The 230,686-nt window shown below is 55.8% G+C and carries 208 protein-coding genes and 4 pseudogenes; 94 read left to right on the forward strand and 118 right to left on the reverse strand.

The window, feature by feature from the left end:
• Positions 1–58 precede the first annotated feature (58 nt).
• The gene (mdtK, locus tag ACOTY5_RS05300) at positions 59–1,432 is read right to left on the reverse strand and encodes an MdtK family multidrug efflux MATE transporter (protein WP_017384611.1); all 1,374 of its coding nucleotides are present in this window, start codon (positions 1,430–1,432) and stop codon (positions 59–61) included.
• 225 nt (positions 1,433–1,657) lie between these two features.
• Here mdtK and ACOTY5_RS05305 point away from each other — a divergent pair, with 225 nt between their 5' ends.
• Positions 1,658–2,299: a riboflavin synthase gene (locus tag ACOTY5_RS05305; protein WP_062934105.1), complete on the forward strand. Its 642-nt coding sequence runs from the start codon at positions 1,658–1,660 to the stop codon at positions 2,297–2,299.
• A 31-nt stretch (positions 2,300–2,330) separates the two neighbouring features.
• Here the strand turns inward: ACOTY5_RS05305 and cfa are convergent, their stop codons facing one another.
• Both cfa and punC read right to left on the reverse strand, forming a co-directional pair.
• The gene (gene cfa / locus ACOTY5_RS05310) at positions 2,331–3,479 is read right to left on the reverse strand and encodes a cyclopropane fatty acyl phospholipid synthase (protein WP_003857641.1); all 1,149 of its coding nucleotides are present in this window, start codon (positions 3,477–3,479) and stop codon (positions 2,331–2,333) included.
• 298 nt (positions 3,480–3,777) lie between these two features.
• Positions 3,778–4,977 carry a purine nucleoside transporter PunC gene (gene punC / locus ACOTY5_RS05315; protein ID WP_045142539.1) on the reverse strand — a complete coding sequence of 400 codons (1,200 nt, stop codon included), beginning with the start codon at positions 4,975–4,977 and terminating at the stop codon, positions 3,778–3,780.
• 111 nt (positions 4,978–5,088) lie between these two features.
• Between punC and punR the strand changes: the two genes are divergently transcribed.
• Positions 5,089–6,000 carry a DNA-binding transcriptional activator PunR gene (punR, locus tag ACOTY5_RS05320; protein WP_003857638.1) on the forward strand — a complete coding sequence of 304 codons (912 nt, stop codon included), beginning with the start codon at positions 5,089–5,091 and terminating at the stop codon, positions 5,998–6,000.
• A 17-nt stretch (positions 6,001–6,017) separates the two neighbouring features.
• Here the strand turns inward: punR and purR are convergent, their stop codons facing one another.
• Positions 6,018–7,043: an HTH-type transcriptional repressor PurR gene (gene purR / locus ACOTY5_RS05325; protein ID WP_003857634.1), complete on the reverse strand. Its 1,026-nt coding sequence runs from the start codon at positions 7,041–7,043 to the stop codon at positions 6,018–6,020.
• A 297-nt stretch (positions 7,044–7,340) separates the two neighbouring features.
• On the opposite strand from purR, the gene ACOTY5_RS05330 reads away from it, so the two are divergent.
• Positions 7,341–7,430, forward strand: coding sequence for a YnhF family membrane protein (locus ACOTY5_RS05330; RefSeq protein ID WP_003857632.1), 90 nt, complete (start codon positions 7,341–7,343; stop codon positions 7,428–7,430).
• Between the two features lie 161 nt (positions 7,431–7,591).
• Positions 7,592–8,758, forward strand: coding sequence for an MFS transporter (locus tag ACOTY5_RS05335; RefSeq protein ID WP_017384607.1), 1,167 nt, complete (start codon positions 7,592–7,594; stop codon positions 8,756–8,758).
• Between the two features lie 37 nt (positions 8,759–8,795).
• Here the strand turns inward: ACOTY5_RS05335 and sodB are convergent, their stop codons facing one another.
• Positions 8,796–9,377: a superoxide dismutase [Fe] gene (gene sodB, locus ACOTY5_RS05340; protein WP_017384606.1), complete on the reverse strand. Its 582-nt coding sequence runs from the start codon at positions 9,375–9,377 to the stop codon at positions 8,796–8,798.
• A gap of 122 nt (positions 9,378–9,499) precedes the next feature.
• Positions 9,500–10,258, reverse strand: coding sequence for a C40 family peptidase (locus ACOTY5_RS05345; RefSeq protein ID WP_017384605.1), 759 nt, complete (start codon positions 10,256–10,258; stop codon positions 9,500–9,502).
• A 338-nt stretch (positions 10,259–10,596) separates the two neighbouring features.
• On the opposite strand from ACOTY5_RS05345, the gene grxD reads away from it, so the two are divergent.
• Positions 10,597–10,944, forward strand: coding sequence for a monothiol glutaredoxin 4 (gene grxD, locus ACOTY5_RS05350; RefSeq protein ID WP_003832760.1), 348 nt, complete (start codon positions 10,597–10,599; stop codon positions 10,942–10,944).
• A gap of 77 nt (positions 10,945–11,021) precedes the next feature.
• Here the strand turns inward: grxD and rnt are convergent, their stop codons facing one another.
• The 5 genes from rnt to eptA all read right to left on the reverse strand — a co-directional run bounded on the left by rnt (position 11,022) and on the right by eptA (position 15,702).
• Positions 11,022–11,681 carry a ribonuclease T gene (rnt, locus tag ACOTY5_RS05355; protein ID WP_003857625.1) on the reverse strand — a complete coding sequence of 220 codons (660 nt, stop codon included), beginning with the start codon at positions 11,679–11,681 and terminating at the stop codon, positions 11,022–11,024.
• A gap of 96 nt (positions 11,682–11,777) precedes the next feature.
• Positions 11,778–12,185 carry a lactoylglutathione lyase gene (gene gloA / locus ACOTY5_RS05360; protein WP_003857623.1) on the reverse strand — a complete coding sequence of 136 codons (408 nt, stop codon included), beginning with the start codon at positions 12,183–12,185 and terminating at the stop codon, positions 11,778–11,780.
• Positions 12,186–12,284: 99 nt separating this feature from the next.
• Positions 12,285–13,382, reverse strand: coding sequence for an alkene reductase (locus ACOTY5_RS05365; RefSeq protein WP_023299948.1), 1,098 nt, complete (start codon positions 13,380–13,382; stop codon positions 12,285–12,287).
• A 53-nt stretch (positions 13,383–13,435) separates the two neighbouring features.
• Positions 13,436–14,035, reverse strand: a complete 600-nt coding sequence (locus tag ACOTY5_RS05370) for a TetR/AcrR family transcriptional regulator (protein ID WP_017384602.1) — start codon at positions 14,033–14,035, stop codon at positions 13,436–13,438.
• A 41-nt stretch (positions 14,036–14,076) separates the two neighbouring features.
• The gene (gene eptA, locus ACOTY5_RS05375; protein ID WP_045142538.1) at positions 14,077–15,702 is read right to left on the reverse strand and encodes a phosphoethanolamine transferase EptA; all 1,626 of its coding nucleotides are present in this window, start codon (positions 15,700–15,702) and stop codon (positions 14,077–14,079) included.
• Positions 15,703–15,849: 147 nt separating this feature from the next.
• Between eptA and ACOTY5_RS05380 the strand changes: the two genes are divergently transcribed.
• The 3 genes from ACOTY5_RS05380 (at position 15,850) to sodC (ending at position 17,634) form a co-directional block, all read left to right on the forward strand.
• Entirely contained in the window at positions 15,850–16,089 is a 240-nt protein-coding gene (locus ACOTY5_RS05380; protein ID WP_017384600.1) for a DUF1289 domain-containing protein, read from the forward strand.
• A 48-nt stretch (positions 16,090–16,137) separates the two neighbouring features.
• Positions 16,138–17,034: an aldo/keto reductase gene (locus ACOTY5_RS05385; protein ID WP_045142537.1), complete on the forward strand. Its 897-nt coding sequence runs from the start codon at positions 16,138–16,140 to the stop codon at positions 17,032–17,034.
• An 81-nt stretch (positions 17,035–17,115) separates the two neighbouring features.
• Positions 17,116–17,634 carry a superoxide dismutase [Cu-Zn] SodC gene (gene sodC, locus ACOTY5_RS05390; RefSeq protein WP_023303563.1) on the forward strand — a complete coding sequence of 173 codons (519 nt, stop codon included), beginning with the start codon at positions 17,116–17,118 and terminating at the stop codon, positions 17,632–17,634.
• Here the strand turns inward: sodC and ACOTY5_RS05395 are convergent.
• Genes ACOTY5_RS05395 through ACOTY5_RS05405 form a run of 3 tightly spaced genes read right to left on the reverse strand, consistent with a single transcriptional unit; the run spans position 17,613 to position 20,745 of the window.
• Entirely contained in the window at positions 17,613–19,646 is a 2,034-nt protein-coding gene (locus ACOTY5_RS05395) for an FUSC family protein (protein ID WP_026080711.1), read from the reverse strand. The two genes, sodC and ACOTY5_RS05395, sit on opposite strands and share 22 nt — an antisense overlap.
• On the reverse strand, positions 19,646–20,506 hold the full coding sequence (locus ACOTY5_RS05400) for an HlyD family secretion protein (RefSeq protein WP_026094311.1): 861 nt from the start codon (positions 20,504–20,506) through the stop codon (positions 19,646–19,648). Before ACOTY5_RS05400 ends, ACOTY5_RS05395 begins: the two co-directional genes overlap by 1 nt.
• Before the next feature lie 2 nt (positions 20,507–20,508).
• Entirely contained in the window at positions 20,509–20,745 is a 237-nt protein-coding gene (locus ACOTY5_RS05405) for a DUF1656 domain-containing protein (protein ID WP_003857607.1), read from the reverse strand.
• A 187-nt stretch (positions 20,746–20,932) separates the two neighbouring features.
• Between ACOTY5_RS05405 and slyA the strand changes: the two genes are divergently transcribed.
• The gene (gene slyA, locus ACOTY5_RS05410) at positions 20,933–21,373 is read left to right on the forward strand and encodes a transcriptional regulator SlyA (protein WP_006808997.1); all 441 of its coding nucleotides are present in this window, start codon (positions 20,933–20,935) and stop codon (positions 21,371–21,373) included.
• Positions 21,374–21,408: 35 nt separating this feature from the next.
• Here the strand turns inward: slyA and ACOTY5_RS05415 are convergent, their stop codons facing one another.
• Both ACOTY5_RS05415 and slyB read right to left on the reverse strand, forming a co-directional pair.
• Positions 21,409–22,773 (reverse strand): sensor domain-containing diguanylate cyclase, encoded by a 1,365-nt coding sequence (locus ACOTY5_RS05415; protein ID WP_062934106.1) that lies wholly within the window; start codon positions 22,771–22,773, stop codon positions 21,409–21,411.
• A 192-nt stretch (positions 22,774–22,965) separates the two neighbouring features.
• The gene (gene slyB, locus ACOTY5_RS05420) at positions 22,966–23,433 is read right to left on the reverse strand and encodes an outer membrane lipoprotein SlyB (protein WP_003857604.1); all 468 of its coding nucleotides are present in this window, start codon (positions 23,431–23,433) and stop codon (positions 22,966–22,968) included.
• Between the two features lie 255 nt (positions 23,434–23,688).
• Between slyB and anmK the strand changes: the two genes are divergently transcribed.
• The 5 genes from anmK (at position 23,689) to pdxY (ending at position 28,271) form a co-directional block, all read left to right on the forward strand.
• Positions 23,689–24,813, forward strand: coding sequence for an anhydro-N-acetylmuramic acid kinase (gene anmK / locus ACOTY5_RS05425; RefSeq protein WP_015570673.1), 1,125 nt, complete (start codon positions 23,689–23,691; stop codon positions 24,811–24,813).
• An 87-nt stretch (positions 24,814–24,900) separates the two neighbouring features.
• A complete protein-coding gene (mliC, locus tag ACOTY5_RS05430; protein WP_108720690.1) occupies positions 24,901–25,230 on the forward strand; it encodes a C-type lysozyme inhibitor in 330 nt (109 codons plus the stop codon).
• A gap of 57 nt (positions 25,231–25,287) precedes the next feature.
• Positions 25,288–25,944, forward strand: a complete 657-nt coding sequence (gene pdxH / locus ACOTY5_RS05435; protein WP_003857601.1) for a pyridoxamine 5'-phosphate oxidase — start codon at positions 25,288–25,290, stop codon at positions 25,942–25,944.
• 125 nt (positions 25,945–26,069) lie between these two features.
• Positions 26,070–27,344 carry a tyrosine--tRNA ligase gene (gene tyrS / locus ACOTY5_RS05440; RefSeq protein ID WP_017384594.1) on the forward strand — a complete coding sequence of 425 codons (1,275 nt, stop codon included), beginning with the start codon at positions 26,070–26,072 and terminating at the stop codon, positions 27,342–27,344.
• Positions 27,345–27,410: 66 nt separating this feature from the next.
• Positions 27,411–28,271, forward strand: a complete 861-nt coding sequence (pdxY, locus tag ACOTY5_RS05445) for a pyridoxal kinase PdxY (protein ID WP_015570669.1) — start codon at positions 27,411–27,413, stop codon at positions 28,269–28,271.
• Between the two features lie 90 nt (positions 28,272–28,361).
• Here the strand turns inward: pdxY and gstA are convergent, their stop codons facing one another.
• From gstA to blr, 12 genes are all read right to left on the reverse strand, one after another.
• Positions 28,362–28,967 carry a glutathione transferase GstA gene (gene gstA, locus ACOTY5_RS05450; protein ID WP_003857598.1) on the reverse strand — a complete coding sequence of 202 codons (606 nt, stop codon included), beginning with the start codon at positions 28,965–28,967 and terminating at the stop codon, positions 28,362–28,364.
• 105 nt (positions 28,968–29,072) lie between these two features.
• Positions 29,073–30,581, reverse strand: a complete 1,509-nt coding sequence (gene dtpA, locus ACOTY5_RS05455; RefSeq protein ID WP_045142535.1) for a dipeptide/tripeptide permease DtpA — start codon at positions 30,579–30,581, stop codon at positions 29,073–29,075.
• A gap of 613 nt (positions 30,582–31,194) precedes the next feature.
• The gene (nth, locus tag ACOTY5_RS05460; RefSeq protein ID WP_015570668.1) at positions 31,195–31,830 is read right to left on the reverse strand and encodes an endonuclease III; all 636 of its coding nucleotides are present in this window, start codon (positions 31,828–31,830) and stop codon (positions 31,195–31,197) included.
• Positions 31,827–32,513 carry an electron transport complex subunit E gene (locus ACOTY5_RS05465; RefSeq protein ID WP_003857592.1) on the reverse strand — a complete coding sequence of 229 codons (687 nt, stop codon included), beginning with the start codon at positions 32,511–32,513 and terminating at the stop codon, positions 31,827–31,829. Before ACOTY5_RS05465 ends, nth begins: the two co-directional genes overlap by 4 nt.
• A 2-nt stretch (positions 32,514–32,515) precedes the next feature.
• Complete coding sequence (rsxG, locus tag ACOTY5_RS05470) at positions 32,516–33,136, reverse strand: electron transport complex subunit RsxG (protein ID WP_045142534.1); 621 nt, start codon at positions 33,134–33,136, stop codon at positions 32,516–32,518.
• A gap of 10 nt (positions 33,137–33,146) precedes the next feature.
• Complete coding sequence (gene rsxD / locus ACOTY5_RS05475) at positions 33,147–34,199, reverse strand: electron transport complex subunit RsxD (RefSeq protein ID WP_015570666.1); 1,053 nt, start codon at positions 34,197–34,199, stop codon at positions 33,147–33,149.
• The gene (rsxC, locus tag ACOTY5_RS05480) at positions 34,200–36,221 is read right to left on the reverse strand and encodes an electron transport complex subunit RsxC (protein ID WP_032653352.1); all 2,022 of its coding nucleotides are present in this window, start codon (positions 36,219–36,221) and stop codon (positions 34,200–34,202) included.
• On the reverse strand, positions 36,214–36,792 hold the full coding sequence (gene rsxB / locus ACOTY5_RS05485; protein WP_015570664.1) for an electron transport complex subunit RsxB: 579 nt from the start codon (positions 36,790–36,792) through the stop codon (positions 36,214–36,216). The genes rsxC and rsxB overlap by 8 nt, the downstream gene beginning before the upstream one ends.
• Positions 36,792–37,373, reverse strand: a complete 582-nt coding sequence (gene rsxA / locus ACOTY5_RS05490; protein WP_000133206.1) for an electron transport complex subunit RsxA — start codon at positions 37,371–37,373, stop codon at positions 36,792–36,794. Before rsxA ends, rsxB begins: the two co-directional genes overlap by 1 nt.
• A gap of 76 nt (positions 37,374–37,449) precedes the next feature.
• On the reverse strand, positions 37,450–37,890 hold the full coding sequence (locus ACOTY5_RS05495; RefSeq protein ID WP_015570663.1) for a DUF2569 domain-containing protein: 441 nt from the start codon (positions 37,888–37,890) through the stop codon (positions 37,450–37,452).
• Between the two features lie 85 nt (positions 37,891–37,975).
• The gene (gene ydgT / locus ACOTY5_RS05500) at positions 37,976–38,191 is read right to left on the reverse strand and encodes a transcription modulator YdgT (protein ID WP_000217941.1); all 216 of its coding nucleotides are present in this window, start codon (positions 38,189–38,191) and stop codon (positions 37,976–37,978) included.
• A 229-nt stretch (positions 38,192–38,420) separates the two neighbouring features.
• Entirely contained in the window at positions 38,421–38,546 is a 126-nt protein-coding gene (gene blr / locus ACOTY5_RS05505) for a division septum protein Blr (RefSeq protein ID WP_151884424.1), read from the reverse strand.
• Positions 38,547–38,785: 239 nt separating this feature from the next.
• Here blr and ACOTY5_RS05510 point away from each other — a divergent pair, with 239 nt between their 5' ends.
• Positions 38,786–39,826 carry an oxidoreductase gene (locus ACOTY5_RS05510; RefSeq protein WP_017693546.1) on the forward strand — a complete coding sequence of 347 codons (1,041 nt, stop codon included), beginning with the start codon at positions 38,786–38,788 and terminating at the stop codon, positions 39,824–39,826.
• A gap of 56 nt (positions 39,827–39,882) precedes the next feature.
• On the opposite strand, the gene add is transcribed toward ACOTY5_RS05510, so the two are convergent.
• The 3 genes from add to malX all read right to left on the reverse strand — a co-directional run bounded on the left by add (position 39,883) and on the right by malX (position 43,792).
• Positions 39,883–40,881 (reverse strand): adenosine deaminase, encoded by a 999-nt coding sequence (gene add / locus ACOTY5_RS05515; RefSeq protein WP_015570661.1) that lies wholly within the window; start codon positions 40,879–40,881, stop codon positions 39,883–39,885.
• A 96-nt stretch (positions 40,882–40,977) separates the two neighbouring features.
• Positions 40,978–42,150 (reverse strand): MalY/PatB family protein, encoded by a 1,173-nt coding sequence (locus ACOTY5_RS05520; protein ID WP_015570660.1) that lies wholly within the window; start codon positions 42,148–42,150, stop codon positions 40,978–40,980.
• Positions 42,151–42,199: 49 nt separating this feature from the next.
• Complete coding sequence (malX, locus tag ACOTY5_RS05525; protein WP_015570659.1) at positions 42,200–43,792, reverse strand: maltose/glucose-specific PTS transporter subunit IIBC; 1,593 nt, start codon at positions 43,790–43,792, stop codon at positions 42,200–42,202.
• Positions 43,793–43,971: 179 nt separating this feature from the next.
• Between malX and ACOTY5_RS05530 the strand changes: the two genes are divergently transcribed.
• Positions 43,972–45,000 carry a Mal regulon transcriptional regulator MalI gene (locus ACOTY5_RS05530; RefSeq protein WP_022647925.1) on the forward strand — a complete coding sequence of 343 codons (1,029 nt, stop codon included), beginning with the start codon at positions 43,972–43,974 and terminating at the stop codon, positions 44,998–45,000.
• Positions 45,001–45,100: 100 nt separating this feature from the next.
• Here the strand turns inward: ACOTY5_RS05530 and ACOTY5_RS05535 are convergent, their stop codons facing one another.
• Together ACOTY5_RS05535 and manA are read right to left on the reverse strand one after the other, a co-directional pair.
• Complete coding sequence (locus ACOTY5_RS05535; protein ID WP_015570658.1) at positions 45,101–46,627, reverse strand: YdgA family protein; 1,527 nt, start codon at positions 46,625–46,627, stop codon at positions 45,101–45,103.
• 99 nt (positions 46,628–46,726) lie between these two features.
• On the reverse strand, positions 46,727–47,902 hold the full coding sequence (gene manA, locus ACOTY5_RS05540) for a mannose-6-phosphate isomerase (protein WP_015570657.1): 1,176 nt from the start codon (positions 47,900–47,902) through the stop codon (positions 46,727–46,729).
• Positions 47,903–48,101: 199 nt separating this feature from the next.
• On the opposite strand from manA, the gene fumA reads away from it, so the two are divergent.
• On the forward strand, positions 48,102–49,748 hold the full coding sequence (gene fumA / locus ACOTY5_RS05545) for a class I fumarate hydratase FumA (RefSeq protein WP_015570656.1): 1,647 nt from the start codon (positions 48,102–48,104) through the stop codon (positions 49,746–49,748).
• A gap of 182 nt (positions 49,749–49,930) precedes the next feature.
• Entirely contained in the window at positions 49,931–51,325 is a 1,395-nt protein-coding gene (gene fumC / locus ACOTY5_RS05550; RefSeq protein WP_045142533.1) for a class II fumarate hydratase, read from the forward strand.
• On the opposite strand, the gene tus is transcribed toward fumC, so the two are convergent.
• The 3 genes from tus to ACOTY5_RS05565 form a co-directional block, all read right to left on the reverse strand.
• Positions 51,326–52,255, reverse strand: a complete 930-nt coding sequence (gene tus, locus ACOTY5_RS05555) for a DNA replication terminus site-binding protein (RefSeq protein WP_045142532.1) — start codon at positions 52,253–52,255, stop codon at positions 51,326–51,328. It lies immediately after the preceding gene.
• Between the two features lie 74 nt (positions 52,256–52,329).
• Positions 52,330–53,628, reverse strand: coding sequence for a two-component system sensor histidine kinase RstB (gene rstB / locus ACOTY5_RS05560; protein WP_045142531.1), 1,299 nt, complete (start codon positions 53,626–53,628; stop codon positions 52,330–52,332).
• Between the two features lie 281 nt (positions 53,629–53,909).
• Positions 53,910–54,137, reverse strand: coding sequence for a hypothetical protein (locus tag ACOTY5_RS05565; protein ID WP_017384578.1), 228 nt, complete (start codon positions 54,135–54,137; stop codon positions 53,910–53,912).
• Positions 54,138–54,288: 151 nt separating this feature from the next.
• On the opposite strand from ACOTY5_RS05565, the gene ACOTY5_RS05570 reads away from it, so the two are divergent.
• Positions 54,289–54,453 carry a YnfU family zinc-binding protein gene (locus tag ACOTY5_RS05570; protein WP_213083756.1) on the forward strand — a complete coding sequence of 55 codons (165 nt, stop codon included), beginning with the start codon at positions 54,289–54,291 and terminating at the stop codon, positions 54,451–54,453.
• Between the two features lie 161 nt (positions 54,454–54,614).
• Here the strand turns inward: ACOTY5_RS05570 and ACOTY5_RS05575 are convergent, their stop codons facing one another.
• The 3 genes from ACOTY5_RS05575 to rstA all read right to left on the reverse strand — a co-directional run bounded on the left by ACOTY5_RS05575 (position 54,615) and on the right by rstA (position 56,747).
• On the reverse strand, positions 54,615–54,833 hold the full coding sequence (locus tag ACOTY5_RS05575) for a cold shock domain-containing protein (protein WP_017384577.1): 219 nt from the start codon (positions 54,831–54,833) through the stop codon (positions 54,615–54,617).
• A gap of 387 nt (positions 54,834–55,220) precedes the next feature.
• On the reverse strand, positions 55,221–55,640 hold the full coding sequence (gene iraM / locus ACOTY5_RS05580) for an anti-adapter protein IraM (RefSeq protein WP_015570651.1): 420 nt from the start codon (positions 55,638–55,640) through the stop codon (positions 55,221–55,223).
• Positions 55,641–56,030: 390 nt separating this feature from the next.
• Positions 56,031–56,747, reverse strand: a complete 717-nt coding sequence (gene rstA, locus ACOTY5_RS05585) for a two-component system response regulator RstA (protein ID WP_045142530.1) — start codon at positions 56,745–56,747, stop codon at positions 56,031–56,033.
• 127 nt (positions 56,748–56,874) lie between these two features.
• Between rstA and ACOTY5_RS05590 the strand changes: the two genes are divergently transcribed.
• Positions 56,875–57,210, forward strand: a complete 336-nt coding sequence (locus ACOTY5_RS05590) for a GlpM family protein (RefSeq protein WP_017384576.1) — start codon at positions 56,875–56,877, stop codon at positions 57,208–57,210.
• Here ACOTY5_RS05590 and folM read toward each other — a convergent pair.
• The 3 genes from folM to ydgH all read right to left on the reverse strand — a co-directional run bounded on the left by folM (position 57,207) and on the right by ydgH (position 60,481).
• On the reverse strand, positions 57,207–57,929 hold the full coding sequence (gene folM / locus ACOTY5_RS05595) for a dihydromonapterin reductase (protein ID WP_003857550.1): 723 nt from the start codon (positions 57,927–57,929) through the stop codon (positions 57,207–57,209). The genes ACOTY5_RS05590 and folM overlap by 4 nt on opposite strands.
• A 39-nt stretch (positions 57,930–57,968) precedes the next feature.
• Entirely contained in the window at positions 57,969–59,351 is a 1,383-nt protein-coding gene (locus ACOTY5_RS05600; RefSeq protein WP_023296510.1) for an amino acid permease, read from the reverse strand.
• A 185-nt stretch (positions 59,352–59,536) separates the two neighbouring features.
• Positions 59,537–60,481 carry a DUF1471 family protein YdgH gene (ydgH, locus tag ACOTY5_RS05605; RefSeq protein WP_000769339.1) on the reverse strand — a complete coding sequence of 315 codons (945 nt, stop codon included), beginning with the start codon at positions 60,479–60,481 and terminating at the stop codon, positions 59,537–59,539.
• A 535-nt stretch (positions 60,482–61,016) separates the two neighbouring features.
• Between ydgH and pntA the strand changes: the two genes are divergently transcribed.
• From pntA to ACOTY5_RS05620, 3 genes are all read left to right on the forward strand, one after another.
• Positions 61,017–62,546 (forward strand): Re/Si-specific NAD(P)(+) transhydrogenase subunit alpha, encoded by a 1,530-nt coding sequence (gene pntA / locus ACOTY5_RS05610; RefSeq protein WP_017384575.1) that lies wholly within the window; start codon positions 61,017–61,019, stop codon positions 62,544–62,546.
• 10 nt (positions 62,547–62,556) lie between these two features.
• Positions 62,557–63,945: a Re/Si-specific NAD(P)(+) transhydrogenase subunit beta gene (pntB, locus tag ACOTY5_RS05615; RefSeq protein WP_003857541.1), complete on the forward strand. Its 1,389-nt coding sequence runs from the start codon at positions 62,557–62,559 to the stop codon at positions 63,943–63,945.
• Positions 63,946–64,052: 107 nt separating this feature from the next.
• Positions 64,053–65,162 (forward strand): mechanosensitive ion channel family protein, encoded by a 1,110-nt coding sequence (locus ACOTY5_RS05620; protein WP_017694101.1) that lies wholly within the window; start codon positions 64,053–64,055, stop codon positions 65,160–65,162.
• Between the two features lie 40 nt (positions 65,163–65,202).
• Here ACOTY5_RS05620 and uspE read toward each other — a convergent pair whose 3' ends face one another.
• The 6 genes from uspE to ACOTY5_RS05650 form a co-directional block, all read right to left on the reverse strand.
• The gene (uspE, locus tag ACOTY5_RS05625) at positions 65,203–66,153 is read right to left on the reverse strand and encodes a universal stress protein UspE (protein ID WP_006808916.1); all 951 of its coding nucleotides are present in this window, start codon (positions 66,151–66,153) and stop codon (positions 65,203–65,205) included.
• A gap of 137 nt (positions 66,154–66,290) precedes the next feature.
• Positions 66,291–67,043 carry a fumarate/nitrate reduction transcriptional regulator Fnr gene (fnr, locus tag ACOTY5_RS05630; RefSeq protein ID WP_000611906.1) on the reverse strand — a complete coding sequence of 251 codons (753 nt, stop codon included), beginning with the start codon at positions 67,041–67,043 and terminating at the stop codon, positions 66,291–66,293.
• 183 nt (positions 67,044–67,226) lie between these two features.
• Positions 67,227–67,742, reverse strand: coding sequence for a methylated-DNA--[protein]-cysteine S-methyltransferase (gene ogt / locus ACOTY5_RS05635; RefSeq protein WP_015570643.1), 516 nt, complete (start codon positions 67,740–67,742; stop codon positions 67,227–67,229).
• Between the two features lie 9 nt (positions 67,743–67,751).
• Complete coding sequence (gene abgT, locus ACOTY5_RS05640) at positions 67,752–69,278, reverse strand: p-aminobenzoyl-glutamate transporter (RefSeq protein WP_045142529.1); 1,527 nt, start codon at positions 69,276–69,278, stop codon at positions 67,752–67,754.
• Between the two features lie 44 nt (positions 69,279–69,322).
• The gene (locus ACOTY5_RS05645; RefSeq protein WP_045340289.1) at positions 69,323–70,768 is read right to left on the reverse strand and encodes a M20 family metallopeptidase; all 1,446 of its coding nucleotides are present in this window, start codon (positions 70,766–70,768) and stop codon (positions 69,323–69,325) included.
• Positions 70,768–72,078, reverse strand: a complete 1,311-nt coding sequence (locus ACOTY5_RS05650) for a M20 family metallo-hydrolase (protein WP_045142527.1) — start codon at positions 72,076–72,078, stop codon at positions 70,768–70,770. Before ACOTY5_RS05650 ends, ACOTY5_RS05645 begins: the two co-directional genes overlap by 1 nt.
• Before the next feature lie 175 nt (positions 72,079–72,253).
• On the opposite strand from ACOTY5_RS05650, the gene ACOTY5_RS05655 reads away from it, so the two are divergent.
• Both ACOTY5_RS05655 and smrA read left to right on the forward strand, forming a co-directional pair.
• Entirely contained in the window at positions 72,254–73,159 is a 906-nt protein-coding gene (locus tag ACOTY5_RS05655; RefSeq protein WP_003857524.1) for a LysR family transcriptional regulator, read from the forward strand.
• A gap of 350 nt (positions 73,160–73,509) precedes the next feature.
• Complete coding sequence (gene smrA / locus ACOTY5_RS05660; RefSeq protein ID WP_045142526.1) at positions 73,510–74,073, forward strand: DNA endonuclease SmrA; 564 nt, start codon at positions 73,510–73,512, stop codon at positions 74,071–74,073.
• 32 nt (positions 74,074–74,105) lie between these two features.
• Here the strand turns inward: smrA and tcp are convergent.
• Positions 74,106–75,774 (reverse strand): annotated as a pseudogene (tcp, locus tag ACOTY5_RS05665) (methyl-accepting chemotaxis citrate transducer).
• Between the two features lie 145 nt (positions 75,775–75,919).
• On the opposite strand from tcp, the gene ACOTY5_RS05670 reads away from it, so the two are divergent.
• Complete coding sequence (locus ACOTY5_RS05670) at positions 75,920–76,786, forward strand: aldo/keto reductase family oxidoreductase (protein ID WP_045142525.1); 867 nt, start codon at positions 75,920–75,922, stop codon at positions 76,784–76,786.
• A 46-nt stretch (positions 76,787–76,832) separates the two neighbouring features.
• On the opposite strand, the gene ACOTY5_RS05675 is transcribed toward ACOTY5_RS05670, so the two are convergent.
• Positions 76,833–77,033: a hypothetical protein gene (locus ACOTY5_RS05675; protein WP_003857516.1), complete on the reverse strand. Its 201-nt coding sequence runs from the start codon at positions 77,031–77,033 to the stop codon at positions 76,833–76,835.
• A 325-nt stretch (positions 77,034–77,358) separates the two neighbouring features.
• Here ACOTY5_RS05675 and ACOTY5_RS05680 point away from each other — a divergent pair, with 325 nt between their 5' ends.
• Positions 77,359–77,778 carry a translesion error-prone DNA polymerase V autoproteolytic subunit gene (locus tag ACOTY5_RS05680; RefSeq protein WP_003857514.1) on the forward strand — a complete coding sequence of 140 codons (420 nt, stop codon included), beginning with the start codon at positions 77,359–77,361 and terminating at the stop codon, positions 77,776–77,778.
• Positions 77,779–78,124: 346 nt separating this feature from the next.
• The gene (locus ACOTY5_RS05685; protein ID WP_045142523.1) at positions 78,125–80,554 is read left to right on the forward strand and encodes a glucose/quinate/shikimate family membrane-bound PQQ-dependent dehydrogenase; all 2,430 of its coding nucleotides are present in this window, start codon (positions 78,125–78,127) and stop codon (positions 80,552–80,554) included.
• An 86-nt stretch (positions 80,555–80,640) separates the two neighbouring features.
• Here the strand turns inward: ACOTY5_RS05685 and pqqF are convergent, their stop codons facing one another.
• The 8 genes from pqqF to ACOTY5_RS05725 form a co-directional block, all read right to left on the reverse strand.
• Positions 80,641–82,917, reverse strand: coding sequence for a pyrroloquinoline quinone biosynthesis protein PqqF (gene pqqF, locus ACOTY5_RS05690; protein WP_045142522.1), 2,277 nt, complete (start codon positions 82,915–82,917; stop codon positions 80,641–80,643).
• A gap of 5 nt (positions 82,918–82,922) precedes the next feature.
• Positions 82,923–84,065 (reverse strand): pyrroloquinoline quinone biosynthesis protein PqqE, encoded by a 1,143-nt coding sequence (gene pqqE / locus ACOTY5_RS05695; RefSeq protein WP_045142521.1) that lies wholly within the window; start codon positions 84,063–84,065, stop codon positions 82,923–82,925.
• Positions 84,052–84,330 (reverse strand): pyrroloquinoline quinone biosynthesis peptide chaperone PqqD, encoded by a 279-nt coding sequence (pqqD, locus tag ACOTY5_RS05700; protein ID WP_003857508.1) that lies wholly within the window; start codon positions 84,328–84,330, stop codon positions 84,052–84,054. The genes pqqE and pqqD overlap by 14 nt, the downstream gene beginning before the upstream one ends.
• A gap of 2 nt (positions 84,331–84,332) precedes the next feature.
• Complete coding sequence (pqqC, locus tag ACOTY5_RS05705) at positions 84,333–85,088, reverse strand: pyrroloquinoline-quinone synthase PqqC (protein ID WP_003857506.1); 756 nt, start codon at positions 85,086–85,088, stop codon at positions 84,333–84,335.
• A 2-nt stretch (positions 85,089–85,090) separates the two neighbouring features.
• Entirely contained in the window at positions 85,091–86,008 is a 918-nt protein-coding gene (gene pqqB, locus ACOTY5_RS05710) for a pyrroloquinoline quinone biosynthesis protein PqqB (RefSeq protein WP_017384563.1), read from the reverse strand.
• 55 nt (positions 86,009–86,063) lie between these two features.
• On the reverse strand, positions 86,064–86,135 hold the full coding sequence (gene pqqA / locus ACOTY5_RS05715) for a pyrroloquinoline quinone precursor peptide PqqA (protein WP_002905689.1): 72 nt from the start codon (positions 86,133–86,135) through the stop codon (positions 86,064–86,066).
• A 137-nt stretch (positions 86,136–86,272) separates the two neighbouring features.
• A complete protein-coding gene (locus ACOTY5_RS05720; protein WP_045142520.1) occupies positions 86,273–87,292 on the reverse strand; it encodes a dipeptidase in 1,020 nt (339 codons plus the stop codon).
• Positions 87,293–87,396: 104 nt separating this feature from the next.
• On the reverse strand, positions 87,397–88,662 hold the full coding sequence (locus ACOTY5_RS05725; RefSeq protein ID WP_045142519.1) for a Y-family DNA polymerase: 1,266 nt from the start codon (positions 88,660–88,662) through the stop codon (positions 87,397–87,399).
• 317 nt (positions 88,663–88,979) lie between these two features.
• Between ACOTY5_RS05725 and ACOTY5_RS05730 the strand changes: the two genes are divergently transcribed.
• Positions 88,980–89,426 carry a hypothetical protein gene (locus tag ACOTY5_RS05730; RefSeq protein ID WP_023303649.1) on the forward strand — a complete coding sequence of 149 codons (447 nt, stop codon included), beginning with the start codon at positions 88,980–88,982 and terminating at the stop codon, positions 89,424–89,426.
• A 67-nt stretch (positions 89,427–89,493) separates the two neighbouring features.
• On the opposite strand, the gene yajD is transcribed toward ACOTY5_RS05730, so the two are convergent.
• Positions 89,494–89,841 carry an HNH nuclease YajD gene (yajD, locus tag ACOTY5_RS05735; protein ID WP_006808895.1) on the reverse strand — a complete coding sequence of 116 codons (348 nt, stop codon included), beginning with the start codon at positions 89,839–89,841 and terminating at the stop codon, positions 89,494–89,496.
• A gap of 207 nt (positions 89,842–90,048) precedes the next feature.
• Between yajD and ACOTY5_RS05740 the strand changes: the two genes are divergently transcribed.
• Both ACOTY5_RS05740 and ACOTY5_RS05745 read left to right on the forward strand, forming a co-directional pair.
• Positions 90,049–91,083 (forward strand): LLM class flavin-dependent oxidoreductase, encoded by a 1,035-nt coding sequence (locus tag ACOTY5_RS05740; RefSeq protein WP_017384559.1) that lies wholly within the window; start codon positions 90,049–90,051, stop codon positions 91,081–91,083.
• Positions 91,076–92,023 carry a zinc-dependent alcohol dehydrogenase family protein gene (locus ACOTY5_RS05745; protein WP_017384558.1) on the forward strand — a complete coding sequence of 316 codons (948 nt, stop codon included), beginning with the start codon at positions 91,076–91,078 and terminating at the stop codon, positions 92,021–92,023. Before ACOTY5_RS05740 ends, ACOTY5_RS05745 begins: the two co-directional genes overlap by 8 nt.
• On the opposite strand, the gene ACOTY5_RS05750 is transcribed toward ACOTY5_RS05745, so the two are convergent.
• Positions 92,020–93,060, reverse strand: coding sequence for an AI-2E family transporter (locus tag ACOTY5_RS05750; protein ID WP_003857467.1), 1,041 nt, complete (start codon positions 93,058–93,060; stop codon positions 92,020–92,022). The genes ACOTY5_RS05745 and ACOTY5_RS05750 overlap by 4 nt on opposite strands.
• 132 nt (positions 93,061–93,192) lie before the next feature.
• Here ACOTY5_RS05750 and ACOTY5_RS05755 point away from each other — a divergent pair, with 132 nt between their 5' ends.
• The 3 genes from ACOTY5_RS05755 to mdtI all read left to right on the forward strand — a co-directional run bounded on the left by ACOTY5_RS05755 (position 93,193) and on the right by mdtI (position 94,160).
• On the forward strand, positions 93,193–93,363 hold the full coding sequence (locus tag ACOTY5_RS05755; protein ID WP_006808891.1) for a hypothetical protein: 171 nt from the start codon (positions 93,193–93,195) through the stop codon (positions 93,361–93,363).
• 118 nt (positions 93,364–93,481) lie between these two features.
• A complete protein-coding gene (gene mdtJ, locus ACOTY5_RS05760; protein WP_015570633.1) occupies positions 93,482–93,844 on the forward strand; it encodes a multidrug/spermidine efflux SMR transporter subunit MdtJ in 363 nt (120 codons plus the stop codon).
• Positions 93,831–94,160 carry a multidrug/spermidine efflux SMR transporter subunit MdtI gene (mdtI, locus tag ACOTY5_RS05765; RefSeq protein WP_003857463.1) on the forward strand — a complete coding sequence of 110 codons (330 nt, stop codon included), beginning with the start codon at positions 93,831–93,833 and terminating at the stop codon, positions 94,158–94,160. The genes mdtJ and mdtI overlap by 14 nt, the downstream gene beginning before the upstream one ends.
• 5 nt (positions 94,161–94,165) lie before the next feature.
• Here mdtI and ACOTY5_RS05770 read toward each other — a convergent pair whose 3' ends face one another.
• From ACOTY5_RS05770 to ACOTY5_RS05790, 5 genes are all read right to left on the reverse strand, one after another.
• On the reverse strand, positions 94,166–94,987 hold the full coding sequence (locus tag ACOTY5_RS05770; protein WP_003857461.1) for a trypsin-like serine peptidase: 822 nt from the start codon (positions 94,985–94,987) through the stop codon (positions 94,166–94,168).
• 102 nt (positions 94,988–95,089) lie between these two features.
• Positions 95,090–95,170 carry a hypothetical protein gene (locus tag ACOTY5_RS05775; RefSeq protein WP_108720693.1) on the reverse strand — a complete coding sequence of 27 codons (81 nt, stop codon included), beginning with the start codon at positions 95,168–95,170 and terminating at the stop codon, positions 95,090–95,092.
• Positions 95,171–95,262: 92 nt separating this feature from the next.
• Complete coding sequence (gene asr / locus ACOTY5_RS05780) at positions 95,263–95,568, reverse strand: acid resistance repetitive basic protein Asr (protein ID WP_003857459.1); 306 nt, start codon at positions 95,566–95,568, stop codon at positions 95,263–95,265.
• Between the two features lie 149 nt (positions 95,569–95,717).
• A complete protein-coding gene (locus ACOTY5_RS05785; protein WP_015570631.1) occupies positions 95,718–97,202 on the reverse strand; it encodes a carboxypeptidase M32 in 1,485 nt (494 codons plus the stop codon).
• A 74-nt stretch (positions 97,203–97,276) separates the two neighbouring features.
• Positions 97,277–98,530, reverse strand: a complete 1,254-nt coding sequence (locus ACOTY5_RS05790; RefSeq protein WP_017384556.1) for an MFS transporter — start codon at positions 98,528–98,530, stop codon at positions 97,277–97,279.
• Between the two features lie 121 nt (positions 98,531–98,651).
• Here ACOTY5_RS05790 and ACOTY5_RS05795 point away from each other — a divergent pair, with 121 nt between their 5' ends.
• From ACOTY5_RS05795 to bioD, 3 genes are all read left to right on the forward strand, one after another.
• The gene (locus tag ACOTY5_RS05795; RefSeq protein ID WP_045142518.1) at positions 98,652–99,557 is read left to right on the forward strand and encodes a LysR family transcriptional regulator; all 906 of its coding nucleotides are present in this window, start codon (positions 98,652–98,654) and stop codon (positions 99,555–99,557) included.
• A gap of 121 nt (positions 99,558–99,678) precedes the next feature.
• Complete coding sequence (gene mlc / locus ACOTY5_RS05800; protein ID WP_045142517.1) at positions 99,679–100,899, forward strand: sugar metabolism global transcriptional regulator Mlc; 1,221 nt, start codon at positions 99,679–99,681, stop codon at positions 100,897–100,899.
• Positions 100,900–101,030: 131 nt separating this feature from the next.
• Entirely contained in the window at positions 101,031–101,726 is a 696-nt protein-coding gene (gene bioD / locus ACOTY5_RS05805; RefSeq protein ID WP_015570628.1) for a dethiobiotin synthase, read from the forward strand.
• Here bioD and clcB read toward each other — a convergent pair.
• The 8 genes from clcB to ACOTY5_RS05845 form a co-directional block, all read right to left on the reverse strand.
• Positions 101,661–102,971 (reverse strand): voltage-gated ClC-type chloride channel ClcB, encoded by a 1,311-nt coding sequence (clcB, locus tag ACOTY5_RS05810; RefSeq protein ID WP_023296525.1) that lies wholly within the window; start codon positions 102,969–102,971, stop codon positions 101,661–101,663. The genes bioD and clcB overlap by 66 nt on opposite strands.
• Positions 102,972–103,076: 105 nt before the next feature.
• Complete coding sequence (osmV, locus tag ACOTY5_RS05815) at positions 103,077–104,225, reverse strand: osmoprotectant ABC transporter ATP-binding protein OsmV (protein WP_003857446.1); 1,149 nt, start codon at positions 104,223–104,225, stop codon at positions 103,077–103,079.
• A complete protein-coding gene (gene osmW, locus ACOTY5_RS05820; RefSeq protein WP_006808875.1) occupies positions 104,225–104,872 on the reverse strand; it encodes an osmoprotectant ABC transporter permease OsmW in 648 nt (215 codons plus the stop codon). Before osmW ends, osmV begins: the two co-directional genes overlap by 1 nt.
• A gap of 8 nt (positions 104,873–104,880) precedes the next feature.
• Complete coding sequence (gene osmX, locus ACOTY5_RS05825) at positions 104,881–105,780, reverse strand: osmoprotectant ABC transporter substrate-binding protein OsmX (protein ID WP_045142516.1); 900 nt, start codon at positions 105,778–105,780, stop codon at positions 104,881–104,883.
• Between the two features lie 18 nt (positions 105,781–105,798).
• Entirely contained in the window at positions 105,799–106,509 is a 711-nt protein-coding gene (gene osmY / locus ACOTY5_RS05830) for an osmoprotectant ABC transporter permease OsmY (protein WP_045142515.1), read from the reverse strand.
• A 250-nt stretch (positions 106,510–106,759) separates the two neighbouring features.
• The gene (locus ACOTY5_RS05835) at positions 106,760–107,509 is read right to left on the reverse strand and encodes a YoaK family protein (RefSeq protein ID WP_017384553.1); all 750 of its coding nucleotides are present in this window, start codon (positions 107,507–107,509) and stop codon (positions 106,760–106,762) included.
• Between the two features lie 146 nt (positions 107,510–107,655).
• A complete protein-coding gene (locus tag ACOTY5_RS05840) occupies positions 107,656–108,840 on the reverse strand; it encodes an MFS transporter (RefSeq protein WP_045142514.1) in 1,185 nt (394 codons plus the stop codon).
• Positions 108,841–108,897: 57 nt separating this feature from the next.
• Entirely contained in the window at positions 108,898–110,025 is a 1,128-nt protein-coding gene (locus ACOTY5_RS05845; RefSeq protein WP_045142513.1) for an alpha/beta hydrolase, read from the reverse strand.
• A gap of 114 nt (positions 110,026–110,139) precedes the next feature.
• Between ACOTY5_RS05845 and ACOTY5_RS05850 the strand changes: the two genes are divergently transcribed.
• The 3 genes from ACOTY5_RS05850 (at position 110,140) to ACOTY5_RS05860 (ending at position 112,140) form a co-directional block, all read left to right on the forward strand.
• A complete protein-coding gene (locus ACOTY5_RS05850) occupies positions 110,140–111,024 on the forward strand; it encodes a LysR family transcriptional regulator (protein ID WP_017384550.1) in 885 nt (294 codons plus the stop codon).
• 85 nt (positions 111,025–111,109) lie between these two features.
• On the forward strand, positions 111,110–111,787 hold the full coding sequence (gene catA, locus ACOTY5_RS05855; protein ID WP_015570622.1) for a type A chloramphenicol O-acetyltransferase: 678 nt from the start codon (positions 111,110–111,112) through the stop codon (positions 111,785–111,787).
• Between the two features lie 38 nt (positions 111,788–111,825).
• Complete coding sequence (locus tag ACOTY5_RS05860; protein WP_017384549.1) at positions 111,826–112,140, forward strand: hypothetical protein; 315 nt, start codon at positions 111,826–111,828, stop codon at positions 112,138–112,140.
• Positions 112,141–112,254: 114 nt separating this feature from the next.
• Here ACOTY5_RS05860 and ACOTY5_RS05865 read toward each other — a convergent pair whose 3' ends face one another.
• The 7 genes from ACOTY5_RS05865 to ACOTY5_RS05895 all read right to left on the reverse strand — a co-directional run bounded on the left by ACOTY5_RS05865 (position 112,255) and on the right by ACOTY5_RS05895 (position 118,650).
• Positions 112,255–112,566: a YebG family protein gene (locus ACOTY5_RS05865; protein WP_017384548.1), complete on the reverse strand. Its 312-nt coding sequence runs from the start codon at positions 112,564–112,566 to the stop codon at positions 112,255–112,257.
• Between the two features lie 109 nt (positions 112,567–112,675).
• On the reverse strand, positions 112,676–113,290 hold the full coding sequence (gene dmsD / locus ACOTY5_RS05870) for a Tat proofreading chaperone DmsD (RefSeq protein WP_015570619.1): 615 nt from the start codon (positions 113,288–113,290) through the stop codon (positions 112,676–112,678).
• A gap of 44 nt (positions 113,291–113,334) precedes the next feature.
• Positions 113,335–114,189, reverse strand: coding sequence for a dimethyl sulfoxide reductase anchor subunit family protein (locus tag ACOTY5_RS05875; RefSeq protein ID WP_045141561.1), 855 nt, complete (start codon positions 114,187–114,189; stop codon positions 113,335–113,337).
• A gap of 1 nt (position 114,190) precedes the next feature.
• Entirely contained in the window at positions 114,191–114,808 is a 618-nt protein-coding gene (locus tag ACOTY5_RS05880) for a DMSO/selenate family reductase complex B subunit (protein ID WP_017384545.1), read from the reverse strand.
• A gap of 10 nt (positions 114,809–114,818) precedes the next feature.
• Positions 114,819–117,257 carry a selenate/tellurate reductase subunit YnfE gene (ynfE, locus tag ACOTY5_RS05885; RefSeq protein WP_421631858.1) on the reverse strand — a complete coding sequence of 813 codons (2,439 nt, stop codon included), beginning with the start codon at positions 117,255–117,257 and terminating at the stop codon, positions 114,819–114,821.
• A 130-nt stretch (positions 117,258–117,387) separates the two neighbouring features.
• The gene (locus ACOTY5_RS05890; protein ID WP_003857424.1) at positions 117,388–117,693 is read right to left on the reverse strand and encodes a DUF1161 domain-containing protein; all 306 of its coding nucleotides are present in this window, start codon (positions 117,691–117,693) and stop codon (positions 117,388–117,390) included.
• 102 nt (positions 117,694–117,795) lie between these two features.
• Positions 117,796–118,650 (reverse strand): benzoate transporter, encoded by an 855-nt coding sequence (locus ACOTY5_RS05895; protein WP_003857421.1) that lies wholly within the window; start codon positions 118,648–118,650, stop codon positions 117,796–117,798.
• Between the two features lie 192 nt (positions 118,651–118,842).
• On the opposite strand from ACOTY5_RS05895, the gene ACOTY5_RS05900 reads away from it, so the two are divergent.
• The gene (locus ACOTY5_RS05900) at positions 118,843–119,553 is read left to right on the forward strand and encodes a YnfC family lipoprotein (protein WP_017384542.1); all 711 of its coding nucleotides are present in this window, start codon (positions 118,843–118,845) and stop codon (positions 119,551–119,553) included.
• 17 nt (positions 119,554–119,570) lie between these two features.
• Here the strand turns inward: ACOTY5_RS05900 and speG are convergent, their stop codons facing one another.
• Positions 119,571–120,131, reverse strand: coding sequence for a spermidine N1-acetyltransferase (gene speG, locus ACOTY5_RS05905; protein ID WP_003857416.1), 561 nt, complete (start codon positions 120,129–120,131; stop codon positions 119,571–119,573).
• Positions 120,131–120,469 carry a DUF1283 family protein gene (locus ACOTY5_RS05910; protein ID WP_045141560.1) on the reverse strand — a complete coding sequence of 113 codons (339 nt, stop codon included), beginning with the start codon at positions 120,467–120,469 and terminating at the stop codon, positions 120,131–120,133. The genes speG and ACOTY5_RS05910 overlap by 1 nt, the downstream gene beginning before the upstream one ends.
• A 150-nt stretch (positions 120,470–120,619) precedes the next feature.
• Here ACOTY5_RS05910 and ACOTY5_RS05915 point away from each other — a divergent pair, with 150 nt between their 5' ends.
• The 7 genes from ACOTY5_RS05915 (at position 120,620) to ACOTY5_RS05945 (ending at position 129,421) form a co-directional block, all read left to right on the forward strand.
• Positions 120,620–120,946: a YnfA family protein gene (locus ACOTY5_RS05915; RefSeq protein ID WP_003857412.1), complete on the forward strand. Its 327-nt coding sequence runs from the start codon at positions 120,620–120,622 to the stop codon at positions 120,944–120,946.
• Between the two features lie 111 nt (positions 120,947–121,057).
• The gene (gene manD / locus ACOTY5_RS05920) at positions 121,058–122,272 is read left to right on the forward strand and encodes a D-mannonate dehydratase ManD (RefSeq protein ID WP_017384541.1); all 1,215 of its coding nucleotides are present in this window, start codon (positions 121,058–121,060) and stop codon (positions 122,270–122,272) included.
• A 14-nt stretch (positions 122,273–122,286) separates the two neighbouring features.
• The gene (locus ACOTY5_RS05925; RefSeq protein WP_045141559.1) at positions 122,287–123,306 is read left to right on the forward strand and encodes a Zn-dependent oxidoreductase; all 1,020 of its coding nucleotides are present in this window, start codon (positions 122,287–122,289) and stop codon (positions 123,304–123,306) included.
• Positions 123,307–123,379: 73 nt separating this feature from the next.
• Positions 123,380–124,765, forward strand: a complete 1,386-nt coding sequence (locus ACOTY5_RS05930) for an MFS transporter (RefSeq protein WP_017384539.1) — start codon at positions 123,380–123,382, stop codon at positions 124,763–124,765.
• Positions 124,762–126,168 carry a glucuronate isomerase gene (gene uxaC, locus ACOTY5_RS05935; protein WP_045141558.1) on the forward strand — a complete coding sequence of 469 codons (1,407 nt, stop codon included), beginning with the start codon at positions 124,762–124,764 and terminating at the stop codon, positions 126,166–126,168. Before ACOTY5_RS05930 ends, uxaC begins: the two co-directional genes overlap by 4 nt.
• Positions 126,169–126,195: 27 nt before the next feature.
• The gene (locus tag ACOTY5_RS05940; protein ID WP_421631859.1) at positions 126,196–127,734 is read left to right on the forward strand and encodes an MFS transporter; all 1,539 of its coding nucleotides are present in this window, start codon (positions 126,196–126,198) and stop codon (positions 127,732–127,734) included.
• 223 nt (positions 127,735–127,957) lie between these two features.
• Positions 127,958–129,421, forward strand: a complete 1,464-nt coding sequence (locus tag ACOTY5_RS05945) for a mannitol dehydrogenase family protein (protein ID WP_045141556.1) — start codon at positions 127,958–127,960, stop codon at positions 129,419–129,421.
• Between the two features lie 44 nt (positions 129,422–129,465).
• Here the strand turns inward: ACOTY5_RS05945 and ydfZ are convergent, their stop codons facing one another.
• A complete protein-coding gene (ydfZ, locus tag ACOTY5_RS05950; RefSeq protein WP_003857405.1) occupies positions 129,466–129,669 on the reverse strand; it encodes a putative selenium delivery protein YdfZ in 204 nt (67 codons plus the stop codon).
• 287 nt (positions 129,670–129,956) lie between these two features.
• Between ydfZ and ACOTY5_RS05955 the strand changes: the two genes are divergently transcribed.
• Entirely contained in the window at positions 129,957–130,388 is a 432-nt protein-coding gene (locus ACOTY5_RS05955; protein WP_015570611.1) for a universal stress protein, read from the forward strand.
• 35 nt (positions 130,389–130,423) lie between these two features.
• Here the strand turns inward: ACOTY5_RS05955 and ACOTY5_RS05960 are convergent, their stop codons facing one another.
• Both ACOTY5_RS05960 and ydfG read right to left on the reverse strand, forming a co-directional pair.
• Positions 130,424–131,110, reverse strand: a complete 687-nt coding sequence (locus ACOTY5_RS05960) for a GntR family transcriptional regulator (RefSeq protein ID WP_003857403.1) — start codon at positions 131,108–131,110, stop codon at positions 130,424–130,426.
• A 90-nt stretch (positions 131,111–131,200) separates the two neighbouring features.
• Entirely contained in the window at positions 131,201–131,947 is a 747-nt protein-coding gene (ydfG, locus tag ACOTY5_RS05965; RefSeq protein WP_015570609.1) for a bifunctional NADP-dependent 3-hydroxy acid dehydrogenase/3-hydroxypropionate dehydrogenase YdfG, read from the reverse strand.
• 143 nt (positions 131,948–132,090) lie between these two features.
• Here ydfG and dcp point away from each other — a divergent pair, with 143 nt between their 5' ends.
• The gene (gene dcp, locus ACOTY5_RS05970) at positions 132,091–134,124 is read left to right on the forward strand and encodes a peptidyl-dipeptidase Dcp (RefSeq protein ID WP_045141555.1); all 2,034 of its coding nucleotides are present in this window, start codon (positions 132,091–132,093) and stop codon (positions 134,122–134,124) included.
• 260 nt (positions 134,125–134,384) lie between these two features.
• Here the strand turns inward: dcp and ACOTY5_RS05975 are convergent, their stop codons facing one another.
• Positions 134,385–135,443 (reverse strand): YncE family protein, encoded by a 1,059-nt coding sequence (locus ACOTY5_RS05975; RefSeq protein ID WP_045141554.1) that lies wholly within the window; start codon positions 135,441–135,443, stop codon positions 134,385–134,387.
• Between the two features lie 164 nt (positions 135,444–135,607).
• On the opposite strand from ACOTY5_RS05975, the gene fhuE reads away from it, so the two are divergent.
• A complete protein-coding gene (gene fhuE / locus ACOTY5_RS05980; RefSeq protein WP_045141553.1) occupies positions 135,608–137,770 on the forward strand; it encodes a ferric-rhodotorulic acid/ferric-coprogen receptor FhuE in 2,163 nt (720 codons plus the stop codon).
• Between the two features lie 5 nt (positions 137,771–137,775).
• On the opposite strand, the gene ACOTY5_RS05985 is transcribed toward fhuE, so the two are convergent.
• A complete protein-coding gene (locus ACOTY5_RS05985; protein ID WP_053337473.1) occupies positions 137,776–137,997 on the reverse strand; it encodes a hypothetical protein in 222 nt (73 codons plus the stop codon).
• 92 nt (positions 137,998–138,089) lie between these two features.
• The gene (locus tag ACOTY5_RS05990; protein ID WP_023296544.1) at positions 138,090–138,593 is read right to left on the reverse strand and encodes a DUF1543 domain-containing protein; all 504 of its coding nucleotides are present in this window, start codon (positions 138,591–138,593) and stop codon (positions 138,090–138,092) included.
• Between the two features lie 325 nt (positions 138,594–138,918).
• On the opposite strand from ACOTY5_RS05990, the gene ACOTY5_RS05995 reads away from it, so the two are divergent.
• Both ACOTY5_RS05995 and ACOTY5_RS06000 read left to right on the forward strand, forming a co-directional pair.
• Complete coding sequence (locus tag ACOTY5_RS05995; protein WP_017694070.1) at positions 138,919–139,833, forward strand: extracellular solute-binding protein; 915 nt, start codon at positions 138,919–138,921, stop codon at positions 139,831–139,833.
• A gap of 41 nt (positions 139,834–139,874) precedes the next feature.
• Positions 139,875–140,594, forward strand: coding sequence for a molybdate ABC transporter permease subunit (locus ACOTY5_RS06000; RefSeq protein ID WP_259429799.1), 720 nt, complete (start codon positions 139,875–139,877; stop codon positions 140,592–140,594).
• A gap of 320 nt (positions 140,595–140,914) precedes the next feature.
• Here the strand turns inward: ACOTY5_RS06000 and ACOTY5_RS06005 are convergent, their stop codons facing one another.
• Together ACOTY5_RS06005 and ACOTY5_RS06010 are read right to left on the reverse strand one after the other, a co-directional pair.
• A complete protein-coding gene (locus ACOTY5_RS06005; protein WP_003857390.1) occupies positions 140,915–141,154 on the reverse strand; it encodes a DinI family protein in 240 nt (79 codons plus the stop codon).
• 87 nt (positions 141,155–141,241) lie between these two features.
• Positions 141,242–142,503, reverse strand: a pseudogene (locus ACOTY5_RS06010) (amino acid permease).
• Positions 142,504–143,135: 632 nt separating this feature from the next.
• On the opposite strand from ACOTY5_RS06010, the gene ACOTY5_RS06015 reads away from it, so the two are divergent.
• Positions 143,136–143,501: a hypothetical protein gene (locus ACOTY5_RS06015; RefSeq protein WP_045141551.1), complete on the forward strand. Its 366-nt coding sequence runs from the start codon at positions 143,136–143,138 to the stop codon at positions 143,499–143,501.
• A gap of 10 nt (positions 143,502–143,511) precedes the next feature.
• Positions 143,512–145,608, forward strand: a complete 2,097-nt coding sequence (locus ACOTY5_RS06020) for a pyrroloquinoline quinone-dependent dehydrogenase (RefSeq protein WP_062933939.1) — start codon at positions 143,512–143,514, stop codon at positions 145,606–145,608.
• A gap of 74 nt (positions 145,609–145,682) precedes the next feature.
• Here the strand turns inward: ACOTY5_RS06020 and ACOTY5_RS06025 are convergent, their stop codons facing one another.
• Positions 145,683–146,273 carry a DUF4142 domain-containing protein gene (locus tag ACOTY5_RS06025; RefSeq protein ID WP_045141549.1) on the reverse strand — a complete coding sequence of 197 codons (591 nt, stop codon included), beginning with the start codon at positions 146,271–146,273 and terminating at the stop codon, positions 145,683–145,685.
• A gap of 227 nt (positions 146,274–146,500) precedes the next feature.
• Between ACOTY5_RS06025 and ACOTY5_RS06030 the strand changes: the two genes are divergently transcribed.
• Together ACOTY5_RS06030 and ACOTY5_RS06035 are read left to right on the forward strand one after the other, a co-directional pair.
• Positions 146,501–146,779, forward strand: a complete 279-nt coding sequence (locus ACOTY5_RS06030) for a DUF1471 domain-containing protein (protein ID WP_003857380.1) — start codon at positions 146,501–146,503, stop codon at positions 146,777–146,779.
• A gap of 304 nt (positions 146,780–147,083) precedes the next feature.
• Positions 147,084–147,257 carry a GnsA/GnsB family addiction module toxin gene (locus tag ACOTY5_RS06035; protein WP_006808842.1) on the forward strand — a complete coding sequence of 58 codons (174 nt, stop codon included), beginning with the start codon at positions 147,084–147,086 and terminating at the stop codon, positions 147,255–147,257.
• A 178-nt stretch (positions 147,258–147,435) separates the two neighbouring features.
• On the opposite strand, the gene ACOTY5_RS06040 is transcribed toward ACOTY5_RS06035, so the two are convergent.
• The gene (locus tag ACOTY5_RS06040; RefSeq protein ID WP_045141548.1) at positions 147,436–148,425 is read right to left on the reverse strand and encodes a 2-hydroxyacid dehydrogenase; all 990 of its coding nucleotides are present in this window, start codon (positions 148,423–148,425) and stop codon (positions 147,436–147,438) included.
• A gap of 210 nt (positions 148,426–148,635) precedes the next feature.
• On the opposite strand from ACOTY5_RS06040, the gene ACOTY5_RS06045 reads away from it, so the two are divergent.
• The 3 genes from ACOTY5_RS06045 to ACOTY5_RS06055 are packed head-to-tail and all read left to right on the forward strand — an operon-like array spanning position 148,636 to position 151,788.
• Positions 148,636–151,275, forward strand: a complete 2,640-nt coding sequence (locus ACOTY5_RS06045) for a YdbH family protein (RefSeq protein WP_045141547.1) — start codon at positions 148,636–148,638, stop codon at positions 151,273–151,275.
• Positions 151,272–151,463: a YnbE family lipoprotein gene (locus tag ACOTY5_RS06050; RefSeq protein WP_003857369.1), complete on the forward strand. Its 192-nt coding sequence runs from the start codon at positions 151,272–151,274 to the stop codon at positions 151,461–151,463. Before ACOTY5_RS06045 ends, ACOTY5_RS06050 begins: the two co-directional genes overlap by 4 nt.
• 7 nt (positions 151,464–151,470) lie before the next feature.
• The gene (locus tag ACOTY5_RS06055; RefSeq protein ID WP_006808832.1) at positions 151,471–151,788 is read left to right on the forward strand and encodes a YdbL family protein; all 318 of its coding nucleotides are present in this window, start codon (positions 151,471–151,473) and stop codon (positions 151,786–151,788) included.
• On the opposite strand, the gene feaR is transcribed toward ACOTY5_RS06055, so the two are convergent.
• Positions 151,789–152,697 carry a transcriptional regulator FeaR gene (gene feaR / locus ACOTY5_RS06060; RefSeq protein WP_045141546.1) on the reverse strand — a complete coding sequence of 303 codons (909 nt, stop codon included), beginning with the start codon at positions 152,695–152,697 and terminating at the stop codon, positions 151,789–151,791.
• 241 nt (positions 152,698–152,938) lie between these two features.
• Here feaR and ACOTY5_RS06065 point away from each other — a divergent pair, with 241 nt between their 5' ends.
• Positions 152,939–154,438 (forward strand): aldehyde dehydrogenase family protein, encoded by a 1,500-nt coding sequence (locus ACOTY5_RS06065; RefSeq protein WP_045141545.1) that lies wholly within the window; start codon positions 152,939–152,941, stop codon positions 154,436–154,438.
• Between the two features lie 98 nt (positions 154,439–154,536).
• Here ACOTY5_RS06065 and ACOTY5_RS06070 read toward each other — a convergent pair whose 3' ends face one another.
• The 4 genes from ACOTY5_RS06070 to paaZ all read right to left on the reverse strand — a co-directional run bounded on the left by ACOTY5_RS06070 (position 154,537) and on the right by paaZ (position 162,347).
• Positions 154,537–155,643 (reverse strand): GGDEF domain-containing protein, encoded by a 1,107-nt coding sequence (locus ACOTY5_RS06070; RefSeq protein ID WP_045141544.1) that lies wholly within the window; start codon positions 155,641–155,643, stop codon positions 154,537–154,539.
• A gap of 51 nt (positions 155,644–155,694) precedes the next feature.
• The gene (locus ACOTY5_RS06075; RefSeq protein ID WP_023296555.1) at positions 155,695–157,668 is read right to left on the reverse strand and encodes an alkyl/aryl-sulfatase; all 1,974 of its coding nucleotides are present in this window, start codon (positions 157,666–157,668) and stop codon (positions 155,695–155,697) included.
• Between the two features lie 168 nt (positions 157,669–157,836).
• Positions 157,837–160,110, reverse strand: a complete 2,274-nt coding sequence (tynA, locus tag ACOTY5_RS06080) for a primary-amine oxidase (RefSeq protein ID WP_023296556.1) — start codon at positions 160,108–160,110, stop codon at positions 157,837–157,839.
• Between the two features lie 197 nt (positions 160,111–160,307).
• On the reverse strand, positions 160,308–162,347 hold the full coding sequence (gene paaZ / locus ACOTY5_RS06085; RefSeq protein WP_062933940.1) for a phenylacetic acid degradation bifunctional protein PaaZ: 2,040 nt from the start codon (positions 162,345–162,347) through the stop codon (positions 160,308–160,310).
• 285 nt (positions 162,348–162,632) lie between these two features.
• On the opposite strand from paaZ, the gene paaA reads away from it, so the two are divergent.
• The 13 genes from paaA to paaY all read left to right on the forward strand — a co-directional run bounded on the left by paaA (position 162,633) and on the right by paaY (position 173,826).
• Positions 162,633–163,562 carry a 1,2-phenylacetyl-CoA epoxidase subunit PaaA gene (gene paaA / locus ACOTY5_RS06090; protein WP_032103760.1) on the forward strand — a complete coding sequence of 310 codons (930 nt, stop codon included), beginning with the start codon at positions 162,633–162,635 and terminating at the stop codon, positions 163,560–163,562.
• Positions 163,563–163,574: 12 nt separating this feature from the next.
• Complete coding sequence (paaB, locus tag ACOTY5_RS06095) at positions 163,575–163,862, forward strand: 1,2-phenylacetyl-CoA epoxidase subunit PaaB (protein ID WP_003857353.1); 288 nt, start codon at positions 163,575–163,577, stop codon at positions 163,860–163,862.
• An 8-nt stretch (positions 163,863–163,870) separates the two neighbouring features.
• Positions 163,871–164,617 (forward strand): 1,2-phenylacetyl-CoA epoxidase subunit PaaC, encoded by a 747-nt coding sequence (gene paaC / locus ACOTY5_RS06100; protein ID WP_015570597.1) that lies wholly within the window; start codon positions 163,871–163,873, stop codon positions 164,615–164,617.
• An 11-nt stretch (positions 164,618–164,628) separates the two neighbouring features.
• Positions 164,629–165,126, forward strand: coding sequence for a 1,2-phenylacetyl-CoA epoxidase subunit PaaD (gene paaD / locus ACOTY5_RS06105; RefSeq protein WP_003857347.1), 498 nt, complete (start codon positions 164,629–164,631; stop codon positions 165,124–165,126).
• Positions 165,127–165,133: 7 nt separating this feature from the next.
• The gene (gene paaE, locus ACOTY5_RS06110; RefSeq protein ID WP_017384514.1) at positions 165,134–166,204 is read left to right on the forward strand and encodes a 1,2-phenylacetyl-CoA epoxidase subunit PaaE; all 1,071 of its coding nucleotides are present in this window, start codon (positions 165,134–165,136) and stop codon (positions 166,202–166,204) included.
• Positions 166,201–166,968 carry a 2,3-dehydroadipyl-CoA hydratase PaaF gene (paaF, locus tag ACOTY5_RS06115; RefSeq protein WP_045141540.1) on the forward strand — a complete coding sequence of 256 codons (768 nt, stop codon included), beginning with the start codon at positions 166,201–166,203 and terminating at the stop codon, positions 166,966–166,968. Before paaE ends, paaF begins: the two co-directional genes overlap by 4 nt.
• On the forward strand, positions 166,968–167,756 hold the full coding sequence (gene paaG, locus ACOTY5_RS06120; RefSeq protein WP_108720730.1) for a 2-(1,2-epoxy-1,2-dihydrophenyl)acetyl-CoA isomerase PaaG: 789 nt from the start codon (positions 166,968–166,970) through the stop codon (positions 167,754–167,756). Before paaF ends, paaG begins: the two co-directional genes overlap by 1 nt.
• Before the next feature lies 1 nt (position 167,757).
• Positions 167,758–169,182 carry a 3-hydroxyacyl-CoA dehydrogenase PaaH gene (gene paaH, locus ACOTY5_RS06125; RefSeq protein ID WP_045141539.1) on the forward strand — a complete coding sequence of 475 codons (1,425 nt, stop codon included), beginning with the start codon at positions 167,758–167,760 and terminating at the stop codon, positions 169,180–169,182.
• Positions 169,172–169,594 carry a hydroxyphenylacetyl-CoA thioesterase PaaI gene (paaI, locus tag ACOTY5_RS06130; protein WP_017693477.1) on the forward strand — a complete coding sequence of 141 codons (423 nt, stop codon included), beginning with the start codon at positions 169,172–169,174 and terminating at the stop codon, positions 169,592–169,594. Before paaH ends, paaI begins: the two co-directional genes overlap by 11 nt.
• Positions 169,594–170,799, forward strand: a complete 1,206-nt coding sequence (gene pcaF / locus ACOTY5_RS06135) for a 3-oxoadipyl-CoA thiolase (RefSeq protein ID WP_045141538.1) — start codon at positions 169,594–169,596, stop codon at positions 170,797–170,799. Before paaI ends, pcaF begins: the two co-directional genes overlap by 1 nt.
• A 26-nt stretch (positions 170,800–170,825) precedes the next feature.
• Entirely contained in the window at positions 170,826–172,142 is a 1,317-nt protein-coding gene (gene paaK, locus ACOTY5_RS06140; RefSeq protein ID WP_017693475.1) for a phenylacetate--CoA ligase PaaK, read from the forward strand.
• Between the two features lie 133 nt (positions 172,143–172,275).
• Positions 172,276–173,211 (forward strand): phenylacetic acid degradation operon negative regulatory protein PaaX, encoded by a 936-nt coding sequence (gene paaX / locus ACOTY5_RS06145; protein WP_045141537.1) that lies wholly within the window; start codon positions 172,276–172,278, stop codon positions 173,209–173,211.
• A 9-nt stretch (positions 173,212–173,220) separates the two neighbouring features.
• Positions 173,221–173,826 carry a phenylacetic acid degradation protein PaaY gene (paaY, locus tag ACOTY5_RS06150; RefSeq protein WP_006810541.1) on the forward strand — a complete coding sequence of 202 codons (606 nt, stop codon included), beginning with the start codon at positions 173,221–173,223 and terminating at the stop codon, positions 173,824–173,826.
• A 42-nt stretch (positions 173,827–173,868) separates the two neighbouring features.
• On the opposite strand, the gene ACOTY5_RS06155 is transcribed toward paaY, so the two are convergent.
• Complete coding sequence (locus tag ACOTY5_RS06155) at positions 173,869–174,504, reverse strand: helix-turn-helix domain-containing protein (protein WP_023296565.1); 636 nt, start codon at positions 174,502–174,504, stop codon at positions 173,869–173,871.
• Positions 174,505–174,706: 202 nt separating this feature from the next.
• Between ACOTY5_RS06155 and ACOTY5_RS06160 the strand changes: the two genes are divergently transcribed.
• Positions 174,707–176,683 (forward strand): alkyl/aryl-sulfatase, encoded by a 1,977-nt coding sequence (locus tag ACOTY5_RS06160; protein ID WP_045141536.1) that lies wholly within the window; start codon positions 174,707–174,709, stop codon positions 176,681–176,683.
• A 57-nt stretch (positions 176,684–176,740) separates the two neighbouring features.
• On the opposite strand, the gene ACOTY5_RS06165 is transcribed toward ACOTY5_RS06160, so the two are convergent.
• Both ACOTY5_RS06165 and ACOTY5_RS06170 read right to left on the reverse strand, forming a co-directional pair.
• On the reverse strand, positions 176,741–177,493 hold the full coding sequence (locus ACOTY5_RS06165) for a hypothetical protein (RefSeq protein ID WP_022651152.1): 753 nt from the start codon (positions 177,491–177,493) through the stop codon (positions 176,741–176,743).
• A gap of 1 nt (position 177,494) precedes the next feature.
• Entirely contained in the window at positions 177,495–177,692 is a 198-nt protein-coding gene (locus tag ACOTY5_RS06170; RefSeq protein WP_045141535.1) for a hypothetical protein, read from the reverse strand.
• A gap of 258 nt (positions 177,693–177,950) precedes the next feature.
• Here ACOTY5_RS06170 and ACOTY5_RS06175 point away from each other — a divergent pair, with 258 nt between their 5' ends.
• From ACOTY5_RS06175 to ACOTY5_RS06210, 8 genes and pseudogenes are all read left to right on the forward strand, one after another.
• Entirely contained in the window at positions 177,951–178,385 is a 435-nt protein-coding gene (locus ACOTY5_RS06175; RefSeq protein WP_023303688.1) for a nuclear transport factor 2 family protein, read from the forward strand.
• Positions 178,382–179,101, forward strand: coding sequence for an SDR family NAD(P)-dependent oxidoreductase (locus ACOTY5_RS06180; RefSeq protein WP_045141534.1), 720 nt, complete (start codon positions 178,382–178,384; stop codon positions 179,099–179,101). Before ACOTY5_RS06175 ends, ACOTY5_RS06180 begins: the two co-directional genes overlap by 4 nt.
• The gene (locus ACOTY5_RS06185; protein ID WP_045141533.1) at positions 179,098–180,357 is read left to right on the forward strand and encodes an NAD(P)/FAD-dependent oxidoreductase; all 1,260 of its coding nucleotides are present in this window, start codon (positions 179,098–179,100) and stop codon (positions 180,355–180,357) included. The genes ACOTY5_RS06180 and ACOTY5_RS06185 overlap by 4 nt, the downstream gene beginning before the upstream one ends.
• 1 nt (position 180,358) lies before the next feature.
• The gene (locus tag ACOTY5_RS06190; protein ID WP_023296566.1) at positions 180,359–181,081 is read left to right on the forward strand and encodes a DUF1365 domain-containing protein; all 723 of its coding nucleotides are present in this window, start codon (positions 180,359–180,361) and stop codon (positions 181,079–181,081) included.
• Positions 181,078–182,298, forward strand: coding sequence for an SAM-dependent methyltransferase (locus tag ACOTY5_RS06195; protein ID WP_045141532.1), 1,221 nt, complete (start codon positions 181,078–181,080; stop codon positions 182,296–182,298). The genes ACOTY5_RS06190 and ACOTY5_RS06195 overlap by 4 nt, the downstream gene beginning before the upstream one ends.
• Positions 182,299–182,338: 40 nt before the next feature.
• A pseudogene (locus ACOTY5_RS06200) lies at positions 182,339–182,551 on the forward strand (DUF2878 family protein); the annotation flags it as partial.
• Positions 182,541–182,753 (forward strand): annotated as a pseudogene (locus ACOTY5_RS06205) (hypothetical protein); the annotation flags it as partial. The pseudogenes ACOTY5_RS06200 and ACOTY5_RS06205, both read left to right, overlap by 11 nt.
• A gap of 23 nt (positions 182,754–182,776) precedes the next feature.
• On the forward strand, positions 182,777–183,310 hold the full coding sequence (locus ACOTY5_RS06210; protein WP_023303692.1) for a DUF3833 domain-containing protein: 534 nt from the start codon (positions 182,777–182,779) through the stop codon (positions 183,308–183,310).
• Here ACOTY5_RS06210 and ACOTY5_RS06215 read toward each other — a convergent pair.
• A complete protein-coding gene (locus ACOTY5_RS06215) occupies positions 183,307–183,765 on the reverse strand; it encodes a DMT family transporter (protein WP_003857305.1) in 459 nt (152 codons plus the stop codon). The genes ACOTY5_RS06210 and ACOTY5_RS06215 overlap by 4 nt on opposite strands.
• Before the next feature lie 4 nt (positions 183,766–183,769).
• Positions 183,770–184,204 carry a DMT family transporter gene (locus tag ACOTY5_RS06220; protein ID WP_003857304.1) on the reverse strand — a complete coding sequence of 145 codons (435 nt, stop codon included), beginning with the start codon at positions 184,202–184,204 and terminating at the stop codon, positions 183,770–183,772.
• A gap of 98 nt (positions 184,205–184,302) precedes the next feature.
• Between ACOTY5_RS06220 and ACOTY5_RS06225 the strand changes: the two genes are divergently transcribed.
• Positions 184,303–185,235: a LysR family transcriptional regulator gene (locus ACOTY5_RS06225; RefSeq protein WP_023303693.1), complete on the forward strand. Its 933-nt coding sequence runs from the start codon at positions 184,303–184,305 to the stop codon at positions 185,233–185,235.
• Between the two features lie 3 nt (positions 185,236–185,238).
• Here the strand turns inward: ACOTY5_RS06225 and ACOTY5_RS06230 are convergent, their stop codons facing one another.
• On the reverse strand, positions 185,239–186,267 hold the full coding sequence (locus ACOTY5_RS06230) for a methionine synthase (RefSeq protein WP_003857302.1): 1,029 nt from the start codon (positions 186,265–186,267) through the stop codon (positions 185,239–185,241).
• A gap of 25 nt (positions 186,268–186,292) precedes the next feature.
• Positions 186,293–187,267, reverse strand: coding sequence for a DUF1852 domain-containing protein (locus tag ACOTY5_RS06235; protein WP_023296571.1), 975 nt, complete (start codon positions 187,265–187,267; stop codon positions 186,293–186,295).
• Positions 187,268–187,435: 168 nt separating this feature from the next.
• Here ACOTY5_RS06235 and ACOTY5_RS06240 point away from each other — a divergent pair, with 168 nt between their 5' ends.
• Positions 187,436–187,975 carry a DUF2058 domain-containing protein gene (locus ACOTY5_RS06240; protein ID WP_017384500.1) on the forward strand — a complete coding sequence of 180 codons (540 nt, stop codon included), beginning with the start codon at positions 187,436–187,438 and terminating at the stop codon, positions 187,973–187,975.
• Positions 187,976–187,982: 7 nt separating this feature from the next.
• On the opposite strand, the gene ACOTY5_RS06245 is transcribed toward ACOTY5_RS06240, so the two are convergent.
• Positions 187,983–188,669 carry an RluA family pseudouridine synthase gene (locus ACOTY5_RS06245; protein ID WP_015570578.1) on the reverse strand — a complete coding sequence of 229 codons (687 nt, stop codon included), beginning with the start codon at positions 188,667–188,669 and terminating at the stop codon, positions 187,983–187,985.
• A gap of 90 nt (positions 188,670–188,759) precedes the next feature.
• On the reverse strand, positions 188,760–189,365 hold the full coding sequence (gene azoR, locus ACOTY5_RS06250) for an FMN-dependent NADH-azoreductase (protein WP_015570577.1): 606 nt from the start codon (positions 189,363–189,365) through the stop codon (positions 188,760–188,762).
• Positions 189,366–189,568: 203 nt separating this feature from the next.
• Here azoR and hrpA point away from each other — a divergent pair, with 203 nt between their 5' ends.
• On the forward strand, positions 189,569–193,471 hold the full coding sequence (hrpA, locus tag ACOTY5_RS06255; RefSeq protein WP_045141531.1) for an ATP-dependent RNA helicase HrpA: 3,903 nt from the start codon (positions 189,569–189,571) through the stop codon (positions 193,469–193,471).
• 94 nt (positions 193,472–193,565) lie between these two features.
• Here hrpA and ACOTY5_RS06260 read toward each other — a convergent pair whose 3' ends face one another.
• From ACOTY5_RS06260 to ACOTY5_RS06270, 3 genes are read right to left on the reverse strand one after another with little or no spacing between them, the layout of a single operon-like run.
• Positions 193,566–194,945 carry an efflux transporter outer membrane subunit gene (locus tag ACOTY5_RS06260; RefSeq protein ID WP_045141530.1) on the reverse strand — a complete coding sequence of 460 codons (1,380 nt, stop codon included), beginning with the start codon at positions 194,943–194,945 and terminating at the stop codon, positions 193,566–193,568.
• Positions 194,942–196,024: an HlyD family secretion protein gene (locus tag ACOTY5_RS06265; protein ID WP_017693458.1), complete on the reverse strand. Its 1,083-nt coding sequence runs from the start codon at positions 196,022–196,024 to the stop codon at positions 194,942–194,944. Before ACOTY5_RS06265 ends, ACOTY5_RS06260 begins: the two co-directional genes overlap by 4 nt.
• A 22-nt stretch (positions 196,025–196,046) precedes the next feature.
• Positions 196,047–197,699, reverse strand: a complete 1,653-nt coding sequence (locus ACOTY5_RS06270; protein ID WP_045141529.1) for an MFS transporter — start codon at positions 197,697–197,699, stop codon at positions 196,047–196,049.
• A gap of 214 nt (positions 197,700–197,913) precedes the next feature.
• Here ACOTY5_RS06270 and ACOTY5_RS06275 point away from each other — a divergent pair, with 214 nt between their 5' ends.
• The 3 genes from ACOTY5_RS06275 to cybB all read left to right on the forward strand — a co-directional run bounded on the left by ACOTY5_RS06275 (position 197,914) and on the right by cybB (position 200,964).
• Positions 197,914–198,708 carry a YdcF family protein gene (locus ACOTY5_RS06275; protein ID WP_017384495.1) on the forward strand — a complete coding sequence of 265 codons (795 nt, stop codon included), beginning with the start codon at positions 197,914–197,916 and terminating at the stop codon, positions 198,706–198,708.
• A gap of 198 nt (positions 198,709–198,906) precedes the next feature.
• Complete coding sequence (gene aldA, locus ACOTY5_RS06280; protein WP_045141528.1) at positions 198,907–200,346, forward strand: aldehyde dehydrogenase; 1,440 nt, start codon at positions 198,907–198,909, stop codon at positions 200,344–200,346.
• Between the two features lie 87 nt (positions 200,347–200,433).
• Entirely contained in the window at positions 200,434–200,964 is a 531-nt protein-coding gene (cybB, locus tag ACOTY5_RS06285) for a cytochrome b561 (protein ID WP_015570570.1), read from the forward strand.
• Between the two features lie 41 nt (positions 200,965–201,005).
• Here the strand turns inward: cybB and ACOTY5_RS06290 are convergent, their stop codons facing one another.
• Positions 201,006–202,073 carry an oxidoreductase gene (locus ACOTY5_RS06290; RefSeq protein ID WP_032619707.1) on the reverse strand — a complete coding sequence of 356 codons (1,068 nt, stop codon included), beginning with the start codon at positions 202,071–202,073 and terminating at the stop codon, positions 201,006–201,008.
• 13 nt (positions 202,074–202,086) lie between these two features.
• Positions 202,087–202,830 (reverse strand): DeoR/GlpR family DNA-binding transcription regulator, encoded by a 744-nt coding sequence (locus ACOTY5_RS06295; protein ID WP_015570569.1) that lies wholly within the window; start codon positions 202,828–202,830, stop codon positions 202,087–202,089.
• A gap of 731 nt (positions 202,831–203,561) precedes the next feature.
• Here ACOTY5_RS06295 and ACOTY5_RS06300 point away from each other — a divergent pair.
• From ACOTY5_RS06300 to ACOTY5_RS06315, 4 genes are all read left to right on the forward strand, one after another.
• Positions 203,562–204,899, forward strand: a complete 1,338-nt coding sequence (locus tag ACOTY5_RS06300) for a TolC family outer membrane protein (protein ID WP_032619706.1) — start codon at positions 203,562–203,564, stop codon at positions 204,897–204,899.
• 121 nt (positions 204,900–205,020) lie between these two features.
• The gene (locus tag ACOTY5_RS06305) at positions 205,021–221,229 is read left to right on the forward strand and encodes an Ig-like domain-containing protein (protein WP_421631862.1); all 16,209 of its coding nucleotides are present in this window, start codon (positions 205,021–205,023) and stop codon (positions 221,227–221,229) included.
• 176 nt (positions 221,230–221,405) lie between these two features.
• The gene (locus ACOTY5_RS06310) at positions 221,406–223,571 is read left to right on the forward strand and encodes a type I secretion system permease/ATPase (RefSeq protein WP_045141523.1); all 2,166 of its coding nucleotides are present in this window, start codon (positions 221,406–221,408) and stop codon (positions 223,569–223,571) included.
• Entirely contained in the window at positions 223,568–224,743 is a 1,176-nt protein-coding gene (locus ACOTY5_RS06315; protein ID WP_045141522.1) for an HlyD family type I secretion periplasmic adaptor subunit, read from the forward strand. The genes ACOTY5_RS06310 and ACOTY5_RS06315 overlap by 4 nt, the downstream gene beginning before the upstream one ends.
• Before the next feature lie 33 nt (positions 224,744–224,776).
• Here the strand turns inward: ACOTY5_RS06315 and ACOTY5_RS06320 are convergent, their stop codons facing one another.
• Complete coding sequence (locus ACOTY5_RS06320; RefSeq protein WP_032667732.1) at positions 224,777–225,661, reverse strand: hypothetical protein; 885 nt, start codon at positions 225,659–225,661, stop codon at positions 224,777–224,779.
• A gap of 285 nt (positions 225,662–225,946) precedes the next feature.
• Here ACOTY5_RS06320 and ACOTY5_RS06325 point away from each other — a divergent pair, with 285 nt between their 5' ends.
• A complete protein-coding gene (locus tag ACOTY5_RS06325) occupies positions 225,947–227,404 on the forward strand; it encodes an EAL domain-containing protein (protein ID WP_045141521.1) in 1,458 nt (485 codons plus the stop codon).
• Positions 227,405–227,487: 83 nt separating this feature from the next.
• Here the strand turns inward: ACOTY5_RS06325 and ACOTY5_RS06330 are convergent, their stop codons facing one another.
• The 6 genes from ACOTY5_RS06330 to ACOTY5_RS06355 all read right to left on the reverse strand — a co-directional run bounded on the left by ACOTY5_RS06330 (position 227,488) and on the right by ACOTY5_RS06355 (position 230,325).
• The gene (locus ACOTY5_RS06330; RefSeq protein ID WP_017384011.1) at positions 227,488–227,766 is read right to left on the reverse strand and encodes a biofilm development regulator YmgB/AriR family protein; all 279 of its coding nucleotides are present in this window, start codon (positions 227,764–227,766) and stop codon (positions 227,488–227,490) included.
• A gap of 23 nt (positions 227,767–227,789) precedes the next feature.
• A complete protein-coding gene (locus ACOTY5_RS06335) occupies positions 227,790–228,089 on the reverse strand; it encodes a hypothetical protein (RefSeq protein WP_017693452.1) in 300 nt (99 codons plus the stop codon).
• A gap of 119 nt (positions 228,090–228,208) precedes the next feature.
• Entirely contained in the window at positions 228,209–228,448 is a 240-nt protein-coding gene (gene ycgZ / locus ACOTY5_RS06340) for a regulatory protein YcgZ (RefSeq protein ID WP_003857265.1), read from the reverse strand.
• A 186-nt stretch (positions 228,449–228,634) separates the two neighbouring features.
• Positions 228,635–228,907, reverse strand: coding sequence for a DUF883 family protein (locus tag ACOTY5_RS06345; RefSeq protein ID WP_003857263.1), 273 nt, complete (start codon positions 228,905–228,907; stop codon positions 228,635–228,637).
• A gap of 143 nt (positions 228,908–229,050) precedes the next feature.
• Positions 229,051–229,674: a hypothetical protein gene (locus tag ACOTY5_RS06350; protein ID WP_032104107.1), complete on the reverse strand. Its 624-nt coding sequence runs from the start codon at positions 229,672–229,674 to the stop codon at positions 229,051–229,053.
• Between the two features lie 339 nt (positions 229,675–230,013).
• Complete coding sequence (locus tag ACOTY5_RS06355; protein ID WP_017693451.1) at positions 230,014–230,325, reverse strand: hypothetical protein; 312 nt, start codon at positions 230,323–230,325, stop codon at positions 230,014–230,016.
• Positions 230,326–230,686: the final 361 nt, after the last annotated feature.

Raw genomic sequence — 230,686 nt, forward strand, 5'->3', positions numbered from 1 at the left:
GCTTCATTACCGCGCAAAGTGAAGAGAAAGTAGCCGCCAGGCGGCGGCTACTGTGTTATTAACGTGCAGCGCGCTGCAAAATTACCGCAGACGGCTGACGTTGCAGGAAGCGCATACGCAGCATCATCATAATGGCCGCAGACGTTAAGCCGATGATAAAGCCCATCCAGAATCCGGCTGGCCCCATGCGATCCACCACCAGATCCGTGAGCGCCAGAATGTACCCGCACGGCAGACCCAGCACCCAGTAAGCGATAAAGGTGATGAAGAAGATGGAACGCGTATCTTTATACCCACGCAGCACGCCGCTGCCAATCACCTGGATGGAGTCAGAGATCTGATAAATGGCCGCCAGCAGCATCAGATGCGAGGCCAGGGTCACTACCTCCGGGTTGTCGTTATAGAGCAGGGCAATTTGCTCACGCAACAGCACGGTAAAGAGCGCGGTACAGACTGCCATGCAGACGCCGACGCCGAGGCCGGTGCGGGCTGCCGTTTGCGCGTCCAGCGTCGAGCCTTGCCCCAGACGGAAGCCCACGCGAATCGTCACCGCGGCAGCCAGGGACATCGGCAGGACGAACATCAAAGAGCTGAAGTTCAGGGCGATCTGGTGTCCTGCGACATCAATAATCCCTAACGGCGAGACCAGCAGGGCGACGACGGCAAACAGCGTCACTTCGAAGAACAGCGCCAGCGCAATGGGTAACCCCAGCTGAATGAGACGGGTCATGAGCGTCCAGTCAGGTGCGCTGAACGAGGTGTCGTTACGAATGTCACGCATGGATCGCGCATGTTTAATGTAGGTGAGCATACAGCCGAACATCACCCAGTACACCGCAGCCGTTGCCACGCCGCAGCCCACGCCGCCGAGTTCCGGCATGCCAAAATGACCGTAAATGAAGATATAGTTCACGGGAATGTTCACCAGCAAGCCGATAAAGCCCATCACCATGCCCGGCTTGGTTTTTGCCAGCCCTTCACACTGGTTACGTGCCACCTGGAAGAACAGATAGCCGGGGGCGCCCCAGAGCAGGGCGCGCAGATAACCGACCGCCTTATCCGCCAGCGCCGGGTCGATATTATGCATGGCGCGAATAATATACCCGGCGTTCCACAGGACGATCATAATCAGGACGGAGACACCCCCGGCCAGCCAGAAGCCCTGGCGCACCTGATGGGCCACGCGGTCGCGTCGACCGGAGCCGTTAAGCTGCGCGATAACCGGCGTCAGCGCCAGCAGCAGGCCGTGACCAAAAAGAATGGCCGGAAGCCAGATTGAGGTTCCGATCGCCACGGCGGCCATATCGGTGGCGCTGTAACCACCGGCCATTACCGTATCCACAAATCCCATTGCGGTTTGGGCTACCTGCGCGACGATCACCGGTATGGCCAGTGCCAATAACTGACGCGCTTCGATCATATACTTCTGCACGTGAACACCTTTGTATTGTAGTTATTTGAGAGACTAAAAAGGCCGCCGTTACTGGCAGCAAGAAGAAAAAACAGAGGGATGCCAGCTATTGTAGCGGGGTTTAACTAATTATCTAGTGAAAAAATCGCCAGAAATTGCGCATCACTGGCAACCTGTTTTTTCAACTGTTATTGTGGTGGGATTATACGGTGTCATCGCCGTTCGGAATGAACAGGAGCTGTAAGCATGTTTACTGGTATTGTGCAGGGCACTGCCAAAGTGGTGTCCATTGATGAAAAACCGAATTTCCGCACTCACGTAGTTGAGCTGCCTGAATATATGCTCGACGGCATTGAAACCGGGGCGTCGATAGCGCATAACGGCTGCTGCCTGACGGTGACCGAAATTAACGGTAACCAGATAAGCTTTGATTTAATGAAAGAGACGCTGCGTATCACTAACCTGGGTGAGCTGGTGGTGGGAGATATCGTTAACGTTGAACGCGCGGCGAAATTCAGCGATGAGATTGGCGGGCATCTGATGTCGGGCCATATTATGACCACCGCAGAAGTGGCGAAAATCGTGACCTCGGAAAATAACCGTCAAATCTGGTTTAAGGTGCAGAATCCGTCATTAATGAAATACATCCTTTATAAAGGATTTATTGGCATCGATGGGATTAGTCTGACCGTCGGTGAAGTGACGCCAACGCGTTTTTGCGTGCATTTAATTCCTGAAACGCTGCAACGTACTACGCTTGGGGCAAAAAAACTGGGGCAGCGCGTAAATATCGAAATTGATCCCCAGACCCAGGCGGTCGTGGATACCGTTGAGCGCGTACTGGCGGCGAAAGAGGCGGCGATAATTAAAACCATGGAAGAAGAATAAAAAATAACCCCGGTTAACCGGGGTTATTTTTTCAGCGAGCCACACGCAGACCGTGCTCAATCCCACGACTAAACACCACCTGCCACAGCTGTATATCCCGCGCACGGAACGCGCCCGCACAGGCATTCAGATAATAGCTAAACATCCGTTTGAATCGTTCCGAATAGTTGTCGGCGATTTCAGGCCATGCAGCCTGGAAACGTTCATGCCAGGCCATCAGGGTGGTGTCGTAATCTGCGCCGAAGTTATGCCAGTCTTCCACAATAAAATGCGGTTCGCTGGCGTTCGCAATCTGGCGAACAGAGGGTAAACAGCCATTCGGGAAGATATATTTGTTGATCCACGGGTCCACATTATTATCGGTACGTTTAGAGCCGATGGTGTGTAGCAGGAAAATTCCGTCAGGCTTCAGGTTACGATCGGCGACCTCGAAGTAGGTTTTGTAGTTCTTCGGCCCCACGTGCTCGAACATACCTACGGAAACAATACGATCGAACTGCTCGTTCAGGTCGCGGTAGTCCTGAAGCCGAATATCAACATCCAGACCCAGACAGCGTTCCTGCGCCATCTTCTGCTGTTCAGCCGAAATCGTGACGCCGACAACGCTGACGCCGTAATTTTTCGCCATAAACCAGGCAAGACCACCCCAGCCACAGCCGATGTCCAGCACACGCATACCGGGCTGTAACTGCAATTTATCGCAGATCAGTTGCAGCTTGTCCTGCTGCGCCTCTTCCAGGGTCGTCGCTTTTTTCCAGTATCCGCAGGAGTACTGCATTAAAGGATCGAGCATACGGCTGAACAGATCGTTGCCCAGGTCGTAATGCTCTTTACCGACGATCCACGCCCGTTTTTTACTTTGCAGATTGAACAGGCGGGCGGAGGCAATACGTAAGGTATCTTTGAAATGACGAGGGAGCTGTTTTTCAAGACCGGCGCGTAATACGCTGGAGAAGAACATATCCAGCCGCTCACACTCCCACCAGCCGTCCATATAGCTTTCACCCAGCCCTAACGACCCCTCCTGTAACACGCGTTTGAAAAAATCGGGATGCTTTATCTGGGGATCGGAGGGGGATGAGCCATTAATCGTAATGCCCGCACGTCCCAACAGTTCACTGACGATCCGGGACCAGTTATCGTCCGGAACGCTGACTTCTTCTATACACGATGAACTCATAGCTTCTCCATCACCTTGCTGTGATCAGAACCTTAAAACAGCGTAGACGCTTTTTTGGTTTGTGAGAAATCTCACGGTAAATGCCCGCGAGGCTAATATCCGACGTAGAACAGAGGAAGGGAGATAACCCTTGCCGAAATGCCTTCCATGGTAAAACGGGAGCGCTCCGGCTCCCGTTAACACTTAATATTTATCGTATTTAATCGAACCAAATTTAGTATAGGCCGCAAAATTTGGTGATTCAACAGAAAATTGTTAGCAACCTAATCACTGGTTTTTAACATAGTTTCCCACGCAATCAGGCGTGCGACGTTTCTGTCTGCGCGTTTTCACTCTGCTCGCGATGGGCTGAGGACTGCATCCGATAGCCCAAACCAGCCAGTGCAACGGTGACCAACATCACGCTGGTGGTGGTGAGCAGCGGGGTTGCAATCAACGCAGAGACCACGAGACTTGCCAGGAAGCACAGGCCAAGTTGCAGGGTATTTTGCAGCGCGGCAGCGCGGCCTGTCGCCTGCGGAAATGGACGCAACGCCTGGGCTACAACAATAGGGTAGATGGCCCCGTTAGCGATCGCCATGACGCAGAACGGAATCAAAATTTCTGCAAGCCCGGCGCCGGGAATAAAGCCGACAGCCCAGGTCGCAATCACGCTTAGCGCATACGAAACCAGCAGCCAGGGCAGCATCTGTTGGCCTTCCCATTTTTGCAGCGCGGCGCGACAGCCATAGCCACCCACCAGGAAGGCAATGGTCTGTGGTACATAGCTCAGGCCGATAGCCGCCGGGCTGTAGCCCATGTCATGCAGAATGAACGGCGAACCGGTTAGCCAGGCAAAGAAGCTGGCAGAGCAGGCAGCATAAATCAGCACGTTACCGCGATAGGCTTTCGACCGCAGTAAAGAGGTAAAGGTGATGGGCTTTGCGTCCGGATGCGTCTCTTTTTTATGCGCAGGTTTAAGCCCGAAAGCAGGCAGCATCAGGACCAGCGTAATAGCAAAGAGCGTGGCGAAAATGGCCTGCCAGTCGAAATGCGCCAGGATCCAGCTGCCCAGTAACGGGGCAAGCGCCGGCGACAGGCCGACCAGCGGCATAATAGTGGCGAATATGCGGTTAGTGCGCGAGGCGGGGTAGTAATCGGTCACCAGCGCCTGCCAGGTCACCGCTGCGGCGCAGACACCGACCGCCTGAATAAAGCGCAGCGCCAGCAACCAGGCGGCATCGCGGACCCACAGCATGCCCAGACAGCCTACGGCAAAAATCGCCAGCCCCAACAACAGGACGGGCTTACGGCCAAAACGATCCGAGAGCGGCCCCCACAGCAATTGCGCAAAAGCAAAGCCAGCGAGGAACAAACTTAAACTGGCGCTGATGGCGGCGGCAGGGGTTTGCAAATCTTCCTGCATCGCGGCGAACGCGGGCAGATACATATCGGTTGCCAAAAAGCCCAGCACGCTTAAGCCGCCGAGCCAGACTAAAAATCCTTTCCTGGGTTGCACTTTTTTCTCCTGAGGGGGCAGGTGTACGTTGGCGCAGAGTGTAGGGAGTGCAAAGCGGCTTGTGAAACGCTAATATTTGGCGGGTGCGTTCAAAAAATTTGCAGGCTAAAGATGTGGTCAGATTATTCCCTTGAAGTGGTTGATGCCGTGGCGCGTAACGGCAGCTTTACCGGTGCCGCCCAGGAGCTGCATCGCGTTCCCTCGGCTATCAGCTATACGGTGCGCCAGTTGGAAGCGTGGCTGGCGGTCCCGCTGTTCGAGCGGCGCCATCGCGACGTGGAGCTCACGCCTGCCGGAGCGTGGTTTTTGAAGGAAGGGCGGTCTGTTATCAAAAAAATGCAGATCACCCGTGAGCAGTGCCAGCAGATCGCCAACGGCTGGCGCGGGCATCTCGCTATCGCGGTGGATAACATCGTTAAGCCGGAGCGGACCCGGCAGATGATCGTCGATTTCTATCGTCATTTTTCCGACGTCGAACTGCGTGTTTCGCAGGAAGTGTTCAACGGCGTCTGGGATGCGCTGGCGGACGGCAGGGCGGAGATGGCGATTGGTGCAACCCAGGCGATCCCGGTTGGGGGGCGCTACGCGTTTCGCGACATGGGCATGCTGAGCTGGACCTGCGTGGTCGCGCGCGATCACCCGCTGGCGGCGCTGGAAGGTCCGCTGAGCGATGACACCTTACGCAACTGGCCCTCGCTGGTGCTGGAAGATACCTCCCGCTCGCTGCCCAAGCGCATTACCTGGCTGCTGGATAATCAGCGCCGCGTGGTCGCACCGGACTGGGAGTCGTCGGCCACCTGTCTGAGCGCGGGGCTGTGCGTTGGCATGGTGCCGGTACATTTTGCGCGCCCGCGCATCGACGCGGGAGAGTGGGTGGCCTTGACGCTGGAAAACCCCTTCCCGGATGCCGCGTGCTGTCTGACGTGGCAGCAAAACGACGTCTCGCCCGCCATGGCCTGGCTGCTGGATTATCTGGGCGACAGCGAAACGCTGAACCGGGAGTGGTTGCGGGAACCAGCATAGCTGGCCCCGTAATGAGATTAACGACGGTAGTCGCGGAACGGACCGTCCGCAACGGAACGGCGTTCTATCAGGCGCGGGTGAACTTCAATGGACTGGGACTGTTCACGCTTGTTGACGATCCTGTCCAGCAGCATATTGAAGGCCGTTTCACCCAGCGAATCTTTCGGCTGGTGAATGGTGGTCAGCGCCGGGGTAAAGAAGCGGGCGTTGCGCACGTTGTCATAGCCGATCACCGAGATATCCTGCGGGACGCGCAGGCCGAGTTCATCCGCCGCGCAGAGCGCGCCCATCGCCATGATGTCGCCGCCGCAGAACACCGCGGTAGGGCGATGCGGCTGGGAGACGATCTGCTGCATGGCGCGATAGCCCGACTCCGGCTCGAAGTCGCCCTGAACAATCCAGTTTTCCGGCACGGTGATCAGCGCCTCTTCCATCGCTTTCATGAAACCGGCCAGACGGCCAGCCCCGGTGTTACGCTCCAGCGGTCCCGGGATCACGCCAATTTCACGATGACCGCGTTCTACCAGATAACGCCCCGCCATGTAGCCGCCTTCAAAGGCGTTATCAATAACGGAGTCGGTGAAGTCTGCGCGCGCTTCGCCCCAGTCCATGACCACCATCGGAATGTGGCGATACTCTTCCAGCATGGAAAGGACCGACTCAGGGTATTCAGAACACATTACCAGCAGGCCGTCGACGCGCTTTTGCGCCATCATTGACAGGTAAGCGCGCTGTTTTTCAATGTTGTTCCACGCGTTGCCCAGAATCAGGGTATAGCCTTTCTGGAAGCAGTTTTTTTCAACGGCTTCAATGATTTCAGCAAAGTAGGCCGCTTCACTGCTGGTGGCCAGCAGGCCAATCGATTTGGTGTGATTAACCTTCAGGCTGCGGGCGACGGCACTTGGCGAGTAGTGCAGTTCTTTGATTGCCGCCCAGACGGCATTACGCGTCTCTTCAGCGACGAAACGCGTTTTGTTAATAACATGTGATACGGTTGTAGTGGAAACGTTTGCGCGTTTTGCTACGTCTTTAATTGTTGCCATTAAATGTCACTCCAGACCATATCCTAAGCTCCTGAAAAAATTGAAGGTAAACGTTTGCCTTCTCTCACCCTTATCACGCAAACATGAGTTGCGACACGCCGGGAAAACGACACAGGACGTCAGGAGGGGGTCAGTGGCCGGTACGCTAATAAATTTAGCGTGGAATTTTGTCCTATCTTGATGAAAAGGGGAAGAGGTAAAGTGGATATCCGCTTAAATCCTGGAAGATTTTTGACCTGAACTGTGTAAAAATGAGCAAGCTCACTTTTCGTAGGGTGAATAAAAGGAGAAAAATTGATGAGTACCGATCTGAAGTTTTCGCTGTTTACCACCATTGTTGTTCTTGCTCTGATTGTTGCCGGTGGTTTAACCGCTGCATTGCACTGATTCAGGCGGAGGGAGAACTTTCTCCCTCTCTTGCCGCTATTGTTACCTCTCCGGCAAAAATCTTTTGCCAAAATGTTAACTTCTCATTTTTTGTGATTGATGTCATGCTTTTGACTTCTTAGTTCTGTGCCGGGTTATGGCACGGTATCCGGAGTCTCTTCATGAAAATCAATTTTCCCCTGCTGGCCCTGGCGATTGGCGCCTTTGGGATTGGCACCACTGAATTCTCCCCGATGGGGTTATTGCCTGTTATCGCCCGGGGTGTGGACGTCTCTATCCCTGCGGCCGGTATGTTAATTAGCGCCTACGCGATTGGCGTGATGGTGGGCGCGCCGCTGATGACGCTGCTGCTTTCGCACCGCGCTCGCCGCAATGCGCTGATTTTCCTGATGGCGATTTTCACCCTCGGAAATGTGCTTTCCGCGATTTCGCCCGATTACACCACTCTGATGCTTTCGCGCATTCTGACCAGCCTCAATCATGGCGCCTTCTTCGGACTGGGCTCGGTTGTCGCCGCCAGTGTGGTGCCAAAACATAAGCAGGCCAGCGCGGTAGCCACTATGTTTATGGGCCTCACCATCGCTAATATTGGCGGCGTTCCCGCTGCCACCTGGCTGGGAGAAGCCATCGGCTGGCGTATGTCTTTCCTCGCAACCGCCGGACTGGGCGTGGTCGCGATGGTTGCGCTGTTCTTCTCACTGCCGAAAGGAAGTGCGGGAGAACGTCCGGAAGTACGTAAAGAGCTGGCGGTGCTGATGCGTCCTCAGGTGTTGTCCGCGCTGCTCACCACGGTGCTGGGGGCGGGGGCGATGTTTACGCTCTACACCTATATCTCCCCGGTGTTGCACGACATTACCCACGCAACGCCACTCTTTGTTACCGCGATGCTGGTGCTGATTGGTGTCGGGTTCTCGATTGGCAACTATCTCGGCGGGAAATTTGCCGACCGCTCCGTCAGCGGGACGCTGAAAGGTTTTTTAACGCTGCTGATTGTCATCATGGTGGCGATCCCGTGGCTGGCGCGTAACGAAGTGGGTGCCGCGATTGCCATGGTGGTGTGGGGCGCCGCAACCTTTGCCGTGGTGCCACCGTTGCAGATGCGCGTAATGCGCGTTGCGCACGAAGCGCCGGGGCTCTCTTCGTCGGTGAATATCGGTGCGTTTAACCTGGGCAATGCGCTGGGGGCCGCAGCGGGCGGGGCGGTGATCTCCGGTGGTTTGGGTTACAGCTTTGTGCCGGTGATGGGGGCGATCATTGCCGCACTCGGCCTGCTGCTGGTGATGATGTCTGGTCGTAAACAGCCTGAAGCGGTGTGTACGGCGGAATAAACAAAAACGCAGAAGGGCTGCCCCTTCTGCGTGTCTCTTACGCGGCGAAGTTCTTCGCAACAAATTCCCAGTTAACCAGTGCCCAGAAGTGTTCCAGGTAGTTCGGGCGCGCATTACGGTAATCAATGTAATAGGCGTGTTCCCATACGTCCACGGTCATCAGCGGCGTGGCGCTGGTGGTCAGAGGGGTACCCGCATTAGAGGTGGAAACGATAGCCAGTTTGCCATCAGCCTCTTTTACCAGCCAGGTCCAGCCGGAGCCAAAGTTTTTAACGGCTGCGTCAGTAAACTTCGCTTTAAAATCCGCGAAACTGCCGAACGCGGCGTTAATCGCTGCCGCCAGCTCACCGGCAGGTTCTCCGCCTGCGTTGGGGGCCAGGCAGTGCCAGTAGAAGGTGTGGTTCCACACCTGAGCGGCGTTGTTAAATACGCCACCGTCTGAACTGCGCACGATCTCTTCCAGCGTTTTGCCTTCAAAATCGGTGCCCTTGATCAGGTTATTCAGGTTGGTGACATAGGTCTGGTGATGCTTGCCGTAATGGTACTCCAGGGTTTCCGCGGAAATGTGCGGGGCCAGGGCGTCTTTTGCATACGGTAGTGCAGGTAATTCGAACGACATTGCTTCTCTCCTTATAGTTTTATACGTTGCCAATAACCCTACAGACAACAAGGACAGAATAGCAAATTGAAAGGGTATGCAAAAGAGGAACTTACCCTGCCACAGAGGCGGCAGGGCAGGGTTTAGCGAATGGTTTTTGGCGTCATCACGCGGCGTGCACCCACATAGTGGCGCACCCAGTAATCTTCGCTGAGGGAGGTGATCTGAATGTCCTGACCGCTGCGCGGTGACTGGATAAATTTACCGTTACCCACATACACCCCAACGTGATCGGCCGTACCGCGTCCCTGGGTGCGGAAGAACACCAGGTCGCCATTTTGCAATTCGCCACGGTTTACAGGCGCGGCGTCGCGCAGATGGTACATCTCATTGGCGGTGCGCGGAATGCGAAACTTCACCAGATCTTTATAGGCATAATAAACCAGCCCACTACAGTCAAAACCGGTGCGCGGAGAGGTGCCACCCCAGCGATACGGTTTACCTATTTGCCCCATCAGTTTGTTCATCGCCGTTTTTTGCGCTTTCTGCATACGCGCTTTATGCACGTCAGCCAGCTTCGTCACTTTTGCGCATTTCGTTTTATGGCCTTTGCGCACGGTGCATTTTTCATTCACCAGGCTGGCGGTCGTGCGGGTGGTTTTGTGCGTGCCGGAACGGAGAGTTTTGGGTTTACTGGAGGCGGTCTTTTTGGTCTGAGCGGTGGTTTTCTTCTTTACTGTTTTACTGGTGGTTTTTTTCTTACGTTCTGTGGTTTTTGCCAGATGCGATTTTTGTACAGCAGAATGCCGCGCCTGTTCAGAGGCGTTCGCCGCTGGCGTAAATGAGAGTGTGGTAAACAGTAAAGCACAGAGCGTCATCGAGATTTTAGTTATCCGCGCCACTGGGCAGTCCCCTGATAAATGCAGGCCACAATGCATACCCGCGTGAGATTTACAAAACCTGTCGATTCTAATCCATAAATTCAGAAGAAGTTAATAGCATTTTTCATTCAAAAATTATGTTTCGTTAGCAAGTGCAAAAAAATTCACCATTCTGACGCACTCCTGTTCGCTCCTTAAGCAAAACCGCACCTCGTCTGGGGATAAACGACATTAGCAATGCAACTTTATGCGATAAGCGATAATATAATTAGACGTGACAAAAATGTTATTTTCCGATGTCGGCCTGACCCGCTACAATGTCAGACTGATGCCGTAACAGAAGTTAAAGGAAGCAAGACATGAGCACCACTATTGAAAAAATTCAGCGCCAGATCGCTGAAAACCCGATTCTCCTGTACATGAAAGGTTCTCCGAAGCTGCCAAGCTGCGGCTTCTCCGCGCAAGCGGTTCAGGCGCTGTCCGCCTGTGGTGAGCGTTTTGCTTACGTTGATATCCTGCAAAACCCGGACATTCGCGCTGAACTGCCAAAATACGCCAACTGGCCGACCTTCCCACAGCTGTGGGTTGATGGTGAACTGGTCGGCGGATGCGACATCCTGATTGAAATGTATCAGCGCGGCGAACTGCAACAGCTGATCAAAGAGACTGCGGCGAAGTATAAAACCGAAGAGCCGGACGCAGAGTAAGTTTTCTGCGGATATAAAAAAGCGACCACATTATGTTGGTCGCTTTTTTTGTCCTGTGGGGCTATTGATTACCCAACCTACGATTGAAGATCGGCCTCGTCGCCCATCGGCAGCGGCCAGCCGCCGAGACGTTTCCAGCGGTTGACGATCTCACAGAACAGCTCCGCCGTACGCTCGGTGTCGTATAACGCGGAATGCGCCTGGGTGCCGTCAAACGCGATACCCGCCGTGATGCAGGCTTTAGAGAGCACGGTTTGCCCCAGCGCCAGGCCGCTCAGCGCGGCGGTGTCGAAGGTCACAAACGGATGGAATGGATTACGCTTGAGCGAGGCACGCTCGGCGGCAGCCATCGTGAAGCTGTGATCAAAGGTGGCATTGTGGGCCACCATGATGGCGCGGCTACAGTCATTCTCTTTCATGCCTTTGCGCACCATTTTGAAAATGGCGTGCAGCGCCTCGTATTCGCTTACCGCCCCGCGCAGCGGGTTTGTCGGATCGATACCGTTAAAGGCCAGCGCCTCTGGCTGTAAGTTTGCCCCTTCAAAGGGTTCAACGTGGAAATGCAGCGTGGTGTCCGGTACAAGCCAGCCCTGTTCATCCATCTTCAGCGTGATGGCGGCAATCTCAAGCAGCGCATCGGTTTTAGCGTTAAATCCGGCTGTTTCAACATCAATGACAACGGGATAAAAACCACGAAAACGGTCGCACAGACCGGTAAATTGAGCGTTATCGGACATCAGGGTCTCTTACAAGGGGGAAAAAGCAGTGCGCATTATGGCAAATTTTGAGAGGGGATGCAGCAAAACAACGGGCGCATAGTGCGCCCTGCGGGATCAATTGCCCAGACCGCGACCAGCGTCTTTGGCTTCAATCAGTTCGATTTTATAACCGTCCGGATCTTCCACAAACGCAATTACGGTGGTACCGCCTTTAACCGGACCGGCTTCACGGGTGACGTTACCGCCATTGCTGCGGATACGTTCGCAGGCTTCGGCGGCGTTATCCACTTCCAGCGCGATGTGGCCGTAAGCCGTACCCAGCTCGTAGCTGTCCACGCCCCAGTTGTAGGTCAGCTCGATGACCGCTTCATCAGATTCCGGGCCGTAACCGACAAACGCCAGGGAGTATTTATATTCCGGATTTTCGCTGGTGCGCAGCAGCTTCATGCCCAGAACGTTAGTGTAGAAATCGATGGAACGTTGCAGGTCGCCAACGCGCAGCATGGTGTGAAGTAGGCGCATAATTTCCTCATTAACCAGTGGAATGGATTATCTTTTTGAACAGAAACGATGTTTTAGTATAGCGGCGAAAGGTCGCCGCTATCAATGTACAAAGCGGGATTACAGTGAAGGGTAGTCGGTATAACCTTCCGCGCCGCCGCCATAGAAGCTTTCAGGACGCTGCGGGTTCAGTTCGGCTTTTTTCTGCAAACGGGCAACCAGATCCGGGTTAGCAATGTAGTCACGGCCAAAGGCCACGGCGTCGATCAGGCCTTTACCGATCAAATCCTCGGCTTTCTCTGCCGTATACGCACCCGCCCCGATAATCACGCCGTGGAAGCGCTCGCGCACTTTCTGACGGAAGGCTTCACTGTAAGGCTTGCCGCCTGCCCAGTCCGGCTCGGACATGTGCAGATAGGCGATACCGCGTTTCGCCAGCTCTTCAATCAGATATAGCGCGTCTGCTTCTTCGTTCGGACCGTTGTCGACGTTCTGGAAAGTACCGATCGGGGAGACACGAATACCAATGCGGTCTGCGCTCCACTCATTACAGACAGCATCCACCACTTCAAGCACCAGACGCGCGCGGTTTTCAACGCTGCCGCCGTACTGGTCGGTACGCTGGTTGGAAGACGGGGACAGGAACTGATGCAGCAGGTAACCGTGCGCAGAGTGAAGCTCAACCAGGTCGAAGCCCGCTTCCCGGGCGTTGGCGACGGCCTGACGGAAATCATTCACGATACCCGGGATCTCGTCCAGCTCCAGCGCGCGTGGCGTGGTGGTGTCGACGCGGATCGCATTACCGTTTTCATCGCGCAGGGAAGTGCGGGTATTGGCGTTGAGGGCAGAGGCAGAAACCGGCGCCTGACCGCCAGGCTGGATGCTGCTGTGTGAGATACGACCGGTGTGCCACAGCTGAACCGCAATACGGCCATCTTCAGCATGCACGCCTGCGGTGATTTTTTTCCACGCGGCGATCTGTTCCGGGCTGTGCAGACCCGGTGCACCGGCGTAGCCTTTTGCCTGGGCAGAAATCTGCGTGGCTTCGGAGATAATCAGGCCCGAGCTGGCGCGCTGACGGTAATACTCACCCATCAATGGCGTTGGGATATCGCCCGGCTCGATGCTGCGCAGACGGGTGAGTGGGGCCATAAACACGCGGTTTGGGGCAGTAACGGCACCCACTTTCAGTGGGGTAAACAGCTTTTCAGCGGACATAACGGCTCCTGAGTAGACCAGTCGACTAGTAAAAGGGTAAATAAAAACGCCGGCTACACGCCAGGCGCGGTAATACAGTTTTTCACATGCGCCAGCGCGCTTTCGAGCGGCACGGCGCTGCGAGACATTTTTGCTTGCAGGTTGGCGCCTAACCAGAGGGAATAGAGCACCTGTGCCTGCGTGAGCGGATCGCCGGAGAAGGAGAGCGTTTTTTCATTGCGCCCGCTCTCCAGCGCCTGAGCCAACAGGGCAATAACGCCGCTGGCCCCTTTATCCATTGCGGTGCGCATATCTTCGGAGAGATCGCACACTTCGGCAGACAGTTTTACCGTCAGGCAGCCGCTGATGATGCCCTGCTGACAGAACTGCGTCAGCGTTTCCTGATAGTAGTTCAGAACACGATCCCGGTAGTCACCTTCACCGCTGGCGAAGTGGGTTGCCAGGCGCTGATGGTAGCTGGCGTAGTGCCGCTCCAGCATGGCAACGCCAAACGCCTCTTTGGATCGAAAATAGTGATAAAACGATCCCTTAGGTACTTCAGCGGTTTTTAACAACTCGCTCAGCCCCATACCGGTAAACCCGCGATGCATGCAAAGGCGCTCGCCGGTAGCCAGCAAATGTTCTCGTGTATCGTGTTCAGTGTGTCTGCTCATGCCCTTACTCTAATAGACCGTTCGGTCTAATGCAAGCTCGCTTAGCGACGACATTGCGACAGAATATCCAGCTGCGGTTGATAAACCGCTGATTTCACGTCCATCATGCCCAGAACGGTGGCGAATAAATTGTCCTGTGAAACCGCCTCTTTTGCGGCATGGTCACGCAGGCAATCCGTGTTTACGCCGAAGTTTTTCGCATAATCCGGGGAGAGCCAGAACATAAACGGAATATGCGTTTGCTGCTCCGGGGCCAGCATATACGGCGTACCGTGCAGGTAAATTCCGTTTTCACCCAGCGATTCACCGTGATCGGAGAGGTAAATGAGCGCCGTGTTCATGTTGGCCTGCCGGGCTTTTAGCGCGTCGATGGTTCGGCTGACCACGCTGTCAGTATACAAAATCGAGTTGTCATAGGTATTGATCAGCGACTGATGATCGCAATCCTGAATTTCATTGGTATCGCAGGTTGGGGTGAACTTGCGAAAGCTGTCCGGATAACGGTTGTAGTAGGCCGGACCGTGGCTGCCCATCAGATGAATAACCAGAACCGTATCCTGCTTTATTCCATCCAGTACGTTGTCCAGACGGTAGAGGTTGACGTCGTCGATACAGGATTTGTCCTTACAGAACTGATCCAGTTTCCACTGGGTCATGTCCGTGTGCGGCACGCGGTCGCAGGCGCCTTTACACCCGCCGTCGTTGTCGCGCCACAGCAGGTTGAAACCGGCATGGTTAAGTACATCGAGCAGACCTTCCTGGTGATGGGCGAGGTCCGCGTCATATTTTTTCCGCGTCATGCCGGAGAACATGCAGGGGACGGAAACGGCGGTTTCCGTGCCACAGGAGGAGGCCTGGGGGAAGTTGATGACATCCTGCTTTTTCAGCTCGGGGTTGGTTTCACGCGGGTAACCATTTAACGAGTAGTTTGCGGCGCGGGAGGCTTCGCCCACCACCACAATCAGCACGGTTTTCTTGCGTTGGCTGGAAATCAGCGCGCCTTTATGAGCATCCTCGCCAATGCGGACCAGCGTCTGGTCGCCGGCAAACCAGCGCATTTTGCTGTATTTCACCACGGCGCTCACGTAATTCGCCGGGGTGACCATTTTGACGATGCTTTTGTTATTGCGGAACAGCGAAGCATAGTCTTTATAAAACACCGCCGCGACCAGGATGATCACCAGCAACGCGCCCAGCATAGCGGCGACACGCGTCAGGAGGGCATACCACCATTTTCCGGTGCGAATGCGCGTCAGGGCTAAAATAATCGATGGAACCAGACCCGCAACGACCAGCCACAGGATCATCTGCGGCGTCACCAGGGCAGTCGCTTCCTGGGAATTAGTTTCGAACACGTTCACAATCATGTTCTGATCGATAACCGTGCCATAGGTATACATAAACCAGGTTGCGGCGGCGCATCCCAGGGTCAGGACAATCATGAGCGGCTTGCGAATAAAGGGAATATTCAGCAGGCTGAAGACAATCACCCAGCCGCAGAACAGCACCAGCGGCACGCTGGCAGCAAACAGGAGATCGTGCAGATGCGCAGGCGCAATGATTGACCAGCTGCGCTGGATAAACAGTGCATTCAGTACGGTGAAGAAAAGTGCACAGCCCAGAGTAAATTTTATATCGTTACAGTGTAACTTTTTAGTGAACCACATGATGACCAGACCATTCGTTATTTCAATGCGGCGAGTATAAGAAGGGAAGATTAGCGAAACCTTAATGCTCTGTTTGTGGCGGACATCCTTGCACGCAAGCCATTTAGGGTCTTCACTGTAGGGAATAATGACGTTCTGGAGGTAGGTGTGGCAGAGCAACTGGAGTTTTTCCCTGTCCAGAGCCCGTGCCGGGGTATTTGCCAGGTAGATGAACGAGGATACTGTCGTGGCTGCATGCGCACGCGCGATGAACGTTTTAACTGGCAAAATTTCAGCGACGCGCAAAAGCAGGAGGTCTTACGGCTCTGTCGACAGCGTCTGCTGCGTAAAATTCGTGCAAACAAAGCGGTTGAAAGCGAAGAACCTCAGCAACCTTCACTGTTTTAGCAGGGTAATTGCGTATACTGGTGACATGACTTCCTTGAGGAAAATGTTATGGTTCAGCGTATTACCCTTGCCCCGCAGGGCCCGGAGTTCTCCCGATTTGTTATGGGCTACTGGCGCCTTATGGACTGGAATATGTCTCCGGTCCAGCTGGCGGACTTTATAGAAGAGCATCTCGATCTCGGGATCACCACCGTCGATCACGCTGATATTTATGGCGGCTATCAGTGCGAGGCTGCCTTTGGCGAAGCGCTGAAGCGTGCGCCGGCGCTGCGTGAACGTATGGAGATTGTGACCAAATGCGGTATTGCCACCACAGCAAAACCGGAGCATGCGCTTGGGCATTACATCACTGACAGCGCGCATATCGTTAAAAGCGCCGAGCAGTCACTGATTAACCTGGCCACCGATCGTATCGACCTGCTGCTGATCCACCGACCCGATCCGTTGATGGATGCGGATGAGGTCGCGGAAGCCTTCCTGACGCTTCACCAGAGCGGCAAAGTGCGCCATTTTGGCGTGTCTAACTTCACCCCGGCACAGTTTGCGCTATTGCAGTCTCGCCTGCCGTTTACGCTGGCGACGAATCAGGTGGAGATCTCGCCTGTTCATCAGCCGCTGCTGCTGGATGGCACGCTCGACCAAATGCAACAGCTGCGCATCCGTCCAATGGCATGGTCCTGTCTGGGAGGCGGCCGCCTGTTTAACGATGAGGCATTCCAGCCGCTGCGTAACGAGCTTGAAACGGTGGCGCGCGAACTGAATGCGGAGAGTATCGAGCAGGTGGTTTACGCCTGGATCCTGCGCCTGCCGTCTAAACCGCTGCCAATTATTGGCTCCGGCAAAATTGAGCGCGTCCGCGCTGCGCTTGTGGCTGAGGAGCTGGATATGACGCGTCAGCAGTGGTTCCGCATCCGCAAGGCGGCGCTGGGCTACGACGTACCCTGAGCACGCCTGAACCTGACTTTCCGGTGAAATCTGCGCCGCTGGTATAGACTTAAGGTGCAAAAAATAACCCGTGGAGGTCTTATGAAGCGTTTTGCTCTGGCAATGGTTACGCTGGTTGTTTGTGCAGGTGCGCAGGCAGCCAGCGAGGACGTTGAAATGAATCTCGTCACTTCTCAGGGGGTAGGCCAGTCCATCGGGACGGTGAAAATCACCGAAACCGATAAAGGGCTGGAATTTGCTCCCGATCTCAAGGCTCTTCCACCCGGCGAACATGGTTTTCACGTTCATGCCAAAGGCAGCTGTCAACCCGCGATGAAAGAGGGGAAACCAACAGCTGCGGAAGCCGCAGGGGGGCATCTCGACCCGCACAACTCCGGTAAGCATGAAGGCCCGGAAGGGATGGGGCACCTCGGCGATTTGCCGGTGCTGGTGGTAAATAACGATGGTAAAGCCACCGATCCGGTTGTGGCGCCACGACTCAAAAAGCTTGACGAGGTCAAAGGCAAGGCGCTGATGGTCCACGTGGGCGGCGATAACATGTCCGATCAGCCTAAACCGCTTGGCGGCGGCGGGGCGCGCTATGCCTGCGGGGTGATCTGATCGCCAATCGTTCCGGGTGGCGGCGCCTGTTCCAGCTGTGACAGGGAGCAGTGCAGCCGCCAGATAATGGACGCCAGATCGCGGGCCGCAGGCTGATGATGGTGCGCCAGCGCGTCGCAAATACGCTGAAGCTCGGCGAGCGTGACGCTCAGGGGGCGCTGCTGCACCCCGCGCTCGCTCATCACATCTCGGAGCATGGAAATACAGTTATCACGGACCTGCGACAGCGGATCGGAACGCGTCTCCCAGGCGCGCAGTTGCCACACCACGTGCGAACAGTTTAACAGCACCACGCCCCAGCGCAGCAGCCAGCGACGGGAGAGTGAATCCTGGCTGTTGTTCAGCTGGCTGACATGATGGTAAACCAGCGATTCATACTCGCTTTCGCGCAGATGTGGCCTGCGGCTCAGCTGATCGACAAAACCCCTGCGCAACTCCCGAATATGCCTGCGGCTTTTACGCGCGTCCGAGCCCGGGCGTAGCACAGCGAAAGCCAGCCACGCCAGCCCCACGCCGAGGATCTTCGCCAGGTTGTCGTTGAGAAAATCAGCGTAATCGTAAACCGGTGGATTCGTTACAGAGATAAATGAGCCCATAAAAACAATCAACTGACCCCACAGACCGGCCAGTTTAGGCATTTGCAGTTTGAGCAACTGCATGGTGGTTAATAGCGGGAAGAGAAACAGCAGAAATTGCCAGAGGTCGGTTATCTGCACCATCAAACCAAATTTCACCACGAAGCTGAATAGCGACAGCAGTACCAGCGTACGCAGCAGAAGCGTAAGGGAATTAAAGGGGGAAGCGGCGACGGAATAGAGCACGCAGCTGATTGCCGCAAGCGTCAGGGCCGCACTGCCCGCATCCCATTGCGTGGTGATGGCCCATGCGCCCACGGCCGTCAACGCACAAAACGTACGAAAACCGCTCCACAGCGCCTCCATTGCGTCGGTATGGCGCGCCAGAGCAGGACTACCGGGAACGGAAAATTCGGTGACGGGCGTGGCATTTTCGACGGCTTTTAACCAGCGGCTGCTGCGCAGATACAGGCGGCAGAAATAGTTCAGACGCTGCCAGAAGGCACGATGCCTGTAGTCATATTCATCCGTTGGGGCGAGCGGCGCGATAATGCGGGCCACGGTATAGATATCGGCATCCGGACGCGCAAGAGCGGCGAGCAGCGCCTCGATAATCTCCCGGGTATGGGCTGGCGGTGCAGGCCAGTTCAGCAACATCCGGCGAAGGCTCGAGATCGCGCTCGTCATCCGCAATTGCTGGTGCAGTAAATAGTTCAGAAGCGTGTTCTGGCGACGAAAACGGTAGTGGCTCCAGAAAGCCTGGATGCGCAACAGGTTCATGGTCAGGATCTGGCCGATGACCTTTTCGTGCGCGAGGCGGATGTCATCGCTGCTGTCAGGCTGCCAGAGCAGGCTGGCATGTTCCAGCAAACGTGCGTGCATCGTTTTAAGGGCGGTGATAAGCGTAGTGCCATCTGAGGTACTGGGCAGGATCATCATCATGACGCCTCCGCACAGAATGCCGACCATCACTTCACACACGCGTGCCTGGGCGATATCCCACAGCTCGGTGGTATCCAGCACGTTGACGACCGGAAAGGCGATAATGGCCGCGGTGTAACCCGCCAGCTGAAACGCATAGGCAACGTTATTGGTAAAATGGGCGCAGGCCCAGGTACACAGCCCCAGCCATGCCGACATGCTTAACAGAAAGAGCCAGGGATCGTTCAGGGTATGGCCGGCAAGAAGCAGTGCGGCGGTTGCCCCCAGCAGGCTACCCGCCACGCGCCCGAGGCTTTTACTGATAACGCCCCCGACGGTAGGGAAGCTGACGACCGCCGCAGAGGTCATCGCCCAGTAAGGCTCATCCAGATTCAGATAATAGGCAACCGTAAGCGCAAGGCACATGGCGATGCCGTTGCGCAGCGCATAACGCCACTGCGGCCGTGTCGCTTTTATCCACGGCGTATTGCGCCAGGAGAAAGCCCCCAGGTTCATCATCGCGATCCGATGGCGACGGTGCAGGTTGTGCCAGAGACCAGGGTAATGTCTTTCGGCAGTTGATCAAACTCGACGCGAACAGGCACCCGCTGAGCCAGGCGCACCCACGGGACGTTGGGTTTGATGTCAGGCACCAGGCCAGAATCGGTTTCCACGCTCTGATCGTATATTGCCCGACCTATGCTGCTAACGTGACCCTGTAACGTTTCTGCGCCGCTGTAAAGCGTGATCCGGGCAGGCGCTCCCTCGCGGATATGGCGCAGCTTGGTCTCTTCAAAATAACCTACAACATAGAAAGAGTGGCTATCGACCAGGGCGAAGACCGGCTGGCCTGTGGTGGCGTAATCACCCACACGGGTAGACAGGCTCGTGATCCATCCATCCACCGGGGCTTTGACCATGGTCTGGGTCAGTTGCCACTCGGCCTGTTTCAGCGTTGCCTCTGCAACCTTCAGGCTGGCCTGCATGGCTTTTACATTGATATTGGCGGTATCGAGATCCTCCGCAGAGATGTAATTTCTCGACAGATGGCGGCGGCGTTCGGCTTCGTTATTGGCTTTTGCCAGATCTGATTGAGCTTTTGCGAGCTGCGCCTGGGCATTAAGCACCGCAATGTGGAAAGGGGTCTCATCGATGCGAAATAACACATCGCCCGCATGAACGTACTGGTTGTCCTTCACCAGCAGCGCGCTGATACTGCCGGACACCTGTGGCGTGATGCTGACCTGTTCCGCGCGGATCTTGCCGTCACGCGTCCAGGGCGACTGCATGTAATAATTCCAGAGCCACCAGCCGGCCATCACCGCCAGCGCTAAAACGAAAAGAGTGGAAAAATATTTTAACGTTTTCAATGCTATTCTCACCACACGGTTAACACGGCAAGGCCAAGACAGACGGAGAGGGTAAACAGGGAGAGATCCATTAACATCGGGTGCCAGATTTCACCAGAATACATCCAGTCGCGCAGCAGACGATGCGCAATGAGCCAGATTACAAAACCGACCATTACGGCTTTAAACAGTGGCGGAAAGTAGACCGATGCGCCAACAATCAAATCCTGGAGGGGCAACCCTGCGGAGAAGGAAAACAACGTCACAAGCAGCGATCCTTTGCGGTGGAATGAGGGCCACATTGGCAGATTTCAATGCGATGGCGAATTACCATTCAGTGTAAATCATCCTTTAAGGAATGATGAATACCGTGATTGCATTTGTTTTGGCAATACAAATACTGCAAACTATTCTAAAATCACTATAATCACTTAGCAAGCTAATTATAAGGAGATGAAATTGGAATCGCCATTAGGTTCTGATCTGGCAAGGTTGGTACGCATCTGGCGTGCTCTGATTGACCATCGCCTGAAACCTCTGGAACTTACGCAGACGCACTGGGTTACGCTGCATAACATTCATCAGCTCCCGCCCGATCAGTCACAGATCCAACTGGCAAAAGCGATTGGTATTGAGCAGCCTTCTCTGGTGCGTACCCTTGACCAGCTGGAAGAGAAGGGACTCATCTCCCGACAAACCTGCGCCAGCGACCGTCGCGCCAAGCGGATCAAATTGACGGAAAAAGCGGCCCCGATTATTACTGAGATGGAGACCGTCATCAGTAAAACGCGAGGGGAGATCCTGGCCGGTATTTCCCCCGCTGAGCTGGAGATGCTGATCGGACTCATCGCCCGTCTTGAACAAAACATCCACGATTTACAGTCGCGCGACTGACGTTATTCACAGGCCTTGCTGGTGCAAGGCCTTTGTCATGTTCTGAACACCACCACCCGGTTGCGGCCCGTCCCTTTTGCCTCGTACATGGCTTTATCCGCGCTTTCCACACAGGTTTCAGCGCTGGTCTCCGGCGAGGTGGCGGTGAATAACCCCATACTGATAGTAATCGGTTCCGGGAGATAACCGCCGCTGCTGACGTTGTCGAAACCGCTCAATTTGAGACGTATGCGTTCGGCAACCTGTTGCGCAAGATCGGAAGGGGTATTTGTCAGCATGAGCACAAATTCTTCGCCGCCGATCCGCGCTGCGATATCCTGCGGTCGCACTGAATCGGTCAACAGGTTTGAGACAAACTGTAAAACCTTATCCCCCTGCAAATGGCCGTAGCAGTCGTTAATGCGTTTGAAACGGTCAAGATCGCTCACGATCACCGATACCGGGTGCGCCAGGGTTGCTGTACTCAGCGCGTGGTTTAATGAATCATAGAAATAGCTACGATTATACAGACGGGTGAGGGGATCGCGGATCGAGTTTTGATAAGACTGCTGATATTTTACATGCGAGTCACGATACAAATTAAATACATCGGAAAGTAAGATGAAGATAATGATTAATGTAGCGACAGTTTCGAATAACCGTGCCCGGTACCATGAAATATCTTCAGCGTGTCCGCCTAACAATAGCATGAGCAGGGTGACGATATAACAGACGCATAAAAAATTGCCGCCGACCCAAAACAAATTCCTCACGCGGGTAATGGCCATCAGGGTGATTAACGTTACTACCCACAGGACGATCAAAATAATATTAATCGCCTGGCTCCAGAGAACCATAAACTGTCGGGTTTCATTGTCTACCAGGTCCAGTGTGAGCAGGGTTGAATGGCTGGAATAGAACAATGCCAGCCCAAGCATACTGCCCGTAAAGAGCGAGGCGCCGACAACGATACCGATGTGGGTGCTTCGTGAGAGAGCGGACGTACGCAGGGTATACAGCAATGCCGAGATGATTATCAGCACCGCCATTAAAAAGTGGCGGAACATATAGAAAATCATGGCGTCATTATAGTTCGCCACGTTGAACTGATAGAGATCAAGCCAGGCCGGGAAGCTGGACAGAGTCCCCACCATCAATAACGCTGAGCCGGCAAAGGCCAGGGCAATGGGAACAAGATTTAATCGCCTTCTGTCGCACCAGTATTTCATTGCCATAAAACAGGCAATAAACAGATGAAACACCAGAAGAAATATCGTCAGCGTAGGGAAAAACAAAGGTGAAAACGAAGGGACCCATTCAACAAGTTTTATAAAAAAAGCTTGTAATACGGCAATGATAACAATGCATCCAAGCGCGAAGGCCACAAAGCGGTTCTTTACAAATCGACAGATCGCAAGCATAGAGAATTTAAAAATTAAAAAAGAAAAGAGATTGCGAAGAGTCTAAGTGAGGGAAATAAAAAATACTTTGCGCACGGACAAAAATAGATGAAATGAATAATTCACCGTGTGAATGTATTGTGCAAATATATTGTTGGAAACGATGATTTTGTTAAATGGATGCGGTCTGAACAGACCACATCCATCAGGATATTAGCGCGGGGAGACGGTAACCTGGCTGCCGTTGCTTGCCAGTACAACACGCTGGCCAGCAGAGAAGCGGGTGTTACCCTGTTTCTGCACAACCATAATGGTGCTGCCATCGTCTTTACGGATTTCCAGCTCAACGCCCTGAGTTTTGTTCATCGCACCCTGAACGCCCTGACCCGCTACGCCGCCTGCAACTGCGCCCGCTGCGGTCGCCAGAGAACGTCCGGTGCCGCCGCCAATGGTATTACCCAGGAAACCGCCCAGCACAGCACCGCCGATTGCGCCCACCACGTTCGTGTCATCGCCACCCTGAATCTGAACAGGACGGGCATTAACGATAGTACCGTATGTCACGTTCTGTACCTGTTTAGCTTCAGAAGCACTATATACGTCGCCGGAGAGTGAACTGTCATTCACACAACCCGCCAGTGTTAAACCAATCAGCGAAACGCCCAGTACACGTAAAATCATTTGACTCTCCTGTTCACCAAAAAACGCCCGGTTGGGGCATCCGTTATGGCTAAATTATATGGCATTCCTGACCACAGTTCATATCTTTGCATGCCGAATAGATAAATTTTACTTCAGCAGGGCTTAACGGGACATAAACAAAAACCGTCTGTGCTACAGGTCTGAGATTGTTAAAAAATATTATCACCGCATAGCAAAGCCGCGTTATTTATGATGGAGTGTTTGCACTTAGCCCATGTAACGTAAGGAAAGCGCATGAAATCGGGTCGCTATATCGGTGTGATGTCTGGTACCAGTCTTGACGGTGTGGATGTCGTTCTGGCCGCCATTGATGAAAACATGGTGGCGCAGCAGGCAAGCCTGACCTGGCCTATTCCTGTCTCGTTAAAAGAAGAGATCCTAAACATCTGCCAGGGACAACAGCTGACGCTTTCCCAACTGGGCCAACTGGATGTGCGTCTGGGGGCGCTGTTTGCTGAGGCGGTACTGGCCCTGATGCAGCAGGAAAGACTCCACCCGCAGGATATCGTGGCAATAGGTTGCCATGGGCAGACCGTCTGGCATGAACCTGTCGGCGAGGCGCCGCACACGATGCAAATTGGCGATAACAACCAGATTGTGGCAAAAACCGGCGTGACGGTGGTGGGTGATTTCCGTCGTCGCGATATGGCCCTCGGCGGGCAGGGGGCGCCGCTGGTTCCGGCATTTCATCAGGCGCTGCTGGCGCACCCGGTAGAGCGCAGGATGGTCCTGAACATCGGCGGGATCGCCAACCTGTCGATGCTTATTCCCGGGCAGCCCGTGCGGGGGTACGATACCGGACCCGGTAATATGCTGATGGATGCCTGGATCTGGCGTCAGAGCGGCAAAGCCTACGACAAAGACGCGCAGTGGGCCAGCCAGGGGAAAGTGATCCTTCCCTTGCTGCAAACCCTGTTAAGCGATCCTTTCTTTGCTCTGCCCGCGCCGAAAAGCACGGGGCGGGAATATTTCAACTACGGCTGGCTTGAACGTCAGCTGGCGCGCTTCCCCGGCCTTGCGCCTCAGGATGTGCAGGCTACGCTGACGGAGCTCACCGCGGTATCGATTTCTGAACAGGTGTTGCTGAGCGGCGGATGTGAGCGCTTGCTGGTATGCGGAGGCGGAAGCCGCAACCCGCTGGTGATGGCACGCCTCGCCGCCTTGCTGCCAGGCACCGAAGTCACGACCACTGATGAAGCCGGGATCAGCGGAGACGATATGGAAGCGCTGGCCTTCGCCTGGCTTGCCTGGCGTACGGTTGCCGGTCTGCCGGGGAATTTACCCTCCGTAACCGGTGCGCGGGAGGCGAGCGTCCTTGGGGCCATTTTCCCCGCAAACCCGCGCCATAATCAGAGTTAACTGAAATTCAGCGGGAGGCGTAACCCGTAAAATAGGGAAAAACAGGAGGGCGGTTAGGCCCTCCAGGACCAGGATAGTCTTCGGAATCTGCCCATGAAAAAACTTCTTCTCATTGCTGTACCTTTTCTTATGACCGGATGCAGCGTCTATAACCAGTTCGTTGAGCGTATGCAAACCGATACGCTGGAATATCGTTGTGATGAAAAACCGCTGACGGTGAAGCTGAACAACCCGCATCAGGAAGCCAGCTTTGTTTATGACAATAAGTTGTTAACGCTGAAGCAGGGAATGTCGGCCTCCGGTGCGCGCTACTCAGACGGGATCTACGTCTTCTGGTCGAAAGGCGACAACGCCACCGTCTACAAGCGTGACCGCATTGTGCTGAACAATTGTCAGCTTGAAAATCCGAAGCGTTGAGATTTTTGAAGGGGGCGCGCACAATAGCGCCACCCAATCTCACTTTCAGCTAACGCCATGTCAGATAACGACGAACTACAGCAAATTGCGCATCTGCGCCGTGAATACACCAAAGGCGGTCTGCGCCGCCAGGATCTTCCCGCCGAACCGCTGGTGCTTTTTGAACGCTGGCTGAAGCAGGCCTGCGAAGCGAAACTGGCCGACCCGACGGCGATGGTCGTTGCCACGGTTGATGAAAACGGTCAGCCGTATCAACGCATCGTTCTTCTCAAGCATTATGACGAGAAAGGGCTGGTGTTCTACACCAACCTTGGCAGCCGTAAAGCGCATCACCTTGAAAATAATCCGCGTATTAGCCTGCTCTTCCCGTGGCATATGCTGGAGCGCCAGGTGATGGTCACCGGCAAGGCGGAGCGCCTCTCTACGCTCGAAGTGGTAAAATATTTCCACAGCCGCCCGCGCGACAGTCAAATCGGCGCCTGGGTCTCTAAACAGTCCAGCCGAATCTCAGCCCGCGGCGTGCTGGAGAGTAAATTCCTCGAACTCAAACAGAAGTTTCAGCAGGGTGAAGTACCGCTGCCGAGTTTCTGGGGCGGGTTCCGCATCCCCATTGAGCAGATGGAATTCTGGCAGGGCGGTGAACACCGTCTCCACGACCGCTTTTTATACCAGCGCGACAACGGTGGCTGGAAAATCGACAGACTGGCCCCGTAATCCCCAAAATTTGTTGATTTAAGCGCTAGCGCACACCGCGCTGGCGCTTTATTCTATGGTCCTTTCGCATCAGGCGAAAAGTCGTGTACCGGCAAAGGTGCAGTCGTTTATACATGGAGAATTTGATGGCAAGCAGTAACTTGATTAAACAATTGCAAGAGCGGGGCCTCGTGGCCCAGGTGACGGACGAGGAAGCGTTAGCAGAGCGACTGGCGCAAGGCCCGATCGCGCTCTATTGCGGCTTCGATCCCACCGCTGACAGCTTGCATTTGGGGCATCTTGTTCCATTGTTATGCCTGAAACGCTTCCAGATGGCCGGCCATAAGCCTGTCGCACTGGTTGGCGGCGCGACCGGTCTGATTGGCGACCCAAGTTTCAAAGCCGCTGAGCGTAAGCTGAATACCGAAGACACCGTGCAGGAGTGGGTGGATAAGATCCGTAAACAGGTTGCACCGTTCCTGGATTTCGACTGCGGTGACAACTCTGCGATTGCGGCGAACAACTACGACTGGTTTGGTGGCATGAACGTGCTGACGTTCCTGCGTGACATCGGCAAACACTTCTCTGTTAACCAGATGATTAACAAAGAAGCAGTAAAGCAGCGTCTTAACCGTGACGATCAGGGTATCTCTTTCACGGAGTTCTCCTACAACCTGTTGCAGGGGTATGACTTCGCCTGCCTGAACAAACTGCACGGCGTCTCTCTGCAAATTGGCGGTTCCGACCAGTGGGGTAACATCACCTCCGGTATCGATCTGACCCGTCGCCTCCACCAGAATCAGGTGTTTGGTCTGACCGTGCCGTTGATCACCAAAGCCGACGGTACCAAGTTCGGTAAGACCGAAGGCGGCGCGGTATGGCTGGATCCGAAGAAAACCAGCCCGTACAAGTTCTACCAGTTCTGGATCAACACGGCGGATGCCGACGTTTATCGCTTCCTGAAGTTCTTCACCTTTATGGATATCGAAGAAATCAATGCGCTGGAAGAAGAAGACAAGAACAGCGGTAAAGCACCACGCGCCCAGTACGTGCTGGCGGACGAAGTGACTAAACTGGTTCACGGCGAAGAAGGTCTGGCGGCGGCGAAGCGCATTACGGCTAGCCTGTTCAACGGAACCCTGAGCGATTTAAGCGAAGCGGATTTCGAACAGCTGGCGCAGGATGGCGTGCCGATGGTTGAGATGGAAAAAGGCGCCGATCTGATGCAGGCGCTGGTGGACTCCGAGCTCCAGCCGTCTCGCGGTCAGGCGCGTAAAACCATCGCCTCTAACGCGATCACCATTAATGGCGAAAAACAGGCCGATCCGGAATACACCTTTACCGAGAACGACCGTCTCTATGGTCGCTACACGCTGCTGCGTCGCGGTAAGAAAAATTACTGCCTGGTCTGCTGGAAGTAATTAAAAGTATGCAGGGGCGTGGGAAACCACGCCCCTTTTGTTTTGACAGGGTTTGGTAAGTACAACATGAAGAACATCCTCGCCATTCAGTCCCACGTTGTGTTTGGACATGCTGGCAACAGCGCTGCGGAATTCCCGATGCGCCGCCTCGGCGTTAACGTCTGGCCCCTCAATACCGTCCAGTTCTCGAATCACACCCAGTACGGTAAATGGACCGGCTGCGTAATGCCGCCGTCGCATCTGACGGAAATCGTTCAGGGGATTGCGGATATCGACCAGCTTAAACGCTGCGATGCCGTACTGAGCGGCTATCTGGGTTCGGCGGAGCAGGGGGAACATATCCTCGGCATTGTGCGCCAGGTGAAAGCGGCAAACCCCGCGGCGAAATATTTCTGCGATCCGGTAATGGGACATCCGGAAAAAGGCTGCATCGTAGCGCCGGGCGTTGCGGAGTTTCATGTCCGTCATGCATTGCCCGCCAGCGATATTATTGCCCCCAACCTGATTGAACTTGAGATCCTGTGCGAGCATCCGGTCAACAGCGTAGAAGAGGCTGTAAGCGCCTCTCGCGAGCTGATCGCCCAGGGGCCAGAGATTGTGCTGGTTAAACACCTGGCACGCGCAGGGTTGAGCCAGGACCGTTTTGAGATGCTGCTGGTAACGAAGGATGAAGCCTGGCATATCAGTCGACCGCTGGTGGATTTCGGTGCACGTCAGCCTGTCGGGGTCGGGGATGTGACCAGCGGTTTGCTGCTGGTGAAGCTATTGCAGGGCGCGAGCCTGCGCGATGCGCTGGAGCACGTCACCGCAGCCGTTTATGAAATCATGATTGCGACGAAGACGATGCAGGAATATGAGCTCCAGGTCGTCGCGGCGCAGGATCGCATCGCGAAGCCGGAGCACTATTTTAGCGCAACGCAGCTTTAGAAAACGCCCGGCGCCGCTGCGCTTGCACGGGCCTACGGAATTTATAGGCCGGGTAAGCGTCAGCGCCACCCGGCAATCCAGGCCGCTCGGTTAATTCAACCCTTCCGCTTTCAGCGCCGCTGCCACCGCAGGACGCTCCGCCACGCGCGTCATATACGATGCGACATGGTCTAATCCTTCCATGTTCAGCTTAACCGCGCGCGCCCAGCGCAGAACGGTAAACAGATAGGCATCGGCGATGGTGAAACGCGAGCCACAGATCCACTGGTCGTCTTTCAGCGCGTCGTTAACGTACTGCAACTTTTTCTCCAGCAGCGCGCGCACGGTAGGTTTGTACTCTTCCGGCGTGTCCGGGCGGAACAGGGGCGTAAAGCCTTTGTGCAGTTCGGTGGCAATATAGTTCAGCCACTCCAGCGTTTTATAACGCGCAATGCTGCCGGTGGGGGCAAGGAGCTGACGATCCGGTACGTTGTCCGCCAGGAATTGCATAATCGCCACCCCTTCGGTCAGCAGGGTGCCATCATCCAGCAGCAGGGCCGGAACCTGGCCTTTTGGGTTAATCGCAAAAAAGTCATCCCCGTTTTCCAGACGCTTTTTCATCAGGTCAACGCCGTCCAGCGTGAAATCTTTACCGCTCTCGCGAAGCGTAATATGGGAAGCAAGAGAGCAGGCGCCCGGTTTATAGAACAGTTTCATCGGTAACTCCTTTTTGCTGAGGTTCCAGCTATGTTAGTGCGCGTTCGGATAAAAAAAAAGCCGCTAATCAATTAGCGGCTTCTGTTCAGTCGTTTCCCGATGACATTACGCGTTCGCGGTTTTGATCGCTTTAGCGGATTTGTCGTCGTCCTGGGTCATACGATTCAGTTTAGGTGCGGTCAGCAGCATCAGCACGGCAATCACGGCGGTCGCGATACCAATTTGCATGAACACGGTGCCGTAGACATTCAGGGAAACCAGCGGGTCGGTAACGTTGTCTGGTACCGCCATCAGGTTCGCAATCTTACCTGCGATGATAGCCGCGCCAGCGGTGGTCAGGAACCAGCTGCCCATGATGAAGCCCATCAGACGCTGAGGGACCAGCTGCGCAACCATCGCCAGGCCCAGACCGGAGATCATCAGTTCACCGATGGATTGCAGCGCATAGCTCAGGATCAGCCAGTTAACAGACACGATACCCGCGTCGGTCGCGAATTTCGTCCCCAGCGGCAGCACCAGGAATGCGCCAGAGCACAGCACCATACCGATAGCGAACTTGTGCGGCATAGGCAGACGGTCGCCCATCTTGTTATAGATAGCGGCCAGAATCGGGCTACCAATCATGATCCAGAACGGGTTCAGGGCCTGATACTGCTCCGGCTCGAACGCGATACCAAGGATGGAGTGCTCAACGTTGCGGATAGCGAAGAAGTTCAGAGACGTTGGCATCTGGCTGTACAGAACGAAGAAGATGATCGCTTCCAGCATCAGGATGAACGCCACAATCATCTTACGACGTGCCGCACCCTGCATCGCAAAGGCTTCTTTCGCGAAGATAATCACGATACCCAGCGCAACCACGCCCAGTACGGCACGTGCAACGCCCTGGTTGTGCAGCAGCCAGGTGGCGACAGCGGCCAGGATCACGATGCCGACGATGGTTGCCAGCAGTTTGCCTATGTGCACGGGTTCGAAGTCTGGTTTTGAACCGTAGTCTTTAACCCAGCTACGGCAGAACAGGAAGTTCACAACGGTGATCAGCATACCCACGAAGCTCAGCGCAAACGCTACGCTCCAGCCGAATTTTGCGGCCAGCCATGGGGTTGCCAGCATAGAGAAGAAGGAACCGATGTTGATGGACATGTAGTACATGGTAAATGCACCGTCCAGACGTGGGTCATCTTTGCTGTAGCAGGTAGAGAGCAGGGAAGACGGGTTCGCCTTGAAGAGGCCGTTACCTACCGCGATGGTAGCCATGCCCATGTAAACCACACCTGCATCGTGCCCGGACCAGGCAACCAGCCCATAGCCAATCGCCAGAACAACGGCGCCCAGCATAATGACTCGTTTAGTACCGAGGACTTTATCGCCTAACCAGCCGCCGATAGCGACCAGGCCATACACCAGGGCGCTGAAGGAAGAGAACAGCGTGATGGAATCGGCTTCAGACATACCCAGTTGTTTAACCAGGTAAACCGCCATGATCCCTTGCAGGCCGTAGTAGCCAAAACGCTCCCATAATTCGATAGAGAAAATGAGATAGAACGCTTTAGGCTGTTTGAAAGCGTTAAGACTTACGCTCTCATCTGTTGGTTTATTGTTTGCAGTAGACACATATACCTCTTTTTTTACATCCCATATTAACGGGGGTGTTCATAGCGTGATGACCGTAGTCCATCCGCTTTATAGTTATATTGGGAGGGGAAACGGCGGGTAATGTTCACTATCCAGCCCCATCTGGCAATACGTTTGTAATAATCTGTTACATATAACTCTGGCGGTATAATCATCGGTTCATGCAAATGTTATACAGCGTTAAATCTCATCCGTTCAAAATTGATGGTTTTTTTCACTGTAAACGACCCTGTTCAACGGCTGTATGGCGATATGTTCTGCTATTTTGGGTGATTGGCAGTGATATAGCCCATATTCTGAAAAATGACTGGTCTTATGTGCGGTATGGAATCGATGAAATCTTGTCTGACAAAGGGGTTGGGCGGGTTTTAACAACAAAAATCCAACATCAGGTTATCAGAGTGATCGCGATCACAGATGTATAGAAATTTTTGGTGATGAAAAAACTATTAACCTGTTTGAGTGTTAAATGACCGAAGAATCGACAATGCGTTAAGGAGAAAGAGAGGGCAATTTATGGTCAATCGGGAAGATATCAGAGCCCTTGTTAATATTAAGGGCTTGAACAGGTAAGAAGTAAGGTGGTTTACGCTCAGGGATAGACTTTTTCTTTGTATTCGCAGAGATCTTCGATAATGCAGGAACCGCAGCGTGGCTTACGAGCAATACAGGTATACCGTCCGTGCAGAATCAGCCAGTGGTGGCAGTCCACCTTAAATTCCGCCGGGACCACTTTTAAAAGCTTCTCTTCCACCTCTTCCACGTTTTTACCCGGCGCGAACCGGGTACGGTTAGAGACGCGAAAGATATGGGTATCCACGGCGATGGTCGGCCAGCCAAACGCCGTGTTCAGCACCACATTTGCCGTTTTACGCCCGACGCCCGGCAACGCTTCCAGCGCAGCGCGGTCTTCCGGGACTTCACCGCCGTGCTGCTCCAGCAGGATCCGGCAGGTCTTAATGACGTTTTCGGCCTTGCTGTTAAACAGGCCAATGGTCTTGATATAGGATTTCACACCTTCAACGCCCAGCTCCAGCATGGCCTGCGGCGTATTGGCGACAGGGTAGAGCAGGGCCGTGGCTTTGTTGACGCTCACGTCCGTCGCCTGTGCAGAGAGCAGCACCGCGATCAACAGTTCAAACGGCGAGTTAAAATTCAGCTCTGTCGTTGGATGAGGATTCTCATCGCGCAGGCGCGTCAGGATCGCAATGCGTTTCTCTTTATTCATACTGCTTTCTCGGGGATCCCTTCCTGTACGCTGCGCTCAGCGGCGCGGCGTTTACGTTTTTCATCAATCAGGTATTTTAACGCCAGCATCATCCCAAGGCCAATGAAGGCTCCAGGCGGCAGCATGGCCAGCAGGAACGGAGTGTCCGTATGGAACACCTCAATACGCAGCGACTTCGCCCAGCCGCCAAGCAGCGCGTCCGCACCGTCGAAGAGCGTACCGTTGCCCAAAATTTCACGCAGAGAGCCGAGAACGAACATGGCGGCAGTCGCGCCCATGCCGATGGAAAAACCATCCAGCGCGGATATGGCCGGATTGTTTTTCACCGCAAAGGCTTCAGCGCGGCCTACGACAATACAGTTAGTCACGATAAGCGGAATGAAAATCCCGAGCGACTGGTACAGGCCAAATGCGTAGGCGTTAATCAGCATTTGCACCACGCTGACCACCGACGCAATGATCATGACATAGATCGGAATACGGATTTCCGACGGCGTCCAGCGGCGCAAAACAGAAATAGAAAAGTTAGTCAGGGTCAGCACCAGCGTGGTCGCCAGCCCCAGCCCGAGCGCGTTGGTGGCGGTAGACGTCACCGCCAGCAGCGGACACAGCCCCAGCAGCTGTACCAGCGCGGAGTTGTTCTTCCAGAGACCCTGGACGATAACCTCTTTAACCTGGCTCATGGTCACTCCTCACAGGTGGAAAGATGATTGATCTGCGCGGGCAGCGTTTCGGCATACAGCCCGGCGCGCTTGACGGCGTTGACCACCGCGCGCGGGGTAATCGTGGCGCCCGTGAACTGGTCAAACTCGCCGCCATCTTTTTTCACCGCGAAAGCAGGATCGTCTTCGCCATGAATCATCTTTCCGGCGAAGTGTAAGATCCAGTCGCTTAAGCGTGTTTCAATTTTGTCGCCAAGGCCCGGCGTTTCGTGATGCTCCGTCACGCGCGTGCCCAGCACGGTGCCGGAAAAATCGCTGCCCACCAGCAGCTGAATCGCACCGGAGTAACCGTCCGGCGCGGTGGCTTCCATGACGGCACCCACGGGATTATCGCCCTTGCGGGCAATATAAATGCGATGGGGTCCTTTACCGAGCTGCGGAGCCTGCACGACAAAGCAGCTTTTTTGCAGGTCATTATCGTAGAGGTCGGATGGGATCACCTGATCGAACAGCGCCTTTTGCTGCTTCATTGCCTGCTCTGCAATGGTAGTTTTCGTCAGTTCATTTACCAGCGCGGTCAGCCCGGTGAGGGCGGCAGCGAAGATCGCCAGCGTAACGCCGTGTTTTTGCATTGTTTTTAGCATGGCGTGACCCTTAGCGATGACCGTACACGCGTGGCCGCGTGTAGTAGTCGATGAGCGGAACGGTGATGTTAGCCAGCAGCACGGCAAATGCCACGCCGTCCGGATAACCGCCAAAGCTGCGAATAAGCCAGACCAGCAAGCCCGCCAGCGCGCCGAAAATCAGACGACCACGGTTGGTGGTAGACGCGGTGACCGGATCGGTCAGAATAAAAAATGCCCCGAGCATGGTCGCGCCGGAGAGCAGATGGAGCTGCGGGCTGGCCAGTGACTCAGGTGAGATGACCCAGCCGAGCGTCGAGCAGACGGCCAGCGTCACCAGGAAACTCACCGGAATATGCCAGCGGATTGCCTTCTGTTGCAGCAGGAACGCGCCGCCCAACAAATAGGCCAGATTGACCCACTGCCAGCCAGCACCCGCCAGTACGCCGCTGTAAATAGACGATTTCATCACCTGCTCCACGCTGTGTCCGGCACGCAGGGAGGTTTTGAAGGTATCGAGCGGGGTGGCCTGGCTGATGCCGTCCACGCCCATGCGAAGCGCGTTCATATCTGCGCCCAGCGCGGTGTGGCCGGTAAAGATAACGTGCAGGGCATCCATAAAGCCGGGGACGGTGGCGGCGATCTCATGCGGCGGCAGCCAGCTGGTCATCTGTACCGGGAAGGAGATCAGCAGTACCACGTAGCCAATCATCGCCGGGTTAAACGGGTTATGGCCCAGCCCGCCGTACAGCTGCTTGGCGATGATCACCGCAAACACCGTTCCCAATACCACCATCCACCACGGGGCGAACGGGGGAATGCTGATGGCCAGCAACAGGCCGGTCAACAGGGCGGAGTTATCGCTCAGGATGCGAGTCACTTCCATTTTGCGCAGCTTCAGGATCGCTGCTTCCGCTGCGACGGCACTGGCGCAACCCAGAACTAACTGGAAAAGCGTACCCCAGCCGAAAAACCAACACTGTACGGCAATACCTGGCAGCGCGGCCAGGCACACCAGCATCATAATACGCGATGTCTGGCGCTGGTTATGGGTATAAGGGGAACTTGCAATTCTGAAAACCATTTAATCCTCGTTAACGGCTTGCTGCGCGGCTTTCTTTGCCTGAACGCGCGCAATCGCGGCGGCGACTGCGGCTTTGCGTGGATCGTCGTTGGCGGCCGCAGGCCGTTCGTCCTGCTGTGCCGCTTTTCGTGCTTTGGCACGGGCGATGGCCGCTTCAACGGCGGCTTTACGCGGGTCGACAGGCGCTTCACTCTCTTCGGCTGGCTGAACCTGTGCCGCTTTTCGTGCTTTGGCACGGGCGATAGCGGCTTCAACGGCCGCCTTGCGCGGATCCGTCGCTTCCTGTTCAACCACCACTGTCTGCTGACCGGCCTTACGGGCTTTTGCCCTGGCGATAGCCGCTTCCACCGCCGCTTTACGCGGGTCGATATCGGCTTCCGGTTTGGCGTGTTGCGCTTTCTCTGCCTGACGCGCGCGAGCTTCGGCTTTACGCGCTTCGCGGGCCGCAATCGCTTCGCTGTTGTCCGGTCTTTCTCCCGGAGCGATCACAACCGTCTGGGCGGCGGTGGCTTTCTTCTCGCGCACGCGGGCCAGGGCTGCGTTAATGGCATCCTGATCTTTCGCCGCAGGCTGGACGGCAGCCTGCTTATGGCGTTCCTGACGGGCTTGTTTCTCGCGCTCCAGTCGCGCCTGACGCGCTTCAAAGCGGGCCTTCGCTTCAGCGGCACGTTTTTCTTCCATGGAGATGGCGTAGATTTCGGCTTTCTCCTGACGGAAGTATTGCACCAGCGGAATATTGCTTGGGCAGACCCAGGCGCAGGCACCGCATTCAATACAGTCAGCCAGGTTATGCGCCTGGGCTTTATCGTGCAGCTGGCCTTTGCTGTACCAGTACAACTGCTGCGGCAGTAAATCTGCCGGGCATGCGTCCGCACAGGCGCTACAGCGTATGCAGCCTTTCTCTTCCTGCGTTTCGCCCATCTCCGTTGGGGAAGGGGCGAGCAGGCAGTTGGTAATCTTCACCACCGGCACATCCAGCCACGGCAGGGTAAAGCCCATCAGCGGGCCACCCATAATGACCAGTTGATCGCTACCCGGGCAGAAGCCAGCCTGTTCCAGCAGATGACGCACCGGCGTACCCAGACGCGCCCAGACGTTGCCGGGACGGGAGACGGACTCGCCGGTCAGCGTGACGACGCGCTCGGTCAATGGCTCGCCATCAATCACCGCACGTTTCACCGCGTAGGCGGTTCCCACGTTTTGCATCAGCACGCCGATGTCGGACGAACGGCCCCCGTGGGGGACCTGTTTGCCGGTCAGGATCTGCGTCAGCTGTTTTGCCCCGCCGGACGGGTATTTGGTCGGGATCACTCGCAGGGCGATATCGTGGCTGTCCGCCAGTACCGCACGCAGCATCGAAATGGCCTGCGGTTTATTGTCCTCAATACCGATCAGCACTTCGCGGGGTTGCAGAATATGCGCAAGAATGCGAATCCCTTCCACCACCTGCGCGGCACAGTCCTGCATCAGACGGTCATCGGCGGTGATGTACGGTTCGCACTCGGCGGCGTTGATGATCAGCGTTTCGATTTTATCGCCGCCGCCGTGAAGCTTAGCGCCAGTCGGGAAGCCTGCGCCTCCCAGACCCGCCACGCCGAACTGATGAATGCGTTCAATCAGCGCTTCACGGCTGTGGCAACGGTAGTCGCTCCAGCCGTCACGATCGATCCAGCGGTCTTCACCATCGGCTTCAATGATCACGCTCAGCTCAGACAACGCCGACGGATGGGCAACGGTATGGGGGGCAACAGCCACCACCTTACCGGAAGTCGGGGCATGTATCGGCAACATCCGTCCGCGACCAAAGGTCAGCGGCTGGCCGCGAAGAACGCTATCGCCTTCTTTCACGCACAGTTCACCTTCCGCGCCGATATGCTGTTTAAGGGGCATAACGTAACGGGTCGCCAGCGGGATCTGGCGCAGCGGCGTGCCGTTAGACTGCGATTTCATCTCAGGCGGATGAATGCCGCCGTCGAAATCCCAGATCTTCTCTTTTCTGAAGGCAGAAAATAACTTAAGCATGTTGTTCCACAGGAATATTGCGAACCGGAATGGTCTGAAGGTCCCACTTCCAGCTTTCAGTAGTCGTTTCAACCGGGCGTAGTTCTATACACTGCGTCGGGCAGGGCGCCACGCAGAGATTACAGCCGGTGCACAGATCCGCCACAACGGTGTGCATCGCGCGCGTTGCGCCCACAATGGCGTCAACAGGACACGCCTGAATACATTTGGTGCAGCCAATGCAGTTGGCTTCGTCGATGACAGCAAGGGCACGAACGGGCTCCTGGGCCTGTTCATCGCCGTCGACAGGCTGGGGATCGACGTTCAGCAGGGCAGCTATTTTAAGCATGACCGCTTCGCCACCCGGTGCGCAGCGGTTGATCTTTTCGCCCTGCACGCCCACCGCCTCAGCGTAAGGGCGGCAGCCAGGGTAGCCGCACTGCCCGCACTGGCTCTGCGGTAAAAGTTCATCAATTTTTTCAACCACCGGATCGTCCTCCACCGCAAACCGGCGGGAGGCATAACCCAGAATGATGCCAAAGACGAGTCCCAGTACGCTGATGGACGCGATGGCAATCCAGATAGCACTCATTACAACTTCACCAGACCACTAAAGCCCATAAAGGCCAGAGACATTAAACCTGCGGTCACCAGAGCGATGGCGTTACCGCGAAACGGCGCGGGAATATCCGCCGCGGCCAGACGCTCGCGAATCGAGGCGAACAGGACCATAACAAAAGAGAAACCGACCGCCGCGGAAAAACCGTACAGCGCCGATTGCAGGAAATTATGCCCAAGGTTGATATTGAGCAGCGCCACGCCCAGCACCGCGCAGTTGGTGGTGATGAGAGGCAGGAAAATGCCCAGCAGGCGATACAGGGCAGGGCTGGTTTTCCGCACCACCATCTCGGTAAATTGCACCACAACCGCAATGACCAGAATAAAGGACAAGGTGCGCAGGTAGAGCATGTCGAGCGGGATCAGGATCCAGGTATCAATCAGCCATGCGCAAATGGAGGCCATCGTCATCACGAAGGTGGTCGCCAGCCCCATGCCCATTGCCGTCTCCAGCTTTTTGGAGACGCCCATAAACGGGCACAGGCCAAGGAACTTCACCAGTACGAAGTTATTAACCAGCACAGTTCCGACAAAGAGCAGTAAGTAATCGGTCATTATTTAGCCTGAAATAAAATAGCCGCCTATTATCGGATAAACGACAACAGGCCACAACAGGTTAACTGTAAGGTTATTACGGGTTGACAAAGGTCTTCTTAACGCGCGTCGAACGCTTGAAATAAGGGACCAGAAGCGCCGTCGCCAGTAGCGGAAACAGTAACTGGCGAACCGCCAGCGCGTCAGACACTGGCGAGAAAGCGAATGCTTTGACAGCCAGCAGCACGGAGACCAGCAGCCAGATAATGTAATGTTTTGGCACGCTTTTGCGGCGTTTGAAGAAGGCGATAGTCAGCCACAGCGTGTAGTACCACATCGCGATCGCGAAAACGAACGACACAAACCACGTCGCAATATTGAGCGCACTCTGGGACATCAGTGTCTGGATAGCATGAGGCGTAACCAGTGCGGTGGTGTAAAGCAACAGCGCCAGCGAAGCGCTTAATAATGCCACCAGCAGCCATGCCAGCGGGGCGATTAACCAGCCCCCAATTCTCTCTCCAGGCAATGCGGTCATACGCTCTCCCATAGTCTGCGCGAAATGTTATACAGAAATTTGCAGGGCGGAGAGTATATAACATTTCACGCCGAAGGCTACTTTCTTATACAACGTAACGCCATACGGATTTAGGCACTTCCCCCACATTGAACAGACGACCGCCAGAGACCAGTTCGGCGCGACGGTGGTCAGCAGCGCGGTACATATTGATGATGTCCTGATTATCCGACAGCGTGTAGTTCAGATGGTCAAACAGTTTTTCCAGGCTTTCAAGGGAATTGATCTTGCGAAATTTTAATAAATAGTCCTGAACTGTCATATTAATAAGTTTCCATATAAAAGGGTAATACCCATAAAGGTAATGCGTTCGAATAATAAACGGATTAATAAAGACGTAAACTGTCCACTCGGGTAACGCGACGAAATTAGGAGTTTTCTTTGCGAAGAATCAGGCATCAGCAGATGCCTGGAAGAGAAGGGTAACCCCGTTCATTACGGCTGGCAATACGTTCCATGACGTAATGTGTCACGCTTTATGACGACACGGCTTACTTTTGTTGTGCGACAGTAACAGGCTCCGGCGGCTGGTAGTTATCGATATGGCTGGCAATGCCGAGCAACACGACTGAAACCCCAAGGACAATCCATCCCGCTAATTCAATGATTCGATTAATTATTGACGACATAATTTGTGTTTGTAATTTATCCATAAATACAGATTACAAATGTTACAGCGCCCTTTTCGCCAGAGCAAGCGCTTTGGGAACGATTCCCCGAACCCATATACACACTTTAAGGCGAGGTAACAAAAAACGCTGTCGCGAGATGCTATTTTCACTCACAGGGCACATTATTAATCTGTGCGTTAAGCACAAGGCCAGTGATAAATAAGCGCACAGCGAGGGGGCAAACGATGAGTGAAAACATCCGCGTCGGTCTTATTGGCTACGGGTACGCAAGCAAAACCTTTCATGCTCCGCTGGTTGCCGGCACGCCGGGAATGGAACTGGCGGCTATCACAAGCAGCGATGAGACTAAGGTCCGCGCCGACTGGCCAGCCGTGCCGGTGGTAACGGAGCCTAAGCATCTGTTTAACGATCCTAATATTGACCTTATTGTCATTCCTACTCCTAACGACACTCATTTCCCCCTGGCGAAAGCGGCGCTGGAGGCAGGGAAACATGTTGTTGTCGATAAGCCCTTCACCGTGACGTTGTCACAGGCGCGCGAGCTGGATGCGCTGGCGCGAAGTCTGGGTCGGTTATTATCGGTCTTTCACAATCGGCGCTGGGACAGCGATTTCCTGACGGTTAAGGCGCTGATAAACGAAGGCACGCTCGGCGAAATTGCCTTTTTTGAGTCGCACTTCGATCGTTATCGTCCGCAGGTGCGAGATCGCTGGCGCGAGCAGGCGGGACCGGGTAGCGGCATCTGGTATGACTTAGCCCCGCATCTTCTCGATCAGGCCGTTCATCTGTTTGGTTTGCCCGTGAGCATGACGGTCGATTTAGCGCAGCTCAGGCCGGGGGCGCAGACCACCGACTATTTCCATGCCATTTTGAGTTATCCGCAGCGGCGCATTGTGCTGCACGGGACAATGCTTGCGGCGGCGGAATCGGCCCGCTATATCATTCACGGGGCGCGCGGCAGCTATGTGAAGTTCGGCCTGGATCCGCAGGAAGAGCGCCTCAAAAATGGCGAACGCTTACCGCAGGAGGACTGGGGCTACGACATGCGCGACGGGGTGGTGACGCGTGCGGAGGGTGAGGTACTGGTTGAAGAGACGGTATTGACCCTGCCGGGGAACTATCCAGCGTATTACGCCGCCATTCGTGACGCGCTGAACGGTTCAGGTGAAAATCCGGTTCCCGCAAGCCAGGCAATCCAGATTATGGAGCTCATCGAGCTCGGGATCGAATCTGCCAAACATCGCGCAACGCTCTGTCTGGCATAAGTGCCAAACGCTTTCGTAGGCCGGGTAAGCGCAGCGCCACCCGGCAGTAAAGAGGACTACTGAGCAACTTTATCGCGCAGCGCCTGTTTCTCTTCAGGCGTCAGGAAGGCGATCTCCAGCCCGTTGATTTGCGCCTGACGGATCTGCTCGCGGCTCAGCCCGGCCTGTGGTGCGGCGATGTTGTATTCGTGAATAATATCCACGCCCTGAACCGCCGGATCGTCCGTGTTCAGCGAAGCCAGCACCCCGTGTTCGAGGAAGGTTTTCAGCGGGTGTTGCGCCAGCGACGCCACTGTACTGGTCTGAATATTGGAGGTCAGGCAGGATTCGATTCCAATACGTTGTTCGGCGAGGAAATCCATCAGCGCGCGATCTTCAATGGCTTTCACGCCATGACCTATACGTTCCGCACCCAGTTCACGAATGGCCTGCCAGATGCTTTCCGGCCCCGCGGCTTCCCCCGCATGAACGGTAATATGCCATCCTGCATCACGTGCGCGGTTGAAATGAGACAGGAACAGACTGCCCGGGAAGCCCAGCTCGTCACCGGCCAGGTCGATGGCGGTGATCTGGTCGCGATGCGCCAGTAATGCTTCCAGTTCCTGAAGACAGGCCGCTTCACCGAAGGTACGGCTCATAATGCCGATCAAACGCGCCTGAACGTCAAAGGTTTTGCAGCCTTCACGCACGCCTTCAATGACCGCTTCAACCACGCCCGCTACGGGGAGGTTGTGGGTCATCGCCATATAGCCCGGGGAGAAACGCAGTTCGACATAGTGCAGGCCGTTACGCGCGGCATCTTCGATGTTTTCAAAGGCGACACGGCGACAGGCATCGACCGAGGCCAGCATCTTCACGCCCCAGTCGAGCTTGCTCAGAAAACTCACCAGATCCGGTTCGTTCGACGTGACCTGAACATGCGGGATCAGGGTTTCAAGCGTTTCGGCAGGGAGGGTTAAATTGAACTGGCGACCAAGATCGAGAATGGTTTGGGCACGAATGTTTCCGTCGAGGTGGCGGTGAATATCAGTTAAAGGCAGGCGTGTATCAATCATGGTCGCACTCTTTGCTGGTTAAAGTGCGCCATATTATAAAAACAAAACGGGGTAAAAAGCTATTTGCGCAAGGGAATATTCCGTTGCGCAAATGATTTACAGCAGAGTGTTGATGCCAGCGATAAGGCGTTGAACGCCCTGTTCAAGCTTACTACGCGGACAGCCAGCGTTCAGACGCACATAGCCTTTACCTTCATCCCCATAGGTATATCCCGGCATGATGGCCACTTTTTGCTGATCAATCAGCACGTTTTGCAGCGTATTGTCATCAATGCCAAGCGGGCTGAGATCGATCCATGCCAGATAGGTGGCCTCAGGCGGTTGCCAGTTGAGTGTCGGATATGCAGTATTCAGTTCGTCAGCAATGTAGCGCAGGTTTTCTTCGAGATAGGTCCGCAGCGCGTCCAGCCAGGGTTCTCCCTGTCGGTAGGCAGCAATGTGCGCGGTCAGCGCCAGCACGGAAGGGGAAGAGAGTCCGTCCCGACCTTTTAATGCATTCAGATAGGCGCTACGGCTGGCGTCATCGGCGATAAGCCCCCAGGCACCCGTCAGCGCCGGAATATTGAAGCTTTTGGAACCCGAGGTCAGCAGCGCCCATTTATCGCGTGCAACCTCATTCCACGGGGTATGACGATGCGTGCCCCATACCATGTCCATATGAATTTCGTCGCTGATCACCGCTACGTCATAACGTTCACACAGGGCCGCCATTGTGGTCAGCTCTTCCCGCGTCCAGACTTTGCCGGTCGGGTTTTGCGGGCTACACAGCAGCAGCACCTTGTTTTCCGGTTTTGACAGCGCCGCTTCCAGCGCGGCCATATCGCCCTCCCAGCCATGCGCTGTTTTCTGCATCGGCACGGAAACAACGGTACGCTGGTTGCCGTCGATGGCTTTATAAAAGGCATCGTAAGCCGGGGTATGGACCACCACGCCGTCGCCAGGCGAGGACCAGAGGCGGATCAGCTCCGAGACCATATAAATGACCGACGGCCCATACACCACGGTTTCGGTATCAATCTGACTGTTAAAGCGTTGCCGGAACCAGTGCGCCACGGCGGCCAGAAATTCGTCATTTTTCCAGCGACTGTAGCCAAACACCCCGTGGTTTATTCGCTGGTGCAGCGCATCGGTAATGCAGGGGGCGGTGGCGAAATCCATATCAGAGATGGTGAAGGGCAGCAGGTCGGCAGCGCCAAAACGGTCAGCGACATAATCCCACTGGGTACACCAGGTGCCGTGTCGATCCACGACGGTTGAAAAATCAAACATGACGGTGCTCCGTAAAGTAAAACCCCCTCATGACGAGGGGGGCGAGGCATCAGGCTTCGACGGTTCGCATCAGGGTTGCCAGCTCATCCTTCACTGACTGTACCTGCGGGCCAATGACGACCTGCAAATTGTGTTGATTTAACTGTACCACCCCAATAGCCCGGTTAGCTTTAAGTGCGTTGGTATCCACTTTGGACATGTCCGCCACCGACAAACGCAGGCGGGTGATGCAGTTATCCAGAGAGGTAATGTTATCCGCACCGCCCAGCGCCGCCAGAATAGCCGGCGTGTTATATCCGGATTTCCCAATGGTGCCGGCTACCGCCTGTTCAACGCTGGTGGCCGTATCGGTATCGCGGCCAGGCGTTTTCAGGTTAAAGCGGGTGATGGCGAAGCGGAAGATCCCGTAGTAAACCGCGAACCAGATGGCGGCCACAACCGGCACCAGATACCACTTGGTGGACAGGCCGTGCAGGATACCGAATACCACGAAGTCAATCACGTTACCGTCGGTGTTACCGATGGTCACACCGAGCACAGCCATCACGGTAAAGCCCAGGCCCGTCAGTACGGCGTGGATGAGGTACAGTACCGGCGCTACGAACAGGAACAGGAACTCGATAGGTTCTGTCGTACCGCCCACCACGCAGGCAATAACGCCGGAGATCAGCAGACCTTTAATTTTATGACGATTTTCCGGACGGGCACAGTGGTACATCGCCAGCGCTGCGCCCGGCAGGCCGCCGAGGAAGGCAGGCATTTTACCCTGAGAGAGGAAACGCGTCGCACTTTCAGAGAAGCCGTGAGTGGTCGGGCAGCTCAGCTGGGCCTGGAAGATGGTCAGCGCACCGCTAACGGAATGACCGCAAACGTCCATGGTACCGCCAGCTTCGGTAAAGCGGATCAGGGCAACCAGGATATGCTGTAAACCAAATGGCAGCAGCAGACGTTCACCCGTACCGAAAATCATCGGGCCGAAATCACCCGCGCCATTGATAATGCGGCCGATACCGGTGATCCCCATGGCAAAAATCGGCCAAATCAGAGGGATGATCAGACCAAACAGACCCATCACAACCAGCGTAATGATTGGCACAAAGCGGGTCCCGCCGAAGAAGGCCAGCGCATCGGGCAGGCGGATGTTGTGGAAGCGCTCGTGCAGCATCCAGATAATCACCCCCGCGATCACGGCTCCAAGGATCCCGGTATCGATGGACTGAATACCAATCACGCTCTGAATGTTATTGGCTTTCAGTACCGCCGCGTCGGTCGTCGGCAGGATCCCTTTGGCAGTCAGCCAGAAGTTAACCGCAAGGTTCATCACCGCATAGCCAACGAAGCCCGCAAACGCCGCCACGCCTTTGTTTTCGCGCGCCAGACCCAGAGGAATGGCGATACAGAACATTACCGGCAGGAAGCTAAAGGCAAAAGAGCCGACCTTGCTCATCCAGATGAAGATCGCCTGAAGTACCGGATTTCCGAGGAAAGGGATCAGGGTAATGACGTCATGGCTGCTTAACGAGCTGCCGATCCCCAGCATGATCCCGCAAAAAGAGAGAAGCGCCACGGGCAGCATAAAGGTTTTACCCAGTTGCTGGAAAAACTCCCACAGCGATATTTTTTGTGCTGCTTTCGTCGTCATAAAACGACTCCTTAAATGGTAGAAAGAGATTTAACGACCTCGATGGGGCGAGAAGATAAAACGTTTTATCAAACTTTAGTGCGCGCTAAATCACATTCTCAGGCTTTTACTGGTAGTATAAAGATAACGTATTGATAAAACGTTTTAGCGATCTCATTATCAAGGAGTCACGCCACCACATGGCTGTAGCGAAAAAGATCACCATCAACGATGTCGCGCTGGCGGCGGGGGTTTCCGTCAGCACCGTTTCGCTGGTATTGAGCGGGAAGGGGCGCATCTCTCCTGCAACGGGTCAGCGCGTCAACGAGGCCGTTGAGCAGTTAGGCTTTGTGCGTAATCGCCAGGCGTCGGCGCTGCGCGGTGGGCAAAGCGGGGTGATAGGGCTGATCGTTCGCGACCTCGCGTCGCCGTTTTATGCAGAACTGACCGCCGGGCTTACCGAGGCGCTTGAAGCGCAGGGGCGAATGGTTTTCCTGCTCCACGGTGGGCGCGAACCGGAGCAGCTGCTCTCCAGGCTGGATATGCTGCTGACGCAAGGGGTGGATGGGGTGATCGTGGCCGGCGCGTCCGGCGTGGGCAGTGAATTGTGTGAGCGCGCGGCGCAGAAAGGCGTACCGCTGGTGTTTGCCTCGCGCGCCAGCTATCTCGACGAAGCCGATACCCTTCGGCCAGATAACATGCAGGCCGCGCAAATGCTGACCGAGCATCTTATTCATCGCGGCCATCAGCGCATCGCCTGGCTCGGCGGTAAAAGCTCGTCCCTGACGCGTGCCGAGCGGGTGGGCGGTTACTGCTCCACGCTCATCAAATACGGCCTGCCGTTTCACAGCGAATGGGTGGTGGAGTGTGAATCCAGCCAGAAAAAAGCCGCAGAAGCCATCGGCACGCTGCTTCGCAACAGCCCGACGATCAGCGCGGTGATTTGCTATAACGACGTCATTGCGATGGGGGCGTGGTTCGGTTTAATCCGCGCCGGACGCCAGAGCGGTGAGGGCGGGGTAGAAACGTTCTTCGGCCATCAGGTGGCGCTGGGGGCATTTGCGGATGTCGGTGAAAATGCGTTAGACGATCTCCCTATCGTCTGGGCGACGACGCCGGCTCGTGAGATGGGGTACACCCTGGCAGACAGGATCATGCAGCGCATTGAAAATACGGACGTGCAGGCCGGGCATCAGATTGTGGCTGCACGGTTAGTGACGGTGAAGTAAACGCTTTGCTTGCACGGGCCTGCAACGACTCAGGATCGGAGGCCGGGTAAGCGTCAGCGCCACCCGGCAATAAAAAACCCCTCATGCGAGGGGTTTTCGTTTACTGCTGCGGTACTGCCGGCGGCGCTGCCGGTTCAGCCGGTGCCGGAATGCCCAGCGTCGGCATACCAAACATACCGACAAACTCTTCCAGCGGCATTTTGTCGCCGTTGAGCGTCACCTGGCCATTAGCATATTGCAGGCTGGTGGAAATGGTGTTGTCTTCCACCTTCGTGATGCGGAACATCTGGCCCATCGCCGCCAGGCCTTTCACCTGTTGGTTTGCCAGTTTCCCTGCATCTTCTTCACCATACCCTTCAAGTTTCGCAATCTGCGTCATGAACTCGGTCGCCATATCCATCGGGATGGTCAGCTTGCTGTCGAGCGATTTCACGCTGCGGTCAACTTCCTGCGCCAGGGTCTGCGGTTCGCCGGTCGCAGCGGCCGGATCCTTCAGGAACAGCGACAGGTTGAAGTTGGTTTCGCCTTTGCCGTTTTTCCAGCTCAGTGGCGCAACGGTAATCACCGGCTCGCCCTTCAGCAGGATCGGCAGGTTATTAAACAGCACCGTCATCGCCTGCTGCTGGTACGCCTGCGGGTTCTGTTGCAGGGCGGCATCGGTCAGCAGAGCCTGGCTCTCTTTGCTGTATTTCTGACTAAATTCGTGCCACGCCTGGCCGTCAATGTTGCCGATTTTCAGAGACAGCTTACCGGTACCGAGATCCTGATTTTGTACCTTCAGGCTTTTCAGGCTGTAATCCAGCTGGGTGTTGATGCTTTTACCGTCTTTGGACACGTCGGACTTGCCGTCCAGATCCATGCCTTCCAGCACCGCCATCTCTTTGCCTTCAATCGCAATGGCGATCTTATCGAGGCTCAGCTTCTGGTCGCCGATACGCTCATCAAAATCGGTCATACGGCTGTTGCCGCTGGCTTTGAGGTTGTTGAAGGTAAGCTGGACTTTCTGGTTATATTCATTGACTGAATTCACCAGGCCGCTTGCGGCATCACCGGTCAGGGAGACAGTCTTGCCGTCACGATCGGCATCAAGCTGGAAATTGCCGCCGCTGAAGGCGACTTTGTCAGTGCCTTGTTCGTAATTCAGCGCTTTCAGGTCGATGTCCGAATGCGTATCACCGGCATAGCTGATGCGGGTATTGATCTCAAACGGCGACTCATTTTTCGCCATATCGAAAATCGGCTTCGTCACCTCGTTATTCACCAGTACGGTTCTGGCGGATGCCATGGAGGGGATCAGGTTAAACTTTTTCAACTGCGCCAGCGGGAACGGACCGTGGCTGACCACTTCATCCAGCACCACGCTCTGGCCCGGTTTCAGCCAGGCGTTCTGATTACCCGCAACCGGCTTCACCACCACCTGCATATGGCTTGTAAACACGCCACGCTGGTAGTTCTGGTAGCTCAGCTCCAGACCTGCTTCAGGCGCGCTGCGCTTAATCTCGCTGTTTGCCTGCGTCATCATCTCTGCCAGACGGCTTTCCAGCTGTTTCCCGGTATACCAGGAAGCACCCGTCCAGATCACGCCTAAAGCAACAATCACTCCTACCGCTACGACCGATTTTTTCATTGCGATTATCCCTAAAATGAAACCAGGCGGTTAAAACCGCCTGGTGTTACAACGCCTGTTACTAGCTTAGCAAGAGTTGTTAAAAAATTCAGTAAGTCCCTAAAGCTTATTAAAAACACGCGCCAGGCGACCGGTGCCGCTCACCCGGACAGGCGACTCGTTGGCCGCGACAAAGGCGGATTCACCCGGTTTAAGCACCAGACGCTCGCTATCTTTATGCAACGTCGCTTCGCCTTCTACACAGAACAGGATCGCGGCGCTCTCCTGTGCAATGGCGGTTTCGTCTGCGCTGAGGTCGTGCAGCGAGAAGGCAAAATCGTCAACCGGAATCGGGAAGTCCAGCTCTGCGCCGTTTTTCACCGGCTGCGTAAGCAGCTCCGCAGCAGGTTTCGCCACGAACTTCACGTTGGCAACCAGCTCAGGGATGTCGATGTATTTTGGCGTCAGGCCCGCGCGCAGTACGTTATCGGAGTTAGCCATCACCTCCAGCGCCACGCCGTTCAGGTAGGCGTGCGGGGTTTCAGCGAACAGGAACATCGCTTCGCCCGGGTTGAGCTTCACCACGTTCAGCAGCAGCGGAGAGAAGAGACCGCTGTCGTCCGGATAAAACGTGGAAATTACGCGAATGGTGTCCCATGGCTCACCCTGCTGGCTGTTCAGCGCGGCTTTCAGCACCGCCAGCGCGTGGGATTTTTCCTCGCCCTGCATATTCAGCAGGCTGGCAAACAGTTCGCACAAGGCTTCTGCGTTCGGGTTTTCCAGGAAATGGGCGATCGCGTTGTGAGCCCCGGCGACCGGTTGCAGCAGGGAGATGATCTCGGAAAACTCGCGGAAGGCATTCATCGCCAGGAAAGGGGTAAGGGCGAAAACCAGTTCCGGCTTGTGGTTAGGATCTTTGTAGTTACGCTCTGCGGCGTCTAACGGAATACCGGCGGCATTTTCTTTGGCAAAGCCCAGCTCAGAGGCTTTTTTGTTCGGGTGAACCTGAATGGAGAGCGGCTGGTCGGCGCACAATACCTTGAACAGAAACGGCAGCTCACCAAAACGATTCGCCACTTTATCGCCGAGCAGTGCGGCTTTGTCGGCGTCGATGACGTCACGCAGGCTGCGAACCTGGCCGCTGGCATCTTCAATTTTTGAGCTGCTCTTCGGATGCGCGCCCATCCACAGCTCTGCCATCGGCAGGTTGTCCGGGTTGGCGATACCGTAGAGATCCGTTAACGCAGTTTTACTTCCCCAGGCGTAGTTTTGCACTGAGTTGATGAGTTTTTGCATTATCAAGCCCTGATTCATATGTGGAATTAACTCCGCGTATTAAAGCAATAAACCGAATGGAAGTAACCTGCGGATGTAAAAAGTCGTACTAGTCTCAGTTTTTGTTAAAAAATTGTGTAGGATAAGCTGACTCGCTTTTAAGCCGGGCAGCGGAACATCTGCCCTGAATAAACAGACCGAAGCAGTAAGTGAGAGAACAATGTCGAATAAACCCTTCCATTATCAGGATCCTTTCCCCCTCAGTCAGGATCAGACCGAGTATTACCTGTTAACCCGCGATTACGTTTCTGTCTCTGAGTTTGAAGGGCAGGAGATCCTCAAAGTTGACCCGCAGGCGCTGACGTTGCTGGCGCAGCAAGCCTTCCATGATGCTTCCTTTATGCTCCGTCCGGCGCATCAGCAGCAGGTTGCTGATATCCTGAGCGACCCGGAAGCCAGTGAGAACGATAAGTACGTTGCCCTGCAATTCCTGCGTAACTCTGATATCGCGGCGAAAGGCATTCTGCCGACCTGCCAGGACACCGGCACGGCGATTATCACCGGTAAAAAAGGCCAGCGCGTCTGGACCGGCGGCGGTGACGAAGCGGCGCTGGCGCGCGGCGTTTACAATACCTACACCGAAGACAACCTGCGCTATTCGCAAAACGCGGCGCTGGATATGTACAAAGAGGTGAACACCGGCACCAACCTGCCTGCGCAGATTGACCTCTACAGCGTCGACGGTGACGAGTACAAATTCCTCTGCATCGCCAAAGGCGGCGGTTCAGCCAACAAAACCTATCTTTACCAGGAAACCAAAGCGCTGCTTACCCCGGGCAAGCTGAAGAATTATCTGGTCGAGAAGATGCGCACCCTCGGCACCGCGGCCTGCCCGCCGTACCATATCGCGTTTGTGATTGGCGGTACGTCTGCCGAAAGCACCCTGAAAACCGTTAAGCTGGCCTCAACCAAATACTACGATGGCCTGCCAACGGAAGGTAACGAACATGGTCAGGCGTTCCGGGACGTGCAGCTTGAGCAGGAACTGCTGGCCGAAGCGCAGAATCTGGGCCTGGGCGCGCAGTTTGGCGGCAAATACTTCGCGCATGACATTCGCGTGATCCGCCTGCCGCGCCACGGTGCTTCCTGTCCGGTGGGCATGGGCGTCTCATGCTCGGCGGATCGCAACATCAAGGCGAAGATCAACCGCGACGGCATCTGGATCGAGAAGCTGGAGAACAACCCGGGCAAATATATTCCTGAAGAACTGCGTAAAGCGGGCGAGGGGGAAGCGGTTCGCGTGGACCTGAATCGTCCGATGAAAGAGATCCTCGCGCAGCTTTCGCAGTATCCGGTTTCAACGCGCCTTTCCCTGAACGGGACGATTATCGTGGGCCGCGACATCGCCCATGCGAAGCTGAAAGAGCGCCTGGACAACGGCGAAGGGCTGCCGCAGTACATTAAAGATCACCCGATCTACTACGCAGGCCCGGCAAAAACGCCTGATGGATATGCTTCCGGCTCGTTAGGCCCAACCACGGCGGGCCGTATGGACTCCTACGTCGACCAGTTGCAGGCCAACGGCGGCAGCATGATCATGCTGGCGAAAGGCAACCGCAGCCAGCAGGTGACGGACGCGTGCCATAAGCACGGCGGCTTTTACCTCGGCAGTATAGGTGGCCCGGCGGCGGTGCTGGCGCAGGGCAGTATCAAGAGCCTGGAGTGCGTGGAGTACCCGGAACTGGGTATGGAAGCGATCTGGAAAATTGAAGTGGAAGACTTCCCGGCGTTCATCCTCGTGGATGACAAAGGTAACGACTTCTTCAAACAGATCCAGTCTTCCCAGTGTTCGGCGTGTGTGAAGTAATTCTGTAAATTGCCGGGTGGCGCTGACGCTTACCCGGCCTGCATTCTCGTAGGTCGGGTAAGGCGCAGCCGCCACCCGACATCAAAAAGAGCGCACAAAGCGCCATAACGTTTCTCAGAAGTCATCAATACTTATCTCTTAAGCATGTGAGCAATCCCATCTTTGTTATCAAGGAGTAAGTAATGACAATGCATCGCCGCGAGAAAGACTCCATGGGCGCCATCGACGTCCCGGCCGACAAGCTATGGGGCGCACAAACCCAGCGTTCGCTGGAGCATTTCCGCATTTCGACAGAGAAAATGCCCGTCTCGCTAATCCAGGCGCTGGCGTTGACCAAACGCGCTGCCGCCAAAGTCAATCAGGATCTGGGCCTGCTGGATGCCGATAAAGCCACCGCCATCATCAATGCCGCCGACGAAGTGCTGGCGGGCAAACATCCCGACGAATTCCCCCTTGCCATCTGGCAGACCGGCTCAGGCACCCAGAGCAACATGAACATGAACGAGGTGCTGGCGAACCGCGCAAGCGAGCTTCTTGGCGGCGTGCGCGGCATGGAGCGCAAGGTCCACCCGAACGATGACGTGAACAAAAGCCAGAGTTCCAACGACGTGTTCCCGACGGCCATGCACGTGGCGGCCGTCATCGCAATCCGCGAGCAGCTTATCCCGCAGCTCAACGTGCTTAAATCTACGCTTAACGAGAAAGCGCAGGCCTTCCGTGACATCGTTAAAATTGGTCGTACGCACCTTCAGGACGCCACGCCGCTGACGCTCGGCCAGGAGATCTCCGGCTGGGTGGCGATGCTGGAGCACAATCTTAAGCATATCGACAACAGCCTGCCGCATCTGGCGGAGCTGGCGCTCGGCGGGACGGCGGTGGGTACCGGGTTAAACACCCATCCCGAGTACGCGGTGCGCGTGGCCGAAGAGCTGGTGAAGATCACCGGGCAGCCGTTTGTTACCGCTCCGAATAAATTCGAAGCGCTGGCGACCTGTGATGCGCTGGTGCATACCCATGGCGCGCTGAAAGGGCTGGCGGCCTCGCTGATGAAAATTGCCAACGACGTGCGCTGGCTGGCCTCCGGCCCGCGCTGCGGCATCGGCGAAATCAGCATTCCGGAAAACGAGCCGGGCAGCTCCATTATGCCGGGCAAAGTGAACCCGACCCAGTGCGAAGCCATGACCATGCTGTGCTGTCAGGTGATGGGTAATGACGTGGCGGTTAACATGGGCGGCGCGTCGGGTAACTTCGAGCTTAACGTCTATCGTCCGATGGTGATCCACAACGTACTGCAATCGATTCGTCTGCTGGCCGATGGCATGGAGAGCTTTAACGAGCACTGCGCGGTGGGCATTGAGCCTAATCGCGAGCGAATCAGCCAGCTGCTGAATGAGTCTCTGATGCTGGTAACGGCGCTGAACACCCATATTGGTTATGACAAAGCGGCCGAAATCGCTAAAAAAGCGCACAAAGAGGGGCTTACCCTGAAAGCCTCTGCGCTGGCGCTGGGCTACCTGACGGACGCCGAGTTTGATGCCTGGGTCCGCCCGGAAGCGATGGTGGGCAGCCTCAGATAATCACTGCGCCAAATACAGGTGCAGCCGCGGAATAATCAGCTGTAGCGGCTGCGCCTGGGGTTTATAGCGATGCTGAACGTTTTCAGCATCGTAATTCAGCAGTTCCCCGATATCCGGCACCACCGCACCCTGATCGGCATCGTAGAGCGCAATCAGCGGCGTCGGGCAGGCGTATTGCACCTGCTTTTGTTGTCCGGCGTACCAGACGCGGGCGATAGGCTGTACCTTCACCGGACGCTTTATTTTAAGACGGGTATCAGCTGGCAGGGAGGCAATGCTGTGGTACTCCTGCTCCAGCCGTTCAATCCACTGTTCCCGCGACCACGGGGCGACCGTTCGCGGCGATTTCAGGCTTTTCTCCAGCTGAGCCAGGATCTCATCGCGCGTGAAATTTTTAATGATGTGCTTGTTGGCCCAGCCGAAGCGCAGCGTGGCGGGGTGGCGCAGTACCGTCAGCGTGCGGTAAGCATTCAGGGTGATCAGCCCCGGAAGCTGGCGATGCACCCATTCAAAACGGGCAGCCGGCGCCAGCCCGGACTCAACGGTTACAATCTTCTCAAACGCGGCTTTCAGCGTATTGATATGCGTAATCTGCGCCTCAATTCCTTCACGCGTTGCGGCATCCGTTTGCAGGCAGATGACGCCGGGCAGGCGAACGGCGGCCTTACTGCTGCGATTTTCGGACTGCTGCTGGATGAAAAGGCGACGAAAGTGCTGCAACGTCATTTCCAGCGCCGCCTTGCCAACATGCTGCGTCACCTCAATGGTGTTCAGCGGGTCGTGCTCCGCGCCTTTCGCCACCTCGGGCAGAGAAAAGACGCGGGCGGCCAGCAGGCGGCAGTCATGAAGTTGCCCCGTGAGGGTCAGTAACGCCTGCTCTATTTCCCGAAATGTGGTGTTAAGCCTTTCGATGAGATCGTAAGTTGCCATGGCAGCCCTTAATTAGTTACAACATACTACTGATATAGCATAACACGCAGGGTCAGGCCAGCGTGCGGTTTAGGTCAGGCAGGTACGGGAAGGGGAATATTGTGATAGATCGGCCAGCTAAAGACGAACCGGGCCCCACCCAGCTCGCTCGCTTCGCAGCGAACCGAACCGCCCATCGCCTGGGCAATAGAACGGACAATAGCCAGCCCCAGACCACAGCCGCCGGTAGCCCGGTCGCGGCTGGGATCGAGGCGCACAAACGGCTCAAAAACTTTTTCACGCTCCGCCGGCCCAATGCCGGGGCCATCGTCTTCCACACACAGAATCGCCTGGCTTCCCTGCAAATCTAAACCTATGCGCAGCGTCGTTTCGCTGTAGCGCATGGCGTTGTTCATCAGATTATCCAGCACGCGTTCCATCAGGCGCATGTCCAGTGCGCCGTACGCGCCGGGAGTAATGGCTGTCAGCAGTTTTCGCTGAGGGTTAACGCTCTGCACATCGTTAATATGCGTCTGTAGCCAGACGGGGAGATCCGGTGAACTGAGGTGCAACTCCGTCTGAGGCCGATCGAGGCGGGCATAGGTCAGCAGCTCTTCAATCAGCGCTTCAAGCTGGCCAATATCCCGATTGAGCGCCTGCGATTCCGCCCCGGTGAGGTTCTCGCTCATCTCCAGGCGATAACGCAGGCGTACCAGCGGAGTGCGCAGTTCATGCGCAATACCATCGATCAGCTGCTTCTTGCTGGCAATCAGGGCGTTGATGTTATCGGCCATCTGGTTGAAGGCAATACCGAGTCGGTCAAAACTGGAACCGCTGTCGAAATGTATGCGTTCAGTTAAATGACCCTCCCCAAAACGCTGTGCGGCGGATTCCAGTTTCAGCATGTCCTGCCAGTGCGGTCGCATCCAGATGAACACAGGTAAAGCGAGCGAAATGGCAATAAAGCCCAGCAGAGCGAGATCCAGCAGGCGCATCTGGTGCAGGTAATAGAGATAGGGCACTGGCCCGACGGCCAGAACATAATGGCTGCGTGGAATACGCTGAATGAAGGTATATTTCTCGTCCAGTGCGACGATGTCTCCGTCGCGCAGACGCTGCATCGCAGGCGGCGCTAAGTCAAAATCCTTCATGGGTTCGATACGCAAATCAAACGACAGATTCAGATCCAGCTCTTTTAACGTGCGCGCCCAGTCATGAGGAGGAATTTCTCGCAGCTCGCTACGCATCAGATAGAGCGAGCTTTTCATCAGATCGTCCAGGGATTGCCTGCCCGCGCGCTCTGCGGTGAATTTGTAGACCAGCCCGACCAGCATGGTCATCACCAGAAAGCAGACAAACAGCAGGAGATAAAACTGCACAAACAGCTTTTTCATTGGATAGCACCGCTAAATCAATCAATTAAGAACCCGGCTTTACTTCGTCAGCCCTGCGTGGACATCCATATCACCACAGGAACGAAGAAGGTTGATGATACACTTTCTTCGGAAACAGAGGGAGCAAAGTGAACAGCACGATTATGCGGAATAGTTAAATTTAAAGGGCAATGTCGTAAAAAAGCCTGCATTTTGCAGGCATTAATAATGATGGATTGTAATTTTTCTCATTCTGAGTGAAATAAATGCTGTGTTGTTAACCGGACTAGTGACAGAAAATATTATAAATATTGTTTGGCAGCATCAGATATTTCCTGAGAGGTAAGTTCCCTGTCTGAAGCAACATAGATAGAATTATGATCTCCCGTCAACGACGGAAAGCTTGCAGTCATGATCTGAAGATTAATTTCTTCACCATCCGGATATGTCTGGCGTACAGACGTTATGCCCTTAAGCACGATAATGACTTTGCTGGGGTTGGCATTAAAAAAAATGATCACCTTTTTCATATATCACTCTATATCTCTTTGTTATTGTGCAAGGTAAGAATGTTCCAGAAGCGTGGCTCCTTTCCTTTTTTTGCTCTCTTTGGGAAATAAAAGCAAGCAATATCCTGCCTTAACGTGTATGGTGGCAATCCTTTTCATTCAGGAGCAGCCTATGTCGGGACGTAAAAACTCGCAACTTCGTCGCAATTATTTAGTCAAATGTTCATGTCCAAACTGCGCTAAAGAGTCAGAGCACAGTTTCACTCGCATACAAAAGGGGGCCCAGCTTGTCTGTCCCTACTGTAGCGCTTTGTTTAAATCCTCTCAGCGTCTCTGAAGAAATACTCATACAAGAAGTGGAAGAGACGATGTTTTTCGCGGCCGCCTGACCTCAATAACACTTTACTGATTTACAAGCAGTTAGCATCGGATTGTAGACTGCTTGTGCAGTCCACGAGCCAGAAGCAACATCATCGTCAACGCGGCTGTGTGCTGATATTATTTATCGCAAAGCGTTACATTCGCAGCAGCAGGGCCTTTATCGCCGCTTACGATGATAAATTCGACTTTCTGACCTTCAAAAAGTGTTTTGAAGTTCTCTCCCTGAAGGGCAGAGAAATGCACGAAAACATCTTTGCTGCCATCTACAGGGGAGATAAAACCAAAGCCTTTATCTTCCTTAAACCACTTAACCAGACCTAAAATTTTTGATGACATAAAGACTCCATTTGAACATTTCCGAAGTGATATAAAAGCTAATAAACATATAATGCTAAGGTGTGGACTCAAAAGGAGGGGGTATCAGCGATAGCGCCTGGTTATGAGAATTGTCATGCAACTTGTCCAACTATTATTGGATCGGACTAACGAGACCATTAATGCACGGGCAGGGTTAATTAGCAATTTTTATTTTAGCCTTCCGGATGGCTTGCTTAAAATTGCACAATAAAAATTAATTTGGTACAAGAAGCCAGAGTTGCCAGGCGTGACTACAGCCCAAATGTCCCCACAGGAGCATTTGGGCTGTAGTCACGGAGATTTATCCGGACAAAGGCGGTGCAGCAGAAATATTAATTATCTTGATCTCAATATTTCCGATTTTCGCTAATGTCTGGATTTACCTGTGCTGACAATCAGTGGGTTGGTGGCAAACCCATGCGGGCATTTCCGCGCGTTGCAATGCACCGCGTAAGTGCATATCTCCTCGTGCTGGTTTCGATTGTATGGGCAGGCCATCTTGTTTTTAATTTCACTCCACAACATTTCGTTGTAAGGTGATATGTTGTATATCGATATAGGCTTGAAAACACCATTTATGAAGACGCCATTTTTTGTCGGATATATCCTGTCACCGGGGTACAAATAGACATCGCTTTCATACCAAATGATGAGTTTCAAGAACTTGAGTCCCAAGATGCTTGAATAAACGATTCCCGTGTTAGGACAAATTACCGAGCTAATGACTCTCCATGACATTGCTATACCTCTTTCATTAAATAATTGAGAGAGTATAAGGTTTAGCATGAGAATTAGATTTCTGCAAACACGTAAGCTATTGAAAAAGATCGATATTATTTATATGTTCGCCATTATCCCCTTTGTTTTTATAAGGATAAGATAATGATTAAGTCAATTGTAAAGATCATTTTTAGCCTAATGTGCATTTAAGTGACGGATTTTTGATCGATGATGGTGCCTGCTCTGCTGAATATATATTGTACTATAGCAATCAAATACATTAGCGCTACTTTTGTTTACGCGAAAAATGCACATCGAAATAGAACTGGAGAGAGGAATCAGACCAGAGGATATGTCATAACTGACGATGCATATAATCGATAACTTTCGACGAATATCGATAACAATTCCGATGCATCGTCAGTTATTTTTCGAATATTCCTGTTTGCTCCTTTTTCAGGTTTCCCAGGCGTGCGGTGCAAACAGATAGCCCTTGTTGCGTACGGTTTTGATGCGGTAAGGTTCCGTGGCGTTATCCAACAGTTTTTTACGCAGTCGTGAAATCGCCACATCAACGCTACGATCCATTCCGTCGTAACTTACGCCGCGCAGATTTTTCAGTAATGCATCCCGGTCCATAATTTGTCCGGCATGGGTTGCCAGCTCCCACAGCAGGTCAAAATCTGCGGTTGAGAGCGCAATCAGCTCCCTGGAAAGCATAACCTGTCGGTTGACCGGGTCGATAGAAAGTGTGCCGAAACGCATCGCTTTATGCGGCGTTAAGGAGGGCGCAGGCGCTTCACGCTCAGCGCTAGCACGCTGACGCAGATGGAGGCGTAAACGGGCTAGCAGAACCGCCGGCGGCGTGGTTTTCAGGATGTAGTCGTTTGCGCCCATCTCAAGCGACAGAATATGATTCATATCGCTGTCGAGAGAGGTCAGCAGCACGATCGGGCCGTCCCATTTCGCGCGCAGATCCCGGCAGAGCGTCATACCATCTTTCCCGGGCAGCATGATGTCCAGCAACACCAGATCCGGATTTTCGCGGTTGACGACGTCTTCAGCGCGATCGCCACGAGGCTCGACAACCACTTCCATATCATGTTTACCCAGATAAGCGGCGATTAATTGCCCCACCTCGGGTTCATCTTCAACATAAACAATCTTATTCATACAACGTCTGTCATCGCGAAAAACGTCAACATACACCGCTCAACCTTAACCTTCCATTAATCTTTCAAAATTAGCCGGAGTTCCGTTATCCTGCACGGGAATGTTATTTGATTGTTAAGGGAAAAGAATGGGGCTGGTGATAAAAGCCGCGCTAGGTGCGCTGGTCGTGCTGCTGATTGGGGTGCTGGCTAAAACGAAGAACTACTATATTGCCGGGCTGATCCCGCTGTTTCCCACCTTTGCGTTAATCGCGCACTATATTGTGGCCTCTGAGCGGGGTATTGAGGCGCTGCGCGCCACCATTGTGTTCGGGATGTGGTCGATCATTCCGTATTTTATTTACCTGCTGTCGCTGTGGTACTTCACCGGTTTTATGCGTCTGCCCCTGGCGCTGGGCGGGGCGGTGGTCTGCTGGAGCCTCAGCGCCTGGGTGCTCATCTTCTTCTGGAGCCGCTTTCACTAGCGCAGGGGGCGGCCACCGTCCACGGCAAACGTTCGGCCCGTGACGTAACAGCTGGTCAGCAGATAATCGATCAGGTCGATCACCTCTTTCTCGCCGGGCGCAATTTTCATTAACGACTTGTTGAGCGCCTGCTGACGATACTCGGCATCATCGCCTTCGTTAAATAAAATCATCGCCGGAGCAATCGCGTTGACCTTTACCTCGGGCGCCAGCTTGCGTGCGAAAGAGCGGGTCATATTATCCAGCGCGGCTTTGCTGGCCGCATAGGCGATGTGTTTGTCGCTTCCTCGCTCCACCACGTAATCGGTGAAATGGATAATGTCTCCTGCGGCATGGCCGTGTCCGCGCAGCAAATCCTGTAGGGCATGGTTGAGCAGATAAGGCGCATTAACGTGGATCTGCATCATGCAGGCGAGCGTTTCGCTGAGTGAATGTCCTGCTTTTTCGGGAAGCCAGGTACTGGCGTTGTGAATAACCGCCCGCAGTCCGTGGGTGGTCGACTTCACTTTGTCCGCGAAGGCGAGAATACCTTCATCTGTGGAGAAATCCGCCTGAATGCAGACTGCTCCGGCATTTCGTAGCCCTTCAATGGAGGGATATTCCGTGCGGTAACTGACGATAACCGGATGGCGAAGATTGAGAAAGTGATGGGCGAGGGCGAGGCCAATGCGACGGCCTGCGCCAGTGATCAATATTGGGCGTTGCTGCGTGTGTCCCATCGTAATCTCCTTTTCAGTTCAACAATGGGACAGGCGGCGCTATCCCATTAACATCCACGTTGCCGGTACGGCAGCGACTAACAGCAAACCTATCAATGCCATTTCGCGGCGCTTAAGGGCATTATCAAGCTGATGTGTACGGCGAGCGTAGATAAACACCAGCAGGCCCGGCGCGTAGAGCACCACGGACAGCAGCAGATGCATCGGTCCGGAAGCATATAACAACCATAGACCGTAAATACAGGCGCCGACGCTTACCGCATAGTGTGCCGGGCGGGTCGCAATTTTTAACAGATATGCGCCCACTAAGAAATAGGGTACCAGAATCATCTCGGAGGCGATGGTCAGCAGCGTGTTATAGTCCGATCCTGTGAGCCAGATCAGCACCAGACAGACCTGCACGCTGATGTTGGTGAGCCACAGAGAGGCCGATGGCGCACTGTTTTTGTTCTGACGGGCAAACAGGCGCGGGAACGCTTTGTGCGTGGCGGCCAGGAACGGGACTTCCGCTGCCATAATGGTCCAGCTCAGATAGGCGCCGCAAACGGAAACAATCAGACCCGCCGCGATAATCACGTCCCCCCAGGGACCCAGCATTTTCACCATCAGCCCGGCCATGGACGGGTTACGCATTTCCGCAAGTTCAGGGCGAGCTACCACGCCGAGCGACAGCAGCGTCACCAGCAGATAAACGCCCAGCGCCGCCAGTACGGCCAGCAGCGTGGCGCGTCCCACATCGCGCTTGTTACGCGCGCGGGCAGAGACCACGACGGCACCTTCAACGCCGATGAACACCCACAGGGTGATCAGCATGGTATTTTTCACCTGTTCCCAAACGGGGACGCCCAGCGCAATGCCGCTGAAATCGAGCGTAAAGACATCGAGACGGAAGGCGAGGAAGGCCAGCACGACGAACAGGCCAAGCGGCACCAGCTTGGCCAGCGTCGCCACCAGGTTAATGCTGGCTGCGGTCTGGACGCCACGCAAAATCAGCCAGTGAACTATCCACAGCAGGACCGAGGCGCCGACGATGGACTGCCAGGTATTGCCGTCGCCAAACAGGCGCAGTTCGGGCGTATCGGTAAAGAAGCTGAGCGCCGAGAAGACGATAACCAGATAGGAGACGTTGGCGATCACCGCGCACAGCCAGTAACCCCAGGCGGAGCAGAAGCCGATCAGCTCGCCGAAACCTTCCCGGGCGTAAGTGAATATTCCGCCGTCCAGATCCGGTCGGATACGGGTCAGCAGCAGCATGGCGAACGCCAGCAGCAAAATCCCGACACCGGTAATGCCCCAGCCAATCAGTAATGCGGCCGGGCTGGCGACGGCCGCCATGTTCTGCGGCAAACTGAATACGCCCGCGCCCAGCATTGAGCTCAATACAAGTGCAGTTAAAGCACTCAGGCCAAGTTTCTTTTCCATTGGCTTCCTGTTATGAAAAGTCCAAATCCAGAATAATTATTTCGCTAAGGCGCATAAAAATGGTGGATCACGCTAAGGCGCGGGATTTTACGGAGTGTGAAGGATGCATGCAATGACGTGTGGCAGAAATCAGAAAAAAAGTAACAAAAAAGGCGGCACTGCGCCGCCTTTATGAAACCGTTTTGTTACTTGTACAGATCGGCGCTGATGGTCAGGTTGTTACCACGTTCCTGCCACTGGCGGGTGATGTGGTAATACTTCGCGCCTTTCTTCGCAGCACGCTTCGCCACCTGATAGGAGATTTCCGTCATGTTGCCATAGTTGCCCGTAAACTTGATGCTGTCGAACGGAACCATCTGCGCGGCAGTGGCTTTGTTCAGCTCTTCAATTTTCGTGCCGTCTGGTAACGTAACGGTATAACGACCGCCTTTGGTGGATTGGGTTTCAAAGAAACGACCCACTTCAGCGCTTGGTGCCGCCGAGGTTGCAACGCCCGGAATTTCCACTTTCTTCGCTTCTTCACCGCCTTTCGCTAACGCGGCACGTCCCGCATCTGAATCCGCTGGAATGGCATCCGGGCTTTGTACTACGCGTTTTTTCGCATCTTGCTTATAGATGAAGGCGGTGATGCGCTGGTTTCCGCCCTGGTTGGCATCAACCTGACGCACGATATAGAACGCGTAAGCGCCTTTTTCTCTCGCGGCTTTGGTGATGGCATCGTTAACTTCAGGCTGGCTGCGGTAGAAGCCCTGAACGGTCACGGTGTCATACGGTTCCAGCTGAACAGCCTGATCTTTCGGCAGTTCAACAATGCCGTTAATCACGCGGTTTTTCTGTTCATCTGCTTTTGGGGCATTCTCTTTGTACAGCGCAATCGTCACGCGCTGGTTGCCGCTGTTGCCCTGATCGGACTGGTCAACAACGTAAAAAGAGGCAGCGCCGTTTTTATCGGCGGCTTTTGATGCGGCGGCGACGGCATCGCCAATAGAGTTATAGCGACCCACAATGACCGTATGGTCAAAAGGTTTTAACGCTGCCGCTTGCTCCGGCGTCAACTCTGTCGCGGCATTCGCAGACAGGGCGGTCGCGGAAAGAAGTGCGGACGCCAGGAGTGTGTTCTTAAGCTTCATAAAAATAATCCTTCGCCTTGCGCAAACCATGTACTGGTGTTGTTGTTAATTTGAGACGGTCCCGATTATGGCATTTAACACCCGTCGCTGTCTGCGGCATTTTTCACAGCCTGTGCTCACCAAAGGACCTGATTCGATAACATTTTGTGATATGTGGAAAAAACAGGCGTTTCACAAGCAAAACTGATTAAGCATATGACTTTTACAAGTTAATTTAATGTTAATGAGTTGTTCTTTTATGGCGCTATATCATGTTTTTACCGCTTCGCTTGCGCGATTTATCGGTCCTGAAGGCGAATTTAAGGTAAATATCTCTGTCAGTGACCCCGATCGCTTATTTTTCACAGATAAAGTAAGAAATAGTGTTTTCTGGCGGTAGATCACGGGCGCTATTTTCAGTAGGTTATAGAAAGTTTGTTACTGTTTTATTTTCCGGGGTTAATCATTCTCCGTCGATATCTCGATGGTGAAAATTGATACAAACCGTGGGCAATTATCGACAAACCATCATCAAAAACCGATGGAAGGGAAAACTATGCGTATTGGGGTACCAAAAGAACGGTTAGCCAATGAAACCCGCGTAGCGGCAACACCAAAAACGGTGGAGCAACTGCTTAAACTGGGTTTTACCGTCGCGATTGAAAGCGGCGCGGGCAAACTGGCGAGTTTCGATGACGAGGCCTTTACTCAGGCTGGCGCGGACGTAGTGGACGGTGCTGAGGTCTGGCAATCACCCATCATTCTGAAGGTCAACGCACCGGAAGAGAGTGAAATTGAACTGCTGAACGCGGGCACGACGCTTGTGAGCTTTGTCTGGCCAGCCCAAAACCCGGAGCTGATGGAGAAGCTGGCAGCACGCGGTGTCACCGTGATGGCGATGGACTCCGTGCCGCGTATATCGCGCGCGCAGTCTCTGGATGCGCTGAGCTCCATGGCGAACATTGCCGGCTATCGCGCCATTGTCGAAGCTGCGCATGAGTTTGGTCGCTTCTTTACCGGTCAGATTACGGCGGCAGGTAAAGTACCACCCGCGAAGGTGATGGTGATTGGTGCCGGTGTGGCAGGTCTTGCCGCTATCGGGGCCGCAAACAGCCTGGGCGCTATTGTTCGCGCGTTTGATACCCGGCCGGAAGTGAAGGAGCAGGTGCAGAGTATGGGCGCCGAATTCCTTGAGCTGGACTTCAAGGAAGAAGCGGGCAGCGGTGATGGTTACGCGAAGGTCATGTCTGAAGCCTTTATTAAGGCGGAAATGGCACTCTTTGCGGCGCAGGCAAAAGAGGTGGACATCATTGTCACCACCGCGCTTATTCCGGGTAAACCGGCGCCGAAGCTGATCACCCGTGAGATGGTGGATTCCATGCAGCCGGGCAGCGTTATTGTCGATCTGGCGGCGCAAAACGGCGGTAACTGTGAGTATACCGTGCCAAACCAGGTCACGACGACCGCGAACGGCGTGAAGGTGATCGGTTATACCGACCTGCCAGGGCGTCTGCCAACCCAGTCCTCTCAGCTGTACGGCACGAACCTCGTTAACCTGCTGAAGCTGCTCTGCAAAGAGAAAGACGGCAACATTACCGTTGATTTTGATGATGTGGTGGTGCGTGGCGTTACCGTGGTGCGTGAAGGGGAAATCACCTGGCCTGCACCGCCGATTCAGGTTTCCGCTCAACCTCAGGCTGCGCCGAAAGCGGCGCCAGAGCCCGCGGAGCCAGCAAAACCTGCGTCGCCGTGGCGCAAATACGCCATCATGGCGCTGGTTATTATCCTGTTTGGCTGGCTGGCGGATGTCGCGCCAAAAGAGTTCCTTGGCCACTTCACCGTCTTCGCGCTCTCCTGCGTGGTGGGTTACTACGTCGTGTGGAACGTTTCTCATGCGCTGCATACCCCGCTGATGTCGGTCACCAATGCCATCTCCGGGATTATCGTGGTCGGGGCATTGCTGCAAATTGGTCATGGCGGCTGGATCAGCTTCCTGAGCTTCATTGCGGTGCTGATCGCCAGTATCAATATTTTCGGTGGTTTCACCGTGACTCAGCGCATGCTGAAAATGTTTCGTAAAGGCTAAGGGGTAGCATATGTCTGGAGGATTAGTTACAGCCGCATACATTGTTGCTGCAATCCTGTTTATTTTCAGTCTGGCGGGGCTTTCCAAACACGAAACGTCTCAGCAGGGAAATAACTTTGGTATCGCCGGGATGGCGATTGCGCTGATTGCCACCATCTTTGGGCCGGACACCGGCAACGTGGCGTGGATCCTGGTGGCGATGATCATCGGCGGCGCGATTGGTATTCGTCTGGCGAAACGCGTTGAAATGACCGAGATGCCGGAGCTGGTTGCCATTCTGCACAGCTTCGTGGGTCTGGCGGCGGTGCTGGTGGGCTTCAACAGCTACCTGTACCACGAACCGGGCCTGGAGCCGATTCTGGTGAACATCCACCTGACCGAAGTGTTCCTCGGCATCTTCATCGGTGCGGTGACCTTCACCGGGTCGATTGTGGCGTTCGGCAAGCTGCGCGGGAAGATCTCTTCCAAACCGCTGATGCTGCCTAACCGCCACAAGCTGAACCTGGCGGCGCTGGTCGTTTCCTTTGTGCTGCTGGTGGTCTTCGTGCGTACCGAAAGCGTAGGCTTGCAGGTGCTGGCGTTACTGGTGATGACCATCATCGCGCTGGCCTTCGGCTGGCATCTGGTGGCGTCTATCGGCGGAGCAGATATGCCGGTGGTGGTTTCCATGCTGAACTCCTACTCCGGTTGGGCGGCGGCGGCGGCAGGCTTTATGCTGAGCAACGACCTGCTGATTGTCACCGGTGCGCTGGTCGGTTCTTCCGGTGCGATCCTGTCTTACATCATGTGTAAGGCGATGAACCGTTCGTTTATCAGCGTCATCGCGGGTGGCTTCGGTTCTGACGGCTCATCAACCGGTTCTGATGAGGAAGTGGGTGAACACCGTGAAATCAGCGCGGAAGACACCGCAGAGATGCTGAAAAACTCGCATTCCGTCATCATCACCCCAGGCTATGGCATGGCGGTGGCGCAGGCGCAGTATCCGGTGGCGGAAATCACCGAGAAACTCCGCGCGCGCGGCATCAAGGTTCGCTTTGGTATTCACCCGGTGGCGGGGCGTCTGCCAGGCCACATGAACGTGCTGCTGGCGGAAGCGAAGGTGCCTTACGACATTGTGCTGGAAATGGACGAGATCAACGATGATTTCGCCGACACCGACACCGTGTTGGTGATTGGCGCCAACGACACCGTTAACCCGGCGGCGCAGGACGACCCTCGTAGTCCGATTGCGGGTATGCCTGTTCTCGAAGTGTGGAAGGCGCAGAACGTCATTGTCTTCAAACGCTCTATGAACACCGGCTATGCTGGCGTGCAGAACCCGCTGTTCTTTAAAGATAACACCCACATGCTGTTTGGCGACGCCAAGGCCAGCGTGGATGCGATCCTGAAAGCGCTGTAATTGCGCTTCATCCTGACAAACCGCCCCCCGGGGCGGTTTTCTTATTTCTGCGGCCAGCTTTTCTCCTCTGTCTATACTTTACCCTTTGTGTAATACGAGGAGGTGTAATGCGATTTTTGTCCCGCTTCGACATCATCGAGCTGATGATGACGCCATCTTTCTGGATCGGCGTCGCCACGGTGGTTTTTGTGACTCTGCTGGTGTACTGGCTGCTGACGCGCCTGATCGCCTTCGTTAAGAAAGGGATCACTACCTGGGGCGACAAGCACCCCACCACCAACCGGATGCGTTTTATCCTGACGGATATGCTTAACCGCACCAGCCGCTTCCTGCTTTTTGTCGTGGCGCTGTTATTCAGCCTGCGTTTCGTCGACTTACCGGATCATCTCTTTGGTACCGTGAGCCACGCCTGGTTCCTGGTCTTCGCTATCCAGGTGGCGCTGTGGATGGATCAGGGGGTGGTGTCGTGGCTTCGTCACGTCATGCTGGCGCCGGGAAGCCATAAAAACCCGGTGACGCTGGTGATCACGGGGCTTATCCTCCGTGCCATAGTCTGGTCAGTGATGCTGCTGTCTATTCTTGCTAACGCGGGCGTCAACATCACTGCTCTGGTTGCCAGCCTTGGGGTAGGGGGTATTGCAATCGCCCTCGCGGTGCAAACGATCCTGAGCGACGTGTTTGCATCGCTTTCCATCGGTTTTGATAAGCCGTTCGAAATTGGCGATTTTGTGGTGTTTAACGATGTCGCCGGGACGGTAGAGCACATTGGCCTGAAAACCACCCGTATCCGCAGCCTGAGCGGGGAGCAGATTGTCTGCGGGAACGCCATTCTGCTGCAACAGACGCTGCATAACTACAAACGGATGCAAACGCGCCGGATCGTCTTTACCTTCGGGGTTGCCAGCGACACGGCGCCGGACAAACTGCGTTCAGTGGGTGATATGGTCAAACAGATCATTACCGACGTCGGGGAAACGAAGTTTGACCGCGCCCATTTCCTGGGCTTCGATCGCGATCGCCTGACCTTCGAGGTGGTCCATATCGTTAATACGGCGGACTACAACAAGTACATGGATATTCAGCAGGAGATCAATATCCGTATTCTGGAGGGGCTGAACCAGCAGGAGATCAAGCTGGCGCTGCCGAGCATGGTTCTGCACGCGCCCTGGATGAATGCCGGCGACGAGGCACCGACGCAGCGGTTGAGCGAAGCGTAATAAAAAAGCCCGCCGTTACCGGCGGGCTTTCATTTTGGGGTCAATCGTCTTCCTCATCGTCCAGTTCAACCGGCGTTTGATACTGATCCGGTTTGATGACCAGAAGGTCGCAGCGCAGGTGGTCGATCACCTGCTCGGCGGTATTTCCCAGGAACGCGGCAGAGATACCGGTCCGGCCAATGGTGCCCAGCACCACAATCCCGGCCTGCAAATGCTCCGCCAGATCCGGAATAACCTCTTCCGGTAACCCTTTTTCTACGTGCGTCATATTCTCATCGATACTGAATTTCTGGCGCAGCGCTTTCATGGCCAGCAGATGCTGACCGCGAATCGCGTCGTTATACACGCTCGGGTCAAATTCAGGCAGCTCGATGGCGATATTGATTGGCGTAACCGGATAGGCGCCCACCAGATGGACTTCGGTGTGGTTAACCTGGTCGGCAAGCTGGATGGTTTCCTTCACCAGCTTCTCGTTCAGCGAATTGTGATAATCCTCTTCGCTGGCCAGATTCACCGCCACGACGGCTTTCCCGCCCTCAGGCCATGGCTGATCTTTCACCATCCATACCGGGCAAGGGCATTTGCGCAGCAGGTGCCAGTCGGTTGGAGTGAAAATCACGGATTCCAGTTTGTCATGCTGGTGCGCCATTTTCAGCAGCAGGTCATGCCCACCGGCCACCACTTCCTGAATAATGGCTTCGAAAGGTCGGTTGTGCCAGACCACTTTGATATCAATCGGTACGCCCGCTTCCAGGTAATATTTTGCCTGCTCGCGGATCCACGCGGTACGCTGGCTGATCACTCCCTGACGCATAGCGGTGCGCTCGTCAGGCGACAGAAGGGTGGTCATCTCGTATGAGAAGTCATAAATCGGCAAAAAGGCTTTAATTTTGCCACCAATCCGTTGATGTAAATACACAGCACGTCGTAATGCCGGCTGATCGTCCTGGTTAGGATCGATAGCCACCAGCATGTTTTGATACTTTGCCATACAGGTCTCCTTACTACTGTCACCACAGTCTGTAAGTAAAAGAGTAACCTATATATCTTGAATGAAACAGGGGGGAAGTTTTTGCCAGATCAATAATCATGAAAATTTATCGACCTGGCATAAGATATCCGGGAGAGTTATGCCACGTTACGTGAGTGACCCGCCAGAATGGCCAGCGCTTCACCGTTTTCGATGGTGATGTACTTACCTTTAACCGCCAGCATTCCGCTCTTCTGGAAGCGACCCAGCAGACGGCTGATGGTTTCCACGGTCAGGCCCAGATAGTTACCAATATCACCGCGCGTCATGGTCAGACGGAATTCACGCGGGGAGAAGCCACGCTCCGCGAAACGGCGGGAGAGGTTATAGATAAAGGCGGCCAGACGCTCTTCGGCATTCTTTTTGGAAAGCAGCAGGATCATATCCTGATCGCCTTTGATCTCACCGCTCATCAGACGCATCATCTGCTGACGCAGGTTCGGCATCTTACCGGACAGATCGTCCAGCGTCTCAAACGGAATTTCGCAGACCATAGAGGTTTCCAGCGCCTGAGCAAAGCTCGGGTGATGGCCACTGCCGATGGCGTCAAAGCCGACTAAATCGCCTGCCAGATGGAAGCCGGTGATCTGCTCGTCGCCCTGTTCGGTAATGGTGTAGCTTTTGATGGTGCCAGAACGGATAGCATAGAGCGATTTCAGTTCGTCTCCCGCCTTAAACAGCGTCTGCCCTTTCTGAATAGGCTTTTTGCGCTCGATGATATTGTCAAGCTGATCGAGTTCGTGCTCATTCAGAGTAAACGGGATACAGAGCTGGCTGATGCTGCAATCCTGGCAATGGATAGCACAACCGCCAGACTGAATGCGTCGTATAATTCGCTTTTCCGGGATCATAGGTTTGCTCAAGCCTTAATTGATATTGGTCAATTTTAACATCTTTTTGGTAAGGACGTAAGTCTGGCAACCCCCCAATAAAGACAAGAGACGGCAGCGTGTTGCCATCTCCTTGAAATTCCACAGAATGATTAAGGATTATGAACCTAACAGGAAGAAAATTAAGCACAAAAAGCCTGGGAATTACAGCAGAAAATACCCTTCGTGACGCAGCAGCCACTCTTTGCGCTGTACGCCCCCGGCATAGCCGGTGAGGGTGCCGTTGCGCCCGATCACGCGATGGCAAGGCACCACAATGCTGACGGGGTTAGAGCCATTTGCCGCACCGACCGCGCGCGCCGCGCCGGCACGGCCAAGCTGTTCTGCCAACTGACCGTAGTGCATCACCTGCCCGCAGGGAATATTACGCAGCGCCTGCCACACCTCGCGCTGGAAAGGGGTGCCCGCCGTGGCGGTTGGCAGGGTATTAATAATGCTGAGATCGCCCTCGAAGTAGGCCGTCAGTTTATCGCTCAGCCCGCCAGGATTACGGGCAGTAATACGCTCGTAACCCTCGGCGCGATAATGGATGTTGAGCAGCTCAACCATCCGGTCGCTGTGCTCTTCCCATTCAACCGCGCGCAGATTGAACGCTTCATCCGCGATAACCCACAGCGGCCCCAGCGGCGTCGCAATCTTATCTTCGAGTAATCTCAGCATCAGTACTCCTTAGTTCAGCCTCGGGTAAACACCCGGTCCAATCGGCAGGCCGACAAGATACCACGCCACCAGCATCACCAGCCATACCCCTAAGAAGATAAGCGGATAGGGCAGAACCAGCGAATAATAGGTACCCAGCTTAGCCTCCGGTCTGTAGCGTTGCAGGAAGCCTAAAAACAGCGGAACGAAGGGTGACACGGGCGCCAGCGGGATCACCGAGGAATCGGCGACACGGAACAGGATCTGGGCGAACGCAGGATGGAAGCCGAGCATCATAAACATGGGGACAAAGATGGGCGCCAGAATCGACCAGATGGCCGACCCGCTGGCAATAAACATGCACAGCAGGGACGACAGCAGCGCCAGGCCGACAAACGCCGGAACACCGCTCAACCCCGCCGCCTCCAGCGCGTCCGTCAGGCTCACGGCCATAAACTTGCCCATGTTGCTCCAGTTAAACATGGCGACAAACTGCGCCAGCGGGAACACCATCACGATAAAACCCGCCATCTCCTTCATCGGCTCGATCATCAGGTGCGGCAGATCTCCCTGACGGCGGATTTTGCCGGTGGCGATGCCGAACGCGAGCGAAACGACGAAGAAGAAGAGAATTATCAGCGGCACAATGCCCTGAATAAACGGCGAGGGCAGTACGGTGTGTTTGATCGGATCGCGCAGCACGCCATTTTCCGGCACCACCATCAGCGCCACCACCGCAATGAACGCCAGCGAGACGATCCCGGCTACGCGCAGGCCGAACTGCTGCTCTTTGCTCAGCGTCTCCAGCTTTTCATCGCTCCGGCCTTCCCATTTACCCAGGCGCGGCTCAATGATCTTATCGGTAATCAGCCCCCCGACAATCGTCAGGACAATCACCGAACTGGCCATAAAGTACCAGTTGTCGATCACGCTGACGTGCATAGTCGCATCGATGGTGCTGGCTGCCTCTGTGCTGATGCCGGAGAGCAGCACATCGGTGGTCACGATAAGCAGGTTAGCGGTAAACCCACAGCCGACGCCCGCAATCGCCGACAGCAGACCCGCAACAGGATGACGGCCAACGGCGAGGAAAATCAGCGCCCCCATCGGCGGCATGATCACCAGCGCCGCGTCGGACGAGATATGGCTGAAGAAGGCAATAAACAGCACCATATAGCTGGCATAACGCGCGCTGACGTGCGAGGCCATTTTCACCATCAGCGCGGGCAGCAGACCCACGCGTTCGGCCAGTCCCGCGCCTAACACCAGCGCCAGGATGGCGCCCAGCGGCGCAAAACCGCTGAAGTTTTTAATCACGTTCGGCAAAAACCAGTGCAACCCTTCAACGTTGAGCAGGTTTTTCACTGCTACCATACTGCCGTCGGCCGGGCTGCGCACGCTCACCTCAAAGGCGGACAGCACGGCCGTCGCGACCATCAGGATGACAATTAAATAGATAAAAAGCAGGAAAGGGTGCGGTACTTTATTGCCGATCCTTTCAACCCAGCCATAGAGCTTACCGGATGGGGAATGCGAAGGTATGGAAGACATACTCATGGGCGTTCCTCGGGACTGTTGTTGTGTTGTTGTGTTGTGTTTTTTTATTTTAAAGGTGACGGTGTCACGCCCTGCGGGATCGGACACTCGTACGGTTTTTCTGTTATGTGTTGTTCGAACTCTTCCCGGCATTTTCGCAACAGGTCGGCATCCTGAAGCAGATGCAGCGCGGTCGCGCCCATCACTTTTCCGGCCAGCAACATGCCTTTATGGGCAATTGAGGTACGCCCCTGCGCCACTAATTGCCAGGTATGCAGTGGGGTGCCGACGGTAAAACAGGGGCTAAAGCACTGTGCAACAGGCATCTTCCAGCTGACATCCCCCACATCGGTGGAGCCTGCCAGCACGTTATCGGTGATGGCGTAAGGGGCAACTTCATCCACCAGCAGCGTCTCCTGATGGCGTCGGGCAAACGCTTTTCCCTCTTCGGCCCCCGTTGCGGCAATGTTTTTCAGGCTGTTTTGCAGGTCGTTTGCCGTGAGCGTGGCGCGGATTTCACGGGCAAATTCGCGTTCCTCTTCCGTCCAGGCCGGCGTGCCATAATGCTGCAATGCGCGGTACATCGCCGCTTCGAGCGTACGGTTCGGCAGATAGCTGGAGCAGGCTTTATCAAAGCGGCACTCGACGGTGGTTTCGGTCATCATCGCCGCACCCTGGGCGATTTTCTCGATGCGCGCGTAGATCTGCTGCGCATCGGCCATCTCCGGGGCGCGGATCAGGTACAGCACCTCGGCCTGGGCCTGTACCACGTTGGGCGAAATCCCGCCGGTATCGGTGATGGCGTAATGAACGCGCGCTTTTTCAATGATGTGTTCGTTGAGGAAGTTTGTACCGATGGTCATCAGCGTCACGGCATCCAGCGCGCTGCGCCCCAGATGTGGGGAGTTTGCGGCATGAGCGGCGATCCCCTTAAACCGCCAGGCGGCCTGAATATTGGCCAGCGTGCTGACGTTAAACATCCCGGCAAAGGCCTCCGGGTGCCATGTCACGGCAGCGTCCACGTCGTCAAACAGACCTTCACGTACCATAAAGGTTTTACCGGAGCCGCCTTCCTCGCCGGGGCAGCCGTAAAATCGTACCGTTCCGCTGCCGCCGTGTTGTTCCAGCCAGCTTTTCACCGCCACCGCCCCGGCGAAGGCAGCAGTGCCTAACAGGTTATGCCCGCAGCCGTGGCCGTTCGCCCCCGGGGTGGCGGATTGCGCCGTCGCGCAGTGTGCCTGCTGGCTTAGCCCGGCCAGGGCATCGTATTCGCCCAGAAGGGCGATAACGGGCTTGCCGCTGCCGTAGCTGGCAATAAAGGCATTGGGAATGCCTCCGGCTTCCCGCGTCAGGGTAAAGCCCTCTGCTTCCAGCGCGCTGGCGAGCCGTTCGGCGGACCAGAACTCTTCGAAGCGCGTTTCGGGATGATCCCAGATGTCGTCGGCAATATCGGTAAACGTCTGACATCGCGTGTCGATGGCATCAGCGATAAAAGCATAGTTCTCCTGCATTACACACCTCGCGTCCACGGGAAATTAAGCGCAGTTCGCGCCAGCGTTTCGATGGCAACGTTCATCACCTGCTCATCAAAATCGAATTTTTCGTTGTGATGTCCGGCGCTCAGCTCGGTGCCGAAGACCACATACGAGGCCATGCCGCCGTTCTGCTGTACGCGGGCCATCATTAGCGTGGCATCTTCGGAGCCCGCAGGCGCTTTGACCTTATTAATGGCATGAGTCACGCCGGGCACCTGGCTTGCCTGTTCGCGCAGATAATCGACCCAGGCCGGGGAAGGGGCGCTGGAGGTCGCCGCCCCCATCAGGTTTACCCCGGCTGTTACGCCGTAGAGCGCCGCCGCGCCGGTAATTACCGCCTGTGCGCGCTCAAAGACATACTGATTAATAGCCTCGCTTTCGCCGCGGGTTTCAACCTTAAGCAACGCATCAGCCGGAACCACGTTGCGTCCGCTGCCCGCCTGCATGACCCCGACGTTAACCCGGGACGCGCCTTCGCTGTGTGGTGCGATGCCATGCAGCGCGATGGCGGCCTGGGCAGCCGCGAGCAGGGCGTTACGGCCCTCTTCTGGTTTACCGCCAGCGTGTGCGGCGACCCCGGTAAAGCGCACGTCAAATTTGGTGGTCGCCATGAAGTTATCGCTGCCGCAGATCACCGTCCCTTCCGGAACGCCGGTCCCGATATGAATGGCGGTAAAGTAGTCCACGCCGTCCAGCGCGCCTGCGGCGACCATAGCCCGCGCGCCGCGCGTACCCTCTTCAGCAGGCTGGAAGATCAGTTTGATGATGCCGTTGAGCTGCGCTTCATTCTGCTTAAGCACCTGCGCCAGCCCCAGACCAATGGTGGTGTGGCCGTCGTGCGCGCAAGCATGCATCATTCCCGCATTGCAGGAGGCAAAACCGTCGCGGAAGGGGCGATGACTTTCGTCAAGCGCTTCGCTTAAATCAAGTGCATCCATGTCTACCCGAAACGCCAGCGTCGGGCCCGGACGTCCGGTATTCAGGGTCGCCACAATGCCGGTAAATCCGCCCTCAAACGGCGCCAGCCATTTCTCCGGCGCACCCTGCGCCCGGGCGCGGGCAAACTCTCGCGAAAGGGTGGCATCATCGGGCAGTCCCATACGGCTTTCGGCATCGACCACGTCGCGCCCCATCGCCAGTTCGTAGCCCAGCGAGTCGAGGATCTCCGCGACTTTCGCAGCTGTTCGAAACTCTACCCAGCCGGATTCCGCAAAATGGTGGAAATCGCGACGCCATGCGCTCAGTTGTGGAGCTAATGTCTGAATGTACTGCGCCAGTGCGTTCATATCTTTTCCTGTCATCATTAAAATATGTGAACTGCTTCACGCTGTGATAGTTTTTACTTATCACTAATCGTTTTTTCACAGTTTTAACCGTTCAGGAATTACCCTCGCACATCCGTTTCCATTAAAGTAGATGACAGTTTCTTTACTCTGATAAACAACGGTTATCGGTCTCGTTATGTCATTTCAGATTAAATTTCATCAAATCAGGGCGTTTGTCGAGGTGGCGCGACAGGGCAGCATTCGCGGCGCCAGCCGGACGCTTAATCTTTCGCAGCCCGCGCTGACCAAATCCATTAAAGAGCTGGAGGAGGGTATGGCGGCCCAGCTGTTTGTGCGCCGGAGTAAAGGCGTCGCGCTGACCGAGTGCGGGGAAGGGTTTTATCACCGCGCTAATTTGATTCTGGAAGAGCTGCGTGCAGCGCAGGATGACATCCGCCAGCGACAGGGCGAGCTTGCCGGGCAGATCAATATTGGGATGGGAGCCAGCATTTCACGCAGCCTGATGCCGGCCGTCATTACGCGTTTTCATGCGCAGCATCCTCAGGTCAACGTCCGGATTATGGAAGGCCAGCTGGTGTCGATGATTAATGAATTACGTCAGGGTGAGCTGGACTTTACCATCAATACCTATTATCAGGGGCCATACGATCACGAATTTACGTTTGAAAAGCTGTTCGAAAAGCCTTTTGCTGTATTTTGTCGGGCAGGGCATCCGGCGACAGGGGCGACCTCAATTAATGAGCTTCTGCAATATAACTGGACGATGCCTACGCCCCGGGGAAGTTATTATAAGCAGTTGCAGGATACTTTTAACCATCGCTCTCAAATACCGCGAATTGGCGTTGTCTGTGAGACCTTTTCCTCCTGTATTAGCCTCGTCGCACAAAGCGATTTCATCAGCATTTTACCGCAGGAGCTGGGCTGCGATCCGCTTCTGGCGCACCGTCTGATAATGCTGCCGGTTGTCGAAACCCTGCCTAAAGCAGCATATTATTTAATTCAGCGTCGTGATTCTCGCCAGACACCGCTTGCCGAATCATTAATCACGCAGTTTCGAAGGGAAGCCAGGAAATTAATTTAATCAAAATAACAACAATAAAAAAATAGAGTCTGCCCGACATCAGACAGACTCCACAGTACACACAGTCGTGCATCCTTTCGCGGATCCTACATGCATTATCCGTTGGGCAGGTTTATTAAGTTATAACAGCTTTTTCTTAAAAGAGAAGGACGTTGAGTGATTGATTTCACGATTTTTTAACGTAAATTATTTAATTAATTACGGCTGAAATTTAAGTTAAGGTTAGATTAAATTTATTGCGTCTGCGATTATCTGTTCCTTAAGCCATTATTTGAACCCGTGCCCGGATGATTGAGACCCGCAACGGGCGCAGGTATAGTACATCACTCAGATGTAGCCGGAGGATTTCCATGAACCCTGACGACAAATCCCTTTTTCTTGACGCCATGGAGGATGTCCAGCCGCTCAAACGCTGCGCGGATATTCACTGGCAGCAGAGCCGCAACACGCGGGCGCGTCAGGAAATAGATACTGAGCAGCTCGATAACTTTCTGACGCTGGGGTTTCTGGAACTGTTGCCCCTTGCCGAGCCGCTCATGTACCAGCGCGAAGGGGTACAGCAGGGGGTATTTGATAAGCTGCGTTCCGGCAAATATTCCCGTCAGGCCAGCTTAACGCTGTTACGCCAGCCTGCGGAGCACTGCCGCCAGCTGGTCTATTCCTTTATTCGCCAGGCCGGACGTGACGGGCTACGCAACCTGATCATCGTGCATGGTAAAGGGCGTGAACAGCAGTCGCATCCTAACGTGGTGCGCAGCTATCTTGCGCGCTGGCTGACCGAGTTCGACGAAGTACAGGCCTTTTGCGAAGCGCAGCCGCATCACGGCGGCAGCGGAGCATGCTATGTCTCGTTGCGTAAGTCAGAGGATGCGAAGCGAGATAACTGGGAGCGCCACGCCAAGCGCAGCCGCTAATCAGGAAGGCGGGCGAGATGCCCGCCTGTCACTCAGAAGGTTTCCCAGTTCGCGTCAGCTGTATTCGCGCCTGCCGCTGACGGGCGCAGCAGTACGGGCGTTTTCACGTTTTTAGGGCGAGCCGCCAGCGATGCCTGAGCGTTCAGCCGGAATGCCGCCACGGCCTGACGCAGCTGTTCAGACTGATCTTCCAGCGCTGCCGCCGCCGTTGCCGACTCCTGTACCAGCGCGGCGTTTTGCTGTGTGACGCTGTCCATCTGCGAGACCGCCAGGCTGACCTGCTCTATACCGCGGCTCTGCTCGTCAGATGCCGAGGAAATCTCAGCCATAATATCGGTTACGCGCGTCACGGCCGCGACGATCTCTTTCATGGTCGCACCCGCCTCGCTCACCTGTTCCGAGCCGGTATTCACCCGGCTGACAGAGTTCTCGATAAGCCCTTTGATCTCTTTTGCCGCCTGCGCGCTGCGGCTGGCCAGCGTCCGTACTTCACCTGCCACGACCGCAAAGCCGCGACCTTGTTCCCCGGCACGGGCGGCTTCAACCGCCGCGTTGAGCGCCAGAATGTTGGTCTGGAAGGCAATGCTATCGATAACGCCGGTGATATGCGCAATTTGCTGAGAACTGTCGGCAATGTCATTCATGGTACGCACCACGTTATCCACCACCTGACCGCCGCGAGCGGCGGTTTCAGACGCATTCTTCGCCAGCAGCGTCGCCTGACGGGCGTTATCCGAGTTCTGTTTCACCGTGGCAGTCAGCTCTTCCATACTGGCGGCGGTCTCTTCCAGCGAGGCTGCCTGCTGCTCGGTTCGCGCGGAAAGGTCGTTACTCCCGGCGGCAATTTCTCCTGCGCCCGTGTAGATCGAATCGGTGCTGCCGCGTACGGCGCTGACGGTGCTCACCAGCGACTGCTGCATCTCGTGCAGACCGGCAGCCAGCTGGCCCATCTCGTTGCGCCCGGTAATCGCGACATTTTGCGTCAGATCGCCGCTCGCGATGGTGCGAATATGGTTCATGATGGCTGATGGCGTTGAGCGGTTTCAGGAGCAGGTGCTGTAAACCCTGCCAGATCACCACCAGCACGGCGATCACAGTCAGGAAGATCGCCGCCAGCGTCCACTGCATCTGGGTAAAGCTGCTCTGATTCTCTTCGGCGGCGGCTTTCAGCAGCACGTTGTTTTCAGCGCGCCAGCGGGTATAGACCGCCTCCATCTCATCCTGCGCCTGCTGGGCGTCCAGGTCGCCATAGGCCTGATAGTTATCGGCGCGCAGATACTCAATGGACAAGCGCATCACCTCGTGCATTTGCTTCCAGGCTTTCTGCATCTCTTCGGTGAGCGCGGCATTCTGGCCCTTCACCTGCGAAATCGCCTGCCAGTTTTTGTAATAGTCTTCGGCTTTGGTCAGCGAACCGTTCGCGGTGCCCAACAGCGTGTTGATTGCTGCGAGAGAGGCCGGATCGCGCTGGTTTTTCAGGTAGCGGATCGCCACGCGGGTGACGGTAACGCGCGTTTTCACCAGCGTGTTCACACTGTCGCTCAGGCTCTCCTGTTGGGCATTGAGTAACCCGGAGTTCTGAAAGTTGTGACGATCGTTGTTAACGGCAGAGTAGAACAACCCTCCCGTGACAACTTGCAGCAGACAGAATATGGTGAGGGCAAAGATAATACCGGTAATCACGTGCAGATTTTTCAGCATGGCGGTCATCCGTAAGAGAAGAGGCAGGGTTACATCAATACTATCGTCGTAGCGAATTTAAACTTTAATTTTACTATTGCTTAACTAATGGTTTCGTTGCGGAACCTGTTGTAAATCCGGATCATTTTTTATGAGGAAGGTCAGCATGAGCAGCATAGATAAAAGCGGAACGTTCACGCTCGGAACGCGTACGGTTAAACGATTTGGCTATGGCGCGATGCAGCTTGCCGGGCCTGGCGTTTTTGGTCCGCCAAAAGACAAAAATGCGGCGCTGGCGGTGCTGCGTGAAGCGGTGGCGTCGGGTGTGAATCACATTGATACCAGCGATTTTTACGGACCTCATGTGACCAACCAGCTTATCTGCGAGGCGCTTCATCCGTACCGGGACGACCTTACGATTGTGACCAAGATCGGAGCCCGACGCGGCGAGGATGCCTCCTGGCTGCCGGCGTTTTCCGCGCAGGAGCTGACGCAGGCGGTGCATGACAACCTGCGTAACCTGAAGCGGGATGTGCTGGACGTGGTTAACCTGCGGATCATGTTTAGCGCCCATGGACCGGCGGAAGGCTCAATTGCCGCGCCGCTGAGCACCCTTGCGGAGCTGCAACAGCAGGGGCTGGTTCGCCATATTGGGCTGAGCAACGTCACCGCTTCGCAGGTCGCTGAAGCGCAGAAGATGGTTTCCGTGGTGTGCGTACAGAATATGTACAACGTTGTGAATCGCGGTGACGATGCGCTGGTCGATTCGCTGGCGCAGCAGGGGATTGCCTGGGTGCCGTTCTTCCCGCTGGGAGGTTTCACGCCACTGCAATCTTCCGGACTACAGGCGGTGGCGGATTCACTGGGCGCGACGCCGATGCAGGTGGCGCTGGCATGGCTGCTGCAACGCTCGCCAAATATCCTCTTGATCCCGGGAACCTCGTCGGTGGCGCATCTGCGTGAAAACCTGGCGGCAGCCGATCTGGTATTGCCGCCTGAGGCGCTGGAGACGTTAAATTCGCTGGTGGGGTAATCCCGATGGCAGCAAAAGCCCGGAGGATTTTTCGGGCTTTTGCTGTTTATGATCCAATCTGACTTCTTTGGCGGTGAAGCGCTAATGCTTCCGCCACGATTTCCTGCTTACTTTTCCGTGTTTCATACGCAGTAATGCGGATGTACTCCATCAGCGCAGGATCGATGCGCGCGCTTAACATCCTGAGTTCGGCCTCCTTTGCGACACCGCGAGCAACACGCTTATCGGGATAATCACGGGCGGGCATAGAAAACGTCCTCCAAAAATTGTCTTGTTAATTTGTGCTGTAAAATATGCGCCAGTCTAAATAGAAAGTCAACGGATAGTGATTATGCAGTGATGCTAAGTTGTCTTTTCTGTATTTTGAAGTCATTAGTAAGTGATTTGATAGTGATGTTTTATGACGCGTTAAGCTTGCCCATGCGTAAAAATTTACAAAACAAATAATCTTCATTGCTATAGAGGGTTATAAGCGAAGCGGTTAAGGCGTAGCCAGCCGCTTACGCTGACATGGCTTGATCGATACCTCAGTTAAAACTACTGTATATAAAAACAGTATGGAGGTGTTTATTATGATCTTTTTCAGACCCGCAGAGTTGCGTGAAATCGTTGCTATTCCACTTTTCAGCGACTTAGTACAGTGCGGCTTCCCCAGCCCGGCAGCGGATTATGTAGAGCGGCGTATCGATTTAAACGAGTTATTAGTCGCCCATCCCAGCTCCACTTACTTTGTCAAAGCCGCCGGTGACTCGATGATAGAAGGGGGGATCAATAACGGTGATTTGCTGGTGGTGGACAGTTCCCGCAAGCCTGAGCATGGCGATATCGTGATTGCGGCGGTAGAGGGCGAATTTACCGTGAAGCGCCTCCAGTTGCGTCCCAACATTCAACTCAACCCCATGAACAGCGCCTATTCGCCGATTATTGTCGGCAGCGACGATACGCTCGATATCTTTGGTGTGGTGACGTATATCGTGAAATCCGCGAGCTGATCGTGTTTGTGAAGCTTAATTAATAAGCAATGAGTTAATTCTCATCATGCAAAAATCTTACGTTATCCGGGCTGACTTGTCGGCAAACCTGATATTCATCGCATAAGCCGGAACTGAATGGTCAAATATTCTGGTATTGGCGAATTACAGAGTGATATCCCATTTTTTTATTTTGTTATATTCCTGCACTTTAGTGAGTTTTCTTTTTTTCCGACAGAATACATTTTGTCTACATTATAATTTTAATTTATGATTCGCACACGAACAATTGATGTTGTGCGGGGTTTTAGCATCGTGGCAGTCAATAAAACCCTGCTGTTATAAAGTAATCAGGAGATTCATTTTTATGTCAGACAATAATCCCCGCCCATCCGGCTGGTTAGGCCCGTGGTGCCTGCTGGTGGGTGTGATACTTCTTGTAACGGGGCTCTTTTTTGCCATCGGCGGTTTTAAACTGGTTTCCCTGGGGGGGAGTTGGTATTTTCTCATCGCCGGGGTTATCACTCTGCTCTCTGCGATTCAGTTCTTCCGCCGCAAGTCCTCTGCCGTGGGGCTGTTTGCCCTGGTGTTTCTTGGCACCCTGATTTGGGCATTTTTCGATGCCGGGCTCGACTTCTGGCCGCTGGTTTCCCGTTTAATGGTACCCGCCGGGCTGATGGTGCTGGCAGCCGCTACCTGGCCTGCATTGCGTAAACGTGAAGGAAAACCGTCCTGCGCAAAAGGGGCCGTGGGGGTCTGCGCGGTCCTTATTATCGCCATGGGCGTCACCTTTGTTCAGATGTTTCAACCCCATCCGACCGTGCCGTTTAGCGGTGAAAAACGCCCGCTGGTGCCGGTAAAAGATGATGCGAAACAGCAGAACTGGGATCACTACGGTAATACGGCTGGCGGTAGTCGCTTTGTGGCGCTGGACCAGATAACCCGTGACAACGTGAAAAACCTGAAACCGGTCTGGACCTACCATACCGGTGACGTACCGGAAAGTCCGGACGGCAATGGCGCAGAAGATCAGCAAACGCCGCTACAGGTTGGCGATCGTGTCTTCCTCTGTACGCCGCATAACAACGTGATCGCCGTGGATGCCGATAGCGGGAAAGAGATCTGGAAAGCGGAAATCAACGCCAAGTCTGCAATCTGGATGCGCTGCCGTGGTCTGGCGTACTTCGATGCCACCAAACCGCTGGCACAGCCAACGGTAGCCGGCTCCACGCCGGTTCTGCCAGCGCAGGTCGCACCGGGCGCTGCATGCCAGCGCCGTATCCTGATGAATACCATCGACGGTAAGCTGATCGCGTTAGACGCCGATAACGGCAAGTTCTGCCCGGACTTCGGTACTAACGGCAGCGTTAACCTGCATGAAGGGATGGGCGACGCGTCAGATCCCACCTACGTGCTGACGTCGGCCCCGACGCTGGCGGGTACGACGGTTGTCGTTGGCGGCCGCGTTGCGGATAACGTCAGCACCGATATGCCGGGAGGCGTTATACGTGGTTATGACGTGATCACCGGCCAGCTGCGCTGGGCGTTCGACCCGCGTAATCCGGATCCGAACTATGTTCTGAAGCCGGGCGAACACTACAAACGTAGCTCTGCAAACTCCTGGGCCCCTATGTCCTGGGATGCGTCGATGAATACCGTGTTTATCCCGATGGGAAGTTCCTCTGTCGACCTGTGGGGCGCTGACCGTATTCCGGAAGATCATAAATACGCCACCTCAATCCTCGCGCTGGATGCGACTACCGGGAAAGAGAAGTGGGTATACCAGACCGTGCATAACGACCTCTGGGATTTCGATATCCCGATGCAGCCGAGCCTGGTTGATTTCCCGACGAAAGAGGGCAACAAGCCCGCGGTGGTGGTGGGCACCAAAGCGGGGCAAATTTATGTTCTTGATCGCCTGACGGGTAAACCGCTCACTGAAGTGAAAGAGGTTCCGGTAAAACCAGCGGATATTCCACGTGAACAGTACCCGGCAACGCAGCCGCGTTCTGTGGGAATGCCGCAGATTGGCGCGGAAACCCTGAAAGAATCGGATATGTGGGGGGCGACGCCGTTTGACCAGCTGGCCTGTCGTATCAGCTTCAAATCAATGCGTTATGACGGTCTGTACACGATGCCGGGAACCGATATTTCCCTGAGCTTCCCGGGCTCGCTGGGGGGAATGAACTGGGGCAGCTTGTCCACCGATCCGAACAACCAGTACATCTTCGTCAACGACATGCGTCTGGGTCTGTGGGTCCAACTGATTAAACAAGATCCGCAGAGCGCGGTGGCAAACACAGGCGGTGAAGCCGTGAACGCCGGGATGGGCGCCGTTCCGATGAAAGGAACGCCGTATTCGGTCAACAAAAACCGTTTCATGTCACCGCTGGGCATTCCGTGCCAGAAACCACCGTTTGGCTCCCTCTCCGCCATTGACCTGAAAACGCAGAAAATCGTCTGGCAGGTGCCGGTCGGTACCGTTCAGGATACCGGTCCGTTTGGGGTAAAAATGCGTATGCAGATGCCTGTCGGTATGCCGACGCTGGGCGGTACGCTGGCCACGCAGGGCGGTCTGGTCTTCATTGCGGGAACCCAGGATTACTACCTGCGCGCCTTTGATTCTTCTACGGGGGAAGAAGTGTGGAAAGCGCGTCTCCCGGTGGGTAGCCAGGGCGGACCTGTCAGCTATGTATCACCGAAAACCGGCAAACAGTACATTCTGATCTCTGCCGGCGGTGCACGCCAGTCGCCGGATCGTGGTGACTACGTGATTGCCTACGCGCTGGATAAATAACAGCGAAATAAGCAGCCCGGCCCCGTCTTAGTACGGGGCTTTTTTTTGACTAAAAACCACGCACAGGAAGAAAGCAGTGGTTCTGGTCAGCCCGTGAAAAGCACCCGCCAGCGTCGGCGACGGCGAGTCATCTCTCGCCATAGCGCGACTATCTCGTCAGGTTGCAGGGCATCAATAGCCTGCGGCGTTAACACCGGCAAACCATAGCGCTGGCGCAGGGCGGCCACTGCCGTGGCGCTGGCATCCAGCGGTGAGCGGATCTGCGTCGCCAGCTGCTGTCGCAACACGCTGAACGCTGCCTCATCGCACGGCGTCAGCTCACGCAAAAATCGTTTGCAGCAACCCAACAGGTTCACGGGAGAACGGTCAGGCGACTGTAACGCCAGCAGCAGGCCATCGCGATCGGCAATACGCTGATAACGACAGCTGACCACGTAGCCAATCTGCTGTTCCACGCGCAGGCGCTGGAAAAATTGCGGTTCGCAGCATAACGCCAGCAGCCGCAGCGCGGCGAGCGACGCGCCCGGCGGCAGGGGAATAAACACCAGCAGCGCCGAATCCGCGCTGGCGTGCGGGATGTGTTCGATCCCGCCGGGACAACCGCTTAACGGCAACGGCTTAGCGTTAACCGGCACCCGGAGCAGGCCAAGCTGCCGGGCTAACCCGTGCGCGTGTCCGGCGCTGCCGCCAACTAACGCCGCCAGCCAGCCGTCCCGTGGCGGGTCCGATGCCAGACGTTCAGGCAATTGCTGAAGCAGCTCACGGATGGCAATGCCTTCTGGCGCTGGCGTAATAGCAGGTGCGGGGTGGGAGAGGCGATCGATTATCGCCCCGATGATGGGTTCCGCCGTCACCATGGCGTCAGGAAGCCGCAGGGTGAGCTGCCAGCTACCGTCAACCGTTTGCCACTCGCCGCTGCCGTCGATATGGCGCAGTTCAGCAAGAAGAGGGCGTAACTGTTTGCCCATCGCCACCCCCTGTGACCTGTCCACGCGCGAATAAAAAGGCCTGCGCAGGATCAGCGTCGGCGGTTGTGTCTGCGCCGACAAATGCAGCAGTGGAGCGGCTTCTGACGTCGGGGCTGGCGCAGCATACCTGGCAGTCTGCGGGTAGAAGGAAAACGCGATGGGGCTATCATCTGCAACCGTCTGGCGACGCCAATGGCTAAGCGGCAGGGCAAAACCCTGGCTGGCAATAATTTCAGCGGTTTCCATTTTTTTGCAGGCCAGATACGAGACTGGCGCCGCCAGTAAGTCAGCACAGAAGGCGGAAAAACCTACGGGCGCCGCGCCGGGCGCAAAACCAAATGCCCGCTGGCGCAGCTGCTCCAGCGTCGGCAGGGCGCTGAAACGCTGCTGTGCCAGCCGATAATAATGCCGCTGCTGCTCATCCGTCGTTTGCTGTAGCGCCCGTAGCCAGTGGGTAATATGCGGGTCAATGTCCTCGGGCCGTTCGCTATCAACCGTTAGCGCCAGCCAGCCGTAATCGTCATCCTGATAAAGCCAGTTCAGGGCTACCTCTTCTGCCAGTCCGCGCGCCCGTAGCCCGGCAATCAGGCTTCCGGGGGCGTCGTCCAGTAAAAACTCCCGAAACAAAGTGACGTTGTCACTTTTTCGGATTAACGGACAACGCCACAGTGCGGGTCGCTCCGTTACCGCCAGCTGATAATCTGCTTCAGCGCTAAGACGCAACGGGGGAGCGGTTTCAGGCATGCCTCCTGACGCAAAACCTGACGCAAACGTATGGGCAAGCTCGGCCAGGACATCCAGCGTTTGCGGCCCTTGCAGCCACAATTGCAGGTGCCCGGCTACATAATAGCGACGATGAAAGTCGCGCAACGCGGTTTGCAGCGATACCGGGTCCTGCCCGAGAGACTCCTTGCTACCCACCTGAAAACGGCGAAAAACCGCGGGTTCTTCCATCGCGTGGCGCGCCGCCGCTTCGCGCCTGGCGGAATCATGTTGCTGGATGAGCCGGTTTTCCGCATCAATGACCGCCACTTCGCGCTGTATGTCATGCGGTGAAAGCAGCGGCGCCAGCAACATATCCCGCAGCCGCGCGACGCCGTCGGACAGGTTATCGGCGGCAACGTCGAAGAAAAAAGCGCTGTGGCGAGCCAGCGTGGTGGCATTGACGCTGCCGCCCTGGCGCTGGACCCAGGCCATGAGTCGATCATCGCCCTGATAGCGCTGGCTACCGCGGAACAGCAGGTGCTCAAGCAAATGCGCCAGACCGGCGAAGCGCGGTGGCTCGTGATGGCTTCCGGCACTCACGCGCGCCAGCGCCGCCGCGCGTGTCGCCTGCGGCTGATGCACCAGCGTTGCGCGCAAACCGCCTGCCAGTTCCACGATGCGGGTGGTCATTATCGTTACAGTTCCCGGGTTTTATAGATAAGCTGAGAACGGGTACGGTTGCGGAACTGAAGCTGACCGATCTTCATATCACTACAGGCTGCTTCGCGGCGCGCCTCGAGGATTTTATGATGATGCGGCGATTTGCTGCACACCGGATCGGCGTTATCAGCATTCCCGGTGAGCATAAAGGCCTGGCAGCGGCAGCCGCCGAAGTCCTTCTCCTTTTCATCGCAAGAGCGGCACGGCTCTGGCATCCAGTCAAACCCGCGATAGCGGTTGAAGCCGAAAGAGTCATACCAGATGGATTCCAGACTCTGCTCAAGCACCGACGGGAAATCCACCGGCAGCTGGCGCGCGCTGTGGCAGGGCAGCGCCGTGCCTTCCGGGGTCACGCTGAGGAAAATCGCCCCCCAGCCGCCCATACAACCTTTTGGCCGCTCTTCGTAATAATCGGGGGTGACGAACAGCAGGTTGGTCAGATTGCCGCTGGCGGCCATTTTTTGCCGATATTCGGCAACCACGCGTTCCGCGCGGGCGATCTGTTCCCGCGTCGGCAGAAGCCCCTGACGATTAAGGAACGCCCAACCGTAGAACTGGCAGGTGGCAAGTTCGACGTCGTCGGCGTCCAGTTCGATGCACAGCTCGATGATTTTATCGATCTGATCGATATTGTGCCGGTGCAGGACGAAATTCAGCACCATTGGGTAATCGCGGGCTTTGACCGCTCTGGCCATGGCCAGCTTCTGCTGGAAGGCTTTTTTATTCCCCGCCAGCGCAGCGTTGAGCACTTCATCGCTGGCCTGGAAGCTAATCTGGATATGGTCCAGACCGGCCTCGCTGAACGCGTCGAGTTTGCTTTCCGTCAGGCCAATTCCCGAGGTGATCAGGTTGGTATAAAAACCGAGATCGCGGGCGGCGCGGATCAGCTCCGGCAGATCTTTACGCGTCAACGGTTCGCCGCCGGAAAAGCCTATCTGCACGCTGCCCATCGCCCGCGCCTGGCGGAAAACCTCAATCCACTGTTCGGTGGTCAGCTCCTGATCCTGCCGGGCGAAGTCCAGCGGGTTAGAGCAATAAGGACACTGTAGCGGACAGCGATAGGTCAGCTCCGCCAGCAGCCACAGCGGTGGATTGACGGCGGGTTTATTCTGGCTCACGGAAAATAATCCACTTCTGTTGATAAGCGATTTGCAGGAATTCTACGACGTCGTCATCCACGCCGCCGGCTTCCGGGAACCGTTCGTTGAGTATGGCAATGATGGCCGCCGCGTCGCGTTGGCCATCGACCAGTTCGAGGATCGCGGCCGCGGTCTCATTGAGTTTAGCCATGCCTTCCGGATAGAGGATGACATGGCTGTCCTGAGCGGCTTCCCATTGCAGGCGATAGCCGCGACGAAAGGCGACGATGGAGTTTTTTTGCATGCTTATACCAGTCGGGTTGTGTGCCAGGCCGCTTTGTCGGTGACCGTGTGATAAGGCGGACGCTGTAGCGCGTAGGCCATGGTCATCGCGTCGAGCATCGACCACAGGATATCGAGTTTGAACTGAAGGATCTCCAGCATCCGATTCTGCTTTTCCGCGCTATCGCAGTAACGCTTCGCCAGCTCCAGGCCGTGTTCAACGTCGCGGCTGGCCTGGCTGAGGCGGCTGCGGAAATAAAAATAGCCTTCCTCTTTGATCCACGGGTAGTGCTGTGGCCAGCTGTCGAGACGCGACTGATGGATTTGCGGGGCGAACAGTTCGGTGAGCGAGCTGCATGCCGCCTCCTGCCAGTTGGCGCGGCGGGCGAAGTTAACGTAAGCGTCGACGGCGAAACGGACGCCGGGCAGCACGTGGCGTTCGCTGATTAAGTCCTCGCGGCTGAGCCCCACGGCTTCGCCCAGCTGTAGCCAGGCTTCGATACCGCCGTCATGACCGTTACTACCGTCGTGATCGAGGATCCGCTGCACCCATTTGCGACGCGTGTGCGGATCCGGGCAGTTCGCCATAATTGCCGCGTCTTTCAGCGGGATCGTCGTCTGGTAGTAAAACCTGTTCGCCACCCAGCCCTGGATCTGCTCGCGGCTGGCCTCGCCGTTATGCATCGCGATATGGTACGGATGGTGAATATGATAGTAGGCGCCTTTCGCCCGGAGGGCGTGCTCAAACTCTTGCGGTGAGAGCGTTTCGCGAATGTGCATAGTTAGTCCTGAAGCGTGATGTTCATCCCGTCCCAGCTCACTTCTATTCCCTGCTGCGCAAGGGCGTGACGCTGCGGCGACTGCTCGTTAAGGATCGGGTTGGTGTTATTAATGTGGATCAGAATCTTGCGCTTTGCCGGCAGCGAGGCCAGCAGCGCCATCATGCCGTGTTCATCGCCGAGCGCCAGATGGCCCATGTCGCGGCCGGTATTGCGCCCGACGCCAGTGGCCTGGAGTTCATCGTCCTGCCAGACGGTGCCGTCAATCAGCAGACAGTCCGCTTTTTTAAGCCACGGCAGGATGGTGTCATCGGGTTCACCGAGACCTGGTGCGTAGAACAGCGTCTGACCGTTGCGGCGGTTTTCGATAAACAGCGCCACGTTATGCCCCGGCAGCGGGCGGTCGCGCCACGGCGAATAGGGCGGTGCGTTACTGGCGATGGGGACAGCGGTAAACTGCAAATCAGGGCAGGCTTCCACGCTAAAGGCGGTGAGCGGCGCGATCGGGTGATGAATCAGGCCACCGTTCCAGTGCCGGAGCATGGTAAAAATCGGGAATCCGCTGGAAAGATCTTCATGCACCTCCGGCGTACACCATACCTGATGCGGGCACCCTTCGCGCAGGCTGAGCAGCCCGGTGGTGTGGTCAATCTGGCTATCGGTGAGAATAATGCCGCCAATATGCGTGCCGCGCAGAACCTCTTTCTTATTCAGTTCTGGCGTATGGGCAATTTGCTGGCTGATATCGGGGGAGGCGTTACACAGCACCCACTCTTTGCCGTTATCGCTGACGATGATCGACGACTGGGTGCGAGGGGTCGCCTGAAGGGTACCGTCGCGCAAACCCTGACAGTTTGCGCAGTTACAGTTCCACTGGGGGAAACCACCGCCAGCGGCGGAACCGAGGACTTTAATAAACATGAAGATGGGCCAGGTAGTCAAACAAAAATGCCCGCACGGATGGCGGGCAGAGCGATTAGCGGTTGGAAATGTACAGGGTCACTTCCAGGCCAAGACGTAAATCAATAAAAGCAGGTTTCTTCCACATCGTTTTTTCCTCTTTAAAAAAGCAGCACCAACGCCATTGTTTGTGCCAGTTTTGTGATGGTCATCAAATAATGCGTCACAGGAGGGCAAAGCTCAACCCGAAAGTGTAAGGAATTAACTTAATGTTTACAACGTAACCTATTGTTGCCAAACATTTTGCAATACCTTTTGCCAGTTGCCCCACAGCAGCTTATTCAGCACAAATTGATCATAGCCGCTGTCACGCAACGCGCTGATTAGCCGCGGTAAACCACTCACATCGTGTAAGTCATCAGGCAACGTAATGCCGTCAAAATCGGAGCCCAGCGCGACATGATCGTCACCCATGATGTTAATAAGATAGTCGATATGGCGAACAATCGTACTCAGCGGGGTATCGCTATCGCGTTTACCGTCGGCGCGCAAAAACGCGTTGCCGAAATTGATGCCTGCCACGCCGCCGCTGTCGCGGATAGCCAGCAGCTGCCGATCGGTCAGATTGCGCGGTTGCGGGCACAGCGTATGGGCGTTGGAATGGGTGGCGACCAGCGGTGAAGAGGAATGACGAGCGGTATCCCAGAACGCTTTTTCATTCATATGCGAAACGTCAATCAGCATGTTCAGGGCGTTAGCGTGCTTAATGAGGGCGATACCCTCAGCGGTAAGCCCTGGGCCGCTGTCCGGGCTGCCGGGAAACGCCCCATTAACGCCGGTGCCAAAACGGTTAGCAATGTTCCAGAAAGGCCCAATGCTGCGCACCCCGGCGGCATAAAAAGCCTGTAGATCGCCTCCCTCGCCGTCAAAACCGCCCGCGCCCTCAATATGCGCCACCATCGCCAGCACTTTATCCTGACGGCAGCGTTCGATATCCGCCGCGCTCAGGCACAATCGTGCCCGGCCATCGGAGTGGGCGACAAGCTGCTTAAGGATCGTCAGCTGCTGCCAGAGAATGTCGACCGGCTGCCACGGCTCGCTGGCGTATTGTGGCGCCATGCGGGCGATATACTCCTGCGGCGGCACGAACAGCGCGAACAGCCCGCCGGAAAATCCGCCTTGCTGCATGCGTGGATAATCGAGGTGTCCGTTCTCAATGCCGGAGAAGAAGGCCGTTACCGGATCCTGGCGATGGTGAAGCCATAAATTAAGCAACAGGTCATTGTGACCATCAAAAATCGCCATAGCGCATCCCACTGTCTTTTATTGCTGCGAAAGTTGCCTGGCACGATAACCGATTTGTCCGGTCCGGCAAGGGGAAAATTACAACTTAGCAGCAATTGTTAATATCACTTAACAGTGAGGAGATCCTCAAAGCGGGTGGTGTAGCGGGGTGAAAGCATTTCCCGTTTCATCTGCCACGGCTGCTGTATACCCTGTCCCGCGAAGTAAAGCGTGCCACGGCCATTTTCAGCATTCAGATGGTCTAATACATCCATTAACTTTTGGCTGTTTTTCCTGGGTGCGTTGTCGTCAAACAGATTAAGTTGCGCGACGCCCTGGCTATAAAAATCTCCCAGCATCACTCCGGCTTTCTGGTACCGATGGCCGTTCTTCCAGACCGCATCCAGACAACGAACTGATGCGCCGATAATATCCCGGCTATCCTGGGTTGGGGTGAGCAGTTTTACCGACGCGCTATTGCCATAATATGGCTCCTTAAGCGCGAAGGGCGAGGTTTTAACAAATACGGAGATAAAGCGGCAATGCTGATGCTCATTGCGAAGTTTTTCTGCTGCCCGGGCGGCATAACTACAGATGGCCTGGCGTACATCGTCATATTCGGTGAGGCGTTCGCCAAACGAGCGCGAACAGACGATTTCTTGCTTTACCGGGGCAAACTCTTCCAGTTCAAGACACGATTCGCCCCGTAATTCACGCACCGTTCTCTCCAGCACGACATTGAAATGTTTTCTTATGAACCGGATATCGGTGTCTGCCAGTTGCAGGACGGTCTTAATCCCCATCATCTCAAGCTTCTTCGCTATGCGACGTCCTACACCCCAAACGTCTTCGACGGGTAGCGCCGCCATCAGCTTTCTCTGACGATCCACATTGGATAAATCAACAACGCCTCCCGTCTGGCGCTGCCAGCGTTTCGCCGCGTGATTTGCCAGTTTCGCCAGCGTCTTTGTGGGTGCGATGCCCACTCCGACGGTCAGATGGGTGCGTTGCAGTACGGTCGCTCTCATTTCATGCCCAAAGTCGGAAAGATCGCGACAATTACGCACGCCGGTAAGATCGCAAAAGATCTCATCAATTGAGTATATTTCGCTACGAGGCGACATCTCTTCAAGCGTGTTCATTACCCGGTTGGACATATCCGCGTAAAGTTCATAATTACTGCTGAAACAAACCACGCCATGATGCCTGAAGAGATCTTTCTGTTTGAAGTACGGTTCACCCATTTTCACAAAGGGTTTGGCTTCAGCGGAGCGAGAGATGACGCACCCATCGTTATTGGACAACACGACCACCGGTCGTCCCTTCAGGTCCGGGCGAAAAACCGTTTCACAGGAAGCATAGAAAGCGTTCACATCACACAGTGCAAACATGGTCAGCTCGCAGATGTCGCGATACAGGTCACTACGCCGCGAGCCTTCGTGGGCGCGCTTATACGTTCATTCAGAACGTAAGGAACAGGGTCATTGAATAGGGGAAGGGCCACGCTCCGGCGTCGCTCTGATGGCGTGAAAAACTGCATGATGATCACCGTCAATTAATACTGTATTTATATACAGTATTGTATATCGATAGCAAAGATCAAGGGTAACAAGGCATCATGGCGTACGGGCGTAGAAGGATAATTATCACGACCAGACTATTTGGGTATACTTCTTCACTTATAACTATGCATGTCAGGTAACGAAATATGCGGGAGAGCATTAACGTTCTTTTTGTGGTGCTGTCTTTTGTGGCACTGATTATGCTGATACGCTTTTTCGTCAGGCGTATTCGGCATCCAACGCGCATCGTTGCCGATAGCCGGGGAATGAAAAAAATCTCAACCCATCCTGTCTGGTTTGGCGGCTCGTCAGGTAAAACCTACTTTTATGATGAGCAGTATTTATACGAGGTTATAAAGAGCAGCACCCGTAAAATTGAGCTGGCGACTATCATAAAAATTAAACCAGGCTCGATAGTGATAAATAACAGGCGGATCTGGTCTGTGAGTTATCTTGAGGGAACCCGTGAAAAACAGGTGCAATTTTATAATAATCTGACGGTGTTTAATCAAAACTTCGCTGCGTTTTTAGAGGCAGTAAAACGCGTGAACCCTGAGGCAGATATTAAAGCCGTGTCATTGTTCAACCTGTGACTGGAATACAACATATGTGGCTTTCTGACTGCCCATACGACAGGTATGGGCAGTGAAGCCGTCGATATTACTTCTTCTTGTTCATCATCGCCTTGAGATCGGCAAAGGGGTTAAACGTGGCGACACCCACGTCTTTTTGCGCATCCTCACCCGCGACAACGGTGGTGCCATACTGATCCGCTTCGGTGTACTTTGAGTGTTCGTGATCGTGACAAAACAGGCACAACAGCTCCCAGTTACTGCCATCTTCCGGGTTATTGGTGTGATCGTGGTCGATATGGTGAACCGTGAGTTCACGAAGATTTGAATAAACAAACTCACGCGAGCAGCGTCCACAAACCCAGGGGTAGATTTTTAGCGCTTTTTCACGGTAGCCGCTTTCCAGCCGTGCGTAGTTTTTGGGGATCAGAGCCATTGCTGATGTTACCTGTTAAAAAGAGAATAGTTCACACTATATCCCATTATGAGATGTCAGGAGAATGCCTCCTCTGCGGGAAGGCAGCGTGCGATTTGCGTATTTCTGTCAGTTTATTTGAAGCATTCCGTTAAATAATCACCATTTATTCTCATCCGTTAATGCGTAGAGTAGGGATAACGCAATGCTTTATCAGGATACTCCACTATGAAAAAGATCGGATTTTTGTCGTTTGGTCACTGGACGCCGTCACCTCAGTCCGGCACGCGAACCGCGGCTGACACGCTGCTACAGTCCATCGATCTGGCGGTCGCTGCCGAAGAGCTGGGCGCGGACGGGGCTTATTTCCGTGTGCATCACTTTGCCCGCCAGCTCAGTTCGCCATTCCCCTTGCTGGCGGCAATAGGCGCGAAAACCAAACGCATCGAAATCGGGACGGGCGTGATCGACATGCGGTATGAAAATCCGCTGTATATGGCGGAAGATGCTGGCGCGGCAGATCTCATCTCCGGCGGGCGATTACAGCTTGGTATCAGCCGGGGTTCCCCGGAGCAGGTGATTGATGGCTGGCGTTATTTTGGTTACGTGCCGCAGGAAGGGGAAAACGAATCTGATATGGCGCGCCGCCACACTGAGGTACTGCTTGATGTATTACGCGGTGAAGGGTTTGCAAAGCCTAACCCACAGCCGATGTTCCCAAACCCGCCGGGATTGTTGCGTCTGGAGCCGCATTCAGAAGGCTTACGCGATCGTATCTGGTGGGGGGCTGGCTCTAATGCAACGGCAGTATGGGCGGCAACACTGGGGATGAACCTGCAAAGCTCAACGCTGAAAGATGATGAAACCGGCGAGCCGTTCCATATTCAGCAGGCAAAACAGATCCGTGCCTACCGACAGGCCTGGGCTGAGGCAGGGCATACCCGTCAGCCACGCGTTTCGGTCAGCCGCAGTATTTTTGCCCTGATGGACGATCGCGACCGGATGTATTTCGGCTCAAGCCGCAATGAGAGCGACAGCGTGGGCTATCTGGATGAGAAAACGCGGGCCATTTTCGGACGCAGCTATGCCGCAGAGCCAGACAAGCTGATTGAACAGTTGAAAAAGGATGAAGCGATCGCGGAAGCGGATACGCTGTTACTTACCGTGCCGAATCAGCTGGGCGTGGAATACAACGCACATGTGATCGAGTCCATCCTGAAACATGTCGCACCGGAAATGGGATGGCGCGATCGCAATGCTTAATCTGGCCCTCTGGTATCGCCGGTTTGGTGAGCCTGAATCGGTACTGCAAGCGGAAACCACACCATTGTCGCCGCGACAGCCGGGAGAGATACGTGTGCGCATGCTTTTTTCCCCGGTGAACGCCTCCGATCTCATCCCCATCACCGGAGCATATCGCCATCGCACGCCGCTGCCTGCGATAGCCGGTTATGAAGGGGTCGGAATAGTGACCGAAACGCCCGCCGCTTATCCGGCGCTGCTGGGCAAGCGGGTCCTGCCGTTACGGGGGCAGGGAACCTGGCAGCGCTATGTCGACTGCCCGGCGGCGTATGCGGTTCCCGTCCCGGACGACGTCGACTCGCTACTTGCCGCGCGGGCGTATATCAACCCGCTTGCCGCACAGATGATGCTGGACCGCTATCCTCCGGTCGGGAAAACGGTGCTGCTCACCGCTGCCGGTTCTGACTGCGCCGTTCTGCTCGGGCAATGGGCACGCCAGGCGGGTGCGGAGGCGGTTTACGGGATCCATCGTTCGCCCGTGCACGCTCAACGTCTGGCTGAAATGGGGATCGTCCCGATTGCGCAACATGATACGACCGCCGTCAACGCTGCCGCCGCGCAAGCGGAGGTGGTGTACGACGCCACGGGCGGCAGTCTGGCGGAGACGATCCTGAGCGTGATGCCCGAAACCGGCACCTTTGTCTGCTACGGGCTACTCTCCGGGCAGACCTTCCGGCAGCAGCGGCCGTTGCCGCGCGTGGCGTGGTTTCACATTCGTAACTATCTGGACGCGCTGAGCGCTGAGGCGTGGCAGGCGGAGTTTCGGCGCATCTGGCCTAAACTGCGCGCCAGCCAGTGCAGCGATGTCACCCTCTACCCGCTGTCGGAATGGCAGCGGGCAGTAGGCAACTATCGCGAAGCGGGAAGAACGGGCAAGCCCATGCTGTCGATGGACAATTAGTCGGCCTTATGGCTCATGTCGCTCAGCAGTACAGCGATACTTTGTCCACCGGCGGTCTGCTCCAGGCCAATTTTGACAATAATTGTCAGTGGAACGGAGAGCAGCATGCCGACAGGCCCGAGCAGCCAGCCCCAGAAAATCAGGGACAGGAACACAACAAGGGTTGAAAGCCCCAGCCCGCGTCCCATTATCCGTGGTTCGAGAATGTTCCCGAAGACAAGGTTAATCACCAGATAGCCTGCCAGCAGAATCAGGGCATCATACAAACCGCTGAAAACCAGCACCTGAAGGATAGGGGGGATCGCCGCCAGCACGGAGCCGATGTTAGGAATATAGTTGAGCGCAAAGGCCAGCAGCCCCCAGACAAAGGCAAAACGCACATCCAGCGCGGCGAGCATCCCCCAGACCACTAATCCCGTCACCAGGCTGATGGCCGTTTTCAGCACCAGATAGCGTGAAACGCTGTCGAGCGCGCGCTGAATGGCGCCCATTCCCTCTACCGGACGCACCATGATGTGCTGGAGCTTTGCAGGCAGCTGTGGAACTTCCAGCAGCATAAACACAACCGTCAGGAACAGCAGGAAAATCGAGGTCATGGCGTTGGAGAGTTGTGCCAGCAGGCTGGTGACAATCGTCATGGCGGCATTCGGATCGATGTATTTAAGCAGTTCCTCAACCGAGACTTCGATACCCGCGCGTTGCAGCCAGGGTTCAATTTGCAGCAGCGGGGTCGCCAGGGAAGAGCGGTATGTCGGTAGCGTCCGCGCCAGCTCGTTCAGGGAGGTTCCCAGATAGGCGACTAACAGCACCATCGCAACGATAATAATACTGATAAGCAGGCTTATCGCCAGCACACGCGGGATGCGCAGCCGCACCATTCGCTGCACCAGTGGATTGAGGATCACCGCGATAAAAAGCGCCAGGATAAAAGGCACGATGATATCGGCCGCAAAACGAACGCCGGTCAGAATGATCACCAGCATGCCCAGCATGATGACGATCTTAAGCCCGTTGAGGGTGATAATAGGTTTGGCCATGGACGTTCCTGAACAGTTTTTTATTTATAATAGAGGGGAAAGCGGATTAAAAAAACTAACCAAAATCAAACAGACTGGGTAAAGAAATGAAAAGGCTTTGAGTAAATTCCTGGCTTATGATACAAATCAGGCGTGTTCAACTACCGAGGACAATTTTCATCCGCAAAGACGAGAAGCAACACCGCGGATAATTGTAATTTTATGGACAATTTGTTCAGGACGTATTTTTCAAACAACTCTGCTCTGTTTTCAACCTCCCTCTGCCTGCTTTCTGGTGAGCAACACTGGCGTTCCGCGCTATAGTCACGTCTTCTGCCTGAGCTGGCGCTATGCGCTTAGCTAACTGATTTAATTCCCAATTTTTTGGTTTGCTGTCCGCAGCGAGCCTCGATGGATTATATTCTCAAGCAGGAGAAAAAACATGTTTTACTGGATTTTATTAGCTCTGGCGATCGTCGCTGAAATTACCGGCACCTTGTCGATGAAATGGGCAAGCGTGAGTGATGGCAGCACCGGTTTTATTTTGATGCTGGTCATGATTACGCTTTCCTATATTTTCCTCTCTTTTGCGGTTAAAAAAATCGCGCTGGGCGTGGCATACGCATTGTGGGAAGGTATTGGTATTTTATTGATTACGCTGTTTAGCGTCATGTTATTTGATGAAACCCTGACGACAATGAAAATTGCCGGGCTGACGACCCTGGTCGCAGGTATCGTGCTGATTAAATCGGGTACACGCAAACCGGCAAAACAGCAGAAGGAGCAGACCCATGCAGCAGTTTGAATGGATCCACGCGGCCTGGCTGGCTTTCGCCATCGTTCTGGAAATTATTGCCAACGTCTTTCTGAAGTTCTCCGACGGTTTTCGTCGCAAAGCCTACGGCCTGTTATCGATTGCCGCGGTTCTGGGGGCGTTTAGCGCCCTGTCACAGGCGGTGAAAGGCATCGATCTGTCCGTGGCCTATGCGCTGTGGGGGGGCTTCGGTATTGCCGCCACCCTGGCGGCAGGCTGGATTATGTTCGGGCAGCGTTTAAACAATAAAGGCTGGATAGGGCTGGTATTACTGCTCGCCGGCATGATCATGATTAAACTGGCCTGAGTGACCTACTGCTGCGCCAGGGCTTCCAGCCGGTCGCGAAAACCGGTCACCGACAACGCCCGGTTATCTGCGCGCCAGCGGTCTTTCGCCGCTGGCGCAGAACTCTGAACGCCAATCAGCTGCCAGCCGTTATCAGTTTTTAACATCAGGGGCGATCCGCTATCACCCGGTAGCGTATCGCACTGATGCGACAGTACGCTGTTTTGCGCCCAACCCGTCACCACGCAGTCCGTATGGGTGTACAGCGAATCGAGGTGATCAACAGGATAACCTGATTGCGTCACTTTTCGATCGGCGGCTTTCAGGGCGGCGGTGAGCGCGGCCTTATCGCCATCAAAGAGCGGCAGCGGGGTGATCCCGGACGGCGGATAACGTAAAACGATCAGCCCGAAATCCCAGGAGGCCGCCCCGGGCGGCACAATCCAGCCATCGCCATCCGGTTTCAGGCGTTTGCCAAGCGACGGATCCACACGCCCCTCAATACCGTGAATTTCGTAGCGCCATATTCCTTTTTGCGACACAAAGCGCAGGGCGATTGCTTTATCCGGTTTGCCTTCAGGCGGCATTAACAGGCAATGACCCGCCGTCAGCGCAAGGCGTGGCGTAATGAGGGTTGCGGTACATAAATTGCCGCTGGCGGTTTCCAGTTGCCCGATGGCATCCCAGGGCGATTCGGTAGGATCGGTGACACGCGTACGATCGTCATGACCAAAAAACAGCGTCTTTACCTCTTTGGCGCTAATGGCGTCATCGTCGCCATCATCCGCATGTGAAAAGCCAGCAAAAAGGCTAAACGTTCCCAGTAACAACACAACAGATTTACGCATATCACACTCTGGTGGGGGTAATTATGATTATTAAAAGTGAACCCTATGAAAATACTATAGACGCGACGGCGAGAAAGTGGGAGTAAAATCAGCGTGCTACATTCAGGAAAGATAAAAGTGGCTGGCGATGAGCGCGCATAAAATTAGCAGGATAAGAATGAACTCAAACCGATAGCGCAGCATACGCCCTCCGGATAAAAAAACGGCGCTGACCGCAAACCCGTTCAGCGCCGGTTTACCAACGTGCCCCGAAGGGCACGGTTAAGCTTGTACTCTTACGCTGCTGGCTGTGCAGCAGGTTTAGCCGCTTCGTGTTTTGCCGCTTTTTTGTGATGTTTTTTAGCCGCCTGGGCTTTCTGCTCTACCGCAGGTTTTGCCGCTTTTTTATGGTGCTTTTTCGCGGCCTGCGCTTTTTGTTCTGCCGCTGGTTTAGCCGCTTTGTGATGTTTTTTATGGTGAACCGTTTTGGCCGGAGCAGCGGTGGATGCCGCAGGCGCTGCGGTGGCGGTAGTTTCAGCCGCGAATGCAGCGGAAGACAGACCCATAGCAGCGGCAACAACCAGAGCTAATACTTTTTTCATTTTCATACCCTCGAATTTGGTTTCTCATTTAACCCCACTGCGGGGCCGTTGAAATAACTATATCCCTGTAAATTCGGGGTTTCCGTGAGTGATTGGTATCGGCGTGTAACCGTATGTACAACGCCGGGGTGGACCCCCGGCGCGTTCGGTTACAGGTAGCGGGACGTCAGGTGTTCGCGGAAGTAGCGGATATTCAGATCTTCACCCGTGGCCTGGGTGATGAGCTGCGACGTGCTGAAACGGCTGCCGTGCTGCCAGATATTCTGACGCAGCCAGTCAAACAGCGCCGAGAAATCGCCCCCGGCAATGGATGCCTGCAACCCGGGCAGCGCAGTTTTGGCGGCATGGAACAGCTGTGCCGCATACATTGCCCCCAGCGTGTAAGACGGGAAGTAGCCAAAACCGCCGTCGGTCCAGTGGATATCCTGCATACAGCCGTTGCGGTAGTTATCTTTGGTGGATAACCCAAGCCACGCCTGCATTTTCTCATCCCATAACGCGGGAATATCATCGACTTCAATTTCGCCATTGATTAGCGCGCGCTCGATCTCATAGCGCAGCACCACATGCGCCGGATAGCTCACTTCATCCGCATCAACGCGGATGTAGCCCGGCTTCACGCGCTGGTTCCAGGCAATAAAATTCTCTTCGCTGAATGCCGCCTGGCTACCGAAACGGGCATGAACCGCCGGAAGCAGATGCTTCAGGAAAGCGTCGCTGCGGCCCAGCTGCATTTCAAAGAACAAGCTCTGGGATTCATGGATCGCCGTAGAACGCGCCAGCGCAACGGGCTGACCGGCCCACGCTCGCGGAAGGTTTTGTTCGTAGCGGGCATGTCCGGTTTCGTGGATCACGCCGAAAAGCGCGCTGAGCAGTTCATCTTCATCGTAACGCGTGGTGATACGTACATCTTCCGGCACGCCGCCGCAGAACGGGTGAGCGCTAACGTCCAGACGACCGCCGTTAAAATCGAAGCCAAGCATTTTCATCGCTTCCAGGCCCAGCTCGCGCTGCGTGGCGGTCGGGAAGGGACCCTGTGGCGGAACGAACGATCGTTGAGCCTGTTTTTCCACAACCTTTGCCAGCAGCTCCGGCAGCCAGGACTTCAGATCGCCGAACAGCACATCCAGGCGAGCGCTGGTCATGTCGGGTTCAAAGATATCCAGCAGCGCGTCGTAAGGCGTGCAGCCTTTAGCCTCAGCGCGCAGGCGGGCCTCTTCACGACTGAGTTTCACCACCTCTTTCAGGTTGGCTGAAAAGCCCTGCCAGTCGTTGGCCGGACGCTGAGTGCGCCACGCGTGTTCACACCTGCTGCCCGCCAGCGATTTGGCCTCCACCAGCGATTCCGGCAGTAAAGTGGCCTGCTGGTAGTGGCGCGTCATTTCACGCAGGTTGGCCTGCTCAACGTCGTTCAGATCTTCGTCTGCCGCCGCCGCCAGCCATTCACCCACTTTTTTATCGGTCAGGATCTGATGTTGCAGGACGCTCATCTCCGCCAGCGCTTCACCGCGCGCGGCGCTGCCGCCTGGCGGCATCATGGTGAACATGTCCCAGCTGGCGATGGAGGAGAGGTGCGAGAAGCGGGAGAGGCGCTGGAAGGTGCGGGTGAGTTGTTGATAGTTATTGTTTTTCATGAAGTCCTCGTGTCTGAATCAGCCGATGACAAAAATTAGCATCGGCTCGATTTAAACACGAAGAGGGCTGAATGTTAATGCAGTCGTTTATGCAGGCTCGCGCCCACCAGCAGCGCCGCGCACAACATCAGCGCGATAAATCCGCCCACGCCGTTCCAGCCGTAGTTATGCCAGAACACCCCGCCGAGCGTACCGGCTATGCTGGAACCGAGATAGTAACTGAACAGATACAGTGACGAAGCCTGACCTTTGGCGCGGCGCGCGCGTGGGCCAATCCAGCTGCTGGCAACGGAATGCGCGGCAAAGAATCCCGCAGAGAAGAGCAGCATTCCGGCAAAAATCAGCCACAGGGAAGAGAAAAGCGTCATCAGCAGTCCGAACAGCATCACGGCGGTGGAAACCAGCATCACCGGACCACGACCGAAGCGCGCGGTCATGGCGCCCGCTTTTGGCGAACTCCATGTCCCGGTGAGATATGCCACAGAGAGCAAACCCACCAATGCCTGACTAAGATGCCACGGTGAAAGCATCAGACGATAGCCGATGTAATTAAACAGCGTCACGAACGAGCCCATCAGCAGGAAACCGGTCAGGAACAAACGGGGCAGACCTTGATCGCGCCAGTGCAGACGAAAGTTGATAAATAACGTTTTCGGACGCAGGGAGGTCGGGCGGAAATGGCGCGATTCCGGCAGGATTTTCCAGAACATCAGCGCCGAAGCGAGGGCGAAGCAGCCGATAACGGCCAGCGCAATGCGCCAGTTAAAGAAATCAGTAAACACACCGCTGAGCAGGCGTCCGCTCATCCCGCCGATAGAGTTCCCGCTAATGTATAGCCCCATGGAGAAGGCCACGAAGCTCGGGTGGATCTCCTCGCTGAGATAGGTCATCCCGACCGCCGCCACGCCGCTGAGGGATAACCCAATCAGCGCGCGCATGACCAGAATGCCGTGCCAGCTGGTCATCATGGTGGACAGCAAGGTACACACGGAGGCCAGCATTAACGCCGTTACCATGACCTGCTTACGTCCGATGGCATCCGAAAGTGGCCCGGTGAACAGCAGACCGATCGCCAGCATCCCGGTTGAAATGGAGAGCGAAATACTGCTGCTGGCTGGCGACACGCCAAATTCATGCGACAGGACCGGCAGGATCGGCTGAACGCAGTAGAGCAGGGCGAAAGTGGCGAGACCCGCTGAGAAGAGCGCCAGCGTGACGCGCATAAACTGGGGGGTACCACGTTTAATAAACTGAACCGGCTGCGGTGCTGCGGGTAAATCATCAATGTCGCTGGCCGGCGCGATATCAACGGTCGTTGTACGGCTCACACATAATCCTTGCTTAAACATCCCCGTGGTTTCTGGTGACGGGTATGACCACAAGATTAGGGTAGGAAAATGTAAATATTCTGTCTAATATATTAATAATCTCAAATGATACTTTAAAAATATGAATATCGAGCTGCGCCATCTGCGCTATTTTGTCGCCGTCGCCGAAGAGCTGCATTTTGGTCGTGCGGCGGCAAGGCTGAATATCTCTCAGCCACCGCTAAGCCAGCAGATCCAGATCCTGGAGCAGCAGGTCGGGGCGCGTCTGCTGGCGCGAACCAACCGCAGCGTGAGCCTGACGGCGGCGGGAAAACAGTTTCTCGCCGATAGCCGGCAGATCCTGAGTATGGTGGAGGACGCCGCCGCCAGAGCGGAACGGCTTTATCTTGGGGAGACGGGGGAGCTGCGCATCGGGTTTACCTCATCGGCCCCCTTTATCAGCGCTGTTTCACAAACGCTATCCTCGTTTCGCCGTAACTTTCCGGATGTGCATATTCAGACGCGCGAAATAAATACCCGGGAGCAGATATCGCCGCTTAACGAAGGATCGCTCGACCTGGGGCTGATGCGTAACACGCAGTTGCCTGATACCCTGGCGTGGCAGGTGATCCTCCGCGAACCGCTGATGGCGATGATCCCCCGGGATCATCCGCTCGCCGCGCAGCACAGCGTCTCGCTGGCTGAACTGGCGAAAGAGCCGTTTGTCTTTTTTGACCCACAGGTGGGTACCGGGTTGTATGACGATATTCTTGGTCTGATGCGGCGATATGGCCTTGTCCCAACTATCGCGCAGGAGGTGGGGGAAGCCATGACGATCATTGGTCTCGTTGCCGCAGGGCTTGGCGTGTCGATTCTCCCGGCCTCATTTAAACGGGTACAACTGGCGGAAATGCGCTGGGTGAAGATAGCCGAGCAGGATGCAGTCTCAGAGATGTGGCTGGTGTGGTCTAAACATCATGAACAGAGCCATGCGGCACAGCGTTTCAAAGAACAATTAATTAACGCTTCTCGCGGGCGTTATTTATAGGGAAAAGTGGGCGAAAATGTGCAGTAAATCACATGGCTAAGTAAAAATTTGACGTCAGCCATTGAAGTGCTTCACCATAGCCCTCAGTTTATTTCGAAGCTCGAAAATAAGGGAGTACGAGGTGGTTGCTGATAGTCAGCTAGGGCATATCGATCAGATCAAGCAGACCAACGCGGGTGCCGTTTATCGCCTGATTGATCAGCTTGGTCCGGTTTCGCGTATCGATCTTTCGCGCCTGGCACAACTGGCACCCGCCAGTATTACCAAGATTGTCCGCGAAATGCTGGAAGCCCATCTGGTTCAGGAAACAGAAATTCAGGAGCCGGGCAGCCGTGGCCGTCCGGCGGTAGGGCTGGTGGTGGAAACGGAAGCCTGGCACTACCTGTCGCTGCGGATTAGCCGCGGGGAAATCTTCCTCGCGCTGCGCGACCTCAGCAGCAAGCTGGTGGTGGAGGACCGGCTGGAACTCCCGCTTAATGCAGAGCAACCACTTCTCGATGCCATTCTGACCCACATCGACCAGTTCTTTATTCGTCACCAGCAGCGTCTTGAACGTTTAACGGCGATTGCGATCACCCTGCCGGGAATTATTGATACCGAAAATGGCATTGTTCACCGCATGCCGTTTTATGAAAACGTCAAAGAGATGCCGCTGGGCGACGTGCTGGAAAACCACACCGGTGTGCCGGTCTACATTCAGCATGATATCAGCGCCTGGACGATGGCGGAGGCATTGTTTGGTGCCTCCCGGGGCGCGCGCGACGTAATTCAGGTGGTGATTGATCATAACGTTGGCGCAGGTGTGATCACCGACGGGCGTCTGTTGCATGCTGGCAGCAGTAGCCTGGTGGAGATCGGCCATACGCAGGTCGATCCGTACGGAAAACGCTGCTACTGCGGTAACCATGGCTGTCTGGAGACGATTGCCAGCGTCGAAAGCGTGCTGGAGCTGGCGCAGGTGCGGCTCAGCCAGTCGATGAGCTCCACGCTGCACGGTCAACCGTTAAGCGTCGAGGCACTGTGCGCTGCGGCAAGGCAGGGCGATCTGCTGGCGAAGGACATTATTACCGGCGTGGGCAATAATGTCGGGCGCATTCTGGCCATTATGGTGAACCTGTTTAACCCGCAAAAAATACTGATCGGCTCCCCGCTCAGCCAGGCGGCGGATATCCTCTTTCCGGCGATTTCCGCCTGCATCAATCAGCAGGCGCTTCCCGCGTACAGTAAAAACATCGTGGTCGAAAGTACGCAATTTTCCAACCAGGGTACGATGGCCGGCGCCGCGCTGGTAAAAGATGCGATGTACAACGGCTCGTTACTGATTCGTTTGCTACAGGGCTAACTCTTTTCCAGAGATGTACGAAAAATTGCGCTATCTCAAGCCGGGTAGCGCACGCTTCCCGTAGACTTTCCCCACTGAATTATTTACCTGGTTTATATTTTTTGAAGCATACCCAAGAGGTGGAATGAGTCATGCTTAAGCGTTTCTTTATTACTGGTACGGATACGTCTGTCGGGAAGACAGTCGTATCCCGCGCGTTACTTCAGGCCCTGGCGGCAAGCGGTAAACGCGTTGCAGGATACAAGCCGGTTGCAAAAGGCAGTAAAGAGACGCCAGAAGGGCTGCGCAATAAGGATGCCCTGGTTCTGCAAAGCGTCTCGTCTCTGGAACTGCCTTATGATGCCGTTAATCCTATCGCCTTAAGCGAAGAGGAAAGCAGCGTCGCTCACAGTGGGCTTATCAACTACAGCCTGCTTTCTGATGGCCTGGCAAATCTGAGTGAAAAGGTTGACCACGTTGTCGTTGAAGGGACCGGCGGCTGGCGCAGCCTGATGAACGATTTACGTCCCCTTTCCGAATGGGTGGTGCAGGAGCAGTTGCCGGTGATTATGGTCGTGGGCATTCAGGAAGGGTGCATCAACCATGCCTTGCTGACGGCGCAGGCTATCGCTAATGACGGCCTGCCGCTGATTGGTTGGGTGGCGAACCGTATTAACCCGGGCCTTGCGCACTACGCTGAAATCATCGATGTGCTGAGCAAAAAGCTGCCTGGCCCGCTGGTGGGCGAACTGCCTTATCTACCCCGCGCCGAGCAGCGCGAATTAGCGCACTACATCGATCTCTCGGCTTTCGGCGGTATGCTGGCCGTAGATCGAGTCGTGGCGTAGCGTTCTCGACAATACCGACGCCACAACACAGGCAACCAGCAAACCGGGAAGTAAAAAATACTGCCCGGTCATCTCACATACCATCAAGGCCGACATGATTGGCGCATGCGTTGTGGCGGCGAGCAGCGTCGCCATACCCGCCAGCCCGAGCAGGATCGCCGTCTCAGAGCCAGGAAACCACAGCGCAAAGATCTGCGCAAACAGCATTCCCGTTGCCATACCGACAAACAAGGTTGGCGTGAACACGCCTCCCGGCGCGCCGGACCCGCTGCTTGCCAGCACCGCCAGCAATTTGCAAATAAAGACGCCAGCAATCACCGACAGCAGCGGCGGCGACTGCAAAAACGCCTGAACCACGCTATAGCCATTCCCCCATACCTTCGGCGTCAGCAGCGACAGCAGCCCTACGATCAGACCACCCAGCGCCAGCTGCCACGGCGGTGAAAGTTTGAGACGCAGAAACAGCCTGTGGCTGGCCGCCATCAGCCACATCAGCAGCGGGCCGCAAACGCCAGCCAGCAGACCCACGCCAACGATCAGGAAATAATCCACCGCCGTAAGCATCTCGCTGAGATGGACATCATATAGCGTATTCGCGCCGGGACTTAACAGGCGCGTGGTCAGCAGGGCCACTACAGCAGCAATCACCACCGGGCCGAGGGAGGCCAGCATCAGCGTGCCAAACAGGATCTCTGCGATAAACAGGCTGCCCGCCAGCGGCGCATGATAGGCGCTGGCCATCCCGGCGGCGGCACCGCAGGCGATCCACAGTTTCCATTCGGATTTCGGCGTACAACGTTGTGCAAAAAAGGAGGCGGCGAGGGCAGCAAGCAGGATCATGGCGCCTTCACGGCCGATGGCGCTGCCGCTGGCGACCACCAGCAACGACGCGAGGGATTTCACCAGGCTGGCGCCGTAATCAAACTGGCCGTCACCCGTCTCAAGCGCTTCCATATAATCGGTGGGGGCGTGGGGACGTTGTGCCGTCATGCGCTGCCATCCCCACAGTAGCATTCCCGCGGCCAGACCACCCAGCGCAGGCGTCAGCGCCCGCCGCCAGGGTGATAACGCGGCTGCGGCGTTCACCAGACTTCCGCTTTCGTTGCTGAGAAATAGCCACTCCAGCAGATACATGCTGTGGCGGAACACCGCAACGGCCAGCGCCGCCAGCACGCCGGTGACGGTAGCAATCAGGAGACGACGAAACATCGCGCGGATGTCGGGGTAAGCGTGAAGACGTTGCATGAAGTCGTGATTTAACGGGGACGATACAATATTGTGGCGGTAAATCGGGAGGTTAGCAAAAGGTATGCGTGCGGAAAAAGGCCGGGCAGTACCCGGCCTGAATGCTTAACTCTCGCTATGAATATTCAACGCCCGGCGCGTACGCCCTGAGCTCAAATACTCCGCAATATAATCCTGGGATATTTCGCCGTTATAGCGTCCGTCCTCGTCCACAATCGGCATCCAGCTGGTGTTGCTCTCATACAGGCGAGAAAGCACCACGCGCAGGTTATCCTCGGCCTTACCGGTCATGCGGAACGGATGCAGAATATCCCCGCAGCTGCCGCTGGCGTTACGCGCTTCGCGGCGCTTCACAAAGCCGAGCGGTTTGCCGTGCTCATCAACCACGGTAATGGCGCGAATATCGTTGTCATCCATGGTGGCGAAGGCCTCCGGCAGCGGCGTCGATTCGCGTACCGTAATGGTAGGCTGCTGGTCGGTGACGTCGCCCGCCGATACCAGCAGCAGGCGTTTCAACGTCCGGTCCTGACCAACAAACGAGCCAACAAACTCATTCGCGGGTTTCGCCAGCAGCTCGTCCGGGCTGGCGCACTGCACGATACGTCCCTGACGGAAGACGGCAATACGGTCGCCCAGCTTCAGCGCTTCGTCAATATCGTGGCTCACCAGCATCACGGTCTTTTTCAGCTTGCGCTGCATCTCCAGGAACTGGTTCTGGATCACCTCACGGTTAATCGGGTCGACCGCGCCGAACGGTTCATCCATCAGCAGGACCGGAGGATCCGCTGCCAGCGCGCGGATGACGCCGATACGCTGCTGCTGACCGCCGGACATTTCGCGCGGATAGCGGTGAAGGAATTTATGCGGATCCATTGCCACCATATCCATCAGCTCTTCGGCACGGGATTTACAGCGCGCTTTATCCCAGCCCAGCATGCGCGGCACGACGGTAATGTTCTCTTCGATGGTCATGTTCGGGAACAGGCCAATTTGCTGGATCACGTAGCCAATGTTGCGACGCAGGGTCACGGTGTCCATTCCGCTGGTGTCTTCGCCGTTAATCAGGATCGTCCCGCTGCTTGGCGTAATGAGACGGTTGATCATCTTCAGGGTAGTGGTTTTCCCGCAGCCGGACGGGCCGAGCAGCACGCACATTTCCCCTTCAGGCACGTTCAGGTTGACGTTGTCGACGGCCTTAAACGTCTGGCCGTGTTTCTGTGAAAATTGTTTGGTGAGGTTTTCCAGTTTTATCATTATCGAATCCCCTTCGGAGTCAGTACCACCTGCAAACGGTGCAGCAACCAGTCGAGCACAATCGCTAAAAGACAAATCATCAGCGCGCCCGCAATCAACATACGAATATCACTCCCGCCAATACCGTTAAGCAGCAGCAGGCCCAGCCCGCCCGCGCCGATCACGGCGGCAATCGCCATGACGCCGATGTTCATCACCACGGCGGTGCGGATGCCGCCAAAAATCACCGGCAACGCCATCGGGATTTCCACCCAGCGCAGACGCTGCCAGAAGGTCATGCCGATGCCGCGTCCCGCTTCACGCAGGCCCGGCGGCAGGCTGTCGAGCGCCGTGTGGGTGTTACGCACAATCGGCAGCAGCGAATAGAGGAACACTGCCGTAATCGCGGGCAGGGCGCCAATGCCCTGACCGATCAGCGAAAAGAGCGGGATCATCAGGCCGAAAAGCGCAATTGACGGGATGGTGAGCACAATGGTGGCAATCCCCAGCACCGGCGTTGCCAGCCATTTATGGCGGACAATTAAAATGCCCAGCGGCACGCCAATAATAATCGCCAGGCCCACGGCGAGCGCCACCAGCCACAGGTGTTGCAGCGTCAGGGTTAAGAGATAGTCCCAGTTGTCGAGAATATAGTGAATCGTCTCCATAGCGCCTCCTACAGCAACTGTTTGCTACGCAGGAAATCACGGGCGACCTGCTGCGGTGACTGATGGTCGATATCCACCTTCTTATTCAGTTCGGTGATAACGTCGTTATTGAGCTGGGATGATAGGGTGTTCAGCGCCTCCTCCAGCCCCGGATTAGCCTCCAGCGTGTCTTTTCGAACAACTGGCGTCACGGCGTAACTCGGGAAGAAGCCTCTATCATCTTCCAGCACTTTAAGATCGAAGCCCTTTACGCGCCCGTCGGTGGTGTAGATCAGCCCCGCATCGACAAACCCGTCGCGCACCGCGTTATAGACCAGGCCCGGATCCATCTGGCGGATCTGCGGGCGGTCCAGCTCCATGTTGTAGGCTGCCTGCAACGGTTTCATCCCGTCGCTGCGCCCGGCAAATTCCAGGTCAAGGCCCAGCAGCCAGTTGTTATCCGGATCGGTTTTACGGATCTGCTCAATCTTTGCCACCATCTCAGACATGGTATTGATATGTTCAGCCTCGGCGCGCTTGCGCTGCATGGCAAAGGCATAGGTATTGTTCATATCGGCAGGTTTAAGCCACACCAGACCGTGCTTCGCATCGAGGCGTTTCACCGTCTCGTACGATTCCTGCGGCGACATGCGTTTGTTGATGTGGTTGAAGATGATCAGCGAGGTGCCGGTATACTCCCAGGTCATATCAATCTGCTTGTTGATCATCGCGTTACGGGAAATCACCGTTGCAATATTGGTCTGAGGCTGTACCTGAAACCCTTTCTTTTGCAGATACTGCACGGTCATGGCCGAGAGAATGTGCTGCTCGGTAAAGCTCTTGGTTGCCAGGATCAGCGGCGCGGCAAGCGCCTGGCTGGTGAAGAGCGCGGCGGCGCATAGCGCCGTCAGCCCGGAAAACAGTCTCATAGAAGCTCCTTGTTATAATTATCGCGCGAGATGCGGGCTCAGTAATCGGCCCAGTGCCGCCAGCAGCGTATCCAGAATCAGGGCGAACAGGGCGGTGGCCGCCGCGCCCAGGATCAGCGTCGGAAAATCATTCAGATAGATCCCCGGGAAAATCAGCTCGCCGTAGCTGCTGGCGCCAATCAGGAATGCCAGCGGTGCGGTACCGACGTTAATCGCAGTGGCAATGCGAATACCAGAAAGCATCACCGGCCACGCGTTAGGGATCTCAACCTGACGCAGGCGCTGCCATTTGGTCATGCCGATACCGTTTGCCGCTTCCAGCAACGACGCGGGAACAGAGCACAGCCCGGCATAGGTGTTACGCACAATCGGCAGCAGAGAGGCCAGAAAGAGGGCGATAATGGCCGGTTTATCACCGATGCCAATCACCACCATCGCCAGTGCCAGAACGGCCAGCGGCGGCAGGGTGTTGCCCACGTTAAAGATTTGCATCACATATTCGGCGATACCACGCGCGGCCGGACGGCTCAGCAGAATACCGCTTGGAATGCCCACCAGCAGGGCAAAGAACATGGATGAAAAGACCAGAATCAGGTGCTGTTGCCCGAGGTAAATCAGGTCAACCTGGCGCGCCTTAATCGTCTCCAGTCCAATTCCCCAGGTGAGGAGAGCGAGAACCACGATAATCGCGCCGACAAAAAGCAGCGAATGTTTAAGTAATGGGTGCATTGCGGTGTGTCTCCCTGTGCGCATGCGTTATAGCAACCACCGGTTGCCTGTTGTTATGCCATGTTTCGGCAGGGGTACTTCACCTATAGCAAGCGAAACGGAAGGGTTCCAGCGAAGGGGGTAAATCAGTAACCCTATGAAATTAGTGACAACCTGAGTGAAGCCTTATGGCATAAGGGCTGTCAGTGGGCAGGCAGAATAGTCTTAAAGAAGCACGCCTTACGTGACAACGTCACATAAGGCGTGCTGATTATACCTGTCGACTGAGCGCGGCACGCACCTTGCGTACGCGCCACGAAATGCGGACGATAGAGAAGGCGGCGACGATTACCAGCAACAGGCCCAGCGCCAGCATCGCGTGGAATCCAAACTCTCTGAACAGGATCAGCCCCGCGATCCCGCCGCTGATAAAGGAGAAAAGGGTAGTTAAATGGGTTTTGAGCTGACTCTTTTGCGCGGCCGTATCTTTGGAGTAATCCCGGCGCAGCATGGCGACCATAACGGAGGCCAGCGAAATGCCCGCATCGGTCAGCGTGCCGGTGATGTGCGTGGATCTCACCCGACCGCCGGATAGTTGAGTGGAGGTGGAATTATGAATTCCCATCAACCCGCACAGGAAAATAATAATCTCCTGATTCGTGGCGAAGGAGTGAAAATACATTTCGTACAGGGATACCCCGGCCAGTAATAGCCCTTCAACAAACAGAACCTGGCTGAATACCAGCCTGACGTTATGGATAATCCCCCAGATAACAATAATCCGCGCAGCGATGGCGCCTGAGACAAACGAAAGAATAATGGCGCCAAAGAAAAGAATATCGCTGAGATCGGTGGAGGAAACTTCGCTGGATAGCTGCGAGGTATTGCCCGTCATATGCGAGGGAAAAAAACCGAACGCGCCCAGCGCAATGGCATTCAGCAGTCCCGCGGAGGTCGCCAGCCAGAGGGCAAGACGACGATCCTCCTGATGCGTTCGTTCTTTCTTTAATTTAATCAGCAAAGAATACCTCCGGTTTGAGCTTTGCCTGAACGCTCAAGCTAACAAAGCGATGTCGCTGGCTGACCAGGATATTGCTTAATTATTATTTCAACGGGAGGTGAGCGAGGTTTTGTAATTAAATAAAACAACCCTGTTAATATAATGCCTTATTTCCGATGGCGCGACGTCGTAAAAGTCAGCACCCCTGCACTCAGGAGTAATATGCTGCTTAAAGCGAAGGTGCTCTGCCAGCCAAAGGTATCAAACACCACGCCACCCGCCGTTGAGCCAAGCGCAATAGAGAGTTGGATCACCGCGACCATTAGCCCGCCGCCAGCCTCGGCATCTTCCGGTAACGTACGGGCTATCCACGTCCACCAGCCCGTGGGGGCCGCAGTTGCCAGCATTCCCCAGAAACCTAACAGCAGGGCCACGATCCACAGGCTGTCCCCGGTGAGCATTAATACCCCTGCAATCAGCGCCATAAGCAGCGGTATGGCCATTAAGGTGAGGAAAAACGCGGCATTCAGGGCCAGCGCGACGATCAGCGTGCCGATGAAACCTGCGATACCGATAGTGAGCAGGATCAACGATAAGCCGGAAGGACTGACGTGGGTGACGGTTTCGAGGAAGGGGCGCACATAGGTAAATAACGCAAACTGTCCCATGAAGAACAGACCGCACGCCATCAGACCCATCGAAACCGCAGGCCGGTGGAACAGGCGAAATACGCTTTTACGTGGCGACTGACCCTGGTTCCCGCCCATGTTGGGCAGGCTAAAATATTGCCAGATGAACGCCACAATCGCCACGGGGACCAGGCACAGAAACGCGCCGCGCCAGCCAATGGTCGAGCCGAGATAACTGCCCAGCGGGGCGGCGACCACCGTCGCCAGCGCGTTGCCGCCGTTAAAAATCGCCAGCGCACGAGAGACCTGATGCTGAGGCACCAGCCGAATGGCGGTGGCAGCAGACATCGACCAGAAACCGCCGATGGCGATGCCGATCAGCGCCCGGCCTGCCATATACATCAAAGCGTTTGGGGCGAAGGCGATAATGATCCCTGACAGCGCCATCAGGACGGTCATGCCTGAAAGAAGATGTTTGCGATTCATATTCCCGGCAAGCCGGGAAAGAAAAAGGCTGGTCAGGACAGCCAGCGCACCAGAGAGGGCGATCCCCTGGCCAGCCGTCCCCTCTGTCACCCCTAAATCTCTGGCGAGGGGCGTGAGCAGACTGACGGGCATAAATTCCGAGGCAATGAGGACAAAAACGCACAGGGTCATGGCAAAAATACCGCCCCAGTGTGCATGCTCAGCATCACGGGATGAGGTTTGATTCAGTGTGGACATAGGTGTAATTCACGGCGAAGAGAAGATAAGCCCCCTGATTGCCGGGGGCGAAGAGAATTAATTCAGACTGGTTTTGAAGAACTGCCCGAACTGCGAGAACGGGATTTTCCCTGCGACGTTATCGTAGAGATCAACATGATTCGCACCGGGAACAATCACCAGTTCCTTCTGTTTGCTGCCGACAGCTTTAAACGCATCTTCCGCAAAATAACGTGAGTGCGCGTTTTCACCGGTCACAATCAGCGTTGGGATGGTGATCTCCCCGGCATAGCTCAGCAGCGGCATATTCATAAAGGACAACGGCATGGTCGCGGTCCATGCGCCGGTGGAGTTTACGGAACGGGCATGGAAGCCGCGCGGCATACGGTAGTAATCATAGAACTCTTTCAGTACCGGATGCGGATCGGCGGGCAATGCTTCCGGCAGAATACGCCCGGCCGCCGTTACCTTACCGTTTTCATCGACATAAATATCGTGGCCGCCATGGGCGAAGGTGCCGCTTTCAGCATCTTTCCAGCGTTGCGCGTTCAGATACTGCAACACGGCCCGGCGATCGGCCGCTGAATAACGATCTTTCCCGTCGCCCACGCCGTGACCCATCGCGCGGCTCATATCGTACATTACGCTGGTGGCGACCGCCTTCACGCGGGTATCCATGGATGCCGCGTTCAGCGCCATACCACCCCAGCCGCAGATCCCGAGAATGCCGATACGGTTACGGTCGACTTCTTTCTGTAATCCGAGGAAATCCACTGCGGCGCTAAAGTCTTCGGTGTTGATGTCAGGGGAGGCAACGTTACGCGGCTGGCCGCCGCTTTCACCCGTGTAGGATGGGTCGAAGGCCAGGGTCACGAACCCCTGTTCAGCCAGAGTCTGGGCGTAAAGACCACTGGATTGTTCTTTTACCGCACCGAACGGTCCACTGACGGCAATCGCCGCCAGCTTCTGGTCGCCGCTGTTCCTGGGAATGTACAGATCGCCGACCAGGGTGATCCCGTATCGGTTCTCGAACGTCACCTTGCGGTGGTCGACTTTATTGCTCTCGGCGAAGGTCTTATCCCAGGTTGTCACCATCGAAACGGGGGCGGCAGGATTTCGTGATTCTGCATAACTCATTGTTGTCACTCCACTTAATGATGCGCATAGCAGCAGCGCAACGGACAGTTTTTGGGTGAATGTTTGCATAAGAGGTACCGTGTGTTGTTGTAATGCGGTCATTATAGTTAGCAGAAATAGTGCTGATTAGAGGCCAAAGGCTGCTAGGATTAATATCATATTGTTATGAATTGATGAGGCATGATGGCGAAGCGGGAAAACTACAATGAGCTGTATCTGTTTATCCAGGTGGTGCGGGAGGGAAGCTTCACGGCAGCCGCGCAACGGCTCGGGCTGGCACAATCCGGGATCAGTCGATCGGTTCGCGAGCTGGAAGAGCGGCTGGGCGTTCGGCTTCTGGTGCGTACCACGCGCAAACTGTCGCTGACCCATGCCGGGGAGCAACTTTACCAGACCGCTGGTTCAGCCTTTGATGCGCTCGATACCGGGCTGACCAGACTGGCGCATTACCGCCAGACGCCATCCGGCACGGTGCGCATTAATGCCAGCCAGCACGCCATCGAAAAATGCCTGCTGCCAAAGCTCGCTATCTTCAAACAGCGTTACCCGGATATCCGTCTGGAATTGATGAATGAGAGCCGGTTCGTGGATATCATTGCCGAGCGATTCGACGCGGGCGTCCGGCTTGGGCCGGAGGTGGGACAAGGAATGATTGCCGTGCGCATCACGCCCGATATGGAGATGGCTGTGGTTGCCGCCCCGGCGCATTTTCGGCGCTATGGTTTCCCGCAGACGCCCGCCGATCTGGATGCTCATCCCTGCATTGCCTACCAGTTTGCCGACGGTAACCACTATCAATGGGAGCTTGTTCAGGACGGGAAGCATGTTACTCACCGCCCGGAGGGGCAATGGGCCTTTTCCGACAGCTACATGGAGGCCGAAGCGGCCCGGCTGGGACTCGGGCTGGCCTATGTCCCGGTTGAGCTGGTGGCTGACGATCTGGAGCGTGGCACGCTTATACGCGTCTTACAGCGCTACAGCCTGCGGATGGACGGACTGTACCTCTATTATCCACACCGCAACGTATCCCCGGCGCTGAGAGCGGTGATTGATACGCTGAAAATTTAGGGTGCCTCTTCGCTACGGTCTATACAGCCCCTACGTTTGTGATACGCTACTATTTTATATAGCGCAGCTCAACTAAGGCTCTGAAATGACAAAAATAATGCCAGAATATACGGTAGTTGACTTATCACGTTGGGCAAGAAAGGAACACTTTGAAGTATTTCAGGGCTTTGCTCAATCTACATTTAACCAAACGGTTCAGCTGGACATTACCGTGCTGCTAAAGCATATCAAAGAGGTTGGCTGGAAATTTTATCCTGCGATTATTTCCCTTATTTCTGACGTCGTAAACCGGCATCCGGAATTCCGTATGGCCATGAAGGATGATGAGCTTGTAATATGGAATGAGGTTCATCCAAGCTATACCCTTTTCCATAAAGAAACGGAGACGTTTTCATCGTTATGGAGTCATTACGATGGAAATATTCACCATTTTCAGCGCGTTTATGCAGAAGATGTTGCCCGCTATGGCAATATCCTTGCTTACTGGCCTAAAGAAGAGTCCCGGGAGAATATATTCTTCATATCGGATATTCCGTGGGTCAGTTTTAGCAGTTTTAACGTCAACGTCGCTAACATGCGGAATTTTTTTGCGCCCATGTTCACGTTTGGAAAATACTATAACCAGGATGGAAAGGTCTTGTTGCCTTTTGCCGTTCAGGTCCATCATTCTGTCTGTGACGGTTTCCATGTGGCCAGGCTGATCAACGAGTTACAAGAGTTGTGTGATAATTTACCGCACCATTCAGAGGCGCTCAACGTGTGATTCACGTGTTTTTAACATACGCCTGACGAGGGGAAATAATGGAACCGAATTTTACGCCAGAACAGATTGAAATGATTAACCGCATTGTTTTCGAGCAGATCGAGATCATGCATGAGAAAGTAGCTGAAATAATCGCAGATACAGAGACGGTAGCGCATCAGCGCCTGAAGGATAACGGGATCACTACGGCAGATTTCTATCCTGCAAATAAAAACTTCCTGATGATGACCCTTGTACAGGATCTGATAGATAAAGTGCACGGGGGCGATAAGGACCTGGCCAAAACAATGATAACCATGGAAGCAAAAAGGCTGAATATCAGCGTAAACGTTGAGGCGGACAAATCAAGATAACAGGACGTATTTTCAGGGTTACGGTTGATGAATATAAGGTTCAGCCGACCTTAATAAAGCCGCGAGCCGTTTCCGGCCCGCGGCGGCAGGACAGGTGATGAGACGTTCTGACAATCAGGCGGCTTTGACGGCCCGGATTTTTTTGCTGCTGTCCGCATCTGATGCTGTTTTATCCGTTTCAGCATTGAGCTCGGGAAGCTTGCTGGTACGCAGGATATGCTGCACGGACTCTTTCTGCTCGGCGAGATAAAGACCAAGGTTCTCCGCCTGCGTTTCATCCATCTGCATTCCGCTTTGCAACAGCCAGTCGGTAAACGCTTCTGCCATATCGAGTAGTTTGTCGTGAGCGTCAGCCTCTTTCTTACTGGCAAATGTCATTTTTTCTTCACCTTTTCTTACGACAACAAATTTTGTTTCAACAGCCATTGTGCACCCTCGTATACTGTAATTATATACAGTATAGCAGTTGTGACGTTGTGTTGCAGCAAAAATGTGCGAGCCTGGCCTGCACAACGGGTGGACAAGCCAGGTGCTGTTATCGGTACAGCGTTTTTTCGGCAATCGGGATCAGCAAAGTGGACTGCCATTCCGCCAGCGTCAGCTGGGCAAGTTTACCCAGCGCGGTGTAGAACGGATGGGCCGCGTTTTCAACGAATACGCTAAGGAAACGCGTGCTCCATGGCAGCAGATGCCAGGCAAGAAGCTGGTCGCGTTCTGTTTCGCGACCGTTCTCGGCAAGCCATGCCGCCAGCATCAGCAACGTTCCGAAATGATCTTCGGGCTCATTCTGCTGCATCTCAAAGGCGATATGGTTTTCACGCATCCACTGACGCAACGCGAGGGTCGAATCGCCAAACAGCACGGACTCACGATCAAGCCAGACCGAGCCCCACGGGGGGGCGGGCAGGGCATACGGGCCAATAAACAGACGCTGCCAGGCGTCTTTCAACGCTTCATCCGACGGGGTCTTAAACATACTGGCGACAGGCAGCAGATTTTCCTCCGCCAGCGGCCAGTCCTGAACCCAGTCACCTGCGGTCAGGGCACTCACCAGCGGCGCGGTCTGCTCGCTGTCTGGAGCGAAATAAAACAGCGCGCCCAGTACCCGGGCGCTGAACGCGAACGATTCGCGGTGTGAGACGTCATTCATTACAACTTTCCTTACTTGCGCGCGGGTAGCCCCGCGCACCTGTGTTAACCTGCAATTGCTAACCCTGCGGTCATATGCAGACCATAAAATAGCCCACGGCCAATCAGTTCACCCAGCGCCACCAGCACGACACCTGCAAACAGGCCGAGCGTTTTTGGCTCCTGACGACGAATCAGCGGGCAGAGCCAGCAGCCTAAACCCGCCGCCAGCAGCGCGATGCGCCATACCTGAAGCGAACCATAATCCGGAAGCAGGGCGTTAGCCTGCTGGATGGAACTCTGTATTGTCCCCAGCGTATTGCTTTGCAACACGACGACCGCCACGCAGACGATGAGTGCCAGTACGCTGACAGACGCGGCAAGAGTGCCTTTGAATGTCACGTTTGCGGCGCGCAGCAGCAGTGCAGCCAGCAGAGGACCAGCAAGGACCATCGTCAGGAAGAAGCTCAGCGTGGTGTAACCCGTATACCAGGTCGGGACAGTCTCAATCTGATAGACCCGGGTCATCGCCCAGACAAAAACGATGCCCAGGATCTGGCTGACAACCAGCCAGATTTTGCCCAAAGTTGGGGGCATTTTACCGATAACCGACACCAGCCACCAGAAACCGCCCACGGCAAAGAAGATCGAACCCGCCGCGATCTCATTACTCAGCGCTGACGCGCCCACGCGGTTAAGCGAGTTGAAAGCACGCAGCGGGGAGCCAAGATGCAGTACCGAGGCCATAAACCCAATGCCCATTACCAGCCAGAGACAAAACAGGCTGCGCACGATACGCATTCTGGCCTTGTCATCATTTTCCTTTAGCCAGACGAAGCCCATCACGATTAACGCGCCGGCCACGCACTGCCCGAAAACGGTGAAGATCACCAGCGGCCATTCATGCCATCCACTTCCCATCTCACACCTCCTTCGGGTTTGCCAGGTAGCCGGTGGTGTCACCCGTCGGACGGCTGTTGGCGTTAGGTTTAATCACAATACTCGGCTTCGTGAAGTGCGCAGACGGCAGCGGCGCGACGGCAGCAAGCTGACCGTGTTTTTTGCGCAGCTCCTCAATCGGGCCAAAGTCCAGCGCGCGCAGCGGGCAGGACTCGACGCAGATGGGCTTTTTGCCGTCCGCCACCCGGCTGTGGCAGCCGTCGCACTTGGTCATGTGGCCTTTGGCGGCATTGTACTGCGGCGCGCCGTACGGGCAGGCCATGTGGCAGTAGCGACAGCCGATGCAGACATCCTCGTCCACCACCACAAATCCGTCGTCGCGCTTGTGCATTGCCCCGCTCGGGCAGACCTTGGTGCAGGCCGGATCTTCGCAATGGTTGCAGGCAATCGACAGGTAATAGGCGAAGACATTCTGATGCCAGACGCCGTTATCCTCCTGCCAGTCGCCGCCCGCGTATTCATAAATACGCCGGAAGCTGACGTCCGGGGTCAGGTCTTTGTAATCCTTGCAGGCCAGCTCGCAGGTTTTACACCCGGTGCAGCGGCTGGAATCAATAAAAAATCCATACTGGGTAGTCATCGGTTAATCCTTATGCCTTCTCGATCTGCACCAGGTTCGTGTGCTGCGGGTTGCCTTTCGCCAGCGGTGACGGGCGGTGCGTGGTCAGGGTATTGATGCAGGAGCCGTGATCGACACGATCGCCGTTCATGTTGGCGTCATGCCAGGCGCCCTGGCCCATCGCACTTACGCCGGGCATGATGCGCGGGGTGACTTTCGCGGCAATACGCACTTCGCCGCGGTCGTTGAAGACGCGCACCATATCCCCGTTTTTGATTCCACGTTGCTCCGCATCCACAGGGTTAAGCCACACCTCCTGGCGACAGGCGGCCTGGAGCACATCCACGTTGCCGTAGCTGGAGTGGGTACGGGCTTTAAAGTGGAAACCGAACAGTTGCAGCGGGAATTTGCTGCGCTCGGGCGCGTCCCAGCCTTCAAAGGTTGAGGTATAGACCGGCAGCGGGGTGATGGTTTCGTCTTTTTGCAGTTCCCAGGTTGCCGCAATATCCGCCAGCTTGCTGGAGTAGATCTCGATTTTGCCCGACGGGGTTTTCAGCGGATTGGCATCCGGATCGTCACGGAATTTTTTATAGGCCACAAAATGTCCGTTAGGATCTTTGCGCTTATAAATACCCATTTTTTTCAGCGCATCGTAGGATGGCAGCAGCGGATCTTTGGCGACCATTTTGGCGTACAGGTAGCGCAGCCACTGCTCCTGCGTACGGCCTTCGGTGAATTTCTGATGGATATCCGGTCCGAGGCGTTTCGCCACTTCACTCATGATCCAGTAGATGGGCTTGCGCTCGAACTTCGGGGCGGTAACCGGCTGGAGAAAAATCAGGTATCCCATGTTGCCGGCGTAATCGTTGGGGATGATATCTTCCTGCTCGACGGTCATCAGGTCCGGCAGAACAATATCGGCATACTTCGCGGACGAGGTCATAAAGTTGTCGATGACGACGATCGTTTCGCACTTGCTCTCATCCTGCAAAATGTCGTGAGTTTTGTTGATATCGGAGTGCTGGTTGATGATGGTATTACCCGCGTAGTTCCAGATGAACTTGATCGGCACATCGAGCTTATCTTTGCCGCGTACGCCGTCGCGCAGGGCGGTCATCTCCGGTCCACGCACGATGGCATCCGTCCAGCTGAAGCAGGAAATTTGCGTTTTCACCGGATTTTCCGGCAGCGGCATGCGTTCGATGGTGATGGTGTAGGTCGATTCGCGCGCGCCGCTGTTGCCGCCGTTAATGCCGACGTTGCCGGTCAGGATCGGCAGCATGGCGATGGCGCGGGACGTTTGCTCCCCGTTAGCCTGACGCTGCGGGCCCCAGCCCTGGCAAATGTAGGCCGGTTTCGCCGAACCGATTTCACGGGCCAGCTTAATGATGCGATCGGCAGGGATGCCCGTTATGCGAGACGCCCACTCAGGGGTTTTCGCGGTTTTGTCATCACCCTGGCCGAGAATATAGGCTTTGTAATGACCATTAGCTGGTGCGCCTTCCGGCAGGGTTTTTTCGTCATAACCCACGCAGTATTTATCGAGGAAAGGTTGATCGACCAGATTTTCATTAATCAGCACCCACGCAATACCTGCCACCAGCGCGGCATCGGTGCCCGGACGAATCGGGATCCACTCGTCTTCACGCCCTGCGGCAGTGTCGGTGTAGCGCGGATCGATAACGATCATCCGCGCGTTTGACCGTTCGCGCGCCTGCTCAAGGTAGTAAGTGATCCCGCCGCCGCTCATGCGCGTTTCCGCCGGATTATTGCCGAACATCACGACCAGTTTGGTGTTTTCGATATCCGATGTGCTGTTGCCGTCGTTGCTGCCGTAGGTGTAGGGCATTGCGCAGGCGATCTGCGCGGTGCTGTAGGTGCCGTAGTGGCTGAGGAAGCCGCCGTAGCAGTTCATCAGGCGCGCGACCAGCGAGGCATAAGGGGAGGAGCGGGTGATGTTGCCGCCTACAATTCCGGAGGAGTAGTTAATGTAGACCGCTTCGTTGCCGTATTTTTCGACCACGCTTTTCAGGCTCGCGGCGATGGTGTCCAGCGCTTCTTCCCAGGTGATACGCTCAAACTTGCCTTCTCCGCGTTTGCCCACGCGTTTCATCGGATAATTCAGACGGTCTGGGTGATTAATGCGACGGCGAATTGAACGGCCTCGCAGGCAGGCGCGAACCTGATGGTTGCCGTAGATATCCTCGCCGGTATTATCCGTTTCAACCCAGTAGACTTCGTCATCGCGAACGTGCAGACGCAGCGCGCAGCGGCTACCGCAGTTTACCGAGCAGGCGCCCCAGACGACTTTATCTTCTGCGGGCTGAATAGCGGACTGCACAGCGGCGGCGGCGCTTTTCAGACCAAAAGGTAATGCGATCCCACCGGCGGCAAGCGCCAGGGATCCTATGGCAGTAGATTTAACCAGAGTTCGACGGCTTAAACCGCCGTGATGTTCAACTTCGGACATAACTCACCCCATCATTGTTAATAATTATTTTCACCCGTGACTACAACCGGGCTAATGATGGGGGGAGTGTTACTTATTTAGAGGTATTAAATATTAATCCTCGTCAAATCAGGGGAATTGAGTGGGAAAATCATTGCGGCTCAGCGGGCGCATTCTCTTGCGTACCTGCGCCGCTCACCGGGTAGTTGCCGCTACTGGTGCGGGTGTACAAAATTTTGAAAGTATCGTTGGCACAATGCCCAACGACCTGCGCATCCGGTTGATCGGCCTGATCGTTCGGGACGATGTTCAGGGTAAAGCCAGACTCCGGTACGCCGTTGTTGATAATCTTCTGCTGAATGTCGCTTTTCACGCGCTCGCAGGAGTCCGGGGCCGCAAGAAGAGCGGGTGAAGCACTCATTAACAGCAGGGCGGTAATCCAGGGTAACCGTTTCATCTGTAGCTCCTTTTCACTGTGTGGACTGTAAGCATAGCAGGGTTAGGGTAAGCTTTTGTTTTTGGACCTGTCTTTCTGAATTGTCCTGGAGCCCTGCCTGCGTCATAAAATAAATTGCGAGTAATGGTGCTGATTGTCTACCAGATAAGAAGGCAGGGTGCGTTTTGATACCTCTTGCCTGACCAGTTTTCGGTCTCGTCCCCAGATATCTTCGGCGTTGGTAATAACCTTCATAATATGTTCCGGGTTATTAAATTCCGGCAGATCGTATTCGGTATGAGAAATGGTAGACATTTTTTCGGAAATTCTTTCTGGAGTCATTACCCATGAGAAATGCCAGCCGCCATCTTTCACAATTTTATTATTGATTTTTAGCCAGTTCCATTTAAACCATGACCAGTTTTTATCTTTGCGCGCACGCTTCCAGTTTCTGAAAGATTCAGGCTCACCGTGGAAGAAATGCTTAAGGTTGTAATAGGACGTCGCGCGGGGCAAGGTACATTTTCTCGGCGTACCATCCGTGTTGTGAACCTGGAGATTAAACTGATAGTTGAACACGTTTTGATGAATAGTCGTGCAGAGCGCGCGCGGATTAATGGCCCTGACCGTGTCGGGAGAGAAGATTTCGTCAACGTCTGACACCAGAATCAGATCGTCGTCTGCCGCGTCTTTTAACCCGTTCATAATGGAGTTGCGAAGCGCTGCTTCATTTGCCCAGGCATCAACCTGGTTATTATCCGCACGGTTTAAAATAGGCTGCGCGTCAAAAGGCACGTAAATGATTTTGTCTTTGAATTTGGCAAACTTTGTAATATCGAAATGCAATTCTCTCGGTATGCCCGTAAAAGAGTGTGTTGCTTCTACAATGACAAAACGGTCAACGACATCAGCGAGAGTATGTAATCTGATGTCGAGCAACATATCTTCGTCATAGTATAAAAAACAGTCGTAAATCATGATGTTAACCCGAAAATTTAAGAATCTAATTTTATAATAGTGTGGAATCTTCCGCGCCCAAAGTAGCCACTTTGGCAGGTCTCGTCAATGCAAACGACGGATTTATACAGCGCAAAGAGTCAAATGAAGTGCTGTTATGTAAGTTGCTGTATTTGCTAATATGATTGTATCTCTCTTTGAACGGTAAATGATGTGAATAAATACGCAGCGATAACGCTACTGGCAACGGTACTGGTGGGATGCGACAACAACACCGCGCCGCTGTCATTTACGCCGGAGATGGCGAGTTTTTCGAACGAGTTTGACTTTGATCCTCTACGCGGGCCGGTGAAGGATTTTACCCAGACGCTGTTCAACGATAAGGGTGAAGTCTCTAAACGTGTGACCGGCACGATGTCAACGGAAGGGTGTTTCGATACGCTTGAACTGCACGATCTCGACGCTAATACGGGCGTTGCGCTGGTGCTGGATGCTAACTACTACGTCGATGCGGAAACCCAGCAGCAGAAGGTAAAGTTGCAGGGAAAATGTCAGCTGGCGGAACTGCCGTCTGCCGGCCTGACGTGGGACACCGACGATAACGGGTTTGTGGTTGCCGCGCACAGCAAAGAGATGGAAGTGAAGTACCAGTATGACGCCGACGGCTACCCGCTGGGTAAAACTACGGTTTCCGGCGACAAGCGTTTATCGGTCAAGTCGGTGCCGTCGAAAGATCTGCGCAAGCGCATGGATTATACGGCGGTAAGCCTGTTGAACGATAAACCGATGGGCAATGTAAAGCAGAGCTGTGATTACGATCGCCATAATAACCCGGTGAGCTGTGAGCTGGTGATCACCGATGACAGCGTCAAACCTGCCGTTGAGCACAAGTACACCATCAAAAACAGCATTGAATATTATTGAGAATAAAACCGCGCAGGTTACTGCGCGGTGGGTTTAAGCAGGCTGGCGGAGGAGGACTTATGCCCGGCCAGATGCTGATGCTGGAAAATGCACATGCGGATGGTGTTACGGTATTCGCCGTTAATAAAGAACTCATGGATCAGTTCACCTTCCACCATAAAGCCCAGCTTACGGTAGATATGAATCGCTTTTTCGTTCTCTTTGTCGACGATAAGGTAAAGCTTGTAGAGATTCAGGACGTTAAACCCGTAATCCATCGCCAGCTTTGCCGCCCGCGACGCAAGACCTTTCCCCTGGTGCTCCGGTGAAATAATGATCTGAAATTCCGCCCGACGGTGAACGTGGTTGATCTCAACCAGTTCAACCAGCCCGGCTTTCTCACCTTCGCACTCCACCACAAACCGGCGTTCACTCTGATCGTGGATATGCTTGTCGTAGAGATCGGACAGCTCGACAAACGCCTCATAAGGCTCTTCAAACCAGTAGCGCATCACGCTGGCATTGTTGTCGAGCTGGTGAACAAAGCGTAAATCTTCGCGCTCCAGCGGACGGAGCTTAACGTCACACGGCGTCGACATTACGGTGCTACCGTGCGGCCAGTGCGACGATCCAGACAGCGCAGGGTGTTAGGCTCCCAATAGGCGTTGACGTTGGCACTTTGCTGGCATTTGTCGCGGGCATCAAACGCGACGTCTTCTTTATCCCACTCTTTTTCCACACGCTTATTCACTTTCTGACGCAGGCTGCGGCTGTCATTCCATTGTTCTTTGTCCATGGCGGCGTTCTGACGGCTTTGCGCGCTGTCACCAGACTCAATGATGAGTTTGCTGGTTTCGGCTGATGCCGTTGCGGCGAAGGCGAACGATGACAGCGCCAGTACGGCTGTCAGACAAAGGCGTTTGCTTAATGTAGTCATAGCGTTTCCTTTAAACGGGTGCAGACAATCGGATTACCCCGTTGGATTCTACACCAATCCGAAAGGGTGTCATACCCGCGCGGCAGGTATGGGAACGATGTGAACATTATCGCGTATGATGTCTAAATCAATCCTCACGAAACGAGAAAAATGTTCAAAACGACGCTGCTTTTTTTCGCGACCGCGCTGTGCGAAATCATCGGATGCTTTTTGCCGTGGCTCTGGCTAAAGCGGGGCGCTTCCGCGCTGCTGCTGATCCCGGCGGGTGTGTCCCTGGCCCTTTTTGTCTGGCTGCTCACCCTGCATCCGGCCGCCAGCGGGAGGGTATATGCGGCCTACGGCGGAGTGTACGTCTGTACCGCGCTGCTGTGGCTGCGCGTTGTCGATGGCGTCAGGCTAAGCCTGTATGACTGGGCAGGCGCGCTGATTGCCCTGTGCGGCATGTTGATCATCGTGGCCGGTTGGGGACGCGCATAAGCGTCCTTATAGTGTGATCGCCCGCTGATTTTACGATCATTATACTTGTATGGTAGTAGTGTAGTTGCGTAAATTTCCTGCATCACAACGAGCGATGTAAGGAAATGGATTATGAAGATTGTCGGGGCTGAAGTATTTGTCACCTGCCCGGGGCGTAACTTTGTCACCCTTAAAATCACCACCGATGAGGGCATTGTCGGCTTGGGTGATGCCACGCTGAACGGACGTGAACTTTCCGTTGCCTCCTACCTGAAAGATCACCTGTGCCCTCAGTTGATTGGCCGCGATGCGCACCGCATCGAAGATATCTGGCAGTTCTTCTATAAAGGCGCTTACTGGCGTCGTGGTCCGGTCACCATGTCAGCGATTTCTGCCGTGGATATGGCGCTGTGGGACATTAAGGCGAAAGCCGCGAACATGCCGCTCTATCAGCTTCTGGGCGGAGCCTCCCGGGAAGGGGTGATGGTTTATTGTCACACCACCGGGCACACCATTGACGACGTGCTGGAAGATTATGCCCGTCATAAAGAGATGGGCTTCAAGGCGATTCGCGTGCAGTGCGGCGTACCGGGAATGAAAACCACCTACGGCATGGCAAAAGGAAAAGGGCTGGCGTATGAGCCAGCGACCAAGGGCGCCTGGCCGGAAGAGCAGCTGTGGTCCACTGAAAAATACCTCGACTTCACGCCGAAACTGTTCGACGCAGTGCGCAGTCAGTTCGGCTTCAATGAACATCTCCTTCACGACATGCACCACCGTCTGACGCCCATCGAAGCGGCGCGATTCGGCAAAAGCATTGAAGAGTACCGTCTGTTCTGGATGGAAGATCCGACTCCCGCTGAAAACCAGGAGTGTTTCCGCCTGATCCGCCAGCACACCGTCACGCCAATTGCGGTGGGGGAAGTGTTCAACAGCATCTGGGACTGCAAGCAGCTGATTGAAGAGCAGCTCATTGACTATATCCGCGCCACCATAACCCATGCGGGCGGCATCACCGGGATGCGTCGCATTGCGGACTTTGCCTCACTTTATCAGGTGCGTACCGGCTCACACGGCCCGTCGGATCTGTCGCCGATTTGCCACGCCGCGGCGCTGCATTTTGACCTGTGGGTACCGAACTTTGGCGTGCAAGAGTATATGGGGTATTCGGAGCAGATGCTGGAAGTGTTCCCGCACAGCTGGCGCTTCGATAACGGCTATATGCACCCGGGCGACAAGCCAGGGCTGGGCATTGAGTTTGATGAGAAGCTGGCGGCGAAATACCCGTACGATCCGGCTTATCTGCCGGTGGCTCGTCTGGAAGACGGCACCCTCTGGAACTGGTAAACGAGGAGCGAATGATGAAAAGCGTAGTGATCCAACAGCCGGATGTGCTGGTGATTGAAGAGCGTCCTCTCCCGTTGCCGGGTGCAGGCGACGTCCGCGTCAAAATTAAGCTCGCCGGTATTTGCGGTTCAGACAGCCATATCTATCGCGGGCATAACCCGTTTGCGAAATACCCGCGGGTAATCGGTCACGAGTTCTTTGGCGAAATAGACGCGGTTGGCGAAGGCGTGGAGGGCACCCGACTGGGCCAGCGCGTTTCGGTTGATCCGGTGATCAGCTGCGGGCACTGCTACCCGTGTTCCGTTGGAAAACCGAACGTTTGTACTTCGCTGGTGGTGCTGGGCGTCCACCGTGACGGCGGCTTCAGCGAATACGCCGTGGTGCCGGCGAAAAATGCCTGGCGCATTCCGGATGCGATCCCTGACTACCACGCGGTGATGGTTGAGCCATTCACCATTGCCGCCAACGTAACGGGGCAGGCGAAACCCACCGAACAGGATGTGGCGCTGATTTACGGCGCAGGCCCGATGGGGCTGGTCACCGTGCAGGCGCTGAAGGGTGTTTACAAGGTGAAGCAGGTCATCGTGGTGGATCGCATTGATGAGCGGCTGGAGATGGCGCAACGCAGCGGCGCAGACTGGGTCTTCAACAACGGCGAGCATTCTTTACAGGCCGCGCTGGATGAAAAAGGCATCAAGCCGACGTTAATCATCGATGCTGCCTGTCATCCGTCCATTTTACAGGAAGCGATTACGCTGGCGTCTCCGGCGGCGCGCATCGTGCTGATGGGCTTCTCCAGCGACCCGAGCCAGATTGTGCAGCAGGGGATCACCGGCAAAGAGCTGTCGATCTTCTCTTCACGCCTGAATGCCAACAAATTCCCGGTGGTCATTGACTGGCTGGAAAAAGGGCTGATCGACCCTGAAAAACTGGTCACCCATACATTTGACTATCACCACGTTACAGACGCCATCGAACTGTTTGAAAAAGACCAGCGGCAGTGCTGCAAAGTCTTGCTCACGTTCGACCAATAATAATTCACGCGGTTAAGAGCCTGCGAAGACAGGCTCTCAGTGGTACGCATCTTACCTTGCAGAGATAGCCATTATGACTCAAGCACAACCTCAAAGAAGTACGTCAGATCTGGTGAAAGCCGCCGTATCTGGCTGGCTGGGCACCGCCCTGGAGTTTATGGATTTCCAGCTCTACTCCCTTGGCGCCGCGCTGGTGTTTCATGAAATTTTCTTCCCTGAGCAGTCCGCGGCCATGGCGCTGATCCTGGCGATGGGCACCTACGGCGCAGGCTACATCGCGCGTATTGTCGGGGCATTTATCTTCGGCAGAATGGGCGACAGAATTGGCCGTAAAAAAGTGCTGTTTATCACCATCACCATGATGGGGATCTGCACCACCTTAATCGGCGTCCTGCCAACCTACGCGCAGATCGGGATTTTCGCACCGGTGCTGCTGGTGACGCTGCGTATTATTCAGGGGCTGGGCGCGGGGGCTGAAATCTCCGGCGCAGGCACCATGCTGGCCGAATACGCCCCGAAGGGTAAACGCGGCATCATCTCCTCGCTGGTGGCCATGGGCACCAACTGCGGGACGCTGAGCGCCACGGCGATCTGGGCCGTGATGTTCTTTGCCCTCGATCGTGAAGAACTTATTGCCTGGGGCTGGCGCGTGCCGTTCCTCGCCAGCGTGGTGGTGATGATCTTCGCCATCTGGCTGCGTATGAACCTTAAAGAGAGCCCGGTGTTTGAGAAGGTAAACGATGCCGAAGCCGTTGCGCCGGTTGCTGTGCAGGATACCTCGGTCGGCGCGATGTTTAAGAGCAAATCGTTCTGGCTGGCGACGGGGCTGCGCTTTGGTCAGGCCGGTAACTCTGGGCTTATCCAGACCTTCCTTGCCGGGTACTTGGTCCAGACGCTGTTATTTGATAAGGCGATCCCAACCGATGCGCTGATGATCAGCTCGATTCTTGGCTTCGTCTCCATCCCGCTGCTGGGCTGGCTGTCCGATAAAGTGGGGCGCCGTCTGCCATATATCATCCTTAACATTTCAGCCATTATTCTGGCTTACCCGATGCTTTCGATTATCGTCGATAAGAGTTACGCGCCGGGCGTGATTATGCTCTCTATCATCGTTATTCATAACTTTGCGGTGCTCGGGCTGTTTGCGCTGGAAAACATCACCATGGCGGAGATGTTTGGTTCGCGAAACCGCTTTACCCGCATGGCGATCTCCAAAGAGGCGGGCGGTCTCGTGGCGGTAGGCTTTGGTCCGGTGCTGGCGGGGATCTTCTGCAATATGACCGGGTCCTGGTGGCCGATTGTGGCGATGCTGGTGGCGTACTCGCTGATTGGGCTGGTCTCCGCTTTGCTGATGCCAGAAGTGCGCGACCGCGATTTGAGCCTGGTGGAAGATGCAGCTGAACCCCTGCGCCAGAGCGATACCGCAGCGAAGCAGCGGAAATATGGAGCCCTGTCATGAGTTTTATTAACGATAACTTTATGATTGGCAATGCGAGAGGTGTTGAACTTTATCGTAACGTCGCGAAAGCGCTGCCAATTATTGATTATCACTGTCACCTGGACGCGAAAGATATCTTCGAGAATAGAAATCTCGATAATATTACCGAACTCTGGCTGGCTGGCGATCATTATAAATGGCGCGCCATGCGCGCCAACGGTATTGACGAAAAATACATTACGGGCGATGCCCTGGCGGAGGATAAATTTGCGGCATGGGCTGAAACGGTCGAAGCGAGCTATGGAAATCCGCTCTATCACTGGACTCATTTAGAACTTCACCACTATTTTAACTGTGACGAACCGCTGGGCAGGCATAACTGGCGTGAAATAATGGAGCGCTGTAATCTGCTATTGCAGCAGCCTGATTTTACGCCGAGGGAACTCATTAAACGCTCCAGGGTAGAAGTTATTTGCACGACAGATGCTCCGCTTGATGATTTACGCTACCATCAATTATTGCGTGATGACGCGACGTTCAACGTTAAGGTATTACCGACCTTTCGTCCGGACGATGTTTTTGCGCAAAACGCGGAACAGTTTGCCGACTTTATCGATCGATTAGGTGAGACGACAGGATCTAAAATCCAGACATTCAGCGATTTTGTTAAGGGAATGAGCCAGCGTATTGCCTGGTTCCACGAAATGGGGTGCCGAATTTCCGATCACGGACCCGTGGAGATCCATTTTCAGTTAGCAGATGAAAGACAGGTTGAATCCGTGTTTGCCCGAAAGCGCCGGGGTGAAAATCTGGACGCCCGTAATAATGCGATTCTTGACAGTGCCATTTTTATTATGCTGGCGCATAATTACAGGCAGCATAACTGGGCAATGCAGATACACTTCGGTGCGATTCGCAATAATAATTCCCGCATGTACCGTTCTTTGGGTAGTAATACTGGTTTTGACTCGCTGACCGATCAGTCGAATCTTGCGGCCAATCTCAACCAACTCCTGGATGCAATGGCGCAGGCTGAAGCTTTGCCCAAAACCATTCTATATAACCTCAACGCCAGCTATAACGATATTGTCGCGTCGACTATCGCTAATTTTCAGACTGCGGAATTGGGCGTTAAATCGCCGATACAGTTTGGCTCCGGATGGTGGTTTAACGACACTCAACGCGGAATGGAAAACCAGCTACATAGCCTTGCGGATCAGGGGCTATTAATGAATTTTGTCGGTATGTTAACCGATTCCCGTAGTCTGGTTTCGTATACTCGCCACGATTATTTCCGACGTGTTTTGTGCAATATCATTGGTGGCTGGGTGGAGCGTGGTGAAGTTCCGGATAATAACGCCATCCTAACGAAGATGGTTAAAAATATTTGCCATGATAATGCTGAAAACTATTTCAGATTCTAAATTCTACTCACTGAGTGGGGATGGAACATGTCTCGTACTGCAAAAAAAATTACTATTCCGGTTAGTATCGGCTACGGACTAACGGATATTATGGGCGGCGGTGCCTTTACCGTTATCGGCGCCTGGTTATTATTCTTCTATACGACATTTGTTGGGTTGTCACCGGTTGAAGCGGCGTCTATTGTTGCTATAGCGCGCATTGTCGATGCTATCGTTAGTTTATTTATGGGAAGTTTCACTGACCATTTTTACAAAAACTATTTTGGTAAAAAATTTGGTCGCCGACGTTTCTTTTTGCTGATCGGTGCACCGTTGATGCTGGTCTATGCATTGCTGTGGTTTGATGGCATGACATACGGTTTTTATCTCGCCGTCTATCTTGCATTTGAAATTATTGCTGCAATGGTACTGATCCCGTGGGAAACGTTACCGTCAGAAATGACAAAAGACTTTAACCAGCGGACCAAACTCTCTACCTGTCGCATGTTTCTTTCAGCGTCCGGGACGTTTCTGGCGACATTTATTCCCGGATTACTGATAGGCTATTTCGGGGAAAACAGCGCCCATGCCTACCTCATAAACGGCGTTATTTTTGCTGTACTGTTTATGGTATGTGTATTCATCTCGTGGAAAGTGACCTGGGAACGCGAGTTGACGCCGGAAATGCTCTCCGGGCTGGAAAAAAACACACGCCCACAAACAGCAGGGGAGAAGCTGGCTGCCTTTGGACGACTTTTTAAGGAGTATGGTTCCACCCTGAAAATCCGGGCCTTCAGGAAACATCTCGCCATCTATCTGCTGTCGTTTACCGGCAAAGATGTCTACAACACGGTATTTGTATTTTTCTGCGTGTACTGTCTGAATGTCTCTTCCTCACTGGCAGGCACGCTGCTGTCGATGAGTATTGTGGGGCTGCCCGTCACGTTAATTGCGGGTATAGGGATCATCAGATATGGGCCATCAAAGCTATATGTATTTGCCTATTCACTGATGTTGCTCTGTTTGGGGGGCTTCTTTGCCGTGTACCAGATCCCTGCGCTGAATACCGTCGCGACGCTGGTCATTCTGGCCGGGGTGTATCAGGTGGGGCGCTGCGTCCTTGAGTTTACACCGTGGAACGTGTTCCCGTTCATTCCAGATATCGATGAAATGGTCAGCCGTCAGCGTCGTGAGGGACTGTTTGCCGCGGTAATGACATTCTCCCGAAAAACCACGGTCGCTATTGCCACCTTTATTGTGGGTCTCCTGTTACAAAGCGGCGGATTTGTAAAAGGGAGCCAGACGCAGCCAACCGAAGCCATCCACACCATCGCAATGCTGATGTTCATCGGCACTGCTGCCTTGCTTATCCTGGCCCTGTGGCAGGCTCTGACATTCAACCTGAACAAGCGTACGCACAAAATCTTTGTGGATGAGCTGGATCGCCTGAAAGCCAACGGCTCTCCCCAACGCGTATCCGCCGAAGCTCGCCGGGTCGTGGAAGATTTAACAGGCTATTCCTACGACAGGTTGTGGCGTGAGCCGACGGTCCGGTCCGGCGAGCAGACGGTGCGCACCCCTGTATGATCTGGTTTATATCTTTTGCCAGATGTCACACAACTTGATTTTTATATCACACCACTTGGCCGAAAGTTAATGTAAATCAATGTTCATGGCAGCATAACCAGTATTGTGATCGGCAGGATAAAGTAATGACACTGCCATTCTAGTTGGTTTAGTCAACCGGCGCAGCCGCACTGTCACCAGAGCGGCTGCGGATCTCAGCGTTCATAATTAACGAGTCTCAATCATGGAAAACCGTTTATTACAGGCGAAGGCAACGCGTCCTCAGTACGATCGCGACAGCCTCAAGGCACGCATTGTTCATTTAGGGTTTGGCGCGTTTCACCGTGCGCACCAGGCGGTGTACACCGATATACTCGCCGCAGAACAGGGCAGCGACTGGGGTTACTGCGAAGTTAACCTGATTGGCGGCGAACAGCAGATCGCCGATCTGAAGGCACAGGATAATCTTTATACCGTAGCAGAGATGTCTGCCGATGCGTGGACGGCGCGCGTGGTCGGCGTCGTCAAAAATGCGCTGCATGCGCAGGTCGACGGCCTTGAAACCGTGCTGGCAGCGCTGTGCGATCCGCAGGTCGCCATTGTTTCCCTGACCATCACCGAGAAAGGGTATTGCCACTCCCCGGCAACCGGACAACTGATGTTCGATCATCCGTTAATCGTTGCCGACCTGCAAAACCCCCATCAGCCGAAATCTGCGCCAGGCGTAGTGGTTGAAGCGCTGGCGCGGCGTAAGGCGGCGGGGCTGCCAGCATTCAGCGTGATGTCATGCGATAACATGCCGGAAAACGGCCACGTGATGCGCAATGTCACCTGCGCCTACGCGCGCGCTGTTGACGGCGAACTGGCCGACTGGATTGAAGCGAACGTCACCTTCCCGTCAACCATGGTGGACCGTATTGTGCCCGCCGTCACGGCTGAAACGCTGGATAAAATTGAACAGCTAACCGGCGTACGCGATCCGGCAGGTGTCGCCTGCGAGCCGTTCCGCCAGTGGGTGGTAGAAGATAATTTCGTCGCCGGACGTCCACAGTGGGAAAAGGCCGGTGCGGAACTGGTTTCTGATGTCATTCCGTTTGAAGAGATGAAGCTGCGTATGCTTAACGGCAGCCACTCGTTCCTGGCCTATCTCGGCTACCTGGCCGGTTATCAGCACATTAACGACTGCATGGAAGATGAACATTATCGCGCAGCCGCGCATGCGCTGATGCTGAAAGAGCAGGCGCCGACGCTGAAAGTGAAGGGGGGGGATTTAGCTCACTATGCCGACCTGCTGATCGCACGTTACAGCAATCCGGCCCTGCGCCACCGCACCTGGCAAATCGCCATGGACGGTAGCCAGAAATTGCCGCAGCGGATGCTCGATTCCGTGCGCTGGCACCTTGTCCACCAGAAACCCTTCCCGCTGCTGGCCCTCGGTGTTGCGGGCTGGATGCGTTATGTCGGCGGTGTGGATGAGCAGGGTAACGCGATTGAGGTGAGCGATCCGCAGCTGGCGGTGATTCAGGCGGCGGTAAACGGTAGCGCTGAAGGCGAAAGCCGCGTTAGCGCGCTGTTGGGCATTGAGGCTATTTTCGGTAACGAGCTGCCGAAGGACGCGGTGTTTGTGGCTGCGGTCATGCAGGCCTATCAAACGTTGCTGCAAAAAGGCGCGAAGGCCACGGTTGCTGAGTACGCCTCCCGGCTTTAACGCGATGACATGCCGCCGTCCGCGGCGGCATGTCGGGGCGCAGCTTAGTGCATCCCCAGGCGAATCAGCTCAATCGGTTCGAACTTACCTTCGCATCCTTCGACTTCAACCGTTTTACCACGACGCACCTGCTCGGCATTAAGGCCGTCGCTGTGGATCGCTTTAATCACGCCGAACTGGCCTGTGCCGCTAATCATGACGCGGCTGCCAGTGGTGATTGCATTTCGGTTACGGTCGTATGTCATCATGGTATTTTCTCCTCTCGTACTTATCCGTTACGGCGCTAATTCAACGGCTGCCGTTCACGGGGCACTATTAATACGCCTCTCTTTAACGAAATTATTTGCTTTTGATCAAGCTCACACTTTTTTCTTATTTCATGCAGGCGTTGACGGTTCAGGACACCACTTTACAAAGCGGACAGTTATTTTCCTTAATTGATAGTTTCCGGGTGCAAGTGTTTAGGCTTTGTTTATATCCACAATGTCATTCTGGAGGCAGAAAATAACCCTTCATTGGAAAAGGAGTCAGGCTTATGTATAAGAAAATTTTGATGCCTGTTGATGTGTTTGAAATGGATTTGAGCGATAAAGCGGTACGCCACGCGGTCAACCTCGCGAAGGCGGAAGGCGCGACGATCACCCTGGTCAACATTCTCCCTAACAGCAGCCGTTCGTTACTGCGGGGGTTCAATGCCGATATTAAGAAGTTCGAAGAGTATATGACCGCCGAGTCTGATAAGAAGATGAAGGCGCTGAAACGGCTCTTTGATATGTCCCCGGACAATATTGACTGTGAAGTTCGCTTCGGCAACGTACGCGATGAAATCATCAAGCTCAGCAAAGAGGGGAAATATGATGTCATTGTTATCGGATCAAAAAATCCGAGCATTACAACCCATCTGCTGGGTTCGAATGCTGAAACTATCCTGCGCTACGCCACTATTCCGGTATTAGTGGTCCGCTAATTACTTCGCCGCAACCGAAAGGGGGCGGCGAGGTTTTATTCTTCGCTGAACCACTCGCGGTTTTCCTGGCGAATTAACTGAACTGACTCACTAATTTCCTGAAGGTGAAGCGTCATCGCTTTATCTACGGCTTCCACGTCGCGTTTTTCCAGCGCGCTGAAAATATCATGATGCTGGCGCAGCAACATCTCTGGCGGAGAAACATGGTCTAGGCTCATGTAGCGCACGCGGTCGATGGTAGCTTTGATGTTTTCGACGGTATCCCACGCGAGCTGGCACTCGGCGATCTGCGCCAGTTTCTGGTGGAACTCGTCGTCCAGCTGGAAAAAGTCGTTTAACTGTTTGCGGTCGATGGCGATTCGTTGCTGATGCAGGTTTTGCTCCAGCAGGTAGCACTGGTTATCGTTGATGAGCGACGCGGCGCGACGCACCACGGCGCACTCGATGGCCTGGCGAACAAAACAGCCATTCCGTACCTGCGAAAGCGAAATTTTATTTACATAGCTGCCGCGCTGAGGGCGGATCTGAATAAGGCCGTTTTCTGCGAGCTTAATAAACGCCTCACGTACGGGCTGACGGGAAACGTCAAAACGTACCGAAACCTCTTTTTCTGAGAGTGGCGTTCCCGGTGGGATCAGGCAGCGAACAATATCACGGCGTAAGATGCGATATATTTGCTGATTAACGGGCTGGGTAGGATTAAGTTGCGATTCAGCGGCCATGGGTTGTGATTTCTCAGAGAGTTAACCTGAACATACTACCATTCTTTTCCCTGCCATCACATACCCGGCCCGCAGGCCGGGTGGGGTAAATTAACCGCGATGCACGCTGAGTCCGGCATAGGTCTGGCTGACGGGCATCATCTCAACCGTATTGATGTTGACATGCTTCGGCAGATTCGCGACCCACCAGACGGTTTCGGTGATATCTTCCGGCGTCAGCGCATTCGCGTTTTCATAGGTTTTATCCGCTTTCGCGTCGTCGCCTTTGAAACGCACGTTGGAGAATTCAGTTCCGCCTACCAGACCCGGTTCAACATCGGTCACGCGGATCGCGGTTCCGTGCAGGTCGGTGCGCAGGTTCAGGCTGAACTGGCGGACAAAGGCTTTGGTCGCGCCATAGACGTTGCCGCCCGCGTAAGGCCAGCTTCCGGCGGTGGAACCGATGTTAATGATATGGCCACGGTTACGTTCAACCATGCCCGGCAGCACGGCGCGGGTCATGTACACCAGCCCTTTGTTGTTGGTGTCGATCATGTTTTCCCAGTCTTCCACGCTGGCTTTGTGGGCAGGCTCCATGCCCAGTGCCAGGCCAGCGTTATTGACCAGCACGTCAATTTCACGCCATTCGGCAGGCAGGTTGGCAATCATCTCTTCGATGGCGGCGCGGTTGCGGACGTCCAGCTGCGCGGTCAGAATGCTGTCACCCAGCTCGTCTTTTAGCTCCTGCAAACGCTCCTGACGGCGCCCTGTTGCAATCACTTTGTGTCCGTTGGCGACGAAGCGACGCGTGATGCTTTCACCAAAACCCGCTGTCGCCCCGGTAACTAAAATAATCATCTCACTGTTCCTCAACGCTTTTTGTGTTGTACTAACATAGCACGCTCTCCGGCACGTCGTTAAGGCAACATTTGTATGACGCCATTGCAGGCCGGCGCAGGCTGGCCTACTCTGGGGAGAAATACCGTGCTCAGGAGTAAACGATGTCGGTCAACAATCCTTTTTTTGAAATTAGCCTGTTGCCTTATCAGGCGCCACGTTTTGATGCGATTAACGACAGCCATTATCGTCCGGCATTTGATGAAGCAATGCGCCTGAAGCGTGCAGACATTGACGCGATTATCGCGCAGCGCGCCGCGCCGGACTTCGACAATACCGTGCTGGCGCTGGAAAAGAGCGGGGCCATGCTTTCGCGCGTGAGCAGCGTGTTCTTCGCCATGACGTCCGCACACACCAACGATGATCTTCAGGCACTGGACGAGCAGTTCTCCACCGAACTGGCCGGGCTGGCGAACGATATCTGGCTAAACGATACGCTTTTCGCCCGCGTGGAAGCCGTCTGGCAGGATCGCGAGGCGCTGGATGCCGAATCCCGACGACTGACGGAGGAGATGTATCAGCACTTTGTTCTTGCTGGCGCGCGTCTGAACGCCGATGAAAAAGCCGAGCTGAAAGCCCTGAATACCGAAGCCGCCACCCTGACCAGCCAGTTCAACCAGCGCCTGCTGGCGGCGAACAAGGCGGGAGGGCTGGTGGTGGACAATGTTCACCAGCTTGACGGGCTCAGTGCGGAGGAGGTGGCTGCCGCGACTCACGCTGCCGCAGAAAAAGGGCTGACGGATCGCTGGCTGATCCCGCTTTTGAATACCACGCAACAGCCCGCGCTGGCGGCGCTGTCGTTGCGCGAGACCCGTAAAAAGTTGTTCAGCGCGGGCTGGGAACGCACTCAGAAAGGCGACGAAAACGATACGCGCGAGCTGATCCGTCGGCTTACCGCGTTGCGGGCAAGACAGGCGCAGCTGCTCGGTTTTGACAACTATGCGAGCTGGAGCATTGCCGATCAGATGGCGAAAACGCCGGAAGCCGCGCTCGAATTCATGCGCGGGATAGTTCCTGCGGCACGCGGCAGGGCCGCGCTGGAGCAGGCGGATATTCAGAAGGTCATCGACGACGAGCAGGGTGGTTTTACGGTACAGGCCTGGGACTGGGCGTTTTATGCCGAACGCGTGCGCTCAGCGAAATACGCGCTGGATGAGTCGCAGATCAAACCCTATTTCGCGCTCAATACCGTGCTGGAAGATGGCGTATTCTGGACCGCCACGCAGCTGTTCGGTATCCGCTTTGTCGAGCGTTTCGATATTCCGGTTTACCACCCGGATGTTCGCGTGTGGGAGATTTTCGACCACACGGGTGAAGGCATGGCGCTGTTCTACGGCGACTTTTTCGCGCGTGATTCCAAAGCGGGCGGCGCGTGGATGGGGAATTTTGTTGAGCAGTCTTATGAGTTTGCCGCGCGTCCGGTGATTTATAACGTCTGCAACTATCAAAAACCGGCGAACGGGCAGACCGCGCTAATCTCCTGGGATGATGTGATTACCCTGTTCCACGAGTTTGGCCATACCCTGCATGGCCTGTTTGCCAGCCAGCGCTATGCCACGCTTTCAGGCACCAACACGCCGCGTGATTTCGTTGAATTTCCTTCGCAAATCAATGAACACTGGGCCAGCCATCCGCAGGTGTTTGCGCACTTTGCTCGTCACTATCAAACCGGCGAACCGATGCCGGATGCGCTGCGGGAAAAAATGCTCAATGCGACCCAGTTTAATAAGGGTTATGACATGACGGAGCTATTGAGCGCCGCGCTGCTGGATATGAACTGGCACGGCATTCAGGAGCCCGTTGAAGACGTGGAAGCCTTTGAAGCCGCCGCGTTGAAAAAAGAGGGGTTGGATCTTCCAGCCGTACCGCCGCGCTATCGCAGCAGCTATTTCGCCCACATCTTCGGCGGCGGCTACGCGGCAGGGTATTACGCCTATCTCTGGACGCAGATGCTGGCGGACGATGGATATCAGTGGTTTGTCGAGCAGGGCGGTTTGACGCGCGTGAACGGACAGAAATTCCGCGAGGCGATTTTGTCCCGCGGCAACAGCACTGATTTAGCTGAACTTTACCGGAACTGGCGCGGGCACGATCCGAAGATCGAACCGATGCTGGAGAATCGCGGATTGAGTGCGTAAGGCTTTTTAGTGTGGGAACAGAACCGGGCGCGAGGCCCGGTTTTTTCTTTCCCAAAATGAATCCTTAATTCTGCGAAATTTGCAGGAGGATAGGGGCCAGCTTCACGTAGCTACACCTTTACTTTTACCCAGTAAGGATCCCCGCGACTTTAGAACATCTGGCGCTTTAACCCGACTTTATCCGTTGGCCGGACTAAATATACTGCTTCAGCGTCCACGTTTATAAGTCAGCCATCCCTCACAGGATGGCTGTATATTGTTTAATTTAATGAAATACGAACCACACTATCCGGGCCTTTCGTCGTGTTGTCGTCATTGAAGTCCTGCTTCACGGTTACGTATAACGTTTTACCGTCCGGTGTTACCAGAAGACTGTTGGGATGGCTGGTGAAAGTCCAGCTGTTTTTCACAGCATAGCTCCCGGCGTCAAGCTGCAACACCTTCCTGGATTCGCGCTGAGTGATGAAAATTTCGTTGCGCTCAGCGTTAAACTTTATTCCCAGCGCATCGCCTTTAAGACGCTTGATAACTTTCCCGCTGCGCTCATCAAATACCAGTGTGGTTTTGGCTTTTGAATCATCAGTCACGAACAGGCGCCCGGTGGCCGGATCTTCTGCCATATTCAGGAACAAATACGCTTTTTTATCTCCCGGCGTCCAGCGCTGTTCGATTTTATACGTCTCCGGGTTAATCACCAGAATTTCACCGCCGCCATTGGCGGCATAAAGGCGGCCTGTCAGCGGCGAATAAATAATCCCCGTCACCCATTTCCCGGCATTTTCGATTCGGGCTTTTAGCGTCATGGTGTTGGCATCAACCACGGAGATAAACCCAGGGTCGGCAACGCCGCCGATAAACAGTTGTCCCTTGTGGAAGAGGATTTCACGCGCACCAACCGGGTCGCCATCCTTGTCTTTGCCTTCAAACATCAGGCGCTGTAGCACCTTGCCGCTTTGCACGTCCACTTTCGATACCCCGCCATCAAGGGTGTTGGTGGTGTAGTAGACCTTGCCATTATCGTCCGCTGCCATGCCGAAGTTTTTCAGGTCGGTGTGGGTTTCACCTTGCGTGGCAAGCGTTGTGGGATCCAGTTTATAGAGCACCCCGCCGTTGACGTTTTTGAAACTCTGCGCGCTCGCAACGTACAACGCGTTTGCCGTTGGGGAGTAAACCATCTCATACAGACCGTCAGCGAGTTCGCGCTGCTTGAGCTCAGCCGAATCCGGGAGGGCTGCTGACGCCGTTGCGCTCAGGGTTAACGCCGCGGTAAGAATGCTTAAGCCCCATGTCTTTCCTTTTAGCCAATGGAATGTGTTCATTTTTTGTTCCTGTCATGCGCGAGCCGCGCTGATTTTGATAAATATACATTTATTTACATTTAACTTACAAAATTACCTGTGCATAATAAAGCAAATAATTATCATTTCCATTCTTATTTGTATGAATGATTTGCACATAACGACAACAACAGACAGGTAACATGATGATTTTTAAAGGCAGGGCTAATCGCGCGAAAGCGCCCGCAGGATTAATTCCTGCTTCCTTCTCACTTTCACTGCTTGCGCTGGCAATGTCCGCCGTCATGCACCCGGCACAGGCGGATGAAAATACGCAAGAACAAGAGATGGTTGTCTACGGTGACGGGAACGCCGACTCGCAGCAGGATTATGCGGTAAAAACCACGCGTTCAGGCACCAAAATGCTGCTGACCCCGCGCGATATCCCCCAGTCAGTCAGCGTCGTGACGCGCCAGCGTATGCAGGATCAAGACCTGCAAACCATTGACCAGGTACTTACCAATGCCACCGGCGTTTCGTCGCAGCAGGTTGATAGCGAGCGTTCCAGCTACTTTTCCCGCGGCTTTGAAATCACCAATTTCGCCTACGATGAGATCCCCACATCAATGGGCGACGCGTGGAACTTTGGCGATGCGCAGGAAGATACTGCCATTTATGATCGTATAGAGATTGTGCGTGGCGCAAACGGCCTGATGACCGGCGCTGGCGATCCGGGAGCAACGGTGAACATGGTGCGTAAACGTGCCGACAGTAAAACCTTCAGGGGCAACGTCAGCGCAAGTTACGGAAGCTGGAACAAACAGCGTTATGTGGGCGACATCTCCGCGCCCCTCAATTCCGACGGCAGCCTGCGTGGGCGCGTCGTGGCAGGTTATCAGGATCAGGACAGCTGGCTTGACAGATATGGCAAGCGCAAGAAATTTCTCTATGGCGTCATTGAAGGCGATGTAACGGAACACACGACGGCCTCGCTGGGCTGGGACTATCAGCAAACAAACACAGCCAACCCGACCTGGGGCGGATTACCCAGCCTGTACAGTAACGGCAGCCGTACCCATTACGATCGCAACGTCAATACCTCGGCAGACTGGACGGGATACTCCGTTGAGTCGCGTAAAGTTTTTGCTAACCTCACCCACAACTGGGATAACGGCTGGTCGGTGCGTTTCAATGGAACCCACGGCGAGCAAACGTTCAATGATACCCTGCTTTATGTGATGGGCAATCCGGACGCCACCACCGGAGAAGGCGCATCAGGCTGGGGTAGTAAGGATCGCGGCAAGCGCACTCTGGACGCCTTTGATGCCTACGCCAGCGGGCCTTTTGAACTTCTCGGGCGTCAACATCAGCTGATGGCCGGAGCCAACTATAGCCGACAGCACAATGCTACCTTCAGCAAAGACGGGCCAATGGACAGTGCTCAGATTGGCATCTTCAACAACAGCTGGGACGGCAGCGTGGCCGAGCCGGAGTGGGGCGACTGGTATCAAAATGCGGATGATATCGTGCGGCAAAAATCGGCGTATACGGCGGCACGCCTGTCGCTGGCGGATCCGTTGTCGCTAATCGTTGGCGCACGTTATACCCAGTACAGCTCAGATGGCAGCAGCGGCGATATGCGTAAATACAACACCACCCCTTACGGCGGGCTGGTGTATGACATCAACGACAGCCTTTCCGCTTACGCCAGCTATACCTCAATTTTTGCCCCGCAAACCAAACGCACGAAAGAGGGTGCATGGCTCTCTCCCGTCACCGGTAAAAATTATGAAACCGGCCTGAAGGCAGACTGGATGGACGGTCGACTGACCACCAACGTTGCCGTATTCCGCATAGAACAGGAGAACGCGGGGGAGGAAATCAGCGGGGTATTCGTTAATGGATCCAGCGAACAAGCTTATCGCGCAACCAAAGGCGCAGTGAGCAAAGGCGCGGAATTTGAGGTGAACGGTGCCGTTACCGACAATCTACAGCTTACCTTCAGTGCGACCCGCTATGTTGCCCGTGATTCAGATGGCCGCTTCAACAGCTTTGCGCCGCAGACGCAGCTTAAGCTGTTCAGCCGTTACCGCGTCCCGACGCTTCCGGATCTGACCGTAGGCGGCGGCGTGAACTGGCAGAATCAGGTGTACAAAGATGTCACCGGTCCGGACGGCGAGACGCAGCGCCTCTATCAGGGCAGCTATCCGCTCGTCGACTTGTTCGCGCAGTATCAGCTGACGAAACAGCTGGCGGTGCAGGCAAACGTTCGTAACCTGTTCGACCGCGAATACTACTCCTACCTCGATGACTCTGCCGTCTATGGCGAACCGCGTAGCGTCTCGGTAAGCATGAGTTACACATTCTGATCTAATCAGCTTATCGCTATCCTGGCCATCACCTGTTCCGAAATGCGCTTCGGCCCCACCAGCGGCAACGACACGGCGATGGCCGCCATGCCATTGCCATCCTGGTAACGAATAATGTGCCGGTTTGAACGGGTGACGAGCCTGGTGCCGGAAACATTGGGCCAGTTAAAGAAGACGTATGTTGGATATGCAATAAAACAGCCAGACGCAAAAGCGTAAATATTCAATGAACAGGACGCCCTCAGACTCGAGGGGCATCCTGAGCAATACTAAAAGGGGACCTGTTTCATCCTGAAGCAATGCGTCTCTTTTTGCAGTTTCATGCGCCTATCGGTAAATATCCCTGCCACTCTGGAAGATCGCGATGCCCTGTATCGCAGGGTGTCAGATGAATAAACAACCCTCCAACCTTTTCAAGCAACAGGCAATCATCAACCTCTTTTAAATTATCCTTATGTTGTTGATCGACACCGCAAAGTAGCGTTAGTAATGCTTTCTCCTTAGCCTGCCGGGCATTTTCGGCGACGAACAGATCATATTCGTGCAGTTCTGCAAGCGTATCCGGCCTGTAACCACCCGCATTGACGAAAAATAATCTCTTCGTAGACTGGGGCGGCTCCGGGGAAAGCGTGACAGAGTATCCGTCGGCCCACGTGATACGGCTATAGCCGTCTATATGAATTTTATCACTATCACCAAACCATGCTTCACGCAGTGCAGGCCAGGCATCATTGGGCTTACGTGCCGCCACAAACTGGATGTCGTGGACTTCAATATTGGATTTACCGGCATTTCCGCCGACATAAAACATATACAAATTCATACAACCCTCAGAAGTTATTTAATCGCTATATATTTAACTATATAGCGAGTTGGGCTACAACTGTGCAAAAGACATTGATGACAATGAGTTCAAGATTCTTCTACGCAAAGCCACGAGGAGTTTACGCAGCATGTTTCATGAACAATTGCCCACATTTGGATGACAACATCTGACTAAGTCGACCATGCACCACCCAGACCGATTTCCTTTTATTCAACCTTGCATCAACGGCGCGCTTGAGGAGGTTGTCATTGCGGTGATTTTTTTGGAAAATTCGATATATAAAAGAATATATAACGAGAGGGTGTTTATGGCCAGGAAACGAATGCAGGTTGCGCTGGTGGCGGTTGCGCTGCTGCAAATGCCATCCATGGCGCTGGCAAAGGATATCAGGGTGACTTATGCCGGTTCCATGGGCAAAGTAATGGACCAGGGGTTAGGTCCGGCTTTTTCCAGAGCAAATAACGACGGCTATCAGGGGCAGGGTCAGGGTGCATACGGGATGGCACGCCTGCTTGCAAGCCACAAAATTGAGGCTGATGTGTTTGTCTCCATCACCCCGGGGCCGATGCAAATTCTCAAAGACGCCGGGCTGATAGATGAGGCGGTCCCTGTCGCCAGTACCAGCATGGTGGTCGCTTACAGTCCTGAGGGTAAACATGCAGCGCAGTTTGAACAGGCCAACAGAAAGAAAGACGGCTCGTGGCTGACTCTGCTGACGCAGAAAGATGTCTTATTTGGCCGCACCGATCCTTATGTCGACCCAAAAGGCCAGAATATTGTGTTTAGCCTGATGCTGGCGGAAAAGTATTACAACATGCCGGGCATCACCGATAAAATTTTAGGCTCGCTGCAAAACCCACAGCAGACTCATCAGGAAGGAGGGCTGCTGGCGCGTCTGGAAAGCGGTCAGGTGGATGCAGCAGCGGGATACGAGAGTGAAGTTCGCTCAGCGCATTTGCCGTATGTCGCGCTGCCGGATGAAATAAACCTCAGCAACCCGGCGATGACGAAACAGTGGTATGACACCGTCAGTTTTACCATTAAAGACAGCAAAGGCCAGGATCAAATTCTGCACACTCAACCAATGGTGTTCTATGCGGCGGTGCTGAAAAACGCGCCGAATGGTGTAGAACAGGGACAAAAGTTCGTATCGTTCATGCAAAGCGCCGAGGGGCAGAAATTGTTCAAAGCGTTTGGCTACGCCGAACCTAAAGGAGACAGCTTATACGCCCGCTAAGAAAACCGGGCTGGGTCGCGGGGTGGTTATCTCTGCCCGCTATCCTGCTGTTAAGTATCCCCTTTATCACGCTGATTAGCGTCACGCCCTGGCATCATCTGAAGCTGGCCTGGCGCGACGACAGCGCCATTGCCGTCTCTATGGGACTGGGTGTGCTGGCACTCGGAATTATCATTCTTATCGGCATGCCGGTGGCATGGTGGCTGTCACAAGCCACGGGTCGAAAACGATTGATCGGTGAACTGCTGGTGATGATCCCTCTGCTGACGCCACCGCTGGCAATGGGGATTTTGCTGGTTTCGGCTTTCGGGCCTTATGGCGTGTTTGGCCGCTGGCTTTCACTGTTGGGAGCTACGCTGGTAAATAATCCGGCGGCGTTTGTGCTGGCTCAGGTTTACGGCGCTTTGCCTTATTTTATCGTGGTGTCGCGTTCGGCGTTTGCCACTGTTCCCAAAAATATTCTTGAAGCGGGACAAACGTTGGGAGCTTCTCCCTGGAACCGCTTTCGTTTTCTTACCTTACCCCTGGCATTGCCTGGGCTGGCTTCTGCCGTAACACTCGCCTGGGTTCGCGCGGTAGGCGAGTTCGGGATCGTGATGATCTTTGCTTATTTCCCGCAGGGTATACCGGTAAAGCTGTATACCAATCTGCAAAATGACGGGGTGGACACAGTATATACTTTGCTATGGATGCTGCTGGTAGTGACGCTTCCCCTGCCAATGGTCTGCTTTGCTCTTGGCAAACGAATGGCCAGGAAATGAACACCCCTTAGATCGTCCGTTCCTCGTTCATAGCGGATGAGCTTGCTCACGTTTCCTTTTCAGCGGGCTACCTCGAATAACCCCAAACCGGATTCTTCATAAAAGGCCACACACAGAAACCTCCAGTCAGTCAGACTGAAAGTACAGGGCAGGAAGAAAATGTGGCGCGCGCTGGATATGTCTTACAATCGGATCGGTGGGATTATGCTGGGGGAACCATGGAGGCGTAAATCGGTACGTCGCGATAGCGGAAGAAATTACGCAAAGTTAACGTTGTATGCTCTTTGTCTCCCGAAGCCAGAACCGGGCTTTGCGCCCGGTTACTCTTGTATTAACCACATGTCCGACTCTTCGAACATCTCCTCAAGCATGCGGTTGAGCTTTTCACGGTCGCTTTTGCTGGCGTCGCTGTTCAGGCCGTTCGCTTGCATTGGCTTAACCGTCACGCTGGCATCAGGAAAAATCCGGTGCACGCGTTTTGTCAGTTCGGCCAGGATGATTTCCCTGGCTCCCTCCAGCCCCTGTACGTTTCGCTTGTCATAAACCAGTTCCACAAACATGATTGTTTACCTTATGGATATTACGCATGTGATTCAGCCTGAACGTAAAATACTACTGTATATGGGTACAGTCAAACGGCGTTCAGACTAAAGCATTGTCCAGAGCAATGCAGACAGCGTTGCCAGCCCGCCCAGAACAACCAAAAACACCGTCACGCCACGAAGCTCTGCCAGCGAGGGGCGGGTGTATATGAGGTACGCCGGGATAAGGAACAGGATCACCGCGATCAGTGGTCCGCAGAACATTCAATCAGGCTGAGCACATCCGGATTGGCATAAACAATGCCATAGGTCAGCAGGAACAGCGCCAGAGAGGCCAGCCGCTTGCTGGCGTTGGCCTTTTTGCCGGATACGCTGGCAGCCAGCTGACCAAACGTTTGTGCGACCGACAGACCTACGCCGAGGAAGGATTTCGTCATACCGATGATAGCGATGAGCGGGGCAATGTGGTAAATCAGGCTGAAATCACCGTTTCCCTTCATCACCGACAGCACATTCAGGTTTTCCGCCTTCGCTCGCACAAAGTTGTCATGGGGGATCCCCAGCACGCAGCTCAGCACGAAAAAGAGGATACTGGCGAAGATAGCTAAGTAGGCGATACGGATCACGAACAGTGCCTTTTTCTCACCCTCCGCTTTCCTCTCCCGGTAGTAAGAGCTCAGCGGGGAGACCATAGGTGCACAGCAAAACGAGAAGGTAATAAGCGGCAGCGTCAGCCAGATATTTTTCAGCGTTACCGGCAGCGGCGTGGCGTTCATTTCAGCGGCCGTATCGGTCAGGTTAGACAGATGCCATCCCGGGATAAGTGATACGGCGATCAGCAGTACAGATGCCGCGAACGGCAGCGCCAGTGCGCTCATAATGGCCACGACTCTGTCCCGGCCCTTGCTAAGCACCACATACAGCGCAGCAACCACGATAAACGACAATGGCCCACGGCTGAGGGCGGTAATATGCAGATGCTCCACCAGTAAATTACTCAGCGCATTAATCAGCGCCACCCCGTAAACCAGGGTTACCGGGAAGAAGGTCACACAATAGAACAGGGTGATCAGCTTTTCACCCCTTCCGCTGAAGAAGGAGCCGAAGATCGGCAACGTGCCGTTTTCAGTCTTCTCTTCACGCATATATACACGACAAAGGAGTAAATGGGGGATCAGGGATAACGGCAGCCCCAGCAGGAGCATAACCAGAAAAATAACCGGACCACGGGTGCCGATTTCCACGGGAAGGAACAGTGTTCCCGCTCCGACGGCTGTACCATAAAGGCCCAGCGTCCAGATATTATCCTGCCAGTGCCAGTTAGAGCGTGTTGTAATATTAGCTGAGAGAGTTGTGGCTTTATTCATCATATTTTACCGCGTTGTTAGAGGGGCGACGACTTATTTAGTTTTTATCTGTCTGTAGTCGTCGCTGCGCCATTACGTCACGGGTGGGAGGGGTTTGATGTTGCATACCGAAAACCTTATGTGTATGCCTGCAATAACTATCGTTATTCTTTGACGATGCTTTAACAGGCGGTTAATTAAGAAAGGGATTTGTTAAATTAACGAACAAATAACGACTGACTTTCCCTGCCTGCACGTCTGTTAATTAAAGAATAAACACCCCGTTTTATTAAGTACCATAAGGCGCCATCATATTGAAGGGGGGCTTATTTAATTATTTTATTGGGCGTGAAATTATCCCTTTATGCCTGAAATTAAAAAACAGAATGTAGACAATCGCGTAACCCGCTCGTAGCTTTCGAACCGTCTTGTAACATAACGCTCTCTTTATGGTGGCGAAGGGGTTAAGGACGTCGTATGCCTGCTATTAAACGCCCCATAAGAAAATCCTCTTCTATACTCAGTTACGTTTAGTGAAATATGCCGCCGCTCCACACGTCGCGTTCCCTTAATAGCGGCGGGCAGCAGGGGTATATATTCACGAAAACGCCTTAATAATGGTCAATTTTGCATTTTAGAGGGGGTTTCCTGGTATGTTGCATTCTCAATCCTCGCGGGTCGGTAGCATTTTGCTGCTGCTGACCGCGATAATAGCCTTCGCGGTGGCGCTATACGCCTGGTGGACGCCGCTTACCGGCGTCACTGGCACCATTGGCGCACTGGGCGTGGTCATTGCCAGCGTAGTGCTGGCGATCCTGACCTTTATGTTACGTGCGGCATCGCGTCGCGGGGCGCGCGTTTTTCTGTTTATTGTCACCCTGGTGGTGTTGGCGGGTATTGCTTTCGCCGCCGCGCTGCTGCACCAGTACATCATAACGGCAGCCATGGTGGTCGGCCTGATTGGTCTGATTATGCTGAGCAGCCATTCCGCTCGTTACAACCATCCCGTCAGAAGCTGAGGAGCCGCCCGTGCACAACGACAAGCATTATCCCTTCATAAAAGTCAGCATGACGGCGCTGGCGCTGCTGGTCGCTCCGCTCGCGCTACAGGCGCAGGATAAGGCCGCTGAAGCCTCGCAGGGGACCCAGGAATCACTGAACATTGATGCGGCCGATCAGCAGGCGCCCGGAACCACAAAAACCACCGACGATGCCTCAACCGGCAACGGTGATGGAAAGAAAGTCGCCTCGGCCAGCCAGCCAGCGACGCCGCTGGTGCCCGGCACCGCCACCTGGGACAGCTTCCACGGCCAGCTTAACGCGCAGAAATACAGTCCCCTGACCCAAATTACGGCGGATAACGTCGGGAAATTAACGAAAGTCTGGGAGTTCCATACCGGCGACGTCTCGGACGGTAAAGGCGATACGCCAGCTACCGTCTGGTCCGCAACGCCCATTTTCGCCAACGATACGCTCTACATCGGCACGCCATTCGATCGCCTGATTGCGCTGGATCCGGGGACGGGTAAAGAGAAGTGGCACTATGACACCAAATCGTCGCGCAAGGCGCTGACCCAGCCGGTGCTGAAAAATCGCGGCGTTTCCTACTGGCAGGCCAAAAATCCGGTGACAGGTGAGGCATGCCAGAAGATGGTCTATATGGGCACCGTTGACGGCAAGCTCTTTGCGCTGGACGCCGATTCAGGCAAACCGTGCAGCGGCTTTGCGAACAACGGCGTGCTGGATCTGAACCAGTGGAACACCGTTAACGCGAAGTATCCGCTCTCTGTCCTGCAACCGCCAACCGTTGTCGGCAACCATCTGCTGGTGGGCTGGGCCGGGAAGGACTGGGCCTATGCCGAAGCCCCTCCGGGCACCGTATTTTCAGTCAACGCCCAGACCGGTAAGCTTGAGTGGACCTTTGAGGCGATCCCGGCAGAGATCCGCAAGCGTACCGGTACCGCCAACGTCTGGACGCACATGTCCGCCGACGAGGCTAACGGGCTGGTCTATCTCCCGGTCTCATCGCCGTCTCCCAACTATTGGGGCGGCAACCGCGTAGACGCTATTCCGCTTGGCACCTCGACCACCGCCCTGGACATCAACACCGGTAAAGTGGTCTGGTCACGTCAGTGGGTACACCACGACGTCTGGGATTACGATATCAACTCCGCCCCGACGCTGATGGACATCACCGTAGACGGCAAGCAGATCCCGGCGCTGGTGCAGGCCACCAAGCAGGGTTTCCTGTTTGTGGTTAACCGCCTGACGGGGGAGGACGTATGGCCAATCGAAGAACGTCCGGTTCCGCAGGGTGATGGTTCGGTCCAGGGTGAAGTTCTCTCGCCCACGCAGCCATTCCCGACCAAACCCGCGCCGCTGCTCGACCAGTCGAAAAAACCGGAAATCTGGAAGCTGGCGGATATCGTCGGTGGCGGCCAGTGCTCCCGTCTGTGGGATAACCTGACCTATGAGGGAATGTATACCCCGCCAACCACCAAAGGTGAAGGCACGCTAACCTATCCTGATAGCGCTGGCGGCGTCCAGTGGGGTGGGGTGGCGTTCGATCCGCAAAAACAGATCGCCATCGTCAACACCTCGCATATCGTCCAGTACGTGAAGCTGTACAGCCGTGAGGATTACGATAACGCAGACAAAGACTCCGGCAACGAAAGCGGCTTTGCCCCACAGGAAGGCGCCCCGTACGGTATGCGTCTGCTGGTGGCGAGCAACTGGCTTGGCATGCCGTGCTGGCAACCGCCGTTTGGTGAAATCGTGGCGCTGGACATGCACACGGGCGATGTGAAATGGCGTCGTCCGGTTGGCGCCTCCCAGCAGTATGGCTTCTTCATGCCGGAAAGCTGGGGTTCACCTACCATTGGCGGTCCGGCAGTGACGGCGGGCGGCGTGATCTTCATCGGTGCCTCAATGGATGCCAAAGTGCGTGCCTACTCGGTCGAGAGCGGTGAAGAGCTGTGGTCCGATCAGGCCGAAGCTCCGGTGGTAGCGAACCCGTCCGTCTATGAATATAAAGGTCGCCAGTATGTGGCCTTCGTGGCTGGCGGGAATACGATCCTGAAGGATCAGGTGGGCGATCAGGTGGTGGTCTACGCCTTGCCGGAATAATTCAGCAGGAAGGGGAAATAAGCGTGGGGCCTGCGGGCCCCACTTTATTTTGCAGTAGTTGTTTTACCGACGCGTTATTTATCGGCTGATGCGCCAGCACGCGCTGACATCTGCTCGGCGGACTTCAGATGCTGCTCAACGACCGGAGTGTGCTCGTTGGCCAGAGCCTTCACATCTGGATCGTCGATTTTACTGGCGTCGCTTTTAAGCTTCGACAGCACCTTCTCGTGGTCCTTCACGCCAGCATATTCCATATACATTTTGTCAAAAGCGTCACCGCGCTGGTTTTCCAGCCTTGAGTTCAGGGCTTTATGCGCGGCGTCTGGTTCGGTCGGCAGCTCCACGCCCTTTTTCTGGGCAACGGTCTTGACTTTGGTCAGCGCGGCGCCGTGATCGTCGACCATTTTCTGGGCGAATGTTTTCACTTCACTGGTTTGGGCCTTGTCGAGGGCGAGCCTGGCGGCGGCAACTTCGTTGATATTGGCCTGCGCCATGTCCTTCAATGCTTTCTCGTCGCCGGAGCTGAGTTTGGCGTCCGGTTGAGCCTGGCCCGCAGTTTGAGTTTGCGCGGCGCTGGTTGTCTGGGCTTGTACGCCAACGGTGCTGAACATTGCTGCAACTGCTGATACGGCTAGCAGCCTTTTCAGGGTTTTACTCGTGTGCATATTGTTCTCCTGATGGTCATGGTACAGGTAAGTTTCAATTGCTTCAGGCGCAACCGGCAGATAAATGGCGACTGCACAGGTCAGTATAGTAGATGAACCTGCTGTACCCGCTGTTCAGGTCAGTAATGGCTGGTCGTGATGCTCAATCCTTCTACAATATTGATACGGATCATTTACATATTTGCTGCTAATGTTAAATATATAGATTCATCAACAGGAGGAATGATATGAAAAAAGCACTATTAGGGAGTGTATTGGCTTTAACAGTAGCAAGCTTCGGCGCGTCTGCGGCAGATATGATTTCCAAGGATGAAGCGCACCACTTCAAGCTTGAATACCTTGGTAATGTATCTGTAGGGGCTTCAGGTGGACAAATTTCTTCACCTTCAGATCTTCATCAAAAACTCTCAAAACTGGCAGACGAGAAGGGCGGGAAATACTACGTCATCATTGCTGCCCGCGAGCATGGCCCTAACTTCCAGGCCGTTGCAGAAGTCTTTAAATAATTTTCTCGAATAACACAAAAACCCGCTAATGGCGGGTTTTTGCCTACAAACAGCCAATAAAATGCCCCTGATGCGGGGCGAGTGTGAGTCAAAGCTTTTCTTATATTTATCTTTTTTGTGCTCTAAGGCTTTGGGACAATAACACCTTGTTTAAATAATGCAATCTAAATGCATATTTAAATGCGACGGCAGCATACGTTACACAGATAGTCTACTCTTTACATACAGTTATGGTTAAAGGCAGTTAATCGTTAGCTGTCGCCTGCTGGAGAATGGAAACAGTAAACGGTTGCAAGAGGTAAACATGAACGTTGACGCACTGACGCAAAAGGCAGAAGAAGAAATTTCAGCGCTTATAACCAAAAAAATTTCAGAGTTACGTAAAAAAACAGGGCAGGAAGTGTCTGAAATTGAGTTTATCGCTCGTGAAGCCATGACAGGCCTCGAGGGGTATGAGGTAAAAATCAAACTTATTTAATCAAAATTATTACCTGTTTCGGGACACTGGATAAATCAGAACGGCAAACGTCAGCCAGGACTATCCTGCGCGTGGCAGGATTGAAGCCAAAAAGCCCGGTGACGCTGCGCTTACCGGGCCTACAATTAACGCAATCCACAGGCCGGGCAGGGTGTAGCCGCCACCCGGCTTACCAGGCTTACACTATCGCGTTCGGGCACGCTTCGCCCTTTTCGAGTTGACGCAAATTCCCCAGCGTGGTTTCCGAAATGCTGATCAGCGCTTCGGCGGTCAGGAACGCCTGGTGCCCTGTGAACAACACGTTGTGACAGGCAGACAGGCGACGGAACACGTCGTCCTGGATCACGTCATTAGATTTATCCTCAAAGAACAGATCGCGTTCGTTCTCGTACACATCCATACCCAACGCGCCGATTTTTTGCGTTTTCAACGCTTCGATAGCCGCCTGAGAGTCGATCAGCCCGCCGCGGCTGGTATTGATGATCATCACGCCGTCTTTCATCTGGTCGAACGCCGACTGGTTAAGCAGATGATAGTTCTCCGGGGTCAGCGGACAGTGCAGGGAGATAACGTCAGACTGCGAGAAGAGCGTTTTCAGATCGACATACTCCACGCCAAGCTCCAGCGCAGCGGCGCTTGGGTACGGATCAAACGCCAGCAGGCGCATGCCAAATCCTTTCAGGATGCGAAGGGCGGCCACGCCAATTTTGCCGGTACCGATGACGCCTGCGGTTTTACCGTACATGGTAAAGCCGGTCAGCCCTTCCAGAGAGAAGTTAGCATCACGGGTTCGCTGATAGGCACGGTGAATACGACGGTTGAGCGACATCATCATCCCGACCGCATGTTCTGCCACGGCTTCCGGAGAATAGGCCGGGACGCGAACGACCTTCAGACCCAGCTCTTTGGCGGCATCGAGATCGACGTTGTTAAAGCCCGCGCAGCGCAGGGCAATGTATTTCACGCCCTGTTTTTTTAACTCTTCCAGCACCGGTCGGCTACCGTCGTCGTTAACGAAGATACACACGCCTTCGCAGCCGTGGGCGGTTTTAGCCGTCTTTTCAGTTAGCAGAAAGTCGAAAAAATCAAGATCGAAACCGTACGTCTCGTTAACATGTTGCAGATACTTTTTGTCGTACTGCTTTGTGCTATATACCGCGAGTTTCATAAGACTTTCTCCAGTGATTTTGGAACCACGTTAGCATGTTTAAAATTATCTTACAATTTTTCAAAATTCATTGAAATCAATAAGTTCTATGAATTATTGTAGAGCATCTACTCTTAAAAATGGCATTACCTTCAACTGACTGGCTAAACATGCGACAATGAGCGGCAAGAACGGCTTATTTTTTTCGCAAAATCAGGATATTAACTGCCCATGAAGGGTAAATACAAAGCCGCAATCGCGCTATTACTGCTGCTATTTCTTGTGCCGCTGACGCTGCTGATGACGCTCGCCCAGTGGGTACCCACGCTCGCCGGGATCTGGCTCCCCGTTGGAACGCGCATCGCGTTTGAAAAAAGCCCACGGCTCACGCGTCACGCCCTGATCATCCCCGATCTCCGCTATCTGGTAGAAGAGTGTGAAATTGCCCGCGTGGAAAACGTGACTCTGTCACACCCCAGCCGCTGGGATCTGGATATTGGCGCACTTGAACTTAACTCTGTCTGCCTGAGCAAATTACCGCAATCGGCGCCATCTACGGTGGCGCCGAAAACGCTGGCGCAGTGGCAGGCCATCCTGCCCAACACCTGGCTGACCATCCATCGCTTTACCCTTTCTCCCTGGCAGCAGTGGGAGGGTGAGCTGCATGCCTCACTGACGCCAGCCCGCCAGGACATCACCTATAACGGCGAGCAGGTGAGCATTAAGGGGCAGTTGCGCGGCCAGACCCTTTCCATCAGCCAGTTCGATGTGCAACTGCCGGATCAGCCGCAGCCCGTGAAGCTGGTCGGTGAATTTACCCTGCCGCTGGTGCCGGACGGCGTGCCGGTGAAAGGGCATACGGTCGCGACCTTTAACGTGCCACAGTTATCCTCGCTGGTCGATGCCGAACTGGACTGGGAGGACAATCAGGGCCAGCTGGTGGTCATGGCGCGGGACAACCCCGATCCGCTGCTCGATTTACCGTGGCAGATCACCGCTCAGCAGTTGACCATCAGCGACGGACGCTGGAACTGGTTAGCCTCCGGCGTGCCAATGAGCGGACGCGTCGGGCTGAAAGTGGATAACTGGCAGCGGGGGCTGGAGAAAGCCACCTTCACGGGGCGGCTCAACGTGCTGACCCAGGGGGATGCGGGTAAGGGCAACGCGGTGCTGAATATCGGTCCCGGCTCGCTCAGTATGGATAACAGCGCTATGCCGCTGCACCTGAGCGGGGAAGCCAAGCAAAACGATCTGATCCTGTATGCCAGGCTCCCGGCGATGCTGACCGGCAGCCTTTACGATCCGCAGCTTACGTTTGAACCCGGCGCTTTATTGCGCTCGCGCGGGCGCATCATCGACTCGCTGGATATCGATGAGATCCGCTGGCCGCTGGCGGGCGTGAAGCTCACGCAGAAGGGCGTGGACGGCCGCCTGCAAGCCATTCTGCGGGCGCATGAAAACGAAATGGGCGATTTTGAGCTGCATCTGGACGGCCAGGCTAACGACTTTTTACCGGACAACGGTTTGTGGCAGTGGCGCTACTGGGGTAAAGGGAATTTCACGCCAATGAACGCGCGCTGGGATGTCCGGGGAACCGGGGAGTGGCGCGACAACGTTATCGAACTGACCGATCTTTCCACGGGGTTCGACAAATTGCAGTACGGTACGATGCTGGTCAGCAAGCCGCGCCTGGTGCTGGATCACCCGGTGCGCTGGTCGCGGGACCCGGATAACCCCACCTTTAGCGGCGCGCTCGCGCTTAACGCCGGGCAAACAAGCTTTTCAGGCGGAAGCGTGCTGCCGCCGTCCGTTTTGACCTTCAGCGTTGACGGGACAGACCCGACGGTGTTCCAGTTTAAAGGGAACCTGCATGCGGACGACATCGGCCCGGTCCAGGTGAATGGACGCTGGGACGGCGAACGCCTTCGCGGTCAGGCCTGGTGGCCAAAACAGTCTCTTACGGTGTTTCAGCCGCTGATCCCGCCAGACTGGAAAATGACCCTGCGCGGCGGCGAAATGTACGCGCAGGTGGCTTTCTCCGCGGCCCCCGATCAGGGGTTTGAGGCCGGGGGGCACGGGGTGCTGAAAGCGGGCAGCGCGTGGATGCCGGATAACGAGATCAACGGCGTGGATTTTGTTCTTCCGTTCCGCTTAAGCCAGGGTACCTGGTCGCTGGGCACGCGCGGGCCGGTAACGTTACGAATCGACGAGGTGAAAAACCTGGTCACAGCCCGAAATATCACCGCGGATCTCCAGGGCGATTATCCCTGGACCGAAGCGAACCCGCTCCTGCTCACCAACGTGAAGGTGGAAGCGCTCGGCGGGAAAATCACCATGCAGCAGTTGAGAATGCCGCAGCACGATCCGGCTTTACTGCGCGTGGATAATATTTCCTCCAGCGAACTGATAAGCGCGGTGAATCCGAAGCAGTTTGTCATGTCCGGCCCGGTGAGCGGCGCGCTGCCGTTCTGGCTGGACAATGAAAAATGGATCATTAAAGATGGCTGGCTGACCAACCCGGGGCCGATGACGCTGCGCATCGACCAGGACACGGCGGATGCCATTGTGAAAGACAACATGGTTGCCGGGGCGGCGATCAACTGGCTCCGCTATATGGAAATTTCGCAGTCGTGGACAAAACTCAATGTGGATAATCTGGGTGTGTTAACCATGCAGGCGGCCATTAAAGGCACCAGCCGCGTCGAAGGTAAAAGCAGTTTCGTAAATCTGAATTACACCCATGAAGAGAACATTTTTACCCTCTGGCGCAGCCTGCGCTTTGGGGACAATCTGCAAACATGGTTTGAGCAACATGCGGCGATACCCCTTCTCCGCGGTTCGACAGGCAAGGAAAGTGAGGAACAACAATGAAAAAGAGGGCTGGTGTACTCACCGTGGCCGTCGTCGCGCTGCTGTCAGGCTGCACGCCGCGCATTGAAGTGGCGGCGCCCAAAGAGCCGATCACCATCAACATGAACGTGAAAATCGAGCATGAAATCCATATCAAGGTGGATAAAGACGTTGAAGCCCTGCTGAAATCCCGCAGCGATCTGTTCTGAGGATGTCATGAAACGATTAGCTCTGATGTTACTGGCGCTGGGGATGAACGTTCACGCCGCCACGCTTACGCTCAACGATGCGCGTGCCCAGGGGCGCGTAGGGGAAACCCTGAGCGGCTATCTTGCGCCCGTTCAGCACGACGCTGAAACCCTGGCGCTGGTGAACCGTATCAACGCCGCACGCACGGAAAGTTACCAGCAGCTGGCTGACAGTAATAATTTACCCGTCGACGAGGTGGCGAAAATGGCGGGACAAAAGCTGGTGGCCCGCGCGCAGCCGGGTGAGTACGTGAAGGGAATTAACGGCAAGTGGCTGAAAAAATAGCTAGCGATAACGCCTGCGGTATTCGCCCGGCGAAACCCCGAAACGCTGCTTAAAGGCGGTGGAAAAATGGCTATGGTCGGTGAAACCCCAGCTGTAGCCAATCCCCGCCAGCTTTTCGTCATCGCTGATGGAACGCAGCGCCTGAGCGCATAAATCGAGGCGACGGTTCTTAATATACTGCGCTACCACCAGCCCTTTCCCGGCAAACATGCGGTACAAGCTACGCACGGACATGCCGCTCTCTGAGGCTATCCACTCCGGTCTTAACGCCTCCGACTGAATATGATCATCAATCAGGGACAAAACGTGGCGGAACTGACGCTCCTTGCGCGGCAGCACCTCGTCATGCTGCTGGAAGGCCGGACGCAGCAGACACACCATCGCCTCAAGCGCCGCTTCGCTTTCACTGGCGCTGAGATCGGCATTGCCCATGCTCTCCTGTAACAGTCGGTAGCTCAGCTGTACGGTAGGCAGACTGCGGGAGAGGGGCAGCGCGCACCTCACTTCCTGAAAACGCGCGTGTTGCTCAATGATTTGTCGCGGGAGCAGCAGCGAAATCTGGCGGGAACGCTCCTGCCAGTAAATGGAGCACGGGCGGGAGGCGTCAATCAGCGTGATATCCCCGGCTTTCAGCATCGCGCGCTGGTCGTCCTGTTCGATTCCGGCGCTGCCTTCCAGCTGAAACACGGTGTAGAACCAGGCATCGTTGCCGTTTTTGATCTCCTGACGGGTGCGAAACAGGTTAACGCCTGCGGCGGTCACCGTGCTCAGCTTCAGACTTTGGGTGTAGCTGGTTTCCAGCTCGCCGAGAAACGCCCCCTCTAACGGACGTGCCGCAAAATGCCCACAAACCTGGTTAATTTGCGCCAGCCACTGCTGAAAATTGTCCTGTTCGCTTGCACACGCCATTGATGTTCTCGCTGCACCGTCACTGTTTTCGCATTGTTGCATTTATGTTGCATTTTGTCAGGGCTACGAGGCTGACTATAGGAAAGAACACTCAACGGTTACAGCGATATAAGCGGGAATTATCACGATTTGCGGACCCTGTCACAGCTGGCAAAGCGAATGTCACACAGACAAAAGCAGGAATGCGAATCCCCTCTTAGACTGCATACACACCCTGCGAAGCATAACGAAGGAGTATCCTATGTCCGAATCACACGTCGCCATCCTGCCGGGCGTGCAGCAGTTTTTAGATCGCCAGCACGGCCTGTGGATCGAAGGGCGTCAGGTGGCATCCGATAGCGAAAAGCGTCTGAACGTCTACAACCCGGCGACCGGAGAGGTTATTGCCTCTACCGCCGATGCCAGCGTCGATGATGTCGATCGTGCGGTGATGTCTGGCTGGCGCGCCTTTGTCGCCCGAAGCTGGGCCGGACGGCTGCCGGCAGAGCGGGAACGCATCCTGCTGCGGTTTGCGGATCTGGTGGAACAGCATGGCGAAGAGCTGGCACAGCTCGAAACCCTGGAGCAGGGGAAATCGATTAACATTTCCCGCGCCTTCGAGGTGGGCTGCACCCTGAACTGGATGCGCTACACGGCAGGGCTGACCACCAAAATTGCCGGTAAAACCCTCGATCTCTCGATTCCACTGCCGCAGGGCGCGCGTTATCAGGCGTGGACGCGTAAAGAGCCGGTGGGAGTCGTGGCGGGGATTGTGCCGTGGAACTTCCCGCTGATGATTGGCATGTGGAAAGTGATGCCCGCGCTGGCGGCAGGTTGCTCCATCGTGATCAAACCGTCGGAAACCACGCCGCTCACCCTGTTACGGGTGGCGGAACTGGCGAGCGAGGCGGGGATTCCGGAGGGTGTGTTCAACGTGGTGACCGGCAGTGGCGCCGTCTGTGGCGCGGCGCTGACCTCGCACCCGCGCATTGCCAAAGTGAGCTTTACCGGTTCGACGGCGACAGGCAAGCAGATTGCCCGCGCGGCGGCGGACACGCTAACGGGCGTGACGCTGGAGCTGGGCGGCAAAAACCCGGCCATCGTGCTGAAAGATGCCGATCCGGCGTGGGTGATTGAAGGGCTGATGACCGGCAGCTTCCTGAACCAGGGGCAGGTCTGCGCGGCCAGCTCGCGCATTTATATTGAGGCTCCGCTGTTCGACACGCTGGTCAGCGGGTTTGAACAGGCCGTGAAATCCCTCAGCGTCGGGCCGGGCATGTCGCCGGAGGCGTTTATCAACCCGCTGGTGTCGCGCGCCCACTGCGATAAGGTTCAGGCGTTCCTGGATGAGGCGAAGGCGCACAATGCGGAGCTGATCGCCGGGAACCGGGGGCCAGACGGCAAAGGCTATTACGTTTCGCCAACGCTGGTGGTCAACCCGGATAATCATCTGCGGCTGACGCGTGAAGAGGTCTTCGGGCCGGTGGTGAACCTGGTTCGTGTGGCCGATGGGGAAGAGGCGCTTCAGCTGGCGAATGACACTGAATATGGCTTAACGGCCAGCGTCTGGACGCAGAACATCAGTAAAGCGCTGGCGTATACCGACAGGTTACAGGCCGGAACCGTGTGGGTGAACAGCCACACGCTGATCGACGCCAACCTGCCGTTCGGCGGCATGAAGCAGTCCGGCACCGGGCGCGATTTCGGCCCCGACTGGCTGGACGGCTGGTGTGAAACCAAGTCGGTGTGTGTGCGGTATTAAAAAAAACGCCGGGTGGCGGCTACGCCTTACCCGGCCTACGGGATGGAGGAAAAGGTTGGTTTTGTAGGCCGGGTAAGCGCAGCGCCACCCGGCGTAACTTACAGCGACCACCGATCCCGCCCGGCCTCCTTAGCCCTGTACAGCGCCGCATCGGCGCGGGCAATGATTTCCGGGCCGGCAAGCCCTGCGGTATAGCCTGCAATGCCCATACTCGTCGTCACATATTCACTCACCTTCGACGCGCTGTGCGGAATGGCTGCGTTGCGCAGGCCAGCCTGGATCCGCGCGGCGACTTTCTCAGCAATGCTTTCTTCGCAGTCAAAGAGGATCACCACAAACTCCTCGCCACCGTAGCGCGAAACCACATCCTCTGGCGTGCGCACCGAGGTGTTCAGCACCTCTGCCACCCGCGCGAGACACGCATCTCCGGCCTGGTGACCGTAGGTGTCGTTATACAGTTTGAAGTAATCGACATCCAGCATCAGCACCGCGAAGCGTTTGCCTTGCTCTACGGCATTTTCCAGCACCAGCTCCATCGCCCGGCGGTTGGCCGTTTTCGTCAGCGGATCCTGATGGGCCAGCGCATCCAGCCGTGAAATTAAACGCTGATTCTGCTGGTTGCGACGCCACGCCTCTTCAAACCAGCTCAACAGGATATAGCGCCCGCACACGAGAATGAACGTGAACACCACCCACAGCCCGGCAAAGCGATAATTAATTTCCTGATTCAGCAGCATGCTGGCAACGGGCAGGCTTACCCATAGCGGAACGGTGAAGCAGAGCAGTGCAACCGGGTGAAAATAGAGCGCGGTCATACCGGCCATCAGCAGGGTAACGAATATAGGCCAGGGATGAGGAAGCTGTAACACGTTGATAAACCAGTAACAACTTATCGACCACAGCAGGCTGCACATAAACAAAACGGCGCTGACGCCGCGGATGTGGCGCCAGGCCATGATCACCAGCGCTACGGAAAGGATCACCACGCCCAGCATGGAGGCGTCAATCATCTGCCGCAGAGGGGGGCTGATGTGCAGGAGGGCATCGATATGGCCGAACAGCGAATTGCGCAGCAGGACCATAAGGGCAAAGCTGGCATTCACAAAGGCGAGCCACGGCAGGTTCACGGCCAACCCGTGAACAACCATTGATTTACGGGTAGGCCATATCGCGGGTTCGGGTGTGGCTGGATGTCTTTTTTCCATTGAAGAGAATTTTCCTTGAGCGGGCGGAACGTCCGCCCGCGAGTGCTGCCTTTACGGGGTCACAATGTTAAACCAGAATTCAAATTTATCCATGTAACCGAGCATGGCATCAAGTTTTGCGGCATCGCCGGTCACTTTGATATCGCCGTTATCCTGCGCCTGTTTAAGCGTCACTTCTTTCAGGATGATTTTATTCAGCGTATCGCGGTTGAGGGTCACGGTCGCGTCAGCGTCTTTCGCTTCGGCGTTCGCCGTGTGGTTCAGCACGCCATTTTCCAGCTCCAGCTTGTATTTACCGCCGTCGCTGCCGAGGTCGATGTTAAACACCGATTTTGCATCCGCCGCTTTTTCACCGTTAATGTGCACCGCCAGATAGTCAAAGAACATTTCTGGCGTCATCGCGCGCACGGTATCCGGGCTGGCGGTGTTCGGGGTCGGTCCTTTCACCACGCCGTTACGCAGCTCCTGGGCGCCGGTCAGGTAGAAGTTACGCCACGGGCCTGATTCAGCCTGATAACCCAGCTGCTCCAGCGCATCCGCTTCCAGGTTTCGCGCGGCCTGATTATTTGGATCGGCAAAGACCACTTTGCTGACCACCTGAGCCACCCAGCGGTAGTTCCCCTGGTCAAAGTCGGTTTTCGCTTTGCTCAGGATGGCATCCGCACCGCCCATGTAGTCCACAAATTTCTTCGCGGCTTCTTCAGGCGGCAGTTCGTCCAGGGTCGCCGGGTTGCCGTCAAACCAGCCTAAATAGAGCACGTAGGTCGCTTTAACGTCATGGCTGACAGAACCGTAATAGCCACGGTTTGCCCAGGTATTGGCCAGGGAGTTTGGCAGTTTGAAGTTGGCGGCAATCTCGTCACGGGTCAGCCCTTCGTTCGCCATGCGCAGGGTCTGGTCGTTGATGTAGCGATACAGGTCGCGCTGGCTTTTCAGCAGGTTAACCACGTTGTCGTTGCCCCATGTCGGCCAGTGGTGCTGCGCCATAATGATTTCGGCTTTATCACCCCAGCGTACAATCGCCTGGTTGATGTATTTCGACCATGGCAACGGCTCACGAATTTTCGCGCCGCGCAGGGAGTAGGTGTTGTGCAGGGTATGGGTGACATCTTCCGCTGACTCGATCAGCTTTTTCTCTTCGATATACCAGAGCATCTCAGAAGGCGCTTCCGATCCCGGCGCGAGCATAAAATCATAGGTCAGGCCGTCGATCACCTCTTTCTGACCATCTTTCTCGATGATATTGGTCGGGGCGATCAGGGTCACCGTCCCGGCGGAGGTGGTGGTGCCGAGACCCGCGCCGACCTGGCCCTTCGCATCCGGCTTCAGCAGGTTGCCGTACATATAGCTGGCGCGGCGGCTCATGACGTTACCCGCCATGATATTCTCCGCGACGGCGGCCTCCATAAATCCGGCGGGCGCGTAGATTTTCACCTTACCGGACTTCACATCTGCTTCATCCACCACGCCGCGCACGCCGCCATAGTGGTCAACGTGGCTGTGGGTGTAAATAACGGCGACCACAGGCTTATTACCGCGATTTTTATAGTAAAGATCCATCCCGACTTTGGCCGTTTCCGCCGACACCAGCGGGTCGACCACGGTAATGCCTTCTTTACCTTCAATAATGGTCATGTTTGACAGGTCGAGGTTACGGATCTGGTAGACGCCTTCGGTCACTTCAAACAGACCGCTGATGTTAATCAGCTGGGACTGACGCCATAAGCTCGGGTTAACCGAGTCGGGCGCCTTATCGCCTTCTTTGATAAAAGCGTACTGCTGCGGATCCCAGACGGTGTTGCCTTGCTCACCTTTGATAATGTCCTGAGGCAGCGGGGCAATAAACCCTTTGTGGGCGTTGGTAAAATCGGTGTTATCGGAGAAAGGAAGCTGGTTGAAGAGTGCGTTGTTGGCCTGTTGCGTTGCTGCGGTGGCATCCTTAGGTGCTTCTGCGGCCCAGGCGGAACTGGCAGAAATAAAACATCCCGCCAGCGCGAGACTCCTGACGATCTCATTGATTCTCATCCTAAAACCTCTCAGTAAACTGTGACGTTGTTTGTGGGGACTTCGAATCCTGGTGAAAGTGTGTCAAGAAATGCAAAAGGATTAAGCGAGGTAACAATAACTATAATCGGGGAGAGTAATTCAGCAAGTAAGCGGATGAAAAACCGGGCATTACGCCCGGTCGGTGGGTTATTTCTGCTCTTTTTTCTTGCCGAGCGTTGGCGTCTCGTCAAAGAAATTCCACGGCTTGAGTAACGTGTGCACCCATTCCGTCGGCATTATCGGCCACTCCTCGGCGCGGGCGACATGGGTGGTGCCGGTGGTCATCCAGATGACGTTATCCTGGTCGTTCAGCGATTCGTTATCTTTGCTGTACTGGCCGAGGCCGGTATCGTGCGTGGAACGGTTCGGGTATTTTCCCTCCGGGTACATCTCGTCGGGATGGTAACGCGTCACCCACAGCTGTTTATCCATAAAGCTCAGGCGGTGATAAATCCACTCGTCCGGGGCAAACTTCGCGCCGGACGCTACCGGGTGTGTGCCGCCCGCGTAAGGGATGATCTGATACGAGACCGGGTTGCCCATGCGGTTCTCTTTGCTGGTATTGCTCAGCAGGCGGATGGTGCCCGGGTCAAACTTCTGCGCCGCCTGCTGTTCGGTATCAATATCATACTGATTAACCTGCATGGTGCTGGTGCGCGGTCCGCCAGCGGTGTTCGGTTTGACGTCCGGATCCATGGCCACCAGCTTATTGTTGATGCCGTCCACGTCCATATCCAGACGGAAGTTGTAGATGTGCTGGTGGGTGGTACCGACAATATTATGGTCGATCAGCGTTCCGTATCGGGTGTCATCCTTCGCGGTGGCATCATGCATGGTTTTCGTCTGCACGCCTTTCACCGCTTCAATGCCCGTAGCCCCTGCATCAATGCCGATAGTGCCGTTTTCGTGGAATACCCAGTCGAAGATGTAATCGTAGTTACCCACGGTGCTGACCCAGCGCACCACCAGCTCGCGGCGTTCGGTGCTGACGTTGGGTTTACCTAATTCCTGATGCTTATATTCCGGCCCGGCGTAACGCTCGAAAATGGCGATCGCCCTGGGGATCTCCATTGGCGCGCCGGTGTAATCCGGGATGGTTTCGTTGAGCATCACGGCGTTAGACGGAACATCCTTGCCGCGCACCAGCGGGGAGGTCAGGGTACCCATGCCGTAATCGCCGGAGTCCAGATAGGCTTTAAAGTACCAGCCGATATCCGGGTCGCCGTACGGCACAATCATGCCGCCGAGCGATCCCTGATACATCACCTGTCGCTTTTTGCCGTTGTCGTTATAGGTCACGGTGGAGATTATCGGGCCGACGCGTGAGTCCAGGCTCAGATGAAAATCCCAGTTCTGCCAGTGCACCCTATCCCCGGTGATGGTGTAGTTCTTGCCTTCCGGCTCGATAATTTCCAGCGGTTTTTTCACCGTTTCAACGCGGTCGCGGCCATCATAAGGGCGCGGCGTGAGCGGAACCGGCACGACCGGGCCTTCCTCAATCTTCTGGATTTTCTTCTGCTCGAGATCCACCACCGCAACCAGGTTTTCGATCGGGTGCGCCCAGTAGTTACCGTCGCCCACGTCGAGATAGCTGATCACTTTCAGCAGGCGGTCTTCCTGTTTCAGCCCATCCTTGCCGTCAAAAAAGCCGACGGTAAGCGGAGTGGTGATCACTTTCTTCGGGTCGGTAATGCCGCGCTTTTTCAGCACGGCGGCAAACTCCGGGCTTTCATTGATGATCTGCTGCACGGTATTGAAGTCATCCAGCAGCACCATGCCGTGCGCGTCTTTGATCGGCTCCCAGCGGAGGATCTTTTTGTCCTTCAGATCCACCCGGCTTTCGATGATGTGTTTACCATCAAGCATGATGATATTGGCCTGGCGGGGCGCATCCACCGCCGTGCCGTTAAGCACAAAGTCCCAGACTTTGGCCTTTTCTGGCTCCGCCAGCGCAATCTGGGTAAAGCGGGTATTGGGTTTAAAATCCGCAGAGGCTTTCACAATGGCTACGGCCTGGTTGATTTCATCAGCCGTCAGCGCGTTTAACGGGTGGGGGCTTTTTTCAACCTGGAATGTCTGATCAAGACCGGACTGAAAAACATCGTTGATAAAGGTCTCCGGGATAAACGCCTTATTGTTCTTCATCACCACGGGCACCTGGAGCGTCAGCGGTTTGCCGTTAACGATGGCGGTGTTTGCGCCGGGTTTGACCTTCACAAAGGCACCGTCTTTGACGATGGTGAACATCTGGGCGTAATCATCCCACTGCACGTCCGCGCCAAACGCCTGAAGCGTTTTGTCCATCGGGACCATATGCGCCTCGCTGCCGTGAGCGTAAACAGGGGATTGCCAGGCGCAACAAAGCGCAACGGCCATGGCCAGTGCCGTTCTACGGGCAGAAAAAGAAGAATTGCTTCCCATCGCAGACCTCATCTTGTTGTGTTTATTGTGTTGTGTCAGCCTTATCCTGACAGGCGCGCACGAAAAGCGTTTGCCTGCATCTGCCAGGTTGTTTGTCAGTCTTGCCAGGTTAAAAAAAGAGCGGGGGTGCATCACACCCCCGGTCAGGTAGTTGTAGGCCGGGTAAGCGGAGCGACACCCGGCAAGAAAGAGGTGTGTCAGAAGTCACCCTGCTGGCGCGCCACCAGCGTCAGGATGGAGTAGAGCGCCACGGCCTGCTGGTGCTGGTTGAAGATCTCCACCGCCCATTCCACCACGCCGGTGGGTTTTTCCTCGGCAGTGCGCTGTTTCTTCAGCGTTTTACGTTTACAGGTCAGGCGCACCTGAATGGTATCACCCGGCTTGACCGGCTCGATAAAGCGCAGGTTTTCCATGCCGTAGTTGGCAATAACCGGCCCAACCCCGGCATCGACAAACAGCCCCGCCGCGGCGGAAATCAGGAAATAACCGTGTACCACGCGCTCGCCAAAAATCGACTCCGCCGCGCCAATTTTGTCCATATGGGCGTAGAAATGATCCCCGCTCAGGCAGGCAAAATTCACGATATCCGCTTCCGTCAGGGTACGACGCGGGGTCAGCAGGCTGTCGCCCGGCTGTAACTCCTCGAAGTATTTACGGAACGGATGAACGCGATCTTCCTGCACCTCCGCGCCACGGACCCACTGTTTACCGATCGCGGCGAGCATGGACGGGCTGCCCTGAATGGCCGTGCGCTGAAGATAGTGCTTCACCGCGCGCAGGCCGCCCAGCTCTTCGCCGCCGCCCGCACGTCCCGGACCACCGTGCACCAGCTGCGGCAGCGGTGAACCGTGGCCGGTGGATTCTTTCGAGGATTCCTGGTTGAGGATCTGAATACGTCCGTGGGCGCGCGCTGCCCCGGCAATAAACTGCCGCGCCACGCGGGTATCTGCCGTAACCAGCGTTCCCGCCAGGCTGCCGCCACCCGCCCGCGCCAGCTGCATGGCGTGTTCGGTGTTACGGCAGGGCATCAGGGTTGCGACGGGGCCAAAGGCTTCGGTGGCGTGGACGGCCGGGGTTTCGTCCGGCTGCGGGCAGAACAGCAGGGTGGGCGGGAAGAATGCGCCAGCCGCCTGCAAATCGGCTTTACCACCCAGACGGATCTGGCAGCCCGCGGCAAGCAGATGATCGACTTTTTCCTGCACGTCAGCACGTTGCTCACCGTTGACGAGGGCCCCCATCTTCACCCCTTCCTGGGCCGGATCGCCGACGACCACTTTCTCCAGCCGCGCAATCAGCGCCTGGCTGACGGCGTCAATCTGCGCTTCCGGCACGATGATGCGGCGGATGGCGGTACATTTTTGCCCGGCTTTGGCAGTCATCTCGCGCACCACTTCGCGAATAAACAGTGCAAACTCCGGGTGTTCCGGCGTCACGTCCTCACCCAGCACGCAGCAGTTAAGAGAATCTGCTTCCATGGTAAACGGAATGGAATGCGCGACGATATTCGGGTGGACGCGCAGACTCTGCCCGGTGCTGGCCGAACCGGTAAACGTCACCACGTCCTGGCTGTCGAGCTGGTTCAGCAGATCGCCCGCGCCACCGCAGATCAGGCTGATGGCGCCGTCGGGCACCAGTCCGCTCTCGACGATCGCTTTCACCATCGCCTGAGTCACCTGCGCGGTGGCGGTGGCGGGCTTGATGATGGCGGGCATCCCGGCAAGCCAGGTGGGCGCGAGCTTTTCCAGCATCCCCCAGCACGGGAAGTTGAACGCGTTGATATGCACCGCCACGCCGGATTTCGACGTTAACACGTGACGTGCCGCAAAGCCGCCTTCCTTCGACAGTGGGATCAGTTCATCCTCCGGCCACAGGGTATCGTCCGGCAGCTCACGGCTGCCGAGGCTTGCGTAGGTGAAGAGGGTGCCGATACCGCCTTCAATATCCACCCAGCTGTCGGCCTTCGTCGCGCCGGTCTGAGCTGACAGGGCATAAAAGCGATCCTTCAGGCTCAGCAGATGTTTGGCCACCGCCTTCAGCATGGCGGCGCGCTCGATAAAGCTCATTGCGTGGAGCGCTTCTCCGCCGTGTTCAATGGCGTAACGGCGCGCGACCGCCATATCCAGCCCTTCGCTGGTGACTTCAAATAGCGTTTCCCCGCTGATGGCGTGGGTGATGGTGCGCTCGCGGCCCCGGCCTGATTGCCAGGTGCCGGACAAGAAGCTGGCTAACTGCTGCATTTCTTCTCTCCAGATGTTTCGTAATTTCACTATAAATAGTTTGATCGCGAATCATAAAAATCAAGCTGAGTTTTAATGAATTGTTAACGCTGTGATCTGTATTGCTTAACCTGACCACCCAGAAGCCTTGCGTTATCGGCCTTTCATGAAAAGGCTTGCGAGCGTCGTCACAAAATAAACAAACGCTTCTTGGGGTTATATTTAACCTTTGTGTAACTTTTAATAAACCAAATGATTCACCATTTTGCTATTTGTGGTGATTTAACGAATCACAAAGGTGGTTATGTGACGCAAGAACAACGCTTTGAGCAACGCATCGCACAGGAGACGGCCATCGAGCCGCAGGACTGGATGCCGGATGCCTACCGCAAGACGCTGATCCGCCAGATTGGACAGCACGCCCATTCTGAGATTGTCGGCATGCTGCCGGAAGGAAACTGGATCACCCGCGCGCCGACGCTGCGCCGGAAAGCCATTCTGCTGGCGAAGGTGCAGGACGAAGCCGGACACGGCCTGTACCTCTACAGCGCGGCGGAAACGCTGGGCTGCGCCCGGGAGGACATCTATCAAAAGATGCTCGACGGCAAGATGAAATACTCCTCCATCTTCAACTATCCGACCCTGAGCTGGGCCGATATCGGCGTCATTGGCTGGCTGGTGGACGGGGCGGCCATTGTGAACCAGGTGGCGCTGTGTCGTACGTCTTACGGTCCGTATGCCCGGGCGATGGTGAAAATCTGTAAAGAAGAGAGCTTCCACCAGCGTCAGGGTTTTGAGGCCTGCATGGCGCTGGCGCAGGGCAGCGAAGCCCAGCGGCAGATGTTGCAGGACGCCATCAACCGTTTCTGGTGGCCCGCGCTGATGATGTTTGGACCCAACGACGACAACTCCCCAAACAGCGCCCGCAGTCTGGCCTGGAAGATCAAACGCTTTGGCAACGATGAGCTTCGCCAGCGATTCGTGGACAACACGGTGCCTCAGGTGGAGATGCTCGGCATGACCGTGCCGGACCCCGACCTGCGTTTCGATGAAGCGAGCGGCCACTACCGCTTCGGCGAAATCGACTGGCAGGAATTTGACGAGGTGATCACCGGGCGCGGGATCTGCAACCACGAACGTCTGGCCGCAAAACGTAAAGCTTGGGACGACGGCGCATGGGTGCGTGAAGCCGCTCTGGCCCACGCGGAAAAACAACGCGCCCGCCAGGCCGCATAAGAGGAATCAACCATGAGCAATGTTTACTGGCCGTTATACGAAGTTTTTGTCCGTTCGAAGCAGGGGCTGTCGCACCGGCATGTGGGCAGCCTTCACGCTGCCGACGACCGCATGGCGCTGGAAAACGCGCGCGATGCCTATACCCGCCGCAGCGAAGGCTGTTCCATCTGGGTGGTGAAGGCGAGTGAAATCGTCGCTTCCCAGCCGGAAGAGAGCGGGGAGTTTTTCGATCCGGCGGAAAGCAAGGTCTACCGCCATCCGACGTTTTACACCATCCCTGATGGCATCGAGCATATGTGAGGTTGGGGATGAACAACGTATCTGCTTATGCCCTGCGTCTGGGCGACAACGGTCTGGTGCTCTCACAGCGTCTGGGCGCCTGGTGCGGCCACGCGCCGGAGCTGGAAATTGACCTGGCGCTCGCCAATATCGGCCTTGATCTGCTCGGGCAGGCGCGCAATTTCCTGACCTACGCCGCTGAACGGGAGGGTAAGGGCGATGAAGACACCCTGGCCTATGGCCGCGATGAGCGTCAGTTCCGCAATCTGCTGCTGGTGGAACAGCCAAACGGCAGCTTCGCTGACACCATTGCCCGTCAGTATCTGATGGATGCGTGGAACGTGGCGCTCTACGAGCGGCTGATCCATAGCAGCGACAGTCAGCTTGCCGCCATCGCGGCAAAAGCCATTAAGGAGGCACGCTATCACCTGCGCTTTAGCCGCGGCTGGCTGGTGCGGCTGGGGGACGGAACAGAAACCTCCGCACAAAAAATGCAGCAGGCGGTGGATAGCCTGTGGCGCTTTACGGCTGAACTGTTCGACGCCGACGACGTCGAGCTGGCGCTAATTGATGACGGCGTGGCGGTTGATCCGCGCGACCTGCGGGACCCGTGGGAGCGCGAAGTGTTTGCTGGCCTGGCGGAAGCCACCCTCCGCGTGCCCGAAGAGGTGGCGTATCGCACGGGCGGCAAGAAGGGGCTACATACCGAACACCTCGGGCCGATGCTGGCAGAGATGCAGTATCTCCAGCGCGTTTACCCCGGCCAGCAGTGGTAAAGGAGGACGCCATGCAACGCCTCGTCGACATCGCGCCTGCACAAATCCCGCAGATTTGGGCGCTGTTAAGCCAGATCCCCGACCCGGAAGTGCCGGTGCTGACCATCACCGACTTAGGCATGGTGCGCAGCGTGAAGGCGCAGGGGGAAGGCTGGGTCATCGGCTTCACGCCAACCTATTCGGGCTGTCCGGCAACGGAGCATCTGCTGGGGGCGATCCGCGAAACCCTGACCGGAAACGGCTTTAGCCCGGTACATATTGTGCTGCAACTGGAGCCCGCCTGGACCACCGACTGGATGACCGACGATGCCCGCAGGCGCCTGCGTGAATATGGCATCAGCCCGCCTGTCGGCCATAGCTGCCATGCCCACGTTCCCGCGGAGGTGAGCTGCCCGCGCTGTGCGAGCACCGATACCTCGCTTATCAGTGAATTTGGTTCTACGGCCTGCAAAGCGCTCTACCGCTGCAATACCTGCCGTGAGCCCTTCGACTATTTCAAATGTATTTGAGGCTGCCATGACAACGTTTCATTCATTAACAGTGGCAAAAGTAGAACCCGAAACCCGCGACGCGGTGACCATTACCTTCGCGGTGCCGCAGGCGTTACAGGAGGCGTACCGCTTCCGTCCCGGTCAGCATCTGACCCTGAAAGCCAGTCCTGGCGGGGATGAACTGCGCCGCTGCTACTCCATCTGCCGGAGCACCGCGTGCGGTGAGATCAGCGTGGCGGTCAAAGCCATCGAGGGCGGACGTTTTTCCCGCTATGCCCGGGACGAGATCAAACCGGGCATGGCGCTGGAGGTAATGGTGCCCCAGGGGCATTTTGGCTACCAGCCGCAGGCCGAACGCGAAGGCCACTATCTGGCGATTGCCGCCGGGTCCGGGATCACCCCGATGCTGGCGATTTTGTCCGCTACGCTGGCCACTGAAGCCCACAGCCACTTCACCCTGATTTACGGCAACCGCAGCAGCCAGAGCATGATGTTCCGCCGGGCGCTGGCGGACCTGAAAGATAAATACCCGCAGCGTTTGCAGCTGATCGCCATCTTCAGCCAGGAGACGCTCGACAGCGATCTGCTCCATGGCCGCATTGACGGGGAAAAGCTCCAGGCGCTGGCAAAAACGCTGGTGAATTTCCGTCAGTACGATGAAGCCTTCATCTGCGGCCCGTCGGCGATGATGGATGAGGCCGAAGCGGCGCTGCAAGCGCTGGGTATGCCGGAAACAGCGATCCATCTTGAGCGCTTTAACACGCCGGGTACCGCCGTTAAACGGACAGCCAGCGTGCAGGCCGACGGGCAGAAGGTCACCGTCCGTCAGGACGGGCGCGACAGGGAGATCACCCTGACGGCGGACGACGAGAGCATTCTTGACGCGGCCCTGCGTCAGGGGGCGGATCTGCCTTACGCCTGCAAGGGCGGCGTATGCGCCACCTGCAAATGCAAAGTGCTGCGCGGAAAAGTCGATATGGCGACCAACTACAGCCTGGAGCCGGACGAGCTGGCCGCAGGCTATGTGCTGAGCTGTCAGGCGCTGCCGTTAACCGCCGATGTTATCGTCGATTTTGATGCGAAGGGGATGGCATGAGTGAACTGATTGTCACCCGTCACGGTCGCGTGTTGCAGCTGACGCTTAACCGTCCGGCGGCGCGCAACGCGCTCAACAATGCGCTGCTCCTGCAAATCGCGGAGCAGCTTGAGGCCGCCGCCGCGGATGCTGAGATCGCCGTCTGCGTGGTGTACGGCAACGAACGCTGCTTTGCCGCCGGGGCCGATCTCAACGAAATGGCGGAGAAAGACCTGCCCGCCACCCTGAACGATATCCGTCCGCAGCTGTGGGCGCGGATCAACGCCTTCACCAAACCGCTGATTGCCGCCGTGAACGGCTTCGCGCTGGGGGCAGGCTGTGAGCTGGCGCTGCTCTGCGATGTCGTGATTGCTGGCGATAACGCCCGTTTTGGCCTGCCGGAAATCACCCTCGGGATCATGCCGGGCGCAGGCGGCACCCAGCGGCTGATCCGCAGCGTGGGTAAATCGCTGGCCAGCAAAATGGTGCTGACGGGCGAAAGCATCACGGCGGTTCAGGCGCACAGCGCCGGGCTGGTCAGCGACGTCTACCCGGCCTCGCTGACGCTGGAGTACGCCCTGAAACAGGCGGCGCTGATGGCGCGCCACTCGCCGCTGGCGCTACAGGCGGCGAAGCAGGCGCTTCGCCAGTCGCAGGAAGTCCCGCTTCAGGCCGGGCTGGCGCAGGAGCGTCAGCTGTTTGCGCTGCTCGCGGCCACCGACGATCGCCGGGAAGGTATCAACGCCTTTTTACAAAAACGCACCCCAGACTTTAAAGGACGCTAATTGTGGAATCTATTCTGAGCCATGTTGAGCAGGGCGTAATGACCATTACGCTGAACCGCCCGGAGCGCCTGAACAGCTTTAACGACGTCATGCACCAGCAGCTTTCCGAATGCCTGAAGCAGGCCGAACGCGATGACGCTATCCGCTGCCTGCTGATCACCGGGGCAGGACGCGGTTTCTGCGCCGGGCAGGATCTTAACGACCGTAACGTGGACCCGAACGGCCCCGCGCCCGATCTGGGCATGTCCGTTGAGACTTTTTACAACCCGCTGGTGCGCCGCCTGGCAAAACTGCCGAAGCCGGTGATTTGCGCGGTTAACGGCGTGGCGGCGGGCGCGGGGGCCACGCTGGCCCTCGGCTGCGACATGGTGATTGCGGCCCGTTCAGCCAGCTTTGTGATGGCCTTCAGCAAGCTCGGGCTGGTACCGGACTGCGGCGGAACCTGGCTGCTGCCGCGCGTGACCGGACGCGCCCGCGCCATGGGGCTGGCATTGCTGGGCGATAAGCTCAGCGCCGAGCAGGCACAGGCCTGGGGAATGATCTGGCAGGTGGTGGACGACGACCAGCTCTCCGGCACCGCACAGCAGATGGCGCTGCATTTTGCCTCGCAGCCGACCTTTGGCCTGGGCTTGATCAAGCAGGCGATCAACGCCGCCGAAACCAATACCCTCGACGCCCAGCTTGATCTGGAGCGCGACTATCAACGTCTGGCCGGACGCAGCGACGACTACCGGGAAGGCGTCAGCGCGTTCCTGGCAAAACGCGCGCCGAACTTTACGGGGAAATAAGATGGTGAATATCCATACGGTCGCCGTCATTGGCAGCGGCACCATGGGCGCCGGGATTGCCGAAGTGGCAGCCAGCCACGGTCATCCGGTTCTGGTGTACGACATTGACGCAGCGGCGATTTCCCGCGCCGTCGACGGCATTCGCCAGCGGCTCTCCTCTCGCGTTGCGCGCGGAAAACTCTCTGCCGACGCCGGGGAACAGATCCTCGCCCGCCTGACGCCGGTGACGAATATCAGTGCTCTGGCGAAAGCCGATCTGGTGATCGAGGCGGCCTCCGAGCGGCTTGAGGTAAAAAAAGCGCTGTTTACCCAGCTGGCAGAGGTCTGCCCGCCGCAGACGCTGCTTGCCAGCAATACCTCGTCCATTTCCGTTACCGCGATTGCGGCGGAGATAAACCACCCTGAACGCGTCGCCGGGCTGCACTTCTTCAATCCTGCTCCGGTGATGAAGCTGGTGGAAGTGGTCAGCGGACTGGCGACCTCTCCCGAAGTGGCCGATGCACTGTGCGAGCTGGCGCTGAGCTGGGGAAAGCAGCCGGTACGCTGCCAGTCCACGCCGGGGTTTATCGTCAACCGCGTGGCGCGCCCGTTCTACTCGGAAGCCTGGCGCGCGCTGGAGGAGCAGGTGGCAACGCCCGAGGTGATCGACGCCGCCCTGCGAGACGGCGGGGGCTTCCCGATGGGGCCGCTTGAGCTGACGGACATGATTGGTCAGGACGTTAACTTTGCCGTGACCTGCTCCGTGTTTAACGCCTTCTGGCAGGAGCGTCGTTTTCTGCCGTCGCTGGTGCAGCAGGAGCTGGTGCTGGCCGGGCGTCTGGGCAAGAAAAGCGGGCAGGGCGTTTACCGCTGGCAGGAGGAGAAACCCGCCGTCAGCTGGCTCGCCCCGGTCAGCGACAGCTTCAGCCCGATGCGCGTTCAGCGAAGAAGTGACGGTGTCACGGAAATCGACGATCTGTTGCTGATCGAAACGCAGGGTGAAACCGCGCAATCGCTGGCGTTGCGCCACGGCTGCCCGGTGGTGGTGGTCGACCGCATCGAGCGGGATGTGGCCGTGATAGCCGCCGCACCCGGCAATCCGCACGCCGCCACGCAGAAAGCCATTTACTGGTTGCAGCACCAGGAGAAACGGGTGGTACAGATTGCCGATTACCCCGGCCTGCTGGTCTGGCGCACGGTAGCGATGATTGCCAACGAAGCGCTGGACGCCCTGCAAAAAGGGGTCGCCAGCGAGCAAGACATCGATACCGCCATGCGCTTAGGGGTCAACTATCCCTGCGGGCCCATCGCCTGGGGCGAGCGCCTTGGCTGGCAGCGTCTGTTAACGCTGCTGGAGAATCTGCAACGTCACTACGGCGAGGAACGCTATCGCCCCTGTTCACTGCTGCGCCAGCGTGCGCTTCTGGAGAGTAGCTATGAGTCATAACGCCTGGCATAACGCCCGCGCGATGTACGAACGGGACGCCTGCGCGCAGGCGATGGGGATGGACATTATCGACATGGGCGAGGGCTACGCGGTGGTGACCATGACCATCACCCCGCAGATGCTCAACGGGCATAAAACCTGCCACGGCGGACAGCTGTTCTCGCTGGCCGATACCGCCTTTGCCTACGCCTGCAACAGTCAGGGGCTGGCGGCGGTGGCCTCAGGCTGCGCCATCGATTTTCTGCGTCCGGGCTTTGCCGGAGATAAGCTCACCGCCACCGCGCGGGTGAAGCATCAGGGCAAACTGACCGGCGTGTATGACATTGAAATTCAGAACCAACACCAGAAAACCGTCGCGCTTTTTCGTGGGAAATCTCACCGCACCGGCGGCAGTGTGACAGGAGAAGCCTGATGCGTGACGCATTTATTTGTGAGGGGGTGCGTACCCCGGTTGGTCGCTACGGCGGAGGATTATCCAGCGTGCGCGCCGATGACTTAGGTGCCGTGCCGCTGCGTGCGCTGCTGTCGCGTTACCCGCAGCTCGATCTGGAGCGCATAGATGACGTGATCTTCGGCTGCGCGAATCAGGCCGGGGAGGATAACCGCAACGTGGCGCGCATGTCGGCGCTGCTGGCCGGGCTGCCGCAGACGGTATCCGGCACCACCATTAACCGCCTGTGCGGCTCCGGTCTGGATGCCATTGGCTTTGCGGCGCGCGCCATCAGGGCCGGGGATGGCGATCTGCTGATCGCCGGTGGCGTCGAATCCATGTCCCGTGCGCCGTTCGTGATGGGCAAAGCCACGGCGGCGTTTCAGCGTCAGGCGGAGATCTTCGACACCACCATCGGCTGGCGATTTGTGAATCCGCTCATGCATCAGCAATACGGAACTGACAGCATGCCGGAAACGGCAGAGAATGTAGCGGAATTGTTAAATATAAGCCGTGCCGATCAGGACACATTTGCCCTGCGCAGCCAGCAGCGCACCGCGCGGGCGCAGCAGAATGGCGTTCTGGCGCAGGAGATTATCCCGGTACAGGTGGCGGGCAAAAAAGGTGCGGTAACGGAAGTGAGCGTGGACGAGCATCCGCGCGCCGAAACCACCCTGGAACAGCTTGCCGCGCTGAAAGCCCCGTTCCGTAAGAACGGTGTGGTGACGGCGGGGAACGCCTCTGGCGTCAACGACGGGGCGGCGGCGCTGATTATCGCCAGCGAGCCCATGGCGCTTGCCCAGGGGTTAACCCCGCGCACCCGCATTGTGGCCATGACGACAACGGGCGTCGAGCCGCGCCTGATGGGATTAGGCCCGGTGCCCGCCACCCGCAAGGTGCTGGAGCGTGCCGGACTCAGTATCACCGATATGGACGTCATTGAGCTTAATGAAGCCTTCGCCGCACAGGCGCTGGGCGTGCTGCGTCAGCTGGGCTTGCCGGATGACGCGGAGCATGTCAACCCGAACGGCGGGGCGATCGCGCTAGGTCATCCGCTGGGAATGAGCGGTGCCAGACTGGCGCTGGCCGCAAGCAATGAATTGCACCGACGCGGCGGGCGCTACGCGCTGTGTACGATGTGCATCGGTGTGGGTCAGGGCATTGCCATGATCCTTGAGCGTGTGTGAGCGAACAATAATGTGAGTACCCTGCGATGATAAATACAACAAAGCTTGATCCGATCGAAACCGCGTCCATTGATGAATTGCAGGCGTTGCAGACCGCGCGCCTGAAGTGGACGCTGCACCACGCCTACAACAACGTTCCGATGTACAAACGCAAGTTTGATGCCGCGGGCGTTCACCCTGACGACTTCACCGAGCTGGCGGACCTGCAAAAATTCCCGTGCACCACCAAGCAGGATCTGCGCGACAACTACCCGTTTGATACCTTTGCGGTGCCAATGGAACAGGTGGTACGCATCCATGCCTCGTCGGGCACCACCGGAAAGCCGACCGTGGTGGGGTATACCCAGAATGATATCGACAACTGGGCCAATATCGTCGCCCGTTCCCTGCGCGCCGCCGGGGGCAGCGCGAAGGATAAAATTCACGTCGCCTACGGTTACGGGCTCTTCACCGGCGGGCTGGGGGCGCACTACGGTGCCGAGCGTCTGGGAGCGACGGTGATCCCGATGTCCGGCGGCCAGACGGAGAAGCAGGCGCAGCTGATCCGCGATTTCCAGCCGGATATGATCATGGTGACGCCGTCTTACTGCCTGAACCTGATTGAAGAGCTGGAGCGTCAGATGGGCGGCGATGCCAGCGCCTGTTCCCTGCGCGTCGGCGTGTTTGGCGCCGAGCCGTGGACGCAGGCGATGCGCCGCGAAATTGAAAAACGGCTGGGCATTACCGCGCTGGATATCTATGGTCTCTCCGAAGTGATGGGGCCGGGCGTGGCGATGGAGTGTCTTGAAACCGCCGACGGCCCGACCATCTGGGAAGATCACTTCTTCCCGGAGATCGTCAACCCGAATGACGGCACGCCGCTGGCCGACGGCGAGCAGGGCGAACTGCTGTTCACCACGCTGACCAAAGAGGCGCTGCCGGTGATCCGCTACCGCACCCGCGACCTGACGCGCCTGCTGCCGGGCACCGCACGCACCATGCGTCGGATGGATCGCATCAGCGGGCGCAGCGACGACATGCTCATCATTCGCGGGGTTAACGTCTTCCCGTCACAGCTGGAAGAGGAGATCGTTAAGTTCGAACACCTTTCGCCGCACTATCAGCTGGAGGTGAACCGCCGCGGGCATCTTGATTCACTTTCGGTGAAGGTCGAGCTGAAACAGAGCAGCTTAACGCTGACTCATGAACAGCGCTGTCAGGTCTGCCATCAGCTGCGTCATCGGATTAAATCGATGGTGGGGATCTCGACCGACGTGATGATCGTGAACTGCGGCAGTATACCGCGCTCCGAGGGTAAAGCCTGCCGGGTGTTTGATTTGCGTAAAGTGGCAGCCAACGGTTGAATTTCCCTCACCCCAGCCCTCTCCCAAAGGGAGAGGGTGTATTAAGTTCCCTCTCCCTTTGGGAGAGGGTTAGGGTGAGGGTACACCCCAGATTCGTATGCTATGATTCATCCAGGAAAAAAATAACAACAGAATGAATCACATGAATAAACTTGATGCCTTTATCCAGCACGCAGTCAGCTCTGTTCCCGTCAGCGGAACGTCGCTTATCTCCTCGCTGTATGGCGATGCGCTTTCCCATCGCGGCGGAGAGATCTGGCTCGGCAGCCTGGCGGCTCTGCTGGAAGGGATGGGTTTCGGGGAGCGCTTTGTGCGCACCGCGCTGTTTCGCCTCAACAAAGAGGGCTGGCTGGACGTGTCCCGCATTGGCCGCCGCAGCTTTTACCATCTCAGCGACAAGGGGCTGCGTTTGACCCGCCGCGCGGAAAATAAAATCTACCGTGCGGAACTGCCGGCGTGGGATGGTAAATGGCTGCTGCTGCTTTCCGAGGGGCTGGATAAAACCACGCTCGCGGACGTGAAAAAACAGCTCATCTGGCAAGGGTTCGGCACGCTGGCGCCGAGCCTGATGGCCTCGCCGTCGCAGAACCTGGCGGACGTGCAGTCTCTGCTGCATGACGCGGGCGTGGCGGAAAACGTCATTTTCTTTGAAGCCCATTCGCCGCTGGCCTTGTCACGCGCGGCGCTACGATCCCGCGTGGAAGAGTGCTGGCAGCTGACCGAGCAAAACGCGATGTACGAAACGTTTATCAACTCGTTCCGTCCGCTGCTGCCGCTGCTGAAAGAGGCGCCGCCTGAGGATTTGACCCCGGAACGCTGCTTCCAGATCCAGCTGTTACTCATTCATTTTTATCGTCGCGTGGTGCTGAAAGATCCGCTGTTGCCGGAGGAGTTACTTCCTGCGCACTGGGCGGGCCAGAGTGCGCGACAGCTGTGCATTAACATCTACCAGCGCGTGGCGGCGGGAGCCCTGGCGTTTGTCAGTGAGAAGGGGGAAACCTCCGTGGGCGAGCTGCCCGCTCCCGGCACGCTTTATCACCAGCGTTTTGGTGGTCTGAATATCACATAAGGAGAGGGTATGCCTGTTTATCAAATTGATGGTCTGACGCCGGTCGTGCCTGAAGAGAGCTATGTTCACCCGACCGCGGTGCTGATTGGCGACGTGATCCTCGGAAAAGGTGTTTACGTGGGCCCTAACGCCAGCCTGCGCGGTGATTTTGGCCGGATCGTGGTGAAAGACGGCGCGAACATCCAGGATAACTGCGTGATGCACGGTTTTCCGGAGCAGGACACGGTGGTGGAAGAGGACGGGCATATCGGCCACAGCGCGATCCTGCACGGCTGCATTATCCGCCGTAATGCGCTGGTGGGGATGAATGCGGTCGTGATGGACGGCGCGACGATCGGCGAAAACAGCATCGTCGGGGCGGCGGCGTTTGTGAAGGCCAAAGCGGAGATGCCTGCGAATCACTTAATTCTTGGCAGTCCGGCGAAAGCGATTCGTGAGTTAAGCGCGCAGGAAATAGAGTGGAAAAAGCAGGGCACGCGGGAGTATCAGGTACTGGTGGATCGCTGTAAGCAGACGCTGCATCAGGTGGAGCCGCTGCGGGAAGAAGAGCCCGGACGCAAACGGCTGGTCTTCGATGAGAATTTACGGCCCAAGTCGGCTGGCCGGGATAAATAAGGCCGTTCGTTCGCGCACGTTGATCAAGGCGTGAAGATGAACTTAATACGCTTCCGGCAGGGGCCGGTCAATCGACACCAGCTTTCCGCGCTTCATGGTGATATAGCCCCCGGCTTTGAGATCTGCCAGCACGCGAAAGACATGCGTGCGTGACAGGTTAGTGCGCTTAATGATAAACAGCGCCAGGCCCTCATTCTCTCCCGTGTGGGTCTCCTGCCGATAGAGATAGCGGTACAGCATCGGTTTTATGGTCTGGTAGCTGGTGACCTGCCTGCGTTCATTGTGCAGGTCGATGGTGAAAATGGACATGTAGGTCAGTATGGTGGCCAGCGCCTGCATGCGCTCAGACCCGCCCTCGAAAAATAGCTGGTCGAAGTCGGCCCAGGCTATTCTCACCAGCTTCACCTTTGCACTGCTGCGATATTCATACTTCGCCAGTGGACAATACCTTTCCATTAACCCTATCGGCATATACTCGATAGTATTGCCAATATTTAGGCCATCATCAGGCATTAATATTGTCAGCGATCCTTCAGTGCAAAAATAGATATAGCCAGGCTCGACGGTGAATTTTTTATTTGCGGCAACGGTTAAGGCCTCGCCTTTACAAAGCATGTGCGGAAAGAATTGCCCAATATTGAGTTGCTGATAATAGGTATGGATATCCTGAAAATTCACGCTAAGCCTCTCCCCGCAACGTCTGCCGTGGTAACGAGTATAGCAGCAATAGCCCCCGGATTACGAACCGATAAATAACCAGTCCCATATGGGACTATGATGAGAAAGTATTCTGATTAGAATGGTCGTCAATGAGTTCGCATTAAAATTATCCGCCAACAGTAAATATCCAGGCGGCGCAATTAATCTACGAGGCCATTCAATGAAATTAACCCTAATTGCTAAACATCTGGCGCTTGCCGGTGTGTTGACGTCGCTGTCGCTTTCCGCGTTTGCGGAAGTGAAGCCGCAGGATGCCACTGCCACAACCCGGCAGGCAAATAACGCCCTGTATAACAAATTACCGTTTGCCGATAAAACCGACTTTGAGAACGCCCATAAAGGTTTTATCGCCCCGCTGCCACAAAACATGATTAAAGGCGAGCAGGGGAACGTTATCTGGAACCCGGCGAAATATGATTTCGTGAAAGAGGGTGAAAAAGCCCCGGATACGGTAAACCCGAGCCTGTGGCGTCAGTCACAGCTGATCAACATTGGCGGGCTGTTTAAGGTCACCGACGGCGTTTATCAGATCCGCAATCTCGATCTCTCCAACATGACCATCATTGAAGGCGAGAAGGGCATCACCGTTATCGACCCGCTGTTAAGCGCTGAACCGGCGAAAGAAGCGCTGGATCTCTACTATGCAAACCGCGGCAAGAAACCGGTCGTCGCTGTGGTGATCACCCACAGTCACGTCGACCACTACGGCGGCCTGCGCGGTGTGGTTGACGAAGCCGACGTGAAGTCCGGCAAAGTGAAGATCTACGCCCCGGAAGGCTTTATGAAAGAAGCGGTTTCCGAAAACATTATGGCCGGGAATGCGATGAGCCGCCGTGCGAGCTATATGTACGGCAACCTGCTGAAGCCGGATGCAAAAGGCCAGGTGGGGGCGGGTCTTGGCACCACCACCTCTGCGGGTACGGTGACCCTGATCCCGCCGACCAACTACATTACCCATACCGGCCAGCAGGAAGTGATTGACGGGCTGACCTACGACTTTATGATGGCGCCGGGCTCAGAAGCCCCGTCCGAAATGCTGTGGTATGTCAAAGAGAAGAAAATGATCGAAGCCGCAGAGGACGTGACCCATACCCTGCACAACACCTACTCCCTGCGCGGCGCGAAAATCCGCGATCCGCTGGCCTGGTCTAAGTACATCAACGCCGCCATTGAGCGCTGGGGCGCGGACGCGGAAGTGATTATTGCGCAGCACCACTGGCCGACCTGGGGCAACGAGAATATCGTCAAGCTGATGAAAGGCCAGCGCGATATGTATCGCTACATCAACGACCAGACCCTGCGTATGGCAAACAAGGGGCTGACCCGCGACGAGATCGCCGCCGAATTTACACTGCCGGAATCGCTGGAAAAACAGTGGGCGAGCCGCGGCTATTACGGTTCCGTCAGCCACGACGTCAAAGCCACCTACGTGTTTTATCTCGGCTGGTTCGACGGCAACCCGGCTACCCTCGACGAACTGCCGCCTGAACAGGCTGCGAAGAAGTTTGTGGAATACATGGGAGGGGCCGATGCCATCATGCAGAAAGCCAAAGCTGACTATCAGCAGGGCAACTACCGCTGGGTGGCGCAGGTGACCAGCAAAATTGTCTTCGCCGATCCGCAGAACGCTACGGCACGTAATCTGGAAGCCGACGCGCTGGAGCAGTTAGGTTACCAGGCGGAAGCGGGCACCTGGCGTAACTTCTACCTGACCGGCGCGCAGGAACTGCGTAATGGCGTGAAGAAGCTGCCGACGCCGAACACCGCCAGCCCGGATACCGTGCGGGCGATGACTCCGGAAATGTTCTTCGACTACCTGGGCGTGCACATCAACGGGGTGCGGGCCGGTAACGCGAAAGCGGTCTTTAACATCGATCTCGGTAAGGATGGCGGCAAATACAAGCTGGAGCTGGAAAACGGCGTGCTGAACCATACCGCCAACGCGCAGGCGAAGGATGCCGACGCAACCATCACCCTGGACCGCACCACGCTGAATGACATCATCCTTAAGAAAGAGACGCTCAAGCAGGCGATGGACAAGGGTGACGTCAAGGTGAGCGGAGACAGAGCGAAGCTGGAAGAGATGCTGAGCTACATGGACACATTTGACTTCTGGTTCAATATTGTCACGCCATAAGTTTAGCGTTCATCCTGGTTAATCCTGGCGCCTTATTACGATAAGGCGCCATTTTTTTCATTCACGCATCGCCAGCGCGCTGGCGCTTGCCGGATCGAACAGCGAAATACTCTCGATCTGATCCAGCATGATCACTTTGCGAAAATCCATGGCGCTTTTGGGCTCCGAATCGAGCGTAATGTCATGCTCGGCATACCATTTGCTGTAGTTATGTTCGATACAGAGCTGCATGTTCTTCCCGTCACGGTAGCCGCTCAGCATCGGAATAAGCACGATATTGGCCGTTTTTTCATACTCCAGCGTGGCGGTATGGATCATGCCAATATAGATCCGCCGCGATTTCAGCGTGACGTGCGCCAGTTCACCTTCCTCCATGCACTGATAGAGCAGCTGTTCAATCCCGCTCGACTGCGCCAGCCGCTTGTACAATTTTTTCCGGCCCTCACCGTCCAGCCGCGCGCTTCCGGCCCAGTTCGAGCGGTAGAGACAAAACAGGATCGCGAAGGTCAGCATCACCACCACCGGGGCCTGAATCCCCAGGAAGCTCCAGTTCATAAAATCAATTTGCCAGTCGGCATATTTTGCTGACGTGAAATGGAACGTGTTATCGGCGGCGGAGAGGGCGAACAACAGCAGCCACAGCAGGCCGGTGGCGATCACCCCCTGAAGAACAAAAATACAGCCATACAGTGCAACAAGAAAATAGACGTCCCAGCCAAAGGATCGCTTGATTTTAAACCGTGTTGAGAGGTCGCGGCTGGTGTACCAGTACCCGCATACCATCAATACCATGAATATTGCCGTTCCCATTTCAGGCCCTCTTCAGCGCGTTGACATGGCGCAGAAAGTCCTGCCGTACTTCGTGGTTTTTGTAGTTAACCGAGGCGTTTCCATCCTGATCGATGATGATGCGGTCGCCATCCTCTACGGCTTCGATAATTTCCTGGTGACTCATGACCTGCAACAAGGATTCCGGGCTGGAAAAGAGCGTCATCAGTAAATGTTTCATCGCGTGACATCCTTATGAATTAAAAGGATAAGTCTGGAAGATAAATGGCACCTTTGCCTTAAGGTTATCCCTAAAAAAACGGCAGCCTGGCGGCGAAATTCATATTTTTCACAAAATGGTTGTGCGTGGTGATATTCCATGTAACTGAAAAATAATAAGAATAAAAAATATACCTGCGCAAACTTGGACAAATAAAGTTAATTGTGTAAGTTTAAATTATGCGATTCCGCTACGTTGTTTACACCCAGGATGTGACCCATGAGCACGTTGCCGTCCGTCATCAGTCGGTTCGTTGATTACTACGCCACGCTGGATACCCAGCCACCTTCGGCGCTGGCGGGGATTTATCGCGCCGATGCCACGCTTATCGATCCCTTTGGCGAACACAGCGGGGTGTTCGCGATTCAGCGCTATTTCACCCATCTGCTGGCTAACGTTCAACACTGTCGCTTTACCGTCGATGCACCGTTGCAGCAGAGCGATCGCTTTGTTGTCACCTGGATGATGCACTGGTCGCACCCGCGTATCGCCGGGGGGGCAATGCGCCAACTGCCGGGCTGCTCCGTGGTAGACATGCGCGACGATCGCATTGTTCGCCAGCGGGATTACTACGATGCCGGAGAGATGATTTACGAACATCTCCCGATACTCGGTTGGGCCGTGCGCGGCGTGAAGCGAAGAGTGAAATCATGAAAACGGTTCTGATCACCGGCGCAAGCTCGGGCATCGGGGCGGGGCTGGCGAAATCGTTTGCCGACGATGGTTACCGGGTGATTGCCTGCGGGCGCGATGCGCAACGTCTGTCAGCCGTCCATCAGCACAGCCCCAACATCACGGTGCGCCTGTTCGATATGACAGACAGGGACGCCTGTCGGCAGGCGCTGGCGGACTGTACTGCCGACACGGTGATTCTCTGCGCCGGAACCTGCGAGTATCTCGACCGCGGCGAGGTGGATGCCGAGCGGGTGGCGCGGGTCATGACCACCAATTTCATCGGGCCGGTAAACTGCCTTGCGGCGTTGCAGCCGCAGCTGGTATCCGGCAACCGCGTGGTGCTGGTCAGTTCGATGGCGCACTGGCTTCACTTCCCGCGAGCCGAAGCGTATGGCGCCTCTAAAGCGGCGTTAACCTGGTTTGCCGACACGCTGCGCCTCGACTGGGAACCGAAAGGGATTGCCGTCACGGTCGTTTCACCCGGTTTTGTCGACACGCCGCTGACCCGCAAAAACGATTTCCCGATGCCGGGCCGGGTCAGCGTAGAGCACGCCGTCCACGCCATTCGTCGCGGTCTGGCAAAAGGGAAGGATCACATCGCGTTTCCCGCCGGAATCAGCCTGGCGCTGCGCCTGCTTTCCGGCCTGCCCGATGTACTTCAGCGCACACTGCTGCGCAGGATGGTGCGATCATGAAAATCGCAATTATCGGCAGCGGCATCGCCGGGTTAACCTGTGCCTGGCGGCTCGCCGGACATCACCAGGTTACGCTGTTTGAAGCGCAGGCCACGCCGGGCGGCCATACCGCAACGGTGGATGTCGACACGCCGCAGGGCACCTTTGCCATCGACACCGGTTTTATCGTCTACAACGACCGCACCTATCCGCGCTTCATGGGGCTGCTCAGCGAACTGGGCATCAGCGGGCAAAAAACGCAGATGAGCTTTTCGGTGCACAACCCGCAGAGCGGGCTGGAGTACAACGGGCACACGCTGACGTCGCTGTTCGCCCAGAGACGTAATCTGCTCAACCCTGCCTTCTGGACGCTGCTGAAGGAGATCGTGCGCTTTAACCGGCTGGCGAAACAGACGCTCCGGGGCGAAGTCGATGGTTCCGCCACGCTGGAAACGTTCCTGCGCCAGCACCGCTTTACGCCCTTTTTTGCGCGCCACTACATCCTGCCCATGGGGGCGGCTATCTGGTCGTCGTCGCTACAGGAGATGAAACGCTTTCCGCTGCCGCTCTTTTTACGCTTTTTTGAAAACCACGGTCTGCTGGACATGACCCATCGTCCGCAGTGGTACGTGGTGCCAGGCGGCTCCAGGGAGTATATCCGCGCGATGCTGGACACGCTCGGCGATCGCCTGACGCTGCACCTCAACGCGCCGGTCCAGCAGGTTATTCGCCACGATCGTGGGGTTGATATTGCGCGTGAGGGCGTAACAGACACCTTTGATCAGGTGATCTTCGCCTGCCACTCCGCTCAGGCGCTGGCGATGCTCGCCAGCCCAACGCAGGCTGAACGCGAGGTGCTGGGGGATATTGGCTGGCAGCGTAACGAGGTGGTGCTTCACCGCGATCCGCGCTGGCTGCCGGTACGCGAACGCGCGTGGGCGAGCTGGAACTACCGCCTCAGCGAGCAGGATCAGGCCAGCGCCTGCGTCACCTACAACATGAATATCTTGCAGGGACTGCCGCCGGGCAGCCCGCTGTTTTGCGTCACCCTCAACCCGGAAACGCCGGTGGAGGAACGCTTTGTGCTGCGCCGCTTTGTCTATGAGCATCCGCTTTTTAACCCGAAAAGCTGGCACGCTCAGGCCCGGCGCGGCGAAATAAACGGTCGCCAGCGGAGCTGGTTCTGCGGCGCGTACTGGTACAACGGCTTCCACGAAGATGGCGTACGCAGTGCGCTGGATGTGGTCAACGCTATCGCGGCCGGGGAGGGCAACTGAGATGAACAGCTGCCTATACCACGGTACATTGCGCCATCGTCGGCTTGCGCCGAAAGCGCACCACTTTACCTACAGCGTGTTTATGGCCTGGCTCGATCTGGATGAGCTGGACGCGCTACCCTCCGTCGGCGTGCGTCGTAACCGCGTTGCGCCCGCGGCATTTTATGATGCGGATTACCCGCTGGGCACGCCGCTCAAAGCGCGTGTCCTTGAGCGTCTGGAAAATCTGACCGGCGAACGTCCGGCGGGGCGGGTCATGCTTCTGACTCAGCTGCGCTATTTCGGTTTTCATTTCAACCCGGTCAATTTCTACTACTGCTATGACGGAGAAGACACCCTGCGCTGGGTTCTCGCCGAAGTCCGTAACACGCCGTGGAATGAACGACATTACTACGCGGTAGCGGGGCGGGACGCCCCGCCGACGGAGAAAGCGTTTCACGTCTCGCCCTTTAATCCGATGGATATGATCTACCACTGGCGCTTCAACAGCCCGGACAGCACGCTGCGCATGCATATCGAAAACCATCAGGAGACGAAGGTGTTTGATGCCACCCTGACGCTGCGCCGGGTCCCGCTGACGCGCACGGCGCTGCGTTCGCTGCTGGCGCGGATCCCGTTGATGACCCTCAAAACCGTTTTCGCCATTTACTGGCAGGCGCTCAGGCTGTGGCTGAAGCGCGTACCGCTGCATAACCATCCCCTCAGCAGGAGTGAACGCTCATGACCAATCCCGTCTTTGCGCTTGAACCCGATATCCCGCGCAACGTCCGCGTCGCGCGATGGTTGCTCTTCCGCCTGCTGAATGGCCTGCACGGTGGTTCGCTGACGCTGCGTGAAGGCGCGCAGACGTTCCAGTTCGGCGACGCCTCCGCCGCGCTTCACGCTGAGGTGCAGGTACTTGCTCCAGGCGTCTACTGGCGCATTTTAACCGGGGGCAGCCTCGCCGCGGCACAAGCGTGGATGGATGGCGACTGGGAGACGCCCCACCTGACGCCGCTGCTGGAGCTGATTGCGCGCAATAGCCAAATCCTCGGAAAGCTGGAAAAAGGGTTTCGCCTGCTCGGGAAACCGGTGGAGCGGCTGCGGCACTGGATGCGGCGCAACTCCCGCGCCCAGGCGCGGGAAAATATTGCCGCCCATTACGATCTGGGCAACGCCTTTTACGCCCATTTCCTTGATGAACATCTCCTGTACTCCAGCGCGCTGTTTAGCGGGGACGAGCAGGATCTGACCGCGGCTCAGCAGGCGAAAATGGCGAGGCTGTGTGACCAGCTGGCGCTCACGGCAAACGATCATCTGCTGGAGATTGGCACCGGCTGGGGGGCGATGGCGGAATATGCCGCCCGTCATTACGGCTGCCGGGTGACCACCACCACGCTGTCGCAGGAGCAGTACCACTGGGCCACCGCGCGCATCGCCCGGGCAGGGTTGCAGGATCGTGTTGAGGTGCTGCTCTGCGACTACCGCGATCTGACCGGGGTCTACGACAAGCTGGTGTCGGTTGAGATGATTGAGGCTGTCGGTCAACGCTACCTGCCAACATTTTTCCGCACCTGCCAGGCGCGTCTGCGTCCAGGCGGGCGGATGGCGATTCAGGCCATCACCATTCAGGATCAACGCTATCGCGACTACAGCAAAAGCGTCGATTTTATTCAGCGCTACATCTTCCCCGGCGGCTTTTTGCCCAGCATCACCGCCATGAATGAACTCATGACCCGCCATACCGATTTTGTGGTGCGTAACCTCTTCGATATGGGACCGGACTACGCCCGCACGCTGGCGCACTGGCGTCAGCGGTTCGTTCACGCCTGGCAGGAGATTGAAAAGCTCGGGTTTGATGACCGTTTCCGCCGGATGTGGCTGTACTACCTCGGCTACTGTGAAGCCGGGTTTAATGCCCGCACCATCAGCGTGGTGCAGCTGACTGCGGAACGCGTATGAAGCGCTACGGGCAGGTATTTCTGTTGGCCATCGGGTTTGATCTCTACTGGACGCGCTCTGGGCGCTGACGGGGCTGATTGCGTTCACGGGCGCGTCCCTGATGCCGCTATGGATGGTGGCGCTGTGGCTAATGTTTGCCACCGTCTGGACGCAACTGACCCGCACGACCACCTTGCCGGGCTGGTTGCTGACGGTACTGGCGACCCTGGGCGGGCCGGTGGCCTACCTGATCGGCGAGCGTCTGGGGGCCGTTTACCGTTTATACCTCTCAGCTTCTGACGCCCGACGGCAGCTATACAGGGTTAGACGGCGATAATGCGCTGATTATCACCTATGCCCGGGACATCGATGGTGACGACCTGGTTGAGGCGACCCGCGACCAGTGGCAGGCGCAGGGCATTTTGCAGCAGGAGCCGCAGAGTGAAGCCTGGCTGAGCGAGTATCCTGAACTGCGTCAGCAGTTAATCGGAGGACCACAATGAAACGTTTCCTGTTAATGGCGCTTGCCCTGACGATGCTGGTGGCCGGATGTAGCACCGAGGTGACAGAGTATCGTCAGCAGCAGCCACGGCTTGATATTTTTACTTACTTCCAGGGGAAAACCGAGGCGTGGGGGATGGTGCAGGATCGCAGCGGTAAGCAGATCCGTCGTTTTCACGTCGAGATCGCCGGGGATGTTATCGGCGATACGCTGACCCTGAATGAACATTTTGTCTACGATGACGGCGAGAAGCAGCAGCGCGTCTGGCATATCCGCCGCGTTGGGCAGAATCGCTATGAAGGCACGGCGGGTGACATAGAAGGTGGCGCGACAGGCCAGGCGGCGGGCAATGCCCTTAACTGGCGCTACAGCATGAACGTGAAGGCGGACGGCAAAACCTGGCTGCTGCACTTTGATGACTGGATGTATTTGCAGGACAGCACCCGTCTGTTTAATAAAACCGAGATGAAGAAATTTGGCGTCACCGTCGCCACGGTGACGCTGTTCTTTACCCGCAAAGAGGGCGGTTAATCCTCTTCGGGCTGAGGTTTACTGCTTGAGTAGATGAAGAAGAGCGCAATACTCAGGCAGACGACGGCCCCGAAACGGCTCACTGAAAACGGAATGGCTTCATTGTTCAGCCAGCCAAAGTTATCAATCAGCATGCTCATGGCCAGCTGGCCCAGGATAACCGCTACCGTGGCAACGGCGGTCCCGATGCGCTGCACGGCGAGCACCATAATCACGATATAGGGCACGCCGCACAGGGCCCCCAGAAGCTGCCATTTGGGCACATCCATCAGGCTGACCGCCTGTTTCGGCTCAAAAAAGAAGATCAGCAGGGCGGTCACCAGCGCGCCGACGGAAAACGTCAGAAACGCGCTTTTAAATACCCCCACGCTGCTGCCTAATTGCCCGTTAATAGCAGCCTGAATGCTCAGCGTTGCGCCGCCAATCACCGCCAGAATAATCATAATCACTGTCATAACGTTACCCCTGCGCCACGAGAATGAGCGCGGCGATGATAAATCCCAGCGCAATAATGCGTTTTGTATCGATCCTGCGGTGCGGCGTACCCAGCAGGCCATAGTGGTCGATAATCAGGCTTTTAAAAACCTGGCCTGCCAGAATGCCGATCATCGTCATGGCAATGCCGATCGCAGGCGTGGCAATGGTGAGAATGATGACGTAAACCGGGCCGAGCACGCCACCCAACAGGTGCCATGAAGGCTGCGCAAAAAATGAGGGACTGTTGCGCGGGCTGAAAAACAGCATCAGCAGAAACGTCAGCCCCGTTCCCACGCTGAATATGCTGAACGCCGCCCACAGGTCGCCCACCTCTGCGCCCAGCGGCCCCAGCAGCCCGGCTTCCACGGACAGCCCCATGCCGCCGGCAATCACCAGTAAAATTAAAATAATGTGCATAACGCTTTTTCTCCTTTTTCCAGGCGGAGAAGATTACGTCTGAACATCATTGAGAAAAATGCCATAATGCAGGAAACACCTTTGCAGGAAATGCATTAATGATGGATGCCGGACATATCAGCATTCGCGCGCTGCTGATCTTCATCGACGTTTATGAAACGCAGAATTTTTCCGTGGTGGCGAGGCGGGAAGGGATTTCTGCGTCGCAGGTCTCACGCGTGATCCACCAGCTTGAGGACGCCCTCGGGCAACAGCTTTTCTACCGCAACACGCGGGCGATTATGCCCACAGAGAGCGGGCATCTTTTTGTGCGCTATGCCCGTGCGATGGCCGGGAATATGGAGGACGCGCGACGCGAGCTGGATGAACGCGCCCGCGAGCCGTCGGGCACGCTGCGTATCAATGGCCCGGTCTTTTTCGGACAAAGGCACATCGCGCCGGGCCTGCCGGGGCTTCTGGCGCGTTACCCTCGTCTCTCCATTGAACTGACCCTCACCGACGATTTTATCGATCCGCACCGTGACGCCGCGGACGTTATCTTCCGCATCGGCGCGCTGACGGACTCCTCGTTTCACGCCCGGGTGTTCGGGCAGCAGTTCTATCATCTGGCGGCCTCGCCGGACTATCTGCAAAAACATGGCGCGCCCGAGGGGCCGGACGATCTCAGCCGTCACCACTGTCTGGTTTACCGCGGCTCGTCCGGGCCTAACCGCTGGCTGATCCGGCAGCCGGGCGAGGCGTGGGTTCACTATCCCATTGTACCGCTGATGACTTCCAATAACGCGGAAACGCTCCTGATTGCGGCGCTGGGCGGCATGGGCGTTGTGCTTTTCCCGGACTGGATGGTGAGCGAACGGCTCAAAAGCGGTGAGCTGGTGGCACTGCTGCCGGAAATGGAGTGTTCAATTAATACGGAGCCACTGACGATTGCGGCGATTTACCCGAACGCGCGTCATCCGCCCCTGAACGTCAGGGCGGTGATTGATTACTATATTGAGCGATTCGGTACGCCACTGTACTGGCAAACCTGAAGGTTAGCGGGCAAGCTCGCGACGGATAATGTCAGCCCCGGCGCTTAACGCCTTCAGCTTACCGTTGGCGACCTGGCGGGAAAGGGGGGCCATACCGCAGTTGGTGGACGGATAGAGCTTGTCTGCATCAACAAACTGCAACGCCTTGCGCAGCGTATCGGCCACTTCTTCCGGCGTTTCGATGGTCTGGGTGGCCACGTCAATTGCCCCGACCATCACTTTTTTACCGCGGATAAGCTCCAGCAGATCCATCGGCACGCGCGAGTTGTGGCACTCCAGCGAAATAATATCGATCTTCGAGGTCTGCAACTTTGGAAATGCCTCTTCATACTGGCGCCACTCGGAGCCGAGCGTCTTTTTCCAGTCCGTATTGGCTTTGATGCCGTACCCGTAACAGATATGTACCGCGGTTTCGCATTTCAGCCCTTCAATGGCGCGCTCCAGCGCGGCGATACCCCAGTCATTCACCTCGTCGAAAAAGACGTTAAAGGCAGGTTCGTCGAACTGAATAATGTCGACGCCGGCCGCTTCCAGCTCGCGGGCCTCCTGATTGAGAATTTTAGCGAACTCCCAGGCCAGCTTTTCACGGCTTTTATAGTGGGCATCGTATAGCGTGTCGATCATGGTCATCGGGCCGGGCAGCGCCCATTTGATCGGCTTATCCGTCAGCTGGCGCAGGTATTTTGCGTCGTCTACAAACACCGGCTTCTGGCGCGCCACCGCGTCTACCACGGTCGGCACGCTCGCATCGTAGCGGTTACGGATGCGCACCGTCTGACGGTTCTCAAAATCCACGCCGCTGAGATGTTCAATAAAGGTGGTGACGAAATGCTGGCGGGTTTGTTCCCCGTCGCTGACGATATCAATCCCGGCGCGAATCTGTTCATCCAGAGACAAACGCAGCGCATCCTGTTTCCCTGCCAGTAATTCCTCGTCCTGGAGTTTCCACGGCGACCAGAGCGTTTCCGGCTGCGCAAGCCAGGTGGGTTTCGGCAGGCTGCCAGCCGTTGATGTCGGGAGCAATGTTTTCATAAAAGAACCTTTTATCCGTATTAAATTAAAGCGTGAAGTGTTGAGACCACTGCTCAAGAAGGGTTTTATAGGGTTTGATAAACCGCTCTTCGGTATATTTACCCTGTTCAATGGCCAGCCGGCTGCGCTCTTCACGGTCATAGACGATTTTGGTTAATGAGTGATCCTGCTGATTCAGGTCGGGCTGATAGCACTGTCCCGCAGCGGAATTGGCATTGTAAATTTCTGGTCGATAGATCTTCTGGAACGTCTCCATGGTGCTGATGGTGCCGATCAGTTCCAGATTGGTGTAATCACGCAGTAAATCGCCGGTGAAGAAGAAGGCAAAAGGCGCGACGCTGTTTTCCGGCATGAAATAGCGAACCTTCAGGCCCATCTTCGCGAAGTACTGTTCCGTTAGTGACTCGCCGTCCGGTTGGTACTCATAGCCCAGCACCGGGTGGTGGTTACCGGTACGACGATAGGTGTCTTTGCTGGAGACGCTCAGGCAGATCACCGGCGCTTTTTTAAAGTTCGCCTGATATTCCGCAGAATGAACGAAGCTTTTAAAAATATTGCCGTGCAGCTCGCCAAAATTCTCGGGGAGGGAGAAACGGGCCCGGTCTTTATTATGCTCCAGCAGCAGGACGCTGAAATCATAGTCACGAACATACGATGAGAAGTTATTTCCGACGATGCCTTCGATGCGCTCGTGGGTTTTTTTATCCACGATCGTCGTTTGCAGAATTTCGATGGCCGGGAAAGTAAAATCGCCGCCGATATTCATATCGACTGAAATAATCTCCAGCTCGACGGCATAGCGGTCAGCTTTCGGGTTATCCCAGCTCGCCAGCGCGTTAAAGCGGTTGTTGATCATCACCAGCGTATTGCGCAGGTTCTCCTGACGCTTCTCGCCACGCGCCAGGTTGGCGAAGTTGGTGGTGGTACGCGTGTTTTCTGACGGGTTATAATTTTCATCAAAGCAACTGCGCTTAAGGGTAAATGTGAAGGCCTGACTCATTTGGTTATGCATCCTAAGTTCATGTTGCCGGAACGTTATCAATGCATAATTTATGCCTGAGCCACTGGCGCAGGGGAAGTGACTTAATTTCACTGCAACATGAGGGTTCTTCATGAACTGCGCGATTCAGGTATAATCCCCCGACATTTCCAACCGGTTTAAACGAACATGACAAAACTCACCCTACAAGAGCAGATGCTGAAAGCGGGCTTAGTCAGCAGTAAAAAGATGGCGAAGGTCCAGCGCACGGCGAAAAAATCCCGCGTCCAGGCTCGCGAGGCGAGAGAGGCTGTTGAAGAGAACAAGAAAGCCCAGCTGGAGCGTGATAAGCAGCTGAGCGAACAGCAAAAACAGGCGGTGCTGGCAAAAGAGTTCAGGGCGCAGGTGAAGCAGCTGATTGAGATGAACCGCATCACCGTGGCGAAGGGCAACATTACCTTTAACTTTACCGACGGCAACCTTATCAAAAAAATCGAGGTCGATAAGCAGACGCAAACCCAGCTGATCAACGGCCGTCTGGCGATTGCCCGACTGGTGATTAACGCGAATGGCGACTGTGATTACGCGATTATCCCGGCGGTAGTGGCGGATAAAATTGCCCAGCGCGATGCGGACAGCATTGTGCTAAACAGCGCCCTGAGTCAGGAAGAGCAGGACGAAGACGATCCGTACGCAGACTTCAAAATCCCTGACGATTTAATGTGGTAATCCCCGCTCAGAACGGCGCGGCGTGACGGGCGTTCATCGTCTCGCCGCTCAGCGGATGAATAAAATTCAGAGCGCTTGCATGCAGCATCAGCCGGGGCGTTTCTTCCGCCCCCGGCCATTCCAGACCACCATACAGATCGCACCCCAGAATAGGGTGGCCTAACTGCTGGCAGTGAATGCGCAGCTGGTGGGTGCGCCCGGTCTCCGGGGTAAGCTCAACCCGCGTCAGCGGCATTGTCGTATCCTGGTAAATACGTTCCACCACCCGATAGCGGGAGCGAGCGGGCTTACCGGTGCGGGCACAGATCGTCATCAGCGGAAACAGCGCCGGATCTTTGGCAATCGGCGCATCCACGGTCCCTTCGTCCTGTTCCACATGTCCGCACAACAGGGCAGTGTAAACCTTGTTCACGGCGCGCTGACTGAACTGGTGGCAAAGCGCGGCGTTGATCGCTTTGTTACGCGCAATGACCATCAGACCCGAAGTGCCAAAATCAAGACGATGCACCAGCGTGCAGCCGGGAAAGGTTTGAACAAGACGGTGGTGGACGGAATCGAGGTTTTGCGGATTTTTCCCCGACAGGCTGAGCAGACCGGAAGGTTTATTGATCAGCAGCAGATGCTCGTCCTGCCAGAGGATCTCAATGTCGTCGTGACAGGGTGGTGCAATAAACGTATCGATAATGACAGACATCAGGCCGCCGGGCTGGAGAGTGGGTGCGGATGATAACGAAATACGGGGGAAAAGAAAAACCCTCCCACCGGGCGGTGAGAGGGGGAAAACTTAGGCCGCGACCAGGCTGTCGATAGCGGCTTTCGCGTCGGTCTGCGCTTTGGTGGCCACTTCCGGGCCGTAAGCGATACCTTCAGCGAACACGAAGTTCACGTCGGTAATGCCGATGAAGCCCAGGAACAGCGTCAGGTACGGTGCGACCAGGTCGGTAGGGGTATCTTTGTGAATACCGCCGCGGCTGGTCAGTACAACCGCACGCTTGCCTTTCACCAGACCTTCCGGGCCGTTCTCGGTGTAACGGAAGGTTACGCCAGCACGCGCCACCAGGTCGAAGTAGTTCTTCAGCTGGGTAGGAATGTTGAAGTTGTACATTGGGGCGTTGATCACGATAACGTCGTGCGCCTGCAACTCAGCAATCAGCTCGTCGGAGAGCGCCAGGGCTTCCTGCTGACGCGGGGTAAGAGGCGCATCGCTCGGACGCAGCGCGCCAACCAGCTCGCCGTCCAGCACAGGAATTGGGTTTGCCGCCAGGTCACGCACGGTGATTTCATCCGCGCTGTGCTGTTCACGCCACTGTTCAACGAAATAGTCAGACAGCTGACCAGACTGTGAATACCCTGCCAGAATACTGGATTTCAACACTAATACTTTGCTCATGGGAAATTCCTGTTTTGTATTTGATTGAGGGGGTTGCCCCGTTGCTTGTTGACACTTTAGTCACAATCCTGCCACAGGGATAGCGCAATATATCGAAGCCTATGTTCGAATTTTTTGAATAAGGCGCGAAAAGCGCTGATGTGGTACTCTATACCAATCATTAAAAAGAGATTTTATCCGGCAGTGCACTGCCCGTTAACGCTATGACAGAACACCAAAAATTGACCTTCCCGATTCTGATGCAAAAGCTTGATTCGCTGATGCTGCGCGATAAACAGCGGTTTGCGCGCCGTCTGCACGGCGTTAAGAAGGTTAAAAATCCTGATGCACAACAGGCCATTTACCAGGAGATGGCCAACGAGATTGAACAGGCGGCAGGGAAAGTTGTGCTGCGTGAAGCCGCACGTCCGGAGATTACCTATCCGGAAAATCTGCCCGTCAGCCAGAAGAAACAGGACATTCTTGAGGCCGTACGCGACCACCAGGTGGTGATCGTCGCGGGGGAAACCGGTTCAGGTAAAACCACTCAGCTGCCGAAAATCTGCATGGAGCTGGGCCGCGGGGTGAAAGGGCTGATCGGTCACACCCAGCCGCGTCGTCTGGCGGCGCGCACCGTGGCGAACCGTATTGCGGAAGAGCTGCAAACGGAGCCGGGCGGCTGCATCGGCTACAAGGTGCGATTCAGCGACCACGTCAGCGATAACACCATGGTTAAGCTGATGACCGACGGTATCCTGCTGGCGGAAATCCAGCAGGATCGTCTGCTGATGCAGTACGACACCATCATCATCGATGAAGCGCACGAGCGCAGCCTGAACATCGACTTCCTGCTCGGCTACCTGAAAGAGCTGCTGCCCCGGCGTCCGGATCTGAAAATCATCATCACCTCCGCGACCATCGACCCGGAGCGCTTCTCAAAACATTTCAACAATGCGCCGATTATCGAGGTGTCAGGACGCACGTATCCGGTGGAAGTGCGCTATCGCCCGATTGTGGAAGAGGCGGACGATACCGAGCGCGACCAGCTTCAGGCCATCTTTGATGCCGTCGACGAGCTGGGCAACGAGAGTTCTGGCGACATTCTGATCTTCATGAGCGGCGAGCGCGAGATCCGCGATACCGCCGATGCGCTCAGCAAGCGCGATCTGCGCCATACCGAGATCCTGCCGCTGTACGCGCGCCTGTCGAACAGCGAGCAGAACCGCGTGTTCCAGCCGCACAGCGGGCGCCGCATCGTGCTGGCGACCAACGTGGCCGAAACTTCGCTGACCGTACCGGGCATTAAATACGTGATCGACCCGGGTACGGCGCGCATCAGCCGCTACAGCTACCGCACCAAAGTTCAGCGCCTGCCGATTGAGCCGGTTTCGCAGGCGTCGGCTAATCAGCGTAAGGGCCGCTGCGGCCGCGTGTCGGAAGGGATCTGTATTCGTCTCTATTCGGAAGACGATTTCCTGTCGCGCCCGGAGTTTACCGATCCGGAGATCCTGCGGACCAACCTGGCATCCGTTATCCTGCAAATGACCGCGCTGGGGCTGGGCGATATCGCCGCCTTCCCGTTTGTGGAAGCGCCGGATAAGCGCAATATTCAGGACGGGGTGCGGCTGCTGGAAGAGCTGGGGGCCATCACCACCGACGAACAGGCGACGGCCTACAAGCTAACGCCATTGGGCCGCCAGCTTAGCCAGTTGCCGGTCGACCCGCGTCTGGCGCGCATGGTGCTGGAGGCGCAAAAACACGGCTGCGTGCGCGAGGCGATGATCATCACCTCGGCGCTCTCCATTCAGGATCCGCGCGAGCGTCCAATGGACAAGCAGCAGGCGTCGGATGAAAAACACCGTCGCTTCCACGATAAAGAGTCCGATTTCCTCGCCTTTGTGAACCTGTGGAACTACCTTGGCGAGCAGCAAAAAGCGCTCTCCTCGAACCAGTTCCGCCGTCAGTGCCGGGTGGATTTCCTCAATTATCTGCGCGTACGCGAGTGGCAGGATATCTATACCCAGCTGCGCCAGGTGGTGAAAGAGCTGGGTATCCCGGTGAACAGTGAACCGGCGGAGTACCGCGAAATTCATATCGCCCTGTTGACTGGCCTGCTGTCTCATATCGGGATGAAGGATGCGGATAAGCAGGAATATACCGGCGCACGCAACGCGCGTTTCTCCATCTTCCCGGGCTCCGGTTTGTTTAAGAAGCCGCCGAAGTGGACCATGGTCGCCGAGCTGGTGGAAACCAGCCGTCTGTGGGGGCGTATCGCCGCGCGTATCGATCCGGAGTGGGTTGAGCCGGTGGCGCAGCACCTGCTGAAACGCTCATACAGCGAGCCGCACTGGGAGCGCGGGCAGGGCGCGGTGATAGCGACGGAAAAAGTCACCGTCTACGGCCTGCCGGTGGTGGCCGCGCGTAAGGTTAACTACAGCCAGATCGATCCGGCGTTGAGTCGCGAGCTGTTTATCCGCCACGCGCTGGTGGAAGGCGACTGGCAGACGCGTCATGCCTTCTTCCGCGAAAACCTGAAGCTGCGCGCCGAGGTGGAAGAGCTTGAGCACAAGTCCCGCCGTCGCGACATTCTGGTGGACGACGAGACGCTGTTTGAGTTTTACGATCAGCGCATCAGTCACGATGTGATCTCGGCGCGCCATTTCGACAGCTGGTGGAAGAAAGCCAGCAAAGAGGCCCCGGACCTGCTCAACTTCGAAAAGAGCATGCTGATCAAAGAGGGCGCGGAGTCGGTCAGCAAGCTCGATTATCCGAACTTCTGGCATCAGGGCAACCTCAAGCTGCGTCTGACCTATCAGTTTGAGCCGGGCGCGGATGCCGATGGTGTGACGGTGCACATTCCGCTGCCGCTGTTAAACCAGGTGGAAGAGAGCGGGTTTGAGTGGCAGATCCCCGGCCTGCGCCGCGAGCTGGTCATTGCGTTAATCAAATCCCTGCCTAAACCGGTGCGGCGTAACTTTGTGCCGGCGCCGAACTACGCCGAAGCGTTTTTAGGCCGCGTCACGCCGCTGGAGCTGCCGCTGCTGGACGCCCTGGAGCGTGAGTTCCGCCGCATGACCGGAACCACCATCGACCGCGACGACTGGAACTGGGATCAGGTGCCCGATCACCTGAAAATCACATTCCACGTGGTGGACGATAAAAACAAAAAGCTGCTCGAAGGCCGTTCTCTGACGGAGCTGAAAGAGGCGCTGAAAGGTAAAGTCCAGGAGACGCTCTCTGCGGTGGCCGATGACGGCATTGAGCAGAGCGGGCTGCACATCTGGAGCTTTGGTCAGCTTCCGGAAAGCTACGAGCAGAAGCGCGGGAACTACAAGGTGAAAGCCTGGCCCGCGCTGGTGGATGAGCGCGACAGCGTGGCGATTAAGCTCTTTGACAATCCGCAGGAGCAACAGCAGATGATGTGGCGCGGGCTGCGTCGACTGCTTCTGCTTAACATCCCGTCGCCGATTAAGTATCTGCACGAGAAGCTGCCGAACAAAGCCAAGCTGGGACTCTACTTTAACCCGTACGGTAAGGTGCTGGACCTGATCGACGACTGCATCTCCTGCGGTGTGGATAAGCTGATCCACGAGGCCGGCGGTCCGGTCTGGACGGAAGAGGGCTTTGCTCAGCTTCATGAAAAGGTGCGCGCGGAGCTGAACGACACCGTGGTGGAGATTGCCAAACAGGTCGAGCAGATCCTTACCGCCGTGTTCAATATCAACAAGCGCCTGAAGGGGCGGGTGGATATGACCATGGCCCTGGGGCTGTCGGACGTCAAGGCGCAGATGGCGGGGCTGGTGTATCGCGGCTTTGTCACCGGCAATGGCTTTAAGCGTCTGGGCGATACGCTGCGTTATTTGCAGGCGATAGAGAAGCGTCTGGAGAAAATGGCGGTCGATCCGCATCGCGATCGTGCGCAGATGCTGAAAGTCGAAAACGTGCAGCAGGCGTGGCAGCAGTGGCTCAACAAACTGCCGCCGGCGCGTCGCGATGACGACGACGTGCGGGAGATCCGCTGGATGATCGAGGAGCTGCGCGTCAGCTTCTTCGCTCAGCAGCTGGGAACGCCGTATCCCATTTCGGATAAGCGTATCTTGCAGGCGATGGAGCAGATTTCCGGCTAAAACCGTTGCCCGGTGGCGCTGCGCTTACCGGGCCTACGGGAGAGCATGTAGAGCACGTAGGCCGGGTAAGGCGTAGCCGCCACCCGGCATGTCTTCAGGCACTGACCCAACCGCCGCCCAGCGCTTTATACAAATCAATTTGCGCCAGCAGCAGGTTGTTTTTCACCTGTACCACGCTGGTCTGCACCGAGAACAGCGTGCGCTGCGCATCGAGCTCATCCAGATAAGAAGAGTATCCGTTGCGGTAGCGGTTTTGCGCAATCCGCAGCGTCTCCTGCGCGACCGTCTGCTGTGCCAGCAGCTCGGTAAGCTGTTCCTGATAGCGGGTGATGGCATCAAGGCTGTCATTCACCTCAGCAAACGCGTTACGCACGGTTTTTTCGTAGCTATACAGCGCCTGATTCCGCTGGGACTGAGAGATATCTACCTGCGCATTCAGCGCCTGACGGTTCAGCAGCGGCGCAAGAATACTGCCGCCCACGCTCCAGAGCTGTAGCGGGTTATCCAGCAACCCCGACAGCGTGCGATCCTGCACCGATCCCGTGGCCGTGAGGTTGATCGACGGCAGCAGGCTGGCGCGCGATGCCGCCAGCGTCGCGTCCGCCGCAATCAGCTGACGTTCAGCCTGGACGATATCCGGGCGTCGGTTCAGTAGCGTCGACGGCAGCTGGGAGGGCAGTTTCAGCGGCGTCAGGGCATCAAAGCTTTCACCGCGGGCAACGTCACCCGGGTTGCTGCCCAGCAGCAGGCTAAGCGCATTTTCCTGCTGCGCAATCTGGTGCTGAAGCAGTGGAACCTGGGCGCGGGTGGCGCGCAGCTCAGAATCCGATTGCATCAGCTCAAGGCGAGAGCTGTATCCCGTCTCAAACTGTCGCTTGGCGAGGTTGAACGCCTCTTCACGCGACTTCAGCGTGGACCGGGTAACGCGAAGCTGTTCGTCCAGCGACAGCAGGGTGACGTACCCGGAGGCCACCGAGGATGCGACGGTCAGATCAGCCGCCGCAGCCGCCGCCTTTTGTGCCTCCAGCGACGCTTCAGCGGCACGGGAGGTGCTGCGGTTTACGCCCCAGATATCCACGTCGTAGCTGGCGGTCAGGCTGCCTTTGTACAACGTACCGTATACCGGAAGCCCCGTGGCGGCGGACTGCGAGCGCGCGCGCGTCCCGGTCACGCCCGCGTCAAGCGACGGGAACAGGCTGCCGTCGGCGGCGTACACCCGGGCCTGGTACTCGTTAATCCGCTCGCGGGCAATCAGCACGTCGCTGTTATTCTTCAGCGCCTGATCCACATAGCGATTCAGATTGCTGTCGTGAAAATTTCGCCACCAGAGCTGCTCTGTCGGGCTGGCTGGCCCCGACGTCGCGCGCCACTGGGCCGGTATGTGCAGGGACGATTTGGCGGGCTCAACGTCTACCGACTGGCATCCCGCCAGGATAGCCATTATCAGCAGGCCGACTATCGGGCGAAGCGTCATTGTTTCGCCTCCCGCGTGTCGATGGTTACCTGCACCGACATGCCAGGGCGCAGCAGCCGGTACGCCTCCGGCTCACCGAGTACCTCAATGCGTACCGGGATGCGCTGGGCGATTTTAACAAAGTTGCCCGTGGCGTTATCCGGGGTGATAGCGCTGAACTCGACCCCTGTGGCCGGGGATATGCTCTCCACGCGGCCCTGATAGGCTTTATCGTTTAAGGCATCGACGGTGAATTTCACCGGCTGGCCGACGCGTAAATTCGCCAGCTGCGTCTCTTTGATATTGGCGATCACCCAGTGCTGCGGCGGGACCAGCGTGGTAAGGTGCGTCCCGGCGGTGACGTACGCCCCCAGACGCACCGCAATCTGCCCGAGCTGACCGTCACGCGGCGCGACAATGCGGGTGTTTTGCAGATCGATCTGCGCCAGCTCCAGCGCGGCTTTCGCGTTCTCAACGTCCGCTTCCAGCGAACCGCGATTGACGATGACCGTTTGTAGATCCTGACGCGACATCTCAAGCGTTGCTTTCGCCTGGTCGATATCGGCGCTCCCCTGGGCGGCACTGGCCAGTGCCGAATCGCGCTCGCGAATGGAGAGGGAGCCGTCCGCGGTCAGCTCTTTCACGCGTTTCAAATCCGCCTGGGTTTTCAGACTTTGGGCACGGGCGTTTTTCAGCGCCGCCTCGTTTTTGGCAATCACCGCTTCCGCGCTTTTGCGCTGTTGCAGATTGTTATTCAGGGCTGCAATTTTCATTGCCAGCTGCGCCTCGGCCTGATGGACGCGCTGGCGATAGATGCGGTCATCTATCTGCAACAGCAGCTCGCCTTTTTTAACCTGCGCGAAATCCTGAACATGGACCTCGGTAATGTAGCCGTTTACCTGCGGACTGATGAACGTGGTCTGGCCGCGCACGTAGGCGTTATCGGTAAACTGGGCATGACGCGTAAACGGGGGCAGCTGCCAGGCATAAAGGATCACCAGTACCCCGACAATGCCGATAGCCGCGGCGGTGAAGATGGAAACGACGCGCACATTTTTGCGGGTGTTGGCCTGCTCTTTGGCGGCATCCTGCTGACTCATAACTTCTCCTGATAAATAGTCATTACTTGTTGCCAGTGGCGTTCTTAAGGGCCATACGGGCGGTGATGCGCAGACGCAGCAAGCGCCATAAAATCCAGACCAGCGTGGCAGTGGCAATGCTCGCCGTCAGGAGATAAGTATCGTTGTAAGCCAGAATATTCGCCTCAAGCGTCGTCACCGACTGAAGCTGAGTTATGGCCTGGGTTCCCAGCAGGGAACTGTCGCCTACCAGGCTTTTGTACATCTGGGTGTAAAGCTGTATGCGTTCGTTCACCAGCGGGTTAAGGGTGGTGAGCTGGTCAGCCAGCAGGCTGGAATGGTACTTCTCGCGCCAGGTCTGGAAGGTGCCGAGGATCGCGGAACCCAGCAGGCCCCCAAGGTTCTGACTCATGCCAAACATCACGGAAAAGCTGACCAGATTGCGCGGATCGGCGATCACCCCGCCAATGGCGGCCAGCATCGCAGGCGCAAGGAAGAACGCGCTGCCGAAGCCCAGCAGGAACTGGCTGAATATAAGCTGATCCGGCCGGGTCAGGTTGTTGGACTGGCTGTCCAGCAGCGAGGCAACGATCATCAGCGCCAGCGAGGTGATAATCGGCCAGGCCAGTTTAGTGGGCTTAATCGTCAGACAGCTGGTGACGATACCGCAGACGATCCCGGCGAAAATAGCCCACGCCAGATGGGTCATCTGTTCATTCTGTAAGCCTACATATTGCAGCCAGCCGATGACGCCCGTGTTCTGCTCCGCCAGTACGATGCGGATCAGCAGCATGATCAGCCCCAGGCGTACGATGCTGCCGCTGGAGAGCCAACGGGTATTAAGCAGCGGGTTGTTGCGGTTATGTTCAAACACGATCGCGGAGACAATCAGCACCAGCGAGAGAGCCAGCGCCCGGCCGATCCACGGAGCTTCAAACCACCAGTCCAGACGCCCTAACGACAGAACCGCGCACAGCAGCGCCATGCCGGGCGCAAGCAAAAAGAAGGTGATGAAATCTTTCTTCTCGAAGACCTTGCGTCGATCGCCCGGCGGCAGCTTGAGCGCCATCACGCAGGCCAGGGAGATCAGGGCCAGACCCAGCTCGAAGAAGTACAGCCCGCGCCACTCATCAAGCTGTAACAGCTCGGTGGAGAACAGCCGCGCCAGCGGGATCGCCAGCGACGACCCGGTTATGCCGATGGTCAGCGCCTTCAGTCGGTGCTTCGCGGGCCAGGCCTGTATCTGGTAATAAATGCCGAGCGAGCTGAGCGCGGCGGCGACCATCCCGTGTGCCGCCCGTACCATCAGCGCCGAGCTGAGATCGTTCACAAACAGGTGGAAAAAGGTGACCAGCACATACAGCACCAGGAAGCCTTCCGTAAAGGCGCGCAAACCGTACTGCTGGCGAAACTTTACCAGCAGCAGGTTGATGGAGACGTTGGTCATGACATAGACGGCAGGCAACCAGGCGATTTCAGTCGACCAGGCGCCAAAGGTGCCTTGCAGATTTTGCAGATTGGCGGTGACGACCGCGTTACCCAGCGCCCCGGTCAGACACACCAGCAGGCCGACCACGCCATAGGCGATTCGTTTCGACGTTGGATGTTCCGGGGTGGAAGGGGAACCCAGCAGGGCGGGTTTCTCGTGTGGCTGCCACTCGCGAGGAGCATAAGGGTCGCGTTGGGGCAGGCGCATAACGGGGTTTACCTTTCAAAAAGTTGAATTGTGAGCGGGCTAATGATTCTAAGGCTGACGCAAATCATAATTCAAGTGAATACGATTTTCTCATGTTAATCAAATGTGAGTGCTTTTTGAGCACATCCCGGCCCGTTTTTTCAGCATTCATGCCATAGCATGACGCGAGGAAAGGGGGATAATCGAAGGCTCTGTATGCTGTAAGGAGGTAACGATGACAATGGCACTTTTCCCCTGTCTGCCTGGCACAACCCTCGACGCCGTGAATACCGTTGGGGCGTGGCTTGCTCAGGATGACTATCAGGACAACCAGCCCGTTGATCTGGTGATTCTGGCGGGTAATGCGGTGATCCCCGCGATTGATGCTGCCTGTAAAATCGCGGCTGAACAGGGTGTTCCTCTGATCATCAGCGGCGGGATCGGTCACTCGACGACCTTCCTCTACGCCGCGATTGCGAAACACCCCCGCTATAACAGGATACCCACCACCGGACGTGCTGAGGCGGCTATTCTGGCCGACATCGCCCGTGAGTTCTGGAACATTCCGGCCGAGCATCTTCACGTTGAGGATCAGTCGACCAACTGTGGCGAAAACGCCCGCTTCAGCCGGGCGTTGATGAAACAATCGGGACTGAACGCCGCCCGGGTGCTGGTGGTGCAGGACCCGACAATGCAGCGTCGCACAATGGCTACGTTTGCCCGCGTTTGCCGCGACGAGGCCGCATCGCCCGCATGGGTGAGTCATCCCGGCCTGACGCCCGTGCTGCAAAACAGCGACGACGGTCTGGTGTTTAGCGGCCCGGTCGAGGGGTTATGGCCGGTAGAGCGCTACTTGTCGCTGGTGCTGGGTGAATTTCCGCGACTCAGGGACGACATCAACGGCTATGGTCCGGCGGGACGTGATTTCATTGCCCATGTCGATATCCCTGCCGATGTGGACGCCGCGTGGCAGATCTTGCGAAACGACGTCATTCTCACCGACGCGCTGGTGAGCCGTTCCCTGCTGTGATGCTCTGCCCGTTTGCGCCATCTTTTACGCAAACGGGCATCCTGTGTTGCCGATTTGTGATTTTGGAAACGGGCTGACCCGTTTCTTTTATGAGATATCTCACAAAAACAGACTCATAGAGTAGGCAATTACCCCGGTAATTATAGTTTTTAACATTAAGTTTACTTGTTAAAAACAGTGTGATTACAGGAGCAGGTTATGACAGTACCCGTACAACATCCTATGTATATTGATGGACAGTTTGTTGCCTGGCAGGGTGATGCATGGATTGACGTGATCAATCCGGCCACGGAAGAGGTCATTTCCCGTATTCCCGATGGCAGCGCCGAGGACGCCCGCAAGGCCATTGACGCGGCAGATCGCGCGCAGGCTGGCTGGGAGGCGCTGCCTGCTATTGAACGCGCCTGCTGGCTACGCAAAATTTCCGCCGGGATCCGCGAGCGCGTCAGTGAAATCAGTGCGCTGATTGTGGCCGAAGGCGGCAAGATCCAGCAGCTGGCGGAAGTGGAAGTGAACTTTACCGCTGACTATATCGACTATATGGCCGAGTGGGCGCGCCGTTATGAAGGGGAAATCATTCAGAGCGACCGTCCGGGCGAAAATATTCTGGTGTTTAAGCGTGCCCTGGGCGTCACCACCGGCATTCTGCCGTGGAACTTCCCCTTCTTCCTGATTGCCCGTAAGCTCGCTCCCGCGCTGCTCACCGGTAACACCATCGTTATCAAGCCGAGCGAATTTACCCCAAACAACGCCATTGCGTTTGCCAAAATCGTCGATGAGATTGGCCTGCCGAAAGGCGTCTTTAACCTTGTGCTGGGCCGGGGTGAAACCGTCGGACAGGAGCTGGCCGGGAACCCGAAAGTGGCGATGGTCAGCATGACCGGCAGCGTCGGTGCAGGTGAAAAGATCATGGCTGCGGCGGCGAAAAACATCACCAAAGTGGGGCTGGAGCTGGGCGGTAAAGCCCCGGCCATCGTGATGGACGATGCCGACCTCGAGCTGGCCGTGAAGGCCATTGTGGATTCACGCGTCATCAATACCGGACAGGTGTGTAACTGCGCGGAACGTGTCTATGTCCAGAAGGGGATCTACGACCGCTTTGTGAATCGTCTGGGCGAGGCAATGAAAGCCGTCCAGTTTGGCAATCCGGCTGAGCGAACGGATATTGCCATGGGGCCGCTGATCAACGCCGCCGCGCTGGAGCGCGTGGAGCAGAAGGTGGCGCGCGCGGTGCAGGAGGGGGCTAAAGTGGTCCTTGGCGGTAAAGCGGCAGAAGGCAAAGGGTATTTTTATCCCCCAACGCTGCTGCTGGACGTACGTCAGGATATGGCCATCATGCACGAAGAGACCTTTGGCCCGGTGCTGCCGGTGGTGGCTTTCGACACCCTGGAAGAGGCGCTGAAAATGGCCAACGACAGCGACTACGGTTTAACCTCGTCTGTTTATACGCAGGACCTGAACGTCGCCATGAAAGCCATTAAGGGGCTTAAGTTCGGCGAGACCTACATTAACCGTGAAAACTTTGAAGCGATGCAGGGCTTCCATGCAGGCTGGCGTAAATCCGGTATCGGCGGGGCGGATGGCAAACACGGTCTGAATGAGTATTTGCAGACGCAGGTGGTCTATTTGCAGTCGTAATCAGGAGCCCCCTCCATGCGAGGGGGTTCACATTTTCAGGAAAGGTGGTTATGTTGGCGCGATAATGATTCTTTATCGGGAAACAACATGCGCACAAAATATACGGGTCTGCAAATCAGCATTCACTGGCTGGTTTTTCTGTTAGTCATTATGGCCTATTGCGCCATGGAGTTCAGAGGGTGGTTCCCAAGAACCGATCGTCCGCTTATTAATATGATCCACGTTTCCTGCGGGATCAGCATCCTGGTGCTGATGGTGGCGCGCCTGCTTATCCGCCTCAAATTCCCGGCTCCGCCTATTCAACCGAAACCAAAAGCGATGATCACCGGGCTGTCCCATCTCGGGCATCTGGTAATCTACCTGCTGTTCATTGCGCTGCCGCTGATCGGTATGGTGATGATGTATAACCGGGGAAATGACTGGTTTGCGTTTGGCCTGACGATGCCGCATGCGGCGGAGGGGAATTTTGACCTGGTGGATACCCTAAAGGAGTGGCACGTAACGCTGGCGAATCTGGGGTATTTCGTGATTGGTTTGCACGCCTTTGCCGCGCTGATGCATCACTACTTCTGGAAGGACAACACGCTGCTGCGCATGATGCCGAAAAAGCGTCAGTAACCGATAATGCCCTGCTAACCCGCAGGGCATTTTTTTGCGGCTTATTGCAGTTGCGCGCGTTCCTGCGCCGTTAAGTCAAGTTCCAGAGTTGAACCCGTTTCCGAAGATTTTACCGCCGCTTCCAGCACCGCCATCACCGCCAGGGCTTCCACCGGATGGACCGGGTTGTCAATCTTGCCGTTCAGGGCATCGCGCACGTTTATATAGTACTGCCGCTGGTCGCCTTTTGGCGCAGGGATAGCGCTGGCTTCACCCTGGGCATTAAACAGCACCATAGCGTCGCTGTCTTCACCCCAGCTTTCGCTACCCGGAACGACGCCTGCCAGCAGCTGGGCTTCCTGCTGATCGATGTGCGCTTTCACCACGCTGGCCTTATCGCCGTGGACGGTAAAGCGGGCAACGCCACCCGCCACCAGCATGCTGCAATGGAGGACCACTTTGTGTTCCGGATAATTCAGCACCACGTGCGCCCAGTCGTTAATCTCCGCGCCGTCACGCAGGGTGGCGATGTTGCCCTGTACCGACTGCGGCAGACCAAAAAGCTGTAGCGTCTGGTCAATCATATGCGGGCCTAAGTCGAACCACAGGCCGCTGCCGGGCACGTTTTGCTCTCTCCAGCGCACGCGAACCTCCGGACGGAAACGATCGATATGCGACTCAAAATGTTTCACCTTACCGATACGGCCTTGCTCAATCACCTGCTTAATGCCGAGAAAATCGCTATCCCAGCGGCGGTTATGGAAGACCGAGAGCAGGCGCTGTTTTTCTTGCGCAAGCGCAATCAGATCTCGCGCTTCCTGCATATCCAGCGTAAACGGCTTATCCACTACCACATGCTTGCCGGCATTGAGCGCCAGGGTGGCCAGCGGCGCATGGGTCGCGTTAGGGGAGGCGATAACCACCAGGTCGATATCCGGGTGCTGAATGGCCTCTTCCGGCGTGGCGACAACGAGGACGTCCGGCAGGTCGCGTTTCACTTTCTCTTCATCCCGGGATGAGACCACCGCCAGCTTCAGGCCTTCGACGGACTGGATCAGCGGGGCATGGAACGTCTTACCTACAAAACCATACCCGATCAGCGCAATATTCATTGTCTTCACTTTATTCATGACCTTCTCCACGTTAATGCGCGCCAACGGTAACCTGCAAGGCGCTATGGTCCCCGAGCTCTGCCCAGGGACGATCTAAAAACAGTTGATGAATCTCGGATAACCCTGACACCAGATACGGTTCGCACTGGTTGAGTTTTAGATGGTCGGCGACTACCCAGTGCGCCTGGCTTGCGGCCAGCATGGCACGCTTCACTTCGGCATCCGCCTCCTGACTGGCGCTCAATCCGAGTTCGGCATGGATGGCGCATGCGCCAAGGATGGCAATATCCGCCCGGTAGCGAGAGAGCAGGGAAAGGGTGGCGCTTCCGGCAAACAGGCGTTGTTTCTGATCCCACTTTCCACCGAGCAGGATCAGGTCAATATCTTCCCGATCGCTAACCTGCTGGGCGATATCAAGAGAAGGGGTGATGATGGTCAGCGGCCCCTGAAGGAAAGAGGCAACGGCCAGCAGTGTGCTTCCGGCGTCCAGAAAAAGCGTCGAGCCCGCAGGCACGCATTGCGCAACCTGTTTACCCAGCCGCTGCTTAATTTCAGGGAGCAAGCTATTCCTGCTTACTCGGGTCATCGTCGAGAGATTCAGCGCGATGGCGCCGCCATGGTTTTTTTGTGCCAGTCCCTGTTTTTCCAGGTCGGTCAGATCGCGACGGATGGTGTCCGCCGAAACCTGCAATCGCTCTGCCAGCTCGGTAATGCTGGCCTGGCCTTGCTCAGTAATGATATCAAGCACATATTTCTGTCTGGCGGTTTTATGCATGGGGCAGTATCCTGCAAAATGTCGCAATAAATCGCAGTTTACAGCATTTTGCAGGAAAGGGAATCGCGACAGGTGCGGGATGTTATCCAAAAACAGTTTAATGATGTGATTATTGATATCGCATTAATCAGTCATCAAAAACATGTATGTATCTTTTAGGTATGTTGTTATCGCTATGTTTTACTTGAAAATTTGGCTTAAGCTGCCGGATTATTGGCTCTAACCAGAATGTTTAACTAATTTGTAATTATAAATTAGTGTATATATCTATGAGTTTTTATTTTTAAAGTAAAATAATTCAATTTTATTCGGTGTATTACTTAAGTTGACATTTCTTTGAAAATCTTTGTGTCTGATTCGGGGTGAAATTAACGCAAAAATGTACACCGGGGCATTTTAGAATTTTCTTTATATTACAGGGGGTTTATTTGTTTCATCTGAAAGGCCTTTTATAACGTTTTGTCCAGAAACCCCATCTTTTTCTTATTTGTAACACCGCATTAACATTGCGGGTGTGGTTGCTCATATCACATTTTGTTATGCTGCGAATCAATAAATATTTAAGTAAATTCTTAAAAGAAAAAAAGAGATTGAACGGCTCTCATCTCAATTGAAATGGGCTTGGGGAACTATTACCCAAATTAATCGAGAAGAGGTGAGGGATTTCTGAAGAATTATTTGTACCTCTTCCTGGGTATTTATTTGGCTATCACCTGGAGTCGGGGGATATTATGAAGATGAAATGCAATAACAGGTTGCTCAGATTATCTGTCTCCCTGACCTTAATTTCGCTGGTGGTGACTGCGGCTAATGCAAATAACGGCCAGACGGGGATATCTCCCGTTGCGGCAATGACGATGAAAGAAAGTATTCTTTTCGCTCTCGATCGCGACCCCTCGGTGAGCCAGCAGGCTGCGCAACTGGGGATCGGCCAGGCACAAATAGACGAAGCGCGCAGTGGCTGGATGCCACAAATAGCCCTGAACGGGAGTACGGGTCACAGCCAGACCACCGATTCAAGCGGTTCGTTGCGAAATTCCGCAGCCTGGGGCCTGAGCCTGACGCAGCTGGTGTACGATTTTGGCAAGACCAATAACAGCATCAGCCAGTCTTCAGCTCAGCGTGACAGCTATCGCTACCAGCTGATGAGCACGATGTCTGCCGTCGCGGAAAAAACGGCCCTCAGCTATGTGGAAGTAAAACGCTACAGCGATCTGTTGCAGGCGGCAAAAGAGAACGTGCAGGCGCTTAAAAACGTTGAGCAGCTGGCAAAACTCCGCGCCGATGCTGGCGTAAGCTCCACCTCTGATGAGCTTCAGACCCGCACCCGTATCGCCGGGATGCAGGCGACGGTAGAGCAGTATAATGCGTCTCTGAACAGCGCCCGCGCGCGGCTGGCGGTATTAACTGGCATACAGGCTGAACGCTATTCACCGGTTCCGGGAGGTCTGGCCGTGGAGCCGGATTCTCTCAATCGGATTGATTATTCACTGATCCCAACGGTGATGGCCGCGCAGAACATGGAGCGTTCAGCCCAGTACGGCGTAGAAACCGCCAGGTCTCAGCACTGGCCGACCTTAAGCCTGAAAGGGGGCCGCACCCGCTATGAGTCTGATAATCGCGCGTACTGGGATGATCAGATCCAGCTCAATATTGACGCACCGCTTTATCAGGGCGGCGCGGTCTCGGCGCGCGTCCGTCAGGCCGAGGGCGCAAGGGCAATGGCATCGTCCCAGGTCGATCAGGCCCGTTTTGATGTCCTGCAAAAAGCCTCCGTCGCACAGGCCGACTGGACCGGGGCGCGTGGACGAATGGAAGCCGGGAAGCGTCAGCTGGAAAATGCGTTGCGCGCCCGCGATGTCTACAAAAATGAATATACCCTGAGCAAGCGCAGCATTAACGATCTGCTCAGCGTGGAGCAGGATGTCTGGTCTGCCACCTCAGCGAAAATAATGGCTGAATACGATGGCTGGAGTGCGGCGATTAATTACGCCTCTGCGGTGGATAATCTCTTGCCGCTTATCGGAATAGAGAAAAACGCTGCCGCGAAATTACCTGATTTAAGTTAAAAAAAGGCGCGCCTTTCTGCGCGAAATAAGTCAGACAATAATGGGTGATTTTTCCCAAGGATAGCTACATCCCTCTGGTGGACATATCCACAGGAATACGCGCACCTGCAAGGAGAAGAATATGAGTACCGCAAAAGTTGTTGATGTCATCATTCGCAAAACGGCAGAGAAGACGAAATTAACCGGAGAGGGGAATCTCTCGGTCTCTATTTCCTCACCGAGCGTGATTGAAATTCAGGGTTCTGCTCAGGACGTGGTGCGTTATGTCCGCCAGGGGAATGACCTCCTCATTTATATGAAAGATGGCAGCGTGATCCGCTGCAATAATTATTTTGTCGAAGACACGGAAACCCATAATCATTCCGAGCTGGTATTTAACGATAACCAGGCGTTGACGCATATTTCATTTGCCGATGCCGGGGAAGCATCAGGCGTTGCCGCCACCGAATTAACCGCCCAGGCTGCACCCATTAGCAGCATTGAACCTTTCCTGGAGCAGGCAAGCGTCTTAAGCGATGCGCCGTGGGGCTGGATTGCCGGTGCGGCGTTAGGGGGCGGTGCGATCGGCGCACTGCTGGCTCACGGCGGCGATGGCGAAACCAAAACCAGGGTTATTGATAATACAAAAGAAGTCGAAAGCGCCACGCCGACATTTTTGCTGACGGACAACGCGGGTGACAAGCAGGGCGTGCTGAGTGCAAAAGAGGTCACGGATGACAACACCCCAACCTTCAGCGGTACCGGGCAGCCGGGCGCGACCATTCAGGTTAAAGACGGCAACGGCAGCACCATCGCCAGCACCATGGTTGCGAAGGACGGCACCTGGACGGTAACACTCCCGACCCAGGCGGACGGGGAACATACCTGGTCCGTCGTACAGATCGACGGCAGTAAAACGACCTCTGCGGGCAGTATTACCGTAACCATTTCTACAGCGGATACCAGCGTGACGCTCGCCACCACGGCGGGCGATAACGTGATCAACGCCAGCGAGCAGGCCGCTGGCTTTACGCTGTCCGGCACCAGCAAAAACCTGGCGCAGGGAACGGCGCTTACCGTCACGCTCAACGGTAAAACCTATACCGCAGAAGTGGGGGCAAACGGCGCATGGAGCGTGAAGGTCCCTGCTGCCGACGCACAGGCGCTGGGCGATGGTACCTGGACGGTCAACGTCAGCGGAAAAGACGCGGCGGGCAACACCGTGTCCGGCAGCCAGACGATTGGCGTGGATACCTCCTCGCCAGTGATCTCTGTCGACACGATCGCCCAGGACAACATCATCAACGCGGCTGAACATAATCAGCCGCTGACGCTGACCGGGAAAACCGATGCGGAAGCGGGCCAGATTGTGACGGTCACGCTAAACGGCAAAAATCACACGGCGACCGTGGGCAGCGACGGCAGCTGGTCCGTTACGCTTCCGGCCAGTGAAGTACAGGCGCTGGCTAACGGCGAGCACACCCTGACGGTAAACGTCAGCGACAAAGCGGGTAACGGGTCATCCACCACCGCCGATTTCACGGTCGATACCGCAGCGCCAGTGGTCACTATCAACACCGTCGCGGGCGACGACATTCTGAACACCAGCGAGCAGGGGCAGGCGCAGATTATTTCCGGCCAGGCGAACGGCGCGGCGGAGGGCGACGTTGTCACCGTGACCGTTGGCGGCAAGACCTTTACCGGTGCCGTCCAGGCGGACGGCAGCTGGAGCGTCGGCGTGCCTGCCTCCGTCATTGGCGCGCTGGGGGAAGGTAGCCACAGCATTTCGGTCTCCGTGACCGATGCGGCGGGCAACACCGGCAGCGCGACGCACGGCATTACGCTGAGCGGCAACCCGCCGGAATTTACCCTTGACCCCATCAGCCAGGATAACGTCCTGAATGCGCAGGAGGCCATGCAGCCCCTGAGCCTGAGCGGGACCAGTAATCTGCCGAACGGCAGCGCTGTCACCGTGACGCTGAACAACGTTAACTATCAGGCCACCGTTGAGAACGGTCGCTGGTCCGTTCAGGTGCCGGTTTCCGACGTGCTGGATCTGGCGAATACCCTTTACACCGTCAGCGTCAGCGGCACCGACAGCGTGGGTAACAGCGGCTCCGCCGAGGCGAATCTGCTGGTAGACACCGTGCTGCCGCAGGTGATCGTCAACACCTTTGCCGGGGATAACCTGGTCAATAACGCCGAAGCGGCGGTTGACCAAACCCTCAGTGGACGCGTCACCGGCGCGGCGGCGGGCGATACCGTCTCTGTCACCGTGGGCGGCAAGAGCTACACCGCGACGGTTGGCAGCGACCTCAAATGGAGCGTGACGATCCCATCGGCCGACCTCCAGGCGTTTGGCGACGGCGATTTAACCTTCAGCGCCTCTGTCACCAATGCGCACGGCAATACCGGCACCGGCGAACGTGATATCAACATCAACGCCGAACTGCCGGGCCTGCGCGTGAACACGATCTCTGGCGATGACGTGATTAACGCCATCGAGCAGCAGCAGGATCTGGCCGTAACCGGCTCCAGCACTCATCTGGCCGAAGGCACACAGATCACCGTTACCATCAATAATGTCGAATACGTCACCACGGTTAACGCCAGCGGCAACTGGCAGATTGGCGTGCCGGCGGCGGACCTTCAGGCATGGACGGCGGGAGGCATGACCGTCAGCGTCAGCGCGGAAGATGCCTGGGGCAACACCGTGGCGGCTGAACACCCGATCGAGCTTGACCTGAATGCGGTGGCCGTCACCATCGATACCGTAACCACTGACGATATGCTCAACGCGGCGGAAAAAGGCGCGGATGTCACGCTTTCTGGTCAGACGCAGGGCGTGGAGGCCGGGCAGACCGTGGTGGTGAAATTCGCGGATCAAACCTTTACTGCACAGGTGCAGCAGGACGGCTCCTGGCACCTGACCGTTCCGGCGAGCGCGATGGAAACGCTGATCGACGGGCGTGCGCAGGTGAGCGTCAGCGTGACTAACGTCAACGGCAACAGCGCGGACGCCTCACGCGTGGTGATCGTCGATACGCAGCCGCCAGCCATTACGCTTGATAACCTGACCGACGACAACATCATTAATGCGGCAGAAGCGCAGCAGGATCTGGTGCTCAGCGGCAGCACAACCGCTGAAACGGGCCAGACGGTCACCGTGACGCTGAACGGTAAATCTTACCAGACCACGGTACAGGCGGACGGTCGCTGGCAGCTGAACGTGCCTGCCGCCGACGTAGGCGCGCTGACCGATGGCAATGTCACCGTGACGGCCACCGTCAGTGACGTGGCGGGCAACAGCAGCAGCGCGGACCGCGTTGGGCTGGTGGATGCCACCGTGCCGCAGGTGACCATCAACGATTTCGTCACCGACACCAACACCGTTAACCAGCTGGCCCATGCTCAGGCGCAGATCCTGAGCGGCTCCGTCACCGGCGCGGCGGCGGGCGATTTGGTCACCATCACCATCAATAACGTGGACTACACCACCGTGGTGGATGCGGCAGGCAACTGGAGCCTCGGCCTGCCTGCGTCCGTCGTTCAGGGGCTGACGGACGGCACCTGGACCATTAACGTCTCCGTGACCGACCAATCCGGCAACACCGGCAGCAGTTCAGTGGATGTGGTGGTCAATACTGTGACGCCCGTTATCGGTATTAACACGCTGGCCGCGGATGACGTGATCAATGCGGCAGAGAAGGGCGAAGATCTGCTGCTTTCCGGTACCAGCAACCAGCCGGAAGGAACCACCATCACCGTTAATCTGAACGGTATCAACTACACCGCCACCACCGACGCCAGCGGCAACTGGAGCGTTACCGTCCCCGCCTCTGCGGTGAGCGCGCTGGGTGAAGCCAATTACACCGTGACGGCGAGCGTCACCGATAATGTGGGCAACAGCGCCGCTGCCACGCACGATGTACTGGTGGACAGCTCGCTGCCGGTTGTTACCCTCAACAACTTCGCGGGCGACAATATCGTCAACGCGGCGGAAGTGGCCGCAGGGCAAACCCTGACCGGAAAGGTTTCTAACGCGGCATCGGGCGATACCGTCACGATTATCCTCGGCGGGCAGACATACACGGCCACCGTACAGGACGATCTCACCTGGAGCCTGCCGTTAACCCAGAGTCAGTTAACCGCGCTCGGCAACGGCGACCTGACCGTATCGGCCAGCGTGACGAACGCGCACGGCAATACCGGATCGTCTTCCCTGGATGTCACCATTGACGCCCAGCTGCCCGGCCTGCGCATTGATACCGTCGCCGGTGACGACGTCATTAACGTTATTGAACACGCGCAGAACCTGGTTATCTCCGGCACCAGCACCGACCTGGCGGCGGGTAGCACCGTCACCGTGACCATCAACGGCAAGAGTTATTCCGCCTCGGTACTGGCGGATGGCACCTGGCAGGCTGCGGTTCCGGCTGCCGACGTCTCCCGGTGGGCGGACGGGTCGCTCATCATCAGCGCCAGCGCGCAGGATACCTCCGGCAACCCGGTGAATATCGGTACCGTTGTGGATGTCGATCTCGCCCCGGTGGCGATAAGCATCAACAGCGTGACGGACGACAACGTGCTTAACGCGGCAGAAAAAGGCCAGGATCTGGTGCTGTCCGGCTCCTCCTCGAACGTTGAAGCGGGCCAGACCGTTACCATTATCTTTGCGGGTAAAACCTGGACCACGACGGTCGATGCCAACGGCGACTGGACCTGCACCGTACCGGCTGCCGATCTGAGCGGCCTGAAGGACGGCGACGCCAGCGTACAGGTCAGCGTCACCAACGTGAACGGCAACGCAGCCTCTTCCTCGCAGGCATTCAGCGTCGATACCGCCGCGCCAGCGGTCACCATCAACACCATCAGCGGCGACAATATGCTGAATGCGGCAGAGGCGGCGCAGGATCTGACCCTGAGCGGAACATCTACTGCCGAAGCAGGCCAGACGGTCACCGTGACCTTCAACGGCAATCAGTACACCGCCCAGGTGCAGGCGAACGGTAACTGGACGCTGGACGTTCCGGCGGCGGATATGGCAGGCATCACCGACGGCAGCGCGGCGGTCACGGTGACCGTGTCCGATAAAGCGGGCAACCCGGCCAGCGCGGGGGCGTCCGTGCTGGTCGACACTACCGTGCCGCAGATTACCTTCAACATTGTGGCGGGCGACGACATTGTTAATATTGCCGAGCACGGCCAGGCGCTGATTGTCACCGGCAAGGTGACGGGCGCGCAGGCGGGCGATGTGATTACCCTGAGCCTGAACGGGAAAGACTACACCGCGATGCTGGATGCGTCCGGCAACTGGAGCGTGGGCGTTCCGGCGGCGGACGTGGGCGCGCTGGCTAACGGCGATCAGACGATCTCCGCCACACTCACCGATAAAGCGGGCAACAGCACCAGCGCGACGCACGCGTTTGACGTCTCCCTGACCACGCCGGTGATTGCCATCAATACCCTGGCGGTTGACGACGTGATCAACGCGACCGAAAAAGGCCAGGACCTGTTGATCTCCGGCACCAGCAACCAGCCGGACGGGACCCGCATCACCGTAACCCTGAACGGTATCAGTTACGCCGCCACCACCGATGCCAGCGGTAACTGGAGCGTCACCGTTTCGGCGGCAAACGTCTCGGTACTGGGCGAAGCGAGCTACAGCGTGACGGCCAGCGTGACCGATACCGCGGGTAATAGCGCGAATACCAGCCATAGCGTGCTGGTCGACAGCGCGCTGCCGCAGGTCACCATTAATGCGGTTGCCACCGACGACGTGATTAACGCGGCGGAAGTGGCTTCCGGACAAACCCTGAGCGGGAAAGTGAGCGGCGCGGCGAGCGGTGACACTGTCACGATCGGTATCGGGGGCAACACCTATACCGCGACGGTTCAGGACGACCTGAGCTGGTCGGTTAACGTGGCGTCTGACGTCTTAACCGCTATCGGTAACGGCGATCTCACCGTAACAGCGAGCGTGACCAATGGCCACGGCAACACCGGCACCGGCGAACGCGACATCACGATTGATGCCAGCCTGCCGGGCCTGCGCGTGGATACCGTAGCAGGCGACGATGTGATCAACAGCATCGAACATGGTCAAAACCTGATTATCACCGGCTCCAGCGACGGGCTGGCGAGCGGATCGGCGCTGACGGTCACCGTCAACGGCAAAATCTACGCGGCAACCGTGCTGGCGGACGGCACCTGGACGGCGGCTATTCCGGCGGCGGACGTCGGCGCGCTGAGCGCAGGCACGATCACCGTGACCGTTGACGGCCAGAGCGCGGCGGGTAACCCGGTTTCCATCAGCCACGACGTGAAAGTGGATCTGGCGGCAGTCGCCATCAGCATTAATCCGATTGCTTCTGACGACGTAATCAACGCGGCTGAGAAAGGCGCGGATCTGGTGCTGTCTGGCTCGACCACCAACGTGGAAGAAAACCAGACCGTTACCATCACCTTCGGCGGCAAGTTGTACACCGCGACGGTGGATGCCAGCGGCAACTGGACGGCGACCGTACCGTCTGCCGATTTGGGCGGACTGAAAGACGGCGACGCCAGCGTGCAGGTCAGCGTCACCAACGTGAACGGCAACAGCGCCTCGGCGGGCCGCGAGTACAGCGTGGACGCCACCGCGCCGACGGTGTCCATCGAGATCGTCAGCGACAACAACATCATCAACGCGGCCGAAGCGCAGCAGGATCTGGTCATTAACGGTGTCTCCAACGCCGAAGCGGGCCAGACCGTGACCGTGACGCTGAACGGCGTGGACTACACCACCACCGTACAGGCGAACGGCAGCTGGAGCGTCACCGTACCGTCTGCGGATATCGGCGCGATTACCGACGGCGATTACACCATCACGGCAGCCGTCGCGGATAAGGCGGGTAACCCGGCCTCGGCGGACCGCGATGTGCTGGTGGATACCACGGTGCCACAGCTGACCATTAACACCGTTTCCGACGACGACGTGATTAACAGCGCCGAGCATGCGCAGGCGCTGATTGTCACCGGTTCCGTGACCGGTGCGGCGGCGGGCGACGTGGTGACCGTCACCATCAATAACAAAGATTACACCGCGACCCTGGACACTTCCGGCAGGTGGAGCGTGGGCGTGCCTGCGGCGGACGTGAGTGCCCTGGCCGCCGGGGATTACACCATCACCGCGGCGCTGACCGATAAAGCCGGAAACAGCAACAGCACAACGCACGAGGTTGAAGTCAACCTCACCGCGCCGGTGCTGACCATTGACACCGTGTCCGGTGACGATGTGATCAACAGCAGCGAGAAAACGCAGGATCTGACCATCACAGGTACGGCTTCCGGGCTGGCAGCGGGCGCGGTGGTCACCGTGATGCTCAACGGCAAAGCGTACAGCGCCACGGTGGACACCAATGGCCAATGGACCACAACCGTTCCGGCGAGCGAGGTGGGGCAACTGGGTGAAGCGCTTTACACCGTGTCGGCCTCCGCGACGGACAGCGTCGGCAACAGCTCCAGCACCTCGCACACCGTGAACGTGGAATCCGTGCTGCCTGGCGTCATCATCAACACCGTGGCGGGCGACGACGTGATCAACGCAGCGGAGCTGGCAACCGGCCAGACCATTAGCGGCACAGTGGTGAATGCCGAAGCGGGCAACACCGTGACTGTGTCTGTTGGCGGCCACAGCTACACCGCAACGGTACAGGACAATCTCACCTGGTCCGTCAGCGTACCGGAATCTGTGCTCACCGCGCTGGGCAATGGCGATCTGACTGTGACCGCCAGCGTCACGAACGGCGTGGGCAACAGCGGCAGCGGCGAGCGCGATATCACTATCGACGCGAATCTGCCGGGCCTGCGCGTGGACACCGTAGCGGGCGATGACGTGATTAACAGCATCGAACACGGGCAGAATCTGATTATCACGGGTTCAAGCGACGGCCTGACGGCGGGTACGGCGCTGACCGTCACCGTAAACGGTAAAACCTATCCGGCTACCGTGCTGGCAGACGGCACCTGGAGCGCGGCGATCCCTTCTGCGGACGTGAGTGCCCTTGCCGCAGGCACGGTCACCGTGAACGTTGAAGGCCAGAGCAGCGCGGGCAATCCGGTGACTATCAACCATGATGTGACGGTGGATCTGGCAAACGTCGCCATCAGCATTGACGCCATCGCTTCCGATGACGTGATCAACGCCGCCGAGAGGGGTGCGGATCTGGTGCTCTCCGGCACCACCTCGAACGTCGAAGAAAACCAGATCGTCACCATCACCTTCGGCGGCAAGAACTACACCGCCACGGTGGACGCTGAGGGTAAATGGACCGCCACGGTGCCGTCTGCGGATCTGACCGGTCTGAAAGACGGCGACGCCAGCGTGCAGGTCAGCGTCACCAACGTGAACGGTAACAGCGCGTCTGCGGGACGCGAGTACAGCGTGGATGCTACCGCGCCGTCCGTGACCATCAACACGATTGCCACCGACGATATCCTGAACGCCTCAGAAGCGCAGTCCGACCTGGCAATCTCTGGCACCAGCACCGCCGAAGCAGGCCAGACGGTGACCGTATCGCTGAACGGCAAAGATTACACCACAACCGTCAGCGCGAACGGCAGCTGGACGCTGAACGTGCCGGCAGCTGACCTTGCAGGATTAACCGACGGCAGCGTCACCGTGACCGCGGCCGTCAGCGACAAGGCGGGTAACCCGACGTCGGTGGACCACACCCTGACGGTGGACGTCACCGTTCCGGCAGTGACCATCCACACCGTGGCAGGCGACGACGTGATTAACGTGGCTGAACACAATCAGGCGCAGATTATCAGCGGCTCCGCCACCGGCGCGGCGGCGGGCGACACCGTCACCGTCACCATCGGCGGCCAGTCGTACACCACCGTGCTGGATGCGGCGGGTAACTGGAGCGTGGGCGTTCCGGCGAATGTGATTTCAGGCCTCAGCGACGGCAGCGTGACCGTCACTGCGTCAGTCACCGACGCGGCGGGCAATACCGGCAGCGGCACGCATAATGTGACCGTCGATACCGGTCTGCCGTCGGTCAGCTTCAACGCCATCAGCGATGACAACGTCCTGAACGCCGTTGAAAAAGGCCAGGATCTGAGCGTCAGCGGCACCAGCGCCAACCTGGCGGAAGGCACCGTGGTTACCGTGACCCTGAACGGTAAAAACTACACGGCGACAACTGCGGCAGACGGCACCTGGAGCCTGACGGTTCCGGCTGCGGATCTGGCCGGTCTCGGTCAGGCCAGTTACACCCTGAACGCGACGGCCACCAACGGCGTTGGCAACAGCGTGAGCAGTTCTGCGAACCTGCTTGTCGACACCGCGCTGCCAACCGTCACCATCAACACCGTGGCGGGGGACAACGTCATCAACGCGGCGGAAGTGGCCGCAGGCCAGACCATTACCGGTAAGGTGGCGAACGCGGACATCGGTAACACCGTGACGGTGAACATCGGCGGCAACACCTATACCGCGACGGTGCAGAGCGATCTGACCTGGTCCGTTAACGTGCCGGAATCCGTCCTGACCGCGCTGGGCAATGGCGATTTAACGGTGTCAGCAACCGTCACTAATGACCATGGCAATACGGGAACGGGCGAGCGCGATATCACTATCGACGCCAGCCTGCCGGGCCTGCGCGTGGATACCGTCGCGGGCGACGATGTGATTAACAGCATCGAGCATGGACAGAACCTGATTGTCACCGGCTCCAGCGACGGACTGGCGGCAGGCACTACGCTCACCGTGACCGTCAATGGCAAAACCTATGCGGCCTCCGTGCTGGCAGACGGTACCTGGAGCGCGGCGATCCCGGCAGCAGACGTCGGGGCCCTGGCTGCGGGCACGGTTACCGTGACCGTTGCAGGCCAGAGCGCGGCGGGCAATCCGGTCTCTATCAGCCACGACGTCACCGTCGATCTGGCAGCCGTGGCGATCAGCATTGATGCCATCGCCACCGACGACGTGATTAACGCGGCGGAGAAAGGTGCGGATCTGGTGCTGTCCGGCAGCACCTCCAATGTGGAAGAGAACCAGACCGTGACCATCACCTTTGGCGGCAAGTCTTACACCGCCAAAGTCGATGCCGACGGCAACTGGACGGCCACCGTGCCTTCCTCGGATCTTGCGGGTCTGAAAGACGGCGACGCCAGCGTGCAGGTGAGCGTGACCAATGTGAACGGCAACAGCGCGTCTGCGGGCCGGGAGTACAGCGTGGATGCCACGGCGCCAACCGTGACCATTGACACGGTAGCCGGCGACAACGTGATCAACGGCAGCGAAGCGGCTGCGGGCGTGGCCATTTCCGGCACCACCACGGCTGAAGTCGGTCAGACGGTAACCGTTAACCTCGGTGGAAACAGCTATACCGCACAGGTTCAGCAGGGCGGCGTCTGGAGCATTAACGTGCCGGCCGCCGATCTGTCCACTCTGGCGGATAACGGCTACACCGTGCAGGTGAGCGTGAGTGACGCCGCGGGTAACCCGGGCAGCGCGGGCAAAGCGATTACGCTCGATACCACGCCGCCGACCGTCAGCTTTAACGTCGTGGCGGGCGATGACGTCATCAACAGCGTTGAGCACGGGCAGGCGCAGGTCGTCAGCGGCACCGCAACCGGCGCCAGCGTCGGCGATAAGCTGGTCATCACGATAGGTTCGAACCAGTACACCACCACCGTTGACGCCAGTGGCAAATGGAGCGTGGGCGTTCCTGCCAGCGACATTTCTGCCCTGACCGACGGCACCGTGACCCTCAGCGCGACAATCACCGACAGCGCGGGAAACAGCAGCACCCAGACCCATGACGTGGTGGTAAATACCGCATCGGTCGCGCTGACCGTCAACACCCTCAGCGGCGATGACGTGATCAATGCGGCAGAAGCGGGGGCGTCGCTGGTCATCAACGGCTCCAGCGCGCAGTTTGCTAACGGCACGCAGGTCACTATCACCCTGAATGGTAAGAGCTATACGGCCACTATCCAGAGCGATGGCTCCTGGACAACCACCGTACCGGCCGCCGACGTGGGCACCCTGGCCGACGGCGCGAGCTACCAGGTTTCTGTTTCGGCGCAGGACAGCGCCGGGAACAGCGCCTCGGCGACGCACACCATCAGCGTGGACACCACCGCGCCGGTGATTAGCGTGAACACGTTGTCGGGCGACGATGTGCTGAATGCGGCGGAAGCCCAGCAGCCGCTCACCGTACACGGCTCTTCCAGCGCGGAAGCAGGCCAGACGGTGACCGTCACGCTGGGCGGGAAAACCTACACTGCGCTTGTGGCAAACGACGGCACCTGGACGCTCGACGTCCCGGCCGCCGATCTTGCCAACCTGAGCGAAGGCGCGCTGACGGTCACCGCGTCGGTGAACGACAAGGCGGGTAATAACGGCCAGACGACGCATACCTTAACGGTCGATACCGTCGCGCCAGCCGTGACCATCAGCACCGTGGCCGATGACGATATCGTCAACAACGCCGAGCAGCTGGCGGGACAGACCATCAGCGGGACCACCACCGCGGAGCAGGGCCAGACGGTGACCGTTTCCTTCAACGGCCACAGCTATCAGGCGACCGTGGCGGCGAATGGCTCCTGGTCCGTCTTCGTGCCGGGACGCGACTTCCTCGGACTGAGCGACGGGGATTACACCATTACGGCTACGGTGAGCGATAAGGCAGGTAACCCGGGCAGCGCAACGCACGACGTGACGCTGAACGGCGACGTGCCGACCATCGCCATTAACACCTTTGCGCAGGATGATATCGTCAACGCCGCCGAGCACGGCACGCCGCTGGTTATCAGCGGCACCACCGATGCGCCAACGGGCCAGACGGTGACCATTACGCTTAACGGTAAAACCTACACGGCTACCGTTCAAAATGACGGCACCTGGAGCTATACGGTCGGCAGCGCAGACGTGACCGCGCTGGCAGACGGCGGTTCGTACGTGATTAACGCGCAGGTGAGCAACGCCATCGGCAACAGCGCCAGCGATAACCACACCGTCACCGTGGATCTCACCGCACCGTCGATGGGGATCAGCATTGATTCCCTGCAAAACGATACCGGCCTCAGCGCGAATGACTTCATCACCAACGACAGCCAGATGGTGGTCAACGGTTCCCTGACCGCGCAGCTCGGCAATAACGAGAAGGCGCAGATCAGTCTTGACGGCGGTACCACCTGGATTGATCTGACCGTCACCGGCACCACCTGGCGCTACACCGATGGCCGCACCCTGACCGACGGTACGTACCAGTACCAGGTGCGCGTGATCGACAATGCGGGCAACGTTGGGGCAACGGACAGCCAGGACGTGGTAATCGATCTGACCAAGCCTGCGGCGGCGACCATTACCGTGGATTCCGTCTCGCAGGATACCGGCCTGTCAGACAGCGACTTCATTACCAGCGACAACCAGATCAGCCTGAAAGGGACGCTCGGCGCGGCCCTGGGCAGCGGCGACCACGCTCAGATCAGCCTCGACGGTGGCGCAACCTGGACTGACGTGAGCGTCAGCGGCCTGAGCTGGACCTACGTTGACGGCCGCACGCTGGCCGACGGAGACTACAACTATCAGCTGCGGGTGATTGACGACGCGGGGAATATCAGCGCCACTACCAGCCAGGTGGTGACCATTGATACCGTCGCGCCGGACGCCAGCAAAACGATCGCTATCGACAGCATCAGCGACGATACCGGCCTGAGCAGCAGCGACTTTATCACCAATGATACCTCCCTGACGCTGCACGGCTCGCTCGGCGCAACGCTGGCCGACGGCGAATATGCCCAGATCAGCATCGACGGCGGGGTCACCTGGCAGAACGTGATCGTCACTGGCAACAGCTGGTACTACGTGGACGGCCGCACGCTGGGTAACCAGACCTATGACTACTACGTTCGCGTAGTGGATGCGGCGGGCAACGTGGGTGCCAGCGCTCATCAGCAGGTGACGGTCGATACGGTCGCGCCGGATGCGGCGATTACGGTGACCGTGGATAACATCACCGTCGATACCGGCTTCGACAATAACGACTTCCTGACCAGTTCGACCTCGTACACGCTCAACGGGACGCTCGGGGCCGAACTCGGGGCCGGTGAGTATGTACAGGTGAGCATGGATGGCGGCACCACCTGGGTTTACGCCACGGTAAGCGGCACCCGGTGGAGTTATAACGACACCCGCACCCTGGCCGACGGCGACTACCGCTATCAGGTGCGGGTTGTCGATCAGGCGGGCAACGTCGGGGCCACCACCACGCAGGGCGTGACGGTGGATACCCAGGCGCCGCAGTACGGCATCACCATTGACAGCATCAGCGAAGATACCGGGCAGTCCGGAAGTGATTTCATCACCATGGACACCTCGCTGACGATCAACGGCTCGTTGGGCAGCGCGCTGGCCAGCGACGAGCGCGTACAGATCAGCCTCGACGGCGGTAATACCTGGATTGAGACTACCGTCACTAACCAGCGCTGGAGCTATACGGATACCCGCGATCTGGCGGACGGGGATTACACCTACCAGGTGCGGATCATCGACCAGGCGGGCAACGTCGGCTCAACCTCTTCGCAGGTGGTAACGGTTGATACCACGCCGCCTGACACGGTGGGAACGGTGGTCAGCTATACCGACGGGGAAGGTGAACGTACAGGCACGTACGGCGCATCAGTCGCGACGGACGATACCTCGCCGCTGATCAACGGTACGCTTAACCGCGCTCCGGAAGATGGCGAAATCGTGCAGCTTTACCGGGACGGGATCTTGCTGGGTCAGGTCACGATGAACGGCAGCGCAAGCTGGTCCTATCAGGACAACGGCCTGCTCGACGGGAATCACACCTACATTCTGCGCGTCACCGACAAAGCCGGTAACTACACGGAATCGGATGGCTTTGTGCTGAACGTCGATACCAGCATCCCGACCACCACCGCGGCGATTACTGCCCAGACCACCTCGGATACCACGCCGATTGTCAGCGGTACGGTCTCCGCAGACCTGGTGAACGGTGAATATCTGGTGGTGACGGTGAACGGGAAAACCTACACCTCCCAGACCGGCGGTGCGGTGGTCGTCGACCCGGATCACAATACCTGGTATCTACAGATCCCGGACAGCGATGCCCTGAGTGTGGCGAGTTACGACGTAACCGCGCAGGTGAAGAGTAGCGCGGGCAACGGTAACACCACCGGTACGGCAACCGGTAGCCTGGTGATCGATACCACCTCGGTGAATACCGACTGGGCGACCACTGCGGGGAACAGCAACAACTCAACCATGACTCTCGGCATGAACAGCAGCGGGCTGTGGAATATCATTGCTAATGGACAGTCTTATTCCAGCAGCGATGATTCAACCTATGCCGGGAATACGTTAACTAACACCCGTAGCTACTATGTGGTGAGCCAGACGGCAGCTGACTTTGACCGTAACGGCACGCAGGATATCTTTGCGACGGAGAACACCTACGCGGGCTCTACGCAGGTGATGTGGACCTACGATGGCAGCAGCTACACCGCCAGCCAGCTGGCGATGGGAACCACCATCTGGTACGGCGGCGTAATTGCCTACGACAAAACCGGCGATGGCTATCTTGATCTGGCGTACGGCGATGCCGGTATGGACTCCCTGACCTACCTGGTGAATACCAACGGCGTTCTGTCGCCGGACGGCACCGGCGGGGAAGGTGGATTCTACGGCCAGTTCGATTCCGGGCGTGAAATCTCCGGCGTCGACCTGAACAACGACGGTACCGTGGACATCGTGCAGCACACCAACCGCAGCGGGGCGTACTCGCTCACCGTGATTAACAACAACGGGAACGGTACGCTTTCCATTGGCCAGAACCTGACCAACGTGTTTGTGGCCAACGCCTCGAATACCACCACGGCGGCCTCCATGACGTGGGCGGACTTTAACGGCGATGGCTACATGGATCTGTACCTCGGCAGCAGCTACAACAACAACGGCGGGGTGATTTACTACAACGACGGTACCGGGCAGCTTTCCACGACCAAAAGCGCGGTGGAAGCCTCTAACGCCACGGCGGGCTATCTGTCGGTGGCGGTAGACTGGAACGGTGACGGGCAGATGGACATCATCAAGCTCAGCACCTACGGCAGCTCACAGACGGCGACCCTGTTCACCAACAACGGCTATGGCTCAACCTGGACTTCAAGCCAGCTGGCTTCTGGGCTGGCCAACGTCACCGGTGTCGCCGCGGTGGACTACAACTGGGACGGTGCGCAGGATCTGCTGGTGTCTCAGCAGAACGGTAAGGTGGTGCTGGTGCAGAACAATGCGGAGATCGCTGACGGTACCGCGATGCATCTGCACATTGTCGATAGCGAAGGCATCAACGCGTACTACGGCAATACGGTCAATCTGTATAACGCTGCGGGCGTGCTGGTGGCCTCGCAGATCATCAACGCTCAGTCCGGCATTGGCTCGAACGATACCTCTGCGCTGGTGAGTTTCTACGGGCTGGATCCGAACGAAACCTACTCGGCGGAGATCGTGAAGATCACCAACGGCGTCTCGGATAACGTCACCTGGACCGGCCTGGACGCGGGCAACGGCAAAGAGGGTTATGTTCTCACCGCCGAAGCGGCCACCGGCGGCCACAGCGGAACCATTACCGGTACCGGCTATAACGACACCTTTATCGCAGAGGATGGTACCTATACCTATAACGGCTCCGGCGGCTGGAATACCCATTCCGACTACGACACCTGGAGCAATACCGGCGGCATGGACGTGGTGGATTATCGTAATGCCACCTCTGGGATAACCGTTGATTTGCGCCTCTCAACGGCGCAGGACACCGGATTCGGTACCACGCGGTTGTTGAATATTGAAGGGATTAACGGCTCCGACTATGACGACGTGATCACCGGCAACAGCGGTGATAACCAGTTCGAAGGCCGGGGCGGGAACGACACCTTCAACATCGGCAGCGGCGGTCACGATACGTTGCTCTATAAGCTGATCAACGCGTCTGACGCGACGGGCGGCAACGGTAGCGATGTGGTGAACGGCTTTACCGTCGGCACCTGGGAAGGGACGGCGGATACGGACCGTATCGATCTGCGCGACCTGCTTTCCGACAGCGGCTATACCGGCACCGGCTCGGCGAGCTACGTGAACGGCGTGGCGACGCTGGACAGCAGCGCGGGCAACATCGCCGACTACATCCGCGTTGTGCAAAACGGCAGCAACACCGAGATCCAGGTTGACCTGGACGGGACGGGCGGTCAGTTCACGCCCACCACGCTGGTAACGCTGAACGGCGTGCAGACGGATCTGGCGACGCTGTTGGCCAATCATCAACTGTTAATTGCGTAAAACAACGCCGCGGGGAGCGATCCTCGCGGCCTTTTGCGTTTCTTTACACGAATAGCCATAACCCTATATTTCACAAGATTATTTTGCGGGCTCGTTTAGACAGTGTTCGATTTCTAATCATCCCGGAAAGGTATCATTTCAGTGCGAAATCATCGCCCTGAACAGGACGTAGCATTATGAAGACACATCCACAGTACGAACCCTGGTTGCAGGGCATGCTCATCATCGCGAAATATTATCGGCTGGATTTTTCGGCGGAGCATGTTCGGGTCACGATTAACCATGAAAGCCAGTCTCCACGCCAGCTGGTGCTGGAGGAGATGGCGCGCCAGCTTGGGCTGGGGATGCGTTGGGCGGCGGCGGGAGTCGTAGCGCTCGATCCGTGGCGTTTACCGCTGCTGGCGGAGTTCACCGGCGGGCAAATTGCGGTCATCAACCGTATGGACAACGAAGGGAACGTCAGCGTGCAGTTTAGCGGCGACGGGGGCCTGGAGACGACGCTGACGCGCGACGAACTCGGTTCGCGGTTAAAGGGGCTGATGGTGCTGCGTCCCCTGGAGTCCACGCCGGATGCGCGCGTGGATGATTACATCAAACCCTATGAGAAAAACTGGTTCTGGCAGCTGGCGCTGAAAGACTGGCGTCGTTACAGCGACATAATGCTGGTGGCGCTGGTCGCCAACGTGCTGGCGCTCTCCGGCATGGTCTTTTCCATGCAGGTGTATGACAGGGTGGTGCCGTCCCAGTCGGAGGCCACGCTGTGGGTGCTGTTTGGCGGTGTGATGATCGCCATCGTGTTTGAATTCATCATGCGCATGCTGCGGGTGCATATTTCGGACGTGGTAGGGAAACGCGCCGACCTGCGTATTTCCGAGCGCGTGTTTGCCCACGCCCTGAGGATTAAAAACGGCGCACGGTCGAAATCGACCGGGTCGTTTATCGCCCAGATCCGCGAGCTGGAGTCGGTGCGGGAGCTGATCACTTCCACCACCATTGCCGCTATCTCCGATCTGCCGTTCTTCCTGCTGTTCGTCTTCATTCTGTGGATGATTGGCGGCCCGCTGGTGCTGGTGGTGCTGCTGGCCGTACCGCTGCTGCTCATTCCCGGCCTGCTGGTGCAGCGCCCGCTGGGAAAACTCTCCAGCGAAGGGATGCGTGAATCGGCGATTCGTAACGCCACGCTGGTGGAAGCGGTGCAGGGGCTTGAGGACATCAAGCTAATGCGCGCCGAGCAGAGGTTCCAGAACCAGTGGAATAACACCAATGACGTTGCCGCGAGCGTCGGCATGAAGCAGCGCTGGCTGACGGGGCTGCTGCTGACATGGACCCAGGAGGTGCAGTCTATCGTCTACGCCGTGGTGCTGCTGGTGGGGTGTTATCTGGTCATCAGCGGCGACATGACCACCGGTGCGCTGGTGGGGACCTCGATTCTGGCGTCCCGCACCATCGCGCCCCTGTCGCAGATTTCCGGCGTGCTCTCCCGCTGGCAGTCGGCAAAGGTGGCCCGCAAGGGGCTGGATGACCTGATGCAGCGCCCGATTGACGATCCCCAGCACGGCAAAAAAGTGCATAAAGCCCATCTGCGCGGTGATTATCGGCTGGACGACGTCGGGTTTTATTACGATGAAGAAGAGAAGCTTACCGTGCTGAATATCAGCAAACTGCGCATTCGCGCCGGAGAGCGCGTGGCGGTGCTCGGGCGGAATGGTTCGGGGAAAAGCACCTTGCTGCATCTGCTGGCGGGAATGCAGGAGCCGCAGCAGGGCAGCATTTTGCTGGACGATATTGCTCTCAATCATCTTGACCCGGCCGACGTGCGCCGCGACATGCAGTTGCTCAGCCAGCAGGCGCGGCTGTTCTTCGGCTCCGTACGCGACAACATCCTGATGGGTAATCCGCTGGCGACAGACGAGGAAATCCATCAGGCGCTGGTCAACAGCGGCGCGCTGGAGTTTGTGCGCAAGCAGAAAATGGGGCTGAACACCATCATCAATGAGGGCGGAACGGGGCTTTCCGGCGGGCAACGTCAGGCGCTGCTGCTGGCGCGCGCGCTGATCACCTCGCCGAATATTCTGCTGCTGGATGAACCCACCGCCTGGCTGGATGAGGTCAGCGAGAAGCAGTTTATCCAGCATCTGCACCAGTGGCTCGGTAAGCGCCGGACGCTGGTGGTGGCGACGCATCGTCTGCCGATTCTGGACCTGGTTGACCGCATCATCGTCCTGGAAAACGGCAAAGTGGTGATGGATGGCCCTCGTGATGCCATTTTACGCCAGCACGGAATGGCCCCGCAGCAGGCGCCGCAGCGCACGGTTAAACTGAAAACGGAGGGCGTGGCATGAATGATTTCTCCCGCTTTAACAGCCGGCTGAAGGAGCCCCGCCTGCCGCTTTCGTCGCTGGTGGCATGGTCGCTGTTTGCCCTGCTGGTGTTCTTTATTACCTGGGCCAGCCTGTTCCAGCTGGATGAGGTCACGACGGGTAGCGGCAAGGTGATCCCGTCCTCCCATGAGCAGGTGATCCAGTCCCTGGAAGGGGGGATTATCCACAGTCTGATGGTGCGCGAAGGCGATATCGTCGAGCGTGGTCAACAGCTTGCCCAACTGGACCGGACGAAAACCGAGTCCAGCGTGCTGGAGAGCGAGTCTCGATTAAACGCTGCGATGGCGACGGCCGCGCGTCTGAATGCTGAGGTAAACGACACCGGGCTGACATTCCCGGCAGAGCTGGATGACGACGTTGAGTTGGTCAAACAGGAAACGGCGCTTTATCAGTCACGTCGCGAAAGCCTTGAAAAAGGGCTGGCGGGTTTACGCCAGGGAGCAGATCTCGTGCAGCGTGAACTGGCATTAACGCGCCCGCTGGTGACGCAGGGGGCGGCCAGTAAGGTCGAAGTCTTACGCCTTGAACGTCAAAAAAATGAGCTGGAGAGCAAAATCACCGAGATGAAAAACCAGTACTACGTTCGCGCCCGCGAAGAACTGGCGAAAGCGAACGCGGAAATGGAAGCGCAGCGTTCGGTCATGAAAGGACGCGAAGATTCACTCACCCGCTTAACGTTTAATGCGCCGGTGCGTGGCATCGTGAAGGACATTGACGTGACGACGGTGGGCGGAGTGATCCCGCCGAACGGCAAACTGATGAGCCTGGTACCGCTTGATGACCAGATGGTGATAGAAGCGAAAATCTCGCCGCGCGATGTCGCGTTTATCCATCCTGGGCAAAAAGCGCTGGTGAAAATCACCGCTTATGACTACTCGATCTACGGCGGGCTGGAAGGGGAGGTGACGATGATTTCCCCGGATACCCTTCAGGACGAGGTGAAACGGGATGTTTATTATTATCGCGTTTATATTCGTACTGACAGTAACCATCTGACCAACAGGCAGGGCAAGGAATTCCCGGTGTTCCCGGGCATGATAGCCACGGTTGATATCAAAACCGGCAGTAAATCCGTCATTGATTATCTGCTGAAACCATTGAATAAGGCAAAAGAGGCGCTGCGCGAGCGATAAAAAAGGCGTTCAGCAAACCGAACGCCCGTCAGATCAGAGTGTAGGCGTCATGTTGACAGCATGGCGTCGTTCTTTTGGTACCACGTTGATGTAATGTGTGACATACGCAAAATATAATCCGGCATAATTTTCGACCAGCTCGATAAAGGCCGGGTAAATTGACATCCGGCCATCGCCGCGATCTTTAAGGTAACCTGCCTCCTGCGCCGATTTGATAATGCGGTTGACGTGGATACGCGAGACGAAAAATTCTTTTGCCAGTGTGCTGGCTGAATACGCTATTATGGCACCGTGTGCTGTTTTGTTTTTAATGGCCTGCAAATAGAGATAGAGCATAATCATTCGGCCACCATCCTTATCAATAAATAAACCCACCTCCGGAAGCACTTTCCTGAATGTTAATCCGCGGAAAAGGTACTCTGCGGCGCGCCGGAAAAAGTTGTGCCTCAAAATGTCATTGTCCAGAAGGTTAACATTAATGTTGAATGTCGGAAAAAGAATGCTAACAGGCGTAAACGCCCCGGACATATAGCGTTTCAGCTCATCCAGTCCTTTTTCCGTTGGTGCGATTTTTGTTTTTCGGCGATCTTCGGTACAGCGCCAGGTCTTAATTCGCCCGGTGGTCTTAAGTATGGTGATGATCGCGATAACACTGTTAGGGCTGGCGATATTATAGCGGGTACACAGTGCCTTTATCTCTGAAACTGACTCAGCCTGATTACCAAAAACAAAACAACACATTGACAGTATTATGTTGAAGCGTGATTCCTGAAGCATCGTTTTGTAGAACAAGGGTTGTTTTTTATAAATGGCATCATTAATTCTGTAGTGCTCTGTTATAGCTTCACCAAATCGCGGGTTGTTTTTAATAACATCCCTTCGATGTAGCAAAGCCCTGGATGAAATGTGATTATCCATAGCATTTTCTCTTTTTGTCTGGGCCGATAAGATGAAGTGTCTGGTCTTCTTTTTCGGAATTTTCATTATACCTTGTGAAGTGCATATTTACTGTCGTTATATGAAAAGAAAGTAATGTTTATGCTGCATATGGATGAGTGGGTTGATTAACGCAAAGATGTTCCCGTGCATAACATTGATAACGGTTTATTAACCAAATGGGGTGCGGTAAAATTATTCAATGCGACAAAGAATATTGGCTTTAATCACATTTGGGAATGATATTTACATTCTCAGGAGCAGGTTATGTCTCAAAACTTACCTTTTATGCAAGGTACTTGCTACAAGCAACGATTCGTTATTTCAGCCTGCGGTTTCACCTTCGAGGGGTATAGCCTGCTTCTGAAGTCTCGTGGTGTAAACGCCACGCGGCTCCATTTTGAAGAGGATGAAGTTTGCTCAGGTGATGTGCAAAAAATGATGCAAAATCAACAACCTGAAGTTTCTGTTTTTCTTGGTCGCGACGTGACTGCCTTTCTTGAAAGCCTGAAACGGTTGGTCTCGGTTCTGAATGCACTGCCGGTTATTTGTAGCGTGACCCTGTATGGTGCAATACCAGAAAGGTGGCTTTATGCCACGCTGAAAAGTCTCGTTAATAATACCAAATTGTTGTCGAGGATCAGGGTGGCGAATATTTCAGAGGTAATGAATTGTGTAGAGAGTATTTCTGATGTGCATGCCGATTCGTCACGTTTATTGCGTGAAGGACCTGAGAAAGAAGGTAAGGAAAGCCTGCATGGTTTATCAAAACGTGAATTAACCGTATTGCTGAATTTTTATCGGGGTATTTCGATAAAAGAGCAGTCAGCGAGGTTAGGTTTGTCAGATAAAACCATTTATACTCATCGTAAAGTGGGGTTGGGTAAATTATATCTTATCAGAGTGTGGTTTAGCGATGCACGTGTCTTAAGGGATGAGGTCTGTGCAGTAAAGAACAAAGCGCAGGGGTTTTCGGAAGCAGAAATAAATATATTGCAGGCGTTACATAAGCGGGAAATCTTTGCGGCTTATCAAATTATTACCGATGGCGATAAAAAAGGAGTGGGCTTTGAAATTCTGCTGCGCTGGCATAAAAACGGTCAGGTCCTGAAACCAGGCCAATTTCTGGATGGGATAAAAAATGGCGAAATTTGGCTCAAGCTGACGGCGTTAGTCATTCACGCGGCCGTGTCAGGTATCAACAGATATAATGGAAAATATTATTTTTCGGTTAATATTCCTCCTCAACTGGCTGCCGGGAACGCGCTGCCGGGAATGGCGAAAAAAGCTGTTGAAATGTTACTGAAACCGCAGTGGGCCGGGAAACTTGTCTTCGAATTAGCTGAAACCATTGATGTAACAAAGGATTCAAATATTCCTGTCACTCTCCAGCGTTTACGCGCCGAGGGATGCCGGCTGTTTCTGGATGATTGCTTTTCCAGAAATTACGCTATGTTACCCATCCGACAGATTAATGTTGATGGACTGAAGCTTGACCGTGATATAGTTGAGCACTTTGTTGCTAACGACAATGACAATAGCATTATTAAAGCGATACAGATATACAGCGACATGACGGGAAGGGAATGCGTTGCGGAAGGCGTCGATAGCGAAGAAAAATTTGAAAAACTTGTCGCATTAGGGGTTAAGCGCTTCCAGGGATATTATCTTTCCCGGGCGGTTAAAGAAGATGAGCTGGATCGAATGGTACGGCTATTTAGTTAATGGCTTCACTATACTGGTGGTACGACAGACTTAACTCTTCGACCACCAGCAAAACAGTCACTCACCAGGGCAATAATCTGTTATCAGATATCATCGCGCGTAAAACCGACAACAATTTCAAGCGTGTTTCGAATGACATCGCAGGCTTCGGGCTCCTCGGTAATTTCGAGGGCGTGAATCAGTTGCAGGATAATCTCTTTATTTGAGAGATTGTCACCGGTCAGCATAATACAGCGTATTGCCGAGCCCAACACTTCAACCTCACCACTGAGATGCTTTCCAGCATTAAGAAAATGTTCCGCCAGTTCTTTATCGTGCAGGGCTTCAAAATTATACGTCTGCTGCATAATCGCTTTACTCATGGTGGTCACCGTTTCGGTTAAAATTAGTGTTTCTTGTCTGGGGTCAGAAGCGTGTTGTGAGTAAAGAGAGAGCGCATGCGCCCAATTTCATAATCGCCCATCACTCTTCCCCGGTCGTGCGAGACGCCGGTTACACGCTGGCGCACTTCATCTTCAGCGGCAATCAATGCATTTTTACGTTCATCATTTGATTCAACATTAGCCATCGCCCGCAGGCGATTAGCAAGAGACACAAAGGTAATAGGTCCGTTCTCTTTCAGTATGGATAATACGGCCTCACCGATAAGGTCATCCTTAAGTCGTTCAAATTTAGTTCTATGCATAGCTTCAATCTCACTCTGCTACACGCAGCAGGCTGTAGCATGGGGTTAGTCATCGCATTCAGGAGCTCTATTCTCACTCAGCATGACTAACTTAGTAAGTTAAAAAAACAGTGTTCAGGTTAACGCTCGAAGAAGAGGGCTATCAGACCGTTATAGTGCGCTTTCTCAACGTCAGACGTTGACTCTTCAATTCTGCGCAACAGCTTTGTACAGATTGTCATTCTGCTCAGTTGTACATTTTCTTTGATGATCTCACTGACGATGGCACCAAGGGTTTCCTGCTGTGTAGGGACGTTATCCTTGTTAAAATACAAGGTGATAGCGCTTTCTGCTGTAGAGGGAGCATGGTTGCGACGCATAATTTTCCACCGTTAACAAACAATTTTGTAACATCAGTGGCATTGAATTTATACTATTCGATCAAATCTGTACATTAAAATTGTACAACTTTTCACATGGATCGTGTTTTTGTCAGGAAAACTATCAACAATAGGGGGGAAAGAGCAGGAAAGAGGGGAAAAGGAAAGGCCCCGAAGGGCCTGAAATTATTTACGTCCCAGCAGAAGTCCCAGAACGATACCTACCGCACCCGCAGCGATTAAGCCCGTTAAGGGATTGTTTCTGACGGCTTCAGTGACATCCGAGACGGCATCACTGGCCTGGGCAGCATATTTTTTCGCTGCACCTTTCACCTGGTGTTTAGGGGAATCAACGAATTCACCAAACTGCTGCTGCGCAGAGCCGGATAATTCATCAAGTTTGTTTTTGGCTTTATCGCCAGCGTACTGTGCATTTTTATCAGTGTCGAAATCAGACATTCCAGCCTCCTTTTGTTGGTAGTCTAAGGATAGACGCTGATTGCAGGAGTGAGCGAGAATTCGCTGAAATCGACGGCAGATTGCCCCTTTTTAGGACATGTCTTTCTTACATGACCACCATAAAGTCCAAAAAATGTCGTTCTCTACGCAGCGCGAAGAGACTGTTTCTGCCGTGCGTGAGTGCGAAAGGTAACGTAATAGCCAAGGGATGCGGCCAGGCACAGCATATAGCCGAATGATTCCGAACCTTCCTCCACGGCGTTTTTCACGACACGCATATAGCCATGCTCAAGGATGTCGTGCCACAGCACCTGCATTCCAAAGAGGCGGGAGAAGACCAGTACAGCCAGCAGGCCGCTCAACAGAATGCCGTACCAGGGGGATTGGGTATATTTTGCCAGCTGTTCCAGGGTAGCGCGAAAATGCATAACGGGGCGAATTAACGCCAGCAGAGCCGTAATCAGCGCGAACCACACCCAACTCCCATGAGAAATGAGATCAAAAAGCGCGTCCAGTTCACGAATTAGCATTGTCAGGAAAAATCCGCCCACCAGAATATTACAGTAACGCATGGATTCGTCCATTTTCGCCAGACGAAAATGGAGAAAGACAATAGTCGCTAATACCGTTTCCTGCATAATTTCGGTCAGTGATAATTCCGGAATATCATGGCCGACAAACCGCATATCAACCCAAAGGCACAGTACGATAAGTGCGCAAGCGGCCGCCGCGCCAACGAAGAATAAAAAGCTCTTTAGTACAATCATTAACACCACCATTTTGTTTGTAGCGAATATGTTAGGTGACGAGAATGTTATTTCTGTTCACATTGTGCCATATAAGTGCGGATTTTTAACATTTTGAGCTAATTAGGGTTGGTCACGACGAGACGAAAGCGTAAATATCGTCAGCCTCGTCTGTGCTGTTTAGGCGGGCGCTGTCATTACGGAGGGTGCCTTCAGGCAACGGGATGTCAGGGTATTGAGGGACCAGCGAGAGGTGGAAAACACAGCTGCGGAACTATCTTGTCGATATTTTCTTAAGAACGTACTCTGATAGAGAAAGCGTTCAGTTCCACAAAAAATGCTGTTTCTCCACCCTGGCAATTATTTTTCTTCTGTGTACTCACCTTTTGATTTCAGTTTATCTCTAACAAGGTTGGCGCAACTGGTTGCATTCTGTAAACTCTGATCGTTTACAATAGAGGACCGAGATTTTAAAACTTCGTTGTAAGCATCTTTAACTTTCGGACTGACTGTTGCAGCATAACTATCTGGCGGGAAGTCACCCAAAGGTTCTTTGTCACCGCTTAAGGCCTTAGCGCAAGCATTATTAATTTGGTCATCAATGCTTAATTGATTTGCGTTAGCAGATAACGAAAAAGATAAAACCAAAGAGGCGAGAACAATTCTTTTCATACTTAGTCATTCCTTAATGATGAAGCGTTGTGATCCGAATTCAATTTGTAAAACCCAATTGTGATAGTAATATTTATCAAAGTGTATAGAAATTCTATTAGATAAACCGGATCCGAACCAGTTTCAGCAATGTTTTCTGTCCGAACATGCTGTATCCGACTTATTTTGTTTACTACAGGCTAAATGTTATCAAAGATAAATATATCCAACATGTATTAGTCTATTCTTTTTCGTATTCTTATGACACCTACATTCTTTAGTGGGGGGTAGTGTGCTTGCACAAGTCTTTAAAAGTAGGATTTTTAAGGGAGAATGACGTTGTATGTCTTCATCTGTACCACACCTGCATTACACTTAATAA

It is taken from the genome of Enterobacter cloacae complex sp. SHL018 (assembly GCF_049237905.1).
Lineage (GTDB): Bacteria > Pseudomonadota > Gammaproteobacteria > Enterobacterales > Enterobacteriaceae > Enterobacter > Enterobacter hormaechei_C.

Excerpts from the sequence above, each read along its gene's own strand:
- ACOTY5_RS05305 (WP_062934105.1), top strand. The coding sequence starts at position 1,658 with ATGTTTACTGGTATTGTGCAGGGCACTGCCAAAGTGGTGTCCATTGAT.
- cfa (WP_003857641.1), bottom strand. The coding sequence starts at position 3,479 with ATGAGTTCATCGTGTATAGAAGAAGTCAGCGTTCCGGACGATAACTGG.
- punR (WP_003857638.1), top strand. The coding sequence starts at position 5,089 with ATGTGGTCAGATTATTCCCTTGAAGTGGTTGATGCCGTGGCGCGTAAC.
- purR (WP_003857634.1), bottom strand. The coding sequence starts at position 7,043 with ATGGCAACAATTAAAGACGTAGCAAAACGCGCAAACGTTTCCACTACA.
- ACOTY5_RS05330 (WP_003857632.1), top strand. The coding sequence starts at position 7,341 with ATGAGTACCGATCTGAAGTTTTCGCTGTTTACCACCATTGTTGTTCTT.
- ACOTY5_RS05335 (WP_017384607.1), top strand. The coding sequence starts at position 7,592 with ATGAAAATCAATTTTCCCCTGCTGGCCCTGGCGATTGGCGCCTTTGGG.
- sodB (WP_017384606.1), bottom strand. The coding sequence starts at position 9,377 with ATGTCGTTCGAATTACCTGCACTACCGTATGCAAAAGACGCCCTGGCC.
- grxD (WP_003832760.1), top strand. The coding sequence starts at position 10,597 with ATGAGCACCACTATTGAAAAAATTCAGCGCCAGATCGCTGAAAACCCG.
- rnt (WP_003857625.1), bottom strand. The coding sequence starts at position 11,681 with ATGTCCGATAACGCTCAATTTACCGGTCTGTGCGACCGTTTTCGTGGT.
- gloA (WP_003857623.1), bottom strand. The coding sequence starts at position 12,185 with ATGCGCCTACTTCACACCATGCTGCGCGTTGGCGACCTGCAACGTTCC.
- ACOTY5_RS05365 (WP_023299948.1), bottom strand. The coding sequence starts at position 13,382 with ATGTCCGCTGAAAAGCTGTTTACCCCACTGAAAGTGGGTGCCGTTACT.
- ACOTY5_RS05370 (WP_017384602.1), bottom strand. The coding sequence starts at position 14,035 with ATGAGCAGACACACTGAACACGATACACGAGAACATTTGCTGGCTACC.
- eptA (WP_045142538.1), bottom strand. The coding sequence starts at position 15,702 with ATGTGGTTCACTAAAAAGTTACACTGTAACGATATAAAATTTACTCTG.
- ACOTY5_RS05385 (WP_045142537.1), top strand. The coding sequence starts at position 16,138 with ATGGTTCAGCGTATTACCCTTGCCCCGCAGGGCCCGGAGTTCTCCCGA.
- sodC (WP_023303563.1), top strand. The coding sequence starts at position 17,116 with ATGAAGCGTTTTGCTCTGGCAATGGTTACGCTGGTTGTTTGTGCAGGT.
- ACOTY5_RS05395 (WP_026080711.1), bottom strand. The coding sequence starts at position 19,646 with ATGAACCTGGGGGCTTTCTCCTGGCGCAATACGCCGTGGATAAAAGCG.
- slyA (WP_006808997.1), top strand. The coding sequence starts at position 20,933 with ATGAAATTGGAATCGCCATTAGGTTCTGATCTGGCAAGGTTGGTACGC.
- ACOTY5_RS05415 (WP_062934106.1), bottom strand. The coding sequence starts at position 22,773 with ATGCTTGCGATCTGTCGATTTGTAAAGAACCGCTTTGTGGCCTTCGCG.
- slyB (WP_003857604.1), bottom strand. The coding sequence starts at position 23,433 with ATGATTTTACGTGTACTGGGCGTTTCGCTGATTGGTTTAACACTGGCG.
- anmK (WP_015570673.1), top strand. The coding sequence starts at position 23,689 with ATGAAATCGGGTCGCTATATCGGTGTGATGTCTGGTACCAGTCTTGAC.
- pdxH (WP_003857601.1), top strand. The coding sequence starts at position 25,288 with ATGTCAGATAACGACGAACTACAGCAAATTGCGCATCTGCGCCGTGAA.
- tyrS (WP_017384594.1), top strand. The coding sequence starts at position 26,070 with ATGGCAAGCAGTAACTTGATTAAACAATTGCAAGAGCGGGGCCTCGTG.
- pdxY (WP_015570669.1), top strand. The coding sequence starts at position 27,411 with ATGAAGAACATCCTCGCCATTCAGTCCCACGTTGTGTTTGGACATGCT.
- gstA (WP_003857598.1), bottom strand. The coding sequence starts at position 28,967 with ATGAAACTGTTCTATAAACCGGGCGCCTGCTCTCTTGCTTCCCATATT.
- nth (WP_015570668.1), bottom strand. The coding sequence starts at position 31,830 with ATGAATAAAGAGAAACGCATTGCGATCCTGACGCGCCTGCGCGATGAG.
- ACOTY5_RS05465 (WP_003857592.1), bottom strand. The coding sequence starts at position 32,513 with ATGAGCCAGGTTAAAGAGGTTATCGTCCAGGGTCTCTGGAAGAACAAC.
- rsxG (WP_045142534.1), bottom strand. The coding sequence starts at position 33,136 with ATGCTAAAAACAATGCAAAAACACGGCGTTACGCTGGCGATCTTCGCT.
- rsxD (WP_015570666.1), bottom strand. The coding sequence starts at position 34,199 with ATGGTTTTCAGAATTGCAAGTTCCCCTTATACCCATAACCAGCGCCAG.
- rsxC (WP_032653352.1), bottom strand. The coding sequence starts at position 36,221 with ATGCTTAAGTTATTTTCTGCCTTCAGAAAAGAGAAGATCTGGGATTTC.
- rsxB (WP_015570664.1), bottom strand. The coding sequence starts at position 36,792 with ATGAGTGCTATCTGGATTGCCATCGCGTCCATCAGCGTACTGGGACTC.
- rsxA (WP_000133206.1), bottom strand. The coding sequence starts at position 37,373 with ATGACCGATTACTTACTGCTCTTTGTCGGAACTGTGCTGGTTAATAAC.
- ACOTY5_RS05495 (WP_015570663.1), bottom strand. The coding sequence starts at position 37,890 with ATGACCGCATTGCCTGGAGAGAGAATTGGGGGCTGGTTAATCGCCCCG.
- ydgT (WP_000217941.1), bottom strand. The coding sequence starts at position 38,191 with ATGACAGTTCAGGACTATTTATTAAAATTTCGCAAGATCAATTCCCTT.
- ACOTY5_RS05510 (WP_017693546.1), top strand. The coding sequence starts at position 38,786 with ATGAGTGAAAACATCCGCGTCGGTCTTATTGGCTACGGGTACGCAAGC.
- add (WP_015570661.1), bottom strand. The coding sequence starts at position 40,881 with ATGATTGATACACGCCTGCCTTTAACTGATATTCACCGCCACCTCGAC.
- ACOTY5_RS05520 (WP_015570660.1), bottom strand. The coding sequence starts at position 42,150 with ATGTTTGATTTTTCAACCGTCGTGGATCGACACGGCACCTGGTGTACC.
- malX (WP_015570659.1), bottom strand. The coding sequence starts at position 43,792 with ATGACGACGAAAGCAGCACAAAAAATATCGCTGTGGGAGTTTTTCCAG.
- ACOTY5_RS05530 (WP_022647925.1), top strand. The coding sequence starts at position 43,972 with ATGGCTGTAGCGAAAAAGATCACCATCAACGATGTCGCGCTGGCGGCG.
- ACOTY5_RS05535 (WP_015570658.1), bottom strand. The coding sequence starts at position 46,627 with ATGAAAAAATCGGTCGTAGCGGTAGGAGTGATTGTTGCTTTAGGCGTG.
- manA (WP_015570657.1), bottom strand. The coding sequence starts at position 47,902 with ATGCAAAAACTCATCAACTCAGTGCAAAACTACGCCTGGGGAAGTAAA.
- fumA (WP_015570656.1), top strand. The coding sequence starts at position 48,102 with ATGTCGAATAAACCCTTCCATTATCAGGATCCTTTCCCCCTCAGTCAG.
- fumC (WP_045142533.1), top strand. The coding sequence starts at position 49,931 with ATGACAATGCATCGCCGCGAGAAAGACTCCATGGGCGCCATCGACGTC.
- tus (WP_045142532.1), bottom strand. The coding sequence starts at position 52,255 with ATGGCAACTTACGATCTCATCGAAAGGCTTAACACCACATTTCGGGAA.
- rstB (WP_045142531.1), bottom strand. The coding sequence starts at position 53,628 with ATGAAAAAGCTGTTTGTGCAGTTTTATCTCCTGCTGTTTGTCTGCTTT.
- ACOTY5_RS05565 (WP_017384578.1), bottom strand. The coding sequence starts at position 54,137 with ATGAAAAAGGTGATCATTTTTTTTAATGCCAACCCCAGCAAAGTCATT.
- ACOTY5_RS05570 (WP_213083756.1), top strand. The coding sequence starts at position 54,289 with ATGTCGGGACGTAAAAACTCGCAACTTCGTCGCAATTATTTAGTCAAA.
- ACOTY5_RS05575 (WP_017384577.1), bottom strand. The coding sequence starts at position 54,833 with ATGTCATCAAAAATTTTAGGTCTGGTTAAGTGGTTTAAGGAAGATAAA.
- iraM (WP_015570651.1), bottom strand. The coding sequence starts at position 55,640 with ATGCTAAACCTTATACTCTCTCAATTATTTAATGAAAGAGGTATAGCA.
- rstA (WP_045142530.1), bottom strand. The coding sequence starts at position 56,747 with ATGAATAAGATTGTTTATGTTGAAGATGAACCCGAGGTGGGGCAATTA.
- ACOTY5_RS05590 (WP_017384576.1), top strand. The coding sequence starts at position 56,875 with ATGGGGCTGGTGATAAAAGCCGCGCTAGGTGCGCTGGTCGTGCTGCTG.
- folM (WP_003857550.1), bottom strand. The coding sequence starts at position 57,929 with ATGGGACACACGCAGCAACGCCCAATATTGATCACTGGCGCAGGCCGT.
- ACOTY5_RS05600 (WP_023296510.1), bottom strand. The coding sequence starts at position 59,351 with ATGGAAAAGAAACTTGGCCTGAGTGCTTTAACTGCACTTGTATTGAGC.
- ydgH (WP_000769339.1), bottom strand. The coding sequence starts at position 60,481 with ATGAAGCTTAAGAACACACTCCTGGCGTCCGCACTTCTTTCCGCGACC.
- pntA (WP_017384575.1), top strand. The coding sequence starts at position 61,017 with ATGCGTATTGGGGTACCAAAAGAACGGTTAGCCAATGAAACCCGCGTA.
- pntB (WP_003857541.1), top strand. The coding sequence starts at position 62,557 with ATGTCTGGAGGATTAGTTACAGCCGCATACATTGTTGCTGCAATCCTG.
- ACOTY5_RS05620 (WP_017694101.1), top strand. The coding sequence starts at position 64,053 with ATGCGATTTTTGTCCCGCTTCGACATCATCGAGCTGATGATGACGCCA.
- uspE (WP_006808916.1), bottom strand. The coding sequence starts at position 66,153 with ATGGCAAAGTATCAAAACATGCTGGTGGCTATCGATCCTAACCAGGAC.
- fnr (WP_000611906.1), bottom strand. The coding sequence starts at position 67,043 with ATGATCCCGGAAAAGCGAATTATACGACGCATTCAGTCTGGCGGTTGT.
- ogt (WP_015570643.1), bottom strand. The coding sequence starts at position 67,742 with ATGCTGAGATTACTCGAAGATAAGATTGCGACGCCGCTGGGGCCGCTG.
- abgT (WP_045142529.1), bottom strand. The coding sequence starts at position 69,278 with ATGAGTATGTCTTCCATACCTTCGCATTCCCCATCCGGTAAGCTCTAT.
- ACOTY5_RS05645 (WP_045340289.1), bottom strand. The coding sequence starts at position 70,768 with ATGCAGGAGAACTATGCTTTTATCGCTGATGCCATCGACACGCGATGT.
- ACOTY5_RS05650 (WP_045142527.1), bottom strand. The coding sequence starts at position 72,078 with ATGAACGCACTGGCGCAGTACATTCAGACATTAGCTCCACAACTGAGC.
- ACOTY5_RS05655 (WP_003857524.1), top strand. The coding sequence starts at position 72,254 with ATGTCATTTCAGATTAAATTTCATCAAATCAGGGCGTTTGTCGAGGTG.
- smrA (WP_045142526.1), top strand. The coding sequence starts at position 73,510 with ATGAACCCTGACGACAAATCCCTTTTTCTTGACGCCATGGAGGATGTC.
- ACOTY5_RS05670 (WP_045142525.1), top strand. The coding sequence starts at position 75,920 with ATGAGCAGCATAGATAAAAGCGGAACGTTCACGCTCGGAACGCGTACG.
- ACOTY5_RS05675 (WP_003857516.1), bottom strand. The coding sequence starts at position 77,033 with ATGCCCGCCCGTGATTATCCCGATAAGCGTGTTGCTCGCGGTGTCGCA.
- ACOTY5_RS05680 (WP_003857514.1), top strand. The coding sequence starts at position 77,359 with ATGATCTTTTTCAGACCCGCAGAGTTGCGTGAAATCGTTGCTATTCCA.
- ACOTY5_RS05685 (WP_045142523.1), top strand. The coding sequence starts at position 78,125 with ATGTCAGACAATAATCCCCGCCCATCCGGCTGGTTAGGCCCGTGGTGC.
- pqqF (WP_045142522.1), bottom strand. The coding sequence starts at position 82,917 with ATGACCACCCGCATCGTGGAACTGGCAGGCGGTTTGCGCGCAACGCTG.
- pqqD (WP_003857508.1), bottom strand. The coding sequence starts at position 84,330 with ATGCAAAAAAACTCCATCGTCGCCTTTCGTCGCGGCTATCGCCTGCAA.
- pqqC (WP_003857506.1), bottom strand. The coding sequence starts at position 85,088 with ATGCACATTCGCGAAACGCTCTCACCGCAAGAGTTTGAGCACGCCCTC.
- pqqB (WP_017384563.1), bottom strand. The coding sequence starts at position 86,008 with ATGTTTATTAAAGTCCTCGGTTCCGCCGCTGGCGGTGGTTTCCCCCAG.
- ACOTY5_RS05720 (WP_045142520.1), bottom strand. The coding sequence starts at position 87,292 with ATGGCGATTTTTGATGGTCACAATGACCTGTTGCTTAATTTATGGCTT.
- ACOTY5_RS05725 (WP_045142519.1), bottom strand. The coding sequence starts at position 88,662 with ATGTTTGCACTGTGTGATGTGAACGCTTTCTATGCTTCCTGTGAAACG.
- ACOTY5_RS05730 (WP_023303649.1), top strand. The coding sequence starts at position 88,980 with ATGCGGGAGAGCATTAACGTTCTTTTTGTGGTGCTGTCTTTTGTGGCA.
- yajD (WP_006808895.1), bottom strand. The coding sequence starts at position 89,841 with ATGGCTCTGATCCCCAAAAACTACGCACGGCTGGAAAGCGGCTACCGT.
- ACOTY5_RS05740 (WP_017384559.1), top strand. The coding sequence starts at position 90,049 with ATGAAAAAGATCGGATTTTTGTCGTTTGGTCACTGGACGCCGTCACCT.
- ACOTY5_RS05745 (WP_017384558.1), top strand. The coding sequence starts at position 91,076 with ATGCTTAATCTGGCCCTCTGGTATCGCCGGTTTGGTGAGCCTGAATCG.
- ACOTY5_RS05750 (WP_003857467.1), bottom strand. The coding sequence starts at position 93,060 with ATGGCCAAACCTATTATCACCCTCAACGGGCTTAAGATCGTCATCATG.
- mdtJ (WP_015570633.1), top strand. The coding sequence starts at position 93,482 with ATGTTTTACTGGATTTTATTAGCTCTGGCGATCGTCGCTGAAATTACC.
- mdtI (WP_003857463.1), top strand. The coding sequence starts at position 93,831 with ATGCAGCAGTTTGAATGGATCCACGCGGCCTGGCTGGCTTTCGCCATC.
- ACOTY5_RS05770 (WP_003857461.1), bottom strand. The coding sequence starts at position 94,987 with ATGCGTAAATCTGTTGTGTTGTTACTGGGAACGTTTAGCCTTTTTGCT.
- ACOTY5_RS05775 (WP_108720693.1), bottom strand. The coding sequence starts at position 95,170 with ATGCTGCGCTATCGGTTTGAGTTCATTCTTATCCTGCTAATTTTATGC.
- asr (WP_003857459.1), bottom strand. The coding sequence starts at position 95,568 with ATGAAAAAAGTATTAGCTCTGGTTGTTGCCGCTGCTATGGGTCTGTCT.
- ACOTY5_RS05785 (WP_015570631.1), bottom strand. The coding sequence starts at position 97,202 with ATGAAAAACAATAACTATCAACAACTCACCCGCACCTTCCAGCGCCTC.
- ACOTY5_RS05795 (WP_045142518.1), top strand. The coding sequence starts at position 98,652 with ATGAATATCGAGCTGCGCCATCTGCGCTATTTTGTCGCCGTCGCCGAA.
- bioD (WP_015570628.1), top strand. The coding sequence starts at position 101,031 with ATGCTTAAGCGTTTCTTTATTACTGGTACGGATACGTCTGTCGGGAAG.
- clcB (WP_023296525.1), bottom strand. The coding sequence starts at position 102,971 with ATGCAACGTCTTCACGCTTACCCCGACATCCGCGCGATGTTTCGTCGT.
- osmV (WP_003857446.1), bottom strand. The coding sequence starts at position 104,225 with ATGATAAAACTGGAAAACCTCACCAAACAATTTTCACAGAAACACGGC.
- osmW (WP_006808875.1), bottom strand. The coding sequence starts at position 104,872 with ATGGAGACGATTCACTATATTCTCGACAACTGGGACTATCTCTTAACC.
- osmX (WP_045142516.1), bottom strand. The coding sequence starts at position 105,780 with ATGAGACTGTTTTCCGGGCTGACGGCGCTATGCGCCGCCGCGCTCTTC.
- osmY (WP_045142515.1), bottom strand. The coding sequence starts at position 106,509 with ATGCACCCATTACTTAAACATTCGCTGCTTTTTGTCGGCGCGATTATC.
- ACOTY5_RS05840 (WP_045142514.1), bottom strand. The coding sequence starts at position 108,840 with ATGTCCACACTGAATCAAACCTCATCCCGTGATGCTGAGCATGCACAC.
- ACOTY5_RS05845 (WP_045142513.1), bottom strand. The coding sequence starts at position 110,025 with ATGCAAACATTCACCCAAAAACTGTCCGTTGCGCTGCTGCTATGCGCA.
- ACOTY5_RS05850 (WP_017384550.1), top strand. The coding sequence starts at position 110,140 with ATGGCGAAGCGGGAAAACTACAATGAGCTGTATCTGTTTATCCAGGTG.
- catA (WP_015570622.1), top strand. The coding sequence starts at position 111,110 with ATGACAAAAATAATGCCAGAATATACGGTAGTTGACTTATCACGTTGG.
- ACOTY5_RS05860 (WP_017384549.1), top strand. The coding sequence starts at position 111,826 with ATGGAACCGAATTTTACGCCAGAACAGATTGAAATGATTAACCGCATT.
- ACOTY5_RS05865 (WP_017384548.1), bottom strand. The coding sequence starts at position 112,566 with ATGGCTGTTGAAACAAAATTTGTTGTCGTAAGAAAAGGTGAAGAAAAA.
- dmsD (WP_015570619.1), bottom strand. The coding sequence starts at position 113,290 with ATGAATGACGTCTCACACCGCGAATCGTTCGCGTTCAGCGCCCGGGTA.
- ACOTY5_RS05875 (WP_045141561.1), bottom strand. The coding sequence starts at position 114,189 with ATGGGAAGTGGATGGCATGAATGGCCGCTGGTGATCTTCACCGTTTTC.
- ACOTY5_RS05880 (WP_017384545.1), bottom strand. The coding sequence starts at position 114,808 with ATGACTACCCAGTATGGATTTTTTATTGATTCCAGCCGCTGCACCGGG.
- ynfE (WP_421631858.1), bottom strand. The coding sequence starts at position 117,257 with ATGTCCGAAGTTGAACATCACGGCGGTTTAAGCCGTCGAACTCTGGTT.
- ACOTY5_RS05890 (WP_003857424.1), bottom strand. The coding sequence starts at position 117,693 with ATGAAACGGTTACCCTGGATTACCGCCCTGCTGTTAATGAGTGCTTCA.
- ACOTY5_RS05895 (WP_003857421.1), bottom strand. The coding sequence starts at position 118,650 with ATGATTTACGACTGTTTTTTATACTATGACGAAGATATGTTGCTCGAC.
- speG (WP_003857416.1), bottom strand. The coding sequence starts at position 120,131 with ATGTCGACGCCGTGTGACGTTAAGCTCCGTCCGCTGGAGCGCGAAGAT.
- ACOTY5_RS05910 (WP_045141560.1), bottom strand. The coding sequence starts at position 120,469 with ATGACTACATTAAGCAAACGCCTTTGTCTGACAGCCGTACTGGCGCTG.
- ACOTY5_RS05915 (WP_003857412.1), top strand. The coding sequence starts at position 120,620 with ATGTTCAAAACGACGCTGCTTTTTTTCGCGACCGCGCTGTGCGAAATC.
- manD (WP_017384541.1), top strand. The coding sequence starts at position 121,058 with ATGAAGATTGTCGGGGCTGAAGTATTTGTCACCTGCCCGGGGCGTAAC.
- ACOTY5_RS05925 (WP_045141559.1), top strand. The coding sequence starts at position 122,287 with ATGAAAAGCGTAGTGATCCAACAGCCGGATGTGCTGGTGATTGAAGAG.
- ACOTY5_RS05930 (WP_017384539.1), top strand. The coding sequence starts at position 123,380 with ATGACTCAAGCACAACCTCAAAGAAGTACGTCAGATCTGGTGAAAGCC.
- uxaC (WP_045141558.1), top strand. The coding sequence starts at position 124,762 with ATGAGTTTTATTAACGATAACTTTATGATTGGCAATGCGAGAGGTGTT.
- ACOTY5_RS05940 (WP_421631859.1), top strand. The coding sequence starts at position 126,196 with ATGTCTCGTACTGCAAAAAAAATTACTATTCCGGTTAGTATCGGCTAC.
- ACOTY5_RS05945 (WP_045141556.1), top strand. The coding sequence starts at position 127,958 with ATGGAAAACCGTTTATTACAGGCGAAGGCAACGCGTCCTCAGTACGAT.
- ydfZ (WP_003857405.1), bottom strand. The coding sequence starts at position 129,669 with ATGATGACATACGACCGTAACCGAAATGCAATCACCACTGGCAGCCGC.
- ACOTY5_RS05955 (WP_015570611.1), top strand. The coding sequence starts at position 129,957 with ATGTATAAGAAAATTTTGATGCCTGTTGATGTGTTTGAAATGGATTTG.
- ACOTY5_RS05960 (WP_003857403.1), bottom strand. The coding sequence starts at position 131,110 with ATGGCCGCTGAATCGCAACTTAATCCTACCCAGCCCGTTAATCAGCAA.
- ydfG (WP_015570609.1), bottom strand. The coding sequence starts at position 131,947 with ATGATTATTTTAGTTACCGGGGCGACAGCGGGTTTTGGTGAAAGCATC.
- dcp (WP_045141555.1), top strand. The coding sequence starts at position 132,091 with ATGTCGGTCAACAATCCTTTTTTTGAAATTAGCCTGTTGCCTTATCAG.
- ACOTY5_RS05975 (WP_045141554.1), bottom strand. The coding sequence starts at position 135,443 with ATGAACACATTCCATTGGCTAAAAGGAAAGACATGGGGCTTAAGCATT.
- fhuE (WP_045141553.1), top strand. The coding sequence starts at position 135,608 with ATGATTTTTAAAGGCAGGGCTAATCGCGCGAAAGCGCCCGCAGGATTA.
- ACOTY5_RS05990 (WP_023296544.1), bottom strand. The coding sequence starts at position 138,593 with ATGAATTTGTATATGTTTTATGTCGGCGGAAATGCCGGTAAATCCAAT.
- ACOTY5_RS05995 (WP_017694070.1), top strand. The coding sequence starts at position 138,919 with ATGCAGGTTGCGCTGGTGGCGGTTGCGCTGCTGCAAATGCCATCCATG.
- ACOTY5_RS06005 (WP_003857390.1), bottom strand. The coding sequence starts at position 141,154 with ATGTTTGTGGAACTGGTTTATGACAAGCGAAACGTACAGGGGCTGGAG.
- ACOTY5_RS06015 (WP_045141551.1), top strand. The coding sequence starts at position 143,136 with ATGTTGCATTCTCAATCCTCGCGGGTCGGTAGCATTTTGCTGCTGCTG.
- ACOTY5_RS06025 (WP_045141549.1), bottom strand. The coding sequence starts at position 146,273 with ATGCACACGAGTAAAACCCTGAAAAGGCTGCTAGCCGTATCAGCAGTT.
- ACOTY5_RS06030 (WP_003857380.1), top strand. The coding sequence starts at position 146,501 with ATGAAAAAAGCACTATTAGGGAGTGTATTGGCTTTAACAGTAGCAAGC.
- ACOTY5_RS06035 (WP_006808842.1), top strand. The coding sequence starts at position 147,084 with ATGAACGTTGACGCACTGACGCAAAAGGCAGAAGAAGAAATTTCAGCG.
- ACOTY5_RS06040 (WP_045141548.1), bottom strand. The coding sequence starts at position 148,425 with ATGAAACTCGCGGTATATAGCACAAAGCAGTACGACAAAAAGTATCTG.
- ACOTY5_RS06045 (WP_045141547.1), top strand. The coding sequence starts at position 148,636 with ATGAAGGGTAAATACAAAGCCGCAATCGCGCTATTACTGCTGCTATTT.
- ACOTY5_RS06050 (WP_003857369.1), top strand. The coding sequence starts at position 151,272 with ATGAAAAAGAGGGCTGGTGTACTCACCGTGGCCGTCGTCGCGCTGCTG.
- ACOTY5_RS06055 (WP_006808832.1), top strand. The coding sequence starts at position 151,471 with ATGAAACGATTAGCTCTGATGTTACTGGCGCTGGGGATGAACGTTCAC.
- feaR (WP_045141546.1), bottom strand. The coding sequence starts at position 152,697 with ATGGCGTGTGCAAGCGAACAGGACAATTTTCAGCAGTGGCTGGCGCAA.
- ACOTY5_RS06065 (WP_045141545.1), top strand. The coding sequence starts at position 152,939 with ATGTCCGAATCACACGTCGCCATCCTGCCGGGCGTGCAGCAGTTTTTA.
- ACOTY5_RS06070 (WP_045141544.1), bottom strand. The coding sequence starts at position 155,643 with ATGGAAAAAAGACATCCAGCCACACCCGAACCCGCGATATGGCCTACC.
- ACOTY5_RS06075 (WP_023296555.1), bottom strand. The coding sequence starts at position 157,668 with ATGAGAATCAATGAGATCGTCAGGAGTCTCGCGCTGGCGGGATGTTTT.
- tynA (WP_023296556.1), bottom strand. The coding sequence starts at position 160,110 with ATGGGAAGCAATTCTTCTTTTTCTGCCCGTAGAACGGCACTGGCCATG.
- paaZ (WP_062933940.1), bottom strand. The coding sequence starts at position 162,347 with ATGCAGCAGTTAGCCAGCTTCTTGTCCGGCACCTGGCAATCAGGCCGG.
- paaB (WP_003857353.1), top strand. The coding sequence starts at position 163,575 with ATGAGCAATGTTTACTGGCCGTTATACGAAGTTTTTGTCCGTTCGAAG.
- paaC (WP_015570597.1), top strand. The coding sequence starts at position 163,871 with ATGAACAACGTATCTGCTTATGCCCTGCGTCTGGGCGACAACGGTCTG.
- paaD (WP_003857347.1), top strand. The coding sequence starts at position 164,629 with ATGCAACGCCTCGTCGACATCGCGCCTGCACAAATCCCGCAGATTTGG.
- paaE (WP_017384514.1), top strand. The coding sequence starts at position 165,134 with ATGACAACGTTTCATTCATTAACAGTGGCAAAAGTAGAACCCGAAACC.
- paaF (WP_045141540.1), top strand. The coding sequence starts at position 166,201 with ATGAGTGAACTGATTGTCACCCGTCACGGTCGCGTGTTGCAGCTGACG.
- paaH (WP_045141539.1), top strand. The coding sequence starts at position 167,758 with ATGGTGAATATCCATACGGTCGCCGTCATTGGCAGCGGCACCATGGGC.
- paaI (WP_017693477.1), top strand. The coding sequence starts at position 169,172 with ATGAGTCATAACGCCTGGCATAACGCCCGCGCGATGTACGAACGGGAC.
- pcaF (WP_045141538.1), top strand. The coding sequence starts at position 169,594 with ATGCGTGACGCATTTATTTGTGAGGGGGTGCGTACCCCGGTTGGTCGC.
- paaK (WP_017693475.1), top strand. The coding sequence starts at position 170,826 with ATGATAAATACAACAAAGCTTGATCCGATCGAAACCGCGTCCATTGAT.
- paaX (WP_045141537.1), top strand. The coding sequence starts at position 172,276 with ATGAATCACATGAATAAACTTGATGCCTTTATCCAGCACGCAGTCAGC.
- paaY (WP_006810541.1), top strand. The coding sequence starts at position 173,221 with ATGCCTGTTTATCAAATTGATGGTCTGACGCCGGTCGTGCCTGAAGAG.
- ACOTY5_RS06160 (WP_045141536.1), top strand. The coding sequence starts at position 174,707 with ATGAAATTAACCCTAATTGCTAAACATCTGGCGCTTGCCGGTGTGTTG.
- ACOTY5_RS06165 (WP_022651152.1), bottom strand. The coding sequence starts at position 177,493 with ATGGGAACGGCAATATTCATGGTATTGATGGTATGCGGGTACTGGTAC.
- ACOTY5_RS06170 (WP_045141535.1), bottom strand. The coding sequence starts at position 177,692 with ATGAAACATTTACTGATGACGCTCTTTTCCAGCCCGGAATCCTTGTTG.
- ACOTY5_RS06175 (WP_023303688.1), top strand. The coding sequence starts at position 177,951 with ATGAGCACGTTGCCGTCCGTCATCAGTCGGTTCGTTGATTACTACGCC.
- ACOTY5_RS06180 (WP_045141534.1), top strand. The coding sequence starts at position 178,382 with ATGAAAACGGTTCTGATCACCGGCGCAAGCTCGGGCATCGGGGCGGGG.
- ACOTY5_RS06185 (WP_045141533.1), top strand. The coding sequence starts at position 179,098 with ATGAAAATCGCAATTATCGGCAGCGGCATCGCCGGGTTAACCTGTGCC.
- ACOTY5_RS06190 (WP_023296566.1), top strand. The coding sequence starts at position 180,359 with ATGAACAGCTGCCTATACCACGGTACATTGCGCCATCGTCGGCTTGCG.
- ACOTY5_RS06195 (WP_045141532.1), top strand. The coding sequence starts at position 181,078 with ATGACCAATCCCGTCTTTGCGCTTGAACCCGATATCCCGCGCAACGTC.
- ACOTY5_RS06210 (WP_023303692.1), top strand. The coding sequence starts at position 182,777 with ATGAAACGTTTCCTGTTAATGGCGCTTGCCCTGACGATGCTGGTGGCC.
- ACOTY5_RS06215 (WP_003857305.1), bottom strand. The coding sequence starts at position 183,765 with ATGACAGTGATTATGATTATTCTGGCGGTGATTGGCGGCGCAACGCTG.
- ACOTY5_RS06220 (WP_003857304.1), bottom strand. The coding sequence starts at position 184,204 with ATGCACATTATTTTAATTTTACTGGTGATTGCCGGCGGCATGGGGCTG.
- ACOTY5_RS06225 (WP_023303693.1), top strand. The coding sequence starts at position 184,303 with ATGATGGATGCCGGACATATCAGCATTCGCGCGCTGCTGATCTTCATC.
- ACOTY5_RS06230 (WP_003857302.1), bottom strand. The coding sequence starts at position 186,267 with ATGAAAACATTGCTCCCGACATCAACGGCTGGCAGCCTGCCGAAACCC.
- ACOTY5_RS06235 (WP_023296571.1), bottom strand. The coding sequence starts at position 187,267 with ATGAGTCAGGCCTTCACATTTACCCTTAAGCGCAGTTGCTTTGATGAA.
- ACOTY5_RS06240 (WP_017384500.1), top strand. The coding sequence starts at position 187,436 with ATGACAAAACTCACCCTACAAGAGCAGATGCTGAAAGCGGGCTTAGTC.
- ACOTY5_RS06245 (WP_015570578.1), bottom strand. The coding sequence starts at position 188,669 with ATGTCTGTCATTATCGATACGTTTATTGCACCACCCTGTCACGACGAC.
- azoR (WP_015570577.1), bottom strand. The coding sequence starts at position 189,365 with ATGAGCAAAGTATTAGTGTTGAAATCCAGTATTCTGGCAGGGTATTCA.
- hrpA (WP_045141531.1), top strand. The coding sequence starts at position 189,569 with ATGACAGAACACCAAAAATTGACCTTCCCGATTCTGATGCAAAAGCTT.
- ACOTY5_RS06260 (WP_045141530.1), bottom strand. The coding sequence starts at position 194,945 with ATGACGCTTCGCCCGATAGTCGGCCTGCTGATAATGGCTATCCTGGCG.
- ACOTY5_RS06265 (WP_017693458.1), bottom strand. The coding sequence starts at position 196,024 with ATGAGTCAGCAGGATGCCGCCAAAGAGCAGGCCAACACCCGCAAAAAT.
- ACOTY5_RS06270 (WP_045141529.1), bottom strand. The coding sequence starts at position 197,699 with ATGCGCCTGCCCCAACGCGACCCTTATGCTCCTCGCGAGTGGCAGCCA.
- ACOTY5_RS06275 (WP_017384495.1), top strand. The coding sequence starts at position 197,914 with ATGACAATGGCACTTTTCCCCTGTCTGCCTGGCACAACCCTCGACGCC.
- aldA (WP_045141528.1), top strand. The coding sequence starts at position 198,907 with ATGACAGTACCCGTACAACATCCTATGTATATTGATGGACAGTTTGTT.
- cybB (WP_015570570.1), top strand. The coding sequence starts at position 200,434 with ATGCGCACAAAATATACGGGTCTGCAAATCAGCATTCACTGGCTGGTT.
- ACOTY5_RS06290 (WP_032619707.1), bottom strand. The coding sequence starts at position 202,073 with ATGAATAAAGTGAAGACAATGAATATTGCGCTGATCGGGTATGGTTTT.
- ACOTY5_RS06295 (WP_015570569.1), bottom strand. The coding sequence starts at position 202,830 with ATGCATAAAACCGCCAGACAGAAATATGTGCTTGATATCATTACTGAG.
- ACOTY5_RS06300 (WP_032619706.1), top strand. The coding sequence starts at position 203,562 with ATGAAGATGAAATGCAATAACAGGTTGCTCAGATTATCTGTCTCCCTG.
- ACOTY5_RS06305 (WP_421631862.1), top strand. The coding sequence starts at position 205,021 with ATGAGTACCGCAAAAGTTGTTGATGTCATCATTCGCAAAACGGCAGAG.
- ACOTY5_RS06310 (WP_045141523.1), top strand. The coding sequence starts at position 221,406 with ATGAAGACACATCCACAGTACGAACCCTGGTTGCAGGGCATGCTCATC.
- ACOTY5_RS06315 (WP_045141522.1), top strand. The coding sequence starts at position 223,568 with ATGAATGATTTCTCCCGCTTTAACAGCCGGCTGAAGGAGCCCCGCCTG.
- ACOTY5_RS06320 (WP_032667732.1), bottom strand. The coding sequence starts at position 225,661 with ATGGATAATCACATTTCATCCAGGGCTTTGCTACATCGAAGGGATGTT.
- ACOTY5_RS06325 (WP_045141521.1), top strand. The coding sequence starts at position 225,947 with ATGTCTCAAAACTTACCTTTTATGCAAGGTACTTGCTACAAGCAACGA.
- ACOTY5_RS06330 (WP_017384011.1), bottom strand. The coding sequence starts at position 227,766 with ATGAGTAAAGCGATTATGCAGCAGACGTATAATTTTGAAGCCCTGCAC.
- ACOTY5_RS06335 (WP_017693452.1), bottom strand. The coding sequence starts at position 228,089 with ATGCATAGAACTAAATTTGAACGACTTAAGGATGACCTTATCGGTGAG.
- ycgZ (WP_003857265.1), bottom strand. The coding sequence starts at position 228,448 with ATGCGTCGCAACCATGCTCCCTCTACAGCAGAAAGCGCTATCACCTTG.
- ACOTY5_RS06345 (WP_003857263.1), bottom strand. The coding sequence starts at position 228,907 with ATGTCTGATTTCGACACTGATAAAAATGCACAGTACGCTGGCGATAAA.
- ACOTY5_RS06350 (WP_032104107.1), bottom strand. The coding sequence starts at position 229,674 with ATGATTGTACTAAAGAGCTTTTTATTCTTCGTTGGCGCGGCGGCCGCT.
- ACOTY5_RS06355 (WP_017693451.1), bottom strand. The coding sequence starts at position 230,325 with ATGAAAAGAATTGTTCTCGCCTCTTTGGTTTTATCTTTTTCGTTATCT.